139 protein-coding genes, 3 tRNA genes, 2 pseudogenes and 1 riboswitch are annotated in these 171793 nt (G+C 63.4%); of the genes and pseudogenes, 75 read left to right on the forward strand and 69 right to left on the reverse strand.

Annotated features, from left to right (window positions below; all coding sequences use genetic code 11):
* Window positions 1–372: 372 nt before the first annotated feature.
* Window positions 373–1881 carry an amidase gene (locus E6X30_RS04580; RefSeq protein WP_016663772.1) on the reverse strand — a complete coding sequence of 503 codons (1509 nt, stop codon included), beginning with the start codon at window positions 1879–1881 and terminating at the stop codon, window positions 373–375.
* A 9-nt stretch (window positions 1882–1890) separates the two neighbouring features.
* Entirely contained in the window at window positions 1891–2466 is a 576-nt protein-coding gene (locus E6X30_RS04585; RefSeq protein ID WP_016663773.1) for a hypothetical protein, read from the reverse strand.
* A gap of 78 nt (window positions 2467–2544) precedes the next feature.
* Here E6X30_RS04585 and recR point away from each other — a divergent pair, with 78 nt between their 5' ends.
* From recR to E6X30_RS04630, 9 genes are all read left to right on the forward strand, one after another.
* Entirely contained in the window at window positions 2545–3138 is a 594-nt protein-coding gene (recR, locus tag E6X30_RS04590) for a recombination mediator RecR (protein WP_016663774.1), read from the forward strand.
* A 9-nt stretch (window positions 3139–3147) separates the two neighbouring features.
* The gene (locus tag E6X30_RS04595; RefSeq protein ID WP_016663775.1) at window positions 3148–4851 is read left to right on the forward strand and encodes a hypothetical protein; all 1704 of its coding nucleotides are present in this window, start codon (window positions 3148–3150) and stop codon (window positions 4849–4851) included.
* 111 nt (window positions 4852–4962) lie between these two features.
* The gene (locus tag E6X30_RS04600) at window positions 4963–6327 is read left to right on the forward strand and encodes an aspartate kinase (RefSeq protein WP_016663776.1); all 1365 of its coding nucleotides are present in this window, start codon (window positions 4963–4965) and stop codon (window positions 6325–6327) included.
* Between the two features lie 22 nt (window positions 6328–6349).
* Window positions 6350–7420, forward strand: a complete 1071-nt coding sequence (locus tag E6X30_RS04605) for an aspartate-semialdehyde dehydrogenase (protein WP_016663777.1) — start codon at window positions 6350–6352, stop codon at window positions 7418–7420.
* Between the two features lie 186 nt (window positions 7421–7606).
* Complete coding sequence (locus tag E6X30_RS04610) at window positions 7607–8275, forward strand: TetR/AcrR family transcriptional regulator (RefSeq protein WP_016663778.1); 669 nt, start codon at window positions 7607–7609, stop codon at window positions 8273–8275.
* 5 nt (window positions 8276–8280) lie between these two features.
* Window positions 8281–8625: a PRC-barrel domain-containing protein gene (locus tag E6X30_RS04615; RefSeq protein WP_016663779.1), complete on the forward strand. Its 345-nt coding sequence runs from the start codon at window positions 8281–8283 to the stop codon at window positions 8623–8625.
* A gap of 191 nt (window positions 8626–8816) precedes the next feature.
* Complete coding sequence (locus tag E6X30_RS04620; RefSeq protein WP_016663780.1) at window positions 8817–10151, forward strand: UDP-glucose/GDP-mannose dehydrogenase family protein; 1335 nt, start codon at window positions 8817–8819, stop codon at window positions 10149–10151.
* Between the two features lie 36 nt (window positions 10152–10187).
* The gene (gene rfbB, locus E6X30_RS04625) at window positions 10188–11207 is read left to right on the forward strand and encodes a dTDP-glucose 4,6-dehydratase (protein ID WP_016663781.1); all 1020 of its coding nucleotides are present in this window, start codon (window positions 10188–10190) and stop codon (window positions 11205–11207) included.
* A gap of 9 nt (window positions 11208–11216) precedes the next feature.
* Window positions 11217–12122: an NAD(P)-dependent oxidoreductase gene (locus tag E6X30_RS04630; protein WP_016663782.1), complete on the forward strand. Its 906-nt coding sequence runs from the start codon at window positions 11217–11219 to the stop codon at window positions 12120–12122.
* On the opposite strand, the gene E6X30_RS04635 is transcribed toward E6X30_RS04630, so the two are convergent.
* From E6X30_RS04635 to E6X30_RS04645, 3 genes are all read right to left on the reverse strand, one after another.
* Window positions 12119–13318 (reverse strand): hypothetical protein, encoded by a 1200-nt coding sequence (locus E6X30_RS04635; protein WP_016663783.1) that lies wholly within the window; start codon window positions 13316–13318, stop codon window positions 12119–12121. The two genes, E6X30_RS04630 and E6X30_RS04635, sit on opposite strands and share 4 nt — an antisense overlap.
* Before the next feature lie 137 nt (window positions 13319–13455).
* Window positions 13456–14865, reverse strand: coding sequence for an NAD(P)/FAD-dependent oxidoreductase (locus tag E6X30_RS04640; RefSeq protein ID WP_016663784.1), 1410 nt, complete (start codon window positions 14863–14865; stop codon window positions 13456–13458).
* Window positions 14866–14995: 130 nt separating this feature from the next.
* A complete protein-coding gene (locus tag E6X30_RS04645; protein WP_016663785.1) occupies window positions 14996–15466 on the reverse strand; it encodes a VanZ family protein in 471 nt (156 codons plus the stop codon).
* 42 nt (window positions 15467–15508) lie between these two features.
* Here E6X30_RS04645 and E6X30_RS04650 point away from each other — a divergent pair, with 42 nt between their 5' ends.
* The 3 genes from E6X30_RS04650 to E6X30_RS04660 all read left to right on the forward strand — a co-directional run bounded on the left by E6X30_RS04650 (window position 15509) and on the right by E6X30_RS04660 (window position 20418).
* Window positions 15509–16702 (forward strand): exonuclease SbcCD subunit D, encoded by a 1194-nt coding sequence (locus tag E6X30_RS04650; protein WP_016663786.1) that lies wholly within the window; start codon window positions 15509–15511, stop codon window positions 16700–16702.
* Window positions 16703–16706: 4 nt separating this feature from the next.
* A complete protein-coding gene (locus E6X30_RS04655) occupies window positions 16707–19820 on the forward strand; it encodes an AAA family ATPase (protein WP_070435616.1) in 3114 nt (1037 codons plus the stop codon).
* Between the two features lie 91 nt (window positions 19821–19911).
* Window positions 19912–20418, forward strand: coding sequence for a DUF456 domain-containing protein (locus tag E6X30_RS04660; protein ID WP_016663788.1), 507 nt, complete (start codon window positions 19912–19914; stop codon window positions 20416–20418).
* On the opposite strand, the gene E6X30_RS04665 is transcribed toward E6X30_RS04660, so the two are convergent.
* The gene (locus tag E6X30_RS04665; RefSeq protein WP_016663789.1) at window positions 20415–21398 is read right to left on the reverse strand and encodes a YafY family protein; all 984 of its coding nucleotides are present in this window, start codon (window positions 21396–21398) and stop codon (window positions 20415–20417) included. The genes E6X30_RS04660 and E6X30_RS04665 overlap by 4 nt on opposite strands.
* Before the next feature lie 88 nt (window positions 21399–21486).
* On the opposite strand from E6X30_RS04665, the gene E6X30_RS04670 reads away from it, so the two are divergent.
* Together E6X30_RS04670 and E6X30_RS04675 are read left to right on the forward strand one after the other, a co-directional pair.
* Window positions 21487–21852: a VOC family protein gene (locus E6X30_RS04670; protein ID WP_016663790.1), complete on the forward strand. Its 366-nt coding sequence runs from the start codon at window positions 21487–21489 to the stop codon at window positions 21850–21852.
* A gap of 131 nt (window positions 21853–21983) precedes the next feature.
* Window positions 21984–22817, forward strand: a complete 834-nt coding sequence (locus E6X30_RS04675) for a class I SAM-dependent methyltransferase (RefSeq protein WP_040386444.1) — start codon at window positions 21984–21986, stop codon at window positions 22815–22817.
* 9 nt (window positions 22818–22826) lie between these two features.
* Here the strand turns inward: E6X30_RS04675 and E6X30_RS04680 are convergent, their stop codons facing one another.
* Window positions 22827–23456: a DUF6318 family protein gene (locus tag E6X30_RS04680; RefSeq protein ID WP_016663792.1), complete on the reverse strand. Its 630-nt coding sequence runs from the start codon at window positions 23454–23456 to the stop codon at window positions 22827–22829.
* Between the two features lie 199 nt (window positions 23457–23655).
* Between E6X30_RS04680 and E6X30_RS04685 the strand changes: the two are divergent.
* Together E6X30_RS04685 and E6X30_RS04690 are read left to right on the forward strand one after the other, a co-directional pair.
* Window positions 23656–25388, forward strand: a pseudogene (locus E6X30_RS04685) (ABC transporter ATP-binding protein).
* On the forward strand, window positions 25385–27379 hold the full coding sequence (locus E6X30_RS04690) for an ABC transporter ATP-binding protein (protein WP_316335797.1): 1995 nt from the start codon (window positions 25385–25387) through the stop codon (window positions 27377–27379). Before E6X30_RS04685 ends, E6X30_RS04690 begins: the two are co-directional and overlap by 4 nt.
* Before the next feature lie 4 nt (window positions 27380–27383).
* On the opposite strand, the gene E6X30_RS04695 is transcribed toward E6X30_RS04690, so the two are convergent.
* Window positions 27384–28505 (reverse strand): aldo/keto reductase, encoded by a 1122-nt coding sequence (locus tag E6X30_RS04695; RefSeq protein ID WP_316335798.1) that lies wholly within the window; start codon window positions 28503–28505, stop codon window positions 27384–27386.
* 127 nt (window positions 28506–28632) lie between these two features.
* Here E6X30_RS04695 and E6X30_RS04700 point away from each other — a divergent pair, with 127 nt between their 5' ends.
* From E6X30_RS04700 to E6X30_RS04710, 3 genes are read left to right on the forward strand one after another with little or no spacing between them, the layout of a single operon-like run.
* On the forward strand, window positions 28633–29595 hold the full coding sequence (locus tag E6X30_RS04700; protein ID WP_316335799.1) for an ABC transporter substrate-binding protein: 963 nt from the start codon (window positions 28633–28635) through the stop codon (window positions 29593–29595).
* Window positions 29592–30545 carry an amino acid ABC transporter permease gene (locus E6X30_RS04705; protein WP_016663797.1) on the forward strand — a complete coding sequence of 318 codons (954 nt, stop codon included), beginning with the start codon at window positions 29592–29594 and terminating at the stop codon, window positions 30543–30545. The genes E6X30_RS04700 and E6X30_RS04705 overlap by 4 nt, the downstream gene beginning before the upstream one ends.
* A 50-nt stretch (window positions 30546–30595) precedes the next feature.
* Window positions 30596–31378, forward strand: coding sequence for an amino acid ABC transporter ATP-binding protein (locus E6X30_RS04710; RefSeq protein ID WP_034371826.1), 783 nt, complete (start codon window positions 30596–30598; stop codon window positions 31376–31378).
* A gap of 53 nt (window positions 31379–31431) precedes the next feature.
* On the opposite strand, the gene E6X30_RS04715 is transcribed toward E6X30_RS04710, so the two are convergent.
* Window positions 31432–32031: a hypothetical protein gene (locus E6X30_RS04715; RefSeq protein WP_016663799.1), complete on the reverse strand. Its 600-nt coding sequence runs from the start codon at window positions 32029–32031 to the stop codon at window positions 31432–31434.
* Window positions 32032–32056: 25 nt separating this feature from the next.
* Window positions 32057–33301 carry an App1 family protein gene (locus E6X30_RS04720; RefSeq protein WP_016663800.1) on the reverse strand — a complete coding sequence of 415 codons (1245 nt, stop codon included), beginning with the start codon at window positions 33299–33301 and terminating at the stop codon, window positions 32057–32059.
* 119 nt (window positions 33302–33420) lie between these two features.
* Between E6X30_RS04720 and E6X30_RS04725 the strand changes: the two genes are divergently transcribed.
* Window positions 33421–33948 (forward strand): protein tyrosine phosphatase, encoded by a 528-nt coding sequence (locus tag E6X30_RS04725; RefSeq protein ID WP_101686629.1) that lies wholly within the window; start codon window positions 33421–33423, stop codon window positions 33946–33948.
* Window positions 33949–34000: 52 nt separating this feature from the next.
* Here the strand turns inward: E6X30_RS04725 and E6X30_RS04730 are convergent, their stop codons facing one another.
* From E6X30_RS04730 to E6X30_RS04755, 6 genes are all read right to left on the reverse strand, one after another.
* On the reverse strand, window positions 34001–34972 hold the full coding sequence (locus E6X30_RS04730) for a hypothetical protein (RefSeq protein WP_316335800.1): 972 nt from the start codon (window positions 34970–34972) through the stop codon (window positions 34001–34003).
* A 227-nt stretch (window positions 34973–35199) separates the two neighbouring features.
* Window positions 35200–36840 (reverse strand): phosphoglucomutase (alpha-D-glucose-1,6-bisphosphate-dependent), encoded by a 1641-nt coding sequence (gene pgm / locus E6X30_RS04735; protein ID WP_016663803.1) that lies wholly within the window; start codon window positions 36838–36840, stop codon window positions 35200–35202.
* A gap of 39 nt (window positions 36841–36879) precedes the next feature.
* On the reverse strand, window positions 36880–37728 hold the full coding sequence (locus tag E6X30_RS04740; RefSeq protein ID WP_316335801.1) for a hypothetical protein: 849 nt from the start codon (window positions 37726–37728) through the stop codon (window positions 36880–36882).
* 103 nt (window positions 37729–37831) lie between these two features.
* Complete coding sequence (locus tag E6X30_RS04745; protein ID WP_161493683.1) at window positions 37832–38899, reverse strand: inorganic phosphate transporter; 1068 nt, start codon at window positions 38897–38899, stop codon at window positions 37832–37834.
* On the reverse strand, window positions 38899–39528 hold the full coding sequence (locus tag E6X30_RS04750; RefSeq protein WP_180755138.1) for a DUF47 domain-containing protein: 630 nt from the start codon (window positions 39526–39528) through the stop codon (window positions 38899–38901). The genes E6X30_RS04745 and E6X30_RS04750 overlap by 1 nt, the downstream gene beginning before the upstream one ends.
* A gap of 209 nt (window positions 39529–39737) precedes the next feature.
* Window positions 39738–40385 carry a hypothetical protein gene (locus E6X30_RS04755; RefSeq protein ID WP_016663807.1) on the reverse strand — a complete coding sequence of 216 codons (648 nt, stop codon included), beginning with the start codon at window positions 40383–40385 and terminating at the stop codon, window positions 39738–39740.
* Between the two features lie 108 nt (window positions 40386–40493).
* Between E6X30_RS04755 and E6X30_RS04760 the strand changes: the two genes are divergently transcribed.
* Window positions 40494–41102, forward strand: coding sequence for a DUF4126 domain-containing protein (locus E6X30_RS04760; protein ID WP_070435602.1), 609 nt, complete (start codon window positions 40494–40496; stop codon window positions 41100–41102).
* Between the two features lie 3 nt (window positions 41103–41105).
* Here the strand turns inward: E6X30_RS04760 and E6X30_RS04765 are convergent, their stop codons facing one another.
* The gene (locus tag E6X30_RS04765) at window positions 41106–43151 is read right to left on the reverse strand and encodes a M3 family metallopeptidase (RefSeq protein WP_316335802.1); all 2046 of its coding nucleotides are present in this window, start codon (window positions 43149–43151) and stop codon (window positions 41106–41108) included.
* Window positions 43152–43281: 130 nt separating this feature from the next.
* Window positions 43282–45600, reverse strand: a complete 2319-nt coding sequence (locus E6X30_RS04770) for an alpha-galactosidase (RefSeq protein WP_083288050.1) — start codon at window positions 45598–45600, stop codon at window positions 43282–43284.
* A 196-nt stretch (window positions 45601–45796) separates the two neighbouring features.
* Here E6X30_RS04770 and E6X30_RS04775 point away from each other — a divergent pair, with 196 nt between their 5' ends.
* A complete protein-coding gene (locus E6X30_RS04775; RefSeq protein ID WP_034371851.1) occupies window positions 45797–47008 on the forward strand; it encodes a pyridoxal phosphate-dependent aminotransferase in 1212 nt (403 codons plus the stop codon).
* 18 nt (window positions 47009–47026) lie between these two features.
* Here E6X30_RS04775 and E6X30_RS04780 read toward each other — a convergent pair whose 3' ends face one another.
* The 4 genes from E6X30_RS04780 to E6X30_RS04795 form a co-directional block, all read right to left on the reverse strand.
* Window positions 47027–48478: an FAD-dependent oxidoreductase gene (locus E6X30_RS04780; RefSeq protein WP_016663812.1), complete on the reverse strand. Its 1452-nt coding sequence runs from the start codon at window positions 48476–48478 to the stop codon at window positions 47027–47029.
* Between the two features lie 241 nt (window positions 48479–48719).
* Window positions 48720–49385 carry an AIM24 family protein gene (locus E6X30_RS04785; RefSeq protein WP_016663813.1) on the reverse strand — a complete coding sequence of 222 codons (666 nt, stop codon included), beginning with the start codon at window positions 49383–49385 and terminating at the stop codon, window positions 48720–48722.
* A 61-nt stretch (window positions 49386–49446) separates the two neighbouring features.
* Window positions 49447–51780 (reverse strand): cation-translocating P-type ATPase, encoded by a 2334-nt coding sequence (locus E6X30_RS04790; protein ID WP_070435603.1) that lies wholly within the window; start codon window positions 51778–51780, stop codon window positions 49447–49449.
* A 46-nt stretch (window positions 51781–51826) separates the two neighbouring features.
* Window positions 51827–52048: a heavy-metal-associated domain-containing protein gene (locus tag E6X30_RS04795; protein ID WP_016663815.1), complete on the reverse strand. Its 222-nt coding sequence runs from the start codon at window positions 52046–52048 to the stop codon at window positions 51827–51829.
* A 144-nt stretch (window positions 52049–52192) separates the two neighbouring features.
* On the opposite strand from E6X30_RS04795, the gene E6X30_RS04800 reads away from it, so the two are divergent.
* The 4 genes from E6X30_RS04800 (at window position 52193) to E6X30_RS04815 (ending at window position 57419) form a co-directional block, all read left to right on the forward strand.
* Window positions 52193–54253 carry a serine/threonine-protein kinase gene (locus E6X30_RS04800; protein ID WP_316335803.1) on the forward strand — a complete coding sequence of 687 codons (2061 nt, stop codon included), beginning with the start codon at window positions 52193–52195 and terminating at the stop codon, window positions 54251–54253.
* Between the two features lie 76 nt (window positions 54254–54329).
* Complete coding sequence (locus E6X30_RS04805; RefSeq protein ID WP_316335804.1) at window positions 54330–55142, forward strand: thioredoxin domain-containing protein; 813 nt, start codon at window positions 54330–54332, stop codon at window positions 55140–55142.
* 38 nt (window positions 55143–55180) lie between these two features.
* A tRNA-Thr gene (locus E6X30_RS04810) sits at window positions 55181–55256 on the forward strand.
* Window positions 55257–55454: 198 nt separating this feature from the next.
* On the forward strand, window positions 55455–57419 hold the full coding sequence (locus E6X30_RS04815) for an NAD(P)/FAD-dependent oxidoreductase (protein WP_316335805.1): 1965 nt from the start codon (window positions 55455–55457) through the stop codon (window positions 57417–57419).
* Window positions 57420–57634: 215 nt separating this feature from the next.
* Here the strand turns inward: E6X30_RS04815 and E6X30_RS04820 are convergent, their stop codons facing one another.
* Together E6X30_RS04820 and E6X30_RS04825 are read right to left on the reverse strand one after the other, a co-directional pair.
* Window positions 57635–58363 carry a helix-turn-helix domain-containing protein gene (locus E6X30_RS04820; RefSeq protein WP_316335806.1) on the reverse strand — a complete coding sequence of 243 codons (729 nt, stop codon included), beginning with the start codon at window positions 58361–58363 and terminating at the stop codon, window positions 57635–57637.
* Between the two features lie 249 nt (window positions 58364–58612).
* Window positions 58613–59305: a uracil-DNA glycosylase gene (locus E6X30_RS04825; RefSeq protein ID WP_316335807.1), complete on the reverse strand. Its 693-nt coding sequence runs from the start codon at window positions 59303–59305 to the stop codon at window positions 58613–58615.
* 37 nt (window positions 59306–59342) lie between these two features.
* Here E6X30_RS04825 and E6X30_RS04830 point away from each other — a divergent pair, with 37 nt between their 5' ends.
* The 3 genes from E6X30_RS04830 (at window position 59343) to groL (E6X30_RS04840) (ending at window position 62299) form a co-directional block, all read left to right on the forward strand.
* Window positions 59343–59579 (forward strand): DUF3263 domain-containing protein, encoded by a 237-nt coding sequence (locus tag E6X30_RS04830; protein ID WP_016663821.1) that lies wholly within the window; start codon window positions 59343–59345, stop codon window positions 59577–59579.
* A gap of 118 nt (window positions 59580–59697) precedes the next feature.
* Entirely contained in the window at window positions 59698–60351 is a 654-nt protein-coding gene (locus E6X30_RS04835; RefSeq protein ID WP_016663822.1) for a LytR C-terminal domain-containing protein, read from the forward strand.
* Window positions 60352–60664: 313 nt separating this feature from the next.
* On the forward strand, window positions 60665–62299 hold the full coding sequence (gene groL / locus E6X30_RS04840) for a chaperonin GroEL (protein WP_016663823.1): 1635 nt from the start codon (window positions 60665–60667) through the stop codon (window positions 62297–62299).
* Between the two features lie 69 nt (window positions 62300–62368).
* Here groL (E6X30_RS04840) and E6X30_RS04845 read toward each other — a convergent pair whose 3' ends face one another.
* The 4 genes from E6X30_RS04845 to E6X30_RS04860 form a co-directional block, all read right to left on the reverse strand.
* Window positions 62369–62725, reverse strand: coding sequence for a hypothetical protein (locus tag E6X30_RS04845; protein WP_016663824.1), 357 nt, complete (start codon window positions 62723–62725; stop codon window positions 62369–62371).
* A gap of 4 nt (window positions 62726–62729) precedes the next feature.
* On the reverse strand, window positions 62730–63218 hold the full coding sequence (locus tag E6X30_RS04850; RefSeq protein ID WP_051120620.1) for a GNAT family N-acetyltransferase: 489 nt from the start codon (window positions 63216–63218) through the stop codon (window positions 62730–62732).
* Window positions 63219–63325: 107 nt separating this feature from the next.
* Window positions 63326–65563: a Rib/alpha-like domain-containing protein gene (locus E6X30_RS04855; protein ID WP_144245964.1), complete on the reverse strand. Its 2238-nt coding sequence runs from the start codon at window positions 65561–65563 to the stop codon at window positions 63326–63328.
* A gap of 525 nt (window positions 65564–66088) precedes the next feature.
* Window positions 66089–67090, reverse strand: a complete 1002-nt coding sequence (locus E6X30_RS04860) for an LLM class flavin-dependent oxidoreductase (RefSeq protein WP_016663827.1) — start codon at window positions 67088–67090, stop codon at window positions 66089–66091.
* A gap of 124 nt (window positions 67091–67214) precedes the next feature.
* Here E6X30_RS04860 and E6X30_RS04865 point away from each other — a divergent pair, with 124 nt between their 5' ends.
* The gene (locus E6X30_RS04865) at window positions 67215–68057 is read left to right on the forward strand and encodes an RNase H family protein (protein WP_316335808.1); all 843 of its coding nucleotides are present in this window, start codon (window positions 67215–67217) and stop codon (window positions 68055–68057) included.
* Here the strand turns inward: E6X30_RS04865 and E6X30_RS04870 are convergent.
* The 5 genes from E6X30_RS04870 to E6X30_RS04890 all read right to left on the reverse strand — a co-directional run bounded on the left by E6X30_RS04870 (window position 68050) and on the right by E6X30_RS04890 (window position 73543).
* Complete coding sequence (locus E6X30_RS04870) at window positions 68050–69561, reverse strand: HAMP domain-containing sensor histidine kinase (protein ID WP_101686645.1); 1512 nt, start codon at window positions 69559–69561, stop codon at window positions 68050–68052. The genes E6X30_RS04865 and E6X30_RS04870 overlap by 8 nt on opposite strands.
* A gap of 2 nt (window positions 69562–69563) precedes the next feature.
* A complete protein-coding gene (locus E6X30_RS04875; RefSeq protein WP_016663830.1) occupies window positions 69564–70283 on the reverse strand; it encodes a response regulator transcription factor in 720 nt (239 codons plus the stop codon).
* Window positions 70284–70356: 73 nt separating this feature from the next.
* Complete coding sequence (locus tag E6X30_RS04880; protein ID WP_016663831.1) at window positions 70357–70914, reverse strand: lipopolysaccharide assembly LapA domain-containing protein; 558 nt, start codon at window positions 70912–70914, stop codon at window positions 70357–70359.
* 114 nt (window positions 70915–71028) lie between these two features.
* The gene (locus E6X30_RS04885) at window positions 71029–72702 is read right to left on the reverse strand and encodes a DNA repair helicase XPB (protein WP_016663832.1); all 1674 of its coding nucleotides are present in this window, start codon (window positions 72700–72702) and stop codon (window positions 71029–71031) included.
* Window positions 72695–73543 carry a hypothetical protein gene (locus E6X30_RS04890; RefSeq protein WP_016663833.1) on the reverse strand — a complete coding sequence of 283 codons (849 nt, stop codon included), beginning with the start codon at window positions 73541–73543 and terminating at the stop codon, window positions 72695–72697. The genes E6X30_RS04885 and E6X30_RS04890 overlap by 8 nt, the downstream gene beginning before the upstream one ends.
* 164 nt (window positions 73544–73707) lie before the next feature.
* Here E6X30_RS04890 and gndA point away from each other — a divergent pair, with 164 nt between their 5' ends.
* On the forward strand, window positions 73708–75168 hold the full coding sequence (gene gndA / locus E6X30_RS04895; protein WP_070435540.1) for an NADP-dependent phosphogluconate dehydrogenase: 1461 nt from the start codon (window positions 73708–73710) through the stop codon (window positions 75166–75168).
* 91 nt (window positions 75169–75259) lie between these two features.
* Here the strand turns inward: gndA and E6X30_RS04900 are convergent, their stop codons facing one another.
* The gene (locus E6X30_RS04900; protein WP_316335809.1) at window positions 75260–77482 is read right to left on the reverse strand and encodes a helicase-associated domain-containing protein; all 2223 of its coding nucleotides are present in this window, start codon (window positions 77480–77482) and stop codon (window positions 75260–75262) included.
* A gap of 43 nt (window positions 77483–77525) precedes the next feature.
* Between E6X30_RS04900 and E6X30_RS04905 the strand changes: the two genes are divergently transcribed.
* From E6X30_RS04905 to E6X30_RS04920, 4 genes are all read left to right on the forward strand, one after another.
* A tRNA-Leu gene (locus E6X30_RS04905) sits at window positions 77526–77598 on the forward strand.
* Window positions 77599–77711: 113 nt separating this feature from the next.
* Window positions 77712–78419: a YggS family pyridoxal phosphate-dependent enzyme gene (locus tag E6X30_RS04910; RefSeq protein ID WP_016663836.1), complete on the forward strand. Its 708-nt coding sequence runs from the start codon at window positions 77712–77714 to the stop codon at window positions 78417–78419.
* A gap of 63 nt (window positions 78420–78482) precedes the next feature.
* A complete protein-coding gene (locus tag E6X30_RS04915) occupies window positions 78483–79862 on the forward strand; it encodes an MFS transporter (RefSeq protein ID WP_016663837.1) in 1380 nt (459 codons plus the stop codon).
* Between the two features lie 77 nt (window positions 79863–79939).
* Entirely contained in the window at window positions 79940–80884 is a 945-nt protein-coding gene (locus E6X30_RS04920) for a Bax inhibitor-1/YccA family protein (RefSeq protein ID WP_316335810.1), read from the forward strand.
* Window positions 80885–80961: 77 nt separating this feature from the next.
* On the opposite strand, the gene E6X30_RS04925 is transcribed toward E6X30_RS04920, so the two are convergent.
* Window positions 80962–81957, reverse strand: a complete 996-nt coding sequence (locus E6X30_RS04925) for a hypothetical protein (RefSeq protein WP_316335811.1) — start codon at window positions 81955–81957, stop codon at window positions 80962–80964.
* Between the two features lie 109 nt (window positions 81958–82066).
* Window positions 82067–82178: riboswitch (TPP riboswitch) on the forward strand.
* Between E6X30_RS04925 and thiM the strand changes: the two genes are divergently transcribed.
* From thiM to E6X30_RS04955, 6 genes are all read left to right on the forward strand, one after another.
* The gene (gene thiM / locus E6X30_RS04930) at window positions 82161–83039 is read left to right on the forward strand and encodes a hydroxyethylthiazole kinase (RefSeq protein ID WP_316335812.1); all 879 of its coding nucleotides are present in this window, start codon (window positions 82161–82163) and stop codon (window positions 83037–83039) included. Its footprint overlaps the riboswitch before it by 18 nt.
* Window positions 83036–83731, forward strand: coding sequence for a thiamine phosphate synthase (gene thiE / locus E6X30_RS04935; protein WP_316335813.1), 696 nt, complete (start codon window positions 83036–83038; stop codon window positions 83729–83731). The genes thiM and thiE overlap by 4 nt, the downstream gene beginning before the upstream one ends.
* Before the next feature lie 49 nt (window positions 83732–83780).
* Window positions 83781–84623: a bifunctional hydroxymethylpyrimidine kinase/phosphomethylpyrimidine kinase gene (thiD, locus tag E6X30_RS04940; protein ID WP_316335814.1), complete on the forward strand. Its 843-nt coding sequence runs from the start codon at window positions 83781–83783 to the stop codon at window positions 84621–84623.
* A 2-nt stretch (window positions 84624–84625) separates the two neighbouring features.
* Window positions 84626–85324, forward strand: a complete 699-nt coding sequence (locus tag E6X30_RS04945) for a TenA family protein (protein WP_052126802.1) — start codon at window positions 84626–84628, stop codon at window positions 85322–85324.
* Window positions 85325–85382: 58 nt separating this feature from the next.
* Window positions 85383–87452 (forward strand): prolyl oligopeptidase family serine peptidase, encoded by a 2070-nt coding sequence (locus E6X30_RS04950; protein ID WP_316335815.1) that lies wholly within the window; start codon window positions 85383–85385, stop codon window positions 87450–87452.
* Between the two features lie 9 nt (window positions 87453–87461).
* Window positions 87462–88799 (forward strand): alpha/beta fold hydrolase, encoded by a 1338-nt coding sequence (locus tag E6X30_RS04955; RefSeq protein WP_259893082.1) that lies wholly within the window; start codon window positions 87462–87464, stop codon window positions 88797–88799.
* A 3-nt stretch (window positions 88800–88802) separates the two neighbouring features.
* Here E6X30_RS04955 and E6X30_RS04960 read toward each other — a convergent pair whose 3' ends face one another.
* From E6X30_RS04960 to E6X30_RS04980, 5 genes are all read right to left on the reverse strand, one after another.
* Entirely contained in the window at window positions 88803–90455 is a 1653-nt protein-coding gene (locus E6X30_RS04960; protein WP_316335816.1) for a DUF2079 domain-containing protein, read from the reverse strand.
* 618 nt (window positions 90456–91073) lie between these two features.
* A complete protein-coding gene (locus E6X30_RS04965) occupies window positions 91074–93314 on the reverse strand; it encodes a copper-translocating P-type ATPase (protein WP_396334965.1) in 2241 nt (746 codons plus the stop codon).
* Between the two features lie 50 nt (window positions 93315–93364).
* Window positions 93365–93574, reverse strand: a complete 210-nt coding sequence (locus E6X30_RS04970) for a hypothetical protein (protein WP_016663848.1) — start codon at window positions 93572–93574, stop codon at window positions 93365–93367.
* A gap of 117 nt (window positions 93575–93691) precedes the next feature.
* Window positions 93692–94819 (reverse strand): cell wall metabolism sensor histidine kinase WalK, encoded by a 1128-nt coding sequence (locus tag E6X30_RS04975; protein ID WP_070435533.1) that lies wholly within the window; start codon window positions 94817–94819, stop codon window positions 93692–93694.
* The gene (locus E6X30_RS04980) at window positions 94816–95538 is read right to left on the reverse strand and encodes a response regulator transcription factor (protein ID WP_016663850.1); all 723 of its coding nucleotides are present in this window, start codon (window positions 95536–95538) and stop codon (window positions 94816–94818) included. Before E6X30_RS04980 ends, E6X30_RS04975 begins: the two co-directional genes overlap by 4 nt.
* Window positions 95539–95941: 403 nt before the next feature.
* Between E6X30_RS04980 and E6X30_RS04985 the strand changes: the two genes are divergently transcribed.
* The 6 genes and pseudogenes from E6X30_RS04985 (at window position 95942) to msrA (ending at window position 101042) form a co-directional block, all read left to right on the forward strand.
* A complete protein-coding gene (locus E6X30_RS04985) occupies window positions 95942–96520 on the forward strand; it encodes a CueP family metal-binding protein (protein WP_034371909.1) in 579 nt (192 codons plus the stop codon).
* 71 nt (window positions 96521–96591) lie between these two features.
* A pseudogene (locus E6X30_RS04990) lies at window positions 96592–98074 on the forward strand (multicopper oxidase family protein).
* Window positions 98075–98257: 183 nt separating this feature from the next.
* Window positions 98258–98452: a hypothetical protein gene (locus E6X30_RS04995; RefSeq protein ID WP_016663853.1), complete on the forward strand. Its 195-nt coding sequence runs from the start codon at window positions 98258–98260 to the stop codon at window positions 98450–98452.
* Window positions 98449–98601 carry a hypothetical protein gene (locus E6X30_RS05000; protein ID WP_016663854.1) on the forward strand — a complete coding sequence of 51 codons (153 nt, stop codon included), beginning with the start codon at window positions 98449–98451 and terminating at the stop codon, window positions 98599–98601. Before E6X30_RS04995 ends, E6X30_RS05000 begins: the two co-directional genes overlap by 4 nt.
* Window positions 98602–98718: 117 nt before the next feature.
* Entirely contained in the window at window positions 98719–100305 is a 1587-nt protein-coding gene (locus E6X30_RS05005; protein WP_040386456.1) for an aspartate:alanine exchanger family transporter, read from the forward strand.
* A 56-nt stretch (window positions 100306–100361) separates the two neighbouring features.
* Window positions 100362–101042 carry a peptide-methionine (S)-S-oxide reductase MsrA gene (msrA, locus tag E6X30_RS05010; protein ID WP_316335817.1) on the forward strand — a complete coding sequence of 227 codons (681 nt, stop codon included), beginning with the start codon at window positions 100362–100364 and terminating at the stop codon, window positions 101040–101042.
* On the opposite strand, the gene larC (E6X30_RS05015) is transcribed toward msrA, so the two are convergent.
* Together larC (E6X30_RS05015) and larC (E6X30_RS05020) are read right to left on the reverse strand one after the other, a co-directional pair.
* Complete coding sequence (gene larC, locus E6X30_RS05015; protein ID WP_016663857.1) at window positions 101039–101497, reverse strand: nickel insertion protein; 459 nt, start codon at window positions 101495–101497, stop codon at window positions 101039–101041. The two genes, msrA and larC (E6X30_RS05015), sit on opposite strands and share 4 nt — an antisense overlap.
* Window positions 101490–102431, reverse strand: coding sequence for a LarC family nickel insertion protein (gene larC, locus E6X30_RS05020; RefSeq protein ID WP_016663858.1), 942 nt, complete (start codon window positions 102429–102431; stop codon window positions 101490–101492). Before larC (E6X30_RS05020) ends, larC (E6X30_RS05015) begins: the two co-directional genes overlap by 8 nt.
* A gap of 26 nt (window positions 102432–102457) precedes the next feature.
* On the opposite strand from larC (E6X30_RS05020), the gene E6X30_RS05025 reads away from it, so the two are divergent.
* Genes E6X30_RS05025 through larB form a run of 3 tightly spaced genes read left to right on the forward strand, consistent with a single transcriptional unit; the run spans window position 102458 to window position 105374 of the window.
* Window positions 102458–103792 carry a lactate racemase domain-containing protein gene (locus tag E6X30_RS05025; RefSeq protein ID WP_016663859.1) on the forward strand — a complete coding sequence of 445 codons (1335 nt, stop codon included), beginning with the start codon at window positions 102458–102460 and terminating at the stop codon, window positions 103790–103792.
* Window positions 103789–104658: an ATP-dependent sacrificial sulfur transferase LarE gene (gene larE, locus E6X30_RS05030; RefSeq protein WP_016663860.1), complete on the forward strand. Its 870-nt coding sequence runs from the start codon at window positions 103789–103791 to the stop codon at window positions 104656–104658. Before E6X30_RS05025 ends, larE begins: the two co-directional genes overlap by 4 nt.
* On the forward strand, window positions 104655–105374 hold the full coding sequence (gene larB / locus E6X30_RS05035) for a nickel pincer cofactor biosynthesis protein LarB (RefSeq protein ID WP_101686656.1): 720 nt from the start codon (window positions 104655–104657) through the stop codon (window positions 105372–105374). The genes larE and larB overlap by 4 nt, the downstream gene beginning before the upstream one ends.
* Window positions 105375–105390: 16 nt before the next feature.
* Here larB and E6X30_RS05040 read toward each other — a convergent pair whose 3' ends face one another.
* The 7 genes from E6X30_RS05040 to E6X30_RS05070 form a co-directional block, all read right to left on the reverse strand.
* Window positions 105391–106701 carry a TRAP transporter large permease gene (locus E6X30_RS05040; protein ID WP_316335819.1) on the reverse strand — a complete coding sequence of 437 codons (1311 nt, stop codon included), beginning with the start codon at window positions 106699–106701 and terminating at the stop codon, window positions 105391–105393.
* Window positions 106702–106704: 3 nt separating this feature from the next.
* Window positions 106705–107340: a TRAP transporter small permease gene (locus tag E6X30_RS05045; protein WP_016663863.1), complete on the reverse strand. Its 636-nt coding sequence runs from the start codon at window positions 107338–107340 to the stop codon at window positions 106705–106707.
* Window positions 107337–108275: a TRAP transporter substrate-binding protein gene (locus tag E6X30_RS05050; RefSeq protein ID WP_257876723.1), complete on the reverse strand. Its 939-nt coding sequence runs from the start codon at window positions 108273–108275 to the stop codon at window positions 107337–107339. The genes E6X30_RS05045 and E6X30_RS05050 overlap by 4 nt, the downstream gene beginning before the upstream one ends.
* A 186-nt stretch (window positions 108276–108461) precedes the next feature.
* Entirely contained in the window at window positions 108462–109763 is a 1302-nt protein-coding gene (locus E6X30_RS05055; RefSeq protein WP_016663865.1) for a TRAP transporter large permease, read from the reverse strand.
* Complete coding sequence (locus E6X30_RS05060; RefSeq protein WP_016663866.1) at window positions 109760–110332, reverse strand: TRAP transporter small permease; 573 nt, start codon at window positions 110330–110332, stop codon at window positions 109760–109762. Before E6X30_RS05060 ends, E6X30_RS05055 begins: the two co-directional genes overlap by 4 nt.
* 5 nt (window positions 110333–110337) lie before the next feature.
* Window positions 110338–111363 (reverse strand): TRAP transporter substrate-binding protein, encoded by a 1026-nt coding sequence (locus E6X30_RS05065; protein WP_016663867.1) that lies wholly within the window; start codon window positions 111361–111363, stop codon window positions 110338–110340.
* A 33-nt stretch (window positions 111364–111396) separates the two neighbouring features.
* On the reverse strand, window positions 111397–113910 hold the full coding sequence (locus tag E6X30_RS05070; protein ID WP_040386459.1) for a TIM-barrel domain-containing protein: 2514 nt from the start codon (window positions 113908–113910) through the stop codon (window positions 111397–111399).
* A 152-nt stretch (window positions 113911–114062) separates the two neighbouring features.
* Between E6X30_RS05070 and E6X30_RS05075 the strand changes: the two genes are divergently transcribed.
* Genes E6X30_RS05075 through E6X30_RS05085 form a run of 3 tightly spaced genes read left to right on the forward strand, consistent with a single transcriptional unit; the run spans window position 114063 to window position 117939 of the window.
* Window positions 114063–115100, forward strand: a complete 1038-nt coding sequence (locus E6X30_RS05075; RefSeq protein WP_016663869.1) for a LacI family DNA-binding transcriptional regulator — start codon at window positions 114063–114065, stop codon at window positions 115098–115100.
* Window positions 115101–115102: 2 nt separating this feature from the next.
* Window positions 115103–116539, forward strand: a complete 1437-nt coding sequence (gene uxaC / locus E6X30_RS05080) for a glucuronate isomerase (RefSeq protein WP_016663870.1) — start codon at window positions 115103–115105, stop codon at window positions 116537–116539.
* Window positions 116539–117939 (forward strand): mannitol dehydrogenase family protein, encoded by a 1401-nt coding sequence (locus E6X30_RS05085; RefSeq protein WP_070435529.1) that lies wholly within the window; start codon window positions 116539–116541, stop codon window positions 117937–117939. The genes uxaC and E6X30_RS05085 overlap by 1 nt, the downstream gene beginning before the upstream one ends.
* A 10-nt stretch (window positions 117940–117949) precedes the next feature.
* On the opposite strand, the gene E6X30_RS05090 is transcribed toward E6X30_RS05085, so the two are convergent.
* The 4 genes from E6X30_RS05090 to E6X30_RS05105 all read right to left on the reverse strand — a co-directional run bounded on the left by E6X30_RS05090 (window position 117950) and on the right by E6X30_RS05105 (window position 122555).
* Window positions 117950–119242, reverse strand: coding sequence for a class I SAM-dependent methyltransferase (locus E6X30_RS05090; protein ID WP_316335820.1), 1293 nt, complete (start codon window positions 119240–119242; stop codon window positions 117950–117952).
* A 22-nt stretch (window positions 119243–119264) separates the two neighbouring features.
* Window positions 119265–120182, reverse strand: coding sequence for a carbohydrate ABC transporter permease (locus tag E6X30_RS05095; RefSeq protein ID WP_316335821.1), 918 nt, complete (start codon window positions 120180–120182; stop codon window positions 119265–119267).
* Window positions 120179–121165, reverse strand: coding sequence for a sugar ABC transporter permease (locus E6X30_RS05100; RefSeq protein WP_316335822.1), 987 nt, complete (start codon window positions 121163–121165; stop codon window positions 120179–120181). Before E6X30_RS05100 ends, E6X30_RS05095 begins: the two co-directional genes overlap by 4 nt.
* 79 nt (window positions 121166–121244) lie before the next feature.
* Complete coding sequence (locus E6X30_RS05105) at window positions 121245–122555, reverse strand: ABC transporter substrate-binding protein (RefSeq protein WP_316335823.1); 1311 nt, start codon at window positions 122553–122555, stop codon at window positions 121245–121247.
* Between the two features lie 146 nt (window positions 122556–122701).
* On the opposite strand from E6X30_RS05105, the gene E6X30_RS05110 reads away from it, so the two are divergent.
* From E6X30_RS05110 to E6X30_RS05120, 3 genes are read left to right on the forward strand one after another with little or no spacing between them, the layout of a single operon-like run.
* Window positions 122702–124024: a molybdopterin molybdotransferase MoeA gene (locus E6X30_RS05110; RefSeq protein WP_316335824.1), complete on the forward strand. Its 1323-nt coding sequence runs from the start codon at window positions 122702–122704 to the stop codon at window positions 124022–124024.
* Window positions 124025–124063: 39 nt separating this feature from the next.
* On the forward strand, window positions 124064–124357 hold the full coding sequence (locus E6X30_RS05115) for a DUF6457 domain-containing protein (RefSeq protein ID WP_316335825.1): 294 nt from the start codon (window positions 124064–124066) through the stop codon (window positions 124355–124357).
* A complete protein-coding gene (locus E6X30_RS05120) occupies window positions 124354–125001 on the forward strand; it encodes a hypothetical protein (protein WP_316335826.1) in 648 nt (215 codons plus the stop codon). The genes E6X30_RS05115 and E6X30_RS05120 overlap by 4 nt, the downstream gene beginning before the upstream one ends.
* A gap of 98 nt (window positions 125002–125099) precedes the next feature.
* Here E6X30_RS05120 and E6X30_RS05125 read toward each other — a convergent pair whose 3' ends face one another.
* The 5 genes from E6X30_RS05125 to E6X30_RS05145 form a co-directional block, all read right to left on the reverse strand.
* Window positions 125100–126806, reverse strand: a complete 1707-nt coding sequence (locus E6X30_RS05125) for an ABC transporter family substrate-binding protein (RefSeq protein WP_316335827.1) — start codon at window positions 126804–126806, stop codon at window positions 125100–125102.
* Window positions 126807–126998: 192 nt separating this feature from the next.
* A complete protein-coding gene (locus tag E6X30_RS05130; RefSeq protein WP_052126806.1) occupies window positions 126999–128732 on the reverse strand; it encodes an ABC transporter family substrate-binding protein in 1734 nt (577 codons plus the stop codon).
* 73 nt (window positions 128733–128805) lie between these two features.
* Entirely contained in the window at window positions 128806–130881 is a 2076-nt protein-coding gene (locus E6X30_RS05135; protein ID WP_316335828.1) for an ABC transporter ATP-binding protein, read from the reverse strand.
* Window positions 130874–131872, reverse strand: a complete 999-nt coding sequence (locus tag E6X30_RS05140; RefSeq protein WP_070459544.1) for an ABC transporter permease — start codon at window positions 131870–131872, stop codon at window positions 130874–130876. The genes E6X30_RS05135 and E6X30_RS05140 overlap by 8 nt, the downstream gene beginning before the upstream one ends.
* Before the next feature lie 4 nt (window positions 131873–131876).
* Window positions 131877–132872, reverse strand: coding sequence for an ABC transporter permease (locus E6X30_RS05145; protein WP_070459543.1), 996 nt, complete (start codon window positions 132870–132872; stop codon window positions 131877–131879).
* Between the two features lie 372 nt (window positions 132873–133244).
* Between E6X30_RS05145 and E6X30_RS05150 the strand changes: the two genes are divergently transcribed.
* Together E6X30_RS05150 and E6X30_RS05155 are read left to right on the forward strand one after the other, a co-directional pair.
* Window positions 133245–134411, forward strand: coding sequence for a ThiF family adenylyltransferase (locus E6X30_RS05150; protein WP_259893059.1), 1167 nt, complete (start codon window positions 133245–133247; stop codon window positions 134409–134411).
* A gap of 321 nt (window positions 134412–134732) precedes the next feature.
* The gene (locus E6X30_RS05155; RefSeq protein WP_316335829.1) at window positions 134733–135746 is read left to right on the forward strand and encodes a hypothetical protein; all 1014 of its coding nucleotides are present in this window, start codon (window positions 134733–134735) and stop codon (window positions 135744–135746) included.
* 278 nt (window positions 135747–136024) lie between these two features.
* On the opposite strand, the gene E6X30_RS05160 is transcribed toward E6X30_RS05155, so the two are convergent.
* Entirely contained in the window at window positions 136025–136309 is a 285-nt protein-coding gene (locus tag E6X30_RS05160) for a MoaD/ThiS family protein (RefSeq protein WP_016663887.1), read from the reverse strand.
* Window positions 136310–136313: 4 nt separating this feature from the next.
* Entirely contained in the window at window positions 136314–137543 is a 1230-nt protein-coding gene (locus E6X30_RS05165) for a GTP 3',8-cyclase MoaA (protein ID WP_396334966.1), read from the reverse strand.
* 100 nt (window positions 137544–137643) lie between these two features.
* Between E6X30_RS05165 and glp the strand changes: the two genes are divergently transcribed.
* From glp to E6X30_RS05185, 4 genes are read left to right on the forward strand one after another with little or no spacing between them, the layout of a single operon-like run.
* Window positions 137644–138966, forward strand: a complete 1323-nt coding sequence (glp, locus tag E6X30_RS05170) for a gephyrin-like molybdotransferase Glp (protein ID WP_316335830.1) — start codon at window positions 137644–137646, stop codon at window positions 138964–138966.
* On the forward strand, window positions 138963–139490 hold the full coding sequence (gene moaC / locus E6X30_RS05175) for a cyclic pyranopterin monophosphate synthase MoaC (protein WP_016663890.1): 528 nt from the start codon (window positions 138963–138965) through the stop codon (window positions 139488–139490). Before glp ends, moaC begins: the two co-directional genes overlap by 4 nt.
* On the forward strand, window positions 139487–139981 hold the full coding sequence (locus tag E6X30_RS05180) for a molybdenum cofactor biosynthesis protein B (protein WP_016663891.1): 495 nt from the start codon (window positions 139487–139489) through the stop codon (window positions 139979–139981). The genes moaC and E6X30_RS05180 overlap by 4 nt, the downstream gene beginning before the upstream one ends.
* Entirely contained in the window at window positions 139978–140466 is a 489-nt protein-coding gene (locus E6X30_RS05185) for a molybdenum cofactor biosynthesis protein MoaE (RefSeq protein WP_016663892.1), read from the forward strand. The genes E6X30_RS05180 and E6X30_RS05185 overlap by 4 nt, the downstream gene beginning before the upstream one ends.
* A gap of 101 nt (window positions 140467–140567) precedes the next feature.
* On the opposite strand, the gene E6X30_RS05190 is transcribed toward E6X30_RS05185, so the two are convergent.
* The gene (locus tag E6X30_RS05190) at window positions 140568–140741 is read right to left on the reverse strand and encodes a hypothetical protein (RefSeq protein ID WP_016663893.1); all 174 of its coding nucleotides are present in this window, start codon (window positions 140739–140741) and stop codon (window positions 140568–140570) included.
* A 439-nt stretch (window positions 140742–141180) separates the two neighbouring features.
* Between E6X30_RS05190 and groES the strand changes: the two genes are divergently transcribed.
* The 6 genes from groES (at window position 141181) to guaB (ending at window position 147118) form a co-directional block, all read left to right on the forward strand.
* Complete coding sequence (gene groES / locus E6X30_RS05195) at window positions 141181–141477, forward strand: co-chaperone GroES (protein WP_016663894.1); 297 nt, start codon at window positions 141181–141183, stop codon at window positions 141475–141477.
* Between the two features lie 10 nt (window positions 141478–141487).
* Window positions 141488–143074, forward strand: coding sequence for a chaperonin GroEL (groL, locus tag E6X30_RS05200; protein ID WP_034374576.1), 1587 nt, complete (start codon window positions 141488–141490; stop codon window positions 143072–143074).
* A 153-nt stretch (window positions 143075–143227) separates the two neighbouring features.
* Entirely contained in the window at window positions 143228–143971 is a 744-nt protein-coding gene (locus E6X30_RS05205) for a hypothetical protein (RefSeq protein ID WP_016663896.1), read from the forward strand.
* Window positions 143972–144000: 29 nt separating this feature from the next.
* Complete coding sequence (locus tag E6X30_RS05210; protein WP_316335831.1) at window positions 144001–144978, forward strand: pseudouridine synthase; 978 nt, start codon at window positions 144001–144003, stop codon at window positions 144976–144978.
* Window positions 144971–145612, forward strand: a complete 642-nt coding sequence (locus tag E6X30_RS05215) for a hypothetical protein (RefSeq protein ID WP_316335832.1) — start codon at window positions 144971–144973, stop codon at window positions 145610–145612. Before E6X30_RS05210 ends, E6X30_RS05215 begins: the two co-directional genes overlap by 8 nt.
* Window positions 145613–145621: 9 nt before the next feature.
* Window positions 145622–147118 (forward strand): IMP dehydrogenase, encoded by a 1497-nt coding sequence (gene guaB, locus E6X30_RS05220; RefSeq protein WP_316335833.1) that lies wholly within the window; start codon window positions 145622–145624, stop codon window positions 147116–147118.
* Between the two features lie 90 nt (window positions 147119–147208).
* Here guaB and E6X30_RS05225 read toward each other — a convergent pair whose 3' ends face one another.
* A complete protein-coding gene (locus E6X30_RS05225; protein WP_316335834.1) occupies window positions 147209–150586 on the reverse strand; it encodes an ABC transporter ATP-binding protein/permease in 3378 nt (1125 codons plus the stop codon).
* A gap of 90 nt (window positions 150587–150676) precedes the next feature.
* On the opposite strand from E6X30_RS05225, the gene E6X30_RS05230 reads away from it, so the two are divergent.
* Entirely contained in the window at window positions 150677–151381 is a 705-nt protein-coding gene (locus tag E6X30_RS05230; RefSeq protein ID WP_070459525.1) for an exonuclease domain-containing protein, read from the forward strand.
* 10 nt (window positions 151382–151391) lie between these two features.
* On the forward strand, window positions 151392–152504 hold the full coding sequence (locus E6X30_RS05235; RefSeq protein ID WP_016663902.1) for a GuaB3 family IMP dehydrogenase-related protein: 1113 nt from the start codon (window positions 151392–151394) through the stop codon (window positions 152502–152504).
* Window positions 152505–152565: 61 nt separating this feature from the next.
* Here the strand turns inward: E6X30_RS05235 and E6X30_RS05240 are convergent, their stop codons facing one another.
* The gene (locus tag E6X30_RS05240) at window positions 152566–153783 is read right to left on the reverse strand and encodes an acetate kinase (protein WP_316335835.1); all 1218 of its coding nucleotides are present in this window, start codon (window positions 153781–153783) and stop codon (window positions 152566–152568) included.
* Window positions 153784–153801: 18 nt separating this feature from the next.
* Window positions 153802–155862 carry a phosphate acetyltransferase gene (gene pta, locus E6X30_RS05245; protein WP_316335836.1) on the reverse strand — a complete coding sequence of 687 codons (2061 nt, stop codon included), beginning with the start codon at window positions 155860–155862 and terminating at the stop codon, window positions 153802–153804.
* A gap of 82 nt (window positions 155863–155944) precedes the next feature.
* Between pta and E6X30_RS05250 the strand changes: the two genes are divergently transcribed.
* From E6X30_RS05250 to guaA, 3 genes are read left to right on the forward strand one after another with little or no spacing between them, the layout of a single operon-like run.
* The gene (locus tag E6X30_RS05250) at window positions 155945–156856 is read left to right on the forward strand and encodes an SURF1 family cytochrome oxidase biogenesis protein (protein WP_316335837.1); all 912 of its coding nucleotides are present in this window, start codon (window positions 155945–155947) and stop codon (window positions 156854–156856) included.
* Between the two features lie 35 nt (window positions 156857–156891).
* Entirely contained in the window at window positions 156892–157272 is a 381-nt protein-coding gene (locus E6X30_RS05255) for a DUF3817 domain-containing protein (protein WP_016663906.1), read from the forward strand.
* A gap of 25 nt (window positions 157273–157297) precedes the next feature.
* Entirely contained in the window at window positions 157298–158902 is a 1605-nt protein-coding gene (gene guaA / locus E6X30_RS05260; protein WP_316335838.1) for a glutamine-hydrolyzing GMP synthase, read from the forward strand.
* A gap of 305 nt (window positions 158903–159207) precedes the next feature.
* Here guaA and E6X30_RS05265 read toward each other — a convergent pair whose 3' ends face one another.
* Together E6X30_RS05265 and E6X30_RS05270 are read right to left on the reverse strand one after the other, a co-directional pair.
* Window positions 159208–160197, reverse strand: coding sequence for a GNAT family N-acetyltransferase (locus E6X30_RS05265; RefSeq protein WP_316335839.1), 990 nt, complete (start codon window positions 160195–160197; stop codon window positions 159208–159210).
* A 50-nt stretch (window positions 160198–160247) separates the two neighbouring features.
* A complete protein-coding gene (locus E6X30_RS05270) occupies window positions 160248–161759 on the reverse strand; it encodes an MFS transporter (protein WP_316335840.1) in 1512 nt (503 codons plus the stop codon).
* A gap of 458 nt (window positions 161760–162217) precedes the next feature.
* Between E6X30_RS05270 and speC (E6X30_RS05275) the strand changes: the two genes are divergently transcribed.
* The gene (speC, locus tag E6X30_RS05275) at window positions 162218–164395 is read left to right on the forward strand and encodes an ornithine decarboxylase (RefSeq protein ID WP_016663910.1); all 2178 of its coding nucleotides are present in this window, start codon (window positions 162218–162220) and stop codon (window positions 164393–164395) included.
* A 69-nt stretch (window positions 164396–164464) separates the two neighbouring features.
* Window positions 164465–165871, forward strand: a complete 1407-nt coding sequence (gene potE / locus E6X30_RS05280) for a putrescine-ornithine antiporter (protein WP_016663911.1) — start codon at window positions 164465–164467, stop codon at window positions 165869–165871.
* Window positions 165872–166722: 851 nt separating this feature from the next.
* Here potE and E6X30_RS05285 read toward each other — a convergent pair.
* The 3 genes from E6X30_RS05285 to speC (E6X30_RS05295) form a co-directional block, all read right to left on the reverse strand.
* Window positions 166723–166796, reverse strand: a tRNA-Lys gene (locus tag E6X30_RS05285).
* A gap of 207 nt (window positions 166797–167003) precedes the next feature.
* Entirely contained in the window at window positions 167004–168566 is a 1563-nt protein-coding gene (gene lysS, locus E6X30_RS05290; protein WP_084813926.1) for a lysine--tRNA ligase, read from the reverse strand.
* Window positions 168567–168852: 286 nt separating this feature from the next.
* Window positions 168853–171033 (reverse strand): ornithine decarboxylase, encoded by a 2181-nt coding sequence (speC, locus tag E6X30_RS05295; RefSeq protein WP_016663913.1) that lies wholly within the window; start codon window positions 171031–171033, stop codon window positions 168853–168855.
* Window positions 171034–171793 lie beyond the last annotated feature (760 nt).

Genomic DNA, 171793 nt, shown 5'->3' on the forward strand with positions numbered 1-171793 from the left:
CCTATCTCGATTTGCCTGATCTCGCTTATGAAAATTTGTGTTCGGGCGTCGATGCTGCGCTCTCGGCGTTGCGCTCTGGGCGCCGATGGCGTCTCGGAGTATGAAGAAATTGTGGGCTTGGGGGTCGGTGAGGGCTTGGTGCTGGCTGTTTTTTCATGAAGTGTGACGGTGCGGGCGAGGAGAGCGGCGGCAGGGGCTGTTCTGGCCTCGGCTCTGGGGTCGGCCCTTCACTCTGGGCGCTGATCGCGTCTCGGAGTATGAAGAAATTGTGGGCTTGGGGGTCGGTGAGGGCTTGGTGCTGGCTGTTTTTTCATGAAGTGTGACGGCACGGGCGAGGAGAGCGGCGGAAGGGGCGAGCCGCGCCTGGGCTTTTCAGGGCGCGACGAGTAGGGGCCAGGGGTCGAGGGCCTCGAGCTGCGCGGCGATACTGAGAAGAGTGGTCTCGGCTCCCGGCCGAGTTCCCCCGAGGTGGACGCCTACGGGCAGTTCGATTCCGTCGACCACTGTGCGATGCAGTGGCACGCTCATGGCGGCGAACCCATTCATATTCCACACGCTCGTGAACGGTGTGAAGCGCGATTGAAAATCGAAGTCCTCGCGCGGGTCGTCGGGGATGCGATCCGCGAGCACGGGCGGCTCGGACAGCATCGGCGTGAGGATCGCGTCGAAGCTCTCCCACGCCTCGGCCATGCGTCGCGTAAGTTCCTGGATGCGCGCGATGGCGGCGGCGTACTCAAGTCCGGTGACCTCGGCGCCGATGCCGCGTAGCCAGCGCGTGAGTGCTCCAACGCCCGCTGCCTCCTCCCCGGCGCGGGCTTCGGCGCTCCCGGCCGGACCGTACGGCAGCGGAATCGACGCTGCTCCCACAGCCCACACGGGCATGAACGTTTGCCAATCCTTCGGTGTCATCGGTGCGGGGATCTCGATGGTTGTGTGCCCGAGGGCCTCGAGCAGCGAGCGGGCACGCTCGACGGCTTCGAGAGAGGAGGCCGCGAGCTCTACCTCGGCGACCATGGGCGAGGTGAGCACACCGATCCTGAGCGGTGAAACCTTTCGCGCATCGAGCGCAGCGAGCGACGCCTCGACTGAAGAGGTTGCGCCGCAGCCCGCGCCCCGTGTGGGCCGCGTGCCAGCGAATGAATCGCCTGGCCGTGCGTGGGCGATGAGATCGATGCCGAGGGCGAGATCCGCGACCGTGCGCGCGAGCATTCCGTGGCGCGCGAGTCCCGGCCCGTCGAGGCCGTGTGGTCCGGCGCTTACCGTTCCACGCGAGGTCACCATGCCGAGGACGCCATTGCAGGCAGCGGGCACACGCACGCTTCCGCCGGCGTCGTTGCCGTGGGCGAGTGGCGCGATGCCGCACGCGACGGCTGCACCGGCGCCGCCGCTCGAACCGCCTGCGGTGCGCCGCACATCCCACGGAGTGCGGGCCGCTCCGAGTGGCGATTCGCTAAACACGCTCATCCCGAACTCGCTCGTCGTGGTTTTCCCGAGCGTGAGGGTGCCGGCGGCGATGAGATCCTCGGCGATGCCATCGGTGCGAGTCGATATGCTTCCTGCGAGAGCGGGGGAGCCGGCCTCGAATGGCAGCCCTTCGACTTCGACGAGGTCTTTGATCGGTAGGGGAATGCCGGCGAGGAAAGGCGCTGGCGTTTTGCCCGCAGAGCGTTCTGCGAGCAGCATCTCCTCGGCGCGCTCGGCTTGCGTGCGGGCACGATCGTCGGTGACACACGAAAACGCCCCGACCTTCGCGCCGCGTTCATGGGCGCGCTCGAGTGCGCGCTCGACGTGGACGCTCGGCGTGAGCTCTCCGTCGCGGTAGGCCCGCGCGAGTCGAACGGCGCTGAAATCGAGGGGGTCGTCTTGACCGTCGGCAAGCATGGCCCGCTCCTAGTTCAGCGGGGCAAGCGGTGCGAAAAGATCGGTGCGTGAGGTTGTCACGACCGTGTCCTGCTCGGCAACGGGAATCGACACTTCCCAAAACGGCGGCGTGGGCTCGAGCCCGCGGTCCGTGAGAGTTGTGAGCAGGGCATTCCACGAGTCGTCGCGCGTGCTGTAGGGGCCGTTGTGCGAAAGAGCTGCGATGCGCCCCTCGGGGAGGGTGACGGTACTTGCGTGGAGTGTGGTCTCGCCCGGGCAAGCGTCGGACCTCACGTCGATATCCCTCGAAAGCGGACGTTCGATCGGGAAACCGATAGCGACATCGCTCTGCGCGTGAGCGCTGTCGATGCCGCCAACGCGGTAAAACACGACAACCAGGTGCCCGGTGATCTCGGCGCCTTCGCGCTCGAGCGCCGCGGGCAGAGCATCAGCAACCACGCTCGCATAGTCTCCGAGCGCGTCCATCGCAAGGTCGTTGACGCGGACGGCGGCGAGCGGCACGGAGGGCTGATCGAGCACGGTGAGTGTCGTGTAGCCGCGGCCGTTTTCGACATCGCTTCCGCCGGGAGTCGTGTGGATGGTCATGGTGTGCTTTCGCGTTGAGAACGGGCGTGGGGCGAGTTTACGAGTTTATTTGTCTCACCCGTGCCATAGAGTTTAGGTGTGTTTCAGGGAATCGTGCAGGATCTGATCGACGAACTCGGGATGCTCCCCGGGGTGGGCCCCAAGTCGGCGCAGCGCATCGCGTTTTACGTGCTCGGTGCGGAGAGCGCGTCGATCGAACGGCTGGCCTCGACCCTCACCGAGGTGAAAAAGCGCATCCGCTTTTGCGAGGTGTGCGGCAATATCGCAGAGGAAGAACGCTGTGCGATCTGCCTCGACGAGCGTCGCAACGGTGAGCTCCTGTGCGTTGTGGAGGAGCCCCGCGATGTTTTTGCGATCGAGCGGCTTCGCGAGTATCGGGGTCGCTACCACGTGCTCGGCGGCGCGATCGACCCAATCGGGGGAGTCGGCCCGGCGGACCTGCGTATTCAGGAACTTCAGGATCGCGTCTCGCAAGGAGGCATCACCGAAGTGATCCTTGCGCTGGACCCGAACGTTCAGGGCGAGGCGACGAGCACCTACATCGCGCGCACGCTTGCGGACTCCGGAGTCGAGGTCACGCGTCTGGCCTCGGGCCTTCCGGTCGGCGGGGACCTTGATTACGCTGATGAGATGACTCTTGGCCGCGCGTTCGCGGGGCGGCGCACTTTCTAGGGGGTTTCGATGGTGCAGGGCACTCACCCGGGAAGGCCGGGCCAGGGCATGGGGATTCCGACGCTCGCCGGGCCTTCGGCGCAGTCACTTCCGCCACTGCTCGACTTGCCCGAGCCGGAAAGGCTGCCCACGGGAGACGACGTCGTCGACCTTCCCGAGGAAGTCTTGTGCGAATCCGCGCGGTCGATGCGCGCGGCCACGGGCCGGAAGATTTGGGTGTGGATGGCAATTGTGGGGTTTGTCAGTTGGGGAGCGCTCGCGATGGTGTTTCTCGGTTCGCTGACCCCGCTGTTTTTGTTTTTGCCGATTTTCGCGATTGCCGAGCCATCGTTCGTGGCATCGCTCCTCAACGGACTCGGCGCGTCACCGGGTGTCGTGCTGTTCATAGCTTTTGGGTCGGCGCCCTTAGGCGCGCTCGCCGGTCTGGGGGCGGCAGCGCTCGGTCTGCGGTCGGTTGCGCGGCTACGCCCCCGCGAGTACCTCACGGAGAAGGAGTTTCGAAGGGCGATCGGCTGGTCGTTTGCGAAGTGGATCCTGTGCCCCGAGCTCGCAGTGATCGTCCTATCGATGATCCTTACCGCGCTTCCCGGTAACACCTTCATCCTCGCCGACTTTTCTTACATCGTCGTGTCGGGGTACCTCCAGATGCTTGTGATCGCACTGTTGAGCGCGCCTCTCGCGGCTGGACTCGCGCGTGCATCAAACCCGCTGAAGCTGCCGGGACTCGGCGAGCTGGAAATGAGGCGCCAGGCTGCGATTGGCACGGACAACTACGGTCACTACACGCGCGTTCTATTCGCGCAGGATCGTCGGCACCTGCCGCGCAATAGGTTCATCGCAAACCCGCGCGTCGTGGCGCAGTCGTTCCGCACTATCGCCCGGTACCGCTGGTGGCAGGTCCTGACCGTTGCTGTGCTGGTTGTGCCGTTTTACTACTTTGCCGATTTCGGGCAACTTTTTACGTTCGATGGCGGCGTTGGCGACGTCTCCGGCGCGACGGATTTTTCCCTCACGACGCGCATCGCGGCACTCATCCTGCTCATTGCGTGGCTGGGCGCCTTCGCATGGCTGCCACCGCTCGTGCTCTCCCTGTTCCACCTCATACCGCCATCAAAACGGGGGGTCCGGGATCAGCGCACCTATCCCACGATTACTGAGCGCATGGCCGTGAATCGATGGGAGCGGGGCGTCGTGTGGGTGACAACCCTTGGTCTCGCCGCAGTGGAAGCCGTGTGCCTCATCGCGTTGCTCGTCGTGCTCCAGGTGACCGGTGACGCAGCCCTCGCGGGCCCAGTGCACCTCTGGGTTCTTGGGATCTCGGGATTCGCGGCGAGCGCATTGGGGATGATCGCCACCTACCGCGCGATGGCGATTGACCTGCGCACGATCGTTTACGGCCCTGCGGGCTGGTACATGCGCAGAGAGGTGCCGTTCTCAGCCATTGCACCTCAGCGCGGCACACGGACGGATCTCGCGGACGATCCGCGCGTGAGGGCGGCTCTGCGCGAACGTCAGGCGATGAAACTTGGTCTACCGAAAGACGCGACGCTCGAGCAAATCGCCAAGGCGGCCTCGAGAACCGGTGTGTTGCCCGACTTTGGGCTCGGCGAAGAACAGGTGACGCCCGCCACGGTCGAGCCTCCCACGATCAAAGGCGAGCACGATATCCCGGAGAGTCTCGAGGAGCTGCACGCGGGACGCCTCACAGTGTGAGACGCAACGGGCGCGCTGCACTCATCCCCGCGGCCTCGCCTGTCACAATGGCACCACCCCGCATTCATGCCACTACCGCGGTAACCCCGCGCGCGAAAGGGAAGCTCGCCCATGGCGCTTGTCGTACAAAAATTTGGCGGATCCTCCGTTGAGGATGCCGCCGCGATCAAGCGCGTCGCCGCGCGCATCGCTCTGTACGCGAAGGCGGGCCACGAAGTCGTGGTCGTCGTCTCGGCGATGGGGGACATGACCGATGAACTCATCGACCTCGCTCAAGAAGTGACCGCGCAGCCGCCCGCCCGCGAACTCGACATGCTGCTCACGGCGGGCGAACGCATCTCGATGGCGGTGCTCTCGATGGCCCTCAACGCCAATGGCGTGAGCGCGCGGGCATACACGGGCTCGCAGGCGGGCATGATTACCGACGAGCTTCACGGCGGCGCCCACATCATTGACGTGACCCCCGGGCGTATCCGCAGCGCGCTCGACAACGGTCACGTCGCCATCGTCGCGGGCTTTCAAGGGGTGTCGCGCACGACGAAGGAAATCACGACTCTCGGTCGCGGCGGGAGCGACACCACCGCCGTCGCCCTCGCGGCAGCGCTCGAGGCAGACGTGTGCGAGATCTACAGCGACGTGGATGGAATCTTTACCGCCGATCCGCGCATCGTGTCGAGCGCATGCCGCATCCCCGAGATCAGCTCCGAGGAGATGCTGGAAATGGCCGCTGCCGGAGCGAAGATTCTCGCCCTTCGATGTGTCGAGTACGCGCGCCGTTTCGAGGTTCCACTCCACGTGCGTTCGAGCCACAGCGGCCGTATCGGCACCGTGATTTGCGAGGATCCCGATCGGGACTTCCCGATCGACCCCGACCTTACCCGCCTTGGCGCACTCGCGGGCGCCTGTGATGTTTCACCTACGAAGGAGGAGGCCCCCGTGGCATTCCTGACAGAAGGGGGCCATGAGGCCCCGATGATCACGGGCATCGCCCACGACCGCAGCGAGGGTATGGTGACCCTCGTCGAGGTCCCCGATACGCCCGGGAAAGCCGCGGCAATTTTCGAACTCGTCGCGTCCGTCGGCGCGCATGTCGACATGATCGTCCAGAATGTCTCAACTGTCGACGGTACAGTCGCGATTTCGTTCACAATTCCCGAGGCGCACGCCGAGGCTGCCACACGTGCGCTCGAGGCAGCGCGAAGCGAGATCGGCTATCGCGAGTTGCGGTACACCGGCCAGATCGGCAAGGTCTCGATTATTGGCGCGGGCATGAAGTCGAACCCCGGCGTGTCCGCGACGGCGTTCCGCGCGCTGTCGAACGCGGGGATCAATATTTCGATGATTTCGACCTCGGAGATCCGCATCAGCGTCGTGACTCGCGTCGACGAGCTCGACCAGGCTGTGCGGGTGCTCCACACGGCTTTCGGCCTCGACGGCGAGGGTGAAGCCATCATTTACGCCGGAACGGGTCGCTGAGCGCGACCGAAAGGAGAGGGCAATGGGCGAAAAGGTTATGGATAGGGACCCGTCGGGGCCGGTCATTGCTGTCGTGGGGGCAACGGGCCAGGTGGGCCGTGTCATGCTCGCGCTTCTCGAAGAGCGTCGCGTGCGGCACTCGCGAATCCGCCTTTTTGCGTCCGAGCGTTCGGCGGGTACGCGTATGCGTGTCAATGGCGAGGACCTCGTGGTAGAAAACGCCGAGACCGCAGTGCTCGAGGGTGAGGGCAATACGGTCGATATCGCGTTGTTCAGCGCGGGTGGTGCGACCTCGAAGCGCCTCGCTCCCGTGTTTGCACGCGCCGGTGCCACTGTGATCGACAACAGTTCCGCGTGGCGTAAGGATCCGGATGTCCCGCTCGTTGTCGCCGAAGTGAACGGAGAGTGTGCCGAGAAAGCGCCGAAAGGCATTATTGCGAACCCGAACTGCACGACGATGGCGGCGATGCCGACCCTCAAGGCTCTTCACGAGCGCGCCGGGCTCGAGCGGCTCACGGTTGCGACCTACCAGGCTGTGTCCGGCAGCGGCCTCAAAGGCGTCGACGAGCTTGCGAACCAAACGCGCGCCCACGTGAATGACCTTGAGTCGCTCGCCCTCGATGGCCGAGTCGATGCTGAGCCGGCGCCATGCGTGTATCCAGCTCCGATCGCGTTCAACGCGGTCCCGTTCGCGGGGGCGCTTGTGGACGACGGCTCGCTCGAGACCGATGAAGAGCAAAAACTCCGCAATGAGTCCCGGCGCATTCTCGATCTTCCGGATCTCCGTGTGTCGGGCACGTGCGTGCGCATTGGGGTGTTCACGGGGCATTCGCTCAGCATCCACGCCGAGTTTGAGCGGCCGATCACCGTGGACGAAGCCGAGGAAGCGGTCCGGGCCCAGGTGGGCGTCGACCTCGTTGATGTGCCCACGTCGCGCCTTGCTGCAGGGCGCGACGGCACATTCGTGGGGCGGTTCCGCAGTGATCAGGCGGTTCCGGATGGTCGCGGACTTATCTTCTTCGTGTCCTCGGACAACCTTCGCAAGGGCGCGGCCCTCAACGCGGTGCAGATATGCGAGCGGCTTGCGGGCTGAAGCCTCGAAGCTGTGACATACTGGGAGTAACTGCTGGAAATATTGGTATTCGCCCGTGAATCCACCCCCATGCTCATCGCCGTAACTTAGCGTACGTGCAGGTCGTGACCCTACAGTGTTGTGCGGGCGAGCGTGCGTAGCAGCCACAAGGTTCACGCGCCGTCACAGAGCCTAGGAGTGTTGCCCATGACCCCCGATCGCCGAGCAGCCCGTCGCACGGCCGATCCATCGCCCGATCACGGCGCCAGAGTCAACCTCACGCGGGCGCGCGGAGAGCGCACTCGCGAGGTCATCCTCGAGGAAGCGACGCTCCTGTTCTCCACGTACGGCTACCGTGGCACGTCGCTTCGCGATATTTCCGAGCGCGTGGGAATCTCCCACCCGGGTATGCTCCATCATTTTTCCCGTAAGGAAACCTTGCTCCAGGCGGTCCTCGAGCGCGCGGCACGCCATTTTGAAGAGCTCATCGATGACTTCGTCGAGACGGCGCAAGAGCCCGCGGCGATTCGTGACTGGGATGCGGTGCGGCAGTACCAGTCCGTGATGTTCGCCGTCGTGAGGGCCGAGGCTGTCGAAAAGGATCACCCCGGTCACGAAGCGATCGTGGGAATGCAGACGATGGCAGAAGAGAAGCTCACCGCCCTTTTTGAGATGTACGAAGAAAAGGGCTGGCTCGACGAAGGTGCGAGCCCCGAGTGGATTGCCCGCTCGATCGTCGCGATGTGGACGGGGGTCTTCATGCGCGATGCCCTCATGGGCGATGGCCTCTATGACCATGACCTCTCGATTTTCTTGCGCATGTTCGTCATCCCGCTGCGCGAAGCCGATCCGTTTACCCCGACGAGCAGAAAGTAGCGTGTATGGCGACCGAGGTTGAGCTTGATCGACTCCGCAACGCTCTCGTGCGCGATGCCTCCGGTGCGCGCCTCGGTAAAGTGTGCGAAATTTTCCTCAATGATCGCACTCAAAAAATCTCTTTTGTGACGCTTGCACTCGGGCCTTTCGGTACGCGTGAAATCTATATTCCCTACGAATATATTGACCTTGATGAAAGTGGCCCCAGAACCGCGGTTCGGCGCGAAATTCTCGAGGATGCCCCGCGCGCGAACGGGCTCGGTCATTTGACGTTCACGCAAGAAGAACAGTTGCGCGAATACTACGAGTCGGCCGTGATCGCTGACCCGCACTCGTCGCCGCACGATTGATCCGTGTGGGGTCGAGTGGTCGCGGCGACCGTCGGAAACCAGACATTGTTAACGGGCGCGTGAACGGCTGAAAGTACGCGGTGAATTCTCGGTAACCCGGGCCGGGGTGTGAGTGTGCGGTCGGTAGGGTCGAATCAATGACGGTTTTTCGCCGTCAAAGATTCGCTTACTTCTTCGTCACAAGGATATATATGAAAATCTCGGTTATTGGGCTCGGATATCTTGGTGCAGTTCACGCGGTATGCATGGCGGAACTGGGGCACGATGTCGTGGGGATCGATGTGGATACCGAGAGGATCGCCAAGCTTGAGCGCGGTGAAGCGCCATTTTTCGAGCCCAGTTTCCCCGAAAAACTCTCCGCAGCTCTCGAGCGCGGAAATCTCCATTTCTCGACGGATCTCGCGGATGTGCGCGAGTGCGACGTGCACTTTGTGTGCGTGGGTACGCCGCAGGGGTCCGACGGCTCCGCGGATCTCGCCGCTCTCCATGCTGTACGCAAGGGCCTGAGGGAAATTCTCGCCGGATCGACGCGCGACAGGATCCTTGTGGTGGGCAAATCGACCGTGCCCGTTGGGACAGCGCGCGGCCTCAGCGAGGCATTTGCGGATCTTCCGAACGTCGAACTCGCGTGGAATCCGGAGTTTTTGCGCGAGGGGTACGCGGTGAAAGATACGCTCGGCCCGGATCGCCTCGTATACGGCGTGCACGAGGAGCAGAAGTTTTCCATCACGCATCTCGACGAGGTGTACGCCTCGATCCTCGAGGCCGGGACGCCCCGCCTTGTGTACGGGTACGAGAGCGCCGAGCTCGTGAAGGTGAGCGCGAATGCGTTCCTCGCAACGAAGATCAGTTTCGTCAACGCGGTCGCGGAGATGTGTGAGGCGACGGGCGCCGACGTTGTCGAGGTTGCCGAGGCGATCGGTCTTGACGAGCGCATTGGCCGACGCTTCCTCAAAGCCGGCATCGGCTTCGGCGGCGGCTGTCTCCCTAAAGACGTGCGGGCCTTCATTGCGAGTGCGGAGGAGCACGGTGTGGGGGAGTCCTTCGAATTTCTCCGCAACGTCGATCGCATCAATCAGAAGCGTCGCGCGCGCCCCGTGGAGCTCGCCCTCGAGTATTTCAACGGGGACCTCACGGGGGTGCCCATCACGGTTCTCGGCGCGGCATTCAAGCCCTATAGCGATGACGTGCGTGATTCGCCCGCGATCGACATCGCCCTTTCCCTCGCGCGCCACGGTGCTGATGTGCGGATCACGGATCCGCAGGCTCTCGCGGTCGTGCGAGGCCGCTACGAGGAGTTGACCCTCGTGGACGATCTCGAGGAGGCGATGAGCGGCGCGCGCTTGCTCATCCTCGCGACGGAGTGGCAGGTGTACCGCGACCTTGATCCTGCTCGTGTCGCGGAGCTCGTGGCCGAGCGTGCGGTGATCGACGGACGCGGGGTCTTCGATCTGGCCCGCTGGCGCGAGGCGGGCTTTACGATCATGGCGCTGGGGCGTGGGGAGAGGGCCGGGAGACTCGCCTAACAGTCTGGCGCTCGTCGTCGTGGCACACTAGCAGCTATGGGTGGTGCTGCACACTTGATCGTGACCGGTGGCGCGGGATTCGTCGGTTCGAATTTCGTGCACTATGTCGTCACGCACACCGATTATTCGGTGACAGTTCTTGATGCTTTGACGTACGCGGGGAATGAGGCAAACCTCGAGGGTCTTCCCCAGGATCGCGTGCGTCTCGTTGTTGGCGATGTCGCTGATCGTGAAGCCACTCGTGCGCTTGTCGAAAGCCTCGATCCTGAAACGGATGCGGTTGTGCACTTTGCTGCCGAGTCCCACAACGATCGATCGCTGAGCGACCCGACCGTGTTCGTGCGCTCGAACATTGTGGGCACTTTTGCCCTGCTTGAAGCGGTGCGCGAGTTCGGCGTGCGTCTCCACCACGTCTCTACCGACGAGGTCTACGGCGATCTACCGCTCGAGGATGATCGGCGGTTCACGGAAGAATCCCCTTACCGGCCAAGCTCTCCCTATAGCGCGACGAAAGCCTCGAGCGATCTTCTCGTACGCGCCTGGACACGCAGCTTCGGGTTACGGGCAACCATCTCGATTTGCTCGAATAACTACGGGCCTCGCCAGCACGTTGAGAAGTTCATTCCCCGACAAATCACGAATCTTCTTGATGGAGTGCGGCCGCGGCTCTTCGGTGACGGCGCGAACGTTCGCGATTGGATTCATGTTGACGACCACTCTTCGGCCGTTCTTGCTATCCTCGAGCGGGGCCGCATCGGTGAGACGTACCTGGTGGGTGCGAAGTGCGAGAGAAGCAACCGCGAGGTTGCGCGGGTCATTCTCGAGGCCTTCGGGCGCGACGGAGACGACATCGACTTTGTGGCCGACCGGCCCGGGCACGACGTGCGCTACGCGCTCGACGCACGCAAGCTTGAGGACGAACTCGGGTGGCGCCCTCGCCACCGCGACTTTGATGCCGGTATCCGCGAGACGATTGAGTGGTATCGCGAGAACGAACAGTGGTGGCGCGCCTCAAAGGCCGCAACTGAAGCGACATACGCGAAAAACGAACAGTAAGGAATGCCCGTGTCCCACGACTTTGCATCCCCGCCTGCCGAACGCGAATGGCAAGAAGCGGCCTCCTCGCCCGAGCGTACCCTCGTGGTGGGTGCCGCGGGACAGCTAGGGCGAGCTCTCCAGGGGCTGTGGCTCGGTCGCGACGATGTTGATTTCGTGGACCGCGAGGTCCTCGATGTCGGCGCCCATGACTCAATCGCCGCTTTTGATTTCTCGCCCTACAGTGTGATCGTGAACGCCGCGGGCTATACCGATAAAGACGGCGCGGAAAGTGCCGAGGGGCGCCGAGAAGCATGGGCGGTGAACGCCAAGGGGGTTGCACTTTTGGTCTCGGCCGCGCGTGAGGCGGGTGCCGTGCTCGTGCACATCTCGAGTGACTACGTCTTCGATGGTTCGGTCGCGTTCCACACGGAGGAGGAAGGCTTCGCCCCGCTCGGCGTCTACGGACAGACGAAAGCGGCCGGTGATGCCGCGGTCTCGACCCTCGATACGCACTACATTCTCCGGACGAGCTGGGTTGTCGGCGAGGGCAAGAATTTTGTTGCGACGATGCGTGAACACGCCGTTAATGGCGAGTCGCCCTCGGTCGTCAACGACCAGTTTGGGCGTTTGACCTTTACGGATGAAATCGCGCGTGCGATCGATTTTGTGCTGCGCGCCCGGGTGCCGTTCGGCACCTACAACGTGACGAACTCAGGCGATATCACCTCGTGGTTCGAGATCGCGCAGAGAGTCTACGAGCTCACGGGGCACGACCCGGAGAACGTTCAAAGCGTCTCAAGTGCCGAATACCTCGATACACACAAGGGCATCGCGCTTCGCCCCATCAATTCCGCGCTCGACCTGAGCAAAATTACCGAGGCGGGCTTTCACCCGCGCGATCAGTTCGAGGCGCTCGCCGCGTACCTGGCCTAGCTATTGCGGCGCATTAGCACGATCGCGCCCGTAGCCGCGAGGCCGAGGCCCGCAATCACGCCGCCGATGAGCCATGCGACCGATAGGCCAAGCGGCTGCCGCGAGGGATCGGTGATGAGCTGGGTGGAGCCCTCCGTCGGCTCCTCTTGAGGCTGACCGGGCGTCGGGCTCGGGGTTGGGCCTGGTCTGACGATGCCGCCAGCATCGCCGTTGCCACTCGTGCCGTGGTGGCTGAGTTTCGAATAGTCGCTTCCCACGGCGCCGAAGTCGGCTGAGCGTCCGTAGCCGCTTCGCTGAGGAATACGGGACATGGCGGAGGGGTGAGAGCGCACGAACCTCGATCCGCCAGCCTCGGTTGAGGATCCTTCGGGCTCACCCGTTTGTTCGCGCGAGGGCGTCGTCGAGGGTTCGGTGCTGCCGGGGCTGTCGCCCGGATCGGCGGGGAGCGGCGCTTCCGTTTCAGGGCGCGGGGAAGGGCGCGCTGACGAGGATGGGGACGCCGGTTCCGTTGGTGAAGGTGCAGGTTTCTCCGTGGGATCCGGCTTCGGGGTGGCGGTAGGCTCCGCAGTTGGTTTGGGATCCGGCGTCGGCGTGGGGGTTGGGTCAGGTTGATCCGTAGGGCTTGGCTCCGGCTTCGGCGTCGGGCTAGGCGAGGGCTGATCGGTGGGATCGGTGGGATCGGGCTTTGGCGTCGGTTCAGGAGTCGGGGTTGGCGTGGGCTCAGCCGGCTCGGTGACGGTGACCTGCGCACTGGACTTCGTGCCGCCCTTGAGTGGGGCGACAGTGACCATGTAGTTTCCGGGCTCCGCGATGACGAAGGTTACTCTTGCACGCCCGTTGGCGTCCACAATCGCGGTGTCACGCGAATAACCGAGCGGCGGGAGCTCGACCGGATTACCTTCGGTGGGGGTTGCGGTCGCTTCGAGTTCGACGGCTGGATCGGCGTGGCGGTATTCGCCTCGCACCTGCGTGCCTTCCTTGAGGCCGCATACGAGTGCCGTAAACGCCTTTCCCTTTTCGACCTTTGCTTCGGAAAGGGTGACGGTTCCCGGTGTGCAGGTGGTGTCGACAGCAAAAGCGCTCACTGTCTCAAACGGCACCGTACCCGAGATCGCCAGTACCGAGGCAAGCACACTCGCTCCTGCGACGACACCGCTCAGGCGGCGGCGAAGCGCAGTCGTGCGGGGCTGGGCCATGGGGTGCGTCCTCGTGGTCAGGCGAGCGATAGAGATTCCACGCGGAAGATTCACCGCGCTCCACCTCACGATAGGCCACGAAACAACCGTTAAGCGTGTAGCGCGCTTAAAACCCGTGTAAAACCCGGGGCATCACCCTAGCGGCGCATGCGCGGCCTGCCCGGATCCTTGAACCGTTTGCCGGCCTGGTAGCCGAACCGGCGAATCGGCGCATTTTCCCGAAAGGCCCTGCGAGCTCCGAGCGAATCCACGTCACCCACGACCGGGTTCGGCACACGGGAAATGCCCGTGCCGTTGTAGAGATACAGGAGGTTCGCGGCAACCGAACGGCGATTGCGTGTACCGAGCAACTTCGAGACGTGCACGCCCAGCCATGCGAGCCACCCGATCGAGCCCTGGAGATTCACGCCTCCGGGCAGTTCCGCGATAGCGGCACGCCGACCGATCGTCGCCATCGCCCCCAGGTCGTTGTAGTGGAACGGTTTGTGTGCAGCGTCCTCATCGCCGTCGACGAGGGCCTTGATCGCGCGGGCCACGTGCTGGCCCATTTGCACGGCGGGTTGGGCGAGTTGCGGCTGTGGATCATCGCCACCGGCGATATCACCCGCGGCCCACACGTTGTCATAGCCCTTGACGCGAAGGGTGGGATCGACATCGATTCGCCCCCCGCGCCCCTGCGGGAAACCCCACGCGTTGACGGACGTCGACACGCTCACGCCGGCGGCCCAGATCGTGATGTCTGATTCGACGTAGCTGCCGTCGGCGAGGCGCACAAAGTCGTAGCCGACCTCCTCGACACCCTGGCCAAGGCGCAGCGTCACGCCGCGCTTTTCAAGCTCGCGCGCCGCATACTCGCGATGCTGAGGCTCGAAGGCTTTGAGGAGCTCATCGCCGCGTTGAATAAGGGAAATCTCGAGCGTTCCCGGGTCCACCTCGGGGTAGAGCACATCGAGCTCGCTAATGCGGAAATCAGCGAGTGCCCCCGCGATTTCCACGCCCGTGGGGCCACCGCCCACAATCGAAATGGCGAGGCGGTCGGTGAAGCTCATCTCCGTGAGCTGCGTGGCACGCTCGAGCTCCGCGAAGATCCGCTCGCGGATCTCGAGAGCCTGCGAGCGGGTGTACATCGGCATCGCGAACTCTTCCGCGCCCGGGGTGCCGAAATAGTTCGTGGTGGCGCCATTTGCCAAAACGAGGTGGTCGTAGCGCACCGAGCCTCCGTCGGAAAGCTTCACGACCTGATCGTCGGTGTCAATCCCCGTGACCTCTCCCTGGCGAAAGCGCATGTTGGGGGCGTGGAGGGAGAGCCCGCGCAGGAACATCGTGACGTCGCCAGAGTTGAGGCCCGCGGTCGCAACCTGATAGAGGAGCGGCTGGAAAGTCTTGTACACGTTCCGATCGATGAGCGTGACCCGCACGCGAGCATCGCGCAGGGCAAGCACGAGGTGGGCGCCGGCGAAGCCGCCGCCAACGACCACGACATGGGGCCAACTTGCGCCATCTTTGGCGGGCACGGTCTTGCGATAGAACGCGGGGAGCAGGGGCATGAACGATCTGGTCCTTCAGTGATGCGACTCGGCTATGGCCGCCCATAACGGTAAATCGGTGACGTGAAAGAAAGCTCCACATCCTGTGAGCCGCGCGACTGTCGTGAGGCTCGCGATCATGTCGCAGTCGTTATCCTGCGGTGCGGCGGGTGCGGGACCGCTGGGCGAGCGCGAGTTCGATCCACAGCGCTCCGACTCCGAGGGCGATTCCGCATGCGTCGGCAAGCGCGTCGGTGACATCTGCTGAGCGCGCGGGCATGAACGATTGCAGGACTTCGATCGCGGCGCCCCACAGGAGGAGGACGGCAATGAGAACGAGCAAGTGTCGGACCTTCACGACCCCGAAAACTGTCTCGAGCCTCGTGTTCCCACGCTGGTGCGCGCCACTCTCAGCACGAGGGGACCACGAGAGAGCCCGCGAGTCTTCGAGACATAGAAGTCGTGAAAACGCCCAGGTCGTGAAAGCAAACACGAGGATGTGTCCCAATTTATCCGCGCCGGGGAGGAAGGCAACCGGCTCGGCGGCTTCGGGAACTTTGGGCAGAAAGAACACGGCATTTGCGAGGGCGGCTACGAAGGCGAAAAAAGGCGCAGACGTCATGAGGTGAGTTTAAATGTCCCACCCTCCTCTTAGAGTGAAAGCATGAAAATTCTTCACACGTCGGATTGGCACCTCGGGCGCACCTTGCACGGTGAGAACCTGCACGAATACCAGCGGGAGTTCCAGGATTTCCTTCTGGCGAAGGTCCGTGAAACCGGAGCGCACGCTCTCGTGATCGCCGGCGATATCTACGATCGCTCGGTCCCGCCCGTCGAGGCGGTTGAGCTTCTGCACGAGTCGCTCGCAGCGCTCGCGGAAGAAACCACGGTGATCCTCACGCCAGGCAACCACGATTCGGCGGTGCGGCTCGGCTTTGGCGCAAAACTCATGCGGCCCGGCATTCACATTCTCGCGGATGTCGAAGGGATCGAGCACCCGGTTTCGGTTGCCGATGAGCACGGTGAGGTGCTCTTTTTCGGGCTGCCCTTCCTTGATCCGGATCTTGCGCGCTACAGCCTCGCTCCCAAGGGTGGGGACCCGCTTCCTCGCACGCACGAAGACGTTACGGTGCAGGCGATGGATCGAGTCCGTGCAAAACTCGAGATTCTCGGGCATCCGCGAAGCGTCGTGCTTGCCCACACCTTCGTTGCGGGCGGGGACGGCTCGGATTCCGAACGCGACCTGAGCGTGGGTGGTGTGGCGTCTGTTCCCGGTGGCGTGTTTGCGGGGGTCGACTACGTCGCGCTCGGCCACCTCCACGGCTGCCAAAACATGAGTGCGCTTGTCCCTGGCGAGCGGCCCGTCGCGTGGTACTCGGGAAGCCCTCTGGCCTTCTCGTTCTCGGAGCGTCACCACACCAAAGCCGTTCTTCTTGTCGAGATGGACTCCTCGGGGTTGGTCGAGGTGGAACGTATTCCCACCCCCGTGCGCCGCCGACTCATCGAACTGGACGGCTCTCTCAAAGAGATTCTCGATAGTGCCCCGAACTATTCGGAGGATTGGGTCCACGCGATCGTGCGGGAGGAAACTCGCCCCGCGCACCTTCAGCAGGTCCTGAGCGCGGCGCTTCCACATCTCCTTTTTACGGAGTTCCGCTCCACACGCGAAACGGAATCTAGTGCCGCGCCGGTTGTGACGCGCGAGGCTTCACCGACGGAGGTCATCTCGGAATTCTTCGACTACGTCACGGGTGCCGAACCGAGCGCCGTGCAACGAGACATCATCGAGCAGGTGCTCGCCGATGCGCGCGCACGTGCCGATCTCACGGAGTCGCACGCACAGCGAAAGGCTTCCTGAATCCATGAAACTTCACCACCTGAGTTTTGAGGGCATCGGGCCGTTTAGGGAGAAAGTCGAACTCGATTTCGATGCGCTCGGCGCGAGCGGCCTCTTTCTCCTCGAGGGCGCCACGGGTTCTGGAAAGTCCACCATCATCGATGCGATCGTCTTTGCCCTCTACGGCAATGTTGCGGGCGGCGGCTCGAGCGATGCGCGAGTGCGAAGCGACTTCATGCCCAATACGCACCCGAGCGTCGTGGACCTCTTTTTCGAGGTTCCACGAGGGATCTACCGCGTGCGGCGCACCCCCGCCTACGAGCGCGCTCGACTGCGTGGAAAAGGCGCTCCCGTGCATGAGAACCAGAGCGCGAAGCTCTGGCGGCTAGCCTCGCCCGAAGCGCTAGGTGAGGCGATCGCTGGCACCGAACGCGCGGAAGAGATCGAGCCGATCGCCAACCGACCGGCCGACGTTGGCCGGGAGATTCAGGAACTGCTCGGCCTCACGCACGCGCAGTTCACCCAAACAGTCGTGCTTCCTCAGGGCGAGTTCGCCCGCTTTCTCAAAGCTGACACGAGTGAACGCAAGACTGTGCTCGAACGGATCTTCCAGACTCAGCTGTACGAGCAGATCGAACAATCATTCGGCGAACTCAGACGCGAGGCTCAACGTGACGTCGACGCCTCAAAAGCGGAACTCGGCGCGGCCCTCCAGCGGGTCCTCGAGGCGGCATCGGTCAGCGATGAGCAGCGCATGCAGGCGCTCACCGATACCCGGGATTTCACCCCGGCGGGTCTCGAGCGTGCCAGGGCTATTGGCGAGGAGCTCGAGAATTCCTCCGAAGCCGCCGCTCGCGAAGCCATGCGCATCCTGGACATAGCGAAGGCAGCCTCGAACGAGGCGGCGGAAGCCGCGAAGAAAGCCACCGAACGCCACGATCTGCTCGCTCGCAAAGCCCAGCTCGACGCCCACGAGAAGAAACGGGCATCGATTGAAGGGGCGGCGCGCAAAGCCCGCGAAAGCCTTGCCTCTCACGAACGTGCCGAAAAACCGTTCTACGCCCACGCGCATGAAAAGAGCGCGGCGGCAGCGCTGGACGCCGCCGCGACGGCACTTCCCGAAGCCGAACGTGGGCAAGTCTCCCAGTGGGGGGCGCTAAGCGACAAGAACCATCAGCGAAGCGAAAGCGCACTGGGAGCGGCCGCTGCGCTCGCGAGCCTCGAAAAGGAGGAAGCAGCGCTACCTCGACGTGCGACCGAGGTGAAAGAGGCCGCTCGCGAGGCTGAAAGGGCGGCGGAAGCGTCGAAAGAGAAGGCGACGCTGTTGAACGAGCGGCCGTCGGAACGTGAAGTGCTCGCCGAGAAGCTTCGCGAGGCAACCGAGCGGGCCTCGAGCCTCGGGGCCCTCATAGAAAGGCGCGAGTCCCATGCCGCGCGCGAGCGCACCGCGAAGGAGGCGAGCACGACCCTCGAAACCTACTCGTCGCGCGCGCAGCATGAACGCGACATGCTCGCGGCTCTCAAGCGTGCAAGCGAGGAAGAGGCACGTCTTCGGCGCAAACGCCTCGACGCGATCGCCTTCGAGCTCGCGGCGGACCTCGAGGACGGCCAGGCATGCCCCGTGTGCGGGGCGTGTGAGCACCCGGCACCCGCGCACACCGACGATGAGCTCGTGAGCCAAGAGCGCACTGCGGCGGCCGAACGCGCGCGAGTGGAGGCCGAACAGGGCCTGAGCGAGGCACGGGCATCGGCTGCCGCCACCAAGGCACTCCACCTCGATGCGCTCGAGCGGGCGTGGGGGGAGAGCGTCGAGGGGGATCTCGCGAAGTTCCAGGAGCAGCTTCCTGAACTCATCGAACGCTTGAGGAGCGAGGGTGTTGCGCTTGCCCGCGAGGAGGAGCTTGCGCGCGAAGCCGAGGGCGAGCGTGAGCGAGTGAAAACGGAGATCTCGCGGTTCGACGAGCGAACGGCCTCGCTCGAACGTGAAGCGCACGAGGAGGCGCTCGCCGCCGAGCGTGCCGCCCTCGAAGCTCAGCACCTCGAGAAAGCTCTAACCGAGACCCGCGCGGCTATTGCACAGGAGCTTTCGGCCCACGAAGACTCGCACGGGAGCATCGCGGCGCTACGCCTCGCGCTTCTAACGGAGGGTAAGGATGCTCGCGCGCACGCGAAACTGCTCGACAAAGCCCTGGAGGCTCGTTCTGCGCACGAGCGGGCTCAAACGCACCTCAACGAGTCTCTCGAGGGCAGCGGCTTCGAAACCATAGAGAAAGTGGCGCAGGCGCGTCTTGCCCCCGACCGTAGACAATCGCTCGAGGACACCGTGAAGGAGCATTCTTCGCTCACCGCGCTCATCGAGGATGCCCGCGCGGACGGCCGTCTCGAGGGCATTGATGCGAGCGAAGAAGCCCAGCGAGATGCAGCCGCGGCGCTCGAGACCGCGGCAGCGCGCGTGCGCGAGACCCGCGATGCACACACGGAAGCCGCGGGAACCCACGCGACTCGCGCGAAAGAGCTCGAGCGCGTGAAACGCGCACGCACAGATTTCACGGCTCTTGCCACCGCGCACGAGAAACGCTCGGCGCGCCAAAGCGAAATACTTCACCTCGCGAATATCGCGACGGGCAACTCGAGCGATGCGAAAGCACGTCTCACCCTGTCGACGTTCGCGGTCATGCGCCGCTTCGAGAAGGTCATCGAGGCCGCGAATGCGCGGCTATCGACTCTCTCGGGTGGGATCTACGAGATCCGCCTTGCCCAACCCGAAAAAGCAGGCCGCAAGCACGTTGGGCTCGACCTCGACATGCTCGACTTGCGCAATGATTCCTCTCGCTCGCCCTCGACCCTCTCGGGTGGTGAAACCTTCTACGTGTCACTCGCACTCGCGCTCGGCCTCGCCGACGTCGTGAGCGGAGAAAACGGCGGGGTGCAGATGAACACCCTCTTTATCGACGAAGGCTTCGGCACGCTCGACCCGGAAAAACTCGAGGGTGTGATCGCCGAGATCCGCCAACTTGCCGCCCACGGTCGCACGGTGGGAATCATCTCCCACGTCGCCGAACTCAAAACACAGATCGCGGAGAAGGTGCACGTGGAAAGAAAGTCCGACGGTACCTCGCGCATCAGCGTGAGTGTGTAGCGAGCGGTGCCTGCGCGAATCTCTATAGACTGAAGTCTCCGCCAGCGGCGTCCAAATTGCCCCTTGCCCGCCACGCACTAAGGAGAACACCGTGCCCGTGGACATCATCGTGACAATCATCGCCGCGCTCGCCTTCGCGGTAGGTATCACGGGCATCGTGCTGCCCGTGCTTCCCGGGTCGTTCCTCATCCTTACCGGAATGCTCGTATGGGCCATAGGGATCGGCGGCTGGACGGGCTGGGTTGCGTTCGCGCTGGTGGCGATGTTTTCGATCGCGGGCATGGCGAGCAGCTACGTGCTCACTGGGCGGAAGCTCAAACAGAGCGAAGTGCCCACGTGGGCGATCTTCGTCGCGATCGGCTGCGCGATCCTCGGCCTGTTCCTCATTCCCGGCCCGGGCCTCCTCATCGGGTTCATTCTCGGCTTCTTCCTCGTAGAGCTGAGCCGCAAGCGCGAGTTCCACGACGCCCTCAACTCGACGCTCTCCACCTTGAAAACCCTCGGGATTGGCATTCTCGTAGAACTCCTGCTCGCGATGGCGAGCGGAACAGTGTTCATCGTCGCGCTTGGCATCCACCTCTTCTCGAGGGCTGGTTAGCGATCGCGGCGGCGATGATCGGCAGTGCTTTGTGCTGAGTGAAACTGCACGATCTGGGCCGCGATCTCGCGGAATCGAACCACCGCTGCGGCTGGTCTTAAGATCCGAATGTGGTCTCCGAATTGGAGGAGCTGCCGAACCGATTCAACGTCTGGATAGTGGACGACGATATGAGTCCACTCGTCCTCGGAGCCGTCGATACGGATCATTCGCCCTCTAAGGATTCGTCGGGCCAGATCTAGGCGGGTCGAGCGCAGCTGTGCGTGCACCTCGATACCAGGCGCCGACTGAAAACTGGTCAGCAATTCTTGCCACACTGAGCGCAGATCGCAGTCCGGTCGTAGCACTGCGGAATCCGTAAGTAGCTCGCGGGTCTCAATGCGGCTGGTGTTAAACATGCGGGGTTGTGAGGCGACGTCAGCCACTAGATACCAGGATCCGGCTTTGTTCACGAGACCGTAAGGGTCCGCGACAACCCACTGCCCGCTGCTCTCGCCGCTGCGTCGATATCGGAGGCGGATGCGTTGTCTATTTCGAGCAGCGGTGAGAAGGTCGGCCACGTCGAGTTCCTGCTCGGCCGTGAGCCATCCAGAGGGGTCGACGTGGAGCACCTCGGGCAAGGGCAGAGCGGCGGAGGTTTGCTTACGCGCCGCAACAGCGGTCAGCTTCTGCTGGGTTCTGACATGTACAGCATGGAGCCCGATCTGCTCAAGAAGACCCTCATCTAGTCCTGCGACGGATAGCAGCTGCAGTTCATTTGGATCGAGGCGTGAGACGTCGAGCCGGGCCCGGTGATCCAGCACGATGGCTCCACCCCGGCCCCGCTCGGTGTAGATCGGCACCCCAGCAGCCGACAACGCCGTGATGTCACGCAGGATCGTGCGTGAAGATACCTCAAGACGACGAGCCAGTTCTTGACTGGTCATTCGTTCGTGGGTTTGCAGTAGCAGCAGGATGGACAACAAGCGGGACGACTTCATTCCCAATCCTTAAAGAAAACATGACAGCAGGTGTCGTCTATGCCTGATTATATGGGGCTCCCTGATCCACTGACATAAGGAGAGATCCATGCCGGCTCCAAATCTGTTTCTGACCTACGTCAGCGACGTCGAGCGATCCACCGATTTCTATAGTCGCCTGTTCGAAATCGAACCCACCTTCACCAGCCCGCGGTACGTCGCTTTTGAGGTCGCGCCCGGCGTGCTTTTCGCAATCTGGACCGGTCACGACGAAAATCTCGCATCAGCGACACCGCGCACGAACGAAATCGGGCTCATGATTCCCGGTCCCGCCTCTGCCATCGACGACGTCTACGAGGAATGGGTCGCGAAAGGAGTGCACGTGATCGAGGAACCGCACGACGACGTCTTTGGTCGCACCTTCGTGATAGCCGACCCCGACCACAACCTCGTGCGGGTCAGCCCCGTCGACTAGCCCGAATGGAGGCGCCATCGGCGGCGGGCACGAGCTCGCCGCCGTGTGGCGGTTGTGCCGTTAACCTTGCTAAATCTGCAGACCATCACGCGGAGCATCAAGAGCCGCGGCTAGGGTGGTCTTTCGTGACCATGAACGACAGGCGAAGCACTCCCGGCCCGATCCCCAACATTTCGGGCCGGGATGAACCGCGCTATGGCTCGCGGGAACGCAAAGAGGAACTCGCGAAGGGATTTCTAGGCGAGGGCGACGGCTACGACGAGCTGAGGCCCGGGTACCCGGCTGAAGCTCTCGACCTGATCGTGGCAGCCATCGGAACCGCTGCACGCCCCCGCGTGGTTGACCTAGGGGCCGGAACGGGAAAGCTTTCGCTCGCGCTCGCTGAGCGAGGCTGTCGCGTCACTGCGCTCGATACGAGCGAGTCGATGCTTGAAGTGGCGCGCACGCAAGCGGTCGCGAGCCAAATGGCGCAGCGGTTCGAGGCGTGCGTGGCGCCGGCAGAGGCCACCACTCTTGAGGCGGGAAGCGCAGACATCGTGACTGCCGCGCAAGCGTGGCACTGGTTTGAGACGGGCGCGGTGAGCGCCGAAGTTCGGAGGATTCTTGCACCCGGGGGAGTGCTCGCTCTCGTGTGGAACACGCTCGATGTGAGCGTGCCGTGGGTGCATCGATATTCGCGGATTGCGCACGCGGGCGACGTGCAACGCGAAGGTTTTCTCCCCGATGTGGGTGAGGGACTCGAGCTTGTGAAGCGGCACGTCGAACACTGGGTAGATGAGCGCCCCACGTGGGACTTCGTACGGCTTGCAACGACCCGCAGCTACTATCTCACCGCTTCGGAAAAAACCCGAGCGAAGGTCCTCGACAATCTCGACTGGTACCTCCACGAGCACCTCGGCTACAACCCCGGCAGCCGGGTCGCGATGCCGTACCGCACGGATCTCTTTCTGTACAGGCCCGCCTAGCCGGCTGTCTTAACCAACCGCCATCGACGTCACGCGCCAGTGGCCGTCAACGAAACGAAGACCTACGGAAAACTTCCCCTGCGACGCCCCGCGCGTTGCGGGCTCGCGCGTCGGGTCATCGATGAGCTTTGCGGCGGCCTCGTGGAACGTCGCGTCGACCTTCGCAGTCGTCGAGGCGCCATCGCTCGCGCCGTTGCCCTTCGTGAGCGTCACCTTCTCGTCGCTGAGTGTGATCTCGCCGCCTACGATCCAGCCTCCCGCGGCGTGAAGTTGCTCCGCATTGTCGGCAAAGCGCATGCACTCCTCGCACGACGGGTCCATGAGTTCGCGCCACGCGCTCGTGTCACCGGTGCCGATCATGTAGGCGTACACGGCAAAGAGATATGTGGTGGCTGCTTTTGCTCCCGCCTCGGTTTCGTCGTCGATGCCCGGGAAGTCCGCGCGCGACGGTTCCGTGGTGTTCGTCGGCTTTGGCTGGGTCGCGGGATCGACCTTTGCGCGCGTGTCTTGCGCGGAGTCGGCCACCTGCCGACCGCCCTGATCATTCTGCGTGAACTGCCCGATCCCCACGAGCCCCGCGGGGATGATGAGGGCAAGAGCGAAGATCAGGACGACGATGCGCTGGGTCGTTTTACTCACCGCTCAAGGCTAATACAGCCCCTCGGTGCACGGCAGAATCGGCCGTGCGCGATCACCATAGTCGCGAAACAGCATCGGTTGTATTCTTTGGGCATTGTCACTGCGGGCGTGGCAGGCGTCGGCCTCTCCTTACCCGCACGAGCACGAAAGGTTCTTCTCTCTCGTGACCCTCCTGAGACTCCTGTGGCGCTACGCAAAAATGTCGTGGCTTTCTCTCGTGCTCGTCGTGGTCTTCGAAGCTGCGGCGCAGCTTGCCGCCCTCTACCTGCCCACGCTCAACGCTGACATCATCGATCTCGGCATCGCCAAGGGTGATATCGACGCGATTTGGCGCCTTGCCGGCTGGATGCTCCTCGTGAGCCTTGCCAATATTCTCGCCCTCTGCGCCGCGAACTACTTCTCGGGTCGGGTGGCGATGCGGCTTGCGCGGGACGTGCGCTCCGATGTGTTCGATCGCGTGCAGTCCTTCAGCGCGAAAGAAATCAGTCATTTCACTCCCGCCTCGCTTATTACGCGCAACACGAACGACGTGCAACAGCTTCAAAACCTGTCGTTCTTCGGTCTCATGTTCCTCGTGTCCGCGCCGATTACCGGCATCGGCGGGGTCGTTCTCGCGCTCCAGCAGGAGGCACAGCTTGCGTGGCTGATCGCGGTCATGGTGCCGCTCATGCTCATCGCGATCGGTGTCATCGTGCTGCGTGCGGCGCCCCTGTTCCGCGAGATGCAGGAGAGGATTGACGAGCTGAATCTGATTCTTCGCGAGCAGATCACGGGCATTCGCGTGGTGCGTGCATTCGTGCGTGAGCCCTACGAGCGGGACCGTTTCGAGGTGTCGAACGAGCGCTTCACACAGATCAATCGACGGGTGGGGCATCTGATCGCGTTCATCAACCCGATCATCATGTTTCTGCTGTCGTTCAGCTCGGTGCTCGTGCTGCTCGCGGCGGCAGGCCCAATCGACCGCGGCGAGATGCAGGTCGGTTCGATCGTCGCGTTTATTTCCTACCTCATCCAGATCCTCATTGCGGTCATGATGGCGACGTTCATGACGATGATGATTCCGCGTGCGATGGTCTCCGCAGAGCGCATCACGGAGGTGCTCGATACGCATACTTCGGTGGCGCTTCCTGCTCCTGAGGTCGCCGTTCAACCGGGGGACCCGCGTGTAAGCGAGCGCGCCGAGCTTGAATTCGACGACGTCACGTTCGCGTATCCGGGCGCGGAACGCCCCGTGCTCGAGGGCATTTCGTTCAAGGCCCACGCGGGGCAAACGGTGGCGATCATCGGCGGAACAGGCTCGGGCAAAACCACGCTACTCGGCCTCATCTCGCGGCTCTTCGACGTGACGGACGGCGCCGTCAAGGTCAACGGCGTGGATGTGCGTGAGGCGGCGCCTGAGTTGCTTCACGGTCGCCTCGGTTACGTGCCGCAACGCCCGTATCTTTTTAGCGGAACGGTCGCCTCAAATGTGAGGTTTGGTCGACCGGAGGCGAGCGACAAAGAGGTGTGGCATGCCCTCACGATCGCGCAGGCCCGCGACTTCGTTGCCGAGATGCCCGAGGGCTCGATTCCCCGATCGCCCAGGGCGGCTCGAACGTGTCGGGTGGTCAGCGTCAGCGCCTCTCGATCGCGCGTGCGCTCCTGTCTAAGCCCGACATCTACCTTTTCGACGATTCCTTCAGCGCGCTCGACCTGCAAACCGATGCGCGGTTGCGCGCGGCCCTGAAACCCGAAACGCGCGAGGCACTCATGGTGATCGTCGCCCAGCGCGTATCGACCATCACGAGCGCCGATGTGATCCTCGTGCTCGATCACGGACGGATAGTCGGGCGCGGTACGCACGAGGAGCTCCTCGCGACGAACGAGACCTATCAGGAGATTGTGGCCTCGCAGGGTGCGGCTTCAGAGTTTGAGGAAGAGGCGAAGCAATGAGCGAGGACAAGAAGCAGAGCGAGCGGGGCCTGCGCCCCGGTCAAAAATCGCGCAACTTCGGGCCGTCGCTGAAGCGGCTCCTTCGCGAACTCATGGCCGAAAAGGCAATGCTGTTCGGCGCGATGGCAATCGGCGTCCTCTCGGTGATTCTGAGCGTGATCGGCCCGAAGATCCTCGGCCGCGCGACCGACATCATCTTCAACGGTGTCGTCTCCAAGCGGTTGCCGGCTGGCGTCACGAAGGAACAGGTCGTCGCCGGAATGCGCGCGAGTGGCCAAGAGCAGCTTGCGGACATGGTCTCGGGCATGGACCTGAATCCCGGTCACGGGATGGACTTTGGTGCGCTCAACACGGTGCTACTCACCGTCACGATCCTCTATGTGCTCGCGGCGTTCTTCACGTGGCTCGAAACGCGCATGCTTATTCGCGTGGTGTACCGCAGCGTCTACAGGCTGCGCCGCGACGTCGAAGAGAAACTGCACCGCGTGCCTCTCAGCTACTTTGATTCGCGTCGCCGCGGGGACCTTCTCTCGCGCGTCACGAACGATGTCGACAACGTTCAAAACACGCTCAACAACACTCTCGGCGGCATCATTACCTCGGGCCTCACGGTGCTCGGCACGATCATCATGATGTTCGTGATCTCGCCGATTCTCACGCTCGTGGCGCTCATCGTGATCCCGCTCGCGCTTGTGATTACCGCGGTGATCGGCAAGCGCGCCCAGAAGTTGTTTGGGGAGCAGTGGGATGCGACGGGCGAGGTCAACTCGGAGGTTGAGGAAGCGTTCTCCGGCCACGAGATCGTGTCGGTTTTTGGTCGCCAGGACGATCTGCGCGCGAGCTTCGAGAAGAAGAACGCCGAGATGTATCGCGCGAGTTTTGGTGCGCAGGTGGTCAGTTCGCTCATCATGCCGTTCATGATGTTTGCGGGGAACCTGTCCTATGCGGCGGTGGCGCTCGTGGGCGGCCTCAAGGTCGTCTCGGGGCAGCTCACGCTCGGTGATGTGCAGGCCTTCATCCAGTACTCGCGCCAGTTCACGCAGCCCGTGTCGCAGCTCGCTTCGATGGCCACACAGCTTCAGTCGGGCGTTGCATCGGCCGAGCGCATCTTCGAGTTTTTGGATGCCGAGGAGCAGGTCCCGGAGAGCCCGGGGGAGGGGTCCGACGCTCGCCGGCCCAAACCCGAGGCCGCATCACCTGGTCGTGGCGAGGTGCGGTTCGAGCACGTGCGCTTTTCCTATTCGCCCGAGAAGCCTCTCATTTCTGATTTGTCACTCGTGGCGAGTCCCGGGATGACTGTTGCGATCGTGGGCCCCACGGGGGCGGGCAAAACGACTCTCGTCAACCTCATCATGCGCTTCTACGAGATCGATGGTGGCACGATCACGATTGACGGCGTGGATACGCGCGAGATGACGCGCGATGAGTTGCGCAGCCGCACCGGGATGGTGCTGCAGGATACGTGGCTTTTCAAAGGCACGATCCGCGAGAATATTCGCTACGGTCGCCTCGATGCGAGCGACGAGGAGGTGCTTGAAGCCGCCAAGGCTACTCACGTGCATGACTTCGTGCAGCAGCTTCCAGAGGGCTACGACACGATCATCGACGACGAAGGTTCGAGCGTGTCTTCCGGTGAAAAGCAGCTTCTCACGATCGCGCGTGCCTTCCTCGCGCGGCCCGAGCTGCTCATTCTCGATGAGGCGACCTCAAGTGTCGATACTCGCACCGAGGTCCTCGTGCAGAACGCGATGAACGCCCTTCGCGAGGGCCGCACGTCGTTTGTTATTGCCCACAGGCTTTCGACGATCCGCGACGCCGACGTGATTCTCGTGATGGAGCACGGCGACATCGTCGAGCAGGGCACCCACGACGAGCTTCTCGCGGCGGGCGGCGCCTACGCGCGGCTGTATCGCTCGCAGTTCGAGGGTGCGAGCAGCGAGTGTGAGAGCAGCCCCGGGCAGGAGCTGCAGGCTTCCGCCCAGGACGGTTAGATGCTCAGTCTTCTAGAACGGGATCGGCGAGGATCGTATCGATCCTCGAGATCTCCTCGTCGCTGAAGTGTGTTGCCGGAACGCTCTCGCCCGCGCGCACGATGGTTCGTGCGGCGGCGATGTTCGCGCGCAGCTGCTGCACGCTCGACGCTCCGACGATCGCGGATGTCACGACGCGCTTGCGCAGAACCCATGCGAGGGCCATTTGTGCGAGGCTCTGCCCGCGGTCGTCGGCGACGCGGCTGAGCGCGCGAACCTTCTCGAGGTAGCGGGGGTCCTTCGCGACGTCTTCCCCGAGGAACACGTTCTGCGCGGCGCGTGATTTCTCGGGAATGCCCGTGAGGTAGCGGTTCGTGAGCAGCCCTTGCGAGAGCGGAGAGAACGCGACGACCCCGATGCCGAGCCGCTCGCATACGCCGAGGAGCGAATCTTCCGCGTGACCGCTCGGGCTCTCCTCGGGGGTGCGGGTGAGCATCGAGTAGCTCGCCTGGTTGACAAGGAGCGGAACACCCATCGTGCGTAGCATCGTTGCAGCCTCGCGGGTTTTTTCGGGGGAGTAGTTTGAGATGCCTGCGTAGAGCGCCTTGCCGCTCTTGACGGCGTGCGCGAGTGCCCCCATCGACTCCTCAAGCGGGGTCGAGTCGTCCTGGCGATGGTGGTAGAAGATGTCGACGTAGTCGAGGCCGAGGCGCGTGAGTGACTGGTCGAGCGAGGCGAGCAGGTACTTCCTGCTGCCGCCATCGCCGTACGGCCCGGGCCACATGCGAAAGCCGGCCTTCGTGGTCACGAGGATCTCGTCGCGGTGGCCCGCGAGGTCCTTGCGGAAGATTTCCCCGAAGGTTTCTTCGGCGCTGCCGGCGGGCGGGCCGTAGTTGTTGGCGAGGTCGAAGTGGGTGATGCCGTGGTCGAAGGCGTAGTGCACGATCTCGCGCTGGCGCGAGAAGTCTGCTTTGGGGCGTTCACGAACATCGTGTTCGAAGCCGCCTTCGAAGCGTTCGCGTCCAAAGTTGTGCCAGAACCCAAGGGAGATCGGCGGGAGCAGAAGCCCCGAAGTGCCGAGCCGGCGGAAATGCGCGTAGCTTTCTTCATTCATGGTTGCGCGGCTGGTGGGGGTGCTCTCGTTCATGGTGGCCTCCTTGCCGAGAGATGCTTGTGATTCCAGTGTAATGCCCGTCACCGAGGCTTTCGACCCCGCTACATGTCACACTGTGAACGCCTTGCATCTAACGCATAGCCATGCATACTATTGCAAAATGATTCAAACCGGTGAATGTGGGTCCGACGCCAGTGCGGCAACCGTCGGAACCTCCAGGCGCACATTCCTGCGAGCCCTCCCCGCCGCCCTCGTGGCAAGCGCCCTAGTCCCGAGCCTCGGCGCGTGCACGCGCGCTTCCGAAGAGCTGGCCGCTGAAGCGAGCCTCATTCCCGAAGTGGACTTCAGCGGGATCGAGTACCAGGAGGACATCGCCGCGCTCCTTCCCGAGGAGATCCGCGCGCGAGGCGAACTCGTCAACGGTGCCGAACTGAGCTACGCGCCCGGCGAATTCCTTAGTAACGGCAAGGCGGTCGGCTACGACATCGACCTGCTCACTGCACTCGGCATCGTGTTCGGGCTCAAAACACGCACCGAATCGGCGGTGTTCTCCCAGATCATCCCCGCGGTGGGAAGCAAGTACGACGTGGGAATCTCCGGCTTCACGGTCAACGAGGAACGGCTCCAAACCGTGACGATGGTGAGCTACTTCGAAGCCGGCATCTCCTACGCGGTCAAGAAAGGCAACCCCTACTCCATCGACCCGCACAAGTTGTGCGGCAAACGCCCCGCGGTGCAGGTTGGCTCCTACCAGGAGGAAATCGCCCTCGCCGCCGATGAGCAGTGCCGCGCCGAAGGCCAACGCCCCGTCGACGTCCTCGCCTACGCCAATAACTCAGACGCCGTCACGAACGTCGCGGGCGGTAAGGCCGATGTGCTCATCGCAGACTCACCCGTCACGAGCTACGCGATCGCGCGTTCGCGCGGAAGCCTCGAACAGGTAGGCGACGTCGAGGAATCGGCACTCAATGGGATCGTCGTCAAAAAGGGCGAAGATCAACTCGCCGAAGCGCTGCGCGCTGCCGTGCAACACCTCATCGACACTGGTGCAATGCGCACCATCATGAGTGCATGGGGCAACGACGCGGGGCTGATCGAGAAAGCAGAGGTCAAAAAGGCATGAATACGAGTATCGATACCCCGATCCCGAACCGGATCCGCGCGAAGCGGGCCCCGAGGCCAGGAACATGGATCGCCGCGGTCATCACCTCGGTCCTCAGCGTGTGGCTCATTGTCTTCGCCGCAGGCAATGAGGTCTTTGAATGGGACGTCGTTGGCACCTACCTCTTCGACGTGAAGGTCGTTCGCGGCGTTGGTTGGACCCTGCTGCTCACGCTCGTGTCGATGATCATCGGCACCATCATCGCCCTCACCGCCGCGATCATGCGCTTGAGCTCCAACCCCGTCCTGCGCGGCGTCTCGTGGGCGTACATCTTCGTGTTCCGCGGCGTGCCCGTCTACACGCAGCTCGTCTTCTGGGGTCTCATCACGGTGATCATCCCGAAGGTCGTGATCGGTGTGCCGTTCGGGCCCGAACTCTTCAGCTTCTCGACGCGAGATTTCTTTACCGCGTTCTGGGCAGCCACGGTCGCACTCGGCCTCAACGAAGGCGCCTACCTCGCGGAAATCATGCGCGCGGGGCTCACGAGCGTCGAGCGTGGCCAAAGCGAGGCCGCGAAATCCCTCGGCATGAAGAACTCGCTCATCCTGCGCAGGATCGTGCTTCCGCAGGCCATGCGCGTGATTATCCCGCCGCTTGGCAACGAAACAATCGGCATGCTCAAGACGACCTCGCTCGTCCTCGCGGTGCCGTTCACGCTCGACCTCACCTACGCATCGAACTCGATCGCGAACCTTCTGTTCAAGCCCGTGCCGATGCTCATCGTCGCAGCGCTGTGGTACCTCGCCGTGACGAGCGTGCTCATGGTGGGCCAGTACTACATCGAGCGCTACTTCGGGCGCGGCTTCGACGATCGCGCCGCGGTGCGCCCCGGCAAACGAGCCTCGCGCCAGGCATCCGTGAACGCGGCCGGCACAACCCCGAAGGACCCGCTGCCGGAGGTTGAGCTGTGAGCGCAGAGGCACATGTGGCAAGAACAGAAAACAGTGGCGAGGAAGGGGACATGACTATGGCGGTAGCGCCGAAGGTTCGGCTCGAGAACATCCATAAGGCATTCGGGGACCTGCACGTCCTACGGGGGGTTGACCTCGAGGTAGGCGACGGGGACGTGTGCGTGCTCATCGGCCCCTCGGGCTCGGGTAAATCCACGCTCCTTCGCTGCATCAACCAACTCGAGGAACCCACGGGCGGGAAAGTCCTGATCGACGGAGAGCTGCAAGGGTACGGTCCGGAACCGCTTGCCGACGGTCGCTGGCAAAAACTTTCCGAAAAGGACATCGCCGCGCAGCGCTCCCGCATCTCGATGGTGTTCCAGCGCTTCAACCTGTTCCCTCACATGACGGCCCTCGAGAACGTGAGCGAAGCCCCAATCCACGTGCGGGGCATGTCGAAAGCCGAGGCCCGGGCACAGGCACTCGAGCTTCTGAAGCGCGTGGGGCTCGGCGACCGCGCCGACCACTATCCGAGCGAGCTCTCAGGCGGGCAGCAGCAGCGCGTCGCAATCGCGCGGGCCCTCGCGATGGAGCCCGAGATCATGCTGTTCGACGAGCCGACATCGGCACTTGACCCCGAACTCGTTGCCGAAGTGCTCCAGGTCCTCAAGGATCTTGCGGCCGAGGGCCAGACCATGGTCGTCGTGACGCACGAGATCGCCTTCGCGCGCGAGGTTGCCGACCACGTCGTATTCATGGACGGCGGTAAGGCGGTCGAGGCTGGGTCGCCGAGCGAGATCCTCGATAACCCGCGCTCGGAGCGGCTCAAGGCATTCCTCGCGAGCGTGCTGTAGGGGCGGCGCGACACCCCTGTGACTACGCGAGAGGGAGCCTCGGCACTTGTGCTCTAGCGCGCGAGGCTCGAGGCGCGCGCGATGATGTCTGCCGCGGTCACTCCAAGCTTGTCGCCGCTGTAGCGCAAGTGGCGGTGAGGCAAGTGAACGATCAAATCGCTCCTGCCAATCCCGCGAAACGTGGCCTTGTCGAGACGCACATCGCTCCACGGGTAGGTCTCGTAGCGTCCCGGGTCTGCGACGAGGCCGAGATATTCGGGGTCAATCCACAGTCCGACACCGTCGATCGCACGACCCCACTCGTAGGCCTCCGCGCCCGTTGGCGCCAAGGGTGGACTGGGCGGGTTCTCGCGACGCGAAAGAAACACTCGATCGTAGAGGTTGCGACCGTCTCGGTAGAACACGTACCCGAGGAGTGCAAAAACCGTTCCCGAGGAGACGAGTGAAATGAAAAAGATGTGGATTCCGAACGCCTTCTTCAAGGCGATGTCCGCGAGAACTCCCGCGATGAGGAGCGTAACGAGCGCGGTCACGTGCCGCGCACAAAACGCGAGGAGGGCCTGCCAGTAGCGGCGGGTGCGCGCCTCGCGCGGACTCGCGGCGTCGGCGAGACCGCCATCGTTGTAGCGGACGGTAAAGGTTCTCTCGCCCATGCCTGCCCCTCTCTCCACCCTGATTTTAGTGGTGGCCGAGGATCCCGATCGCGCGTGCCGCCCGAATAAGGCCAAAACCATCGGGTGCGCTGACCCACGGCACCCCTTGGCGCTCGTGCACGCTCTCGAGAGCAGTCCCGGGCGCGTGCGTGGAGCTGGCGCTGGCAGTACCGTTTGAGGAAGGCCCGACGGATGCCGGGCGATCGTCGGAACCCTTTAGGCCAATCGTGCTGCGCCACACCTTCGGTACGGCATCCACGAGGGCGCGCCCGAGGGCACCGATCGACGCGAGGGGGCGTTCGGCGCCGTGAGCGAGGTCCTGCTCGTTGTCGGTGAGTTCGCGGATAGCTACCGCGGCGACCGATTCCGGATGTTCATCGACCACGCTTCCGTAGATCGAGGGGTCGTGCTGACCGTCGTCGCCCACGAGGAGCCAGCGCGTGTTCGGGAACATCTCGCGCAGGGCGGCGAGAGTCGTGAGCTTGTGGCGTGTGCCCGAGCGGAAGAAGCCCGTGTTGGTGGGGCCCCAGTCGGTGAGGAGAAGCGGGCCGGCAGGGTACCCGTTCTTGAAGAGGAAGCGTTCGAGCACGGGCGCGACGTTCCACGCTCCCGTCGAGAGGTATATGAACGGGGTGTTCTCACCGTAGTGGCGGCGAAGCTGCTGGTAGAAAACGGCCATTCCGGGAACGATGCGGCGGGAGGCCTGGGAGATCACGAAGGCGTTCCACCCGGCGATGAGGGGGCGGGGCAGGAGCGTGATGAGGACCGTGTCGTCGATGTCGCTGACAACCGCGATTTCTTGCGCCTCATCATCGAAAACGTGGACGTTCGCCGTGACGGTGTTTGTACCATCGGTGCTGAGGGAGAGCTCGTGGATGCCGGGGGCGAGCTCTACGCCAATGATCTCGTCGATAATGCCGGAGCGGTCAGCGTACGTCTCAAAGACCTGTGGGCCCTTGGCGGTGCTCACGGTGACCGTAACTCGAACGTGCGGGTCGATCTGCGACGTGAAATTCCGAAAGCCGCGCCGCGCAAGCGAGCGCATGTCGTAGACCGGAGGATCGAAATGATCCGGGCGCGTACCGGCGCCCGCGAAGAGAACGCGCCCGAGCACGCGTACTTTTGTGGGGGAGCCGTACGCGGTATACGGCTGGATGCGCGCTTCGTAGCCGAGGGCGCGCAACACACGGGCGATTGCGGTGTTCTTTTTATCTTCGAGGCGCGCCGACCAGTGGGGACGATCCAGTCGCGAGAACGCGTATGAACCCAACGCGCACCTCCATGCACTTCAGATCGCGGCAAAGGCCCCCGGTGGGAGCCTCCCCATCCTAGTAGACGCGCCGGGTACGACCCTTAACGCTCGCGCCAAAAATGCGGCAAGATAGGGGCGTGAGCAAGTACCGAGTGTTGACAGTGTGCACGGCGAACATCTGCCGTTCGCCCGCGGCCGCCGTCATGCTCAAGACTGGCCTCGAGCAGGCCGGGCTCGCGGGTCTTGTCGAGGTTGAAAGCGCGGGAACCACGTACGAATCCGAAGGGTTCCCCATGGACGATCGCATCGTCGTTGCCCTCGAGCGCGCTGGCTATAGCCCGGATGCGCATGCAGCCCGCACCGTTCCCGTCCACCAGCTCGGCGAATGGGACCTCGTGCTCACGATGAGCACGAAACACCTCGCGGAAATGACGCGCAAACTCGAGGCGATTCCCGAAGGCGTCGAGCCGCCCACGCTTCACATGTGGGGCGAATTCGATCCGGCGAAACCGGCAGTTGCTGAACCCGAGGATCTCGAGGTTCCCGATCCGTTCTACGAGAGCCAGAAGTTTTTCGACCGCACCGTGCTCAAGATGGAGCGAGCGGTCCCGTCGATCCTGCTATTCATCAAGTCGCGCCTTCGTGAGCGCGGCGAGATCGCCTAGGCCGGATCGCGCTGCCCTTGCCTGAACAAGGCTGACTCGCGGGCCCCTACGGTCACTTTGCGCGCGCCCTGAGCGTGAGGGCACCAAGACCGCCGGCAACACCAACGCCTACCGCGACCGTACTCGCGAGGATGGTTTTGAGTGTGCCGAGGGCGCTGCCATCGGGGTTGGTCCACACGGAAAGAATCGTGTCGACCTTCTCTTCGTCGGCACCGAGAACGTCATCTGCTGGCGGAGTTGAACCGTCGGTGGGGGCCTGCGTGGGGTTGAGGCGAACGCCAGGTGGGGCGGTTTGCGATTCCTCGGTCGTGGGAACGGTGAGGGCGGGGATCTCAGTTTGTTGGCTCGTCGGAGCCGGCGCGAGAGCGAGTCCCGAAGTCTCTTGTTCGGGCACGAGCAGCGGCGCGGGGGAGTCGAGTGGGGGTTCGGCCGCCGGTGCGGACCCGGCATTGATTTCGGATTCAGTGGTGTGCTCGGGCGCGAGATCCGGTGCAAGAGACTCGGGGCGCTCGTGCGGTGAGGAGGCGACGGCCGGGGCGTCCGTAGGAAGTTGCTCAGACTCAGGCTCAGGCTTAGGGCTCGGCTGTGGGGCGGGCTCCGCCGACGGTTCCGGGGTGGGTGCTGGCTCCGGGGCGGGTTCTTCCGTGGGATCCGGTGACGGTTCTGGTTCGGGCTCGGGCGCGGGGGGCCAGAGAAAGCACGGATCCTCACCCGGGTGCTCAATCCACCACTTCACCCAGCGGAAGCCCGCGAAGAAGAAGTATTCCTCACCCGGCACAACGCACTTGGGGGCATCGGGCTCAGCCGGCTCAGCGCCGCTCGTGGGGCTGTCAGAGGCAGAAGGTGCCGACGGTTGCGTAGAATCGCCCGCCGCGAAGGCTAGAGGCGCTGCCGGGATTCCCGACAGTGAAAGTGCCAACGCGATCGCGCCCACGCGCGCGGCACGGCGGCGATGTCGGGACTGGAAACTGCGTGCCGGCGCGTGGTGCGCTGTGCGGCGCGCGCCGGTTCGTGAAATGGACATGCAGTCTCCCCGGGAAAGAGCGATGTAGAGCGCGAAAATGGCGGCGCGAGAATCGCGCAACGGTGACTAGGGTACGCGCCAGTAAGTGTGTATGTCACCCCTGTTATCGTTTTGTAATAAAAACTGGACCGATTGGTGCATAAATCGTCATCGCTTCGTCGCGAAATCGGGAGTGCCCGTTCACCCGGACACTCCCGATTCTCTGAAAAAGAGGCGCTGAGAAGGGCTTATTCGTTCAAAGCGGCATCGACAACGTCCTTGGCTGCGGCCTGGACGTTCTTGAGGTGATCTTCGCCCTTGAAAGATTCGGCGTAGATCTTGTAGATGTCCTCGGTGCCCGAGGGGCGCGCCGCGAACCATGCGTTCTCAGTCGTGACCTTGAGACCACCGATCGGATCACCCGAAGGGGCACTCGTCATGATCGCCGTGATCTCTTCGCCTGCGACGCTCGTGGCACTGACAGCCTCGGGAGAGAGGTTCTTGAGTTTCGCCTTCGCCTCGCGATCGGCCGGTGCGGAGATTCGCGCGTAGGCGCTCGCCCCGAATTCCTCAACGAGGTCGCAAAGATGCTCGTGCGGGTTTTTGCCCGTGACGGCCGTGATTTCCGAGGCGAGCAGGGCGAGGATGATGCCGTCCTTGTCGGTCGTCCACACATCGCCGTTCATGCGCAGGAACGATGCCCCCGCGCTTTCCTCTCCGCCGAAGCCCACTGACGAGTCGAGCAGGCCGGGCACGAACCACTTGAAGCCCACGGGAACCTCGAGCACCTCGCGGCGGATCTTTGCGCCGACGCGGTCAATGAGGGAACTCGAGACGAGGGTCTTGCCGATCTTGGCGTTGCTCGGCCATTCGGGGCGGTTATTGAACAGGTAGGTGATGGCAACCGCGAGGTAGTGGTTGGGGTTCATGAGACCGCCCTGTGGCGTGACGATGCCGTGGCGATCAGAATCCGTATCGTTACCCGTTGCGATATCAAACTTTTCGCGCTGCTCGAGAACCGAGGCCATTGCCCACGGGCTCGAACAGTCCATGCGGATGATGCCGTCGGCATCAAGGGTCATGAACGAGAACGTCGGATCGACCTCGGGGTTGACAACCGTGAGGTCGAGCCCGTGACGCTCGGCGATGCGGGCCCAGTATTCAACGGCCGCGCCACCGAGAGGATCGGCGCCGATTCGCACCCCTGCTTTCGCGATAGCCTCGAGGTTCACAACGGAAGGAAGGTCCTCGACGTAAGTCGTCGTGAAGTCGTAGCGCCCGGCGCCCTCAACCGCCTTCGCCGCACTGACGCGGCGTACCTCGCGAAGCCCGCCCGCGAGGATCTCGTTCGCACGATTAGCGATCCAGGACGTCGCGTCGGTGCCCGCGGGGCCGCCATGCGGCGGGTTGTACTTGAAGCCGCCGTCGCGTGGGGGGTTGTGGCTCGGCGTTACGACGATGCCATCGGCGCGCGACTCATCGCTCGCGCTCTTGCCGCGATTGTGCACGAGAATCGCGTGTGAAACAGCCGGCGTAGGCGTGTACCCATCGCTCGAGTCAATGAGCACGGTGACGTCGTTGCCCACGAGCACCTCGAGGGCGGTGTCGAACGCGGGCTTGCTCAATACGTGGGTATCGCGCCCCATGAAGAGCGGGCCGCGAATGCCCTGTCCCGCACGGTACTCCACGATCGCCTGCGTCGTGGCTGCGATGTGGTCCTCATTGAACGCAGTATCGAGAGAGCTCCCGCGGTGCCCGGAGGTTCCGAAGCTCACCGCCTGATCGGGGTTCTCTGGATCCGGCTGCAGCGAATAGTAGGCGTCGACAACCGCGGCCGGGTCGATCAGGTCGGAAGGAAGCGGGAGCTTCCCCGCCCGTTCGTGAACCATGGAAAACTCCTTAGTGCCTTTGTGCCCTCACGGGCGCTTTTAGTTCCTGCTGCGGCCGATCGCGCGAACAATCATGACGACGACACCAACAAAGAAGAGAAGGCCGCCGATGAGACCAGTAACGAGTGCGCCGATGCCCCAGCCGATGCCGCCACCAACCATGTTGATCGGGTTGATCGGGCCGATGACGGAGACGGCGGCGCTGACGTTCTCGCACGTGAGCGTGCCCTTGCCACTGACATTGTTAGCGAGGAACGAGTCCTTGTACGGCACGTACTTTTGGCCGTTGATGTCGAGGGAGTCGCTATCCGACGCATCTGTCTGAGCTTCGAGTTCAGTGCCGTCTTCGAGGACGGCCTTACAGGTGGCGTTGTCTTTATCGGCTTCCGGGATGTAGAGGGCCAGAACCTCGAAGCCGTCGACCTCAAAGTCATACGTGGCTTTGCCACCCTCGAACTTGCTGTTGGTCTTTTCGAGCGAGCTGAGGTCGCCTATCTCATCCATGAGACCAGCACCCGTGCGCCATATCGCAATCCCGCCAAGGATGAGCGAAATAACAAGGAACGCAACGCCGATGAGCGTGAGCACAATTCCGATAGGCTTCTGCTTGGGCTTGAGTGCTGCGCCTCCATAGTTCTGAGGGGTGCCATAGCCGCCAAAGGCCCCCTGCGGCGCCTGGGGCGTGTATTGAGGCTGCGAGTACTGCTGACTGTGCTGCTGATACTGCTGACCGTTCTGCGAGTACTGCGGTGAGCTCTGGTACTGGTTCGACCCCTGCGCCTCGGGGGCGCTCGGTTGGCCATAGGGGGAGTTCTGGCCGGATGCTTCGTTTGCGCTCTGCCCGTATGTGGGGCGCGGGCGATCATTGCCGTTGAAGGGATCGGACACGTGTGCCTCCGTATGAAGTAGGGACCGCGATCACGGGCGTGACGCTCTGCACGCATAGCCTACAAGGTTGCCCTTGCAGCAATGTGGAAACGCAGGCAAGCGTTTAGGGGAGGGCGAGCACAACCGTGCCCCACGCGAGCCCCGCACAAGCGAGGGGCGTCAGTATCCACCACAGGGCGATGCGCCCGAAGACCTGCCATGCGACAGACTTCTTCGAGGTCGCGAGCGAGGATCCAACGATCGATCCTACGATCGTGAACGACGACGACATCGGGAATCCGAGCCACACGCTCACGGTGTAGAGCAGCGCGGCGGTCGACGTTTCCGCTGCGAGACCCTGACTCACCGTGAGGTCAGTCAGGCGTCGGCCAAGAGTGCGAACGATCTCGCGCCCACCCATAAACGTGCCGAGCGCCATCGCACTTGAAAGCAACACCGCGATCCACAGCGGAAGCGCGGCCATGCCCGCGTGAGAAGAAAGGAGGTGACCGAGGGAGCCGTCGGACTCAGGACCCGGCGGGTGCGAACCGAGCGTTCCTTGCTCGCCAAGTCCTGCGAACGCGACAACGACGATTCCGAGCGGGAGTCGAATGTTGCTGAGTCCGTGGCCGAAAGCGACGAGCCCCGCGGTAAGGGTTTGCGTCCAACGCACCGTTTCTGCCGTGAGACGGCGCTTGGATTGCAGCCCACTCACGGCGCGCGTGAGAAGGAAGCTCAACGCGAAGCCGAGAAGCGGCCCGATGAATACGGGGATGAAGAGCAAGGCGATACCGCCGAGCTGGCGCACGTCGGCAAGCGCTCCCGCGAAGGCGCCCACGAGTGACGCGAGGGTCGTCACCCAACCCGAAAGGGGGATACCGCGCCACCACCCGATCAGGAGACATACGATTGCGGTCGAAAGACCACACGCGAGCGCGAGTCCAAGAGTACGAGGCTCATCAAACAGGGCTTCGGGAACACCCACGACTCTCACGAGTGAGAGATGCAGAAACACAACGCTCACGAGGCCAAACATCGCGCCGGCGCCGTTCATGATCGCCGCGTAGGCGAGGGCAAGTCTCTCTGGGAGCACTCGCGTGACGATCGTGGTAGTCACCGCGTTTGAGGCATCCTGGGCGCCGTTCGTGAACGCCCACACGATCGAAAGGGCAACGATGCTCCAGGCGAGCATCAGACGTCCTTGACGCGCAGCAAATCGACGCAGCGCGAAAGGTCCTGGAACGCGAGTAGTACGCGCTCGAGCGCGCCGATCACTTCGCGCGAGCGCGCGGCTGAGGGAAAGCTCGAAGGGGTGGAACAGTCGTCCCATAACTCGGCGATTGCGGTGCGGGAATGCTCGGAAGCGTGGGTCGTGAGTCGCCGCATATCCTCGTCGAAGCCGGAAAGCTGCTTCGGGTTCTCGAGCTTCCACGCGCATTGCACGACGAGTTCTGATGCGCGTTCAATGATCGAGAGAATCTCGAGAAGCCGCTTCGGAAGCTTGTCAATCTTGAGCCTCAAGGTGAGATCAGCCGTGCGTTCCATTTCGTTGACGCACAGTTTCATGGCGGCGGCGACGCCGTGAAGGGCATCGGCCTGGAAAGGCGTGATGAGACTTGTGGCGAGCCTGTTCGCGATCCTGTGGTTCAGCTCGGCCGCATCGATCATGTGCGTTTGGAGGCGGTCGAATGCCGAGGACCGACCCTCTCCTTCGAGGGCGAGACTCTCCGCTAGAGTCTCTGCGCTGACCTGTACGCATTGCGCGAGGTCCGTGAAGATGTGATACACGGACTTTTCGCGAGGAGGGGAAAACAGCGGCATGGCCTCAGGGTACCGCTCGAACGTAACGAAATTGGGCGTGGAGAGGGTCGAACACCTCACGAAGAGGGGTGAAGCGCCGGACCGGGGGCGCCTGTCGGCGCGAAGGCCGCTCGTAGCGGCAAATGTTGGAGCCCGGGGCCACCGCGGCCCGGCGCGCACACAAGCCTAACAGTGAAGGGGGTATGTGCTTCAACCCCACGTATTAGCTGCTACGCGAGCGTGCCGGCCGCTGCTGATCGGGCTGCCTCGTTGAGTGCCTCGCCGGTTTTGAGGAGACGATCGGCGCGCTTGGTGAGCTCCTCGGGCGTCGCGGGGGTCCCGAATGAACGCGCGAGTTCGGTGCGAGAGGCGGGGGAGTCGGCGGCGTGGGCCGATCCGTAAGCGGCGAGCATCGCGACGGCCGCCGCGCGCGAGAGCGCCACCGAAAGATCGCCCGTGAATGCGCCCGAGAGAATCGCATCGAGCGTCACGCGCATCGAATCGATCGTGGGCGGATCGCTAAACCCTACGAGGTAGGTGAGGCCCGGCGCCGTGGATTGGCCAAGCTCGAACAGGCGCCGAACCTCGTCGGTATCGCGCTGAACCCACGTGTGCAGGACGTACAGTCGCCACAGGGCGCCCGGAAGCGAGGCCGGTTCCGCCCCGGACCACAGCGCAGCGAGATCCTCGAGACCCTCCCGCTCAACAAGTTTCAGCACGCGCTCGACAACCTCGGGTCGGGCATTTTCGCGCGTCTCCCGCAGGAGCGCCGCGGCGCTCTCGTGCGCCGCCTGATTCTTGAGGGCAGGATCGACACCTCCTTCGATCGCCTCTTGACGCTGGGGGGACAGAGATGCTGGACGCCTAAACTGTGCCATGCGTCAACCCTACCCGCGACGGTTCACACCGCCTTTGGGTACGGTAGTTCCGACGGTTGCCGGCCACCGTCGGACCCCACCCCCTTGGCCCCACCCGAAGGAGACGCCGTGGAAGCCTTCATGATGACCCTTAGCTCCGGCGTGGTGAGCGGAGTGCGCCCGTACCTCATGCTGCTCGTGCTCGGCCTCGCGGGGCGCTTTCTCGAGGTGCAGGAGATTCCCCAGGTGATGCAGCGCACCGACGTTCTGGTGATCGCCGCGATTCTCGTGATCGTGGATTTTTTCGCGGATAAGGTGCAGTTTCTCGATTCGGTGTGGGATGGCATCAACACCGTCGTGCGGCCCGTGGCCGGCGGCGCGATCGGCTTCCTGCTTGGTGGGGAGACGGATACGACGACCGCGGTGGTCTACGCGGCTGTGGGCACGTTTGCGGCACTTGGCACGCACGGCGCGAAAGCTGCGACTCGCGCGGCGGTCAACGTCTCTCCCGAGCCTGTCTCGAACGTGGTCGTAAGCGTGATCGAGGATATTGCTGCCGTGATCCTCGCGATTTTCGCGGTGCTGCTGCCGATCCTTGCGGGCATCGCCGCGGTGTTCATCCTGATCGCGGCGGTGGTCGCGATCGTCGTGCTCGTGCGGTTCGTGCGTCGATGGCGTGGACGCCGTGCTGCAACGAAAGGGGCGACACCCGAAGGCGCCGCCCCTGACGTGAACTAGCGACTAGATCAGACCGCGCCGCTTGAGCAGCGGCTCGTACTGGGCCTCGCGACCCGTCATATCCTTGAAGGCTTCGGGGATTGGGCGCGTTGCGCCGATCGAGAGCACGTAGGCGCGGAACTTGTCGCCGTTTTCGCGCGTGAGCCCGCCGTTCTCTTCGTACCAGGCGACCGTGTCCGCGTCGAACACCTCAGCCCACAGGTATGAGTAGTAGCCGGCCGCGTAGCCGCCCGAGAACGTGTGGTTGAGATAGCTCGTGCGGTAGCGCGACTCGACGAGCGGATGCATGAGACCCGCGTCCTCGAGCGAGGCCTGCTCGAACACGACCGGATCCTCGATCGGCTCGGCCTCGAGGGAGGCGGGGAGGCGGTGCCACGCCCAGTCGAGTGCGGCGGCGCGCAGATACTCGACCGTGCCGAAGCCCTCGCCCCACTGCTGTGAGGCGGTCACGGCATCGATGAGCTCCTGCGGCACGACCTCTCCGGTTTCGACGTGCTTGGCGTAGTTCGGCAGGATCTCCGGGTGGAACATCCACATCTCGTTGACCTGGCTCGGGTACTCGACGATGTCGCGCTCGACGCTGAGGCCCGAGAGGGTCTCATACGCGACGTTCGAGAAGAGGCCGTGGAGGGCGTGGCCGAACTCGTGGAAGAGCGTGCTCACTTCGTCGAGGGACACGAGCGCCACATCGCCATCGGCGGGTGCGCTGATGTTGAGGTTGTTGACGACGACGGGCTTCGTGCCCTCCGCGAGCGACTGATCGACAATGTTGTTCATCCACGCGCCACCGCGCTTCGTCTCGCGCGTGAAGTAGTCGCCGAGGAACAGGCCGAGCCCCTCGCCGCTCGCGTCGAAGACCTCCCAGACCTTGACCTCGGGATGATAACCCACGAGGTCTTCGCGGCGCTTAAAGGTAATGCCATAGAGTCTTTCGGCGGCGTAGAACACGCCGTCCTCAACAACGCGATCAAGCGCGAAGTAGGGGCGAAGTGCCGCGGTATCCACGCTGAACTCTTCGGCCTTGACCTTGTCGCTGTAGAAGGCCCAGTCCCACGGCTCGAGAGTGTCGATGCCATCCTGTTTTGCGCGGACCGCGATCTTTTCGGCCTCGCGGTTGGCGTTCGCCATCGCGGGTGCGCTCGTCTTCGCGAACAGTTCATCGACGGCCGCGGCGGTCCGGGCCGTGCGGTCGGCAACGGCGAGCGAGGCGAAATCCTCGAAGCCGAGCATCGCCGCCTTGCGGGCGCGCAGCGCCGCGATCTCTGCGGCCATCTGCCACGTGCGGTCGCCGCGCTCGACGCTTGCTTCGTAGAGGCGCTTGCGCACGTCGCGGTTCGTGAGGGAACTGAGCGCCGGCTGGTTCGTCGGGAGAATAAAGGTGAGCAGCCAACCTTCGCGGCCGGCTTCCTTCGCGGCGCGCGCCGCGGCGGCCTTTGAATCCTCGCTCAGCCCCGCCAGTTCCTCCTCGCTCGTGAGGTGAAGAGCCGCGGCATTCATGTCCCGCGTGACCTGCTGGCTGAACTCCGTTTGCGCCTTGGAAATATCGAGGTTGAGCTTCGCGAGCTCCTCGCGCTGCTCCTCGCTCAGGGCCGCGCCCGCGAGCGTGAAACGCTGATGGAACTTCTCCGTGAGTCGCACCTGTTCGGCGTCGAGCCCCGCCTCCTCGCGGGCCTCGTACACGGCGTTGAGGCGTTCGAAGATCTGCGGGTTGAGGTGCAGCTCGTTATCGAGCTCCGTGAGGAGCTCAGACACCTTCGACTCGATCTCAAGGAGCGGTTCGGTGCCGTCGGCGCTCGCGATGTTGTAGAACACGGTCGCGGCGCGGTTCAGGGTGCGGCTCGGTTGATCGAGCACCGCGACGACGTTCTCGAAGGTGGGCTCCGAGGTGTCGTTCGCGATCGAAGCGTAGGCCTCGCGCGCTTCGCGAATGCCCTGCTCGATCGCGGGCAGGTAGTGTTCGTCGCGGATCGCGGCGAAGTCGGGAAGGTTGTAGGGGAGGCTTGAGGCCTCGAGGAGCGGATTGGACGTCGCTGTTGCTTCTTCACTCATGCGGTAACCGTACCGAACGCCTACCCGCCCCGCACCGGTGTACCACAGTCCAAAACGCCTCCGTCCGCCCCACCGGATACAGCCAGGTGGGGCGGACGCGTGAAGGGGAAGACGTGGAGTGTGGCGGCCGTCAGTTCACGCGCGTGAGGCGCAGCAGCACCGTGTTTTCAGGGTTCAGGATCGGGGTGGTCATTCCGACGCTCGCCCACGTTCTACCGCTCAGCACCTGTTCCGTGACTCCACGCGCTTTGAATTCGGCGTTGAGCCGCTCGTATTCGCGCGCATTGCCCGGCGTGGGCGCGAGGATTCCCGAAGCGCTGCTCATGACGGGCGAGGGGACGTAACCCGAGGGCTTCGCTCCCGGCACGAGAACCTCGAGCCTGTAGCGCGCATCGTCGTCGAGACCCGGGAAGTAGAGGCGGCCCGTCTGGTTGGCGTCGCTTCGTGAGAGAGCCGTGAAGGCAAAGAGTGCTCGGGAGGCATCGCGCGCGACGACGCCGTGGAGCGCGACCGAGTCGTCCCCGAGATCCACGCGCACCCGATCGCCCGTGAAAAGAAGATCGCGCTCGTCCTTATAGAGCTGCACCCACTCGCGAAGCTCCGCCATCTCCTCGTCGGTGGCAAGCCTCAGATCCCATTCGATGCCGAAATGCCCGAAAAGCGCGGTCGCGGCGCGGTAGCCGATCGAGTGGAGGCGGCCAGTCGTGTGGGAGGCGCCCGAGGCGACGTGCGAGCCCATGAGCTCCAGGGGGATCAGCTGGTTCGTCCAGCGGTTCATCATTTGGCGTTCGAGCGGATCGATGCAGTCCGATACCCACACGCGGTCCGTGCGCTCAAGAACGCCGAGGTCAACGCGTGCACCACCCGATGAGCACGATTCGATCTCGAGGCCCGGGAAGCGCTCCTTCAGCTCATCGAGGAGACGATAGGTGGCGAGGGTCTGCGCGTGAGTCGCGGGCTGGCCGGTCTCGCGAAAGCCCGCCTCAATGAGGTCGCGATTGTGATCCCACTTGATGTAGTCGATGTCGTTGGCCTCGAGGACCTGGACCATCTGATCGCGCACATGCGCGTACGCCTCGGGAATCGCGAGGTTGAGGACCTGCTGGTGACGCGACTGCTCGGGCAACCGCTGCATCGTCGTGCCCATGATCCACTCGGGATGCTCGCGCGCCACTGCCGAGTCCTCGTTGACCATTTCCGGCTCGAACCACAGGCCAAACTGCATGCCGTGGCCCTTGACGTGCTCGATGAGCGGCGTGAGCCCGTTCGGCCACACGTCCGTGCTGACAACCCAGTCGCCGAGGCCCGCGTAGTCGTCACGGCGATCGCCAAACCAGCCATCGTCGAGCACGTAGCGCTCAACACCGAGCTTCGCGGCGCGATCCGCGAGATCCTTGAGGCGGTCGAGGTCATGATCGAAGTAGACGGCTTCCCACACGTTCAAGGTGACGGGGCGGTTCGTGTCCACGTGGTTCTCGCGCGAGCGCAGCCACGCGTGGAAGCGCTGCGCGACCTCGTCGAGGCCCACGCCGTGGCTCGCGTAGACGTCAGGCGACTCGTAGCTCTCGCCGTGCGCGAGCACGACCTCGCCGGCGAACAGCCCTTCGCCGCCCGCCAGGATTGTCTCTCCCGCACTCGTACGCTCCACGACGTGGCGGTGCTGGCCCGAAAAGCCCGTGTGCAGCGCCCATACCTCGCCGGACGAGTAGGTGAAGCCTCGCTCGCCCACGTGCATGAGGAACGCCGAATCGGCCCCGGTGCGCCCGCGGCGGTTCTCGCGAAGGTGCTGGCCCACGCGCACCGGCAAGCGCTGAGGTTCGCGCTCGCGGGTCCAGCGGCCAGCAAAATCAAGGATTTCGTTCGCTTCCGACGGCACCGGGAGCGCCATCGTGAACGACTGCAGCCGGTAGTTTCCCTCCCCGCGATTGGTGAGCGTGCCGCGCATGCGCACGAGCCCAGAGTTCAGTAGTTCGAGGGTGAGCACGACTTCGAGACCGAGGGCGGCATCCTCGAGCGTGAGGGAGAGGACGTCTTTTTCTCCGGAACCGTCGGGCGCGTTCTGCCGTAGCGTGTGCGCCACAAGGCCGAGTCGCGGAGCGAAGCCGGAGCCGTTGTCGCGCCCGCCAAGGAGGCCGGGCTCGCCGAGCCAACCGTCGGCATCCTGGGGGAGGAGGCCCGTGCGTGGGGGAATGTCGAGGGCGTTCTGGTTCGGGGCGACCGTTGCAGCATCAAGGATGAGGTCGAGCTCGTCGCGCGTGAGGTCGCCGAGGTCGGAGCCCCAATAGGCGACCGCGGGCATGCGGCCCTCGGTCAGGTCGAGGACGATGCCCACCCCCGCGCGACTCAGATAGAGCGCGCGCTCGGTTTCGAGAGCGCGAGTGGCACAGGAGCGGAACGCGCGGAAAGAACGCGAAGCAGCGGTGGCGTGGGCGGTGCGGGCGAGTGGCATGAAGGAGATCCTTTGTGCTTGGGGCGTCCGTGACCCACTTATTTTCGCACCAAAATAAACCCGCGTCTACCTCCGCAGTCAGGGCGGAGAAGATGACGGGCAGGGGCAGCCTCGGGGATCCTGGTCCGGTGTCGGGGTCGAGGAAGCGCAGAGCGTGTGGAGATTGACCGCGGAGGGTAGGGAGTACACTCAGCCCATGGAATTCACGCAGGCGGCGAAGCTACAGAACGTCCTCTACGACATCCGCGGGCCGGTCCTCGACGAGGCTGCGCGCATGGAGAACGAGGGGCACCGCATTCTCAAGCTCAACATCGGCAACCCCGCGCCGTTCGGCTTCGAAACGCCCGACGAGATCCTCGTCGACTTCATCCGCCAGGCTCATGTCTCCCAGGGCTACACCGATTCCAAAGGCATCGTCGCGGCCCGTCGCGCCGTCGCCCAGCACTACCAGACCCGCGGCCTGCCAGGGCTCCACCTCGACGACATCTACCTCGGCAACGGAGTGAGCGAGCTGATCCAGCTCACCGCTCAAGCACTCGTCAACGACGGCGACGAGGTGCTCATCCCCATGCCCGACTACCCGCTGTGGACCGCGTGTGTCACCCTCGCAGGCGGGACTCCCGTGCACTACCGCCTCGATGAAGACAACGACTGGTTGCCCGACCTTACAGACATCTCCGACAAGGTCACGCCCCGCACCAAAGCCATCGTCGTCATCAACCCCAATAACCCCACCGGTGCGGTGTACACGAAAGAGAACCTCACAGGCATAGTCGACATCGCCCGCAAGCACGGGCTCATGATCCTCGCCGACGAGATCTACGACAAGATCCTCTACGACGACGCGACCCACACCTCGATCGCCTCGCTCGCCCCCGACCTCTTCACGATCACCTACAACGGCCTGTCCAAGGCCTACCGGGTCGCGGGTTTCCGTGCCGGCTGGATGGTGCTGTACGGGCCGAAAGAGCATGCCAAAGGCTTCATCGAAGGCCTCGACATGCTCTCGAACATGCGCCTATGCGCCAATGCTCCCGCGCAGCACGTGATCCCCACGGCGCTCGGCGGCTATCAAACGATCAATGACCTCGTGGCCCCAGGTGGCCGGCTGCGTGAGCAGCGCGATGTCGCCTACGAGGCTCTTGCACGGATCCCCGGCGTAAGCGTCAACAAGGCGAAGGGGGCGCTCTACATGTTCCCGAAGATCGACCTCGACATGTACAAGATCGAGGACGACGAAGAATTCGCACTCGGCCTGCTTCGCCAAAAGAAAATCCTCATCACAAAAGGCACGGGATTCAACATCCCCACACACGACCACTTCCGCGTCGTGACCCTGCCCGACGTGGACGTGCTCGAGAACGCGATCGACCGTATCGCCGACTACCTCGCGAGCATCCGCCGCTAGCAGCGTGTGGCGCGCCGGTTATTCGCCGCGCGCGATCCGGATCATCTGCTCGCGGTCGATCTCCTTGAGCGATGGGCGTGCGTTACCGTCGGAATCCTTCCGCTTCGCACCCGCCTGGATCTCGTGGTCGTGAAGGCGCAGCCACCCGTCCCAATCGACGTAGCGGATGCCGCGCTCATCGAGCAGGCGAACAATCGAGTCGGGGTCGCGATCCGGGCACGGCTCGAGCACGCCTTCCTCGATGTCTTCGATCATGTGGGTGACGGTCTCGATTGCGTCCGATTTCGTGGCACCGATCAGCCCAACGGGCCCACGCTTGATCCAGCCGTTCGCGTAGCACGCGGGCACAACAGCGCCCTCGGCGGTCGTGACACGGCCCTCGTCGTTGTGGATAACGCCGCGCACCGGGTCATAGGGAACCCCGGGCAACTCCGAGCCGAAATAGCCGACGGCGCGGTAGACCTGCTGGACGTCGTACTCGACAATCTCGCCGGTGCCCTCGAGCATGCCGTCGTCGGCGATCCGGGTGCGCTCGAATCGCATGCCCGTCACGCGGCCGTCCTCGCCGACCACTTCGACGGGCCGGTGCCAGAAATGGAGGTGGAGCCGACGCTTGACCTCGCCGCCATCGCGGTCCGTGGGCTCAGCGCCGCTCGCCTCGAGCTCCTTCTGCGCTTCGAGCCAGCCCTCGAACGTGCTCACGACCTGATCGATGCGCTTATCGGCGCGGATGCGCTCCCATTCCTCGTCGCTGATCTGCGCGAAATCGCGCTCGTCGAGGATGACCTGCACGCCTTTCGGATGGGCGAGCTCGCGCGTTTCGAGCGGGGAGAACTTCACCTGGGCGGGGCCGCGGCGGCCAAATACATGCACGTCGGTGATCTGTGAGGCTTTGAGGCCTTCGTAGACGTTGTCGGCGATCTCGGTCGCAAGGAGCTCGTCGGCGCTTTTGGCGAGCATTCGCGAGACATCGAGCGCGACGTTGCCGTTACCGATCACGGCAACGGATTCGGCATCGAGTCGCCATTCGCGCGGGTAATCGGGGTTCGAGTCGTACCACGCGACGAAGTCGGCAGCGCCGAAGCTACCCTCGAGGTCGATCCCGGGGATGTCGAGTTGGGCGTCCTTGAGTGCTCCCGTGGCGAAAATGATCGCGTCGTAGCGTTCGCGCAGGTCCTCGAGGGTCAGATCCGTGCCGAATGCGACGTTGCCGAAGAAGCGCATGTCGCGACGGTCGAGGATGCGGTGAAGTGCTGTCGTGATGCCCTTGATGCGCGGATGGTCGGGGGCGACTCCGTAGCGAATGAGGCCGAACGGTGTGGGTAGCGCATCGAAAATATCGACCTCGATTGCGAGCCGGCCCTTCTTGACGTGCGGCGTCTTGTTGAACGTCTCCGCCGCGTACACGCCGGCCGGGCCGGAGCCAATCACGGCGATGCGGAACGGGATGTCGGTGAAGGTGCTGGTCACGGAGGTCCTTGAGCTCGGCGGGTATGCCCGGTGCGTGTGCACTTCGGGCTTTTCGATACTCGAGCCTAGCGTTAAAGCTCGTCTTGGGCGAGAAAGTGTGAGCAGCGTGCGGCCCGACGAGCGCTCAGGTGCCGTCGGGCCCTCCACGAAGGAAAACCGAGGGTGTAGAAAGGCGGCTCGGCGCCCCCGTCGCGGGGCGTGCCGGGCCGCCTTTCTAGACCCTCAAGAGTGGATGGTGTTTTTAGTATTCGGCCGGCTGCACAACCACAAAACCGGGGCCGTGGAAGGCCAGCTGGAAGGCTTCGCCCGAGCCGCGGCCAATGAGTGCACCGGCATTAAAATCGTTCTTGATCTGCGGCTGGAGGTTTGCCGACCAGCACACGACGGCCTGCGGATCCACATACGTGGGCTGCTGCGAGCAGTCGAGCAGGAGCGGCTCACCGTGCGAGGCGATCGCGACCATGCCGTGTCCCTGGAGGAACAGGTTCGTGAAGCCGCCCGCGACGAGGCCCGCGCCGAGGCCGCCGCCGATCATCTTGATGTCCCACTCGATGCTCGAGTCGAAAGCGAGCATCTTCGAGGTGTTGAGGGAGAGGGCTTCTCCTTCGAGCTGGATGAGGAAGATCTGCGAGCCGTTCTTGGCGAAGAAGATTTCGCCGTTGCCGGTGGTGCGCATCATGTTGGCGCCCTCGCCGGTGGCCAGCTTCTTGACGAGCTTCATGCCGCCGCCAGAACCCTGGTACTTGAACTTCATCTCGCCCTGGTAGGCGACCATGGCCCCGGAGGAGGAGACGATTTCGGGTGCGCCGGGATTGAGACGGCAGCGCAGCATTCGCTTGGACTGGAGAGCCCAGCGGTCGTTGGTCTGGACTTCCTGGTGTTCGGGTGAAAAGAGTTCAGATCTCATGGCTTCACCCTAGGGCGAGCTGACTCCTATTTTCCTGGAGATCATGAGAACAGAACAATTGTTATTGGAACCGCTTGAGCCGCAGCGAATTGCTCACCACGAAAACGCTGGAGAAGGCCATGGCCGCGGCCGCGATCACGGGGCCAAGGAGCCCGAGCATCGCGAGCGGAATGGCGATGACGTTGTAGATGAATGCCCAGAAGAGGTTCCAGCGGATCGTGCGCACGCTCGCCCGCGAAAGGCGGATCGCGGTGGGAATCTGCGCGATATCGCCGCCCGTGAGCACGATGTCGCCCGAGTTCATCGCGGCATCGGTGCCGGTGCCCATCGCGAAGCCAAGATCGGCTTCGGCGAGGGCCGCCGTGTCATTAATGCCATCGCCAACCATCGCGACGCTTGCCCCTTCGCCGCGAAGGGACTTCACGAGGTCGAGTTTTGCCGCGGGGGTAAGCGAGGCGTGAACCTTCTCGATGCCGACTTCGCGCGCAATGTGCTCGGCCGCGGCAGGGTTGTCGCCGGTCGCCATGACGGGCTCGATGCCGAGCGCGCGAATCTCCTCAACGACCTTCGTCGCTTCGGGCTTCACGGTGTCGCTCACGCGCACGAGCCCCGCAATCTCGCCGTTGACGCGCACGATGGAGGTCGTGTGACCCGCCTGCTCGGCTTCGCGGAGGGAAGCGGCGAGAGGGGCGGGCAGGCTGGGCACGGTGGGATTTTCGGTTCCGGCGCTTGCCTGGCCAGCGTCGGATGCCGCGGTAATCTCAACCTCCCACGGCCCCGTTATTCCCCCGAGCGACCCGCTCACGCGCGCCGTGAGGCCTCGGCCGACGTGAGCCCGCGCATCCTCGAGTGTGAGGGCATCGCTGCTGCCGCCGGCCGCTTCCACGATCGCGCGCGCGATGGGGTGTTCCGAACCCGATTCGGCGGTACCCGCGAGCGCGCGGACGTTTGCTTCGCTCCAGCCTTCGGCGGGTGTCACGGAGTGCACACGCATCGCGCCGCTCGTGAGAGTGCCGGTCTTGTCGAGAACGATCGTTGCGATGTCGCGAGAGCTCTCGAGCGTGCTTGCCGAGCGAATGAGGATACCGAGTTCGGCGCCACGGCCCGTGCCCACCATGATGGCCGTGGGGGTTGCGAGGCCGAGCGCACACGGGCATGCGATGATCAGAACGGCGACGGCCGCGGTGAATGCCTGTTCCGTGGTGCCCCCGAGTGCGAGCCACGCGACGAGCGTGAGGACTGCGAGCACGATGACGACGGGCACGAAGATGCTCGAGACCTTGTCAACGAGCTGCTGCACGGGAGCTTTGGAAGCTTGCGCATCCTCGACCATTTTCGCGATGTGGGCGAGCTCGGTGTCGGCGCCCACGCGCGTAGCGCGCACAAGGAGCCGGCCCGTGGTGTTGACCGTTGCGCCCGTGACCTCGGTTCCGGGCGCGACGTCCTCGGGGATACTTTCTCCCGTGAGCATCGAGCGGTCGATGGCTGAGGCACCCTCAAGGACCACGCCGTCTGTCGCGACCTTCTCCCCGGGCCTCACGACGAAAACATCGCCGACCTGCACCGCGCCGATGGGAACCTCAACTTCGGCGGTGCTGCCGTCGGACTGAAGCTCCACAATGGTGGCATTCTTCGCGCCGAGGTCAAGCAGCGAACGGATGGCTGCGCTCGACTGGTGGATGGCGCGGGCCTGCGCGTAGCGCCCCGCGAGCACGAGGGTCGTGATGACCGCTGCCGATTCGAAGTAGATTTCGTGCGCACCGTGTTGGTTCCGGCTGAAAGCGGCGCCGAGGCTCATGTCCATCGTCATGCCGATTTCGCCTGCGCCGCCGAAGAGAAGGGCCCAGATCGACCACAGGTACGCGGCAAACGTTCCCATCGTGACGAGGGTGTCCATCGTGAAGCCGCCGTGCTTGATGTTCACCCAGGTCGCACGGTGAAATGGCGCGCCGCAGTAGAACACGACCGGCGTCGCGAGAATGAGCATCGCCCACTGCCAGCCGGGGAACTGCAACGCCGGGATCATTGAGATGAGGAAAATTGGCGCCGAGAGGATTGCTGCGAGGACCGTGCGGATTAGCGTGTCGCGCTTGTCGCGCGCGGCGCGCTCCTCGGCGCTTGTGTCGGGGCCGTGGATCGATGTGCTTTCGGCTGCCGCCTCCCGCACGTGAGCCCCATAGCCGCCCTTTTCGACGGCTTCGACGAGCTGCGCATCGGTGATCGACGGGTCGCTCACCTGCACGCTCGCGCGTTCGAGTGCGAGGTTGACGACCGCGTCGACATCGCCCACGCGCCGCAGCTTCTTCTCCACGCGCGCGACGCAGCTCGCGCACGTCATGCCGGTGACATCGAGGGTAACGGTGCGCGGTGCGGTGTGGGTTTCAGTGCTGCTCATGGGGTCCTTCGGGGTGTGGTGCGGCCGGGTTCAGGATGGGGAGGAGTTATCCGACGATGGCGTAGCTTTCGCCGGCTTCCTCGATTGCGGGGGCGATGTCGGCCTTGGTGAGGGCGCGATCTGCCTGGATCGTGAGGGTCGATTCGCCGCCCTTGACGAGTTCGACTTCGGCGCTCTCAACGCCAGCGAGTTCGCCGACCTCTTCTTTAACGGCATTGACGCAGTGGCCGCACGTGAGGCCCGTGATCTTGAAGGTCGAGGTGGTCATGGTGTGCTCCTTGATGTTTGTGATGGTCCTGGTTCGTGTGGTCGCGGTGGGCGCCACAGCATCCAATATACCCCCTAGGGGTATTAGATTCAAGGGGGTGACAACTTCAGGGCTCCGCCTGAGGGGATCGGTAGCATGGGGCGCATGAGTACCCCCACGAATCCAGGCGGCAACTTCGGCGCGCGCACACCCCAGCGCCGCCCCAGTTTCTACGAATCGCACCTTCGTGAGATGCTCGTCGACTCGGGCTATGCCATTCATGAACGGATCGGCAGCGGGGGAATGGGAATCGTCTACCGCGCAACCGACGCGGCCGGGCTCGACGTCGCCCTCAAGGTGCTTCGACCCGAAATCGCCGGCGACGAGCGCGCCCGTGCCCGACTCAGCCGAGAGATGCGCGCGCTTCAACGCGTCAATCACCCGAACGTTTCCCGCGTGCTCGATGCCGAATTCGACCTCGACGTCGCTTTCCTCGTCACCGAGTACATCTCGGGCCCCACCTTCCAGAAAGTCATTGACGACTGGGGGCACCTTCCGCTGCGATGCGTACGCGAAATCGGTTTGCCGCTCGGCAAGGCCCTTCTTGACGTTCACGAGAAGGGGATCGTGCACCGCGACCTCAAACCAAGCAACATCATGCTTCGTACCGGTAATGGCTCTCACTTCGACTTCGACATCGACCCAGTCGATCCGGTCATTATCGACTTCGGCATCGCCCAAGCCGCCGAAGAGTCCCGCATGACCTCAACGGGGCTCATGATGGGCACGATCTCCTACCTTGCCCCTGAGGTGATCAGCAACAACATCGTCGACGCCGCTGCCGACTGGTGGGCCTGGGCCGCGATGCTCGCCCACGCCGCGACCGGGTTCCCGCCCTTCGGCAAGGGGCGACTCGGCACGGTCTACAACCTTGCCAGGATGTCTGGCCCCGACCTCGAAGGGCTGCCGGAGCCGTGCATCGAATGGTTCAAGGGTGCATTTGCCCCTGAGCCTGGCGATCGCACGCCGCCGGAGAAGCTCATCGAGGCTCTCGAGCACGATGTGGATGCATGGGTGTATGGGAACTACGACCCAACCTCCTCGTCCCCGTCTTCCCCTTCCACCCCCGGCGAGCTCCCGACTTCTCGGATTGAGACAGGTGAACGCAGCACACTCGATGGCCCTATCGGCGCCGGAACGGCGGGCTCGGGCGCCGCGGCACCATCGGGTGCAGCAGCTCGCGCAGCTGAGGCGACGGCGCCCCTACCTCCGTACAGCCCCCCGAGGTCAGGAGGGGGAGAGGAGGAGAGCACGGGGGCAATGCATGACGCCACTGATGAATTGGACGACACGGATGAGTGGGATGTCTCCAACGAGGAACCCACCCAAGTCATGCCCGTTCTCGATGAAACTCCCACGGCCCGATTCGCGCCCATCTCGACCCCTGCCGCGCCGCCCGTCGCTCCGCACGCGGGTGCGATGCCCGCGTGGCAACCGTCGGAACCGACGCCGCAGGCGCCCATGCCAGCTGCTGGCCTGCAGGGCCCTTTCCCCGCGGCGCAGTACCCTCCGGCCCCCGGCGCGCAGCCGTACGCGATGCCGTTGCAGCCCCTGCCCTACCACTTGCGCGAGCCCAAGCGCCGCACAGCGCTCGTGCTGCTCGGTATGGCGCTCTTCACCGCCTTCGGCGCACTCGTGCCGCTCGCCGCGCTCATCCTGCTCGTGCTGATGACAGCCCTTGCACGAACGTGGCAGCGTTCATGGATCGCGCAGGAAAAAGGCCAGGACAGAGGGAAAGGCTCGGGTGGGATCACCGCTTCGATCGCGCTCTTGGCAGTACCGCGATTCCTCGGTGCCCTTCTCGAGGCGCTCCTTCAAGCGCTCATCCCCGTGATCGTCACGGCCGGAATTCTGCTCGCGACCGACGCCCTACTCGTGTGGCTCGCGCGCTTCGAGGTGCATTACGCCGTGTACGCGGGAGTACTCGTGGGCGTCACGACCCTGTCGCTGTGGTGGGGCATCGGCTCACGCACGACGCGCCACGGCAGCCACCGCCTTTTGCACGCAGCCACACCGAGCGGGCTGTGGACCGCGATCTTCGCCGCCCTCCTCCTCGTGCTCATCGCAGCCGTGTGCTTCACGATTGCCTCGCGCGGCGGACACATCGACTACTTCCCGTACGTGGGTGAATTCCGCCTCGAAGACATCTCGCCCTGGAGGAAATGAGGCATCCACGCGCGTATCCTCTAAGCTGGCACGCGGCGATTCGCCGTTTACCGCATTCGACCCCTCCGGAGGATTAATGGCCGAGAAGCCGTCAGCGCAGGACGTGCGCGAAGCGCAGCGTATCGAGCTTCGCAAGCAGCGCGAAAAAGAGCTGAGCCGTCAAAAGCGTGTCCGCGTGGCGATCATCGCCGCCATCGTCGTCGTGGCACTCGCACTCGTCGCTGGACTCGGCTACCTGATCTATAAGGCGAACGCGCCTGAGCCTGAACTGCCGCTCAACCAGCCAGCTTCTATCAGCAAGGAAGAGCCCACTCTCGCCTTCAAGGCCGACGATACGAAACCCGTCGTCGACGTCGTGTTCGACTACATGTGCCCGTTCTGTGGCAACTTCGAACAGATCAACAGCGCCGACCTCCACGAGATGATCGAGAGCGGCGATGCGACCGTGAACTTCCACGTGCGCACCTTCCTCTCCAAGAAGATGTCCACAACGGAGTACTCCGCCCGCGCCGGCGGAGCCGCCGTGTGCACCTTCGAAGACTCGCCCGAGGTGTTCCTGAAGTTCCACGAACTCCTCTTCGCCAACCAACCGGCCGAGGGTGGCCCCGGCCTGAGCGACAGAGAGCTCGTCACGTACGCCAAACAGGCCGGAGCGAAGGACAGCACCCTCTCGTGCATCAAGGACCAAAAGTTCCGCCGCTACGCAGTGGACGTGCTCGAGCCCGTTGGCGCGAAGCTCTCGCCCGCAACTCCCGCCGTGTTCATCAACGGCAAAGAATGGGGGGCCGACGGCGCCTGGCAGCAGCCCGGTGCTCTGAAGGAAGCCGTGGCCGCCTCGGGCACGCCCGGTGCTAGCGACGCCGGTGGCGCAAGCGATTCGGGTAACTAAACTCGCGGCGCACGCTACACTAGTGCGAGCGCCGCAATGCTGAAGTAGCTCAGTTGGTAGAGCAGCTGTCTTGTAAACAGCAGGTCGTGGGTTCGAGCCCCATCTTCAGCTCCAAGGAAATCCCAGGTCGGGGCGACTTCGAGTCGTCAGGCCTGGGATTTTTTCGTGTGCTCTGGCCATAACGACTGTGAGTGCTGCCAGGACATATTCGGGAGCACGCGAAGCCCCCGAAGGTCCCCGCGCCTAAGAATTTAGGAGCGTAGTGTGGGTCACAAGCAAGTAGTGGTTCTCAACACACAGCGAAGGACTCCCATGACCGCCGCACCGCAGACCGTGCGCACACTTGCCACCCCATTCACCGTCAACACTGTCGAGATCCCCAACCGCCTCGTGATGACCCCGATGGGGAGTGACCTCGCGAACGCCGACGGCACCGTTGGCCCGCGCCTACTCAAGTACTGGCTCGAGCGCGCCGAAGGTGGCTGTGGCCTCCTCATCACCGAGATCACCCGCGTGAATGACGAGCACGGCGCCGGCACCCCGAAACAGCTCTCCGTGACCCGCGACGAGCTCGTGCCGCAGCTCGCCGAAGCCATCGAGGCCGTTCACGCGCGAGGCTCGAAGATTTTCCTCCAGCTCCAGCACCCCGGCAACCAGGGCCTTCCCCAGCTCAATAAGGGGCAGGTCACCGTCGGACCCTCCGCCGTGCGATCCGAGCTCACCAAGGCCCCCGTGCGCGCCCTTGAAAACGAGGAAGTGAAGAGCCTCGTGCAGGACTTCATCAACGGCGCGCGCCGCGCGAAGGAAGCCGGTGCTGACGGCGTGGAGATCCACGGCGCTCACGGTTACCTTATCGACGAGTTCCTCTCGCCTCGCACCAATAAGCGCGAGGACGAGTACGGCGGTTCGTTCGAGAATCGCTGCCGTTTCCTCGTGGAGATTCTCGATGGCGTGCGCGAGGTTGTGGGCCCCGACTTCCCGATCTCGGTGCGACTTTCGATTTCACAGTGCTATGACTTGATCGGCATGCCCGGTGTAGGTAACGAGGTTGCTGACGGCGTGCGGATCGCCAAGGTGTGCGAGGAGCACGGTGCCGACCTGATTTCGGTGTCGTCGGGCACGTACGAGACCGGCGTGACCGTCATCGAACCCGTGAACACGCCACGCAACTGGCGCGACCCGATGATTCGTGCCGTGCGCGACGCCGTGAAGATTCCGGTCATGGGTGTGTCGATTGTTCGTGAGCCGGAGCAGGCCGAAAAGATGCTCAACGATGGCCTCGTGGACCTCATCGCGATGGGCCGCTCGTGGCTTGCCGACCCGCAGTGGGGCATCAAGGCCATCGAAGGTCGTGACGCGGACATCACCCGCTGCATCGGCTGCATGTACTGCTTCGAGGCGCTCTTTTCGGGCGGGCATGTTGAATGCGCCGTCAACCCGCGCTGTGGGTTCGAATCGGAGTTCCCGCTCGAGCTCGAGCGCAACGCCGAAGGTCGCACGGCCCTCGTGATCGGTGGTGGCCCTGCGGGCTGCGAAGCTGCCGAAACACTCGCGAAGCGCGGCGCGAAAGTCACCCTCGTCGAGGCTATGGACCCCCTCGGCGGTCAGGTCGTGCCCGGCACCAACCCGCCCGGCAAGGATCCGATGGGCTGGCTGGTCGAGAACTACACCCACCGTCTCGAGAAGGCCGGCGTTGACGTGCGGCTGTCGACTCGTTTCGGGGTTGAGGACGTGCGCGCGTTCGGTGCCGACGCCGTGATCGTCGCGACTGGTGCAACCCCAATCGTGCCGAACATTCCCGGCATCGACGGCGACAATGTGGTGGATGCGATCGATGTTCTGGGAGGTACTCGCGAGGTCGCGGGCCGCGCGATTGTCGTGGGGTCCGGCATGACCGGCCTCGAAACCGCTGAGCTAATTGCGGCAAACGGTGGCGAGGTCGCCGTGTACGAGATGGCGCCGGAGCTCGGGGCTGGCGCGTTCCACATGAACCTCATCTCGGTCACCTCGAAGCTCAAGAAGGCCGGCGTCCCCATGAACACGGGGCACCGTCTCGTGGAGGTGACCGGCCCGGGCGCGGTGTTCGAGCCCGACGGCTCCCAGCTCACCGTCGATGCCGACACGGTCGTGCTCGCGATCGGTATGCGCAGCGAGAATGCGCTCGCCTCCGAGCTCGAGGCTGCGGGAATCGAGTTCCGTACCGCGGGTGACGTGTCGAAGGTGGCGAAGGTTGCTCAGGCGGTGGCTACGGGATACCGCGTGGGCCTCGAGGCCTGATTTACTGATTCTCGGGGTCTATTGCACTGGGCTCCGAGAGTCTCGCTCAACGATGGGGGCGCTGCTGAGGCGGCGCCCCCCTGTTTGCTGCACTTCGTGTGACCTGCGGAGCCGCCCTTTTTTTGCGTGATGACTTACGTGGGAACACGGGAGAAGGGAAGGCGGCAGGAGGATCAGCAGGGCAGGGGGCTAAGCAGGGAAGGGGAGGACAGGGCTCAGTCGCGGCTTGCCTTGAGTGCTGCCTTCACCGTCGCGCGCACAAAGTCGTTGAAGCCGGCCGCATCGATGAAGCCCTGGATCTCGAGGTGAGTCCACCCGTGGGCGCTCGCCCACACGGCGCGCAGGAGCGTTGTGGCATCGGAGGGGGAGGTGTCGACGGTGGCGCCGTACTTCGTGCGGCCTTCCGACATTGCCTGCGCGAGGTGCTTTGCGATGCTTTCGAACTCGTCGATATCGGTGCCGAGTGCGCGGAACGCCGTAAGCAGATGGTTGTCTCGACGCGAGAGGCCAAAACCGATGGGCTCTGAGGTGGCGTCGGAATCCTTGGCGACTGCTGCGCTCGCCGCTCCCGGTGCCCCATTGGCCTGCGCTGCCCGGTCGGGGACCTGGTCGGCCTGGTTGAAGATCACGTCAAACAGTTCGGGGTTGTTGACTGCCCAGTCGTGAAGGGTGGTTGCGAGTCCAACCAGGTAATCTTCCGGATCCTGTTCGCGCTTAACCTCGCTGAGGTGCTTCGCGAGATCGCTGGCGGAGCTGACAACGACAGAGTTGAGGAGCTGCTTCTTTCCGCCAAAGAGTGAGTAGATGGCGGTAGTTGAGGTGTTGCAGGCCGCGGAGATGTCGCGGAGGGAGACCGCTGCGGGGCCGCCTTTGGCGAGCGCCTTCGACGCTTCTGCGATGAGCTCGAGGCGCAGCTCTTCGTCGTGATGGCGGGGGGTGTTCATTCCCGTGGACTCCAATCAGGTGTGCCATGTGGCTGGTCCGGTATGTAACGACTTCGTAACTATAGGCCTTGAATCTACGAATGCAAGTGGGACGTTTTGGGCCTTTACGCGCGTTTAGTTCGGCCACTATAGGCCTTGGACCTGGGATTTTGCCAAAACTTTAATGGTTGGTGCAGTTTCAGTGGTTTTGTGTCGCAGCTTGGGTGGGGGAGATCACGTACTTTCGGTGGGTGCGCAAGAGCGGGCAGCTCAAGGCGTGTTCCAGTCAACGGCCTGCGCGCCGCTTTCGGCGAGGAGTGCGTTCGCGCGCGAGAACGGTTTCGACCCAAAAAACCCTCGGCGCGCCGACAGTGGCGACGGGTGCGCCGACTCGATTGTGCTGACGCCACCCTCGACGAGCATAGGGGCGAGCGAGCGCGCGTCTCTCCCCCAAAGGATCGCGACGAGTGGTCCGCCACGCTCGATGAGGGCCTCGATAGCGCGCATCGTGATCTGCTCCCATCCCTTCCCGCGATGCGACGCGGGCGCCCCGGGGGCTACCGTGAGCGCCCTGTTGAGGAGCATGACGCCCTGGTCTTGCCACGCTGAGAGGTCGCCGTGCGCACTCGGCGGGATTCCTAGATCGCTCTCGCGTTCGAGGTAGATGTTGTGGAGCGAGCGGGGCAGTGGGCGCACGTCGCGCTCGACCGCGAAGCTCAGGCCGATCGGGTGGCCCGGTGTCGGGTAGGGGTCCTGGCCGACGATCAGGACGCGCACGTCCGCAAGCGGGGTTTCGAACGCGCGAAAAATGCGCTCGCCCGACGGGAGGTAGCGTCGGCCAGCGGCGAGCTCAGCGCGCAGGAAGGCGCCCATCTGGCGGATGTTCGGTTCGACGCCCGCGAGGGCTTCGGCCCAGTCGGCGGCCATAATGTCGGTCAGGGGAGGCAGCGCGGTCTCGTTCATGCCCCCCAGGGTACGGGGCGTGCCTAGACTTGAATCCATGACCGATGAGCCACTGGCCGATGAACCGCAGCTGAGCGAAACCGATCGCGTGATCCTCGATCTCGAGGCACGCGTGTACCGCAGCGCCGGTGCGAAGGAGCGCGACATCCTGCGGCTTACGGGTCTGACGCCGTCGGGGTATCACGCGCGGCTCGTGCGGCTCATGCGGGAACCCGCGGCGGTGCGGTATGCGCCAAGTGTGGTCCGACGGTTGCGTGAGCGCACGCGTTCCTAGACGTGCGCGTCGCGCCGTCGTTGTCGCCGTGGGGGGGCAGCACTATGGGGGCTTGTTGCCTCGGCGCGCCGCGTGCCCAATCGCCATTTAGGCCCGCGCCAACCGATAGCATGACCTCGTGGCAGATCAGAGCACATACCCGTACGAACCGGACCAGTTTGACCGCGAGGCCGATCAGGTGGGCGCCCACGGCGCGCACCGTGCTGAGGAGCCGTTTTTCAAGCGGAATCTTTCGACGATCATCGTGATCGTCGCGGCGCTGCTTGCGCTCGCACTCGTTCTGTGGGCCGTGTCGGGTCTGGGCAAGGGGAGCGAGGGTGCTCCCGCTCCAGCGGAGTCATCGACGTCGGCCCCGGCGGATTCCGGTGATGGAAAGCCTGCCGCGAGCGACAATGGTGGCGAGGGTGATAACGGTGGCGAGGGCGCTACCGAAGAGCCTTCCGAGGAAGCAGCCCCTGAAGTCAATCGCGAAGCTCCGGTTCTCGTGCTCAATGGCAAGCGGAAGCAGGGCATGGCTGGCCGTTGGCAGAAGGCTCTCGAAGAGCAGGGCTGGACCAAGGTCGATACCGATACGGGCAAACGCGCCAAGAACGCCGGCGTCTACTACAAGAACGACGAGGACAAGGCGACCGCCGAGGCCCTCGCGAAGTACGTCGGTGTCGAGGCTGAAAAGTCCGATAAGTACAGGGCGAACATCACGGTCGTCATCGTTGAGGAGCCGGGTGATCTCGCCGAGATCGACGGTGCGGAGCAGGGCGGCGACGGCGAGTAAAGACTGCCGCAGGGCGTCGATAACTTCCGCGACGCGCGCCTCGAGGGGCGCGGCGGGGGTGTGCCGTCACGCTCCCAGAGAAATTCTCAGCGAGCGTTAGCACTCTTCGCCTCAGAGTGCTTATGATGGGTTAGCACTCGCTTGGCGTGAGTGACAACGGATCTCCGGCAACCGTCGGACCCACCACACACGCCGCCGCGAGCTTTCCAGTGAGGTGAGAGCCCCACCGACCCAGACGTGAAGGGGAGGGCAAGGCTCGTCCGTCGCGGGCACCTGGCTGGAGCACACTCACACACTTTGGGAGTTACCACTCATGGCAAAGCTCATCGCATTTGACGAAGAAGCACGCCGCGGCCTCGAGCGGGGCATGAACCAGCTCGCTGACGCCGTGAAGGTGACCCTTGGGCCGAAGGGGCGCAACGTCGTCCTCGAAAAGTCCTGGGGCGCACCGACCATCACGAACGATGGCGTGTCGATCGCTAAGGAAATCGAACTCGAGGATCCGTACGAAAAGATCGGTGCGGAACTCGTCAAGGAAGTCGCGAAGAAGACGGACGACGTTGCCGGTGATGGCACGACGACCGCTACGGTTCTCGCGCAGGCCCTCGTGAAGGAAGGCCTTCGCAACGTTGCCGCGGGCGCAAACCCGATCGCTCTCAAGCGCGGCATCGACAAGGCCGTTGCCGCCGTGAGCGAGAAGCTCATTGCGCAGGCCGTCGAGATTGAGTCGAAGGAGCAGATCGCGAACACCGCCGCGATCTCGGCCGCTGACCCGGCAATCGGCGAGCTTATCGCCGAGGCTCTCGACAAGGTCGGCAAGGAAGGCGTTATCACGGTCGAGGAGTCGAACACGACCGGCCTCGAGCTCGAGCTCACCGAAGGCATGCGTTTCGACAAGGGCTTCATTTCGCCGTACTTCGTGACCGATCCGGAGCGCCAGGAAGCCGTTCTTGAAGACCCGTACATCCTGCTCACCTCGTCGAAGGTGTCGCAGCTCAAGGACCTCCTGCCGCTTCTCGACAAGGTCATCCAGGCAAACAAGCCGCTCGTGATCATCGCCGAGGACGTCGACGGTGAGGCGCTTCCCGCGCTCGTCGTCAACAAGCTCCGCGGCGTGTTCAAGTCGGTTGCTGTGAAGGCTCCCGGCTTCGGCGATCGCCGCAAGGCCATGCTCCAGGACATGGCGATCCTCACCGGTGGCACCGTGATCTCGGAAGAGGTTGGCCTGTCGCTCGAGACCGCCGACCTCAACGTCCTCGGCCGTGCCCGCAAGGTGGTTGTCACGAAGGATGAGACGACCATCGTCGAGGGCGCGGGCGACGGCGACCAGATCGCCGGCCGCGTGAAGCAGATCCGCGCCGAGATCGAGGTTTCGGATTCGGATTACGACCGCGAGAAGCTCCAGGAGCGCCTCGCGAAGCTCGCCGGTGGCGTGGCCGTCATCAAGGCGGGTGCCGCAACCGAGGTCGAGCTCAACGAGCGCAAGCACCGCATCGAAGATGCCGTGCGCAACGCGAAGGCTGCCGTTGAGGAGGGCATCGTCGCCGGCGGTGGCGTTGCCCTGATCCAGGCGGGCAAGGACGCGTTCGCGTCGCTTTCGCTCGAGGGCGATGAGGCGACCGGCGCATCGATCGTGCAGGTCGCGATCGAAGCGCCGCTCAAGCAGATCGCTTCGAACGCCGGTCTTGAGGGTGGCGTCGTCGCATCGAAGGTCAAGCAGCTTCCGGTTGGCGAGGGCCTGAACGCCGCAACGGGCGAGTACCAGAACCTCATTGAGGCTGGCGTGCTCGACCCGGTGAAGGTGACGCGCTCCGCTCTTCAGAACGCTGGGTCGATCGCGGGCCTGTTCCTCACCACCGAGGCTGTCGTTGCTGACAAGCCGGAGCCGGTGAAGGCTCCTGCCGGCGGCGAGATGGATGCCATGGGAGGCATGGGCGGCATGATGTGATCGCCCGCTAATGAGAAGGAACCCTCGCACTTTCGAGTGCGAGGGTTCCTTTATGTCGTGGTGGGGGCGCTAGTCTTCCTGCTCCTCTTCGCCGGGGACGCGCACGAAGAAGTGCGAGGAAACGGCGAGCAGTTCGCGCATGAGCTCATACTGGCCGCCGTGCATGTCCCAGATCTCGTCTTCGCCGGCAGCTTCGGGACGCTCGTAGATCGATTCGGTTGTGGTGACATCAGCGAGCCAGCCGTTGTCGTAGTACTCCATGAGGGGCTTCATGGCCTCGTTGTACGCCTTGATGGCTTCGAGTCCTTCGACGGCCTTCTCGTATGCTTCGCGGGACTTCACGAGGTTTTCTTGAGCCACGGTCAGGCGTTCGAGGGCTGCTTTTTGTTCGGCGGTGTGCTCTTCGGGAGCGGCGTTATTGTTCATGGCCTTAGTGTGGCACGAGCTCCTTGACGTAGCACTGGGAAACACCATCGTCTTTGTAGGGGGCGAAGAGCTGGGGGAGGCGTTGCCATCCCGTTTTCGTGTAGAGGCTGATCGCGTCCTGCTGGAGGCTGCCGGTGTGGAGGTAGAGCGCGGTTGCGCCGCAGGTCGAGGCTTCCTCTTCGATGTGCTCCATGAGCTGGGTAGCGATGCCTTGGCCTCGGTATTTCTTTCCGACGATGAGTCGTTTTACTTCGAAGCGGTCGGCAAGAGCACGAAGCATAACCGTGCCAACGGCACTGTCGCCTTTGAGTGCGAGGAGCGTGGTGAGAATGGTGGTTGGGTCGAGGGTTTCGTCGCTGCGGCCCTGGTATTCGGGGTGGGCGGCGTAGTAGGCGCGGTAGCGAGGCTCGAGTTCGGCGTCTTTTTCGGCGTGCAGGGCACTGACCCGGGGGTCGCTGTGACTCACGCGAATGATGCGCACTTCTTCGCTCATGTCTCGATGTTAACGGGGTGTGGCGTTAACGGGGTGTGGCCCCCACTCCCGAAGAAGTGGGGGCCACACCGTGTGTTCAACTATTGAACGGTGCGTGAGGCATTAGCTCACTGCTCGCTCTTGCGGCGGCGGGTCACGAGGGCCGCGCCACCTGCGATCAGCGAGGCAGCAGCAGCGAGGAGACCGCCGGTCTCAGCACCGGTGCGCGGGAGGGCGTGCTTGCCACCCTTAGCCGGAACCTTCTTGATCGGCTTGGTCATGCCGTTGTCACCAGGCTGGCCGGGCTTGCCGGGCTCACCGGGCTTGCCGGGTTCGCCAGGCTCGCCGGGTTCACCGGGTTCGCCAGGCTTGCCGGGTTCACCGGGTTCACCGGGTTCGCCAGGCTTGCCGGGTTCACCAGGCTCGCCGGGCTTGCCGGGTTCACCGGGTTCACCGGGCTTGCCGGGCTCATCAACCGGGGTGTCGGTGACATTGATCGTCGCGACTACAACTTCGGTCGAGCCGTCGGGGTAGGTCACGAGAACTTCGTAGACGTTCTCGACAGCTGCGTAGGTCGCCTCAACGGTGATCTCACCGGTGTTTTCGTCGATCTTGACGCCGTTAATCTCACCGTCCTTGAGAGCGAACGTGGTGCCCTCGGGCATGTCGCGCTCTTCGCCGGTCTCCTCATCGGTGAACTTCGGAGCTGCGATAGTGCCAACCTTGCCGCGCTCAACCTCGGCAGGTGCATACACCGGCTGGTAGAGCTTAGCTTGTGGGGTTTCGACAACGTTGACCGTTGCAACAACGACCTCGGTCGTGCCGTCGGGGTAGGTCACGAGAACTTCGTAGACGTTCTTGGCGGGGGCGGCGTAGGTGGCGTGGACGGTGATGGCGCCGGTTTCGGCGTCGATCTCCACACCTTCGATGTCGCCGTCCTTGAGAGCGAACGTGGTGCCTTCGGGCATGTCGCGCTCTTCGCCGGTCTCCTCGTCGGTGAAGGCAGGAGCGGCAACGTAAGTGGTTTCGCCCTGCTCAACGGTGACCTCGGTGTAGGCCGGCTGGTAGGTCTTTGCCTGCGGGGTCTCGGTGACGTTGACGGTTGCGGCGACTGTGTCGGTGGAGCCGTCGGGGTAGGTCACGAGGACTTCGTAGACGTTCTTGGCGGGGGCGGCGTAGGTGGCGTGGACGGTGATGGCGCCGGTTTCGGCGTCGATCTCCACACCTCCGATGTCGCCGGCCTGGAGGGCGAACGTGGTGCCTTCAGGCATGTCGCGCTCTTCGCCGGTCTCCTCGTCGGTGAAGGCAGGAGCGGCAACGTAAGCGGTCTCGCCCTCGGTGACGGTCACCTCTGCGTACACAGGCTGACACATGTCCTTCGCTTTGAGACCAGCAGCGATCTCGTCGGCGATCCTCTGCGCTTCCTCAGCCGCGGCCTGGAGCTTGGCGGCTTCTGCAGCGGCGGCTTCGGCGGCGGCTTTAGCCTCGTCGGCTACGGCCTGGGCCTGGTCGGCTGCGGCTTTTGCCTCGTCGGCCTCGTTCTGTGCCTGCTTAGCGGCGGCGGCGTCTTCGTCGGCCTGGGTCTGCAGCTTATCGGCTTCGGCCTGTGCGTTCTCGGCGTCGGTCTTTGCCTGGTCAGCCTTGTTACGTGCCTCGGTGGCATCGTTCTGTGCTTGCTCTGCGTCTTTGGCGTCGGTGTCGGCCAGCGCCTGCGCCTTATCGGCTTTCTTCTGTGCCTCCGCAAGCGCGGCGTTAGCCGCTGCCTCATCAGGGGTTCCCACCGCGAGGGCGGCGTCGCTCTTCGCTTGCTCGAGGGCTTGGGCTGCTTCGGTGGCGCGCTCTTGGGACTGCTGATCAAGGTTGGCGGCGTCGTCGGCTGCGGCCTGCTTAGTCTCAGCGGCGGTCTGAAGCTTGTCAGCTTCTGCGGCCGCTGCTTTGGCAGCGTCGGCTGCCTCGGCTGCGGTGGCCTGTGCCTGGTCGGCTTCGGCTTGTGCCTGGTCGGCGGCGTCCTGGAGCTTCTTGGCGTCGGCTGCGGCGGCGTCGGCTGCGGCAGCAGCTTCGTCTGCGGTGGCCTGTGCCTGATCAGCAGCGGCCTTCGCCCGGTCAGCGGCAGCCTGAGCCTCTTCCGCGGTGGGCTGGCCCGTGGTCATGCCACCTTCGGTAGCGCATGCGTTCGTAGCGGCGAGGGCGGAAGTGCCAACAACGCCGGAGGTGCCTAGGACGGCGCCGACGGCGAGGGCTGCGGCACCGCGGCGCCACATGGGGGTAACTGAGGAATCCGCGCGGTGGCTGTTCCGCTTGCGGAAAGCATCGAAGACCATGAGTTCTCCAACTTTCGTCGTTTGAGGAGCAAACAGATTCGCCACACAACACCGTTGCGGACGTCCAAAAATGACGCTAACCGGTTTTAAATCGTTTGTGAAGTGCGCAATTTCTCGGGAAATGAGGGGTGCTCCTGGGGGTGAGTATGCTGGTGCGGCAGGTTCACGTGACACCGTGATGGTCGGAGGGGTGTTCGGGATGTGACGATAGCTGTCTCCACCAGAAGCGGCGCTATAGCAAATGTTACGACAATGTTACGGGTTAGTGGGTGGTGGTGTGGGGCTTGGTCGTGACGCTGTCATGCAAAGGTGCAGATCGCAGCGTCGCAGAACGCCTATCATTACTGTGATGAAAGGTCGGCAAGAATGTGGTGCGGGCTATTGGGGGCAGGAATGGAAAAGTCGAAAACTCATAAAAGAAAGACGTATATTTGCTTAATGTTAACCATTCTAAAAGTTACTTTAGGGCACTACCCGGCTAGTGGGCGCGCCACGCCATCACCGCCGGTCGACGTTGGTAACAAAATCGTTATCTGAGAAAGGGTGACGGGAGGGACGTAAGTCCGCCCCTTAGCCAAGCCACGCCTGCGCAAGCAGGCGCTGGCTCTCATACCGCGCTGCGGGGTCGTGGAAGTAGTTCGACACGATGAACTCATCGGCGTGGGTCTCCTCCGCGAGACGCGAAAGCTCCGCTTCAACCTTCGCGGGAGAGCCCACCGCGCGCACCGCGAGTGCTCCGTTCACGCGCTCGAGCACGGGTGCCGGCAGCAGAGCCGAAATCTCGGCGGGCGGCTGAATGAGCTGACGCTTGCCTGTCCCAAGCGCCGCAAAGGCCTGTTGGAGAGTCGAGAACTGTCGCTCGGCTTCCTGGTCCGTTGCCGCAACGTAAACGTTGACGCCTACCATCACGTGGGGCTCATCGATTTGCGCGGTAGGTGCTTCGGCATTGAACTCGCGGCGATACAGCGCGATTGCTTCTTTGTACTGGAACGGCGCGAAGTGGCTCGCGACCGCAAACGGCAATCCGAGCCGTGCCGCGAGGCCAGCGCCGGCAAGCGAACTGCCCAGCACCCACATCGGTACATTCGTCCCCTGCGCCACGTAAGCTCCGATCCGGTAGCGCGAGAGTGTGTCATCGCTCGCCCACGCCTGCATATCAGCAACGGCCCGCGCAAAATCCTCCGGTTCGGCGCTCGTGCGGCCAAGGAGTTGCGCCGTGAGCGGATCGGTACCTGGAGCGCGGCCAAGGCCCAGATCGATTCGATCTCCGTGGAATTGGGTAAGGGTGCCGAATTGCTCGATGACCTGAAGAGGCGCGTGGTTGGGCAGCATAATGCCGCCGGAGCCCACCCGAATCCGCGACGTGCGGGACGCCGCGCGGTCAATGAGGAGAGACGTCGCGTTCGAGGCGAGATTCAGGGTGTTGTGGTGCTCGGCAAACCAATACCGCTTATACCCCTGCTCGTCGGCGAGCTCGACTGCCTTCATCGACGCTTCGATCGCTTCCGCGAAGGACTGCCCCTCGCTCACGCCTACAAGGTCAAGAATTGCCAGGTCGGGACGCTTAGACATAAGAAACCTCCACATACGTGCGCACGATGGATGCGCGGAACCGTCGGACTCTCACCAAACGTCCCGCACATGCGTCTCTATTCCGTGCGCGCCCTGCCGCTGGTGTCTGTGAAAAAATATGTCCATGACGATTACCGCAGCAGCAGATGGCTCCGCACTCGGCAATCCGGGCCCCACCGGCTGGGCCTGGTACGTGAGCGAAGACTGTTGGAGCGCCGGCGGAAGTGCCCACGGCACGAACAATATTGGCGAGCTCACCGCCGTGCGTGAGCTGCTCAGCCAGACCCGCGAGGCCGGCCTCGCGGGCGAAGACCTCGTGATCCTGTGTGACTCGCAGTACGTCATCAACTCCGTCACGACATGGATGCCCGGGTGGAAGAAGAAGGGCTGGAAGAAAAAAGACGGTAAGCCCGTGCTGAACGTCGAGCTGATGCAGGCGATCGACCAAGAGATGCAGGGGCGCAGCGTCCGCTTTGAATGGGTCAAGGGCCATGCGGGCAACGAGATGAACGAGGCCGCCGACGAGCGCGCCCGTGCCGCCGCGACCGCCTACCAAAAGGGCACGGCGCCGAACGAGGGGCCTGGCTTCACGGGCGCCACCAGCAGGGCAGGTGCGGGTCAGGGGGCTGCCCGGCCCGGCGCAGGGGAGGAGATTCCGACGCCTGCCAGCCTCGAGCGTTCCCTGTGGCTCGACAGTGCCTCACCGCTTGCGAGCCTCGGCGAGGATCCCCATCTCATCGATACACGCGCGCGCGCAATGAACGCCGAGGAGTGGGCGAAGGGCGTCGAGGCGCTGCGTGGCCGAGGCGTGAGCGTGAGCGGCGATGTCACCGCGCGCGAAATAGGCCCCCACCTCCACCTCGTTGACACCGTGCTCGAGGCCGCAGGTAGGAAGTTCCGTATCGTGACGGTGCGGGGCGGTAACGAGTTGCGCATCCTCCATCAGCAGTGGAGCGCACTCAGCTGAGCGTGGCTCCCGGCAGCTCCACGCGGAACGTCGCCCCGCCACCATCGGTCTGATGAATCGAGATCGTGCCGTTGTGATGCTGCATGATCGTCGCCGCGATCGAGAGGCCAAGGCCCGCGCCGCCGCCCTGCGTCTGCTGGCGCTGGCGCGACTCGTCGGTGCGGAAGAACCGCTCAAAAACCCTTTCGCGAATATCGGCGGGGATGCCCTCTCCGTGATCGCGCACCTCGATAATGGCCTTCCCCTGGCGGTCCGTGCCGAGCGCCACCTCGACCGGTGACCCCTTCGGCGTGTGCCTGTTCGCGTTACCCACGAGGTTCACGATGACCTGTCGAAGCGCGGCCTCGTCGCCGAGCACACCGAGCGGCGGCACATCCTCGGGCGCGAGCACAGCCCCCGCGAGATCCACGATCGCAACCTCGCGCGTGGGATCAAGTGCCCGCAAGTCCTGCACGACATCCTTCACGATTCCCGACGCGTCGAGCGGCACAAGGTCGAAGGAGCGCTGCTCGTCGAGCCGCGCGAGCCTCAAGAGCGATTCGACGAGGGAACCCATGCGTTTGGCTTCGTCCTCGATGCGCCGCATCGCTTGTGCGACATCCTCTTCGTTCGGCATCGCCCCCATGCGATACAGCTCGCCGTTGCCGCGAATCGCGGCGAGTGGCGTGCGAAGTTCGTGTGAGGCATCCGCGACGAAACGGCGCATGCGCGACTGGCTCGCGAGCGCCTCAGCTTGCGATTCAGCCTGCGCTTGAAAACCCTTCTCTAGGCGGATCAGCATCTCGTTGAGGGCGACGCTCAGTGAATGCACCTCTTGCGAGGAGTAACTCACGGGAATGCGGGTGCCGAGCGTGCCCGCCGCGACATTCTTCGCGGCCTTCTCGACATCGCGCAACGGCTCGAGCGCATAGTGGAGCACGTACCCGCCGAGCCCCACTCCAACGAGCACGACCATCGTGCCCACGAGCACGATGATGAGCGCCATCTCGTTCATCGTCTTGTCGACGCTGCGAAGCGGAAGCGCCACGAAAACCGAGGGGCCATCCGGATCATTCGACGCGATCGCGCGCACTCGCCACGAATCGCGGTCGCCCGCGACGAGGGTGAAGGGCTTGCCCTGCAAGGAAATGACTTCCTCGCGAGTGAGCGAAGGAAACTCGAGAGACAGGTCGCCGTCGGAATCCTGCACCACTCGCTGCAGAACCTCACCGGACTGATCCTGCCACTCGACCACGTAGTCCACGGGCGTGTACTGCGCATTCGGCGAGCCCATCGTGATGAGCGAAATGTTGCGCCGAGGATTCGCGATGACGCTAGGGCTCACCGCCGCCGCGAGGTCAGCATCCACCCCTTCGATAAGCGTGCGCTTGAGCAGAAACAGCGAAAGCGCGCCCGTCACGATCGTTCCCGAAACGAGAACGAGCGCGATGAGCGCGACAATTCGAGTCCACAGAGAGACTGGGCGTTGGGCCCGGGAGGCGCGGGCCTTCGGGGTTTGAGCCAAGGTCAGCGCGGATCGGCAGGACGCAGCACGTAGCCGATGCCCCTCTTCGTGTGGATCATGGGCTCACCAACGACGTCGATCTTGCGACGCAGATACGAAATGTAGCTCTCGACGATGCCCACCTCGCCAGACCAGTCGTAATCCCACACGTGATCGAGGATCTGCGTTTTCGACACGACGCGGCCCGCATTGAGCATGAGGTAGCGCAGCAGCTTGAATTCGGTCGGGGAGAGGTCGATCGGCGAATCGGCACGCGTAACCTCGTGGGAGTCCTCGTCAAGGCGAAGGTCGCCCACGACGAGCGCGCTTTCGCTCGGCTCGGCCACGCCAACGTGGGTGCGGCGCAACACCGCGCGAATGCGAGCCACAACCTCCTCGAGGCTGAATGGCTTCGTCACGTAGTCATCGCCGCCAACCGTGAGGCCAGCGACCTTATCCTTCGTTTCGTCACGCGCAGTGAGGAAGAGGATCGGGTAGTGATGGCCCTTGTCGCGCAGGCGGCGCGTCACCGTGAAACCGTCGATGTCCGGAAGCATGACGTCCAGAACGATCAGATCGGGTTCGTTCTCGGTCGCCAGCTTGATGGCTTCGGCACCGTTGGAGGCCGCAAATACCTCGAAGCCCGCGAAGCGAAGGCTCGTGGCAAGAAGATCGCGAATGTTCGGTTCATCGTCGACTACGAGAAGGCGTGCCTCGTAGTCCTGCTCCTGCTCCGTGTTCATGGGTCAATGGTGTAACCCGAAGGTGAATTTTTGCTGAATATTCCCTGTGACTTCGGGCGGGTGTGGCGAACCGCTACTTCTGGTTGCGGCGGAGCTTGTGAAGCTCCCAGCGCATCTGAATCATCCGCACCGACCCCGCGAGCGCCATGATGAGCGCCCCCGCGATGGCCGCGAGCAGCATCGCCACGCCGAGCGGAAGGTTGAAGTGCCACGTGAAGTACTCGAACTCGGTGGAGACGTTGTTCTGAATCACGAAGACCAGGAGGAGGATCAGCAAAATCGCGCCGACGATGAGCGCGGCCCACACGACAGCCATGCGCGACTTCGGGGCGGGCTGAGTCCCGTGCGCCTCGGCCTGCTGTTCTTGGGTAGCGGTTGACATCGGCTGCTGATGCGCCTGCCGGGTGGGGCGAGCGGCCGGTTCAACCTTTGCGCTGCGGGTGCTCGGGGTAGTGCGAGGTTCCGACGCCTGCCCGGCTCCATCGAGGCTGGAAGTCTTGGGTGTTGCCTGCGACGAGGGCGCAGCGCCCGCGTTATTCACGCCCGCACCCGCGGGGTTCACGCGCGTGACGCCCTCGGTCGTGCTATCGCGAAAAGAGTCGGAGAAACCGTCGTATTCCTTGGAGTTCATACGTGAAGCCTACCCGCTTCGAGCAAATATTCGGTGACAGGCAACTGACGGAAGAGCGCCGGATCGTGGGCGTGCAAGCGTCGGATCCTCCTCAAGCCGAAAACCGGGCGGCGGCTAGACGCTCCCGCCTCTGAGCTCTCGCGCGTCAAGGATCGTGTAGCCGTAGCCCTGCTCCGCGAGGAACCTTTGCCGGTTCTGCGCAAAATCCTGGTCCTGCGTGTCGCGCGTCACGACCGTATAAAAATGCGCCGCGCGCCCATCCCGCTTCGGCCGCACGATCCGGCCGAGCCGCTGCGCCTCCTCTTGACGCGAGCCGAAAGCGCCGCTCACCTGGATGAGCACGCTCGCCTCTGGAAGATCGAGCGAGAAGTTCGCGACCTTCGAGACGACGAGAAGGTCGATCTCGCCTTCGCGGAACTGCGTAAAAAGCGATTCGCGCTCCTTGAGAGGAGTGTCGCCCGTGACGACTGGAGCTGCCAGGCGTTCGGCAAGCTCGTCGAGCTGGTCGAGATACTGACCGATCACGAGCGTGCCCTCACCTCGGTGTCGCGCAACGAGCTGCTCGACGACGGGGACTTTCTCGGGGCTCGTTGCCGCGAGTCTCTGCCGATCCCTCGGCTCCGCCGAGACGTACACCTTGCGCTCGAAGCTCGACATCGTGACGCGCACCTCCGTCATCTCCGCCGGGGCGATCCAGCCCTGCGCCTCGATGAGCTTCCACGGCGCGTCGTAACGCTTGGGGCCGATGAGCGAGAACACCTCGCCCTCGCGGCCATCCTCGCGTACGAGCGTCGCCGTGAGGCCGAGCCGTCGCCGGGCCTGGAGGTCGGCGGTCATACGAAACACGGGGGCCGGAAGTAGATGAACCTCGTCGTAAATGATGAGGCCCCAATCGCGGGCGCTCACGAGTTCGAGATGGGGATGAATACCGCGGCGCTTTGACGTGAGCACCTGGTACGTCGCAATCGTGACCGGGCGGATCTCCTTCTTGGCGCCGCTGTACTCGCCGATTTCGCCCTCCGTGAGTGACGTGCGCTCGAGAAGCTCGCGGCGCCATTGCCGGGCGGAAACCGTGTTCGTCACGAGCACGAGGCACGTGCGCTCGAGCGCCGCCATCGCGCCCGCTCCTACGGTAGTCTTGCCCGATCCGCACGGGAGCACGACAACGCCGCTGCCACCCTTCGTGAAGTGCTCAACCGCCTCGCGCTGATATGGGCGAAGCTGCCATGTGCTCGGGGAATCCGTGAGTGCAATCGGGTGGCTCTCGCCGTCCACGAAACCCGCGAGATCCTCGACGGGCCACCCCAGTTTGAGGAGCTGCTGCTTGAGCGCGCCGCGCTCACTGGGGTGAGCAGTCACCGTCGTGTCATCGATGCGTTCCCCCACGAGCGGCGCGATGCGCTTTGAGCGCAGAACTTCCGTCAGGATCGTCTGATCCTTCGCGAGGAGCACGAGGCCGTGCGCGGGAGAGTTGTGGAGGCTCAGAACGCCGTAGCGCTCCATCGTGTCGGCGACGTCCACGAGCAGCGCGTTGGGAACGGCAAAACGCGAATGCGTGAGGAGGGCATCGACGACCCATTCCGCATCGAAACCCGCAGCCTTCGCATTCCACAACCCCAGGTTCGTGAGCCGATACGTGTGGACGTGCTCGGGCGATTTCTCGAGCTCAGCGAATGGCGCGATCGACGCGCGTGCTTCTTCTGCCGCCGGGTGGGCAACCTCGAGAAGGATCGATTTATCGGATTGGACGATGAGAGCGCCTGTGCCCGCACTCCCCGCCCTAGACAACGGGGGCCGGGCGCTTGCCCTCGATGCGGTTGATCATCGACATGGAGAAGAGCGACATGAAGGGTAGCACCGCGGGAATAAGAAGCATGCCAATTCCCGTGATGGTGACGACGAAAGCGAGAGCAGAGGTCACGAGCCAGGTGAGGATCACGTGCGCGGGCTTCGCGAGGGCCTTGTTCGCTGCGTCTTTGAAGGCGCTGATCGGTCCCGCGTCGCGCCCCGCTGAGAGATGCGGCGCGAGCGAGAAGAAGAACATGCAGGCCAGCGGGCCTATGAGGGGAATGATGATCGAGATGAACGAGAGGATGACGTAAAGAATGTAGGTGAAGAAGGTCTTCCAGTGGAAGAGCCCATTGCCGATGGTGGGGGTTTGCCCTCGCGCCACGAGGCCAGCCGACCTCGCAGCGCCGCTCATCCACGCGGCGAGCGGAAGCTGGATGAGGATCATGATGGCGTACATGACGAGGATGAAAATGATGATAGCCAGGGCGTCCGTACCGTTACTTTCGCTCGATTCGAAAGCGTTGGCCATGGCCGCGATCGAAGCGAAGTAGCCAACGAAAAACACCGCAAGGATGAAGAGGTAGATGGCTCCCCAAATCACACCGGGAACGACAAGTGCGACCCAGTTCTTTGTGAAGGCCTGCCACGCCCACGAGAACGACTTCGAGATGTCGTTGCCGACGTCGGTGCCGGGGGCGGGGCCATCGTACGCGCCGCCCGGGGCGTATCCCACATTCGGCTGCTGCCCCTGAGGTGAGTACTGGGGTTGTTGGTACTGCTGCTGGTTCGTTGATGGGTTACTGAACGTCCCAGGAGATGGGGTGTACGGATCCGTCATGCTCTTGTTCCTCTGGTCGGCTTATGGCACCCCGATGCTAAGACCGGGACCGTCGGCCCCCATTATTGCGTATCGGGGCTGTACACAGCACAGGCTTTTAGACTGTTCGTGAACGAGCGCCACCTTGCGCCACAGTCCCATAACACCGAAGGAGCCGCACGAGCATGGCCAACTTTGATCCCGCCCCCCATTCTGTCGCCGACATCGGCGTGACCGGCATGGCGGTCATGGGCTCGAACCTCGCCCGTAACCTTGCCCGCAACGGATTCAAAGTGGCGATTCACAACCGTTCCGTGGAAAAGACCGAGCGTGTGATTGCTGAGCACGGTCAGGACGGCGAGTTCGTGCCCGCGGAAACCATGGACGAATTCGTCGCCTCGCTTCAGAGGCCCCGCGTCGCGATCATCATGGTCAAGGCTGGCAAAGCTACCGATGCCGTGATCGAAGAACTCGCGAGTCGCATGGACGAGGGCGACATCATCGTGGACTGCGGCAACGCGCTGTTCAGCGATACCCTCCGCCGCGAGCAGGAGCTTCGGGCACGCGGCCTCCATTTCGTGGGGGCGGGCGTATCCGGCGGCGAAGAAGGCGCCCTCAACGGCCCCTCGATTATGCCCGGCGGGTCGAAGGCAAGCTACGACCGTCTCGGCCCCATGTTCGAAAAGATCTCCGCCCATGTGGACGGCGTCCCGTGCTGCACCCACGTTGGTGAGAACGGCGCCGGCCACTTCGTGAAGATGGTCCACAACGGCATCGAATACGCCGACATGCAGGTCATCGCCGAAGCTTACGATCTCATGAGCAAGGCGCTCGGCATGAATGCCCCCGCGATCGGCAAGGTTTTCGAGAAGTGGAACGAGGGCAACCTCAACTCGTTCCTCATCGAGATCACTGCGGCCGTCCTCACCCACACCGACAACGTGACTGGCAAGCCGTTCGTCGACATCATCCTCGACCAGGCCGGCCAGAAGGGCACCGGCGCATGGACGTCGAAGACGGCCCTCGACCTCGGCATCCCCGTCACCGGTATCGCCGAAGCGACCTTCGCACGCTCGACCTCGGGCGGCACGGAGCAGCGAGAGGCCGGACGCGCCGTCCTCAAGGGCGAGACGCAGACGATCAAGATCGACGACGCCGAGCAGTTCATCAGCGACCTTCAGCAGGCGCTGTATGCCGCGAAACTCGTGAGCTACTCCCAGGGCTTCGACGAGATCAAGGCCGGCGCCAAGGAATACGAATGGGACATCAAGCTCGGTGACATGGCGCGCATCTGGCGCGGCGGCTGCATCATCCGCGCGGGCTTCCTCAACCGCATCACTGAGGCTTACGAGCGCAACCCCGAGCTTCCGTTGCTCCTTGCCGATGAGTACTTCACTGCCGAGATTACGAAGTGCATCCCCGCGTGGCGTCGCATCGTCGCGTTTGCGGCAGCCGTCGGAATTCCGGCGCCCGTGTTTTCCTCGACCCTTGCGTACTACGACGCGGTGCGGGCCGAGCGTCTCCCCGCGGCCCTCGTGCAGGCGCAGCGCGACTACTTCGGCGCGCACACCTACCGGCGCGTGGATGCCGAGGGCACGTACCACGTGGAGTGGACGGGCGACCGCACGGAGACCCGCCAGGACTGACTCTTTCCCCTGAATTGCATAGGGGTTGCGGGGGTTTCGTTGCGGCGAATAACCCCCACAACCCCTATGCAATTCACGAAGTAGGGAAGGGTTAGGGCAGGAGCACCCGGTGAATTAGCACCGTGAACTCCTCGCCCGATTCCACATCTCGCGCACGCAGCCTCCCGCCCTCGAGCGCGAGCGGCTCAACCCGCAGCACGCGCGTGCCGCCGCGGCCGTCAACAATGCCGATCTGCACCTCGCGCTCCTCGGCAATCGCCGCGAGTAAACGCTGAGGAACGCTCACCTCCTCCAGGCGCCCCGAATCGGCAGCGCGAATGCGCGCGACAGCCTCGGAAGGGTCGACATCGAGGACCTGCTCGCGACCGTCGGCCTCCAGCTCAAGCCCCACGGGCCCACCGCGCACCGAACCGAGTGTGCGCTCATCCACAGCCGGGCCACGACCGCCTGCGGCAAGAGGTGCGAGGCCAGCGGCTCGCGCCGACCCCATCACGAAACCGGGATCCCCACTCGAGATCACGACGGTCGGGGCGAGCCGCTTGAGGCCAAGCCGGAGCGCCTCGCTCGAATCCATGAGTCGATCCAGGTGTTCCTCCTCGCCCGTGATGAACGAGGTCGCGGGGCCGACGGTGACCTGGCCACGCTTGCGTGCCTCATCCCGCACGAGGTAGGCGAGCACATCGGGAACACCCGTGAGCGAAAGTTCCGCGAGCTCTTCCATGAGGGCATCGGCGGAGCCGCCAGCGCTCAGTGCCCGCGCGATCGACTCGCTGGTCACGCGCGCCACAACCCCGGCGCCGCGCGAGATGATTTCGGTCCATTCGAGTACCGCCGCAACCCGCGCAGAGGGCAGGCCGGGCACGGTCACGGTGAGATCCGCGTCGAGCAAGATGTGGTCGACGGGTTCGGGAAGCTTCTCGTCGAGCGCAGCTTCGAGAACGTCGAGTGCCGCCACTTCCTCGAGCGAGAGCGATTCGAGGGCCGCGGGAGCGAGCACGCTTGGAACGCCGTCCACGATGAGCCCGAATGCCTCGGCCTCGCGCGTGAACGCGTACGCCTCCTCGATCAGGGCTGCGCGCTGCACCGTGGGGAACGCCCACGCAAGCGATTCCGCGAGACTCGCCGCGCTCGCTTCCCGCTCGGGGTAGTCCGCGAGGTGGCGCAGCATGTGGCGCCGGCGCACTTTCACGCCTTTTCTTCCGACGCTTGCCGAGAGCGCAGCGCGCGGAGTTTCGCCGGTGCGAGGCTCCCCTTGGGTGAGGCCGTCGAGGCTGACTTCTCCGAAGCGCGTTCCGGCGAGCGCGCCGAGGTAGTTGGAGCGCACGTACGCCGAGCAGAGGTCGGCCCAGCGGCGTGCGGGGGAAGCGTCGGAAAATTCCCCGTACTCGCGCGTGACCTGCCAGGTTTCGCCGTCGTTGCCGATGAGCCCGCCGACCCATGCGGCGTGGATGACGCTCGTCCACGTCTCGTGGCTCGTGCCTGCGGCGGCGGCGAGGCGGCGCGCGTCGCGCAGGGGAATTCCGCCGCGTTTGAGTACTGACGGTGGATCCGCGTGCCACGTGCTGATCGTGTGCGCGATGCGGCTCGCCTCGAGTGCCGCCTCGATGGCCTGTGCGTCGCGAGCGCCCTCGAAGCGCTCGGGTGCGGCTTCGGGACCCGGGGTGGGGGCGTGGGCGAAAGTGCGGTGGACGATGCCGTCGCGAAGGGCGAGATGGACGGTGCGTGGGATGAGCAGGCGAGGGCCGTCGGCTCCATTGACTTTCGTGATGAGGCGTGCCGATGAGAGCTGCTTCGCGAGTGACGAGGTCGGCGAACCCGTGAGACGCGCCGGGGCGAAGGCGAGCGAGTAGGCGACTTCGTGAAGCGAATCAGGGAGATCCTCGATGATCGTGCGGGCCTCATCTGGCGACGGGTCGCTCGAGAGGCGAGGGGCGAGGCCAGCAGGGTGGGGGAGGGCCTCGGCGAGGGCGCGCACGGGAACAAGCGAGCGCCCGCTCTCATCCGTAAACACGAGGCCGAGCGTCGCGAGCCGGTACACGTGCGGCGCGATCTGCTCGGTCGAGGTGCTCACAGCACGCGCGAGCTGTTCCGGGCTCACGGGCCCCGCGTAGGCGGCGAAGACCTCGGCGAGTTGTAGCTCGGGCAGAACGAGACTGCCCAGTGCCCTGTGGACGCTGCTGGGCTGTGTGGCGCGCGCGGCGAGCGGGGCGATGCCAAGCGGGATGGGAGAGGTGAGATCGCGGCGCGCGTTTAACAGTTCGATGAGTCGTGCGTCATCGAACTCTCTCAAGGCGTCGGCAAGAGTGCGGGCCATGCCTTCAGCCTATCCCCTAGGATGGAGGGGCCCTTCGGGCAATGCCCCCATAGCCCAACGGCAGAGGCAGAAGACTTAAAATCTTTTCAGTGTGGGTTCGAGTCCCACTGGGGGTGCGACGTATCCAGGTCCCGTCTTTCGCGCACGCCGCCGTGATATGACGGATATATGAGGCCACCAGAGTCGATGGCCCGTGCATGGAGCGAAGGCGAAAGGGACGCGAAAAGACATGATGAGCGAAAAGATCGACGAACTTCTACCTCGGATTGAAGCGGCGCTTGCGCGCGGCGGGCGGTCGATGGATGATCTCCTGATTCTGCTCGCGACCAAGACGCGCACCGCTCAAGAGATTCGCGAGGCCGTGGAGCTCTTCGAGAAGCGAGGCGTCAAGGTGGACGTGGGCGAGAACCGCCAGCAGGAGTTCGCCAAGCATGCCGAGCTCGAGGATCTGCACGAGGCCGGCGTCATGCGCCACTACATCGGCACGATCCAGTCCAATAAGGCACGCGACATTTCACGCTTTGCGGATCTCGTCCACTCGATCGATCGCGAAAGTGCGCTGACGAGCATTGAGAAGCGCGCGGCGAACGACGGGAAAGTGCAGCGAGTCCTCATCCAGGTGAACACCTCGGGCGAGGAGTCGAAGGGTGGCTATGAGCCGGACCTCGGTGTTCTCAGGGAGGTCGCCGAGCGCTGCGCCGAAAGTGACTCGCTCGCGCTCGAGGGCCTCATGACAATCGGCACGAACACGGACGACGAGGTGGAGATTCGTCGCTCGCTTCGCCAGTTGAGGGAGCTTCGCGATGGTCTCGGCATCGAGGCTGTCAAGGAGCTGTCGATGGGCATGAGTAACGATCTTGAGATCGCGATCGAGGAAGGCGCCACTATTGTTCGCGTCGGCTCGGCAGTGTTCGGCCCGAGGGACTATTCTCACTAGTGCATCCGGGCCCGAGGGCGCGCAGCGGATCGGCCCACCCGTCATATCCCGCGAAGGACTCTCGTGCGCCCCACTTCCTACGACACCCTGACGCCATTTCAGCGTGCATTCGCCCTGTTCGCGATCGCGATCGGCGGGTTCGGTATCGGCTCGAGCGAGTTTGTGTCGATGGGCATCCTGCCTGACATCGCTCATTCGCTGCTTCCCGAGCAAATGGCGGTGAATCCCGAGCACGCCATCGCGCAGGCCGGCTGGGCGGTGAGCGCTTACGCCTTCGGCGTAGTCGTGGGTGCCCCCACGGTGTCGCTTCTCGGCGTGAAGATCGCGCGGCCAAAACTCATCATGCTGCTCGCGCTCGGGCTGCTTGTGGGGTCGGTGCTGTCGGCGTCGATGCCCGTCTTCGGCCTGCTTATTCCAGCGCGGTTCCTTGCGGGCCTTCCGCACGGCGCCTTCTTTGGCGTAGCGGCACTTCTCGCCGCCGACGTCATGGGGCCGGGTAACCAGGGCAAGGGCATTGCGCTTGCCCTGATGGGGCTCACGGTTGCCAACCTGCTTGGCGTCCCGCTGCTCACGGCCTTCGGCCAGCAGCTCGGGTGGCGAACCGCGTACTGGATCGTGGCGGGCGTGTTTGCCTTGTCGATCCTCTTGCTGTTCCTCGCGATCCCGCCGCAGGAAGCTCCAAAGGGGCGCAGCGTCAAAGACGAACTCGGGGCGTTTAAGCAGCCACGCATGTGGATGGTCCTCGTGATCGAATGCGTGGGCTTCACGAGCTTCTTCGCGATGTACGGATACATCGCCGATGTCACGGTGAGCGTTGCCGGTATCGACAAGCTGCTCATCCCCGTGATCCTCGCGCTCGCGGGTGCGGGTATGACGCTCGGCAATTGGATCGCGGGGCACCTCACGGACTGGTCCTACCGCGCGAGTCTGTTCATCGTGTTCCCGATCTTTATTCTGATGTTCATACTGCTCATTGCGCTGCGAGAAAACCCAGTGGGCTTCGGCGTGGGTGTGTTCCTCGTGAGTGCGACGAGCTCGATCACGAGCCCGCTCATGCAGGCGTGGCTCATGACGAACGCCGGCAAGTCCGTCACCCTCGCGGCCGCCTCACACCACGGCGCATTCAATGTCGCGAACTCCCTCGGCGTCATGTTCGGTGGATTCATTCTGAGCGCCGGCTTCGGGTTTTCCGCGGTGCTCTACCTCGCGGGCGGCCTCGCCCTGTTCGGCATGGTTGTGACGTTCGCGGGTCTGTGGATCGATCGCGATGGCGTGCATGACATCAACGCCCTCAATGACGAGAGCGAAGATACGACGTTCGGCGTGAGCATTCTGCGGACGCAAACGGGAGAGATGGTGGCGATTGCGGCAGGTGCGGCGGGTGAGAGCGTCGCGCTCGAGGCCGACGATGCCTATCTCGAATCGCATCACCGCGCGGAATAGCGCGTCCCTGAAAGTCGTTGGATTAACCGTAACTAGACTGTGGGCACGTAGCGATGCCCTCGAGAAAAGGACACCCTGTGGCGCGAAACAACGCAATCTTGAACAACAGCCCCGCTTTCCGTAATTCCGGCGGCTATGCTCCCGCACCGGAGTACAACCAGGCCCCGGGCACCCAGCAACAGTGGGGCCAGCCCCAGCAACAGTGGGGCCAGCCTCAGCAGCAGGCGCCGGGCTACCAGGCTCCCCAATCCCAGCAGGGCGGCTACAGCCCGGCCGATCTTGAAGCCATGTATAACCGCCCGGCCGCAACCGGCTTTGACACGGGCCGCATGACATGGCGCAACACCATGAACGCGATTACCGCGACCTTCGGCGTGATCATCGCCGTCGCGTTCGTGATCATGATGCTCCCGACTGTCACGGCGCTCGTGATGGGAACGGAGGAAGGCCGCCAGATCGGCTTCGCTTTCGCGTCGATCGCCGCGATCGTTGGCGCTATCGGAAGCTTCGTGACCGTTCTCGTGAACGCGTTCAAGAAGACGCCGAGCATGTGGGTCACCCTCGCCTACGCCGTGTTTGAGGGCCTGCTCCTCGGTGGCATCAGCCTGTTCTTCGAGACGGTCTACCCGGGCATCGTGCTTCAGGCCGTGATTGGCACTCTCGCCGTCGCCGGCTCGATCACCGTTCTTTTCCGCATGGGGAAGCTGCGTACGAGCCCGAAGCTCACGAAGATGTTCCTCATCGCCTTCGGTGCCTACTTCGTGTTCACGCTCGTGAACCTCGTGCTCGTCCTCCTCGGCGTGACTAACCTCCGCACGGGCATGCTCGGCGTCGTGATCGGCTTGGTGGCCGTGGCGCTCGCGAGCTACAGCCTCGTGATGGATCTCGAGGTGATCCGCAACGGTGTCGATAGCGGCGCCCCCAAAGCCTATGCCTGGACGGCGGCCCTTGGCCTCGCCGTAACCGTGGTGTGGATGTACACGGAGATCCTCCGCATCCTCGCGATCTTGCGCGACAACTAACCGCGCACAGCAAGAAACGGCCCGGGCCCTGAGGGGCTCGGGCCGAACTCATTCTTGGGAAGTCGAGTATCCGACGCCTACTCGGTGACCTTGAGGGTCGCGATAGCTTCCTCGAGTCCCTTCACGTGTTCGGGGTGGTCGGCGGCAACGTCGGAGACGAGTGCGCTTGGCCCCTTGGGAGTCTCGACGACGATCGCGGTGACGATCGAGGCGTTTGTGGTGCGCAGCCGTATCCCCTTCGATTTCGGGTCGAAACCGTAGGTTGCCTGGACGATCCACGCGGGCCTTCCGTCGACGGTCGTCGATTTGCTCGTGTAGTTCGTGATCTTCGGGTTGTCGCCGAACTGCTCGACAACGTTGAAGTGTGTGGCGTAGCACTGGAACATGGCGATGGCCATCTGCTCGGTGCCGGGGTAGGGGCCCTCGACATCTTCTTGCCACTCGATGCGGCCCACGGTGACGACGCTGTACCAAAACGACTCGACTTGCTTCGAATAGGCGCCCGTGTCGTAGAGGTACGGCACGTTTTCGTTCTGGTACCACTCCGAGTCCCAGTTCTTGGGAACCGTGTATTCGAGGCCTCCGCCCTTGATGGTGTTCCCGCTCTGGGTGCGCGACACCGTCGGCTTCGAGGACATGAGGCACTGCGTTGTGGGGGCCTGCGTGAAGATTTCGGGTGGCGGCTCGTTCGGGGCGGCCGGCGTGGGCTGCTCTTCTTTGTTGTTAGGGTCGCCCTGGGTGTTGACGCCAACGGTCGAGCCTTCTTTGGCGATGGGTTCTTCCTCGATGCTGCGCATCGCGACTTGCGAGACGAAAAGGCCCAGGGCGGCAATGAGCGCGATACCGCCGATGACGATGCCGATGACGACTTTGCGTGAGCTGTTGTCCTCACTGCTGTCATGGAGCTGGGCGTTGAGGGCTCCGCTCGGATCCTCTCCCCATCCGGAAGCGCCGCTTGCCCCGGAGCCGTCGGACCTCCCGCTGCCCGTGCCAGCCGAGCCCGCAGAGAAATCGGGCAGGCGAGGCTCGTGCGGGCTCTCCTGGCCCGGGTCGCTCTGATCGGGTGTGCTCACGCGCGTCCCTTTCCCTTTCGCCAACGTCTCATGTCGTCGCCCTTATTCTCACACTCCTTGACTGCGGCGGCTCTCAGAAGGTGTCGACCCAGGTAGCGATAGGGTTATACGACGTGACTCGGGGTGTCCCGGGGCCCGATTGCGGGTCCCGAGGGCTGAGATCAAACCCGTCGAACCTGCTCTGGAAACCTACCTGCGAAGGGATGTCACTCGTGACACAGTCATACACCGCCGGCATCGACAAAGCCGTGAACGCCATGCGCGAGGCCACACCGCTCGTGCATTGTTTGACGAATACAGTCGTTCAAAACGTCACCGCGAACGTGTTGCTCGCCGCTGGCCAGGCCCCCGCGATGGTCGATCACCCCGGCGAAGCTGCCACGTTCGCGCAGATTGCGAGCGGCGTGCTGGTCAACACCGGCACGGTCGCGCCGCACCAGGTTGAGTCGATGCCGCTCGCGGCAGAGGCGGCTGTGAAGGCGGGCGTGCCGTGGGTCCTCGATCCCGTGGCGATCGGTGCGCTCGAGGTTCGAACGTCGCTCGCGCACCGCCTGCTTGAGCTCGCGCCTACGGCGATCCGCGGCAATGCGTCGGAGATTTCCGCGCTCGCGGGCCTCGGCGCGGGTGGTCGTGGCGTGGATGCGACCGATTCGGTGGACGACGCCTTGCCTGCCGCCGCATCCCTCGCCGAGCGTACGGGCGCGGTCGTTGCCGTCTCCGGCAAGCGCGACCTCATCGTGTGGGACCGCGAAGGCGACATCCGCGCGCTCTGGCTCGAGTCCGGCCATGACCTCATGCCGCGCGTGATCGGTACGGGCTGTGCGCTCGGCGCCACGATGGCCGGGTACGTGAGTATCGCTCCGGCACTCGAATCTCGTTTTTCCGACGCCACCTGCGCGCCCATCGATGCGAAGGCCCTCGCGGTGCTCACGGCCCACGCGCACTTCGGTGCCGCCGGACAGCTCGCTGGTGAGCGCGCCTCGCGCCCCGGTTCGTTCGCGGTCGCGTGGATCGATGCGCTCGATGAGCTGAGCGGCGCCGACATTGCCGCACGCGTGCGCGTGACCGAGGCGTCGGCATGAACGCCTCGGCTTCGCGCGAGCGCGCGGCGAAAGCCGACTGGGCGCTCTACTTCGTGACTGACTCGGCGATGGCAGGCGGTGCCGATAAGGTACCCGCCCAGGTTGCCGAAGCGATCGAGGGCGGCGCCCACGTAATCCAGGTGCGAGATAAGGACCTTGATGACGACGCCTTTGTCGAGCTTGCGCGCCAGGTGCGCGACGTGGCCCGCGAGGTGGGGGAGCAGCACGGCCGGGAGATTACGGTCATCGTCAATGACCGAGTGGAGGCCGCTCGAGAGCTCGGTCTCGACGTCCACGTGGGTCAGGGCGATATGCCGGCATCCCAGGTGCGTGAACTCCTTGGCGCCGAGGCGATTATCGGCGTGAGCGTGTCGAATGCCGAACAGCTCGAGGGTGTGATCGCCGAGGGCTTCGCCGACGTCGTTGGCATCGGCCCGATCTGGAACACCGCGACAAAGACCGATACCGACCCCGCCGTGGGTCTTGAGCAGCTCGCCTCTCTCACCACGTGTGCACACGAGGCCGGTATCGTGGCGGTGGCGATCGGAGGTATTTCGATTCGCAACGCGAGCGAGGTCGCAGCTACGGGCTGTGACGGTATCTGCGTGGTTTCGGCGATCGCCGGATCCGAGGACCCCGCGACCTCCGCGACGTTTTTGCGCCGCGAGTTCGTGATGAACCAGCCGCTCTAAATTCTTCAGCCCGATTCATACGCGAGCTGTTTTCAAGGAGGACAACCCCATGCGCCCACCCATTGCACTGACGATCGCCGGAAGTGACCCGAGCGGCGGCGCCGGCATCCAGGCGGACCTTAAAACGTTCACGGCGCTCGGCACATACGGCTGCGCCGTTCTCACGTCTCTCACCGCCCAGAACACGCAGGGCGTGGACGCCGTGTTTACGCCGCCCGCCTCCTTCGTGCGCGAGCAGCTCACGACTTTGCTTGACGACGTTTACGTCGATGCCACGAAGATCGGCATGATTCCTAACGCCGAGGTTGCCGAGGTCATCGCGGATGTCATCGAGGAGCGCCGCAGCGATTTCGGCAAGATCGTGCTGGACCCCGTGATGGTGGCGACCTCGGGCGACATGCTGATGGGGGAGGATGCCATGGAGATTCTCCGTGATCGCCTCCTCCCGCTCGCCGACGTTCTCACGCCCAACATCCCCGAGGCCGCGCTGTTGCTCGGCGAAGACCCGGCGACCGACGAAGAAGAAATGAAAGAGCAGGGCCTCAAACTCATCAATCGCGGCCCGAAGTCAGTTCTCGTCAAGGGCGGTCATCTTCGTGGATCCGCGCTCGTCGACGTGTTCGTGCAGCTCGGCAACGTCGTGGACGTTCTCACGGGCGAGATGATCAATACGCGCAATACGCACGGCACCGGCTGCACCCTCTCGTCGGCCATCGCCGCGCAGTACGCGCGTGTGGCGGGCGGTGCTGACGCGACTGACATCGGCGTCGTGGCAAGTGCACGCGAGTTCCTCCAAAGCGCGATTCTTCACGCGAAGGAATGGGAGATCTCGAAAACTCCCGAGAGCGGCCACGGCCCCACCAACCATCTCATTACCGTTCAGGGGGTGTGAGCGTGGCACTCATTGAGCCCGCGGGCCCGCACACGGCCCGGATGTGGGAGGAAACCAAAGACATCCGTGCGCGCATCGACGCCCTGCCGTTCCTCGCCGAACTCGGCGCCGGCACGCTCGATCCGGAAAAATTTACGTTTTACATCCAGCAGGATGCCCAGTACCTCGTCGCGTACCAAAAGACGATGACCGCTATCGCTCGCCAGGCGCCAGGGGCAGATGAGCTTCGCTTCTGGGCGAAGTCAGCCGTCGGCGCCATCGCCGAAGAAAAGGCGATGCAGGAAGAGCTCTTCACGAACGACATCCTCGCCGCCCACCGAGTCGAAGGACTCGGGATGAGCCTGCACACCGCGGCCTACAGCAACTTCCTGCTCGCGAGCGCCACCTACGACACGTACGCGGTTGCCGCCGCGGCCGTGCTCCCGTGCTACTGGATCTATGCCGAATCGGGAGTTGCCGTTCTTGACGCAAGCAAGGGCGCGCTCGAGGGGCACCCCTACGGTACGTGGGTCGAGGCGTACGCCGACGAAACGTTTACACGGATTTCTCGAGAGGCCGTGCAGCTCGTCGAAGAAGCGTGCGATGCTGCGGGAGAAGCCGAACGCGAACGCGCGATCGAAGCGTTCCGGCAGGCCACTCGCTTCGAGGAGCTGTTCTGGACTCAGCCCATGGACGAACCTGAGGCGCGCATCCTTATTTGAGCTGGCGCGACTAGGCTTGCTCCAGAACACATCACCGCAGTGGGAAAGAGGAGACACCATGAGCGATCCGCATCTGTGGCTCGAGGACATCACCGGTGAGAAGCAGCTTGCCTGGGTGCGCGAGCGCAACGCCCGCACTGAAAAAGACCTCGACGCCGATCCGTTCACCGCTGAACTCGAAGCGGAAATCCTCGAGATCCTCAACGCGAGTGATCGAATTCCCGGCGTCACGAAGCGGGGCGACTTCCTCTACAACTTTTGGACAGACGCCGAGCATGAGCGCGGTGTGTGGCGCCGAACGACCCTCGACTCCTACCGCACCGAGAACCCCGAGTGGGAAACCCTCATCGATGTCGACGCCCTCAACGTCGCCGAAGGCGAGGATTGGGTGTGGCACGGCGCCCACGCACTGCGTCCCGCCGAAGGCGCGCCCTATCGTCGCTTCCTCGTGAGCCTCTCGCACGGGGGAAGCGATGCCGACGTCACGCGCGAATGGGATCTCGAAACCCGAAGCTTCGTGCCGGAAAGCGAAGGCGGCTTCGTGCGGCCCGAAGCGCGCGGCTTCGTCTCGTGGATCGACGAAGACACCGTGTGGGTCGGCACTGACTTCGGCGAGGGGACGCGAAGCAATTCTGGTTACCCGCTCCAGGCGCGCGTGTGGAGACGCGGCACGGCCCTTTCCGACGCCACCCTTGTGTTTGAGGGCGACGCGCAGGACATGCTCGTCTACCCAAGCCACGACCAGACCCCCGGCTTCGAACGCGACTGGGTCACGGTCATGCACACCTTCTACACCTCGACAACGTATGCCGTGGCTCGTGAAGGCGACGAGTTTCAGCTTCTCAAAGTTGACGTCCCAAGCGACATCGACGTGAGCTTCCACCGCGACCTCGCGATCCTGAGGCCGCGCAACGAATGGGTGACGGGAGGCCACACGTACGCCGCCGGCAGCCTGCTCGCGTGCGACTTCGACGCATTTATGGCGGGAAACCGCGATTTCGACGTGCTCTTCGATCCCGCCCCCACTACCTCGCTCGACGGTCTCACGATTACAAAGGATTACCTCGTCGTAACGGTGCTCGACGACGTTAAGCACCGCCTCGATGCGCACTACCGAAACGGCGATGGCAGCTGGGAGCGCGAAGATCTCTATCCCGAGCTCACCGGCTCGCTGAGCGTCGCCGCGGTCGATTCCGATGAGAGCAACGACGTGTGGATCACCCGCAACGATTTTCACGTGCCCGTGACCCTCTCGCTTGCAAGCCTCGACGGCATCCGTGAGGGAGACGGCGCTGGCGAGATCGAGACGATCAAGACGACGCCCGAGCGCTTCGATGCGAGCGGCGTCGAGGTCACTCAGCACTTCGTTGAGAGTACCGATGGTACGCGCATCCCATACTTCGAAATCGCGAAGGCCCAGGAAACCGTCGGACCCCGCCCCACGCTGCTCTATGGTTACGGCGGCTTCGAAGTGTCCCTCACCCCGCACTACCTCGGTGCGATCGGTAAGGCGTGGATTGAGCGGGGCGGCGTGTACGTGCTCGCGAACATTCGAGGTGGCGGCGAATACGGGCCCGCATGGCACCAAGCTGGACTCAAAGAAAACCGCCACAGGGTCTACGAAGACTTCTCGAGCGTGGCGCGCGACCTCATCGATCGTGGTGTGACTGATGCGAAGCACCTCGCCGTGCGCGGCGGCTCCAACGGCGGCCTGCTCACCGGCAACATGCTCACGCAGTACCCCGAGCTGTTCGGCGCCGTCGTGATCCAGGTGCCGCTTTTGGACATGAAGCGCTACTCGCACCTTCTCGCGGGAGCGAGCTGGATGGCCGAATACGGCGACCCCGACACCGACGACTGGGACTTCATCAAGACCTTCAGCCCGTACCACCTGCTGCGCGATGACGTCGAGTACCCGCCCACCTTCGTGCTCACCTCGACCCGCGACGACCGCGTTCACCCCGGCCACGCCCGCAAATTCACGGCCGCGCTCGAGGAGCTCGGCGCCCCCGTCAAGTATTGGGAAAACGTCGAAGGCGGGCACGGCGGCGCCGCCTCCAACGCGCAAGCGGCACGCATGAACGCACTGGTCCACGCCTTTTTGTGGGCAACCGTCGGAAAGAAATAAACCGAGCGCATGGACCTATACGACCGCCCTGCCGCGAACGAGCTTCTCGCCTCCCGTAATGACGTGATGACCGTCTACCGGGAGTTCGAGAACTCCGAAGGGCGCCTATTCCCGCTCAGGTATGTGCGGGCCGGCTATCAGTCCGATCTTCCCACGATCATGGTCCTTCCCGACGGGCCGGGCGTTGCGAGCGTGTTCCCGTACGAGATTCTGCGGCGCGACATGGTCAAAAAGGGACTCGACGTCATCATGATGGAGCATCGCGGCGTGGGCATGAGCCGCGCGGATGCACAGGGCAATGACCTTCCCGTTGGCGTGATGAGTGTGGAGAACGTGCTCGACGATGTGCGTGCCGTGCTCGACCACGCGCAAGTGCCGCGCGTGGTGCTGTACGGAACCGGGTACGGTGCCTACATCGCGCAACGGTTCGCCCTGCGCCACCCGGAGCGCGTGTTCTCGATGGTTCTCGATTCGCCCTTCACGGGCGTGCGCGACGGGCGCGCCCTTCGCGAACTCATGCGTGACCTGTATTGGCGCGGAACGTTCGACGCGACCGAATCGATCGCGCGCGCCGTGCGGATGCTCGTCGAGCAGCGCGTCGTCCCCGTCGATGAGACCGGCGTTGTGCTCGCCGCCGTCCACGAGTATGGAGGCGTGAACTCGGTACGCGATCTCGTGGACCTTCTCGTGCAGGGGCGCGGTCAGCTCGCGTGGGCATCGATTCACCAAATCATCACCGGCCGCGAGTGGTTCAACACCACGCCCTACGTATATGAAAACGACCTGGCTGGCCGCATTTCTGCGACCGAACTCGGATTCGCTGAGGCCAGCGACGGCAAGCCGCTCGACCCGCTTACCGTCTACGCGCGTCGCGCCGCGCAGTTCCCGCCGTTCACGGGGGAGAGCTTTGACCTGGAATCGGCGAGGCGCTCAATCACGACTCCCACGCTCGTTGTGGGCGGGGCGCGCGATGTGATCGTGCCGTTGTGGCGCTCGCGCCTCGCAGCCGACGAAATTCCCGGCGCCCACGTCGGATCCGATCCGTCGAATCCGAGGTTGCGATTCATCTCCGCTCACAACGTCGGCCACGCCCTCATTGACTCGCACATCGAGCTTTCGGTCGTCGCGATGCGCTGGGCCGCCGCGGGTGCGATCGATGCCCTCCTCGATCGCGACATCAGTTCGCTCAATCGCAGCGTGCGTAACGAGGCCTACGGCCGCGGCATCCGCACGGCGCTTCTCGCCGAGCAGTATTCGCCGCTCAAACTCTGGTCGGTTCGCTCGCTCGCCGCGGGGCCACTCGCCTCCGCCGATGCCCGCGGACCTCGAGGGCTCACTCGCCGCTAGGACTCACTCGCTTCTAGGGCCGCCTTGGCACGCGACCTGCACGTAAGAGTTCGCAAACACGAGTTTGTACGGCTCGCGCGCGCTCGTGATGACGGATGCGCCGTTGAGTCGTTCAGGTTTTGCGTTTGCATTCGCGGTCCACTTCGCATTTGCCCACTCGGCCCAGCCGCCCGGGAATTGCTCCTGCTCGCGCGCCCCGTACACGCCCGCGACGCATTCGGGTGCCCGCTTCGTCTCGCCGTGCATCCACTGCACATCGTTTGTCGCCACGAGCGGGGCCATTAAGCGAATGTCGCTCGCGACCGTCACGCCCTTGGGCACATGCGCTTGCCCCTCTCGAGCGGCATTGGCGAACTCCGAGTTCGGGTTGAGCGCCCCGGTTGCGATCCACGTGAGGGGAAGCGAGGTTGCGAGATACGCGGTCGACAGGACCGAGAGGGCAACGCCGAGGCGTTTCGTCCACAGCTGTGCTTTTTGCGGCGCGAGCGGGCGTTCACGAAGCTCAGCCAGATGCGTGAGCGCAGCTCCCCGCATGTGCGGGAGGGTCGCAAGGAGCGCCGCGAACGCGATCGGCATAAGGAACGAGTTGTAGTGCCACTGCCAGGTCCAATAGTGCTCGACGGAACCGAGGAACCGCCAGGCAAGCGTCGGAAGAAGACCGAGCGCAAGTGGGCTCGTGACCCCCACGACACCCATGAACGCCACGAACATGAGCACCGTTTGCCACTTTACGAGCGGCGTGAAAGCCTGCGTGAGCGGCGCAAAACTCTCCGTGTACACGTACGCGCTCGCGGGGCTCAGCGCCGGCAAAATCACCCACGTGGCGAGCACAAACCACACGAGGCCCCACGCCGAAAGCAGCAGCGCGTAGCGGGGTTTCTTTTCCGACGTTAGCCTCGCAACCGTCGCGCGGAGCCTCTGCGAGGGGCTACCCGCTTCGGGCCCGGGTGTGCGCCACATCCACGCCATCGCGAAACCGAGCATCATCACGGTGAGGCCCAGATCTTCCTTGACGAACACGAGTGCGCCGATCCACAGGAGCGCTGCCTTCGATCGGTTCTCAAGGAAGGCCGCGAGACCGAATGCCACGAAGAGAACGGCGAACGCATACTCGTGAAATTGGACGTTCTGGCTACCTTGGAGCCCGAAGGAGAACGCGTAGCCGGCGCCGGCAAGCATGCCGAGTCGTGGACCGAGTTTCGCCATTGCGACGCGCGTGAGCGGGTACACGCTCGCCCCAAACAGCGCGGCCTGCGCCCACAGCAGCACGGCTGGTGACGGCCACAGCCACCACAGCGGTGCGAGCAGTACGAGGACTGGGTGGAAGTGGTCGCCGAGTAGGTTGAAGTTATCGCCCTTGATCGGCACGATCGGGGCATTGACGTGCGCATACTCCTTGACGGCTTCGGCGAAGATACCCAGATCCCAGCTCGGGAAGAAGTACGAGTCCCACTGGAGCATCGAGAGCCATCCGTAGAGTGTGGTTGCCGCGAGGGCGAGGCCGAGCGGGGCGAGGCGCATGGGGTCCAGGACCGCGTCGAGGAAGGCGTTAGTGCGTGCACTCGGGGTGTCTTTTTCGCTTGTGTGTGCGGTGCCTGTCGTGCTGCTGTTCGCGCTCGAGTTTGCGTCTGTAGGCTCAGGGTGCAAAGTTGTCACGCGCCCCATTGTGCCAGGCATGCGCTTCGACGGGACCGTTCTCACGATGCGCATGCAGCTAGACCCAGCTCGTGGTGGTCGGTTCTTAGCGTTGGGAGCGCCCTCGTTTCTTTTCCGCCCCCCTTGCCCCGCTTCTTGCTCTAGTTCAAGCGGCGATTTTCGCTCTTCGGACAGTCCTCGCGACCGGTTGCGGCGCTATAACGGAGTCCTGTCAGGGACTTCGTCCGCTTTCTGCTCAGCCACCGTCTTCTGCTCAGGCTTCGCCTTCTGTTTCGGTAGCTTCCCCCTTCCCTTTGTTTGCTGAAGGTGGGGGACACCCCCAACCCCCCAATCAAAGCTGCCCTGCCGGCAGACCAGAGCGGCCGTGTGAGTATCGGACAATAATGCGTAGTCCTCCAAGGGTCTGGACACAGGAGCTTTTCCCTTGCCTCAGTGGTGCGACCAGGGGGAGAAGAAACATCCACCCCGGTGCACCTGCTGCGGTGACAGCGACCCATCGCCCGCAGCAGGTGGCAATCGTCACGGTTATCCCTCTTTGGCGAGGGTGGAGAGAGCAAGGGGGCGCTTCATGGTGGAGCCTTTCAGGGTCATATGAGGGCAGTGGAGAGAAGCGGTGGATCAGTGGACGGCGGTGGATGCCGGAGTAGGCGTGGTGTGTTCCTCCTTCGACTCGGTCGGAGCCAGGTGAGCCGGATCCAGATCAATGCGGCGCAACAGCTGGGCGTTCAGGGCCACCACGATGGTCGAGGCAGACATCAAGATCGCGCCCACGGCCGGGGACAGCACGAACCCGATCGAGGCGAGCACTCCGGCGGCCAGCGGCACGGCGAGGATGTTGTAGCCAGAGGCCCAGATGAGGTTCTGGATCATCTTGCGGTAGCTGGCCCGGGACAGCTCAATCATCGACAGCACTGCCCGCGGATCATCACTAGCGAGGACCACCCCGGCAGATTCCATGGCCACATCCGTGCCGGCACCGATGGCGATACCGACCTCCGCGCGGGTCAGAGCGGGGGCGTCATTGACACCGTCACCGACCATGGCCACGCTCAAACCCCGGTCCTGCAGTTGCGTGACCTTGGCGTCTTTGTCCTGGGGCAGGACCTCGGCGAAGACCTCATCAATGCCTAAGTCCTGACCGACAGCGTGGGCCACCTGCTGGGCGTCGCCGGTGATCATCGCGACCTTCACCCCGCGGTCCTGCAGGGCTTTCACGGCGGCGCGGGATTCGGGGCGGATCTTGTCCTCGACGGCCACCGCACCGATGATCTGACCGTCGCGGACAATATGGAGCACACCGGCCCCACGCCCGGTCCAGGCGCTGGTGGTGTCGGTGAGCTCGGCCGGGGTGCTGAGGTTGAACTCGCGCAGCATGTTCGGCCCGCCCACGAGGATCTCAGCGCCATCGACAGTGGCCCGGACCCCCCGGCCGGAGGCGGCGCTGAAACCAGTTGCACGGATGTGCCGACGGGAGGCCTCGGGATGGGCGGCCGCGGCCGCCACGATGGCGCGGGCTACGGGGTGCTCGCTGTCGGCCTCCGCGGCGGCGGCCAGGGCCAGGGCCAGCAGCTCTCCCTCAGTGACGCCGACAGCTGCCGCGACACCGGTGACCGCGTGCGCACCCTCGGTCAGGGTGCCGGTTTTGTCGAAGAGCACCACGTCGATGGTGCGCATCCGCTCGAGCGCCATCCGGTCCTTGATGAGCACCCCGGATTTCGCGGCCCGCTCGCTGGAGATCGCAATGACCAGCGGAATCGCCAGGCCCAGGGCGTGCGGACAGGCGATGACCAGCACCGTGACCGTGCGCACCACGGCATCGTCCGGGCTGCCGATGATGGTCCACACCACCGCGGTGATCAGAGCGGAGATCAGCGCGAACCAGAACAACAACGCCGCCGCCCGATCCGCCAGGGCCTGGGCCCGGGAGGAGGACTCCTGGGCGTCGGCAACCATGCGTTGGATCCCGGCCAGGGCGGTGTCTCCGCCGGTAGCCTCCACCCGGATGCGGACGGTGTTGTCGGTGGCCACGGTACCGGCGACCACCTTGTCACCGGTGTCGCGGAAGACGGGACGGGATTCGCCGGTGATCATCGCCTCATCGAATTCGGCGGCTCCGTCGAGGATGGTTCCGTCGGCCGGCACCCGGGCACCGGCCCTCACCAGCACGACGTCGTCGACGACCAGCTCGGAGATGGCCACGGTGCGGGTGGTCCCGTCGATGACTTTCTCGGCCTCATCCGGCAGCAGGGCAGCCAGCGCGTCAAGTGCGGAGGACGCGGCCCCGAGAGCGCGCATCTCCAGCCAGTGGCCCAGCAGCATGATGGTCACCAGCAGGGCCAGCTCCCACCAGAAGTCCAGGTCAAAACCGCCCAGCCCGAGAGTGGTGCCCCAGGAGGCGACAAACGCCACGGTGATGGCCATGGCGATCAGGAGCATCATCCCGGGTTGGCGGGATTTCAGTTCTTTCCATCCGCCCTTGAGGAAAGGCGTTCCGCCGTAGATGAAGATGATCGTGCCCAGCACCGGGGTGATCCAGGTGGATCCGGGGAATGCCGGGAGGTGGTAGCCGAGCAGGCGGGCGACCATGGGGCTGAAAATAACGACGGGAATGGACAGAAGCAGCGACCACCAGAAGCGGTCCCGAAACATTGCGGTGCTGTGTCCGGCGTGTTCGCCGTGACCATGAACGTGGTGGTCTTCGTCCAGGGCGGAGTGCGGGTGATCGTGGGGCATCGCCTGGTCGTGGGTGTCGGCATTTGCGTGGTGTTCGTGGCTGGCATGATCCGGGTGGTAGGTGTGGTCTGCTTCCGGAGCGGGGTGATCACCATGGTGATCGCTGGAATGGTGGGGAGTGCTCATGACGTTCCTTCCGCTCAACCCGGTCGGGTCGAGATGATGGGTAAAACTGATCAGGATAAGACGGTGTAGCCGGCCTCCTCGATGGCCCGGCGAACCATCTCCGGAGGTACGACACCGGTGACCTGGTAGCTAGGGGAGGACCCCCCTGCTGACGAGTCGCTGGCGGCAGAGATGGAGGCGGTGTCGGCACGTGAGGCAGGTCCGCAACAGCTGCAGCCGTGGGAGGCCATCGGCAAGAAGCGGGGCGGGGAGGTGATCATGGGAACGCTCCTACGGGTCGGTGGGATGCGGCGATACTGCTCTCGAGCGTATACCCCCCCGGGGTATATTTTCAAGGGGGGGGGGAGGGAACGGCCCTCACGCGGGACAGGGTGTGGTCACCGCGCAGCCTCCTCACTGTCGGGAGGGGACAGCGGGAGGCGGAGGGCAAACACCGCTCCGCGACCGGGTCCGGGGGAGGTGGCGGTGAGAGTGCCGCCGTGGGCCTCGATCAATGCCTTGGAGATGGTCAGACCGATACCGGCCCCGCCGTCGTCCCGGCTGCGGGCGGCATCCCCCCGATAGAAGCGTTCGAAGATGTGTCCGAGCTGGTCAGGTGGGATGCCCTCGCCGTCATCGGCGACGTGGATGAGCGCGGTGGACGCCCCCTGCTGGTGGACGCTGATCCGGACATGCCCGCCGGCCGGGGTGTGCCGTAGCGCGTTCGACAGGAGATTGCTCATCACCTGGCCGAAGCGTTGCCGGTCCACGAGCACCCGGGCGGTGTCCGTAATGGTCTCGACCTGTAAATCGACGCCTTTGTCAGCATAAGCTTCCCCCGCGGCAGCAGCAGCGGTATGGAGCAGGTCCCCGAGCCCTTCCTCCGCCAGGTCCAAATCGATCCGGTGTTCCTGGGCCCGGGAGACATCGTCGATGTCTTCCATCAACCGGGTCAGGCGGGTGAGTTGGTCAGCCATGATCGTGTGGGTGGCATTATTCCAGTCCACGACCCCGTCCTGGAGACCATCGAGGTAGACCGTGAGCACCGATAAGGGGGTGCCCATTTCGTGGGCCAGATCAGAGAGCATCTGGCGGCGGACCTGTTCGGTGTGTTCCAGCCGGTCGGCCATGGTGTTGAAGGCATGCGCCAGGGTGGCGACCTCGGGGCCTGCTTCTCCGGCGGGCACGCGGATACGGGAGTTGCCGGCCGTCAGGCTGGTAGCGGCGCGGGTGAGATCCTGCAGGGGGGTGCGCAGGCGACGCGATAACCACAGGCTGGCCAGCAGGGCGCTGATCAAGGCGGTGGGCAGGGCGACGGCCAGGGTGATCAGGTTGGCGTCCCGGTAGGCCTGCTCGGCATGGAACAGCTCCAGCGAGGGGTCCTCCGGGCCGGTCATCAACATATGATCATGGAACAGGGTCGGGCCCACCATCGTGGCCACGGTCACGGCCACCAGCAGGCTAATCACCACGATCAGCACCTGGGCGGTCAGGAAGCGGAAGGTCAGGCCGGGCCCGTGATTCATGGCTGCCCCACCCGGTAGCCCACGCCACGCACGGTGTCGATAAACCCCCGGCCCCGGGTGTCGGTGCCGAGCTTGCGACGCAAGTTGCCGATATGGACATCGACGATGCGTTCATCACCGACCCACGTGGTGTCCCAGACCTCGGTGACCAGGTCGCGGCGGGTCAGCACCTGGCCGGGGCGCAGGGCCAGGGCAACCAGCAGCTCGAACTCCGTGCGGGTGAGCTCCACGGTCGTCTCCCCCACCTGCACCCGATGGGCGACAGGGTCAAGGAAGAGGTCACCAACGATCAAGGGGGTGGTCACCTGCGGTGGGGTGGTGCTGGTGCGCGGGCGGCGCAGCACCGCATGCACCCGGGTCACCAGTTCCCGGATACTAAAAGGTTTGGTGATGTAGTCATCCGCCCCCAGGGTCAAACCGCTGATCTTGTCGTCCTCGCTGCCACGCGCGGTGAGCATGAGGATGTAGCAGTCCGAGAAGGTGCGGATCCGTCGACACACCTCCAGACCGTCGAGTTCGGGCAGCCCCAGATCCAGCACCACAACATCGGGGGAAAAGCGACGGGCCTCGTCCACCGCCTGGGTGCCGGTGTGCGCCTGGCGGGTATCGAAACCGGCCCGGATGAGGTAGGAGGCCACCATCTGAGCCAGGGGTTGTTCATCATCGACGACCAGCACCCGCCTCGGGGGCGTGGCGGTGGTCGGTGTGCGGTCAGCCATAGACCCCAGCATCGCTCCGGCCAGGAGGGAATGCCACCCTCGCTCAGTGCCCGGCGGGGAATCTTCATCGAATCTTCAAACATCACCCTTCGACCGCCGTCACCCCTGTGCCCCACCCCGGGCCGGCGGCATCGCCTCCCCTGGTCGGTTCAGCAGGCGCCACCAGGGATTTCACTGCCTGCATCGCATACCCGGGGTGGGTAGAAGGACATCGCCCACGGCTGTGGGGTGGTGTCTCGGTGGTGACCCAGCCCACCGAATTCACCCCCTTTTCGCCCTGTTATAAGGCTGTGAACAGGGTTTTTGATTTCTAGTTCGTCAGGCATCCGTGCAAGATAAAGGTATGGCATCGGCCTTGATGCGGTGTCTTCTCACGGTCTTACCACGATCCAAGGAGATTGACGTGAAAAAACGAGCAGCGATCGCAACCGTCGCCCTTGCCCTCGTCCTCGCGGGGTGTTCGGCCGCCGACCCGGAACCCACCGCCAACGAGACGGTGTCCCAGGATACATTCCTGACTACCCATGGCCTGGCCGACATGGACGCGGTGGAGATCATTGATCACCTCGACCGGCAGAAGGTCAATGAGCGTCCCACGGATCTGATCGCCTCGGTGCGTGCCGATGAACTGCTGCTCTCGAGCGATGACCAGGAGGTCGTGGTCGATCTTCCCGACAATCAGACGTATGTCTCGATCGCACCCTATCTCACCTCCACCCACGACTGCTTCTACCACAGCCTCACGACCTGCCAGGGGGAACTCGCCAATGAGGATATCCAGGTCACGATCACCGATGAGGCGACCGGTGAGGTGCTGGTGGACGAGACGACAACCACCTTCGACAACGGGTTTATTGGCTTCTGGCTTCCCGATGATGTCACCGGCCTGATTGAGGTCAGCTACCAGGGGCGTACCGGCACCGCGGAGTTTTCCACCACCGACGACGGTGCCACCTGTGTCACAGACCTGCGCCTGACGTGATGGCTCAGCAGGGTCCTCACCTGCGCTTGTCTCCGATGTCACTGAAATCTTGTACCAAGGACGGTTAAATTATGACGAACGCGTTTTCCCGACGACAGGTTCTGCTCGGCGGGCTCGTCCTCGCCGGCACTGGGACCGTGACCGCCTGCACCAGCGACCCTGGACCCGCCGCCTCGGCACCAGGTCCCTCCCTTCGCCCCACTCCCCCCCCCACTGCGCTCGGTGAGCCGACGGTGCGCCGGACACTGACCGCCCGGCCCCTCTCCCTGGATATCGGCGGCATCGAAGCCAAGACGTGGGGATACGTCTCTGACACTGGGGATGCGGCCATTGAGGCCGCCACCGGCGACGTCCTCCAGGTCGATATCACCAATGAACTGCCTGAGAGCACCTCCATCCACTGGCATGGCATCGCGCTCCACAACGCAGCCGACGGTGTGCCCGGCATGACCCAGGACCCCATTGAGCCTGGCGAGTCTTTCTCCTATGTTTTTGAAGTCCCTCACGGTGGCACCTACTTCTACCATTCCCACACCGGCCTGCAGCTTGATCGCGGCCTCCACGCCCCACTGATCATCCGTGACCCGCAAGACGCTGAGGACCAGGACGTCGAGTGGACCATCGTGCTCGATGACTGGGTCGATGGCATTCAGGGCACTCCCGACGATGAACTCGACAAGCTCACCGGAATGGGTTCGGGCGACCATAACGGGAGGATGGGAATGGGAGGTCACGGCCAGATGATGCACGGTACCCCGGACCGGGTACTGGGCGGGGATGTCGGCGATGTGATGTATCCGCACTACCTCATCAACGGACGTATCCCCCGTGCTCACCGGACCTTCGAGGCTCGCCCGGGCGACAAGGCCCGCCTGCGGTTTATCAACTCCGGCGGTGACACCATCTTCAAGGTGGCCCTCGGTGGTCACCGCATGACCGTCACCCACACCGACGGCTTCCCTGTCCAGCCCTGGGAGACCGAATCGATCTACCTGTCGATGGGCGAGCGTGTCGACGTCGAGGTCATCCTCGGCGACGGCATCTTCCCGCTCACGGCTTTGGCGGTGGGTAAGGACGACCGCGCCTTCGCCGTCATCCGCACCGCCGGCGGCCAGGCCCCCCGCCCGGATGTCGACTTCCCCGAGTTGTCGTCCACCGGACTGCTTCTGTCCTCCCTGAAGCCAGCAGACCGTGCACTCCTGCCCGAGGGCACACCAGACCGAGAAGTCAGTATCGACCTGGGCGGGCAGATGATGCCGTATGAATGGAGCATTCTCACCGACGGCCAATCCTCCTCCGCGACCGTGCAGGGGGGGCCAGCGCCTGCGGATGGTCATGCGCAACAGGACCATGATGCCCCATCCCATGCACATCCACGGCCACACGTGGGCGCTGCCCGGCAGCGGCGGGCTACGGAAGGACACCGTCCTTCTTCGCCACGGTGAAACCATGATCGCCGACCTGATCGCTGACAACTCCGGTGAGTGGGCATTTCACTGCCATAACGCCTATCACATGGAAACCGGGATGTTCAGCTCGCTTCGCTACGAGTAATCCCCACAGCAGGGTTGAAAGCCGAGGTGGGCAGAGTCGCTACAGACCACCCGCCTGGTAGCACGATGACTTTCCTCGGTGTTGTGGTCTTCCGGGACGACCAGAACACCGTCTTCTTCCCCACCGCCCCGGAATAAGGAGATCTAAACCATACCGAGCACACCCCGCAGAGCCGCCATCGCGGTGACCTATCCCTCGATCTACGATCCGCCGTTTCGTATTGCTGCGGCCCTGGGTGGGGTGTCGACCTCGGTCATCCCGACCACCATTGTCCTGGACCGAAGCCACCGCCCGGCCGCGGTGTTCCTGAGGGAGGTCACCGCCGATGACATCCTTGATGTCGCGCTGCCGCTGGCCGAGGAGGCACCAGCATCATGATCGTTGATGTGATGGCGCAGTTGGCGATCGGCCAGCAGTTCGCCGACGCCGCGGCCACCTCCTGGCGCGTCATGAGCGCATCCGGCTCCGACGCTACCCAGGCAACCGTCGGACCGTGCACGTGCACGCATGTGCGCAACCGAAGGTGAAGAAAACCGCAAAGACACCACCGAATCAGGCTGGATAACGTGGTTGTCTACACCTTGAGGGTGGGGGAGAAGGGCAAGAGCGGGCGCACACGGCCACCAGTGCCTATTGTGGGAAATATGATCGACCTGCTCGTGAGCTCCCCGCTGCTGACCCTCATCGTGACGATGGCACTCGGCACCCTGGTCGGTGCAATCCCTTTCGGCCCCCTTAAATTTGGGCCGGCCGGCGCACTGTTTGTCGGGCTCGCGATCGGTGCCCTCGACCCGCGTCTCGGTAGCGACCTCGACCTCGTGGAGTCGCTCGGCTTGGCGCTCTTCGTGTACACGATCGGTATCGCCTCAGGCGCATCGTTCTTCAGGCAGCTCAGGGCACAAGGGTCACTGCTCGTGGGTGGGGTGCTGCTCCTCGGGGTCCAAGCGGCACTGTCGATTGCGGCGGGTTACCTTTTCGGTTTTGGCGGTCCGATGGCAGCCGGTATGTTCGCCGGTTCCGGAGCGGCGACGCCGGCGCTCAGTAGCGCGAGTGCGATCGTGCCGGGGGAGACCGCTCCCGCGGTGGGCTTCGCGATCGCGTATCCGCTAGCCGTCGTTCTCGGCATGCTCATCATTCCGCCGATCACGCGCTCGAAAATGAGCGGGAAAAACGATCCGTCGTCAGTGTCCGCGACGGACCTTCTCGACATCACCGTCGAGGTCGAGCGCACGATGAAGATCAGCAAGATCCCCGGAATTGCCTCATTGCCGGGCAAGGCCGGCGGCGACCTTCGGATTTCTTACCTGCAGCGCGGCGACGAGATTCGCGTTGCTCACCCTTCGGAATCTCTGCACGCGGGGGACCGGGTCCTCATGGTCGGCGTACCCGCCGCAGTCCACGAGGCCGCAACGCTCCTCGGGCGCGAAAGCGATACCCACCTCGCGAACGACCGTACGAAGGTCAACTTCCGCCGGTTCATCGTCTCGAACCCGCAGCTCGCTGGTCGCACGGTTGCCGATCTTCACGTGCCCACGCGTTTCGACTCGATCATCACTCGCGTGCGCCGCGGCGATACGGATATGCTCGCCCACGCCGAGATGACCCTTCAGCTCGGCGACCGGGTGCGCGTCGTCATGCCGCACGATCGACGCAAGGAACTTACGGAGTTTTTCGGTGACTCCGAAACTCGCATCACCGAGGTTGATTTCTTGAGCCTCGGGCTTGGAGTTGCCCTCGGCATCATCGTGGGCTTCGTGTCGCTCTCTATCGGCGGGGCAAAGCTTGCGCTTGGGAGTGCGGCGGGCCCACTTGTCGTAGGGCTCGTTCTCGGATATATGGGTCGCACAGGCCCGATCGTGTGGACTCTACCCACGAGTGCAAACCTCACCATTAGGCAATTTGGTCTCTTTATGTTCCTGGCATCCGTCGGACTCAAAAGCGGCCATGCCTTCGCCGGGACTGCGTTCTCCGTGACGGGTGTCTTCGTGGGGATCGCGACCTTGCTGACCCTCGGCATTGCACTGCTCGCCCTGTGGGGAGTGGGGGCAGCACTCGGTCTCAGCGCGGCCCGAACCGCGGGTGCCGTCGCAGGTTACGTGGGCCAACCGGTGTTGCTCAATCACGTGAAATCGTTCGTGAACGACGAGCGAACCGACCCTGGCTATTCGGCAATGTTCGCCGCCGGGATGATCGCCAAAATTCTGTTTGCTCAAGTGATCGTGCTCCTCTAGGGCATTTTTGCGCCTTCGCACACGACCCCTCCAGCCCCGGCGCGTAGGTTCATCCCATGATTCCATTTCTCGAGATCATGAACGCGCACAAAAAGATCATGGTGAAACCCGAGGACGCGCTCGCAGGTCGCGATGACTACCCCTTTCCGCTCTCGCGTGACCACCTCGTACTCGGCACCGACATGCTTGGTGAGAGGGCGCCGGAAGGATCTGGCGAACTGCTCCTCGCCGGTGGCTGCTTCTGGGGTATCGAACGCATCATGTGGCAGATCCCGGGCGTGTGGACGACCGCGGCCGTGTATGCCGGTGGATACACGCCCCACCCCACCTACGAAGAGGTGTGTTCGGCAAAGACCGGTCACGCCGAAGCCGTGAAGGTGATCTACGAGGATGAGCATGCGCTCCTGCGTGTGCTCACCGAGTTCTGGCAGCAGCACGACCCGACGACCGAAAACCGCCAGGGCAACGACATCGGAACGCAGTACCGAAGCGCAATCTTCTGGACTGATCCGGCGCAAGAGCGCATCGTTCGCTCCTCCCTCGATGCGTACCAGGAAGCACTCACCGCCGCCGATCGCGGCACCATCTCCACCGTGGTAGCGCCGCTGAGCGAGGCGGGTGCCGGCACCTACTACTACGCCGAGCCCGAGCACCAGCAGTACCTCGCGAAAAACCCAGCCGGCTACTGCAATCACGGCTTTAACGGCGTCGCGTGTTCCCTCGAGGGCGCCGTTTAAGAGTCGATGGCCTCCCGGGCGCGCCGCAACGCTTCACGCTCGGTGACGCCAAGTTGGCGGGCGAGGGTCTGCACATCACGAAATTCAGGTCCGACGGTGGCCACGGAACCGTCGGACCGCACCGACACCTTGACGGCCACCTCCACGCCCTCAATCTCGACTTTCTCAAACCTGCGCGTACGAATGCGCCGGTCGAGCGGGGCGTACCGCACGCCGAGTGAGCCGGTGAGGTCGAGGAGGAGGTCGGCGAGGCGAATCTCCTCACCCTCGCGGGCGAGCGCGTGAACGGTCACGGCGGGGCGGCCGTGCTTCATGATGATGGGCGTGAGCCAGCAGTCGAGCGCGCCGGCCTCGAGCATCGAGTCGATGATGCCGGGCCACAGGCGGGGATCGGCGTCGTCGACGTTGGCTTCGAGCTGGATGACTCGCGTGGGCGTCTCGTGGGCGTCACGCATGCGGATAGCTTTCCCCGAGAAAGATGCGCACGACGTTGGGGCGTCCCGGCGTGTCTTTTGTGCCGGCGCCGATGCCGACGGCGCGCGTCACCATGCCCGGCATGGGGCCGTAGCTCGTCGCGAGGCCGCGCATGAGGGCAACGCCCGTGGGGGTTGCGAGTTCGCCGATGCCTGGGGCGACGCCTGACGGGGGCGCGGCCGCCGCGTGTGGGCCGCCCGCGGCGTGCTCGGGCAGCGGGTGTTCGTGATCGTGCTGGTGACCGTGCTCGTGATCGTGCGCATGAGGGTGCGAGTGGGCATGGCCGTGGTCGTGACCGTGCGGGCGGGGAGGCAAAAGGTCGCCGGCGACCGTCGGCCACCCCTCGGCGAGGTAAGCCGTTGCGGGAACCGGCACCGGAATATCACCGTGAGCGGCGCGGATGCGGCCCGAGCCGACGGCGATCGTGCTGCCCGTTGCCTCACCGATCCCGAGTTGGCGCCACGCCTCGCATGCGCCGATGACGTCGGCGATCGAATCGAGTGCGCCGACCTCGTGGAAGTGGACATCCTCGGGATCGATGCCGTGAGCGCGGCCCTCCGCTTTGGCGAGCATGCCAAAGACGCGCAGACCGAGGTCGATCGTGCGTTCGTGGACTGCCCCTCGTGCACTCTCGAGCATGTCGCGGATCGAGGTCCACGTGCGGTGCGGCGGGTTTTCGACGAGCAGTTCGACGTCTACTTTGAGGCTTCGCTGCCCGCAGCGGTCAACGGTTCGTTTCGTGAGCTTTACGGAGCCGGGGATGAGGGCATCGAGCACGGATTGGACGCGCTCGAGGTCCGCTCCCGCATCGATGAGGGCTCCAAGCAGCATGTCGCCCGCGATGCCTGCGGTTGCGTCGATCCATGCGATCGAGCCGGAGGGGGAATCAATGTGGAGGTCGTCGCTATGTCCCATGGCAACCGATTGTAATCCGCGCGATAATGGGCAATATGAGCGAACGAGTTGATCACGTGAAGCCCATTCCCGCATCTTTGGTGAGCGCCGCCGCTCGCATCGGCGGCCCCGACGAGACGCTCACCGACGAGCAGATTTCGAGATTTGTCGCCGAGCAACTCGCGACAGCCGATCTCGATGGCAAGCGCGTGTGCGTGATCATTCCCGACGGCACCCGCTCCGTGCCGCTTCCTCGCGTGATGCCCGCCGTTCACAACGCGCTCACGAACCGCGCTTCGCACATCACGGTGCTCATTGCGCTCGGCACGCACGCCGCGATGAGCGAAGAGAGCATCGAGCGGATGCTCGGCGCCGAGCCTGGAAAGCTTAAAGACGCGTACCCCGCGTTCGAGATCCGCAACCACGAATGGGACAACGACGAGGAGATCGCCGACCTCGGTGAGATCGGTGCCGACACGATCGCCGAGCTCACGGGCGGGCTTCTCACGGATGTTCCCATGCGCGTGAACATCAATCGCCACGTCGTCGAAGCGGACGTCAACCTTATCGTCGGCCCCGTGTTCCCCCACGAAGTCGTGGGATTCTCTGGCGGCAATAAGTACTTCTTCCCCGGCTGCTCCGTGCACGACGTCATCGACATCTCGCACTGGGTGGGGGCGCTCATCACGGCGAGCCGCATCATCGGTGCGCTTGGCATCACGCCCGTGCGAGAGCTCATCGACGCGGCAAGTGCACGCATCGAGACGACCAAATACTGCCTCGCGATGGTCGTGCGCTCGGCGAGCAGTGACCTCCACGCGATGAGCTTCGGCAGCCCCGAGAGCGCCTGGGCCGCGTGCGCGCAGATTTCGGCTCACACGCACATCCGCTACGTTGAGGCGCCCTACAAGCGGATCGTCGCGATCATGCCGGAGATGTACGAGGACATCTGGACGGGCGCGAAGGGCTTCTACAAGCTCGAGCCGGTGTGTGCCGACGGTGGCCAGGTCATCATCTACGCCCCGCACATCACCGAGGTTGCCGCCATGCATCCGGGCCTTCGCGACATCGGCTACCACAACATCGAGTACTTCACGAAGCAGTGGGACCGCTTCAAGAACCACCCGTGGGGCGAACTCGCCCACTCGACGCACGTCACGGGCCTTGGCACGTACGACCCCGAGACCGGCGAGGAGAAGAACCGCGTGCGCCGCGCGTTTGCCACGCAGATTTCTCCCGACGTGTGCGCGGAATACAACGTTGAGTACGTGGATCCCGCCTCTCTCGACCTTGAGGCGCTGCGTAATGATCCCGACACCCTCGTCGTGGACCACGCGGGTGAAGTTCTGCACCGCCTCGCGAGCGAACGGCAGCCGCTGTGAGCACACCGCTCACAAGCGTGCCTCAGCTGACCGGAGACCTCGCCGCGCGGGCCGACGCTGCCATGGGCGAGCTCGCCCAGCATGAGCGCGTCGGTATCGCCTATTCCGGGGGAGTCGACTCCGCGACCCTCGCCGCGCTCGCACTGCGCGCCCTCGGGCCCGATCGAGTCGTGGCACTCCTCGGCGTCTCGCCCTCGCTTGCGCGGCGCGAGCGCCGGATCGCGCACGAGGTCGCAAAAACGATCGGCGTGCGCGTTCACGAGATAGAGACGCACGAGGGAGAGCGCCCCGAGTACGTGGCGAACGGCGTGGACCGGTGCTTCTTCTGCAAGGACGAACTGTTCACGCGGATCGATAGCGAGCTCCTTGATGAGCTTCGCCTCGACGCCGTGGCCTACGGCGAAAACGCCGACGACGCTAAACGGCCCGACCGTCCAGGCGCCAGCGCCGCAACGAACCATGCGGTGCTCAGGCCCCTCGCGAGCGCCGGCCTCACCAAAAGCGACGTGCGAGAAATTGCGCGTGCCCTCGGCGTCCCCGTTGCTGAGAAACCAGCCGCGCCGTGCCTCGCCTCGCGTATCCCGCACGGCGAGGAGGTCACACCCGCAAAACTCCGCCAGGTCGAGGACCTCGAGGATGCCGTTTTCGACCTCGGCTTCAGCGATTGCCGCGCGCGCCACCACGGCCGCGTCGCCCGCCTCGAATTGCCGCGAAACGAGCTCGCCCGCGCCGTGGAACCGGAGGTGCGGGCCGCCCTGGTCGCCGCCGGTAAAGCAGCAGGATTCGCCTACGTGAGTCTCGACCTCGACGGTCTCCAGTCGGGCGCGTTTACCCTCAGCATCATGAACGCGAAGGGAACGCTATGAGCGCGCACAAGGGGGCCGACGCCTCCCTCGCCAGCATCGCTAACCTCGATTTTGACCGCGCTAGCCGGCGCGGCGCACCCGAGGCGATTCTGTGCGACGCGAAAAGCACCGATCAGCTCGTGCGCATTGCCCGCGCGATACGGGAGCGTGCACGCGACACGGGTACGGCGCCCACGCTTGCCACCCTGTTCACCCGCCTCGACACCGATAAAGCCGCCGAACTCGGCGAAGAATTGCCGGGCTTCTTCTTTGACGAAGAAGCGTCGATAGGGGCGTGGCCGGCGTCGGAACCGACCCCCACCGGCGGGCTCGTGACCATCGCATGCGCCGGCACGAGTGACCTCCCCGTCGCGCGCGAGGCGGAGCTGACCGCACGCTACCTGGGCCGGCCCACGCGGCTCATTCCCGATATTGGGATCGCGGGCCTACACCGGCTCCTTGAACGCTTGCCTGAGCTGCGTGAATCGGCGTGCATCATCGCCGTTGCGGGCATGGACGGAGCACTTCCCACCGTGATCGCCGGCCAGGTCGCGTGCCCCGTCGTCGCGCTGCCCACGTCCGTGGGCTACGGCGTTGCCGCAGGAGGCATCAGCGCAGCCCTCACGATGCTTTCAGCGTGTGCGCCCGGCATCGGGGTCGTCAACATCGACAACGGATACGGCGCGGGGCACCTCGCCGCGCAAATTGCACGGTGGGCGCCCCGCGATACCGAGTAGTGAGTGCGCGCACTCGCTAGGTGAGAACTCCGAACACGCCCGGCAGGAACAACGTGATCTGCGGGATGAACATGACGAGCAGAAGCCCGATCATGAGCGCGATAAAGAACGGCACGAGCGCCTTGATGACGGGTTCTACGCGCACCCCACCCACTTTCGAACCCACGAACAGCACATTGCCTACGGGCGGCGTGATCGTGCCGATGCACAGGTTGTACGTGATCATGAGACCGAAGTGGATCGGATCCACGCCAAGCTTTTCAGCGATAGGCAGGAAGATCGGCGTGAAGATCAGGATCGCGGGAGTAGGATCCATGAAAGTACCGACGATAAGCAGAACTGTCATCATGATGAGCAAGATGACAATCTTCGAATCGGCTAGGGATAGCAGTGCGTGCGCGACCGTCTCGGGGATCGTCGCGTAGCTGAGCGCCCAGCCGAGCGCAGAGGAAACCGAAACGAGCAACATGACCACTGCTGTCGTGCGGGCCGAGGCCGCAAGGATTCCCGGCAGGTCTTTGAGGTGTAGCTCCCGGTAAATGAGGCCGAGCACGAAACAGTAAGCGACCGCGATCACCGCAGACTCTGTTGCCGTGAAAATGCCGGCAAGCAAACCGCCCACGACAATCACGATCATCAGAATCGCCGGCAGGGCCCTCACAAGCGTCATACAGGCCACCGCAAAAGGAACGCGTTCTTGGGCGCCGCGCAATTCGGTGCGTCGCCGCGCGGCAAGAAGAATGACTGCGACGCACGCGAGCACCCACACGATCCCGGGGCCGTAGCCCGCAACAAATAGCGCGGCGACTGATGTCGAGGACACGAGGGAGTACACGATCAGAGTGTTCGACGGCGGGATGAGCATGCCCGACGGTGCAGAGGCCACATTGACGGCCGCAGCGAAAGCCGGGTCATACCCTTCGCGGCGCTGGCGAGGATTCATCGTCGTACCAACGGCAGCTGCCGACGCCACGGCGGCCCCCGAAACCGAACCGAAAAGCGCATTCGCGACCACATTCGTGTGTGCGAGGGAGCCCGGCAAACGGCCCACGAGAACTTTTGCCGCATCGATCAGGCGCGTGGCAATGCCGCCACTATTCATAAGGTTGCCGGCGAGAACGAAGAACGGGATTGCGAGCAACGTGAACGAACTCGAACCCGTAAACATTCGCTGCGCCGCAACGAACACAGCGGAGTCGGCATCGAGCACAGCGATCAGCGCAATCACCGACGGCAATCCGATAGCGACGGCGATAGGAGCGCCGACGAGAATGAGAAAAGCGATGCCAAGAACGAGAATCGAACCGGCGAGCATTGCGGGATCCACGGCTCACACCTCCGTCGTGTCGATCGAGCCACCGACGCTTCGGTGCGCTGAATGGGGGCCCGCATCTGCGCTCTGACGAGGAATCGCAGGGGCGGGGATGCCGTCGGAAGCCTGGGGCTCGAGCGATGCGAGCACACCGTGCTTTGACGCGTCAATGAGGTCCATGATGGCTACGACAACGACGATCACGCCGCACATGGGAAGCGCGAGGTACATGTGGCCGATCGTGACCGGCAATCCTGGGATCGTCTGGGTCCACGTCAGCCCTACGCCGCGGATGCCGCCCCACACGAGGCCGAGTCCGGCGAAGAGTGCGATCGCGACCTCCACCAGAACCGCGAGAATCTTTTGCACGGCGGGCGGTGCAAGGCGAGACACGATATCGACGGCCACGTGCCCGCGCTCCGCAAACACGAACGCCATCGAGAACAACGTGAGCCACACGAGCATGTACTGCGCGACGGTTGTTGACCAAGTCGAGGGCTGGCCGAGGAGTTGGCGTGCGATCACCTGCCACAACACCACGAGGACGAGCACCGCGAAGATGGCGATGCTGATCCACTTGAGAACCTCGATGATGCAGCGGCGAACTGAGGATGTAGGAGCATTGGTTCGGGTAGGGGCGCTTGCGGTACTCACTTCGACGCTCCCTTCGCTGATTGGTGTTCGCGGATTTTCGTATAGAGCTCTTCATCCTCGGAGTTCGAGAGGAACTGTTCGGCCACCGAGTCGATTGCCGGGCCGAACGCCGAGGGATCGATCTCGTGGATTGTCGAGCCGGCTTCTTTCATCGTGTCGATGGCCTTTTCGGTCTCGGTGTTCCAGAGCTCAACGAAATAGTCTTGCGCTTTGGTGAAGCAGCTCAGGAATGCTTCGCGATCCTGAACACTCATCTTCGTGAGCGTGTTTTCGCCGGCGACGATGTAGTCGAGACCCACGAGGTGGTTCGTGAGCGTGAAGTGCTTCGCGACCTCATAGTGGCGCTGCGTCACGTAGCTAATCTCATTGTTTTCCGCGCCATCGAGCACGCCTGCCTGGAGGGCGGTATACACCTCGCCGTAGGCCATCGGCGTGGGGGAGGCCCCCATTGCACGCATGAGCGCGATGAAAACATCGGACTCCTGTACGCGGATCTTCTTGCCTTTGAGGTCGTCAGGGGAAGCGACGGGAGTATTCGTGTACAGGTGACGTGATCCCTGTGTAAAACCGCCAAGGACACGGATGCTCTTTGACTCCACAAGTGACTCGAAGAGCTCGCCCACGATCGACTCGTCCTTGAGAACAGCCGCCTGATGGTCGCTATCGGTAAAGACGCCGGGCAGGTTGAGTGGGCGGAAACGAAGAGACAGGTTTTCCATCTGAGGGCTTGAAATGGCGGCCATATCCACGGCGCCATCGGCCACGAGCTGAACGACTTCCTGCTGGGCACCGAGGCTCTCGTTCGCATACACTCGCGCGCCCCAACGGCCATTCGTGGCTTCTTCAAGAAGTTCACTGAATTTCGTGAGCGCGATGTAGCTCGGGTGCGTTTCCGTTTGATTGAGGGATATGGAAAGAACGTGATCTGTGCTCACGCTACCTTCCGCCCCTCCGCACGCCGCAAGCATGCTGGCTGCGCCGGCTGCTGCTGCAAAGCCGAGAACAGACCGCCGAGAAACGGCGAGGGAGGGGCGACGGTGACGTCCATCCACCCCTGTAAAAGGGTGCATTGAAGCCATATAAATCTCCTTTGATTTCACACGCTGCTCGTTGGCTAACAGCTATAGAAGCCCCATCGCGCCCGGGAGCCACAGGGATAGCGTGGGCACGAACGTGACGACGAGCAGCATGAGGAATAGTGCTGCGAGGTACGGCAGGAGCCTCGGGATGACCTTCTCGATCGTCGTGCCCGCGAGGCTCGTGCCGATGAAGAGCACCGAGCCGACGGGCGGGGTCATCGTGCCGATGCACATGTTGAACACGAGCACCACGCCGAAGTGGACCGGGTCCATGCCGATGCCTTCCGCGATGGGGAGGAAGATCGGCGTGAAGATCAAGATCGCGGGCGTGATGTCCATGAACGTGCCAACGACGATGAGGACGATGTTGATCAGCAGGAGGATCACGATCGGGTTGTCGGAAACACCGAGGAGAAGCTCGCTAATCGCTTGCGGCATGCCCGTGTAGGCCATGACCCAACTCATCGCCGAGCTCGCGGCGATCAGCAGGAGGATCACGCCGGTCGTGCCGATCGTGCGGGCCATGATCGCCTTGATATCGCTCCACGTGAGGCTGCGGTACAGGAGCGAAAGGATGAGGCAGTACGCGACGGCGATGCCCGCACCTTCGGTCGCGGTGAAGATGCCCGCGACGATGCCACCGACGACGATGACGATGAGCAGAAGCGCCGGAATGGCTTCGAGGATGGTCTTACCGGCCTGCGCGGCGCTCACGTGTCCCGAGGTCGGGTACTTTTTGCGGATCGCATACACGAGCGCAACCGCGATCACGGTCAGGCCCATGAGGATGCCCGGCACCGCACCGGCCATGAACAGCGCCGCGATGGAGGTACCGCCCGCGATCATCGAGTACACGATGAAGGCCGTGGTCGGAGGAATGAGCAGGCCCGAGGGGGCCGACGCGATATTCGCTGCTGCGGTGAACGCGGGGTCGTAGCCACGCTCGCGCTGCTGCTTGCTCATGGTGCCGCCGATTGCGGCTGCCGCGGCGACCGCCGAACCGGAAAGGGCGCCGAACAGCATGTTGCCCACGATGTTCGTGTGCACGAGCGAGCCGGGAACACGGCCCGTGACGAGTTCGGCGAGCGCGATGAGGCGCTTGGCGATACCGCCGTTGTTCATGATGTTGCCCGCAAGAATGAACAGTGGGATTGCGAGCAGCGTGAACGACTCGAGGCCCGTGTTCATCTTCTGCATGACGACGAAGATGGCCTGGTCGGGCGGCAGAATCATGAGGATGCTCGCGAACGCGGCAACGGAAATGCCAATGGCGATGGGCACGCCAACCGCGAGCAGGAGGAAGAAGGTGCCAAACAGGAGCAGGGTGACCGTCATGGTGCTCATGCGCGGGCCTCCTTAGTCTCGGTGGGGATATCTGCGGCGGCTTCGGCCACGAGCGTCTCGTCGTCGGCGCCAAGGTCGGTGTCGGGCAGGGTTTCGCCCGTGACGTCCTCCCAAAGGTTGATGATCTGAGCGAGCACCATGAAGACGCCGCCGACGGGGGCCGCGCCATAGGAGAGGCCACGAGGGATCTGGAGGATCGCGGATGGCGCATCCAGGGAGACGAGCGTGAGCTGCGTACCGCCCCACACGATCACGATCGCCGCAAAGGCGAGCGCGAGTGCGTCGACGAGGATCATGACGATGCGCTTTCCAGCCTCGGGGAGGCGGTCGCGGAAGAATACGAGAGCCATGTGCTTGCGGTTGACGAACGCGTATGCGCCGCACAAGAAGCAGGCCCACATGAGCGAAACGGTGACGAGTTCCTCGGTCCAATCGGCAGGATCCGAAAGAACGTAGCGCGTGAACACCTGGATGATCACGAGGAGCGCCATGGCAGCGAGTAGAACGCCGGCGATCACGAACAGGGCGAGAGTGATGCCCTTCTTGAGCTTGAGCATGGTGTCGTACATGGCCTTTACGCCCCCTTGCGTGCGTGCTCAATGGCGTCGAGCACGGTGCTCACGCCGTCGTACTTGTCAACAAACTCGGGAACGATGCCCGAGGTAAGCTCGCGGAACGGCTCGCGGTCCACGTCCTTCACAAATGTGACTCCCATGGCTTCAGCATCCGTGATGGCCGTGGTGATCGCCTCACTCCAAATGGTCTTGTGCTGCTCGGTGGAGGCAACCGCCGCTTCGCTGAGGACTTTTTGGTGATCGGCATCGAGGAGCTTCCACGTTGCCTCACTGAACGAGAGGACGTCGGGAATCATGGTGTGCTCGGTGTAGGTAAAGACCTTCGCGACCTCGCCGTGCGCGGAGTCGGTCAGGGCGGTCTCATTCGATTCGGCGCCGTCCACGAGACCCGTTTGGAGGCCCGTGTAGATTTCGCCGAACGGCAGGATGAGCGGTGTGCCGCCGAGCTTGCTGATGAGTTCGGTTTGGGAACGGAAGTTCTGCACGCGGATCTTGAAGCCGCGCAGGTCGTCTGGCGTTTCGATCGCCTTGTCGACCGTGTAAAACGACCGCGCACCCGAGGTGTAGTAGGTGAGCGTGCGAAAGCCGTCCTCCGTGCTCGAATCGAAGAAGGTGCGCATGTCACCCGAATCCATCGCGCGATAGTAGTGCTCCTCGTCGTCGAAGAGGAACGGCAAGCCAAAGGCGTTGTAGCCGGAGGAGTACGGGGCGATCGACGGTGCCGCGCAGCGCACGATGTCGACGACACCGCGGCTCAGCTGTTCGATCGACTCGGTCTCGCTTCCGAGTACGCCGTTGCCGAACACCTCGATGCCGATGTCTCCGTTCGAGCGTTTATTGACCTCGTCGACGAAAATTTCGAGGGCCTTCGAGGTGGGGTGTTTGTCGCCCAGCGTGTGGGCCATGCGCAGTTTGACCTTGCCGTCCTTCGTGAACTTTCCGGATGAGCATCCGGCGAGCGCAGCGGCGGACAGCGCGGCGGCCCCGAGGCCGAGCGCCGATCGTCGTGTCATGCGACGAGTCATGTTGCCTCCTTGCAACGGTCGAGGGGAGGGGATTTACATGCCGATCATGTCGAATTGTTCGAACGAGACCACGATCGTGTGTTCGCTCGAATCCCATGGGGTTTTAATGCGGACGGTGGACGTTTCGAGATCGTAGAGCCACACGGTGGCCTGCGAGTCGAAGTCGCTCGGGTGCAGGGCGTGCGGGATCTGCTCGCCGTCGATGCTCACCCAGAAGGGTGCCTGGCCGTGGGAAATGGCCTGGAGTTCGAGCGTCGTGATGCGGGTGTCGAGGTCTCCTTCGTGGGTGAAGGTATAGACGGCTCGGTCACCGGCGGTCATGGTCACTGTTGTCGAAGAATAACGCCCGCGCGTGTAGTCCATGCTCACGCCGTCGTCTTCATAGAGCGTGAACTGGCCGTCGCGTCCCGGCGCGGTGACGAGTGTGAGGGCGTCGACCGTTTCGGTCGACACGCTCATGTGGTCCTCGCTTGCGAGCGGGACGATGCCACCTTCACGCACGAACGTGGGGATCGAGGCGAGCGTGACGGGGATGTCGTAGCTGCGCCCACCTTCGTAGCGTTCGCGGGTGGCAAGGTCGTAGAACGTTTCGTTCGCGGGGAACGTGACGGTTTTCGAGTCGGCGCCCTTGTCGACGACGTTCGCGATGAACAGCGAATCGCCGAGCATGTAGTTCACGCTCTCGTCCCACACCGCGGGATCGTGCTGGAAGGCACTCACGAGCGGTTCCGCGATTGGAAGTCCCGTGCGGTGCGCGCGCTCCATGAGCGAGTACAGGTACGGGAACAGGCGGTAGCGCAGTTGGATCGCCTCTCGCACGAGAGGAGTGAGGCTCGGGTACATCCACGGCTCTGTCACCGTGTTGTCGCTGTTGACGGAGTGGATCGAGAAGCGCGGCTGGAAGATACCGTTTTGAACCCACCGCACGAACAGTTCCCCCTCGGGCGCGGGGCCGTGGAAGCCACCGATATCGCCGCCCTGGTTAGCAACGCCCGACAAGCTCATGCCGAGCATTGTCGCGATGTTGCCCTTGAGGGTTTCCCAGCACGTGTGGTTATCGCCCGACCACGTTTGCGCGAATCGCTGGATTCCCGCGTAGCCCGCGCGGCACACGATGAAGGGGCGCGCGTTCGGGTGTGCTTTTCCGATCGCGTCGGCGGTCAGCGAGCACATAATGTTTGCCATGATCGAGCGCGCCTCGGCGAGGGGAGCACCGTAGCCGTCAAAATCGCAGCGGGCATCCTCGTCAACGATCGAGTCATACTCGCAGTTATCGTTCCAAATTGACGCCGTGCCGAAGTCGAGCATGTTTTCGGTGAGGTCTTTTTCCCAGCGCTCGCGGGCCTTGGGGTTCGTGAAGTCAACGAGGTGGCCGGGGCCGCCCCACCAGCGCGCGGGTGCCGGCTCATCCGACTCGGAGGCGCGCACGAACACGCCGTCCTCGATCAGCTCGGGCATGCGCGGGTGGACGTTCAGCACGCCGGGCTTGACGTTTGGGGAGACGACAATGCCGCGCCGCTTCGACTCGGCGAAAAACGCGGCCGGGTCCTTGAAGCGTTCCGTGTTCCACGTGAGTACGCAGCGCTTGAGGCCCTCGTCGGTTTCCTGCTGGCAAAAGCCCGAGGAGAGCTGGAAGCCGTCCATCGGGATGTTTTCACGCCGTGCGTGATCGTAGAAGTTGAGGATTGCGTCGTCTGCATCCTTCGGCAGCTCGGGGTAGTACATCGAGCTGCCGAGGTAGCCGAGCGCGGCGGCGGGAAGCATCGCCGAGGTTCCCGTGAGGAGCGTGTAGCGAGTCACGACCTCGCGGACGCTCGGGCCGGCAATGAGGAACAGATCAATATCTCCGCCGTCGGTGCGGTAGGTCGAATGGGCGGGCCAATAGTTCGAGTGGGAGCGGCCCATGTCAAAATCGCACGCGAACGTGTTGTGGTAGAAGTATCCGACGGCTGCCCCGCTCACCTCGTTCGCCTTGATGTAGAACGGGATGTGCTTATAGAGGGAATCGGCCCTCTCAGCGTCGTAGCCGAGGCAGTCCTGGGCGCGCATCGTCATGAACGACTTCGCCTTGTTGAACTCGCCGGTTTTTTCGCCGAATCCGTAGAAGTGGTCGCCCGCGGCAATTTCGCTCGTGTGGATGCGCCGCTGATTGCGGTCCAGTCGGTACCCGCGATCGATGAGATCGGCGTGGAGGAGGGTGCCGTCGGAATCGTAAACCCGGAGGCGGAAGGGCTCCCGGTCGATCTCGATCCTTAAGCGCTCCCCTCGCACGGTCACGGTGGGAGAATCGGGGTCGTTATCGAGGGTGAGGGGGGAGGGTGCGAGTCGGGTGCGTTTGGCGCCCATGTAGTCGTCGAGTTCATCGTGCCAGGCCGTGGTGACGAGGCTGTAGGACGCCTCGCGGAATGCGCCGTCATCGGTAAAGCCCGCGCGGATGCGAAGAATCTCGGGTGTGACGGCAAGCAGACGAATGGGGGCGGCATCCGTGTGGAGGGTGACGGTGGCTCCTTCCTGTGTGCTGGAAAGGAGCGTGGTGGCGTATCGCATCTTCGGGATCCCTAGTCGCGGCGGCATCGTTGATTCCTGACTCGATCAGGGTTGCACATATCGCGGCGTTGTGCAACCGGTTGCCGTCGCGCTGGCCTCGGGGGTAGTCTCGACGTGACTGCACAGGACAACGACGTCGTCGAGAGCTCAAAATGCCGAACGAACACCCCGCACCACCGCGCCGCACACCCGCGCGTCGCGTCACGATCTACGACATCGCGAAGCACGTGGGAGTGAGCGCCTCTACCGCTTCGCGTGCCCTTCACAAACCCGGCCGCGTCAGCAAAGCCACCGAAGAGCGCGTCAAGGAGGCAGCAGCAACGCTCGGCTACCGCGCAAACCCCGCCGCTCGTGCCCTTCCCACGGGCCGCACTGGAACCATCGCACTGCTCGTTGCCGACATCACGAACCCCGTGTCATTCGAGATTGTTCGCGGCGCCGAACGCGAGGCAGAAAAGGACGGCTACGTACTCGTCACGTCCGAGTTTCGCGAGGACCACGTGAAGGAAGCCTCGCGTGCCCGCTCCCTCGCGCCTTCGGTTGACGGTTTCGTTCTCGCCAGCTCCCGTTTGGACGACGACGCGATTGCGACAATCGCGGCTCTCAATCCCGTGGTCACGATCAATCGCGAGTCGCCGTCGGCCTTTTCAGTCCTTGCGGATCACGAGCCAGCCCTGCGAGAACTCGTGCGAATCCTCGCCGCAGAGGGGCACGACCGCCTTTGCTACCTCGGAGGCCCCGAGAGCTCGTGGACGAACGCGAAGCGCTGGGCGGTCATCGAAGCCGCTGCCCGCGACGAGCAGATCGAGGCCCTCACGATCGGCCCGAACCGCCCCACCCGCGAAGCGGGGCAGCGCGCTCTCGACGCGGTGCGGGATACGGGTGCGAGCGCCGTGATCGCCTACAACGACATCATGGCGATTGGCCTGCTCACCGCCGCACGAGACGCTGATCTTCGCATTCCCGAGGACTTTTCGATCGCCGGCATCGACGACATTTTCGGCTCCGACTTCACCTGTCCGCCGCTCACCACAATCGCCGCACCGCTCGAAGACATGGGCGCCGCAGCCATCCGCCACGTTCACGCCGCGCTCAGCGGCGAGCGCGATCGTGGAACCGATAGGTACCCCACGCAGCTACTCATGCGAGGCTCCGTCGGCCCCGCACCCCAACCGAAAGGGAGAAAGTGACAGTGACGCTCGACCTCAACCCCGACCGACTCTTTCCCGCCGACCCCGAAACGCGCGCCCTCGCACGCGAAATCTATGCCGAGGTGAAGGACCTCCCAATCCTTTCCCCGCACGGACACGTGGACCCGCGCCTCCTTCTCGACAACGAGCCGTTCGCGGACCCCACCACCCTGTTCCTCACCTTCGACCACTACGTGTTCCGTATGCTCCACGCGAACGGCGTCAACCTCCGCGATGTAGGCGTGGGCACCGCCGATCCTGTCGATCCGCGCGAGGCCTGGCGTATTCTCTGCGCGAACTGGCACGTCCTCGAGGGAACCGCGAGCGGCTACTGGCTCACGGATGAATTCGTGTCGCTCTTCGGCATCGACGAGGAACCTAGCGCGCAAAGCGCCGATCGGCTCTACGACCAGATCGCCGAGAAACTCGCGACCGAAGAGTTCCGCCCGCGTGCCCTTTTCGCGCGGTTCAAGATCGCCTTCCTCGCGACGACCGACGACCCGCTCGACGACCTCGAGGCCCACGCCGAACTCACGCGCCTGCACGAGGCCGGCGAGCTCTACGGCCGCGTCGTTCCCACATGGCGCCCCGACCGCTTCCTCGACCCGAACAAACCCGGCTTCACCGAGGCCGCGACCGCGCTCGCGGACAGCGTGGGCGGCGACCCGCGCTCGCTTACGGACTACCTGCGCGCCCTCAAGGCCTCGCGCGAACGCTTCATCAAGGCCGGCGCGATCTCCGCCGACCACGGAGTGCCGACCCCGTACACGATCGACCTCGACGACGACGCACTCGAGGCGCTCCTCGTGAAAGCGGTCGATGGGACGGCGAGCGAGGCCGAGAAGCGCGACTTTACGGGCGCGATGCTCGTGCGCTGCGCCCAGATGAGTGTCGAAGACGGCCTCGTCATGACGCTGCACCCAAGCGTGTTCCGCAACCATTCGACGGCGACGTTCGAGCGGTTCGGTCCCGACACCGGCCACGACATTCCCGAGCAGATCGAATACACGCGCAACATTCGCCCGCTTCTCGAAAAGGTGGGGCTTGAGGAGGGCTTCCACCTCGTGCTTTTCGGTATCGACGAAACGATGTATTCACGCGAAGTTGCCCCGCTCGCAGGCTTTTATCCGAGCGTGTTCATCGGCGCCCCCTGGTGGTTCATCGATGCGCCCGACGCGATCATTCGCTTCCGTTCGGCGATCACCGAAACCGCGGGATTCACGCGGGGTTCCGGTTTCATCGACGATACGCGCGCGTTCCTCTCCATTCCTACGCGCCACGACATGGCGCGCCGCTGCGACGCGGCGTTCCTCGCGCGCTACGTCATGGAGGGGCGCCTTCCCAAGTCGAGCGCGCTACGGATCATCCGCGAGCTCACAGTTGACCAGCCCGCGCGAGTCTTCAAACTCGAATCGATGCTTTCGAAGGGAGAGAAGTGATGACTGTTCTCAGCCGCGACGCCGATCTCACTGCCAAGGGCGGCCTCGAGCCGCGCCCCGTGCGTATTGTCCACTTGGGCCTCGGAGCGTTCTTCCGCGCCCATCAGGCGTGGTACACGAGCGAGGTGGATGACGACGGCGAATGGGGATTCTCCGCCTACACGGGCCGTAGCCCCCGCGCCGCAGAGGAACTCTCGGCCCAGGACTGCCTGTACACGCTCATCGTGCGCGGGGCCGAAGGCGATGATGCGCAGGTCATGTCGGTCATTTCCGAGGCGCACGCGGCGAACGACCTCGAAGGTTTGTGCGCAGACCTACGCTCGCCCGACGTCTCGCTCGTGACCCTCACCGTCACCGAGGCCGGGTACGGCACCGACGCGAAGGGTGCGCTCGACCGCGCCAACGACGCGGTCGCGGCAGATCTGAAAGCGCTTGAGGAGTATGCCGCGGGCACGGCCGGCGAAGGGGAGTCCGACGCCCGCCTGCCCCAGCTCGAGACCGCCCTCGCGCGTCTCGTGCTCGGCCTCGACGCGCGCCGCCGCTCGGGAGCCGGCGCGATCACGATCGTGCCGTGCGACAACCTCCCCGGCAACGGCCCGCTCACGCGCGGCGTGATCAATGAATACGCGGCGTGCCTTGGCGCCGAGGCCGCGACGTGGATCAAGGACAACGTGTCGGTGACCTCCACCTCGATCGACCGGATCACCCCGAAGGCGACAGACGCCGATCGGGCAACGGCGCAGGAGCTCACGGGCCTCGAGGACGCCTCTCCGGTCGTCACCGAGCCTTTTGCCTCGTGGATTATCGAGGGCGAGTTCGTGGGCGACCGTCCCGCCTGGGAGAAGGCCGGTGCGATTTTCACGGATGACCTTGAACCTTACGAAAACCGCAAGCTGTGGCTCCTCAACGGTGCGCACACGCTGCTCGCGAACGCCGCCGTGAATCGCGGCTACGAGACCGTCGCCGAGGCTATCGGCGATCGCGAGGTCCGCGCCGAGGTTGAGACGCTGTGGGACGAGGCCTCGCGGTATCTCCCGGGCGAGGTCGAGGCCCCCGCCTACCGAGAGGCGCTCCTCGAGCGGTTCGAGAACCCCAACATCAAGCATCTGCTGTCGCAGATCGGCAATGACTCGCTCGCGAAACTGCGCATCCGCATCCTCCCCATCACCCTCAAGGAGCTCGCGGCGGGGCGTGAAGCCGCAGGGGCCGTGCCCGCAATCGCCGGGTGGATTCGCCGCCAGCGTGATGGCGTAGCCTCGCCCGATGCGCAGCAAAGCGCGATCGATCAGGCCGCGGCGAATGCGGGGGAGGGCGGCATCGAGCGTGCCCTCATCGCACTGCTCGAGCCGGAGCTACTTGAGTACCCGAACTTTGTGGAGCGCGTGCTCGCGGCAGTCTAGGCTCTGCGCACTAGCAGGCCTCGGCGATAATCGCGACGCGGCTGCCACCGGCCCGCGTGGCGATAAGCGTCGCCGCGCGCGGTGCGCGCCGATCAAGCTTGAGTTCGCTCCTGAGCCTTGCCGGATCGATATCCATGCCGCGCTTCTTCACTTCAAGCGTGCCCACCTCGAGCTCGCGCAGCCGCGCCGCGATCTTCTTGACCGTGAACGGTATGACCTCACGCACTCGGAATGCGCGCGCGAGAGACGAATCGAGAGCCGCTTGCGAGGCATCATCGCTGCTCAGGTAGGCAATCGAGTCGTCAATCGTGTGCGCGCCAAGCTTTCGCGCGAGCGTCCCCAGAAGGCCCGCGCGAATCACCGCGCCATCGGGCTCCCACAGGTACGCGCAAATCGAGCCCACGGGAGGGTTGCGCAGCTCGGTCTCGTCACTCGAATCGGGCACGAGTTGGGCTGAGCGAGCGTCGGAACCGAGCACGAGGGCTGAGCGCGCGATCACGGCGCCCTCGGCGAGGGCGCCGGCGGGTCCGACGGTTGCCTCGCTCGGTACCGCGAGCGCACCCTCGCCGACGCGTCTGGCGAGCGGGCCGAAGTACATGCACGCCTCGAGAACCTGGCCGCGCCAACTGACCCACTGCGTCTCCGTGCCCGGCACGAGGTGCTCGTGATCGATCGCGGGGGCGAGTTTTGCACCCACCGCGCCAACCTCATCGGCTACCGCGCGAACGAAGGAGAGCGGCGGCGTGGCCTCCTCGGGGTCGTGAATGCGCGTCGTGCGGCCGCGGCGGCTCTGACGGCGTGCGGGGTCGAACCACGCGCCGTCGAGGTGTGAAAAATCGACGTCCTCGGCCCGGCCAAGCGTGATGCGCGCATTCGGGAAGAGACGCACGTTCACCGTTGCGAGTGCCGCCGTTTCCTCATCGCAGTCCACGCCTAGAACCTCGAGGCCGAGGGCGGCCTTTGCGATCGTGTCGCCCCCGAGTCCGCAGCCAAGATCGGCAACGCGCCGAACCTGGGCGTCGCGAAACCGCGCGGCGTGATGAGCCGCCACCTCGAGCCGCGTGGCCTGCTCGAGCCCGTGCGCAGTGAACAGCATGCTCGAGGCGAAATCGCCAAACTTGTCGCGCGCCTTGCTGCGCAGACGTGACTGGGTGAGGGCCGCCGCGATGAGTTCGGGGGAGTGGCCTTCGCCGCGCAATCGCTGCGAGAGCGCAAGAGAGCCCTCCTCGGAATACTCGGGAAGCGAGTCGAGGAGGGCCATACCCTCGGGCGTGAGGAGCTGCGAAAGACCGGAAGAACTCATGCCCTTAAGGCTACGCGACGGGCTACTTGAGCGAGCCCGCGCTCAAACCACCAACGATGCGGCGCTGGAACACGAGCACCATGATGATGAGAGGAACCGTCACGATCACGCCCGCCGCCATCTTCGTGCCGTAGGGAGTGTCGAACTGCGAAATGCCCGTGAACTTCGAGATTGCGACGTTCGCGGTCTGCATCGCGGGGTCGTTGACCATCGTGAGAGCGATGAGGAACTCGTTCCACGCGGCGATGAAGGTGATGATCGCCGTCGTGAAGATGCCCGGTGTCGCGAGCGGGAGGATCACCCTCACGAACGCGCCGATACGGGTGGTGCCATCGACCATCGCCGCCTGTTCGAGCTCCACGGGAAGCTGCCGGAAGAACGCGTTGAGGTTCCACACGGCAAGGGGGAGCGCAAAACTAATCGTTGGCAGGATCATCGCCTGGTAGGTGTTGATCCAGTTGATCGGCGCCCAATCGTAACCGCCGCTGAACAGCTTCAAGAGGGGAACAACGAGCGTGATCACGGGGAACATCGACGTCGCGACGATCGCGAACATCACGAAGACCTTGCCCCAGAAGTTGAGGCGTGCAAGCGCGTACGCGCCCGCCGTTCCGAGTAGCAGCACGAGGAGGGTAGTGCCGCCCGCGACAATAAGCGAGTTGAGAAGTGCGCGTGCGAAGTTGTTGGAGGGATCGAATACGGCCTTGTAGTTCTCGATCGAGATCGGATTCGGGATCAGATCGGTCGAGCGCCCCATGCTCGGCAGTCGCAGGGAGCTCACGAGCATCCAGTAGAACGGCGCGAGGCAGTACACGAGGATGAACGCGACACCGAGACCGACGATGATCTTCGCTCCAGTGTTGCCCTTGTGCTTCTTGAGCGTTACGGGCGTGCGCGGCGTCTCGTTTTCGGATGCAGTGTGGGTGGCGGCAGTGCTCACGGCATGCTCCCCTCGGTCACGGTGGTGTTTTTACTGGCAAGCAGGCTCGGCCGCTTCGTGTTCTTCTTCGGCTTTTTCTTGGCGCTATCGCCAAGCACATCGGCCCCAAGCAGCTTGATGAAGACGAAGGCTACGAGGCAGATGTAGCAGAACAGCACAATCGAATACGACGACGCCATGCCGTAGTTGGTCTTGGTTGCGGCATCCTGCGCAAGCATCGAGAGGGTCTGGCCAGACTTAAGTCGGCCGAGGAGCACATACGGAAGATCGAACATGCGCATCGCATCGAGCATGCGGAACAAAACGGCCACGACGAGCACGGGGCGGATCATGGGAAGCGTAATGCGCCAGAAGGTTTGCCAGCGATTCGCGCCATCGACCTTCGCCGCCTCGTAAATCTGCTCGTCGATCGTCTGGAGCCCCGCGAGGGTCAACAGGCCAATGTACGGGGCTGTCTTCCAAATATCGGCGATGAGCACCGCGGCCTTCGCTTGCCACCCCTCGGTGGTCCACAGCACCTGGTGCTGGATCAGCTTGTTCGCGATGCCGTTCGCGTCAAAAATGAGCTGCCACATGAGGGCCGAGACAACCGTCGGAATGGCCCACGGGACGAGAATCGACGCGCGGATGAGGCCCGTGGCGCGCATCGCACGGGCCATGATGAGCGCCATGGCAACGCCGAGCACGGTCTCGATGCTGACGCCAATAATCGTGAAGAGCGTGGTGTTCCAAAAGGCATTCCAGAACCCGGCGCCCGCGCCGACTGACGTGAAGGCGTCCATGTAGTTCTTGAAGCCCACGAAGGTATCGCCTTGCTGGATGAAGCCCGTCTCGGGGTCGATCCCACCGTTGGCGACGAAGAAGGACTGCCACACGGAGAGCACGAGCGGGAAGCCCACGACGATCGCCAAAAGGACAAGCGTGGGCAAGAGGAGTAGATAGGCGAGGCGACCTTCGCCTTTCGAGATGTCGGAGCGAGACATGCAGCGTTCCCTTCAAAGGGTTGAAAGCGGATCGGGCCCGCGGCACTGTGATGAGCGCCGCGGGCCCGATTCATAGCGTTTAGGCCTGAAGTTCCTCGAGGGTCTTCTGGAGTTCGTCGAGCGAGGCGTCGACCTCCTTCTCGCCCGAAAGGACGCTGTAGGTGGCCTCTTGGATCGCCTGCGTGACATCGCCGTACTTGACGGCTTGCGGACGCGACGTGCCCTTGTCAATCGCTTTCTTGAGCGTCGTGAAGAACGGGTACTTCTTGAGAACGTCGGCATCCTCGTACACCGCGGCGTTGGCGGGAGCCTGCGAGGTCGCGAGGGTCCATTCCTTCTGCTGAGTTTCCTCGACCATGAAGGCGATGAAGTCGATTGCGGTGCCCATATTCTTGCCGAACGCCGAAATCGCGTAGTTCAAACCACCGAGTGCCGCTGAGCCCTCTGCGCTGCCGATCCCCGGGACCGGGCAAACGTCGAACTTGCCGTTGATCTTCGACGAGCCATCTTCAGCGCTCGCGAGATCCCACACGTACGGCCAGTTCTGGAGGAAGGCAAGGCGACCGTCCTGGAAGGCCTGTCGGCTTTCCTCTTCCTTGTAGGTGAGGGCCTCTTCGGGGATGAACTTCTTGTCGAATCCGTCCTTGACCGCCTTGAGGCCAGCCTTCGCCTCATTGGAGTTTGCCTGGGGCTTGCCTTCCTTATCGAACAGGTCTTTGCCCGCGGACTTCGCAAGGCCCGTGAGCTGCACCGTGATGCCTTCGTACTTCGAGTACTGCGAGCCGAAACCGAGGGTGTCCTTGCCCTCTTCGGTTCCGCGAATCGCTTCGATCATCTGGTACATCTCCTCGAAGCTCTTGGGCGGCTCGTTCGAGCCGGCCGTTTCGAGGAGATCCTTGCGGTAGAAGAGGAGCTCAGCGTTCGTCGTGTAGGGCACGGCGTAGAGTTTGTCGAAATACTTAGCCGTGTCCACGGTCGAGGGAATGAGCTTATCGAGCTTGAACTTATCCTCGGGAAGCTCGACCACCCACTGCTGGGCAGCGAACTCGGCCGTCCACACGACGTCGAGGCCGAGCACGGTGTAGGCATCGGACTTCGCCTGCGCGTTATTGATGAACTGCGAGCGCTGCTCATCAGCCGATTCGGGAAGCTCGACGAGCGTCACCTTTTCATCGGCGTGGTCCTTGTTCCACTTCTCGAGGAATTCCTTGAGCTTGCCGGAGGTGTCTTTACCGGTCGCGAAGGTGATCGGACCGCGCTCGTCAAAATTGCCCTTGGCGCCGCTCGCGCCGCCGACTTTCGAATTGTCATTGGAACACGCAGCGAGGCCGGCGACAGCAGCACCAGCTGCGGTGGCCGCGAGGACTGAACGACGGGTGGGGTTAAACATTGGGGATCCTTCCACTCTTATCCGAAAGCAGCGTTGCATCCGGGCCCGGGCAACGTTACTCCGGGTGTGGTCCCATTGTAGGGCACGTGAGGCTTGCGTCACGCATCGGCCAACCACCACTGGCGCGTTCGCGAGCGTGTACGTTGGTGAGCAATGATCCCGCTGCCACGAAAGATGTCGATATGCACGTGAGCCTCGACGAATGGCGCGCGCGAGTGATCGCACTCGCCGCCCTCGCCCCTGACCGCACCGAAGACGCCCCGCTCGCGGGGGCGCTTGGCCGGAGGCTCGCCGAACCCCTGACCGCCCGCATCCCCGCCCCGCAGTTCCGTATGAGCGCGATGGATGGGTTCGCCGTGAGTACGCGTGAACTCGGGCTGGGAGAGGGAGCGGCCGACGCTTGCCCCGCCGGGCTCGAGGTCACGTGTGACATCTCTGCTGGCAGGGCAGCCGTCGGAAAACGCCGCTCGGGAACTGCCGCGCGCATCATGACGGGCGGCCTGCTGCCCGATGACCTCGATGTCGTGATCCCGGTCGAGTTCACGGATGCCGACCCCACGGCGGATCGCGCCCCCGCGTGCATCACCCTCGCGATTGCCGAAGCCGACCGAGCCAAAGCGCTCGCGCCGGGTCGCCACGTGCGCGAGGTCGGCGAGGAGATTCCCGAAGGCGATGTTCTCGCCCGCTCCGGCGACATCGTGACCCCCGAGCTGATCGGTATCGCCCTCTCGGTGGGGGTGACGCATGCGCGACTGACGCGGCCGCGCCGAGTCGCGATCGTCATGACGGGCGACGAGCTCGTGACCGATCTGCACCCGGATGCGGGAGCGCGATGCGGCGCCGTGCTCGAATCAAATGGACCGATGCTCGAGGCGACATGCGCGCGCTTCGGGGCTGAGGCAAGCATCCATCACGTCGGTGACGATCCCGCAGAGCTCATTGGACTCGCGCGCTCCATCGCGCCGCGGCACGACCTCATCGTGACGACGGGCGGTGTCGGCTCTGGCGCGCGCGATGTCGTGAAAGCGGCCTTCGGTGAGGGCTTCGGCGCCACGCCAGGCCTCAGCTGTTCCATCTTCGAACACCTCGCGATGCGCCCCGGGGGGCCGCAAGGCGTGGGGCGACTGCCCATCGACCATGCCGAAGGCAGCGCCACGATCCCCATGGTGCACCTTCCCGGAACTCCCGTCGGCGCCTTCACAGCGTTCCATGTCTTCGTCGCGCCGCTGCTCGGCGCGCCCTCGCGGCCCATCACCCTCCCGCTCGAGAACGTGCGCCGCAAGGATCGCCCGCTCAAGGCCGGCGCAACTGTGAAACCCGCCCACCTCTCGATCGAGCACGGGCGCCTGATCGCGACCCAGTGCGAGGGGCCGCGCCTTCGCCCGTTCGCTGAAGCGAACGCCCTTCTCATTCTCGAGCGCGACCGCGCGCGCGTCCTCTCGCTCGGCGGCAGCCTCGGTGCTCGATAGGCGATAATGGGCACGACCCCAAGTGAAGGAGACACACTCATGAGCCCCAAGGCTGACGACCCGGCAATGATCGAAGCCCTTCAGCGTTTTATCGACGCCTCCGCCGAGGATGCCGGCTTCACCCCGACCTTCACCGAGGACGACCGCGACCTCATCCTCTCGCTTACGGGCGTCGCCGCCCACACCGTCGTGCGCCCCGCGGGGCCCTTCGCGGCAATGGCGGTCGGCTACCTCGTGGGCAGCGGCCGCGCGAAAACGTGGGCCGACGCTCACGACCAGGTGAAACGCTTCGTACGCGCCTACATCGGCGATCCCGTCGAAGGCGACCAGTGACGCCCAACTTCGATACCGAAGGCGAAAAACCCATCTCTCTGCGTCCCGCGAGCGCACTGTGGATTCCCGCTCTCACGTGGGCGATCATCGCGTTCCTCCTCGCCGACGCCATCCTCAAAAACCGCTGGGACACCGTCCTCCAGTTCGGCCCGTGGCTCGCGCTCGCCGCCTCTCTCGTGTGGCTCGTCCTGTTCTCACCCGCGACCCTCGTCTACCAACGTGGCGTGGTCATCCGCAACGTTTTTCACGAGTACAGCGCCCCCTACGGCGCAATCGACCACATCGGCCTTGGCGCCATGGTCTCGATCCGTGCCCGCACAGAAAGTGGCACGACCCGCACCATTACCGCCTGGAACGCTCCGGGAATTGGGCGCGATAAACCTGCCGACGCCTACGTGCGAATCTCCGGCCGCGACCGACGCTCAGGCCGCCAGCACATCGGCCCCGCGGAACGCCTTCGCAACGATCAGGAACGCTCACCCTCGCGTGTTCTCGTGAGTGCGTGGGAGGCATGGCAGATCGCGCACCACAAAGATTCCGACGCCAGCTCGATAGCCGCGACTGTCCAGTCCCACGTGAGGATCATCTCCCTCGCGATCCCGGTTGCGTTCCTCATCCTCGGGGTGCTGACCTGGGCCCTCTAGCGTCGGCCCCCTCGATTGCGCGCATACGAAACGGGCCGGGCCTCGCCCTCCTCGAAAACTCGTGGAGAGCGAAACCCGGCCCGTAGCCAGAAAACCGATCAGGCCTTCTTGCCCACGGCGGTCCAGTCAGTCGTCTCGAACTGCGCCGCGCCGACATTCACGAAGCCCTCCGTGAGGCCAATAATCGTGGGCGTCGCATAGAACGGAAGCACCGTGTATGCGCCTGCCTGAACCTTCGAGAACTCGTTCGCGATCTCCTTGCGCTTCCCCTCATCGAGCTCCGAGTGAAGCTTCTTGTTGAGGTCGGTGAGTTCTTCGGGAGCAAAGCCCGTGAAGTTCTGGCCCGATCCTTCGAGGAACACGTTCGTGCCCGACTGCTCAGCGAAAAGCGTGCCGCGCCACCCGAAGGTCACAGCCGCAAAACGGCCAGGAACGACGTAGTCATCGAAGTACTTGTCGCTCGGAACGGTCTTCAGATCAACCTTGAAACCGACCGCGTTGAGGTTCGTCATGATCTGGCGAGCGCGATCCTCGTTCGACTTCGCCTCGGCCGGAATAAGGATCGAGAAGGCAAGGGGCTTGCCATCCTTCTCATAAACATCCCCGTTCTTCTTGTAGCCAGCTTCCTCAAGAAGCTTCTGCGCTGCTTCCGGATCAAACTTGAGGCCACCGAAGGAATCCTCGTAGCCCTCCTGGCCGGGCATGTAAATGAAGTTGTCCACGAGAATCACGGGCGATTCGAGGGGCTCCATCACCGCACGCGCCACGGCGTTGCGGTCAATGCTGCGGAAGATCGCCTCGCGCACCTTCGCATCGCCAAGCGCGCCCTCGGCGCCGCCCACGTTAAGCGTGAGGTGCGACCACGAAAGACCGTTCGACTTCTGGATCACGGCATTCTTGCGGCCCTTCGCCTGGCCGTAGGTATCACCATCAGCGATCTCGATCATGTCGAGCTCGCCATTCACGAACGCCTGCGCCATGTTCTGCTGGGTCGTCACCTTGAAGATGATCGTTTCAAGCTTCGGGGCGCGGCCCCACCACTTGTCATTGCGCTTCACCGTGACCACGCCGCCGGTGGCATCAATGTTGTCGATCTTGAACGGGCCGCGCGTGAGGGGCGGTTCGCTCGAGAGACCGTTGAACGCCTCGGGCGTTGCAGTGATGGCCTTCGGCAAGCTCGGGTAGAGGTACACGTTCCAGAACGGGAACGTCTCCGCGTACTCGATCTCCGCCTCAAAGTCGTTGATCTTGCGGATCTCCTTGATCGAGCTCCAGCCGGTCGTCGAAGCGGTCTGGTACTTGTCGTTTTCCCCGTTCTGGGCCTTCTGCTGAGAAATCAGGTCATCGACCGTCACGGGCGTACCGTCGCTCCACACGGCCTTCTCATTGAATTTCACGGTGACGATCTGCGGATCTTCGCTCGTCAGCTCAGCCGACTTGATGTAGTCGGGATCAGGCTTGACCTCGCCGTTTTCCGAAGCCTTGAGCGGGGTCTGCGGGCAGACGGTCTCCATGATCGCGGAGAGAGAAACCTCGTTGCCGTCGATGTGGCTTTGGTTCCAGTTCGCGGGAATCTGAGGGATCGCCACGGTAAACGTGCCGCCATCGGCAACCTTGTCGTAGTCAACGCGCTCCCACGCGGTCGACGGCAGCTTCATCTGCTCCTCGACAGCCTTGTCGTTAGCGGCGTTTGCCTGCTGGGCCTGTTCCTCCGCGCTCTTTTGCGAGCACGCCGTGAGGGCTGCGGCAGCGCCGGTGAGCGCGGTGCCCTGGAGGAAGAGACGACGGGTGCTAGTGAAAGCCATGATGGCCTTTCTCGAGAGGGGATAATTCCACGTTAATGTTATCCACGTTTCATCGGTATTTCGGACATAAGGCCTGTTGAGACGGGTAGTTGTGGGGCAACGAACATTGGAGATGAACAAAAGTGACCCCGCTTTTGCGCGTATGCGCAAAGGCGGGGTCAGCTCGTGGTGGCGCGCTAGCGCGATGAAGTCTTAGCCCTCCATGCCCTTCTTGTAGCCCACCGCCGTGTAGTCCACGGTCTCAAACTGTTGCGAGCCAATATTCACGAGGCCTTCCTTCAGGCCGGTGATGTTCGGTGTCGCATAGAACGGGAGAACCGTGTAGCTCGAAGCAACCTGCTTCGAATACTCGTTCGCGATCTCGCGGCGCTTGTCCTTATCCAGCTCGGTCTGGAGGCGCTTGTTGATCTCGTTGAGCTTCTCATCCTTGAAGCCGGTGTAGTTCTGGTTCGAATCCGGAAGGTACGTGTTCGAGCTCGACAGCTCCGCAAGGAGAGTACCCACCCAGCTGAACGTCGCGAAGTCGAAGCTCTGCTTGAGAATGTAGTCCGTGAAGTACTTGTCGCTCGGAACCGTCTTGAGGTCGACCTTGAAGCCGGCCTGGTTGAGGTTCGTCATCACCTGACGTGCGCGATCCTCGTTCGACTTCGTCTCTGCGGGAATGACGATAGAGAACTTGAGCGGCTTGCCGTCCTTCTCGTACACGTCGCCCTTGAGCTCATAGCCGGCGTCCTCGAGGATCTTCTTTGCCTTATCGGTCTCAGCATCGCCCGAAAGCTCGCCATCGAACGAATCCTCGTAGCCCTCCTGGCCAGGCATGTAGACGTAGTTGTCCTTGAGAACAACGGGCGCCTCGAGCGGCTCGACGACGGAACGGCCCACGGCGTTGCGGTCCACGGCGGCGAAGATCGCCTTGCGCACCTCGACGTCTTCGAGAACCCCGCCGCCACCGTTGACGTTCATCGTGAGGTGGGTCCAGGTGAGACCGTTCGAGCGCTGGATCTGCGCGCCCTGACGGCCCTTCGCCTGGCCAAGCGTGTCGCCGTCGGCGATGTCGATGATGTCGATCTCGCCGTTCGCGAACGACTGCGGCATGTTCTGCTGAGTCGTGACCTTGAAAATCACCTTCTCAAGCTTCGGGGCGCGGCCCCACCACTTGTCATTGCGTTCCAACGTGACGACGCCGCCGTTGCGGTCGATGTTCGTGATCGTGAACGGGCCGCAGCCTGGAACCGGGTCGTTCACATAGCCGGTGTTGAAGGCTTGTGGCGTCTCGAATAGTGCCTTCGGACCCGAGGGATAGGTGAAGCTCAACCAGTCGGGGAACGCAGTCTTGTACTCGATCTCCGCCGTGAAGTCGTCCTTCGCGCGGATCTCCTTGATCGAATCCCAGCCCTGCGTGGTGACGGCTGAAAATTCCTCGTTTTCGCCGTTGCAGGCCTTCCACTCGGCGATGAGATCGTTCACCGTCACGGGAGAGCCGTCGTTGTCCCACACGGCCTTCTTGTTGAACTTCACGGTGACGACCTGCGGGTCCTCGCTCGTGAGTTCGGCCGATTCAACGTAGTCGGGGTTCGGGCTCATCTCGCCCTTTTCGTCCGCCTTGATGTGGTTGCTGTAACCCTTCCAGTACGACACGCTCGAGGTCGACACCTCATTGCCGTCGATGTGGCTGGGGTTCCAGTTCGCGGGGATCTGACCGATCGCGATCATGAGCGTGCCACCGTCGGCAACCTGCTCATAATCGAGTCGATCCCACGCAGTCGAGGGAAGCTTCTCTGCTTCCTTCGCAGCGGCGTCATTCTTTTTCTTGTTGGCTTCCTTCTGCTCCTCGGCGCTCTTCTGTGAGCAGCCTGCGACGGCCGCGGCCACACCGGTGATAGCCGTGCCTTGGAGGAAAAGTCGGCGAGTACTCGTGATCTTCATGGTTATCTCACTTCCTGTGGGAAGCCGCGGCCCGATTAAGGGAAAAGGGGGTTGTGGCTCGCGGCAAAGGTTTTTACTGGTCGTCCACTAGACGCCAGGTCTCCTCGGCATGATGGCATTCCACGCGGGAGGCTCCGACCTGCGTGCCCTCGGGGTCCGCAGTTCGGCACAGGTTCTGCTGCTCTTCGCTCAGCATCCCGATCAGGGGGCAGCGCGAAGCAAAATTGCAGCCGATGATCTCTTCAGTGGGGCTTGGTTGATCCCCTTCAAGAAGAACTCGCGTACGGGCGCGCTCAAGCTTCGGATCCGGGACGGGAACCGCGGACATGAGAGCACGCGTGTAGGGATGCTTCGGGTTCTCAAAGACATCCTGGACAGGGCCGTATTCAACGATGCGACCCAGATACATGACCGCGATGTGGTCGGCGATCTCGCGCACAATGGCGAGGTCGTGAGCGACAAAGAGGTAGCTCAAGCCGAGTTCGTCACGGAGATCCTCGAGCAGGTTGATCACGCCAGCCTGGACGGATACGTCCAGGGCAGAGACGGGTTCATCGAGCACGAGAAGCTTGGGTTCGGTGATGAGCGCACGCGCAATGCCGATGCGTTGGCGCTGACCGCCTGAAAACTCGTGGGGATAGCGGTCTGCCATCTCCGGGTCGAGCCCAACGCGCTCAAGGAGCTCGTAGACGCGCTTGTAGCGTTCGTCTTTCGGCACCTTGTGCACGGTGAGGGGCTCGGCAATGATGTCGCCCACGGGCATGCGCGGGTCGACCGCAGCCATCGGATCCTGGAAGACGATCTGGACGTCCTTACGCAGAGCGAGGCGTTCCTTCTTGTTCTTGAGGGTCGAGACGTCGACCCCACTCACCTCGAGGGTTCCGTGCTGCGGCGCGACGAGTTCGAGGATTTCGAGGCTCGTCGTTGACTTACCCGAACCGGACTCACCCACGAGGCCGAGCGTCTGACCCGGCTTGATCTCGAAGGACACGTTGTCCACAGCCTTAACGACGCCAACCTGGCGGCGGAACACGGCGCCCTTATAGAGCGGGAAGTGGCGCTGAATCTCGGTCGCCTTGACGATGGGCTTGTCGTTCTCGTGGCTCTTGACCGCGCGCTCCACGTGCGGGGGGCGGGGGAAAATGTCCGACGGTTTCAGCGTCCCCGCCGCAATTTCCTTCGCACGGTGACACGCGACCTGTCGATCGCCGTCGCCGACGTGGGTCATGAGTTCGGGTTCTTCGGTGCGGCACAGATCGATCGCGGCCGGGCAACGGTCAGCGAACGGGCATCCGGGCTTGAGGTTGGCAAGGCTCGGCGGGCGCCCGTCGAGCGGAACCAGGCGGTCCTTGCCAGCCGTGAGCATGTTCGGGACGGAGCGAAGCAGGCCCATGGTGTACGGCATGTGCGGCTCGGCGAAAATTTCGTCAACGCCGCCTTTTTCCACGAGCTTGCCCGCGTACATCACGGCAACGCGATCCACGTTACCGGCGACGACGCCGAGGTCGTGGGTAATGAGCACGACGGCGGCCCCCGTCACCTCCTTGGCCTTTTGAAGGACCTCGAGGATCTGTGCCTGAATCGTCACGTCGAGAGCGGTCGTCGGCTCGTCGGCGATGATGAGCCTCGGGTCGTTCGCCATCGCGATGGCGATCATGGCGCGCTGACGCATACCGCCCGAGAACTCATGCGGGAACGCCTTCACACGGCGCTCGGCGGCGGGGATGCCGACGATCTTCAGAAGCTCGATCGAGCGTGCACGCAGCGCCTGCGAACTCATATTCGAGTTGTGCAGCGTGAGGGCCTCTTCGATTTGCTGGCCGATCGTATAGACCGGCGTGAGGGCACTCAGGGGATCCTGGAAGATCATCGAGATCTCGCGACCGCGAAGGTCGGAAAGCTGGCGGTCACTTTTGCGCAGGAGCGACTCTCCGCGGTAGGTGATTTCGCCCGTGATCTTCGCGGAAGTGGGAAGAAGGCCCATGACGGCCATCGAACTGACGGATTTACCCGAGCCCGATTCACCGACGATACCGAGGAACTCACCCTCGTTGACGTGGTAGTTCACGCCGCGTACGGCGCGAACATCGCCATTGGCGTTCGGGAAGGTGACCGTGAGGTCTTGGACGGAAAGAAGTGGTTCAGGCACGGTTGACCTCGCTCGTGGGATCGATTGCGTCGCGGAGTGCGTCACCGAGCAAGTTCACCGAGGTGAGCAGGGCGACGAGGAAAGCTGCGGGAATCACGAATAGCCACCAGCGGGTAAGAACCGCATTCTGGCCGTTCGCAATGAGCGTTCCAAGGGAGACGTCCGGCGGCTGAATGCCGAGGCCGAAGAAGCTCAGCGACGTTTCGGACAGGATTGCGCCGCTCACGCCGAGCGCCGCATCGATGATGAGAAGCGAGGCAACGTTCGGGATGATGTGGCGCGCGAGGATCGTGGTCGTGCCAACGCCCATGTAGCGCGCGGCCTTCACGTATTCGCGGTCTTTGAGGGACTTGGTCTGGTTCTTCACGATCTGCGCCATCACCATCCAGCCGAAGCCCGCGATGGCGACGACGATGACGATCCAGCTCACGTTCGACAGAAGCGGCGAAATGATCATGAGCACGTAGAACACGGGGAGCACGAGCAGGAGGTTAATGATCCAGTTGACGACGGTCTCAAGCTTGCCGCCGATGTAACCGGCGAGCGAGCCCACGAACGCCGCAATGAGCGTCGCGGCGGGCGCGGCAAGGAGCCCGATCAAGAGCGACTTGCGAAGCGCTTCAACCATCGAGGCGTAGAGATCCACGCCAATAGAGTCCGTACCGAACCAGTGCTGCCCGCTAGGCGGGGAGTTGTAGCTGTAGGCGTCGGTCTCGCCGAGCTCGTACACGTTCGGGATGTTGCCGAAGAGCGCGAACAGAACGATCGCGCCAAGAACGATCGCGCCAATCCAGAAGTTTGGCTTGCGCTTGAGGCGACGCCACACGAGAGCCCAGCGCGAAAGAGGCTTCTTTTGCGCTTTTTCCGCCTTGCGGCGGCGCTTGCCCTTCGGATCCGTCGCTGCGGTTTCCGCGAGTTCTTCTGTCGCGGGAACGGCTTCGGGAAGCTCGGTAGCTTCGTTGACGGGGGGAATCGGGTTGCTGGAGCTCATGGCGTCACACCCTCACTCGCGGATCAAGCGCCGCGTAAAGAACTTCGGAAAGCATCGAGGAGAACAGAATCACGATCGACGTGAAGCACACGTTGCCCGCGAGGGCGTTGACGTCGGATTGCTGAACCGCGTTGATGCCGTACTGGCCCATGCCCGCCCACGAGAAGATCATCTCGAGGAACGCGGCGCCCGCGACGAGCGTGCCGAAGGAGTAGGCGAAGTACGTCGACATGGGGATGAGCGCTACGCGCACACCGTGCTTGACAAGAGCGTGATTACGGGTTGCGCCCTTCGAGCGGGCCGTGCGAATGAAGTCGCTTCCGAGGACGTCAAGCATGATCGAGCGCTGGTAGCGCGAGTACCCGGCTGCACCGAAGGCGGCGAGGACGATGGTGGGAAGGATCAGGTGGTTGACACTGTCGAGAAAAGCGGTCATTCCACCCTGCGCGTGATACGTGGGGGTATACGAGCCGCTGAAGCGGATGAGCTGCGTGCCGAGTGCTTGGTTAAGCTTCGTGGCCACAACCATGAGTAGGAGGCCGCCCACGAAGGTCGGGGTCGAAATCAGCACGTACGAGGCATACGAGACAACCTGGTCTGAAAGCTTGTACTGGCGAACAGCGCCCCACACGCCGAGGATGACGCCGATAAGGGCCCCGAGGATTGCGCCAGCGATCAGGAGGCGCAGCGAAACGCCGGCGCGCATCGCCATCTGATCGATGACCCACTGTCCCGAGATGTCCTTGCCGAGCTTCTGGCTCCACGGCTTTACAACGATGTTCGAGAGCCACGTCCAGGTGCGCTGAAGGATCGGCACCTTGTCATTCATGTTCAACTCGTTGAGCGTCGCGTCGATTGAGGCCTCGGGAATTGGAGGATTCTGATTGAGCCAACGTCGGCGCGGATAGAAGAAGCTGCCGGCAGCGATGTAGGCGAACACGGTCGCCACAACGGTGAGGAACGCGTAGTTCACGAAACGGCGAAGGAGATACTTTGTCACGAGAGTGCTCCGATCAGAGCGGTGAAACGCTCGCTGACATCCCATGCACTCTGTGCGCGGCGCGAGGGGGCTGCGACGCGGCAGGCGCTGAGGGGGGTGGATATAAGGGTCACGCGTGCTTTCCTTATTTGCAGTCGGCGCCCGGGGGCGACGGGATCGGGTGCGTCCGGGGCGGGCGCGGGGATGCTCCAGAATAGAGCAGTTCAACGACCGTGGAGACGCTGACCGTATTGTGAACAGCGGCGTCACGGAAAGGTCATGAACTATTCACGGAACGGTTGAACTGTACCTCATGTGAGGTGGTTCACCGATCCATTGTGAAGGATTTTTCTACGCCTCCTTCGTTCAAGTCAAACTGTGAGACTAAAAAACATGGTTAATTATGCAGCCGGTGATTCGCCTCGAGAGCTTAGTGGTACCGATTATAGGCGCTACTCCCGGCACCTCAATCTCCCGGGTTTCACGCTGGAGACGCAGCAAAAGCTGAGGCAAGCCCGGGTTGTGGTTGTTGGGGCGGGAGGTCTTGGAGCGCCTATCCTGCAATATCTGGCCGCCGCTGGCGTTGGTCACATTACCGTTGCGGACCCTGATCGAGTGGATATTTCCAACCTTCAGCGGCAAGTTATACATCCGGAGTCCGCCGTCGGAACGTTGAAGACTTCCTCCGCCGCAGCAGCCGTCCGCGCACTCAACCCCACCGTCGACGTACGGGAAGTGCCCGAAGCGTTGACGCCGATCAATGTGCTTCAAGTTCTCGAGGGTCACGACCTTGTTCTTGACGGCACCGACAATTTCCCTACTCGCTACCTCGTGTCCGACGCCTGCGAAATCCTCAACCTGCCCCTGATCTGGGGGTCAATCCTCGCGTTCGACGGGCAAGTGGCTGCGTTCTATGGCGATTCAGGCCGTGGCGTCACCTATAGGGACGTCCACCCTCGCCCCCCGAAGCCTGGCGAGGTACCTAGCTGCAGTGAGGCGGGGGTGCTGGGTCCGCTCGTAGGCGTCATCGGTTCAACAATGGCGATGGAGGCCCTCAAGGTCCTCACCGGGCTCGGCACCCCGCTCTATGGGCGCATTCAGCTCTATAGCGCACTCACCGGCGACTGGACGCACATCGACGTCGCCCGTCGGCCGGGCCGCGTGCCCGTCACCGAGCTCGAAGACCTCGTGGAGACGTGTGGGTTTCCCGCGGTCGAGTCACCTGGGGCGGCGCCGGTGCACGGGGAAGTCCTCTCGCCAGCTCAGGCGCGGCGAGCGGCTGCTTCCGGCCGGCTCCTCATCGACATCCGCGAAGAATCGGAAGCTGCGGCGGGCATGCTGCCTCGTGCCGTCAATATCCCGCGAGCCGAACTCATGGAATTTGCGCGAGGGGAGCGGGCGGTCGTCGGACCCCTTCGAGGCGTTGATGAGCTGCGCGGCGCGATTGTGCACTGCGCGGGAGGGGCGCGTTCGGCAGCGGTGCAGGCCGAGCTTGCGGCGCTTGGGATCGAAGTGGCCGACATGGCGGGCGGCTACCTTGCTGCAACCCTGGGTGATTAGTGGTGTTGTGGCTATGGAGGTGAGGGGTGCTGGCGTGGCTCGTGCTCCCCATCCTTTCGCCACTGCCTTCTTGTTGCTCCCCATCCGTTCGCCGCAGCCTTCCTGCCTGTAGCCCCGCTCCTGCCTCTCTTCCGCTTCCCGCCCCCTTCTTCTGGCCTAGAAAACTAACCCCAACGTTTGTGGGGGTATTCGCCGCGATACCGCCACAAACGTTGGGTACAGATTCGGGGTCTTGGGCCGCGGCGACCTGAACCATCGGAAGTTATCCACAATTTGGCAGGGGCGCTTTTTCGCAAGGCCGGCGGCGGCAAGACTTGCCGTATGAATCGACCTCCCTTGCCGCTGCCAAAGAAGCTTCCTCCGGTGTTTGTTTCGCGTGACCTCGCTGATCACGGGATCAGTCGAGACCGACTTCGGCGAAGCGACATCGCGACCCTCGGCCCCGGTTTATATGCCGATAGGAACCGGGACTTCACCGAGCCTGAACTCGCCCGGGCGCTTTGCGCGAAGTACTCGCACCTCGTGCTTTCGGGGGTGAATGCGGCGCGGGTACATGAGATGCCGCTTCCGCCCCAGCTCTCGACGTGGGACCCCGCGGCGCCCATGAGCTTCACGACGTCGCTGAAGGACGCGCGGCCGCATCCCATGATTGACCTGCATTTTTCACGGGTTGAACCGCACGAAGTGCGCACTCTCCGGCGCGGGAACCACACGCTGCAAATCCTGTCTCGCGTGCGTACCTGGCTCGATCTCGCGTCGATCGTTCCGCTTGATTACCTCGTGGCCGCAGGCGACGCGCTTGTACGCGTGCCTCGCCCGAACCTCGAGATCGGGCGAACCGGCGCCTATGCAACCCTCGCAGAATTAGAAGCAGCAGTCGCCGCCTACCCAGGCCTTCCCGGAATTTGCCGCGCGCGAAAGGCACTCGAACTTATCAGGGTGGGATCCGATTCCGCACAGGAGAGTCGCGCACGGCTCGCAATGGTCTTCGCGGGGCTCAAAGAGCCGCGTCTCAATGTCCCAATTCTCGACGAGCATGGGCGCATCGTGTGCTCGCCAGATTTCTTTTGGGAAAGGGAGCGGGTTGTGGGGGAGTATGACGGCGACTACCACCGCACGCTCGACGCGATCGAACGGGATCGGACTAAGGACTTCATGTACGCGGATCGCGGCCTCGAAGTGTTTCGTCTCCATATCCGTGACCTGCCGCTACTTCCGCTGAGCGCCCCCGATGATGTGGTGATGAGAGCGCTCGGGAATTCCCGCGCGGCAGCGGTTTCACAGAGAGCGTTGAGGCGCAGGACGAGAATTGCCTGCGGCCCAACGCGGTCGTAGCAAGGGTCGAGCAAGGCGGACTGGGGTCGAATGGGAATCTGTACCCAACGTTTGCGGCGGTATGGAGCCGAAAAGCGCCGCAAACGTTGGGGTTAGTTTCCTAGACCGAGGAGAAAGGCCGGTGGCGCTGCAGAGGGGTGCCGGAGTGGGGGCGGAGGGGTACCAGAGAGGCTGCGGAGAGGCCTCGCCTGGAAGGCTGCGGAGACCCTGCCTGGAGCGAGACAGAGACCCCGCCCGGTGGGGCTGCGGCTCCGGGGAAGCCGTGAAAGGGACGACCCTCAGCCGCCCGCGAATGGCGGCAGCACGTCCACCCTGATAGTGCCGCCCTCGCTCGCGACGAGGCGCGCCTTCGGGTCGTTCTCGCTCACCGCATTCACGAGGAAGCTGCAGCGGCCAAGTACCTCACCGGCGTCGGGCCCCGCCTCCGAAATAGCGCCTGACCGCAGCGCTTCGAGCAGGTCCCCGAGGGTCGTCCCTTCGAACTCGACCCGTTGCTCGCTCGTGCCGAAGGCGTGGGCCGCGCCGGCAAAAAAGCGAACGTCGGCGGTGGTTTTTTCAGTCATGCGTCTATCCTCCAATGGCGCTCATGGGCCGCTCGGGTTGAACAAAGTCGCTGCGTTCCATGCCGTGGCCAGCCTGCTTCCCCCATTGGGCGGCGCGCCAACGATCGGCGATAGCTTCGTCACTCGCGCCGGAACGCATGAGGCCGAGGAGGTCCGTCTCGGTGTGCGAGAACAGGCACGTGCGCACGCGACCCTCGGCGGTAAGGCGCGTGCGGGTGCAGTCCGCGCAGAACGAGCGGGTAACGGAGGCGATGATTCCGACGGTTCCGAGCGCCTCAGTGCCCGGCCGCTCGCACGCTTCGACGAACGGCTCGCCGGGCGGTGGCGGTAGAACCCGCCGCACCGCGCGCGTGTCGGCGGGGTCGATGCCGCGATCCTTGAGCGCCCTGGCGATCGTGCCCGGCGCTCCCGGGCCCGCGACGCCTTCTCGCGGCCACACATCGAATTTTTCGGCGGGCGCCCCGCCGCGCACCTCGCGCACGGGGTGCAGAACGTAGTAGGGGCTGAGCAGCTGCCACACGTCGTCGGCGGTCACCATGCGCTCGCGGTTCCAGCGGCCGGCGCCATCGAGTGGCATGTATTCGATGAAGCGCAGTTCGAGGCCGCGCTCGAGGCACCACGCGAGGAGCTCGGCCGCTTCGTGCTCGTTCGCGCCGGGTTGGAGAACGGCGTTGATTTTGATGGGACTCAGCCCGGCTGCGCGTGCGGCCTCGATGCCCTCGAGGACGCGGTGGAGGAACGGGCGGCGAGTCATTGCCTCAAACGTTTCGGAATGCGCCGAATCAAGCGAAATGTTGATGCGGTCAAGGCCCGCAGCCACCAGTCCTTCGGCGCGTTTTTCGAGGCCGATCGCGTTGGTCGTGAGCGAGATGTCGGGCCGGGGATCGAGGGCGGCGACTTCGGCGATGATGTCGGCGAGGTCGTTTCGCGTGAGCGGCTCGCCGCCCGTGAAACGCACTTCCCGGATTCCGAGCTCCTCCACGCCGATGCGGACGAACCGCGCGACCTCTTCGACGCTCATGAGCTGCGGTTTCTTGAGGAATTGGAGGCCGGCCTCGGGCATGCAGTAGGTGCAGCGGAGGTTGCAGAAATCCGTGAGGGAGATGCGCAGGTCGCGCGCCGTACGCCCGAAGGTGTCGATGAGCGCGCCCGTTGCGGGGCGCCCTTCGGTCGAGGGCGCTTCCTCGATGGGGTCCATGGCGCGGGGCTTCGGCATCCCGAGATCGATCGACATGCTCTCCTTTACGGGGAACGACAAAGAGGTGTCACACCAGCTTAGGGGACTTTCGCGCGCTACCCTAGAGGCCCTGGCCACACGAGGAAGGAACACCACCGTGGAGCAAGACTCGCGCCTCGCGCCTGGTCGCATCCCTCTCGCCGAGCACCGGCGGAGCCTTCGGGAGCTCGTGGGCGCCGTGCTGGATTCGCCACACGCCCCGGGCGTGGCAACCGTCGGCCTCGAACGTGCCCGAGGCCGCACCCTCTCCCGAGACGTGACCTCGCCCGTGAATGTGCCTCCCGTCGCAAACTCGCAGATGGACGGCTTCGCGCTCAACGTTGAAAGCCTCGCCCCAACCCCCGACGGTGCCCCGATTACGCTTCCGCTCGGCCCTCTCATCGCGGCGGGCGACGAGCCCTCGACGCTCGAGCCGGGATCGGCTCGCCCCATCATGACGGGCGCCCCCATCCCCGCGGGCGCGAACGCCGTGATCCCCGTCGAAGAGACCGCGGTCGGCCGTTTTGCTCAGCGGACGAAAGAAGAATCCGACGTCTGCACGCAACCGTCGGACCTCACGTTTACCCTTGCCTCCGAGCGCCGCACCGAGGGGCGTTTCGTGCGCCCCGCGGGAAGTGACACCGAACGCGGCGACGTGGTCGCGCGGGCGGGCCAGGTGCTGACTGCGCGCCTGATCGGGCACCTCGCTTCTGTTGGCGTGGCCGAAGTGGAGGTGCGCGAGCGGCTGCGCGCCGTTGTCGTCTCGACGGGAACTGAAGTGCGCGAGCCGGGGGAGCCGGAGCCGGATGACTGGCGCATTTTTGATGCGAACTCCTTCCTCGTGTCCGCGGCGCTTGAAGACGCGGGGATCGAGGTGTGCGCCAGGCTTCGCGTTCCGGATGATCCGCGTGCGCTTCTCGATGACGTGGGTGCGGCATGCGAGAGTGCCCGGGCGCATCTTGTCGTGTCGACCGGCGGGGTGAGTGCGGGGGCCGTCGAGCCGATTCGCCAGGCGGCCCAGATGGCAGCCTCGCCGCTGCGCCTCGCGTTTGACAAGGTGGCGATGCAGCCGGGAGGGCCGCAAGGACTCGGGATGCTCGCGGCGGAGCATGGCGAGGTCGCGTGGATCGCGCTACCCGGCAACCCGGTTTCGGCGTACGTGAGCCTCGAGATGTTCGTTCGCGACGCCCTCGCAGCACCGCCGCGCGCGCGTGTGCACCTGCCGGTGCGCACACAAACCGGCGCGAGCGAGCCTTCCCCGGAGGGGCTCGTGCAGGTGCGGCGGGCCCGGCTCAACGCTGACTCAACTGTGAAGCTCGTGGGCGGCCCCGGTTCGCATCTCGTGGGCGCGCTCGCCCTGAGCGATGCGCTCGTGCTTATTCCCCCGGAGGTCACGCGCGTGGCCGACGGCGACATTCATGAGGTGATGATTCTTCGATGACCAGTGTCAACAGTGGCGATAGCAGCCCCCTTACGCACGTGCGCTCCGACGGTTCGAGCCACATGGTCGATGTGTCGAGCAAAGCCGTCACGACCCGCGAAGCTGTCGCGAGCGCGACCCTGACGAGCCGCGCCGACGTGATCGACCGGGTTCTCGCGGGCGAGCTGCCGAAGGGGGAGGCGCTCAGCGTCGCCCGAGTTGCGGGCATCATGGCGGCCAAGCGCACACACGAGCTGATCCCGCTGTGCCACCCGCTTCCCATTACCAAGGTCACCGTGGACTTCGCGCGGATCGCTCCCGAGGCGATCGAGGTTCGCGCGCGCGTCAAGACCGAGGGGAAGACTGGCGTCGAAATGGAAGCACTCACGGCGGCGAGCGTTGCGGCGCTCACGGTGTACGACATGGTGAAGGCCGTCGATCACCTCGCGGTAATCGGCGACGTCAAGGTTCTCGCGAAGTCCGGGGGTAAGAGCGGCGATTGGGACCGTAACGTCGCGAGCGGCGACAAGGGCGGTGCGCGGTGAAGTGTGTGGGGGAGCGCGGTTGGTCGGCGTGCGTGATCGTCGCCTCGACGCGCGCGGCTCGCGGCGAATACGAAGACCTCACGGGACCCGTGCTCTCCGCGTGGCTTGAACGGTGCGGCTTTCGCGGGTGTGGCGTCACGGTGGTTCCGGATGGGCCCGACGTTGGCCGCGCCCTTGCAGATGTCATCGCCTCGGGAGTGGATCTCGCGATCACGACGGGAGGCACCGGCCTCACGCCGAGCGATGTCACGCCGGAACAAACTCGCCCCCACCTCACGCGAGAGATCCCCGGGATTGCGGAAGCTTTGCGACTCAAGGGGCGCGAATCGACGCCGTACGCGGTAGTGAGCAGGGGGCTTGCCGGTTTCGCCGGTCGCACTCTCGTGGTGAATCTGCCCGGCTCCCGTGGTGGAGTGAAGGACGGTATGGCGGTGCTCGAGCCCATTGTCGAGCACGTCCTGCGCCAGCGCGATGGGGGAGGTCACGAATGAGCGAGGGGAAAGACGTGAAAGCAGTGCAGGATGAGCGCGACCCGCGCCTCGGCGGCGTCGAGGACCGCGTGCGTCACGCGAGCGTGAGTGGCGAGCCGGTCGCCGTCGCTGACATGGTCCGTTGTGTCGAGGATCGGCGCTGCGGCGCGCTCGTGACCTTCGACGGACTCGTGCGCGACCACGATGAGGGGCGCGGGGTTGTGCGTCTCGCCTACGAGGCGCACCCGAGCGCGAGCGAGGTCATGGCCAATGTGGTGCGCACGATCGCCGAGCGCTACCCGGATGTGCTCGTCGCCGCAAGCCACCGCCACGGTGCTCTTGAGGTGGGCGATTCGGCGCTCGTTGCTGCGGTCGCAGCTCCCCACCGGGCGCGTGCATTCGAGGCGTGTGCGGATCTCGTGGATGAGGTGAAGGCGCGCGTTCCGATTTGGAAGGACCAGTATTTTTCCGACGGTACCCACGAGTGGGTCGCCGCGATCGGCTGAGGAGCGTTTCGATCTTAGGTTTTGGGGCATGAATAAACGCCCGGCGCTGCTGCGCTCGTAGGAGCGGCGCGCGGGGCGTTCGGTAGGTGAGGTTGGGGGATTTAGCGGCCGAGACCGAGGGTTGTCGAGCCCTGGCTGCTCCGGGCCTGTGCGATTGCCGCGAAGTCGCCGCCAAGTCGGTTCTTGTGAACCGTGTTGTGTCTTTCGACGTCCTGTCCAACCATGTGATCGGCGAGGTTTTCGAAGGTCTTGAAGATTGAGCGGATGATGGTCATTTTGGGTGTGTCCTCACTACCGGTGGTACCTAATTTGTGCGCGAAAAGTGGCGGTAGAGCGCTCTCCACCGCTGGTTTCTCACGTGTTTCAATCTTATGAAGTGGACACAAAGTCGCGCTAGGGTGGACCGTGTGATATGGAACCCGGGTTCCGGTATGCCGGATATGTGACGTAGGGGCCGCGGGCTTATGGGACCTAGGCCCCGTTTTGACCCGAATCCCACCCACCTGAATTGCATAGGAGTTGTGGGGGTTTGCGCTCCGCGTAAAGCTGGCACTCAGCTTTGACGAGTGCTAACGGGCACACTAGTCTTGATCCGTTGGCAGTCTCAGCGTGAGAGTGCCAAAGGTGCGCCGGGTTGCTCGGCACCGCGACGACGAGCATCCCACCGTGGCACACCCGTCAACTTCACATTGATTAAAGAAGGAGTGAGGTCGCATGTCGGTCTCCATTAAGCCCCTCGAGGACCGTGTCGTCGTCCGCCCGCTCGAAGCCGAGCAGGTGACTGCTTCGGGCCTGATCATCCCCGACACTGCCAAGGAAAAGCCCCAGGAGGGCGAGGTCGTCGCCGTTGGCGAAGGCCGCTTCGACGACAAGGGTGCTCGCATCCCCATGGACGTCAAGGTTGGTGACAAGGTCGTCTTCTCGAAGTACGGCGGCACCGAGCTGAAGTACGGCTCCGAGGAATACCTCGTTCTGAGCCAGCGCGACGTTCTCGCAATCATCGAAGGCTGAAAGGCTCACCGTGGCAAAAGAAATCATTTACGACGAGGAGGCGCGTCGCGCGCTTGAGCGCGGCGTCGACAAGCTCGCGGACACCGTCAAGGTGACGCTTGGCCCCAAGGGCCGCAATGTCGTCCTCGACAAGAAGTGGGGCGCCCCCACCATCACGAACGACGGCGTGACGATCGCCCGCGAGGTCGAGCTTGATGATCCTTACGAGGATCTCGGCGCTCAGCTCGCGAAGGAAGTTGCGACCAAGACCAATGACGTTGCCGGTGACGGCACGACAACCGCAACCGTTCTCGCCCAGGCGCTCGTGCATGAGGGCCTACGTAACGTTGCTTCGGGCGCCGCCCCCGCGGCACTCAAGCGCGGCATGGAGAAGGCTGTCGAAGCCCTCAGCGAGAAGCTCGGCGAGATCGCGATCGACATCGATTCGAAGGAGCAGACTGCTTCCGTCGCGACCGTGTCGTCGCAGGATGCCGAGATCGGTGAGCTCCTTGCCGAGGCATTCGACAAGGTTGGCAAGGACGGCGTCATCACGGTCGAGGAGTCCTCGACGACGGCGCTCGAGCTCGACTTCACCGAGGGTATGCAGTTCGACAAGGGCTTCATCTCCCCGCACTTCGTGACCGACCCCGATCGTCAGGAAGTTGTTCTCGAAGACGCCTACGTGCTCATTAACCAGGGCAAGATCTCGAACGTGCAGGAGTTCCTGCCCGTGCTCGAGAAGGTTGTGGAGTCCGGCAAGCCCCTCTTCGTGATTGCCGAGGACGTCGAGGGCGAAGCCCTCGCAACCCTCGTGGTCTCGAAGCTGCGCGGCTCCTTCAAGGGCGCCGCTGTGAAGGCTCCTGCCTTCGGCGACCGCCGCAAGGCCATGATGCAGGACATCGCGATCCTCACGGGCGCTGAGGTCATCACGCCGGATCTCGGCCTCGACCTCAAGACGACCGAGCTCAGCCAGCTCGGCACCGCACAGCGCGTTGTCATCACGAAGGACAACACGACCATCGTGGGCGGCGCCGGTGATGTCGAAGCCGTGTCCGATCGCGTCCAGCAGATCAAGGCAGAAATTGAGAACACCGATTCCGAGTGGGACCGCGAGAAGCTCCAGGAGCGCCTCGCGAAGCTCTCGGGCGGCGTGTCCGTCATCAAGGTTGGCGCGCACACCGAGGTCGAGCTCAAGGAAAAGAAGATGCGCATCGAAGACGCGGTCGCCGCAACGCGTGCCGCGATCGAAGAGGGCATCGTCGCTGGCGGTGGCTCGGCCATCGTCCAGGCCGCGACCGTCCTCGCCGATGATCTCGGGCTCGAGGGTGACGAGGCCGTCGGCGTTCGCGCCGTCGCCAAGGCCGTTGCCGAGCCGCTGCGCTGGATCGCCGAGAACGCCGGTGAAGAGGGCTACGTCGTAGTCGAGAAGGTCAAGGAGTCCCCGGTGGGCACCGGCCTCAACGCTGCGACCGGCGAATACGTCGACCTCGTCGACGCTGGCATCATCGACCCGGTCAAGGTGACGCGCAGTGCCCTGCGCCACGCCGCCTCGATCGCGGGCCTCGTTCTGACGACCGAGACCCTCGTCGTTGACAAGCGCGAGGACGACGAAGAGTAGTCAATCGTCGGCCCCCATCTCACGCGCCCCGCTCCTTGAGCTTTCTCGAGAAGCGGGGCGTATTCTTAGCAAAGTGCACCCAAAGCGCGCCACACGCGCCGACGCACACCGACGCCTGACCTGCCGAGACTCGCGAGAGTGAGAGGGGATCGCATGAGCGCAGTGTTCCACTCACCATCGCGCAGCACGCCCAGGGGTGAGCGCCCCACGCAGGATGTGACGACGAGACACAACGGCAAGGCGCACAGGATTGTTATGCGGCCGAGCCCCGCGGCCATGAGCGCCTCGCTCCTTGCGGCGATCGTGTTCACGGTTCTTCTTGAATTTCTCGTGGGCATCAGTTTCATCGGTCAGGGCCTCTGGAGTGATGCGCGCCTGTTTCGCGATCACTGGTTCACCCTGCCGCTTTACGTGTGGTTCGGTGTCGTGGCTCTTGCGCTCATCGGGGTGCTGCGCATTGTCAGCCAGTGCGTGATCCTTCATGACGATCGGATCAAGGTTCGAGGGCTCTTCCGCATCCCGCGTTCGGCGCGCTGGAGTGCGCTTTCGGGAATTTGGCTCGTGCGCGACATCTACCGCGGCAAAGAGCCTCGTGACCCCGTGGAGTCCGAGGTCGATGCGTTCGATGCTGCCCTCATCATGCGCTCGAGTACGAGCCGCGTGGCGAACCTCTCGGGCGCGTTTTACGGCACGCGGGCGCAGTCGATTCTCGTGCGCGAAGCCGAGGCTCACGGCGTCAGGATCGACCATATTGATCATGCGCGCCCCGGTGAGCTTGCCCGCATGATGCCCGGCTCGCTGACGGTCATCGATCGTCACCCGAACATGTTCGTGCTCGCGATTGTCGCGTTCTACGCCGCGCACAATGTGCTGACCTTCATGATCTGGGGGATCTGAAGCCACCGGTTCCTTGGCACAATGGAGCCATGCCTGCCCGCCGTACGAAGCGTTTTGCCCGCCCGCCTTTGCCGCAGAGGGCTGGGCTCGATGCCGTGAGGGTGGTGGCGGCGCCACGCGAGGTGGGCCGTCCGGTAGGCGAGGTGCTGCTGGACCGATTCCCTGCGCTCGGTTCGCCTGAGGCGCGTGACCTCGGTGCGCGTTTCGCCGAGGGCGAGGTCGTGGACCAGCATGGCGCCGCGTGGTCAGCCCAGGAGCCGATGATGCGTGCGCGCGAAGTATTTTTCCACCGGGAGCTCGCGCCGGAACCTTTCGAGCCGGCCGAGATTCCGATCGTGTACGAGGACGGGCATCTGCTCGTGGTCGCGAAGCCGCGCACGATGGCGAGCATTCCGCGCGGCGAGCACATTCGCCGCAGTGCCCTCGTGCGACTACGAGTCGCGCATGGGCTTCCCGATCTCTCGCCGATTCATCGGCTCGATAAGCAGACCGGCGGGATCCTCGTGCTCTCGAAGATTCCGCAGGAGCGGGGCGCCTACCAGCAGCTCTTCGCGCGCGGGGAAATGCAAAAGCGGTACGTGGCGTGGGTGTCGGGGGAGGGGCCGACGCTTGCCGAACTCGAGCGCGGCCCGATCGAGATCCGCGAACCCATCGCGAAACGGCACGGTGATCTCTGGGCGCACATTGACCCGCATGGGAAAGAGGCGTGGACGAGCGTGCGGATGATGCGGCGTGAGGCGGAGAGCCGTCGGAGTCTCGTGAGCCTGGTACCGCATACGGGCCGCACCCACCAGCTGCGCGTGCACCTTGCACACGTGGGCCTGCCGATTGTGGGGGACGAACTGTATCCCGCGCCCCCGCCCGATCCCGCGACGGGGGAGCGGTCACGACGGGACGTGAGTGAGCCTCTCGCCCTGTGGAGCGTGCTCATGGCGTTCACTGATCCGGTGACGGGCAGGGAGCGTCGGTTCGAGTGGTGGCCGCCGGAGGTGCCGGGAGATGACTGAGCGCGTTGAGCCGCGTGTGAAAGGTGGCCGGATCGCGCTCGGCCCGACCTTTGTCGCGCGCCTAGTGCCGTGGCTCAAGTGGGGGGCGCCGCTCCTTGCCGCGCTGTTCCTTCCGGTCACGGGCCTGTATGTGGGGCGCATCAGCGGTTGGCCATGGTTTGTGTCGCTCCCGCTTGCGTGGTGTGCGGGCTGGGTCCTGCTCGCGCTGCTCATGCTCGCAGTTCTCGCGTGCGTGCACAGGACTACCTGGTGGGACCCGGCAGCGGGCGAGGTCCGTCGGGGCCGGCAGCATCTTGCGGTCGCGCACGTCCAGGCGGTGGTTCCGGACTTTCGGCCTCAGGGTGTCACGGCACTGGAGGCGGGGGAGGGGGCCCGACGCTTGCTCATCCCCTATAGCGGCTGGGACGACCGCAGTTACGAGGGAATCGCCGAATTCGAGCGGAGGGTATTTGCGGGGGACGGGGCATCTCGCCCGCAGTTGCTTGCCCGTGACCGAGCCGCGCGAAAGTCCTGGGAGAACCGCGCTCTGGCGAAGAAGTACGGGATGGCGTGGCGCGGCGAATTCGAGGATCCGCACGTGTTTCTCGAAGCATTTGATGCGCGCAGGAAGCAACTGGCAAGGAGGCGGCGCTAAGGTTGGATCATGACGAATGATCCCTTCGGTTTTGTTGGCCTTACCTACGACGACGTGCTGCTTCTCCCCGGGGAGACGGACGTCATTCCCAGCGATGTTGATACGACCTCGCGCCTCACGCGCGAGATTAGCTTGAGGGTGCCCCTCGCCTCCGCCGCGATGGATACCGTGACCGAGGCTCGCATGGCGATTGCGATGGCGCGCCTCGGCGGTATTGGCATCCTCCACCGCAACCTTTCGATTGAGGATCAGGCCCACCAGGTCGACCTCGTGAAGCGTACCCAGACCGGTCGCATCCCGAATCCCGTGACCATCGGTCCGGAGGCGACTCTCGAGGACTTCGATGCGACGTGCGGCAACTACCGAGTTTCGGGCCTGCCCGTCGTCGATGAACACGGGAAGCTTCTCGGTATCTGCACGAACCGCGACCTGCGCTTCATTCCCGTCGCCGAGTGGGCGAGCACGAAGGTTGCGGACGTCATGACCCGCGAGGTGTACACGGCACCTACCGACGTGAGCCGCGACGAAGCAACGGCACTGCTGCGCAAGCACAAGCGTGAACGACTTCCCCTCGTCGACGAGAACGGGACGCTCACGGGTCTCATCACCGTCAAGGACTTCGTTAAGAGCGAGCAGTTCCCGAATGCCTCGAAGGACGCCGAGGGGCGCCTGCTGATCGGCGCGGGCGTGGGCTTCTTTGGCGATTCCTACGAGCGCGCCGGAGCGCTGCGCGACGCGGGCGTGGACGTGCTCGTGGTCGACACCGCGAATGGTCACGCGCGCCTCGCCCTCGACATGATTCGCCGGCTCAAGGCTGATAAGGCCTTCGACGGTGTTCAGATCATCGGCGGCAACGTCGCGACCCGCGAAGGTGCCCAGGCCCTGATTGACGCGGGCGTGGATGCCGTCAAGGTGGGCGTGGGCCCAGGCTCGATCTGCACGACTCGCGTCGTCGCCGGCGTCGGCGTTCCGCAGGTCACCGCCATTTACGAGGCGTCGAAGGCGTGCAAGCCCGCGGGCGTTCCCCTCATCGGTGATGGTGGCCTACAGTACTCGGGCGACATCGCGAAGGCCCTCGTTGCCGGCGCCGATACCGTGATGCTCGGCTCGCTCCTCGCGGGCACCGCCGAGTCGCCCGGTGAGGTGATCCTTATGAACGGCAAGCAGTTCAAGAGCTACCGCGGCATGGGCTCGCTCGGCGCGATGGCCTCGCGCGGCAAGAAGTCCTTCTCGAAGGACCGCTACTTCCAGGCGGATGTCGAGACCGACGACAAGATCGTTCCCGAGGGCATCGAGGGAACTGTCGCCTACAAGGGCGCGCTCGGCACCGTCGTGCACCAGCTGACGGGTGGCCTCGCGCAGTCGATGTTCTACGTGGGCGCCCACACGATTCCCGAGCTCAAGGAGCGCGGCAAGTTCGTGCGCATCACCGCGGCTGGCCTCAAGGAGTCGCACCCGCACGATATGGCGCAGATCGTGGAGGCGCCGAACTACCGCGCGCGGTAGAGGCAGGGTGCCGTTGGGGCAGGGGCATGGCGCCTCTGCCCCTTTTTTTTGCTCCTTAAGGGTGGAGAAAAGGGGGAGGGGTGCGGAACTTTACTCGGAACGGAGCGCTTCGACCGGGTCCTGTCGCGCCGCCCTGCCCGAGGGGATCACGCCCGCCAGTACGGTGAGCAGCACCGAGATTCCCACGAGGATCACTCCCGCTAGTGGCGGGAGGCTCGCAATATTCTCGACGTCGAATCTCTGCTCGACGATGATGTTCGCTGGAATGCACAGCAGAAGCGTGATGCCCACACCAATAAGGCCCGCGAGAAGCCCCTCGATGACCGTTTCCGCATTGAACACGTGGCGGACGTCGGCCTTTGACGCCCCCACCGCACGCAGGATGCCGATTTCCTTGCGCCGCTCAAGCACGGAAATGTAGGTGATGATCGCGATCATGATCGACGAGACCACGAGCGAGATCGACACGAAGGCGATGAGCATCCACGTGATCACGTTGATAATGCTCGTCACCGAGCTCATGAGCATCCCCACCATGTCGGTGTAGACGATCTCCTTCTTCTTCTCGCCCCGCGCCTTGGCCTGCGCGTTGTAGGAGTCGAGAATGGCCTTGACCTTGTCCTTGTCCTTGAAACTCGCCGGGTAAATATCGACTTGATCGGGACTCGTGCGGTCTGCCCAGCCGAGCTTTTCGAGATTGTCCTCGTAGCTTGCCGCGCGCGTCGACACCATCGTCGACATGAACGCAGCGAGCTCTTCCTTGTCCATGTTCATTTCGAACGCATCGGCGAATTTCTCCGGATCGACACTCATGGCATTCGCGAAATTCTCGCCCATCGTGGACATCGCGTCATTGATCTGGCGTTCAATCTCGCCCTGGAGTGCGCTCATGTATTCCTGCATCATGGAGCCGATCGCGTTCGTCAAATATCCGCCGATGGCCTGCTGAATTTGGCTTGCGAGGGCGCCGCCTAGCTGGGTGGAGAGCTGCTCGGCGATGGCGTTCGAGAGATCGTTGCTGACCGCGGAGGAAACGTCCTTGAGGGCCGGGTCGTCGCCGAGGGCCTCGAAAAGTTGCTGTTCAAGTAGCGCACGATCGACCACCTTGTCGGAGTTCGAAATCTCGTCTAGTTTCCCTTTGACCTCGTCGGTCTGCATGTACTCAAGCACGACCTCGGCCGTGTCCCGATCGGGAATCTGGTCGCCGTCGGAATCCGCATGCGCCGCGTAGTACTCCTGAAAGCCCTGGATGAGCGCGCCCGCCTCGCCGCTGAGGTACGCGCCGGCACCGGGCCGGATCACGTCGCCCTCGAGAGCCTTCGCGAGCGCGCCCTGGAGGTCGATGTCGGCGAGCTGGGGGTAGCGCGCGGTGAGGTCGGCAAGGTCGAGGTCCTGGGGTTCCACGGTTGGGGGTCCGATGGTTGCCGCGCCTGGGTCGAGGCTCGAAAAATCAAGGTCGCTCATATCGAGTGCGCCCGGATCGAAGTTCGGTGCAGGCATCGAGCTGAGATCGAGACCGCCGAGGTCCATCTGGAGTTTCGACTCGTCGATCTGGAATGCGCCGCGGATCTTCTCCTGGTCGACCGTAAACAGGGAGCTCATGTCAAAGTCGTCGCCCTGATCGTCGTTTTTGAGTTCGTCGAATGTCTTTCCGGTGAAAACGTCGACATCGGGATGCGCCCGCTGCTCGTGGACGATCTCCGACTGGGCAGCTTCGGTGATGACCTGGTCCGTGAGGGCGGGAAGGTAGGAGATGCCCTGCTGGAGTGCACCCATGTCCTCGCCTTCGTTGGGGCGCACGATGCCGACGATCGTGAGGCGCTCGCCCTTGTCGATTTTCTCGCGCATGAAGTCGGCATCGCCGCTGCGGTCGATCCACGTGCCGGTGTCGTCGTTGTGGGTGTAGGTCTCGAAGGCGTTGACGCGTGAGAACTCGGTGCCGATGATCTGGTCGTAGGTGTACTCGCCGGGTTTTGTGGAGGTTTTGTCGCCCGAGGTGCCGTCGGAATCTCCCGATGCTCGTCCCGCCTGCGTGTTTTCCATCATCTCGTCGAGTTTCGCGTGGTCCTTAAGGCCGAGCGTGTACTCGTATAGATCGGGCATTCGGCCATTTTCGTCGAGGACGAGCACGAGTTCGTGCGCGTTTTTTGGCCAGCGCCCGTCGAGAACCCGGTATTTCGAGGTGTAGAGCGCGGTGTTTTCGGGAAGCTGACGGAAGGCGTTCATCGAGAACATTGCGCTCGCGGGACTGAGCGAAAAGCCCCCCGAGTATTGAGAAAACGCCTGTTCAGGATGGACCTGCACGGGCTTGTCGGTGCCGAGCGCGTAGATCTGGGGTTCGGCTGCATAAGAGTATTCGATCGCCTTGACGTAGGAGTTGATTCCTCCTCCGTTGGCGTCGAAATACTTCTTGAGGGAGGCGAGATCGTTGGTGCTCGTCGAGTTCATGGAGCGCGTGTACATCTCAACGGCGCGCACCGTATTCGCTTTTTCTTCGCCTTTGGGCTTGGCGTTCGCGAGTCCCGATTCCATCGAGACCCCCGTTTTTTGGATACTGAGCGGGTAGTTCGCGAGAGCGTTTTCCTCGGTTTTGGCGATGTAGCTGTTGACGCCGTTCGCGAGCGCGAGAATCGCGGCGATACCGATGATGCCGATCGAGCCCGCGAACGAGGTCATGATCGTGCGGCCCTTTTTCGTCATGAGGTTGTTGAAGCTGAGCATGAGTGCCGTGAGCGGCCCCATGCGCGTGTTGCGCGTGGGCTTCGCTTCGCGCGTCTCCTCGAGGGCCGGGTCGAAGGGATCGGAATCACCGACGACGTTGCCGTCGGCAAACTCGACGACGCGGGTTGCGTATTCGTGGGCGAGCTCGGGGTTGTGAGTGACCATGATGACGAGGCGATCGCTCGCGACCTCGCGTAGAAGGTCCATGACCTGCACGGACGTGGCGGAGTCGAGGGCGCCCGTGGGCTCGTCGGCAAGAAGAATCTCGGGGTCGTTGATGAGGGCGCGTGCGATCGCGACTCGCTGCATTTGCCCGCCGGAAAGCTGGCTCGGTTTCTTGTGCACGTGTTCGCCAAGGCCCACTTTGGCGAGGGCATCGAGGGCGCGTGTGCGGCGCTCGGACCGCTCGACGCCCGAGAGCGTGAGAGCGAGCTCAACGTTCGCAAGGACACTCTGGTGGGGGATGAGGTTGTAGCTCTGGAAAACGAAACCGATGCGGTTGTTGCGGTAGCGATCCCAGTCGCGGTCCTTGAAGTTTTTCGTCGAGATACCGTCGATGACGAGGTCGCCGGAATCGAAGTGGTCGAGGCCGCCAACCACGTTGAGCATCGTGGTTTTGCCAGATCCAGATTGGCCGAGGATTGCGACAAACTCGTTGTCACGAAACGCGACGCTCACACCGGCAAGCGCGACCTGGGTAAAGGTGCCCGTCGTGTAGGACTTGGTGATGTTGTGCAGTTCGAGCACGGCTCTCCATGGTTGCTCGCGCGGAGGGGGTCTTTCCTCATCCTACGGCCGGCCACGTTTAAATGTCCCACCCCGACGTAGGCTTGTGACATGAGTTGGATTGACGGCCCGATGCTGGGCTTTGATACGGAAACCACCGGCACGGATACCGCGAATGATCGCATCGTGACCGCAGCCCTCGTGTTCTCCACGGGGCCGGGCCGCGAGGGCGAAACCGTCGCGACGTGGCTCATCAACCCGGGCGTGGAGATTCCCGAGCAGGCCTCGCGCGTGCACGGCATCTCCACGGAACACGCGCGCGCCTACGGCATGGAGCCCGCGCCCGCCCTCGAGGAAATAGCGGTGCGCATCGTCGAGTGCCTTGAGCAGGGCGCGCCGATCGTCGCGTTTAACGGCGGCTTCGATCTTTCGATCATCGAAGCGGAGCTGAGCCGCAACGGCCTGCCCACGCTCGAGGATCGCCTCGGCCGCGCGATCGCGCCTGTCGTCGATCCGCTCGTGCTCGATCGCGGGTTGGATCGCTACCGCAAGGGCAAGCGCAACCTCTCGACCCTCATGGAGGTGTACGGGATCGAGGAGCCGGAAGGCAATATGCATACGGCAGATGTCGATGTATCCATGACCCTCGATGTTCTGCGCGCCATGGCGAAGAAGCACACGGTCATTGCCGAAAGCGATCTCGCCGAGCTCCATAAGAAGCAAATCGAGCTCCACCGCGCATGGGCCGAAAACTTCATCGACTATCTCAAGCGGCAGGGCAAAACACCAGACGTCAATCCCGTATGGCCTCTGTAGACTGGGAACCGTGCAGAACGAAATCGAAATTGGACGCAATAAGCGAGGCCGTCGCACCTACGGCCTCGACGATGTAGCCGTGGTGCCCTCCCGCCGCACGCGGGACCCGGAGGATGTCTCAACCTCGTGGCAGGTCGATGCCTACCACTTCGACATCCCGATCTTCGCGGCCCCCATGGACTCCGTGATGAGCCCCGAAACGGCGATCCAACTCGGCCAGTTCGGCGGGCTTGGCGTGCTCGATCTCGAGGGCCTGTGGACTCGCTACGAGAACCCCACGCCGCTCCTGGAGGAGATTGCGCGCCTCGACCCGAAGGACGTTCACCACCGCATCCGCGAGATCTACTCGGAGCCGATCAAGCCGGGCCTCATCCGTGAGCGCATCACGCAGCTTCGCGAGGCGGGCGTGGTCGCGGCGGGTTCCCTTTCACCACAGCGCACGCAAGAACACTGGAAGAGCGTCGTCGATGCGGGCGTCGACATCTTCTTCATTCGCGGCACGACCGTGAGCGCCGAGCACGTCTCGGGCAACCGCGAGCCGCTCAACCTCAAGCGCTTCATCTACGAGCTCGACGTCCCCGTCATTGTGGGTGGGTGCGCGACCTACACAGCGGCCCTCCACCTCATGCGCACGGGTGCGGCGGGCGTTCTCGTGGGCTTCGGTGGCGGCGCGAGCCAAACCACGTGGGAGACCCTCGGCATTTCGGTGCCGCTCGCCTCTGCCGTCGCGGACGTCGCCGCGGCCCGCAGGGATTACATGGACGAATCCGGCGGCCGGTACGTGCACGTGATTGCCGACGGCGGCCTGGGTCGCAGTGGCGACATCGTGAAGGCCATCGCGTGCGGGGCCGATGGTCTCATGGTCGGTGCCGCGCTCGCACGAGCCACCGAGGCTCCCGGCGGCGGCTTCCACTGGGGCAGCGAGGCACACCACCCCACGATGCCGCGCGGGCACCGTGTCGAGGTTGGCCAGGTGGCGCCGCTCGAGCAGATTCTCTTTGGTCCGGGTCTCTCGGCCGATGGCACCACGAACCTCGTCGGCGCGCTTCGCCACGCGATGGCGACGACCGGCTACACGGACCTCAAGGAGTTCCAGCGCGTCGAGGTCGTCACGACCCGCTAATCCTCGAAAGAAAAATGGGGCTCGCCATTGTCGGCGAGCCCCATTTTCTGTGCGGTAATCGTCAGCCGCGCGCGACCTCGAGAGTCTGCTGCGCGATCGCGAGCTCTTCGTTCGTGGGGTACACGACAACGGTGACCTTCGATTCAGGCGCCGAGATGATCCACGGTTCCTTCTTACGCTGGGCGTTTGCTTCCTCGTCGAGGATGATCCCGAACTCCTCGAGTCCCTCGAGGGCGCTCGAGCGGGCAAGCGAAGCGTTCTCGCCGATGCCCGCGGTGAACGTGATGACATCGAGCCCACCGAGGATGAACGCGTACGCACCCACGTACTTCTTGACGCGGTGAGCCCACATGCCGAGCGTGAGCTTCGCGGCTTCGTCGCCAGCCTCCACGGCGGCGGAAATGTCGCGGAAGTCGCTCATGCCGAGCTGGCCCATGAGACCGGACTTCTTGTTGAGCAGCGTGTCGACTTCCGCGGGGTCCATACCGGCCTGGCGGTGAAGAAGCGCATACACCGACGGGTCGATGTCGCCAGAGCGGGTGCCCATGACGAGGCCCTCGAGCGGGGTGAGACCCATCGAGGTATCAACGGGCTTGCCGTTCTTGACTGCGGAGGCAGAAGCGCCATTGCCGAGGTGCAGAACGATCTGGCGAAGCTCTTCGCCTTCGCGGCCGAGGAAGCCCGGCACGCGAGAGGAAATGAACTCGTGGGAGGTGCCGTGTGCGCCATAGCGGCGAATCTTGTACTGCTCGGCGACCTCCTTGTTGATCGCATACGTGTATGCCTCGGGCGGAAGCTGCGTGAAGAACGACGTGTCGAACACGACGACGTGGGGGAGGTTCGGCAGGAGTGCGCGTGCACCGTTGATGCCGTCCACCGCCGCGTAGTTGTGCAGGGGTGCGAGGGCACCGAGTTCGTGGATCTGGTCGCGGACCTCGTCGGTCACGAGGGTGGCTTCGGGGAACACCGCGCCGCCCTGGACAATGCGGTGGCCAACGGCGCTCACGGTTTCCTCGGTCAGCTCAACGCCAACCTTCGCGAAGAGCTCCTCGACGACCTGCATGCCCTTGACGTGATCGGGGATCGAACCCTCCCACGTTTCTTCCTTGTCTCCGGCTTCGATCGAGGCGTTGCCCGTGGGCAGCGTGATGCGCTCGACGATGCCGGAGGCGGTCACGTGATTCGAGGTCGGGTCGATGAGCTGGAACTTGATCGAGCTCGAACCCGAGTTAATCACGAGAACGTTGCTGTTGGTCACGGTTTCTCCGTTCGTAGTCAAGAAGGGGCTCTTCGCCCGTCAGTTCTGGTTCTGCGCCTGGATCGCGGTGATCACGACGGTGTTGATGATGTCCTCGACGAGCGCGCCGCGCGAAAGGTCGTTCACGGGCTTGTTGAGTCCTTGCAGGACGGGGCCGATCGCGATCGCTCCGGCGGAGCGCTGCACTGCCTTGTACGTGTTGTTACCGGTGTTGAGGTCGGGGAACACGAACACGGTCGCGCGGCCTGCGACGGCCGAATCGGGAAGCTTGGTCTTGGCAACCGAGGCGTCCACGGCGGCGTCGTACTGGATCGGGCCCTCGACGTTCAGGTCGGGGTGGTTTTCCTTCACGAGCGCGGTCGCTTCGCGTACCTTGTCGACGTCGGCCCCCGAACCGCTCGTGCCCGTCGAGTACGAGAGCATCGCAATCCGCGGGTCCACGCCGAACTGCTCTGCCGTTGCGGCGGACTGAGCAGCGATGTCGGCGAGCTGCTCGGCGGTCGGGTCAGGGTTCACGGCGCAGTCGCCGTACACGAGGACGCGGTCCTCGAGCGCCATGAGGAACACGGAGGAGACGACCTTCGCGCCCGGCTTCGTCTTGATGATCTGAAGCGCGGGGCGGATCGTGTGGGCGGTGGAATTCACGGCGCCCGAGACCATGCCATCGGCATACCCCATGTGGACCATCATCGTGCCGAAGTAGGAGACGTCCTGTACCGCGTCGCGCGCCTGATCGAGGGTCACGCCCTTCTTTGCGCGAAGACGCGCAAACTCTTCGGCAAACTTCTCGACGAGCTCTTCGTCGTGCGGGGACACGATGCGGGCTTCGGCGATGTCGTGGCCGAGCTGTACAGCCTTCTGGCGGATCGCGGTTTCGTCTCCCAGCAGCACGAGGTTTGCAACGCCGCGGCTGAGGATCGCCTCGGCGGCTGCGATGATGCGTGGCTCATCGCCCTCGGGAAGCACGATCGTCTTCTTTTCACCCTGCGCGCGGGCAATCAGGTCGAACTGGAACATCATCGGTGTCACAACGTCGCTCTTTGCGAGGTTGAGTGCCGAAATGAGGTCGGTCATCGCGAAATTCTCGGCGACGAGACGGCGGGCCGCATCGATCTTTTGCGGCGTCGAGGTGAGCTTGCCGTCGATATTGCTCGCGGCAACGGCAGCCTCGAAGGTGTTCTCCTCCGTCACGATGATCGGCAGGTCACCCGTGCCGAGGGCCTTGATTTCCTCGGGAAGGTCGTAACCGCCCGTGAGCACGAGCGAGCTGAGCGACGGGAACGTGCCCGACTGCTGTGACATGAGGATGCCCTGGATGAGATCGTGCCGGTCGCCGGGGGCGATCACGGTGCTCGACTCGTGGAGATTCTTGAGCACATTCGGCAGCCCCATCGCGGCCACGACGATGTCGAGCGCAACGCGCTCGAGAAGCTCAGGCGCACCCTGGACGACCGTGCCGTTCACGGCGTCCTTGATAGCGTTCACGCTCGGCGAGTAGACGATGTCCGATTCGGGAAGGGCAGCGGTGATCACGCCTTCGGGAAGAACCTTCGCGATCTCCTCGCGGGTTGCGGGCAGGTCCTCGTCCGCGGCGCGGTTGATGACGACAGCGACGGGGGTCGCGTGGTTCTGTGCAAACTCGTGGAAGGCGATTTGAGCGACCGTTGCGGCCTGCTGCGGATCGCGGCGGCGAGCGCTGACGACCAGCACAACCGGCGCGCCGATATTCGCGGCCACGGAAGCGTTGAAGGCGAGTTCGGTGGGGTTTGCGAGACCGTTGTAATCAGAACCGAGAACGAGCACCGCTTGATACTTCTCGCGCAGCTCCTGATAGCGGCGCATGATCTCTTCCTGCGCCTTCTCAGGATTGGAATTCACGAGGTCGTAGGTGACGCCGAGCGCTTCGTCGTAGCCCTGGCTAATGCCCGGGTGCGAAGTAAGGAGTTCAACGGCGGCGTCACGCTCGTGGCGCGAATCAATAATCGGCCGGAACACGGCGACGTTCTCTGACGTAGCGACGAGGGCTTCAAGGAGGCCGAGGGCAACGGTGGACTTGCCGGAGCGTCCTTCTGACGAGGTTACATACACACTGTGAGACACGCTTTCTAGGATAGGGCGAGCAGTTGGACGCTGCCCGGGAACCGAGGGCCCATTCGCTCAATCTCACGCCTACACTTAAGGAATGCTCCGCGTCGCACTCCGCCCCAAGTTCCTGGGCCTACTCGCCCTCATGGCAACAGCGACCCTCGTGTGCGGTCTCCTCGCGAACTGGCAGTTCGAGCGAGCAACGCGAGCCCTCGACGCCCGCGACGAAACGCAATCCGCCGCGCCCGTCCCGATCGAGGAGCTCATGGACGCGCACGCACCCGTCACAAACGCGGTCCAGGGGCGTCTCGCGTCATTCACGGGGGAGTTCGTGCCCTCGGAGCAAGTGCTCGTGCCCGGCCGCGAGATCGACGGCCACGACGCCGCCGTCGTCGTCACAAACGCACGCATCACCAAAGGGCCGCTTCGCGGCACATCCATCCCCGTCGCGCGCGGTTACACGACCGCCCCCTCGAGTGAATGGGACACCCTTCCCGAGCCGCCCACCGGAGAGCGCACGATAGTCGTGCGCCTCGAGGCTTCCGAGGAGGCGAGCGGCACCGTGCGCCGCGAGGGTGGCGGGGGCGTGGCGACCGTCGGAACGCTCTCCTCCACCCTGCTCGTGAACGTATGGGAGGGTCCCATGCTCGCCGGGTACGGGGCCCTCACCAACGAGGCACGTCAGTACATGGCCGGGCCGGGGGAGTCCGACGGTGCGAGCGCAACCGCTGCGGAGGCTGGTGCGAGCGACTCCTCGGCGAAAGGGGCCGACGGTGCCGACGCCACCACTGCGGACGCGTGGCGCGACCTCGGGCCTCTCCCCGCCGCACAGTCGAGCTTCACGAGTGGCCTCAACCTCCAAAACTTCGGATATATGCTCCAGTGGATCCTCTTCGGCGTGTTTTTCCTCTACATCTGGTGGCGAAGCGTGCGCTCCACCTACCTTGATGAGCAGGCTGAGCGTAGGCTCGAACTCGAATCGCGGCTCGCCGGTGAAAGCTCGGACTAGCCGCCACCGCCCCAACCATGCCGCAAGGAGGCCCCGTGGCTCGCAAGCCGCTCAATGACACTCAAATCCGCACGTCGATGGCCCGCTTCCGGGTCGCCTCGATCGTGGAAGGTATCGCCCTGCTTGTGCTCGTCGCGATCATGATCATGCGTTACCTCGTGTACGGGGGCCAGAGCGATCTGTGGGCGACGATTTCAAAGACGTGGAGCCCCATCCACGGCCTCATCTACATGATCTACGTCGTGCTCGCCTTCGATCTGTGGAGCAAGATGCGCTGGGGCCTCGAGCGGATGCTCCTGCTCATGTTCTTCGGCGTGATCCCCGTGCTGAGCTTCTTCGGCGAGCGCTGGACTCACGCCAAAGTCGAGCGCGATCTCGCCGAGCGTCCCACACTCGGCGATGCGGCGGACCAGTAGTACGCGCATTAGGATGGAGAGCGTGATGAACGACAACCAGCTCAGCACCCAGCAAGACCCGGTCCTCGTCGTCGATTTTGGTGCGCAATACGCGCAGCTCATCGCGCGCCGGGTCCGCGAAGCGAACATTTACTCCGAGGTCGTCCCGAACTCGATGAGCGCGAGCGAAATCCTCGCGAAGAACCCCAAAGCGCTCATCCTCTCCGGCGGTCCCAGCTCCGTGTATGCCGACGGCGCCCCGAAGCTCGACCCCGCGCTCCTCGAGGCGGGTATCCCGGTACTCGGCCTGTGCTACGGCTTCCAGGCGATCGCGCAGGCCCTTGGAGGCACGGTCGCCCCTACGGGCACGCGCGAGTACGGCGCGACCCTGCTCACTGAAATTCAGGGCGATTCCGTTCTGCTTGCCGATCAAGACCTCAACCAGAACGTGTGGATGAGCCACGGCGACAGCGTTCACGAAGCCCCCGAAGGCTTCGACGTGATCGCCGTTTCGGCGGGCTCGCCCGTTGCCGCATTCGAGAATCGCGAACGGCGCATCTTCGGCGTCCAGTGGCACCCCGAAGTCAAGCACTCCGAGCGCGGCCAAGAAATCCTCGAGAACTTCCTCTACCGCGGCGCCGGCATCAAGCCCGAATGGACGATGTCCAACGTCATCGACGAACAGGTCGAGCTGATCCGCGCCCAGATCGGTGAAGACGGCACCGCCATCTGCGCCCTGAGCGGCGGCGTCGACTCCGCCGTTGCCGCGGCCCTCGTGCAGCGTGCGATCGGCGATCGCCTCACGTGCGTGTACGTCAACCACGGCCTCATGCGCCTTCGCGAATCCGAAGAAATTGAGCGCGCCTTCAGCGGCTCGACGGGCGGCGCGAAACTCGTCGTGGTCGACGCAGAAGAGCGCTTCCTCGAGGCGCTCGCGGGCGTCACCGACCCCGAGCAAAAACGCAAGATCATCGGCCGTGAGTTCATCCGTGTATTCGAGCAGGCCCAGGAAGATATTCTGCGCGAGCAGGGGGTTGTTGACGGCGACCAGGCCCGCCGCAAAGCTTTCCTCGTGCAGGGCACCCTGTACCCGGATGTTGTTGAGTCCGGCGGTGGTGATGGCACCTCCAACATCAAGAGCCACCACAACGTTGGTGGGCTTCCCGACGATTTGACCTTCGAACTTGTGGAGCCGCTTCGCCAGCTGTTCAAGGATGAGGTGCGCACCGTCGGCACCCAGCTCGGCCTGCCTGACGAAATCGTGTGGCGCCAGCCGTTCCCCGGCCCGGGCCTCGGCATTCGCATCATCGGCGAGATCACGAAGGAGCGACTCGACACGCTTCGCGCCGCCGACGCTATCGCGCGCGAAGAGCTCACCCTCGCTGGTCTCGACCGCGACATTTGGCAGTGCCCCGTCGTGCTCCTCGCCGACGTGCGCTCCGTTGGCGTGCAGGGCGATCACCGCACCTACGGCCACCCCATCGTTCTTCGACCGGTGACGTCGGACGACGCAATGACCGCCGACTGGGCGAAGGTTCCCTACGATGTTCTGTCGAAGATCTCGACGCGCATCACGAACGAGGTTGATGGCATTAACCGCGTCACCCTCGATGTGACGAGCAAGCCGCCGGGCACGATCGAGTGGGAGTGATCCCGCGGTAGTAAAGGGCCCGTTCCTTTGGGGAGCGGGCCCTTTACAACACCTCAGCGGAACCGGCCTTTCCCCAGCCAGCTAATTGAGGAGCCTTGTAGTCGACTTTCCTTGGCTCCGGGTCCCTGGGCTACCGGGGGTCGTCTCGTTGCCCACTTTCCGCCGTCTCTTCTCGAAGGCGGTGAAAAATCGCCACCTCACATTGATATCTGAGCCTCTGACGCCGTTTTTCCCCACTTCCGCAGGGAAGAAGACGGCCGCGGGGTGAGGGGGTTGCCGCGGCTAAAGGTGGGGCGGTGCGAGGGCTAGAGAGTGATTTCCTTGTGCCACGTCTCTTTGAGGAAATCCTGGCGCCAATTCATCTTCTCGTAGGCGAGATTTGCCCCCGTGGGAGAATCGGCGTCCACAAAAAGCTCGCCCCGGCCATAGCCATGTTCCATGGCAAGCAGGTAGAACGCATCGAGCAGCGCGTGTGCCGCTCCCTTACCGCGACCCTCGCGCGTCACGCCGAGATATTCCACGTGGGCCGTCTTCGACTCGGGAAGCCACGACGTCATGAGTGTGCCGATCACCATCGGTGCCGAACCATCCGCGGGAACGAGCTCAGCCAAAAGGTCGCGGTCCCACTCGTGATGCGCATACAGATCCGTGCGCTCGCACCACTCGTCGAAGCTCTCCTCGAAATGATTGAAGTGATCCTCAAAAGCATGCTCGAGAGCAGCGTGGGCCGCGCGGCGATCCTCATCGTCGGCAAGAGTGCGAACGCGAACATTTGCAGCTACGCGGGGGGCAAGGGAGGCGTCGGACTCCCGCTCCTTGATTTCTTGCACACGCGCGGGGATGTCCTGGTCCATCACCACCCAGGTGCGCGCTTTCGCAAAGCCAGCGTCAGCGAGAGCCTCCGCGCGGATAAAATCGCCCGGGCCGACCTCCGTGACGATCACGAAGCCCTCCTCGCCGCGCTTCTCGCCAAGCATGCGGGCCTGCTTCTCGATCCACTCCAGGCAGCGCGCGGCATGAGCGATATAGAACTCATCGCCACGACGCACCGCCCACTTCGCATCGATGCGACCCCGAGCGTGATCGTGCACCATCGCGTACGCCACAACCGGTGCCGGTTCCTCGCCAGAACCGCGTGATTCGCGAACCACCATCGCAGGGTGTCCTGCCTCAATCGTGTTGATGAGGTCGGTGCCGTCGAATACCTCAGAAGGATCAGAGGCGCGCAAAAGATCCCTCGCAATAAGGGCGATAGCGGGGTAATCGGCGGGGGTGGGAGTATCGACGAAAGCCATGGGTTCAGCCTAGAGCAAAGACCTGCACCAAAACTGTGTTGAAAAGTCCATTACTGCAGGTCAGGGGACTCCTTCGGGGGTTTTGCGCCGAGCTTGTCCTGAAGCCTCAAATGCAGTTCGGCGCGCATGCCACGCAGCGCAATAATGGTCGCGGCAAAGGCCGCAATGCCAGCGAGATACATCGCGGCATTCTGCCCATCAACGAACGACGCCTTTGCAAGATTCCAAGCCATATCCGGATTCGCAGAATTGCCCGGCTCGGCCAGGACCGTCGCTGACCCGATCGTCTGCTTAGCCTCCTCAAGCACCTGATCCGAAACACCGAGGCCAACTTCGCGCGAGGACAGGGAGAGGCGATAAGCGAGCATCCCCACGCCACCAAGAACCGCAGTGCCCAGCGCCCCGCCAAGCTCGTACGCCGTTTCGGAAATCGCCGAAACGGAGCCGGCCTCCTTATCCGGGGCCGACGACAGAATCGTATCGTTCGTGAGCGGCTCCGAGAACCCGATTCCAAGACCGATGAGGAACGTGCACAGGAAGTAGAAGAACGGGTTGAAGTGGACGGTCACGAGCAGCGGCACCGAAAGGCAGCCCATACCGCACGTGAAAAGGCCGAGAGCCACGAGCTGGTTCGACCGGAACTTTCGCGCAAAGACCGGGGAGATGAGTGCGCCGAGAATCGTCGCCACAACCATCGGAAGTGCCCAAAGGCCCGCCTCGATCGGCGAAAGTCCCGAAACAACCATGAGGTACTGCGGGAAGAAGAACAGCGTGCCAATCGTGATGAAGTACGCGATGCCGTTAATGAGTGTTGCCGAGCGGAACGTCGGCTCCGAGACCACATCCACATCGAGAATCGGGTTCGCAACAACGTACTGGCGACGCCAAAAGAGCGCGAGACCCGCCGCACCAGCGACCAAGAGGCCTACCTGCCAGATCGCGAAATCATCAATGAGAAGCTTGAAGCTCAGCACCAGCGCAAAGATCGACGCGATCAGCAGCACGGGGGAGAAAAGGTCGATGCGCTCGGCTTCCTCGAGTTCTGATTCGGGAACGTAAAGCTTCGCGAGGATCACGAAGACGATCACGATCGGCACGTTAATAAAGAACACGTACCGCCAGTTCGCGACCTCGAGCAAAATGCCGCCGAGAAGCGGGCCAATCGCACTACCGCTAGAGAAAGCTGCCGACCACAGTGCGAGCGCGAGACGCCTCTCCGAACGCTTCTGGAAAATGTGGCGGATCATACCGAGCGTCGACGGCATGAGAGTCGCGCCACCGAGTCCCTGGAGGGAACGACCCACGATCAGCATGAGCGGTGACGTACTAAAGCCCGACAAAACAGAGGCCGCGCCGAAGAGGGCAGAGCCCCACATCAAAAGACGAAGCCGCCCGAAACTGTCACCGAACTTTCCCATCACAATGAGCAGGCACGCGAGCACAAACGAGTACGAATCGACGATCCACAGAAGTTCATTTGCCGACGGATAGAGATCCTGCGAGATGCCCGGGAGCGAGATGCTCAGAACCGTGACATCGATACTGATCAGGAAAACTGGCAACAGAACGACAGCTAGGGCAGCCCAGCGCGCTCTCCACGACATTTCTATACACCGTCTTTAAATCTTTAGTTTATGGATCCAGTATATCTGACGCGTGACTGCTTGGCCCGCAAGTGTGGGGAACATCGTTATTGGGGTGTGTGGTGGACCACCTCTCAGGGCTGGCGACTCGAGCATCTGCGCGGAGGCGTTCCCGACGGCGGTCGATGACCTTTACTAGCGGTCCCAGTGGGTGACATGGACGGCACATGAGGGCGCGGAAGCAGATTTGGGGCGGCGGCTGTCAACTTTGTCCATTTTGCGGGACCAGTGTCCTGGTGCTCGGGTGTCATCTATGTGAGGATTTCACTAGGCCTTGAGACCTAGAACCCGGGCTGGGTAGCCCTCTAGGTGAAAGGTTGAACAATGCAGTATATCCGTATCGTTAGAAAGGGCCCCGGCTCTGCCGAGGGATTGAAGTGAAACACGGAAACGTAGTTGTTAGCGACTCGCTCGCTGAAAGTTATAAACGTTGGTTCCCAACTGAACGCCAGGTAGTTGCTCTTAGCGAAACTGACCTCACCGATGCTGCTGTGGTCGTGCTGTCCGAAGAGGATGTTCAAGACGGTAAAGGCAAAGAGATTGTAGAACTCGGCTGGGGTCTCCCGGTTATTGCGTGTGTCTCGGCCGACCGTAAAGATCTTATCGGTAAGGGTGAAATCGATGATGTGATCACCAAAGACCGCATTCAGAGCGATTATTTCGCACGTAAGGTTGAGAAATTTGCTCGCCGTTACGACCGCGAAATTCTCCCCCCGTTCTTCGAAGCTCTGGTTGACTACCGTGACCTTGGCAACTCGAACTTCCCGAGTCCTGGCCACCACGGCGGTCAGTACTTCCGCCGGCACCCCACAGGTCGCCGGTTTTTTGAATTTTATGGCGAAAACCTTTTCCGCACTGACCTTTCCAGTTCGGACGTCGCGCTTGGCGACCTTCTGATTCACGAAGGTGCCCCCGAAGAAGCTCTCGAACGTGCAGCTGAAGTTTTCCACGCTGACGACACTTGGTTCGTCCTGAACGGCACCTCTTCATCCAACAAGGTTGTTCTGAACGCTCTCCTTGCGCCGGGAGATGTCGTCCTGTTCGACCGCAACAACCACAAGTCGGTTCACCATGGCAGCCTCGTCATGGCCGATGCTAAGCCTGTCTACCTTGAAACCGAGCGAAATGCGTTCGGTCTCATCGGTGGTATCGACGCGCACTGCTTCGACGAAGCCTACATCCGCGAGCGTGTCGCGAAGGTCGATCCCGAGCGTGCCAAGGCCGAGCGACCCGTTCGCCTCGCCGTGTTCCAGCTCGGCACCTACGACGGCACCATCTACAACGCTCGCCGTGTCATTGATAAGATCGGTCACCTTTGCGACTACGTCCTGTTCGACTCCGCATGGGTTGGCTACGAGCAGTGGATCCCGATCATGAAGCAGTCCTCGCCGATGCTTCTTGACCTCAAAGAGAACGACCCCGGCATTATCGTGACCCAGTCTGTCCACAAGGGTATGGCGGGCTTCTCGCAGGCTTCGCAGATCCACAAGAAGGACAACCACATCAAGGACCAGGCTCGTTACTGCGATTCCGATCGCTTCAACAATGCATACATGATGCATGCCTCCACGAGCCCGTTCTACCCGATGTATGCGTCACTCGACGTTAACGCACGCATCCACGCAGATGGCTCTGGTGAAAAACTTTGGGCTGAGGCGCTCAGGGTTTCGATTGAAGCCCGCAAGATGATCCTGAAGGAATGCAAGTACATTCGTCCGTTCCTCCCGCCGACCGTTAACGGTGTTAAGTGGGAAGACACTCCGACCGAAGAAATCATGGCGAGCCGTGAGTACTTCGAGTTCAAGCCGGGCGAAACTTGGCATGGATTCCCCTCGTACCGCGAAGGCCAGTACTTCATCGACCCGATGAAGTTCCTTCTCACAACTCCCGGTGTTCGTAACACTGAGGACGGTTACGAGTATGAGGACTTTGGCGTTCCGGTCAATATCCTCGCTAACTACCTGCGTACGCTCGGTATCATTCCTGAAAAGTGTGACCTCAATACAATCCTCTTCCTCATCACGCCCGCAGAAACTCTGCCGAAGATGCAGGAACTGGTTGCTGCACTTGTTCAGTTTGAACAAATGCTGGACGAGGATGTACCGTTGGCCGAGGTGCTCCCGCGCGTTTATGCTGAAAACGAAGAGCGCTACCGCGGCTACACCATTCGCCAGCTTTGCCAGGAGATGCACGACTTCTATAAAGAGCGTGAGGTCGCGAAACTTCAGCGAGCAATGTTCCGTGAAGAGACCCTGCCGAAGAGCGAAATGAGTGCACGAGATGCGAACACCGCCCTTATTGCGGGGGATGTTGAACTCATCCCGCTCAGTGAGGCAGAGGGTCGAATCGCAACCGAGGGCGCATTGCCTTACCCCCCGGGCATCATTTGTGTTGTTCCCGGTGAGGTATGGGGTGGTGCCCAGCTCAAGTACTTCCTCACCCTTGAAGAGGGCATCAATGTGCTTCCCGGCTTCGCACCGGAGCTCCAGGGTGTGCACATGGTGAATGAAGACGACGGCTCTACGCGTGCATACGCGTACGTGGTCAAAAACTAATTAATTTGTCAAAGGGGTGGGGCCGCGGCGGTCCCGCGGCTCCGCCCCTAGACTATGGAGAATTGAAACATGAACGATAAACCAGTTCAAAAGAAAATGGGAGTTGTGCAGTTGACCATCCTCACGATGGTTAACATGATGGGCTCCGGCATTATCATGCTTCCTACGAAGCTTGCTCAGATCGGCACAATCTCGATCCTTTCTTGGATTGTCACCGCCGGCGGTGCGACGATTCTCGCGTACTGCTTTGCAAAGCTTGGTCGTTACAGTCGAAACGCCGGTGGCATGGGCGGCTACGCCGAATATGCTTTCGGTAAGTCCGGCTCGTTCATGGCCAACTACACCTACATTCTTTCGCTCGGTATTGCGAACATCGCGATCGCGATTTCGGCTGTTGGCTACGGCCTCACGCTCTTCGATATCGATACTTCAGGCATGAGCAATGGTCCCCTTATCGTGGGTGGTCTTGCCATCGCCACCATGTGGCTTGCAACCGTGCTCAACTTCGGTGGTGCCAGCATCACTGGCAAGATCGGCTCCATCACCGTTTGGGGCGTTATCGCACCGGTGCTCGGCATTTGCATCATCGGCTGGTTCTGGTTCTCGCCGTCCACATGGGCCGCCGCCTGGAACCCGCATGACCTTGGGTTCTTCAAGGCAGTTTCGTCCTCGATCGCAATGACCCTTTGGGCCTTCCTCGGTCTCGAGTCCGCTTCTGCGAACTCCGATGCCGTTGAAAATCCCGAGAAGAACGTTCCTATCGCGGTTATGGGCGGTACTCTCGGTGCTGCAGTTATGTACATCCTTTCGACCAACGTTGTCGCCGGCATCGTCAACCACGAGGAGCTCGCTGCATCGAACGGTCCGTTCGGCCTTGCCTTCGCACACATGTTCAACCCGGTTGTTGGACGCATCATCACTGCACTCATGGTTATTGCCTGCTTCGGCTCGCTCCTCGGCTGGCAGTTCACCATTGCGGAAGTTGCCCGCTCGATGGCGAAGGTTGGGCAGCTGCCTAGGATCTTCAACCACGTGACCAAAGCTGGCGCGCCGATCATCGGTATGTGCATCATCACCGGTCTGCAGACTCTCCTCTCGTTCTTCACGATGAGCCCGAGCCTTGCTGAACAGTTCGAGGTGCTTGTCAACCTTGCAGTTATCACCAACCTGATTCCCTACCTCCTTTCTATGGGTGCGGTCAAGATTCTGCAGAAGCGTTCTGGAGTTCCTGCAGGCAAGGCACGCGCAGTGAACGTGCTCGCATTTATTGCGGCTCTCTACTCGCTCTACTCCCTCTTCACCGCTGGCGAGCAGGCCATGATGGGTGGAGCGCTTGTCACCTTCTTCGGTTGGACCCTCTTCGGTGTCCTCGCTCCGCGACTGCTTGACGGGGGCAAGGGCGACGATGCCAAAGCCCACGAAGAGATTGAACAGGCTAAGCAAACCAACTCCGGCCTTAACCCAGCGTCGGCCTGATCTAGCTTGAGCCTAACGGGTTCGTTCCCGGCTCTATATGAGTGTCAGGACTGAACCCATATAACTAACTACCGCCCCGCTTGCTAATAGCTCCTGTAAGCGGGGCGGTTTTTTGTGCCTGGCTTTTGGGTGTGCTCACCCTTCGTTCTTTGCTAAAACGACACGAGGTGCTACCCCCCCCTTACGGACGGGATTGGAACGGGCAGAACAGGAGACCGTCGCCAGCGGTGTGCGCAGGTCGCTGTGATCGAATGCGAAGGCATTTGGCATCGGCGTCACTAGCTGTTAGTGAATGAATGTGATTTGTCAGCAGAGTTCAAGATTCTCTGGTGTCCAGGTGGACTTCTAAGCCATTCAGGTTGCCGAAACTAGACGAAGTACTAAGTTTGTGTAGTGTGCCAGATCCTCAGGGACGCTGTTGACATGCAAAACAGCAATAGAATCGTGGGGCGTCCAAAATGCTCCACCGGAGGTGACTCCTGGTCGATGACTGCCGTATGCAATCAAGTGCGAATGGTCCATACAGGAGCCAGGCGGCTGTAGTCCCCTGCGTCCGAGCGGACTGCCACAACGTCGCTGCGGTAGTAGTTCGCGCGATTCCGCAAACGTCTTGAACGTTCTTCTGTCTTGAAATAGCTAGTGTTGGCGGAAGTGAAGTGATGGCATTGAGCCTCGGGGCAATAGTGAGAAACTCTAGTCTTTGGTTTCGTTGTGAAGATCAAGCGTTGTGCCAACAGAACACTATCGATGAGCAAGCATAGGGATGTGGCTTTCGAATACGTGTGAGGCGTCCACGGGTCGGTGGGTAGCCAACATAAAGTAATCCCCACCTGGGAAGGTGGGGATTACCGTGCGCCATCAGGGATTCGAACCCCGGACCCACTGATTAAGAGTCAGTTGCTCTAACCAACTGAGCTAATGGCGCGATTATCCAACTATAGCAGAAGTCTGCGGCTATTTCTACGCTTTCGGTCTTAGAGCTGATTCGCGTTTGTATGCGAGTTCCGGCTGCTTATATGCAGTAGTGACCGGGCCACCACAGGGGCAAAAATGCCGGCCTGTGGTGGCCCGGGGTCAAGGAAGGCTCACGAAGCTAATGGCTATTAATCCACTGCTTGAGCCCCGTGGATTCCTAGTTCTCGATGGGCTTGATAAGCGGGAAAAGGATGGTTTCACGGATACCGAGACCGGTGATGGTCTGGAGTACACGGTCGATGCCGATTCCCATGCCGCCTGACGGAGGGAATCCGTATTCCATGGCGTCGCAGAAATCTTCGTCGTAACGCATTGCATCTTCGTCGCCGCCAGCTGCAAGCTGCGCCTGCTGCACGAACCGCTCCCTTTGGATAACCGGATCAGCAAGCTCGGAGTAGGCTGTGCCGATTTCCGAGCCACGGATGTAAAGATCCCACTTCTCCACGACGCCCGGGCGGTCGCGGTGATCGCGAGTGAGCGGGCTCGTCTCGACTGGGTAATTCATGACGAAAACGGGATTGTAGAGCTCTTCGGCGGGGATCAGATGCTCCCAAATTTCTTCGACGAGCTTTCCGTGGCCGAGCGTCTCTTCATCCACATCTACCTCAAACTTGCGGGCGAGTTCGCGAAGGTGCTCGGCGGAGGTTTCAGGAGTGATCTCTTCCCCTGCATAGTGTGAAATGCTCTCGTAGAGGTCGATGCGCTTCCATTCGCCACCGAGGTCGAACTCAGTGCCGTCATCGAGGGTGACCAAGGTTGAGCCGGTTGCTGCGATGGCTGCGTTCTGGATGAGTTCTTGTGCCAGATCGGCCATGACGTTGTAGTCGGCGTACGCCTCGTAGCACTCCAGCATGGTGAACTCGGGGGAGTGCGTCGAGTCCGCTCCCTCATTGCGGAAGTTGCGGTTGATCTCGAATACGCGGTCGAGGCCACCTACAACGGCACGCTTGAGGAAGAGCTCAGGAGCGATACGTAGCGAAACCTGCATATCGAACGCGTTCATGTGCGTATCGAAGGAACGCGCGGATGCACCTGAGGGCACAACCTGGAGCATAGGCGTTTCGAGCTCGATGTAGTTACGCTCGCGGAAGGTGTCGCGCAGAGCCTGGATCACACGAGTTCGCAAGCGTGCGATGCGCTGTGCCTCGGGGTTGACAATGAGGTCGACATAGCGACGACGCATTCGCATTTCGTCGCTGAGGTCGGTGTGGAGGTTCGGTAGTGGGCGAAGCGACTTCGAAGCCATTTCCCAACGGTCAGCGTAAATGGAAAGCTCGCCAGTCCTGGAGGTGCCGATTTCTCCGTGCACGAAGATGTGGTCACCGATATCAACGAGGCGGTTGAAGTCTTCGAATGCTTGTTCGCCAACTTCATTCTCCACAAGCATTGACTGCAAGCGTGAGTGATCCCCGGCTTGGAGAACGGCGAAAACGAGCTTGCCGGTCTTGCGGATGTGGACGACGCGTCCAGAAAGGCCGACTACGTCGCCGGTCTTTACTTCGGAACCTTCTAGTTCACCGTGCTTTTCGAGGACGGCCTGAATCGTCGAGGTGTTTTCTACACCAACGGGGTAAGGCAGACGCTCCTGCTGCTTGAGCATGTCGGCCCGCTTGCCCATGCGCACCGCGCGTTGGTCAGCGGTAGTTTGGGTCTCGACGCCCGCTTGGGGGCCAGCATTGAGCTCAGACACGATGATCTCTCTCTCTTGATGTTGTGACATTGTTCCTAGGTAAGGAACAAAGTCAGTGTAACAGCAAATCTGCGCGGCTGTGTTGCCTGTCTTACTGTGTATTGGCTTCTCAGTTAGTTTCCCGGGGGACGGTTTTTTCGCCTGGATATATGGAAATAGGGAAATAGGTTGCTGATCTTTATTCGCGGTCAAGCTGCAATTTGGTCGGTGAACCTTTTGGCCACGAAAGCGCACATAAAGGGGCGCCCGCGTGGAATGCTAGCTTTCCACGCGGGCGCCCCGCCGAAATTATTGGCAGATGTTGGTCTACCCGTCCTTACTTGTTGCGGATGACGTACCCGTAGGCGCGCTGGCGGCCGTCGTCTTCGGTCACCATGTGAACGCCCTGGAGCTCAGGAGCGAAGCCGGGCAGCTGGTTGATGCCCTCTTCAAGTGCCATGAAGTAGTCGTACTGCGGACCGCCCCAAACCTCACCGGGGACAACCACGACGACGCCCGGGGGGTAGGGAAGAGCGCCCTCGGCCGCGATGCGGCCCTTGCACTCTTCGATCGGGAGGTAGTCGACGTTGCCACGGATGAACTCGACGTTTGCTTCCTGCGGGGTCATTTCGACCTTCGGGAAGTTCTCCTCGCGGAACATGTCCTTCTGGAGCTGAGCAACCGTGCGGTTCTTGTAGAAGTCGTGCATCTCCTGGCAGAGCTGGCGAATCGTGTAACCGCGGTAGCGGTCCTCGTTCGCAGCGTAGATCTCCGGGAGAACTTCCTGAAGCGGAACGTCCTTCTCAACAGCCTCTTCGAAGCGGCGGAGCGCAGCGACGAGGTTCGAGTACTTCTGGATCGTGTCCGCCGGGGTGAGGAGGAACAGGATCGAGTTGAGGTCGCACTTCTCGGGAACGATGCCCTGCGTGCGCAGGTAGTTCGCGAGAATATTCGCCGGGATGCCGAAGTCCTCGTACTCGAAGCCACCGGTCTTGTTGATGAGGCCCGGAGTGGTGAGCAGGAGCTTCATCGGGTCAACGAAGTACTGGCCCTCAACGTAGCTGTCGAAGCCGTGCCACTGCTCGCCCGGGTGGAACTCGAAGAACTTACGGTTCGAAGCGATGGTCTCGGTGTCGTACGACTCCCAAGGCTTGCCGTCGACCTCGGCGGGAACGAACGGCTTGAGCATCTTGAGGTTGCCGAGGATGAGCTTACGAGCCTCAATCGAGTTCTTGAGGGCTTCGTGCCACAGCTTCTCGCCGGCGCCGTTCTCGTGCATCTTGGCGTTGATGTCGAGCGAGGCGAACAGCGGGTAGTAGGGGCTCGTCGAGGCGTGCATCATGTACGAGTTGTTGAACTGATCAAAGTTCACGTACCGATCCTGGCCCTTGATGTGCGAGTCCTTCTTGTGGATCTGCGAGGCCTGCGAGAAGCCAGCCTGCTGCTTGTGCACCGACTGGGTCACGAGGATACCGGGGTCGTTCTCGTCGAGCTCGAGGAGCATCGGCGAGCCTTCCTTCATGATGTCGATCCACTGCTCGTAGCCAACCCATGCGGAGTCGAACAGGATGTAGTCACAGAGGTGACCGATCTTGTCGACGACCTGCCGGGCGTTGTAGATCGTGCCGTCGTAGGTGCCGAGCTGGATGATCGCGAGGCGGAACGGGCGCTCAGCCTTTGCACGCTCGGGGTCAACCTTCTCGAGGCGCTCACGGATGTAGTCCTCTTCGAAGCAGTGCTCGTCGATGCCGCCGATAAGGCCGAACGCGTTACGTGCGGTCTCGAGGTAGACGGGCTTGCCGCCGGCCATGACGAGGGCGCCGTGGATGTTCGACTTGTGGTTGTTGCGGTCGAACAGCACGAGATCGTCGGGGCCAACAACAGCGTTGATGGCAACCTTGTTCGACGACGAGGTGCCGTTGAGGATGAACCAGGTGTTGTCGGCGTTGAAGATGCGAGCAGCAGCTTCAGTGGCCTGGACGGGCGGGCCGTCGTGGATGAGGAGGTCACCCATGGCGACGTCAGCGTTACAAAGGTCGGTGCGGAAGAGCTCTTCGCCGTAGAAGTCGAAGAAGCGACGGCCGGCCGGGTGCTGGCGGAAGAACTGGCCGCCCTGGTGTCCGGGGCAGTCGAACGGCGAGAAGCCGCGGTTGTAGTACTTCGTGAGCGCGCCGAAGAACGGGGGGAGAACCTCGTCCTCGAACTTGTCAGCGGCGGCAGCGATCTGGCGAGCGAAGTAGTCGCCCTGGAGCTCGTCGAGGGCGATAACGCCGTGGAGGCCCTCGAGGTTAGTGGTGTCCTTGGTGCTCTTCACGGCGGCGAAAACGGGAATACCGAAACCGTATTCGTTGATCTCGGCGACCTTACCCGCGTCGATGTCATCCTGGTCGAGGATGATCGCGGAGATGTTCGCGAGGTCGCCGCCCTGGAGTGCGGTCAGTTCGTAGCCGGGAATCGGATGGATCGTTGTGTCAGAGCCGAGAAGAGCGGCGCTGACTCCAATAGTCCTGCGGAGCATTTTCACTTTCCTTGCATTGGAGAAAATCTCGTCGGCACAACTCTGTCCGACACCATGACGCTACACCTTCGAGGTTGTGTTTTTCTAGGGAGTTAAGTCCCTTCGCTTGCTGCCGTAACGGGATGTTTACGTTGAGCGCGTCTGCGATTTGCGTGGGGTCGGGTTTTGTGCACCTCTCTGCAGCCCCGTCCAAGTTCACCCAAATAGTGATCTAGATCCTTTTGTGGATGGGGCGCTCCCAGTGTTGCGGCCTGCGGCTTTGCCTTTGGGGTCCGATGGTGGCATGCGTGACACCGTGACTACGGGCGCAGTGTGGTGTGTGCCTCGTCGGGGGGGGTGGGCCTTGGCGTTTCAGTGGGGCGACACCCTTAAGTACGGTTGCGACACCTTTGAAACTGCACGGCGAGACTGAAAGTGGGCAGCGCTCGTCGATATTTGTTGCCCGCAATCCTCCTAATTGGGAGTTTTTCTGGATATTTAAAGTTCCACAGCGTATTGGTCTGATTTAGGGGGATAGTGCGCACGCACTTCTTGCTCGGTGAGGGGCGGTATTGAAGGTGGGGGTTGCGGGTTTTGAGGGGCATCGGGCGTTGGGGCGCTGACGGTGGGTGTTGCGGGTGCTGGCGCGGTTGGCTTTGGGGTGGGGTGTCGGTCGGTTCGTTGGTGGTTGCTTGTTTGAAGGTGGTGAAAAGTGGCCGCCTGGAGCTTGGATCCGGGCATCTGGGGCTGTTTTTCACCACTTTCGCGAGAGGGGCGGCTG

Origin of the sequence: Dermabacter sp. (genome assembly GCF_032550575.1) — a bacterium.
GTDB classification, from domain to species: Bacteria; Actinomycetota; Actinomycetes; order Actinomycetales; family Dermabacteraceae; genus Dermabacter; species Dermabacter hominis.

Bases quoted from the DNA above. Each gene is read 5' to 3' on its own strand.
- rfbB (WP_016663781.1), top strand. From the start codon at position 10,188: ATGGGTGGTGCTGCACACTTGATCGTGACCGGTGGCGCGGGATTCGTC.
- E6X30_RS05190 (WP_016663893.1), bottom strand. From the start codon at position 140,741: ATGACCATCATCCGCTCAATCTTCAAGACCTTCGAAAACCTCGCCGAT.
- E6X30_RS05185 (WP_016663892.1), top strand. From the start codon at position 139,978: ATGAGCGAGGGGAAAGACGTGAAAGCAGTGCAGGATGAGCGCGACCCG.
- E6X30_RS04790 (WP_070435603.1), bottom strand. From the start codon at position 51,780: ATGAGCAGCACTGAAACCCACACCGCACCGCGCACCGTTACCCTCGAT.
- E6X30_RS04620 (WP_016663780.1), top strand. From the start codon at position 8,817: ATGAAAATCTCGGTTATTGGGCTCGGATATCTTGGTGCAGTTCACGCG.
- E6X30_RS04850 (WP_051120620.1), bottom strand. From the start codon at position 63,218: ATGAGCGAAGAAGTGCGCATCATTCGCGTGAGTCACAGCGACCCCCGG.
- E6X30_RS04860 (WP_016663827.1), bottom strand. From the start codon at position 67,090: ATGTCTAAGCGTCCCGACCTGGCAATTCTTGACCTTGTAGGCGTGAGC.
- E6X30_RS04755 (WP_016663807.1), bottom strand. From the start codon at position 40,385: ATGGCACAGTTTAGGCGTCCAGCATCTCTGTCCCCCCAGCGTCAAGAG.
- E6X30_RS04595 (WP_016663775.1), top strand. From the start codon at position 3,148: ATGGTGCAGGGCACTCACCCGGGAAGGCCGGGCCAGGGCATGGGGATT.
- E6X30_RS04670 (WP_016663790.1), top strand. From the start codon at position 21,487: ATGCCGGCTCCAAATCTGTTTCTGACCTACGTCAGCGACGTCGAGCGA.
- E6X30_RS05250 (WP_316335837.1), top strand. From the start codon at position 155,945: ATGCTCCGCGTCGCACTCCGCCCCAAGTTCCTGGGCCTACTCGCCCTC.
- E6X30_RS04825 (WP_316335807.1), bottom strand. From the start codon at position 59,305: ATGAACGAGACCGCGCTGCCTCCCCTGACCGACATTATGGCCGCCGAC.
- larB (WP_101686656.1), top strand. From the start codon at position 104,655: ATGAGCGCGCACAAGGGGGCCGACGCCTCCCTCGCCAGCATCGCTAAC.
- groES (WP_016663894.1), top strand. From the start codon at position 141,181: ATGTCGGTCTCCATTAAGCCCCTCGAGGACCGTGTCGTCGTCCGCCCG.
- E6X30_RS04800 (WP_316335803.1), top strand. From the start codon at position 52,193: ATGAGTACCCCCACGAATCCAGGCGGCAACTTCGGCGCGCGCACACCC.
- E6X30_RS05165 (WP_396334966.1), bottom strand. From the start codon at position 137,543: ATGTCGATCGATCTCGGGATGCCGAAGCCCCGCGCCATGGACCCCATC.
- guaA (WP_316335838.1), top strand. From the start codon at position 157,298: ATGAACGACAACCAGCTCAGCACCCAGCAAGACCCGGTCCTCGTCGTC.
- E6X30_RS04730 (WP_316335800.1), bottom strand. From the start codon at position 34,972: ATGTCCATTTCACGAACCGGCGCGCGCCGCACAGCGCACCACGCGCCG.
- E6X30_RS05005 (WP_040386456.1), top strand. From the start codon at position 98,719: ATGATCGACCTGCTCGTGAGCTCCCCGCTGCTGACCCTCATCGTGACG.
- E6X30_RS04815 (WP_316335805.1), top strand. From the start codon at position 55,455: ATGACCGCCGCACCGCAGACCGTGCGCACACTTGCCACCCCATTCACC.
- potE (WP_016663911.1), top strand. From the start codon at position 164,465: ATGAACGATAAACCAGTTCAAAAGAAAATGGGAGTTGTGCAGTTGACC.
- E6X30_RS04605 (WP_016663777.1), top strand. From the start codon at position 6,350: ATGGGCGAAAAGGTTATGGATAGGGACCCGTCGGGGCCGGTCATTGCT.
- E6X30_RS04705 (WP_016663797.1), top strand. From the start codon at position 29,592: ATGAATACGAGTATCGATACCCCGATCCCGAACCGGATCCGCGCGAAG.
- E6X30_RS05160 (WP_016663887.1), bottom strand. From the start codon at position 136,309: ATGACTGAAAAAACCACCGCCGACGTTCGCTTTTTTGCCGGCGCGGCC.
- E6X30_RS04745 (WP_161493683.1), bottom strand. From the start codon at position 38,899: ATGCTCGCCTGGAGCATCGTTGCCCTTTCGATCGTGTGGGCGTTCACG.
- E6X30_RS05060 (WP_016663866.1), bottom strand. From the start codon at position 110,332: ATGTACGACACCATGCTCAAGCTCAAGAAGGGCATCACTCTCGCCCTG.
- E6X30_RS05140 (WP_070459544.1), bottom strand. From the start codon at position 131,872: ATGAGCTCCAGCAACCCGATTCCCCCCGTCAACGAAGCTACCGAGCTT.
- E6X30_RS04675 (WP_040386444.1), top strand. From the start codon at position 21,984: ATGAACGACAGGCGAAGCACTCCCGGCCCGATCCCCAACATTTCGGGC.
- E6X30_RS05115 (WP_316335825.1), top strand. From the start codon at position 124,064: ATGAGCCCCAAGGCTGACGACCCGGCAATGATCGAAGCCCTTCAGCGT.
- thiM (WP_316335812.1), top strand. From the start codon at position 82,161: ATGTCACTCGTGACACAGTCATACACCGCCGGCATCGACAAAGCCGTG.
- speC (WP_016663913.1), bottom strand. From the start codon at position 171,033: ATGCTCCGCAGGACTATTGGAGTCAGCGCCGCTCTTCTCGGCTCTGAC.
- E6X30_RS05150 (WP_259893059.1), top strand. From the start codon at position 133,245: ATGGTTAATTATGCAGCCGGTGATTCGCCTCGAGAGCTTAGTGGTACC.
- E6X30_RS04600 (WP_016663776.1), top strand. From the start codon at position 4,963: ATGGCGCTTGTCGTACAAAAATTTGGCGGATCCTCCGTTGAGGATGCC.
- E6X30_RS05085 (WP_070435529.1), top strand. From the start codon at position 116,539: ATGACTGTTCTCAGCCGCGACGCCGATCTCACTGCCAAGGGCGGCCTC.
- E6X30_RS05130 (WP_052126806.1), bottom strand. From the start codon at position 128,732: ATGAAGATCACGAGTACTCGCCGACTTTTCCTCCAAGGCACGGCTATC.
- E6X30_RS05000 (WP_016663854.1), top strand. From the start codon at position 98,449: ATGATCGTTGATGTGATGGCGCAGTTGGCGATCGGCCAGCAGTTCGCC.
- groL (WP_016663823.1), top strand. From the start codon at position 60,665: ATGGCAAAGCTCATCGCATTTGACGAAGAAGCACGCCGCGGCCTCGAG.
- E6X30_RS04830 (WP_016663821.1), top strand. From the start codon at position 59,343: ATGACCGATGAGCCACTGGCCGATGAACCGCAGCTGAGCGAAACCGAT.
- E6X30_RS04690 (WP_316335797.1), top strand. From the start codon at position 25,385: ATGAGCGAGGACAAGAAGCAGAGCGAGCGGGGCCTGCGCCCCGGTCAA.
- E6X30_RS04785 (WP_016663813.1), bottom strand. From the start codon at position 49,385: ATGAGATCTGAACTCTTTTCACCCGAACACCAGGAAGTCCAGACCAAC.
- E6X30_RS05265 (WP_316335839.1), bottom strand. From the start codon at position 160,197: ATGGCTTTCGTCGATACTCCCACCCCCGCCGATTACCCCGCTATCGCC.
- E6X30_RS04610 (WP_016663778.1), top strand. From the start codon at position 7,607: ATGACCCCCGATCGCCGAGCAGCCCGTCGCACGGCCGATCCATCGCCC.
- msrA (WP_316335817.1), top strand. From the start codon at position 100,362: ATGATTCCATTTCTCGAGATCATGAACGCGCACAAAAAGATCATGGTG.
- E6X30_RS04950 (WP_316335815.1), top strand. From the start codon at position 85,383: ATGAGCGATCCGCATCTGTGGCTCGAGGACATCACCGGTGAGAAGCAG.
- lysS (WP_084813926.1), bottom strand. From the start codon at position 168,566: ATGTCACAACATCAAGAGAGAGAGATCATCGTGTCTGAGCTCAATGCT.
- E6X30_RS04615 (WP_016663779.1), top strand. From the start codon at position 8,281: ATGGCGACCGAGGTTGAGCTTGATCGACTCCGCAACGCTCTCGTGCGC.
- E6X30_RS04765 (WP_316335802.1), bottom strand. From the start codon at position 43,151: ATGAGTGAAGAAGCAACAGCGACGTCCAATCCGCTCCTCGAGGCCTCA.
- E6X30_RS04645 (WP_016663785.1), bottom strand. From the start codon at position 15,466: ATGACGTCTGCGCCTTTTTTCGCCTTCGTAGCCGCCCTCGCAAATGCC.
- E6X30_RS04965 (WP_396334965.1), bottom strand. From the start codon at position 93,314: ATGAGCACTCCCCACCATTCCAGCGATCACCATGGTGATCACCCCGCT.
- E6X30_RS04655 (WP_070435616.1), top strand. From the start codon at position 16,707: ATGAAACTTCACCACCTGAGTTTTGAGGGCATCGGGCCGTTTAGGGAG.
- E6X30_RS05055 (WP_016663865.1), bottom strand. From the start codon at position 109,763: ATGAGCACCATGACGGTCACCCTGCTCCTGTTTGGCACCTTCTTCCTC.
- E6X30_RS05210 (WP_316335831.1), top strand. From the start codon at position 144,001: ATGCCTGCCCGCCGTACGAAGCGTTTTGCCCGCCCGCCTTTGCCGCAG.
- E6X30_RS04910 (WP_016663836.1), top strand. From the start codon at position 77,712: ATGATGAGCGAAAAGATCGACGAACTTCTACCTCGGATTGAAGCGGCG.
- E6X30_RS05065 (WP_016663867.1), bottom strand. From the start codon at position 111,363: ATGACTCGTCGCATGACACGACGATCGGCGCTCGGCCTCGGGGCCGCC.
- E6X30_RS05075 (WP_016663869.1), top strand. From the start codon at position 114,063: ATGCCGAACGAACACCCCGCACCACCGCGCCGCACACCCGCGCGTCGC.
- larC (WP_016663858.1), bottom strand. From the start codon at position 102,431: ATGGGACATAGCGACGACCTCCACATTGATTCCCCCTCCGGCTCGATC.
- E6X30_RS05070 (WP_040386459.1), bottom strand. From the start codon at position 113,910: ATGCGATACGCCACCACGCTCCTTTCCAGCACACAGGAAGGAGCCACC.
- E6X30_RS04980 (WP_016663850.1), bottom strand. From the start codon at position 95,538: ATGGCTGACCGCACACCGACCACCGCCACGCCCCCGAGGCGGGTGCTG.
- E6X30_RS04805 (WP_316335804.1), top strand. From the start codon at position 54,330: ATGGCCGAGAAGCCGTCAGCGCAGGACGTGCGCGAAGCGCAGCGTATC.
- gndA (WP_070435540.1), top strand. From the start codon at position 73,708: ATGGCCAACTTTGATCCCGCCCCCCATTCTGTCGCCGACATCGGCGTG.
- E6X30_RS04640 (WP_016663784.1), bottom strand. From the start codon at position 14,865: ATGCCCCTGCTCCCCGCGTTCTATCGCAAGACCGTGCCCGCCAAAGAT.
- E6X30_RS04650 (WP_016663786.1), top strand. From the start codon at position 15,509: ATGAAAATTCTTCACACGTCGGATTGGCACCTCGGGCGCACCTTGCAC.
- E6X30_RS05125 (WP_316335827.1), bottom strand. From the start codon at position 126,806: ATGGCTTTCACTAGCACCCGTCGTCTCTTCCTCCAGGGCACCGCGCTC.
- E6X30_RS04715 (WP_016663799.1), bottom strand. From the start codon at position 32,031: ATGGGCGAGAGAACCTTTACCGTCCGCTACAACGATGGCGGTCTCGCC.
- E6X30_RS05090 (WP_316335820.1), bottom strand. From the start codon at position 119,242: ATGAGTTCTTCCGGTCTTTCGCAGCTCCTCACGCCCGAGGGTATGGCC.
- E6X30_RS04585 (WP_016663773.1), bottom strand. From the start codon at position 2,466: ATGACCATCCACACGACTCCCGGCGGAAGCGATGTCGAAAACGGCCGC.
- E6X30_RS04875 (WP_016663830.1), bottom strand. From the start codon at position 70,283: ATGAACACGGAGCAGGAGCAGGACTACGAGGCACGCCTTCTCGTAGTC.
- E6X30_RS04695 (WP_316335798.1), bottom strand. From the start codon at position 28,505: ATGAACGAGAGCACCCCCACCAGCCGCGCAACCATGAATGAAGAAAGC.
- E6X30_RS05025 (WP_016663859.1), top strand. From the start codon at position 102,458: ATGGGCAATATGAGCGAACGAGTTGATCACGTGAAGCCCATTCCCGCA.
- guaB (WP_316335833.1), top strand. From the start codon at position 145,622: ATGACGAATGATCCCTTCGGTTTTGTTGGCCTTACCTACGACGACGTG.
- E6X30_RS04845 (WP_016663824.1), bottom strand. From the start codon at position 62,725: ATGAACAATAACGCCGCTCCCGAAGAGCACACCGCCGAACAAAAAGCA.
- E6X30_RS05105 (WP_316335823.1), bottom strand. From the start codon at position 122,555: ATGTTTAACCCCACCCGTCGTTCAGTCCTCGCGGCCACCGCAGCTGGT.
- E6X30_RS04970 (WP_016663848.1), bottom strand. From the start codon at position 93,574: ATGATCACCTCCCCGCCCCGCTTCTTGCCGATGGCCTCCCACGGCTGC.
- moaC (WP_016663890.1), top strand. From the start codon at position 138,963: ATGACCAGTGTCAACAGTGGCGATAGCAGCCCCCTTACGCACGTGCGC.
- E6X30_RS05100 (WP_316335822.1), bottom strand. From the start codon at position 121,165: ATGTCTCGCTCCGACATCTCGAAAGGCGAAGGTCGCCTCGCCTATCTA.
- E6X30_RS04900 (WP_316335809.1), bottom strand. From the start codon at position 77,482: ATGGCCCGCACTCTTGCCGACGCCTTGAGAGAGTTCGATGACGCACGA.
- larC (WP_016663857.1), bottom strand. From the start codon at position 101,497: ATGCGTGACGCCCACGAGACGCCCACGCGAGTCATCCAGCTCGAAGCC.
- E6X30_RS04700 (WP_316335799.1), top strand. From the start codon at position 28,633: ATGATTCAAACCGGTGAATGTGGGTCCGACGCCAGTGCGGCAACCGTC.
- E6X30_RS04880 (WP_016663831.1), bottom strand. From the start codon at position 70,914: ATGAACTCCAAGGAATACGACGGTTTCTCCGACTCTTTTCGCGATAGC.
- E6X30_RS05155 (WP_316335829.1), top strand. From the start codon at position 134,733: ATGAATCGACCTCCCTTGCCGCTGCCAAAGAAGCTTCCTCCGGTGTTT.
- thiD (WP_316335814.1), top strand. From the start codon at position 83,781: ATGCGCCCACCCATTGCACTGACGATCGCCGGAAGTGACCCGAGCGGC.
- E6X30_RS04975 (WP_070435533.1), bottom strand. From the start codon at position 94,819: ATGAATCACGGGCCCGGCCTGACCTTCCGCTTCCTGACCGCCCAGGTG.
- E6X30_RS04665 (WP_016663789.1), bottom strand. From the start codon at position 21,398: ATGAAGTCGTCCCGCTTGTTGTCCATCCTGCTGCTACTGCAAACCCAC.
- E6X30_RS05230 (WP_070459525.1), top strand. From the start codon at position 150,677: ATGAGTTGGATTGACGGCCCGATGCTGGGCTTTGATACGGAAACCACC.
- E6X30_RS04770 (WP_083288050.1), bottom strand. From the start codon at position 45,600: ATGCCACTCGCCCGCACCGCCCACGCCACCGCTGCTTCGCGTTCTTTC.
- E6X30_RS04710 (WP_034371826.1), top strand. From the start codon at position 30,596: ATGACTATGGCGGTAGCGCCGAAGGTTCGGCTCGAGAACATCCATAAG.
- E6X30_RS04955 (WP_259893082.1), top strand. From the start codon at position 87,462: ATGGACCTATACGACCGCCCTGCCGCGAACGAGCTTCTCGCCTCCCGT.
- E6X30_RS04750 (WP_180755138.1), bottom strand. From the start codon at position 39,528: ATGCCGCTGTTTTCCCCTCCTCGCGAAAAGTCCGTGTATCACATCTTC.
- E6X30_RS04890 (WP_016663833.1), bottom strand. From the start codon at position 73,543: ATGACGGATCCGTACACCCCATCTCCTGGGACGTTCAGTAACCCATCA.
- E6X30_RS05205 (WP_016663896.1), top strand. From the start codon at position 143,228: ATGAGCGCAGTGTTCCACTCACCATCGCGCAGCACGCCCAGGGGTGAG.
- thiE (WP_316335813.1), top strand. From the start codon at position 83,036: ATGAACGCCTCGGCTTCGCGCGAGCGCGCGGCGAAAGCCGACTGGGCG.
- E6X30_RS04580 (WP_016663772.1), bottom strand. From the start codon at position 1,881: ATGCTTGCCGACGGTCAAGACGACCCCCTCGATTTCAGCGCCGTTCGA.
- E6X30_RS04775 (WP_034371851.1), top strand. From the start codon at position 45,797: ATGGAATTCACGCAGGCGGCGAAGCTACAGAACGTCCTCTACGACATC.
- E6X30_RS05215 (WP_316335832.1), top strand. From the start codon at position 144,971: ATGACTGAGCGCGTTGAGCCGCGTGTGAAAGGTGGCCGGATCGCGCTC.
- pgm (WP_016663803.1), bottom strand. From the start codon at position 36,840: ATGGTTCACGAACGGGCGGGGAAGCTCCCGCTTCCTTCCGACCTGATC.
- E6X30_RS04820 (WP_316335806.1), bottom strand. From the start codon at position 58,363: ATGAACACCCCCCGCCATCACGACGAAGAGCTGCGCCTCGAGCTCATC.
- E6X30_RS04635 (WP_016663783.1), bottom strand. From the start codon at position 13,318: ATGGCCCAGCCCCGCACGACTGCGCTTCGCCGCCGCCTGAGCGGTGTC.
- E6X30_RS04795 (WP_016663815.1), bottom strand. From the start codon at position 52,048: ATGACCACCTCGACCTTCAAGATCACGGGCCTCACGTGCGGCCACTGC.
- E6X30_RS04865 (WP_316335808.1), top strand. From the start codon at position 67,215: ATGACGATTACCGCAGCAGCAGATGGCTCCGCACTCGGCAATCCGGGC.